This window comes from Propionivibrio soli, from assembly GCF_025770765.1.
GTDB classification, from domain to species: domain Bacteria; phylum Pseudomonadota; class Gammaproteobacteria; order Burkholderiales; family Rhodocyclaceae; genus Propionivibrio; species Propionivibrio soli.
This window is the reverse complement of record NZ_JANZKY010000004.1, coordinates 56,578-285,804: the sequence shown is the minus strand read 5'-3', so window position 1 is coordinate 285,804 and position 229,227 is coordinate 56,578. Positions and strand designations below refer to the sequence as shown.

The window sequence follows — 229,227 nt, the reverse complement described above, 5'->3', positions numbered from 1 at the left end:
GCCATCGACTGTCGATCGGGTTCCCCGGCATACCGCCGAACACATCAACCAGCGCATCCGGCACAAGATGCAACGCGACGTCGAACGTGCCGTCCGCGGCGGGCCCCGCGAGATCGAGCGCCGCCTTGCCGAACTCGACCGCGAGTGGGACATCGAGCGCACGTTGGAAGCAAATGCCTCCACGGTGATTCTGGCTGGACTTGGCTTGGGCATTAGCGTCGACCGGCGTTTCCTCGCGCTACCGATTTTGGCCGGTGGTTTTTTGCTCATGCATGCGCTACAGGGCTGGTGCCCGCCGTTGCCGATCTTCCGCCGGCTCGGCGTGCGGACGGCGAGCGAGATCGAAGAGGAGCGGCGGATGCTGCTCGTCGAATCCCGCACTGATGCGCGCGAACGCTCACGCGAGGACTCAATCCGCCAAAGCACCGGAACCACATCGGCGCCGGACGAGGGGACTATCGTCCGACCGCTTTCGCCCTCCATGCAGGTCGACACAGGGGCCGCCGCCGGACAAGCAGGATGATGAGCGTTTCGCGGGGCTTGTCTCCGGAAGCCGGTGCTTCGCCCCTGTTGGGTGCGGAGCGCGAGCGGCTTTATGAGCGCATGGGCTGCCAGCTTAGCGCCCAGGGCGCGCGTTTCAGCGTATGGGCTCCGAATGCTCGCACAGTCTCCGTTATTGGCGACTTCAACAACTGGAATCCGCAAGCCAACGCGCTCAACGCCTGCGACGATGGGTCCGGGTGCTGGGAAGGTTTCATTCCCGAAGTGGGGCGGGGCGATCTCTACAAGTTCCATATCGTCAGCCAGGACGGGCAGGTCCTCGATAAAGCAGATCCCTTTGCCTTTTTCGCCGAACTGGCGCCGGGAACCGCGTCGCGTGCCTGGCGGCCGCAGTACGCGTGGGGCGACGCCGAGTGGATGGAAGCGCGTGCGGCCCGGATAGCCGGCGGCGCCACCGAGCGTCCGATCAGCATTTACGAAGTGCACCTCGGATCGTGGCGGCGACCGAGTGGCGGCTTGCCGAACTACCGGGAGATTGCGCCGCTGCTCACCGAATATGTGGCCGAGAGCGGGTTTACGCACGTCGAGATCCTGCCGCTCATCGAGCACCCGGTGTATGCCTCGCAAGGCTACCGCGCCACCGGCTACTTTGCGCCGACCGCGCGCTATGGAACGCCCGAAGACTTCATGTTCCTTATCGATGCGCTGCACCGAGCGGGCATCGGCGTGATACTCGACTGGGTGCCGGGAAACTTTTCGGGCGACGCGTACGGGCTGGCTCGATTCGACGGCGGATTCCTCTATGAACGCGTCGACCCGGTGCGCGGAGCTCAGGCTGGCCGCTATCCCGAAACGTTCGACCATGGGCGCGAAGAGGTAGCGAACTTCCTGCTCTCCAGTGCGCTGTTCTGGCTCGATCGCTACCACATCGACGGCCTGCGCATCGACGCCGTCGACTCGATGCTTTACCTCGATTATGGGCGTCGCGCTGGCGAATGGATTCCGAATCGCGAGGGCGGCCGGGAGAATCTCGAAGCGGTGGCTTTCTTGCAGCGACTCAACGAGGCGATCGGCCGCGAGCATCCGGACGTGTTTACCATCGCCGAAGAATCTTCAGCGTGGCCGATGGTAACGCGCCAGACGCATCTTGGCGGTCTCGGTTTCAGCATGGCATGGAACGTTGAATGGATGCGCGACGTCCTCGATTTCATGCACCACGATCCGTTGTTCCGCAAGTTTCACCATGACGCCCTGACCGCGTCGGTACAACACGCCTTTCGCGAGAACTTCGTCGTCCCGCTGCCGCACAACGTGTGCTGGAACGGGCAGGGCTCTCTCTTCTCGCACATGCCCGGTGACGACTGGTTGCGCTTTGCCGGCCTGCGCGCGCTTTACGGTTTCCAGTGGGCCTATCCGGGCAAAAAGCTCTTGTTCATGGGCAACGAGTTCGGGCAGCGCCGTGAATGGTCGCTCGAACCTTGGGCGGACACGACGTTGGAATGGGACGCGCTGCACGATCCCTGGCATGGCGGATTGCGGCGGTGGGTCGGCGATCTCAACCGTCTCTATCGCCGCTACCCGGCCTTGCACGAGCAGGATTTCGACGAGGCCGGTTTCCGCTGGGTCGACGGCAGCGACCGCGAAAACAGCGTTCTCGCCTTCTTGCGCTGTGCCAAAGACGGTTCCTCGATTCTCGTGTTGTGCAATTTCACGCCGGTATTGCGCACCAACTATGTCATCGGCGTACCCGCCGACGGACTGTGGCGCGAAGCTCTGAATAGCGATGCCGAAATCTACGGCGGCAGTGGAGCGGGGAACTTCGGCGGTGCCGAAGCCATGCCGGTGCCCTCGCACGGGCAGCCCATGTCGCTGACGCTTACGCTGCCACCGCACGCCGCGCTGTTTTTCGCCCGGGAGGAAAGGAATGCGGCCCTGGCTCGTTGAACTACCGCCGGAAGGTCGATTGCGCGCCCAAGTCGAAGCGGTGACTCCGCAGATCGAAGGCGGGCGTTTTGCGGTGAAGCGCGTAGTCGGCGACTCGCTTATCGTCGAGGCCGCCTGTTTCACGGATGGACACGACGCCGTTTCGGCAATTCTCTGCTGGCGCCGGATCGAGCGTGAGGAGGAAGCCAGCGGTGGTCCCGAGGTTGGCGACGCGGGCGCGCGTCGACATTGGCATGCCGTGCCGATGGTGCCCATTGGAAACGACCGGTGGCGGGGTACCTTGCGCGTGAACGAAATCGGTCGCTGGTGGTACACCGTTTCGGCGTGGGTCGACGGTTTCCGTTCGTGGCGCGCGGAATTGGCCCGACGGACTGAGGAAGCCGATATCCGCAGCGCGCTTCTCGTCGGCGCCGTTCTCGCCCGCGCGGCCGCCAGCCGGGCGGAAGGGGAGGACCGGGAGACGCTGCTTGCCTGGTCGGGGCGCTTGCGGGAAGAAAGCGTCGGCGGCTCGGTGTCCGAACTCAAAACGCTGGCACTCGACGACGCGATGGCCGAACTTGCCGGGCGCTACCCCGACCGGCGTTTTTCCACCTACCATACGCCGCTGCCGCTCGAAGTCGAACGCGAGCGCGCGGGCTACGGCGCCTGGTACGAGATGTTTCCGCGGTCGGCCGGCAACGGCGTCGAGCATGGACGGTTCGCGGACTGCATCGCGCGGCTGCCCGCGGTTGCCGCCATGGGCTTCGACGTGCTCTACCTGCCGCCGATCCATCCCGTCGGTCGTGAACGCCGCAAGGGGCCGAACGGCTCGCTCGTCGCCGGTCCCAACGACGTCGGCAGCCCGTGGGCGATCGGCGCCGCCGAGGGCGGCCACACGGCAATTCACCCGCAGCTCGGCACGGCGGCCGACTTCCGCCAGTTGGTGGAGCAGGCCCGCGATCACAAGATCGAAATCGCCCTCGATATTGCGCTGCAGTGTGCGCCCGATCACCCCTGGGTCGTGGAGCATCCGACCTGGTTCAGGCGGCGCCTGGACGGCAGTGTGCAGTACGCGGAGAACCCGCCGAAAAAATACCAGGACATTTATCCCTTCGATTTCGAGAGCGATGACTGGCGTGCCATGTGGCAGGCGCTGGCCAGCATCTTCCGGCATTGGATCGACGAAGGCGTGCGTATCTTCCGAGTCGATAACCCGCACACGAAAGCCTTCCCCTTCTGGGAATGGGCCATCTCGTCGATTCGCCGCGACTATCCGGACACCATCTTCCTCGCCGAGGCTTTTACGCGCCCGAGCGTGATGCATCGGCTGGCCAAGCTCGGTTTCAGTCAGTCGTATACCTACTTCACCTGGCGCAACACGCGTGCGGAACTCACGGCCTATTTCGAGGAGCTGACGCAGGGGTCGGGTCGCGAGTATTTCCGGCCCAATGTCTGGCCGAACACGCCCGATATCCTGCCTGAGTACCTGCAGATCGGCGGGCGCCCCGCGTTCATCGTGCGCTTCGTGCTCGCCGCCACGCTGGCGGCGACCTACGGCATCTACGGACCGGCGTTCGAATTACAGGAGTCGCAGCCGCGCGAGCCGGGGAGTGAGGAATATCTCGATTCGGAGAAGTACCAATTGCGGCAATGGCCGCGTGACCGCGCCGATAGTCTTGTCAGCCTGATCGGCCGGGTGAATCGTATCCGCCGCGAGAATCCCGCCTTACAGAACAACGCCTCACTACGCTTCCTGCCGATCGACAACGAGCAACTCATGGCCTATGCCAAACGTTCTGAGGACGGACGCAACGTCATCGTGGTCGTCGTCAATCTCGATCCGAACAACGTCCATACCGGATGGCTTGACCTCGACCTAAGCCAGTTCGGGATCGCGCCCGGTTCGTCGTTCCAGATGCACGATCTGCTCTCGGGCGTCCATTATCTGTGGAGCAGCGCGCGCAACTTCATTCGGCTCGACCCACAACGGATGCCGGCCCATATCTTCCGTGTGCGGCAGCACGTGCGCACCGAACGCGACTTCGACTACTTCCTCTGATCCTCCCCGGGCGGTGCCGGCTGTGTGGCGCTCGGGGACGTGGCTGCTGTACGCAGGTAGCGGCGTGCGAGGCGAGCAAGTTCACGGCTGTGATAGAAATCGATGCATTTCATGAGGATGAGCGGTTCGCCGGAGTGGCTGGCGTACTCGCGGGCAAGGAAACGGCGGGCGAGTTCCGCGGCCTCGGTGTGTGCTTCCAGTGGTAGGGAGCCGAGTTCGAGATAGCCGGCCGCCACGGCCGAAGCGTCCGCAGCCATCGGCTGGCCGGCATAGCCTTCGGCGATACAAGCGCTGAGTGCAAAGTTGCGGAAGTGCTCAAGCGGCGTGTAGATGGGATGTGCGGGCGGTTCGGCGGCAACGGCGTGCGCCGCGTAGATCGAAGTCAGCATCAACACAGAAATGGAAGCGATGAGGCGCATCTTGTTGCTCCCTGAATGCGGCGCCGTTTGCACGCGCACGATGCGGGCTTGCGGCCGGCAAGACAGCTCTGATTTTCGGTGCTCAAATTCCGGGCTTTAGTTTCGATCGTTGTCCTGCCGCCCCTCAATCCAGCGCTGGCAGATGGCGTTGACGTGAATCGCGGTTGTGTTGAGGAAGGGAATATCCGCGGCACCGTCCTCCAGAATCAGTGGGAGCTCGGTACAACCGAGAATGACGCCATCGACGGCATGGCGATGTTTCATTTCGTCGATGATGGCCAGCAACTCCCGACGCGTCGAATCGTGGAAAATGCCGCGCTCGATCTCGCTGTCGAGCTTGTTTTCGATGTAACGTTGCGCCGCCGGGTCGGGCGTTACGACGGCGATTTCCGCGGCCGCGAACCGGTCGCCGTAAAAGTTCGTGCGCATCGTGAGGCCGGTGCCGAGCAACGCCAGTTTGCGGAAGCCGCCGAGCTTCGCCGCATCCAGCGTGGCCTGCACGATGCTGATGAGCGGCAGCGGTGATTGTCCGCGGATGGCGTCGAAGACGACGTGCGGTGTATTCGATGCAATAGCGGCGAAGTCGGCACCGGCGTCCTTGAGCGCGGCAACCTTGCATGCCAGCCAATGCGCCATTTCATCGAAGCGGCCGTCATCGGCGAACTTGAAAAGCTGCGCCATATCGACGCTGTAAATGATGATGTCCGGGGTCGCCAGGCTCTTGTTGTACTCGTGAAAAAAACGCGTGATCCGCTTGTAGTAATCCGCCGTCGCTTCCGGCCCGAGTCCGCCGATGATTCCGATCTTTTGCATGGTGATCTCCCTGTTCTATTCGTTTGGTGCAGCGGCCGAGGCCGCATCTAGCGTCTCGGGCGGGTAGCAAAAAGATAGCGGTTTGGCCCCAGCTTCTTGGCTTCGAGCAACGCGCGATCGGATGACCCGATCAAACCTTCCGGCGTCACCCCGAGCGGCGGATGCAACGCGATTCCCATGCAGCACGCCGGCGTCAACGTGGCGCCCTCAATCTCGACAGGGGCCGTTACGCGTTGCAGCAGGCGTTCGGCCATCGCTTCGACCTGCGCCTTCGAATCGACCTCCGGAATGAGGACAAAGAATTCGTCGCCCCCCATGCGCGTGACGCTGTCGAACTCGCGTACCGAATTCGTCAGTCGGTTGGCCACCGCGACCAGCAGCTGGTCGCCCGCACCGTGGCCGTAGGTGTCATTGACGAGTTTGAAGGCGTCGAGGTCCAGGCTGATGGCGGCGACGAAACGCCGGGTGCGTTTGGAAAGCGCCATGGCTTGCTGGATACGGTCCTTCAGCAGCACGCGGTTCAGCGTGCCGGTCAGGAAATCGTGCGTTGCCAGTTCCTCAGCGCGTACCTTCGCTTCACGCAACTCCCGCTCCATCAGCTTGAGCGGCGTGACGTCGGCGACGTGCACGAAAATCCCCTCGACCCGGCCCTCAACGATACGCGGGGTGTAGGTGGCCAGGCTATAGCGCAGTCGGCCGTCGGGCGTTGGGATTTCGCGCTCGAACACCTGTCGCTGCCCCGCGTAGGCCGCCTTCAGGTAAGGCAGGTTGCGCGGATAAATCGGGCCGAGCAGTTGTTCTAACGTGATACCGATCATCTGCTCGCGCGTCTTGCCGAACCAATCCAGGTAAGCGTTATTGGCGAAGACACAGGTCTGGGCGTTGTCCCAGTAGGCGACCATCGCGTCCAGATGGTCAACGAGTTCGAGCAGGATGTTCTCTCCCCGATGGTTGGTGTCGCAACCTGCAGCGGAGGAGGCGCCGAGCCGTGGTGCTTCCGATCGGTCGAGCAACTCTGTCATCTTCATCGCCTCCCTGATAAACCGGCATTCGACAGTCGGCCGAAAAGCGAGGCGAATTCTCGACGCGGCGCAATACGGCGAAGCGTTTCAGTCGGCAGAACCATCGTGGACCTTGGCGGTGTGAAATTCAAGTCGATGCGTCCGGTGGCACCCTGCGTGCGCGATTTAATCGCTTCCGATACCCCCAGACCGGCTAGCCGTTACGATGGTTCCCGCTCTACGGAGTCAAGGGCGTACGCCATATAGCGTACGGTGAACGGCAAATGCGGGAAGCGGCGCGTTTCTCCCGGGACAAAGCCGAGCTTGGCGTACCAACGCTCCAGTTCGACGTACTCGGCAATTATCCCGATGCTCAACGTCTTGGCCGATCTGGCGCGCGCGTCCTCGACGACGTGCCGTACCAGCCGCTCCCCGATGCCTTGCTGCCGGTAAGCCGGCAGCACCGAAAGGCGATTGAGGTAAGCCACCTCCGCATTCGGATTCTCTGTCGCCACGCATGCTACCGGTTCGCGTCCGAGTTCGAGAACGAAGTAGCGTTCTCCGCGCGAGAAGTCGTTTCGCAACCAATCTTCCGTGCACATCGAGGGGTGCTTGGGGCAGTTTTCGGCAGTGAGTCCGAAGCGTTGCGCCACGTCGCGATGCGAGAGGGCGATCAAGCGGGCAAGCAGTGCGGCGTCAGGTAGTTCGGAGGACCGGATAGCGATGGGGGGCAGGGACTTCATTGGATACTCTCATTGTTCTTGGCGAAGGTGTCTCGCCGATACCTTACCAGCGATCGTGTCGCTCCCGGCGTTCTTGGCGATAGTTCGTTATTTCCAGACGCACCCCGTCGGGATCGACAAAAAAGGTTGCCCAATAATCGGTGGCGTACTCGGGGTAGTTCGCGGCCGGTGAAGCGTCGATGCCGAGTGCACGCAGGCGTTCGGCGGCGTGGACTACGTCGTCTACAGAGTCGACGCGCAGGCAGAAATGATGCAGGCCTGGCGTGTAGGCGTCGAAGGGTCGTACCGATCGAGCGGGACGAATCACGTAGCCGAAATGCCGATTGAAGTATTGAACATGCGGTTCGTTACCGATGGTAAAGCGGTTCTTGCGAAAGCCGAGCGTTTCGAGGAAGACGCGATCGTAAAACGTCTCGGCGCGCGCAAGATCCGAAACTGCGATGTAGAGGTGGTCGATTCCTGTGACTTCGATCATGGCGTTCCTCGGCATCTAGGAATACGCAGTTTAGAGATACGGCGCACACCCCTACGACCACTTTGCAAGGGTGGCGCGTACTCGCGAGCAAAAAGCGTCCACCTGCCGGGCGGCAAGGTCTTCGGCCTCGTAAAGCGAAAGCATCTCCAACCGACAGGCCGGGGCACAAGCCCCCAGTATCGCCGTTTTCAGGACGCGGCGAACCGGTCGCCGCAACACCAGCCGATCGACCCACCACGGCGACCCGAGCGAGGTGATGGCAAGCGTTCGGCGCAGGTTGTGCAAGCGCGGCGTGATGGGTCCTAAATCGCTCGCATGATCGTATGCAATCCCGGGCGCCCAGACGCGGTCGAACCACCCTTTGAGCACTGCTGGAAATCCGAACCACCAGGTGGGAAAAGCGAGAACGAGGGCTTCGGCCGCCAGCAGGCGTTCGACCTGTGGTTGGATTGCTGACGCGTCGAAAGGATGCACGTAGTACGACTGCCGTTCGGAGAATGTCAGCGATGGCGGGAAACTGGTCCTGCACAGATCTTCTATTTCGACCTCATGGCCGCCGGACCGAAGCGTATCGGCCGCCGCCCGGGCCAGCGTATGGCAGAGACTTTCGGGAACCGGGTGAGCGACGACGACAAGGCATTTCATGGTAGGTTGGACCGGGAAAGAGGGGGCGCTAAACCCGGCGACCTCGTCGTCGCATGGCGACTCACGAATCTGAATTCAGTGGCCTTCAATTTTCATTGACCCCAGCGACAACGGCCACGTAATTCTTGCCGTACTTCTTCGCACACTTCGGGCACGTGGTGTACCACATGAACCATTTACCGATGCGCAGGTTTTTGGCACGCGCATAGGACTCGAAATCCCGGCACCAAGCGTCGGTGTTCTTGTACGGGCCCTCGTATACCTTGCTCAGAAATTTTCCGCTGAGGGACACGTTTTCCACGCCGGGGATGTCTTTATCCACCGCGAGGTAAATGTCCATGTTCCACTTCGACGTGTGGTCGGAAAGACAGAGATCGTCGGGGATGGCGGCACCTGCGGCCTTGACCTTTTCATAAAGCGCCTTGATGACGCTGCCGAAGTTGAGCGGTATGTAAAAAAGCGTGAACACTCGGCCTTTGATGAACTTCTTGTCCTGCCATTCGAACGTTTTTTCGTCCCAGGGTGCGGGATCGAATTTGGGGCAACATGTTTCGCCGTCCATCATTCTCCCTCCAGTTTTTGGCTTGACTTCGATGCGCCGGGCGCGCAGGGCTAAAAGCTGACGCTATGCGCGCATGGCGATCTGCGATCGTAGGCCAGGATGATGCCGTTGGCAATAACGTCATCATTTTTCGCTCATGAGAGCGAAGGTGCCAAGCAGAATCGGACGGTTATTTGATGCTGATGGAATCTTCAGCCGAGAAGTGGCTGAAGAATGATCCAGGCATTTTCGCCGCCGACGAGAGAATGGGGAGGGCGAACAGCATGAGTACGGAAATGAACAGCGGAAATCCTTTAGCCTCACGCTCGGTGAACGGCTCGTTGGACGACCACTCGACGCCGCCGATCGTGACGAAGGTGAAGATCAGGATCGCGGCCGCGAGCGGCAGCGCGAGTTTCACGGGCTTGGGGCACCAACGCACCATCTGGCGCATCTCGATGATTGACAGGCCTTCCTCGTCGCTGGGATGCAGCGGACGGCCGTGCAGGACTTGGGCATACTCGCTGAACAAGAGGAGCGCTAATCCCAGTACGGCGAACGCGACGAGAATCGACGGGACGAGCAACAGCTCGACCACGCGAGCGGACGCGACGCCGGCGTGAACACCGGCCGTCAGGGCCAGGCAAGCGATGCTGCCGAGGAGGGCGGCTTTCTCGGCACGACGGATCAGTCGCTTTCGTTCGCTCAGCATCGGCGATGACTGCATTTCAGAGTTAACCAGACGTCATCATCGCGCACGGGGTCGAACCGGACAAGCCACGGAGGCAGAAACTACGCCCAGGCGAGCCCCGCTACGCCGCAAAGCATGATAGCGGCTCCGGCAAATTGTTCGGGTTTTACGGTCTCGTGCAGAACCCGAGCACCGATCAAGGTACCGATCAGCATCGATATCTCGCGCACCGGTGCCACGTAGCTGACCGGTGCCCGCTGAACGGCAAACAAAACTAGCGTATAAGCCACAGGGGAAAGGATGCCGACAGCCACGATCGCACGGCGATCGACGCGCCATTCTTGACGCAAGGCCGCTACGGCTGGACGGCTGCGCAGGGCAAATGGCGCTTGCAGGACAAGGCGCAAGACAAGTCCCGAGACATAGAAGACGAGCGGGTCCATGCGCAAGCCCTTGATCGCCCAGCCGTCGATGATCGTGTACGTGGCGATGAATGCACCGGTGGCCATACCCCATAAGGCGCCGATCTGCCGTCTCCTGGCGTCGCTCTGCAATGTTCGCGTAATGCCGGCCGAGATCAGAACGCCTGTGAGAATAGCGGCGACGGCAAACCATCCCAGAACGCTCGGTTTTTCGCCCAAGAGGAGGACGGCGGCTACCACCGCGAGCATCGGCCCGCTACCGCGGGCTACCGGATACACGATGGCAAAGTCGCTGGCTCGATACGCGGTTTGCAAGACGAGCGAATACAGGACGTGCACCACGGCGCTGGCTATTACGGCCGACCACATCGCCGCACCGAATTCGGGCCGATGCACAACCCACATCCAGGCAGCGAAAGGCAAAGCGGCGGCGACGCTGACCATTCCGTAGAGGAAGACGAAGGGGGCGCCTCCGCTTGCTTTCTTGGCCACGGCGTTCCACACGGCGTGGCAAACGGCGCCGGTGAGAACGAGAAGCAGGGCGAATGCGCTCATGGGCGCTTCTCAATATCTTCGGGGAACCGAAATTCGTTGCTGATGAGGGACCGCAGCCGCTCGCCTATGCGTTGGCATTCGCCGTCGTCGAGCGGCGTGAAGCGCGCCGCCCAGGCGGGTGTGTCTTCGTAGTTCGGGAAGCGCGGTGCTTCGCCCCAGCGCCAATCCGGATCAGTGGCGTTGGGACTGCGGCCGAAGATATGCAAATGAACGCGGCGGTGGATTTCCGGGTTTTTCGGGCCCACGGGATCGGTTCGGTCATTCAGGGCCCAGTTGCCGGCCTCCCAGTAGTTGAGGCAGCCCCCACGCAGTACCGGCAAGGTATCGAGCATTGCCCGGCCGGTGGCGGCAACGAGCAGCGACCACCGCACGAGCTCCGGTACGCTGAGACAACTGCGTTCCCACACCTCGCGTGGCGGATTGACGATCAGATGGCCGCCATCACGCCGATCACACAAAGCCCTGTCGGGCACCACAACCGTTCCGCCCGCGCCGGAGAAAACCGTCTGCCCCATAGCCGCTCCTTGAATGACAACGTAAGACAATGATCGCGCGGCTATGCGCGAAAGGGCAGCGAAGTCATGAGTTAAACTGTGTGGCCTATGAGAAATTCGAATAATGAGAGACGCGCATTGCCGCTCAATTCGATCCGCGTGTTCGTTGAAGCGGCGCGCCGTGGCAGTTTCAGCCAGGCGGCTCGTACGCTCGGCTTGACTCAGAGCGGTGTCAGCCACCACGTGTCGGGGTTGGAGAAACACCTGGGACATCGGCTGTTCATGCGGCGTGGCGCAGCCATCGAGCTCACCGATGCCGGGCGCCTCTATTTCGATACCGTGCAGGAAGCGATGGGTACGCTTGAGCTCGCTACTCTCCAGTTTGCGCCGCCCGTACCCGGCGCGCGTCGCCTCGTGGTACGCACGTCGCTGCCAACGTTTGCCATGACGGTTCTGATTCCTGCGTTGCCCCGTTTCGTAGGCGAGCCGACGACGACCGTCGATGTGATTACCTCGCTGTCGCCTCCTCAGCCCGGCGAAGCTTACGATCTGCTCATCTCGCGTGACCTCTCGATCGGTGATGACGAGACGCACTGGCAGATTGCTACCGAGGATCTGGTCTGCGTGGCCGCGCCCGCAATGCTCACAAAGAATGCCGAGCGGTCGATGGCCGATTGGCCCTTCATCGTCGCGCGTTCGCGCCCGGATACCTTGCCATTCTGGGCTAACCGGCAAGCCCTCGACGTGCGGGGAATTCGTATCGCCGCAGCTTTCGAGCACTATTTTTTGGCGATCCCGGCCGTCGTCGCCGGCATGGGCTTTCTCGTGGTTCCCCTCTTACTTGTTGCCGAGTCAATGCGCGCCGGTCTGCTCGTTACGGCCGATGCGCCGGCGGTGCGGGGCGACGCCAGCTACAAGGCGTTCATCAATCCCCATTCGACGGCGCCCGAGACGGCCACGGCCTTTTGTCGTTGGCTCAAGGCAGAACTCCGGGATCGGTCGGGCTAATCCGATCAAGAACCGTCTGCCGAAGCGTTGGCGAGCACGCGGCCGATCAAGGCCCGGGGAGTTGTGAGCGTCAGCAGTCGAACCCATTGTTCTGGCGGAAGTAGTCGGCTGTCCACTTTTCCATGTACTTGAGCAGCACGCAGACAGTGCGGCTACCCACCTGGCGTCCGTCACGCACATAACCCCAGTCGATGATTTCGCCACGCGTAAAGCGGATGGTGTCGCCGAGGCTAACGTTGCGCAGCAGGTCGGGGGCATTCGCCAGCGTGCCCTCGAAACCTTCCGCCGAAGCCTGGAACGGAGTAACCCAGAAGTACTCGATGTTCTTGTCCTCGCGAAGAACAATCTTCAGTTTGAACGTCGACATCTCGGGCTCGGGGTGTGAGGCAATGTCGAGGAATTCATCGAGCGTGGACCGCGCCTCGCGGATCGCCGCGAGCATTTCCGGATGCGTCGTTCCCACCATCACGGCCAGTTCGTCCGGTGACTCGGCAGATTCGAGAGGTTCGGCGGCATCGTCCTGCGCAAATGCACCCGGCAGATGGAGAAGGCAGAGAAAAAGTAACGACTTGAGCAGGCGCTTCATGCGATGTTCGTAAGGGTGGCGTAGAGTCTGGCTAGTTGCTTGGCGGCGGATGTTCAAGAAAAGCGCCGTCATTTTACCGGCTCGCCGGTATTCGGCATCGCTACCGCAGACGCATGTAGAGTGCCTTCAGGGTTGGCCGCCAGGTCGGCGACGCAAAGCGCAACTTCCTTCTTGCCGCCGGCAACCCGCTGGCGCCCCACTGCGCGGAATCCAAATTTCGTATGGAAACGTTCCGAGGCCGGATTCGGCGGAGCAATGTCGTACTCGCATGTCACCAGCGGCACACCGGTCGCCGCCGCATGGGCGAAGACCGTCCGGTATAACGTCGCCGCGGCACCGGAACCCCGTTGAGCGGGTGATACCACGATGCGGTCGACGTAGAGGAATCGCTCATACTGTTCGGCAAACCAGAGATAGTTGACGCTGTCGTACGTCGTGCCCTCGCGAAACGCGAGCAGACAACCGACGATGGCGCCATCGAGCTCCAGCACGCGATGCAACTCGGCCTCGCTATCCAAATTCACCAGTCGCTCCATGGACAAGGGACTGAGAAAGCGGACAGACTCCTCATTGAGCGCCAGAATGGCAGGAAAGTCCGAGGACAGGGCGGAGCGAAGGATCATCGAGCAAGGCGGAGTGTTTGGAGAATGTCAGATGTTAGCCGATGCCGTTTCCCGGAAGAAGCGCAACGAGTGCTAGCGTCGGTGTGGCGACCTTGCTGCGGCAACACTTGCTCGCGAGCGATCGGGGGATAATGGGGCCGCGGGTGTCTGCGATTGCTGCTTCGAGCACTGTGGATGTGAAGGTGTGCGTGACTCGCCAGCGTATGGTCGGAAGAATCGCCCGACACAGTCGTGCACGCATAGCAGCCGGCGTAACGTCCGGCCGCCCGCCAATCGCTGTTCCACTAACAAAAGGAAAAAGAAGGAAAAGGATGTGGAGACTCGAACCGTTCCGCCGGCGCGGCAAATGGGCACCATCGAGTACTCTGTTTCGGGGAGCCTGCATCCCGAAGAACTCGGCCGCCTGCTCCATGCCGCCAGTGGCAGCACTTACTCCTCCGGTGAACTCGAACGCGTCATCGGCGGTTCAACGGCGTATGTGACCGCGCGAGACAGCGGGCACCTCGTCGGCTTCGGGCGGCTTTTGTCGGACGGCGCCGTTATCGCCTACATCAACAACATGGCCGTAAGTCCTGACTACCAAGGGCTAGGCATCGGCCAGACGATCCTCGAAGCCTTGATACAAGCGGCTGGGGAGGTGAAATCGATCTATCTCTATTCGAACACGGCCGATGCGTTTTACCTACGCAACGGATTTGAAAGCTCCGAGAAGAGGCTGTATGTACGCAAGCGTGGTGGTACCAGAAAGGTGTAGGTGAGGAAGCCGTCACCGACTTCGGTTGCTTGTCAGCAGGTCAGTTGCCAAACGTCTGCTTCTCTCGGTTGTTTTCCGTACGACGATTCCACGGCGGTTCGGCCAAAGCCGCAAGCCCCTCGCGCTATCTCATCAGCGACACCTCACGAACGGGGCTGGCGCGAGTAAACTCAAGCCTTCCTTCGCACCTAAAGGCAAGAATGCCCCCCGTCCTCGATATACGAACTCTGGTCTTGATCTATGTGGGCATCAGCCTTGGGCTGGCGGTGGTGCTGATCTATTTGTGGAGCGTCCAACGCAACTACCCGCCTGCGAAAGACTGGGCCATCGGATCCTTGATGGTTGCTATCGGTTTGTTCTTGTTCGCTCTACGCCAAGAAGCGCCGGTCTTCTTAAGCGAGATCCTGTCGAATCTGTTCCTGCTGCCCGGCTTCATGCTCTTCAATTTCGGTATCGTGAAAGCCGCGGGTAGAACGCCTCCACTCAATTTTGGGATCGCGGTATGCGTTCTCGCAAACGCGATCCTCGTTTGGTTCGTCTTAGGGGCTCCGAACTATCCGGCCGCGGTCTTGACTCAAACCCTGGTACTTGTGACGCTAAACCTTTATACCGCCCATGTCTGTTTGAAGGCGAAAACAGCTAAAGGCAACCATACCTTCACGCTCCTGGCGAGCCTGTTCCTCATTTTGGTCATGGCGGGTGTTTGGCGGGTGGCAGGCGGTGTCTTCGGCCTGACGTTCTCGTTCTCGCCCACGCTACCGCGCTTGTTCTGGGTAGCTACATCGCTCATCGCGTTTCCGATGATCACGGTGCTCCTCACTTTGCATACGTCGCAAAGACTTCAGGAAGAAATCCATGCGCAAGCCCGTCGCGACATATTGACGAATGCCTATAACCGCCGCGCCTTTACCGAATTCGCGGATCTGGAATGGTCGAGGAGTTCGCGTCATGGCTATCCGCTCTCGATCCTCGCCGTGGACATTGATCACTTCAAAGACTTTAATGATCAGCATGGTCACCAAACCGGTGACGCCGCTTTGATTCAAGTGTCAAGGGCTGCGCAGGCGGCATTGCGATTGAACGACGTTTGGTGCCGCTATGGCGGCGAGGAGTTTGTCGCCTTGCTTCCCAACACCGCGATGAACCAAGCGATGGCCGTGGCGGAGCGGTTGCGCCTATCCGTCGAGAGCACCATGATTGACTCACCGCAAGGGGCGCTTGGCGTTTCAGTGAGCATCGGGGTAGCGCAACGTCTACCAACCCACGCAAGTCTATCGGAGGTTCTGGCGATCTCGGACGCCGCTCTTTATAAAGCGAAAGCGGCTGGACGAAACCGGGTGGTCGGTGATGGCGGCGAGAACCCGTCTGCACCACGCATCGTCTAGACAGTAGCACTACAAGCGGAGCGCGGTCGGCATTCTTGCTCGGTAAGGCATCGGTTGTAGATAATGAACAGCACTTTCTGGCGGCCCATGTTCGGGCCAGCATGATTTACAAGGCGGCGTCGAGAAGCATTGCATCGGCAATATTTGTCGCCGATCTCGACGTCCTTCAGTTTGCAACCTCTCGGGAGCGCATCATGGTTCAGAACAGCTTGCGGTTGTATGTAGATGCCCAATTTACCAGCCCGTATGCGATGTCGGTGTTCGTGGCCCTCTGTGAAAAGGGAGTGCCGTTCGAAGTCGCTACGGTGAACCTGGGAGCCAATGAAAACCAGGAAGCCGGCTACGTAAGGAAGTCATTGACGCGCCGGATACCGACGCTCGAGCAAGGCGATTTCTCGCTTTCCGAATCGTCTGCGATCGATGAGTACATTGAAGATACCTTCCATGGCCCAGCGCTGTATCCCGACGAGCCTCGCAAAAAGGCCAGAGCACGGCAGATTCAGGCCTGGCTTCGCAGCGATCTGATGCCGCTCAGGGAAGAGCGGCCCACCGAAGTGTTGTTCTACGGGATGAAGGGGAAGCCGCTGTCTGCCGCCGCGCAGAAAGCCGTCGACAAACTCGTTTCGGTTGCGGAGACGTTGCTTTTGCCCGACGCGGAGTACTTGTTTGGCGAGTGGTCCATCGCCGACGTTGATCTTGCGCTCATGCTCAATCGTTTAGCGCTGCATGGCGATCCGTTGCCTGAAAGACTTGCCGCCTACGCAAGGCGCCAGTGGCAACGGCCGTCGGTGCAAAAATGGGTCAATCAGGTTAGGCCTCCGCTGTGACTTGCATTCCATCCGGCAAGCGAACGAACTCTTTCTTGGCCACGAACGGCCCGGCTGGAAACATTTAAGCGTCATGGAGTTCAAGCCACCATGTTTGAGTAGCAAGTTATTGCTTTTGAGGCAGCCTGAGTCCCGATGAGTAGGGTGCTCGCCGTCATCTATGTACTAGGAGTCGTCGGGCTGGCCGTCGCCGCGATTCTTATCTGGCGACTCCGGTGCGAGAACTTTGGATGCATCGGGGTCGGAGTGGCCTGGTTCACATGGGTTGTCGTGTTTTTCCCTGTCTTGGCGACTGGCGCTGTTCTCAGGTCACGTCCGTCACTAGGAAAAATGCTTCTCTTCGTCACGCGCTTGGCTCTGGGGAGTCAGACCGCACTGGGAGTTGCCTTGCTGGCCGTTTGGGTAAGCACCAATACGGCGTAACTAGTCCCCTTTCACTATGGCGATTCGGTCTCATGACTGCCGTTGTATCGCGCTGACGCAACTCGAGACGGCGCTTCGACTCTATTTCGAAGGGTCTGACTTCTTCTCCGTCATCACGCTTGCTGGAAATGCAGATGAAATTTTCGGAAAGATCGTCAAAGCCAAAAGACGTGAGAGCTCTCTGGATGAGCTGAAGAAGGCCGTTGCGGCCATGTACTTGCATCTGTATGGGGAAGAATTGTCACAGAACGCTGTGGCCGAGCGTGCCAACTGGGCAAGGAACGCAATCAAACATGGCATCGGTGAGACACCGACCGTTGCTTTTGATGCGGAAGAGGAAGCGAAAGATATGCTAAACCGCGCCATCCAAAATTATTGGGTGCTAGAAAGCTGGCTCACTCCAGCCATGGAGAAATTTCAGCGTGAATCTGTCACTCGCGTACAACACATTGGATAACGGACAGAATCATGGAAACGAAGAAAGGAAGTTGCCATTGCGGTGCCGTTGAATTCGAGGTCGACCTCGAGAATGGCTTTGGCGAACTGCGACGCTGCAATTGTTCTCTTTGCCGAAGAAAAGGCGCCATCATCGCCAGTGTTCCATTGAACAGGCTACGGGTTACGAAGGGCGCAGACATGCTCACGCTGTATCAATGGAACACGATGACGGCGAAACACTATTTCTGCAGCGTGTGCGGCATCTACACGCATCATCAGAGGCGCAGCAACCCGAATCTGTTCGGTTTCAACCTCGCCTGCATCGAAGGCGTCGATCCGTTCAGCTTTTGCGACGTCGAGGTCAGCGACGGCGCGTCGCACTCACTCGTCGACGACGCCGCTGAAAAAAACTGATCGAAACGGGACTTGGCCAAAGCCGGGTAAACGTTCGTCGCTTTCAATCACCCAGTGAAAACCGGACTGCGTAATGAAACTACGCGGCTTTCGATATGTCCGATGTGGGCGTCAACGCGTGGATAGGGTATGGAGATACCGAAATGAAAGGCTGCAAATGCTAAAAGTCCTTGGGAAGTCGCCTTCGATCAATGTCCGTAAAGTGCTGTGGCTGCTCGATGAGTTGTCTCTGAGTTATGAGCAAGAGCAATACGGGTCAGGGTTCAAACCGACGGACACCCCCGAGTTCAAGGCAATGAATCCGAACGCGACGGTGCCGGTTCTCATTGACGATGACTTGGTGTTGTGGGAATCGAACACGATCTGCCGCTACCTGGCGGGCCGAGAGCGCCGTTTCGACCTGCTGCCCAGTTCGCCGCGCGAACGGGCCCTTGTCGAAAAGTGGATGGACTGGCAGGCCACCGAGTTGAACAATTCCTGGCGTTATGCCTTCATGGGCTTGGTCCGGCACAGTGCGCAGCACGCCGATCAAGCGGCCATCGAAGCCAGCATTGCTGGTTGGAATCGTCATATGCGTATCGTGGAAGGACAGCTTTCGCACACCCGCGCCTATATGGCAGGAGAAGCTTTTACGCTGGCGGACATCGTCATCGGGCTGTCTACACATCGTTGGTTCATGACCCCCATGCCGCGCCCGGAGCTTCCGTCCCTGCAGGCGTATTACGACCGTCTCAGCGAGAGGGCCGGTTATCAACGTCACGGTCGCAACGGAACGCCGTGACGCCAGGCTCCTTAGCTGGCACCAGTTTCACGTACGTCGTGCTTGACGTGCTTTACGGCCCAAACTCGTGGTCGATCCTTGCCCAAGGATCAACGCCGATGGAAGTGCAAACCTTCACAGGCCCTGGTCGCCTATTCGCTTGCACAACGGGTCAATCAGGCGGAAATCTTCTGTCGAAGTACGCGCCGTGGATGGCTTTCAAGACGATCGAATTGAGACCAGACGAGCCCTTCCTGGCATTGAAGTCAGCGAATGCCTGCAGGACATAGCGGATTACGGAGTACATGTGACGGATGCGCACGTCCGGCTCACTGAAGAAGCCATTCGGTAACTGCGGTGGCGGGCTTGTTGCAAAGAGGCCGTTTCAGTCCGACTGTCGTTGAAGGGAGTATTCCTGACCTCCTCGTATCGTCTAGGGAGCGTTGCGCTGTTGCGATAGAACGGCCGTTCAAGATGGAGCGTTGGAATGACGTACAACCCGAGACCCGTTTGCATAACTGGCGTATTCATCTCCCTTTTCGCCTTTTTCGCGGGCGCTTCTTTCGCCGCGGAGACTACGACGCAAGAGCATGTGCATTCAATGGCGCACGAAGTGATGCCATTCGATGTGTCGAAGACGCTCCACGTGTTCAAGATGACTGAATCGGGAGGCGTTCAAACGGTTGTGTCGAAAGATCCGCAAGCGGCAGATCAGATCAAAATGATTCAGATGCATCTGCAGCACGAAGCAGCACAATTCCAGCGTGGAAACTATGCCGATCCAGCAACGCTTCACGGCGCCGGGATGCCGGGCCTAAAGGAGCTTCGAGGCGGTGCGCGCCATATCAAAGTGGCTTATGACTCGATCCCAACAGGCGGGCGGATCACATTCGAGACGCGCGATCTTCTCTTGCTGACGGCCATCCATCGCTGGTTTGGCGCTCAATTGTCCGAGCATGGTGCCGACGCAAAAGCGGAATAAGGTGTGAGCAAGGAAACGCATGGCGGTTGGGATTCCTGCTGGCACGCTTGGGCAAAGCTGGCGCACGTGAGCCGGCGCGTCGTTTGATCGATGCTGTCCATTCGGCGCGCGCCGGGAACGCTCTCGCCGACCATTCCGGTGACCTGACTTACTCTCTGGCGAGCCTTATCGCTAACGTAGCCAATACGGTCCCCATAACGTACCGCTGTGTGGCCAACCATCGCGGGTTGTTGCTGAACCAGGCGGCCAGTTTTGCTGCCGAGAGCGTAATAGTGAGGTTGACCGAGAAACTGATCACGATCTGAGTCAGCCCGAGTTCGATACTCTGACTGAACATCTCCCCATTCTCCGGCGAGATGAATTGCGGGAGGATCGAGAGGTAAAAAACGGCGATCTTCGGGTTCAACAAATTGGTCACGAAGCCCATGGCAAATAGCTTTCGGGGCGTATCGACGGGCAGGTCCCTCGCTTCGAACGGGGACTTGGAGCCCGGCCTAACGGCTTGCCAGGCAAGGTAGAGAAGATAGGCAGCGCCTGCCCATTTGAGAATCTCGTAGGCCAAAGGCACCGTCATGAATAACGCGGTGATTCCCAGAGCCGCTGCAAGCATGTGGACCAGGAAACCGGCAATTACACCTAGCAACGAGATCACCCCAGCTTGCTTCCCCTGGCAAATGGAACGCGAGATGAGGTAGATCATGTTTGGCCCAGGGGTAAGCACCATCAGCAGGGCCGCGCCGGCAAATAGAAGAAGGTCGGGTAAGGGAACCATGAACTGATCCTCGTGCTAAGAAGGGAAGGCGCGGGCAGCAGATGCGTGCGGCTTCCTTTGTACCAGGAAAAGCTGCACCTTGAGAGCAGTTTTGGTTCGCCGAGAACAAGAGTCAGCGCATCATGCCGCCATGGCTTGAAACGCGCCTCCCGGTGCCGTCAACCGGCGCTGGGTCCATGTTCCTCCATGTAGCGCACGCTCAGCGACAGCGCGGCTGGGGTAGTACTCGACGGACTCGCGCGAAAACGGCAGGTCGTCTTCACGGGTGCCAATATAGAACCCTTCCGCGCTCTCCAGAACCTCCACCGTAAGGCAGGCGCCATACGCACGGGCGACCTGCCCGATGGTTCGACGTGCTTTAGTGGATTTCATTGTCCCAGGCAGTGAGGGTGCAGCAATGGCATGAAGTAGCGCGGCTTGTTTGTTTCCACCACCCGCTTGTTTCTTGAGAGGGCCGTTTTCGGTGGGGTAATGCTGAACGTCACCGCCGTGATCACTGCGAGGAACAGCAGCGCTGGAATGGCTGAGAAGTCGCCATTCAGGGCGCAGATTGCCATCGCTACGACATAGCCGAACGCCGATACTCCGGCGTAGATGTTGAAGTGGAACGAGCCCGCTTTGTGAGCCGTTGAATTTTGATTGAGCGTGGTCATGACTTTCCTTTCCAGAGGTGTAGATGCCGAATCGGGAATCCCGACCGGCGTGAGATACGGAGTGTTTTCTGCATCGCACGGTGATATCCTATTGCTAATGTGAACTCATAGAAAAATGAGTAAAAGCTCATAAAAGGAAACGGAAAGAATGACCTTCACCCAACTCGAGATTTTTGCCAAGGTTGCCGAGCTGGGCGGTTTTACCGCTGCGGCGGAGCAGCTCGGAATCAGCCAGTCGGCGGTGTCGCACGCCCTCGGATTGCTGGAGAAGGAATGGGGCGTGACGTTGCTCTCGCGCAAACAGTCGAACATCGAGGTCACCGAAATTGGGCGGAATATCCTGATCCGCGTTAGGGAGTTGCTCGGCGTTTCCGAGGCCATTCGTCAAGAGGTGGCGGCCGTTCGGGGGCTGAGCCGCGGCGTCCTGCGCGTCGGCTCGTTCGGACCGTCGTCGTCATTGTGGCTGCTGCCGAGAATTCTCGGCCAGTTCCAGAAGGACTTCCCGGAAATCGATGTTATCGTCGATGAGGCCGATGACGACGACGTAGTGGACTGGATCATGGAACGCCGGGTTGACGTCGGCTTTGTCGTTCTTCCCGAAGAGCGACTCGATACCATGCCGTTGGTACAGGACCAGTTCGTCGCATTGATTCCCGCCAATCATCCTCTGGCGAAGAAAAAGGCCGTGAGCCTTCCCGAGTTGTGCGAGTCGCCGTACATCATGAGAATCGTTGAAGGGCGGCCTTCTCCCGCTGAAAAGATCCTGACCGCCGCCAACATGCGCCCGACGATCAAGCATCGCTATTCGCAAATCATCACCATCATCAAGTCGGTGGAAAACGGCGACGGCGTTTCGATGATGTCCGATCTTGCGTTGTCGGATCAGGTGATGGCGATGTGTCCGGGCGTCATAAAGAAGCCGTTTGCACCGGCCATCCGCCGGTCCGTCGGGTTGGCCGTGCATAGCCTCAAGCATGCCAGCCCGGCAGCGAGCGCTTTCCTGAAAACCGCCAAGGCCTTGGCGGTGAAGTTACGCAAGCCATAGCGGCTAGCCGTCGGTTTCGGCTGCTGAACGGAGTGCTCGCATTTGCGGCGAGCCCCGGCCGCAGACCCTTAGTGGCTCACTGCAATCTCCTGCAACTGCGTGGCGGGGAGCAGGGAAAAAACCTCTCTCATTTCCCGCGTTTCCTCGCCCGGGCTGCGACCGAAGAAACGCTTGAACTCGCGATTGAACTGCGACGGACTTTCGTAGCCGACCCTCGCGCCGGCCGCGGCGGCCGTGAGGTAATCGCGGATCATCAGCAGACGGGCCTGATGCAGTCTGACGGACTTGATGTACTGGATCGGCGAGGTCCGGGCAACCGCCTTGAAGTGAACATGGAAGGCCGGAACACTGAGCCCCGCCTCGCGCGCCAAGGACCCTACGTCCAGCGATAGGGCGTAATCGCTGTGGATGCGGCGAAGGGCGCGCGACACGCGCCCGAAGTTGCCGTGGCTGGCCAAGGCGGCGCGGATCGCACCGCCTTGCTCGCCCACCAACACGCGAAAACACAACTCGCGGACAATTCCGGGACCCAGCACTCTCGCGTCAATCGGTGAGGAAAGCGCGCGCAACAGGCGAAGCGTTGTGTCGGCCAGGGCACCGTCCAGCGGCGTGGATACGATTCCCTCGGGCGCGGTCGTGGGCCGCACTTCGTGGTTGTCCAAATCGATCACGAGAGCGGCTACTTCGGTCATGTCCAGGCGAACGGCAACCGCTAACAGCGGCTCCTCGGGACTGGCCTCGGTCTCCGTAGAGAAGGGGAGCGGCACCGACAGCACCAGGTAATGCTGCGCGTCGTAGCGATAGATCCGATCCCCCAGATAGCCGCGCTTACGGCCTTGGCAGACGATCACGATGCTGGGTTCGTAGAACACGGGCGTGCGTCCGAGCGGCCTGTCGGCGCGCATGAAGCGCACCCCGTCGAGCAGCGAGCGGGTATAGCCCTCGTGGGGGGCCAGGTGCTTCAGCAAGGCAACCATCTGCGATGGCTGGGATACGACGGTCGTGGCCATACTCTGGCTTGTGTTCCTCAAAAGCGGCTTTGCCCCCGCGCGAGCAGGGTGCGCTTTCAAAAAATAGGAATAGGCAATACGCGCATACGAACGTATCTATTTCCTATACGACCGCGTGCTTAGCATTCCATTCAACGGTTTTGTCCGGACCCCGCACGGTTTCGAAATTGTTTCGAGACTTGCCCGGAGCCGTCTGAAGGAGCTGACAAACATGCATACCTCCCTATCGGATACCCCAAAAGTCATCCTGCTCACCGGCGCAAGCAGCGGCATCGGCGAGGCCACGGCACGCCATCTTGCCGGCGCGGGCCACCGGCTGGTCATCGGTGCGCGCCGCGTGGAACGCCTGCAGGCGCTCGGCGACGAATTGCGAGCGCGAGGAGCCGTCGTCGACTCGCTGGCACTGGACGTGACGCGCCTGGAAGACCTGCAGAAAATGGCCGAACTCGCGCGCGAAAGGCACGGGCGTGTCGACGTGCTGATCAATAACGCCGGGATCATGCCGCTGTCGCCGCTGGCCGCGCTGAAGATCGACGAATGGAACCGGATGCTCGACGTCAATGTGCGCGGCGTCTTGCACGGTATCGCCGCCGTCCTGCCCATCATGCAGGCGCAGGGGCGCGGCCAGATCGTCAACGTGGCTTCGATCGGCGCGCACGCCGTATCGCCCACCGCCGCGGTGTATTGCGCGAGCAAGTATGCGGTGCGTGCAATCTCCGACGGCCTGCGCCAGGAGACGGACGTCATCCGCGTCACCGTGATCAGTCCGGGCGTGGTCGAGTCGGAGCTTGCCGATCACATCACGGACGAGACGGCCCGTGCGGCAATGCGCGACTTCCGCCGGATCGCCTTGCCACCCGAAGCGGTGGCCCGCGCCATCGCCTATGCCGTCGCGCAGCCGGACGACGTGGATGTGAGCGAAGTGATCGTCCGCCCTACAGCGAGTCCGTACTGAATCCCGAAAGACCCCGTGAGGACCCTCATGACTGAACATGAGGCATCCATCCGCGCGGTAGCCTTGCTTGCAGAGCACGGTAGAAAAGCGCCCTGCGATCGTGACGCGGACCCCGAGGAGATTGCCGAAAGCGTCGCCTTTCTGGCCCTCGGCCAGGTCTGCTACGTGTTTGGCGCCGCAGCCCTGGCCGACGGTGGCATCAGTATCGCCATCCCATAGGCGTCCCGTGGAAAAGGGATGCAGGACGTCGCGATCCCAGAATTCTCTTGGCGACGGCGAGGTGCAGGTTCCGGTGGGTGCGCCTGCCGACCCCCTGTAGAACTTTGGCCTTTCGGTTGTGTCCCCTGTCAGGTCGAAACAACGGGAATTCCGCCATGCGCAGCGACGAAATCAAAGCCATCTTTGATCAACAGGCTTCGGGTTATGACGAGCGATGGGAAAAGACCGCGCCGATTCGGGACGCGTTGCATTTCCTTTTGACGGCGGTATTCGCCGGGCTGCCCGACGATGCACGCATTCTTTGCGTTGGCGTGGGTACGGGAGAGGAGATCGCGTATCTCGCAACGCGTTTTCCTCAATGGACGTTTGCCGCCGTCGAACCCTCGGGTGCGATGGTCAAGGTTTGTCGGGAGAAAGCGGAACGAGGCGGCTTTTCGTCTCGGTGCCAATTTCATGAGGGATACCTGGATACTCTTGATAGGCGGGAAACGTTCGATGCCGCTACATGTTTCCTCGTCTCCCAGTTCATTCTGGATGAGGATGCCCGATCAGATTTCTTTCGATCCATTGCGGCGAGGTTGCGGCCCGGCGGAATACTGGCAAGCTCGGACCTGGCCTCTGACATTGCTACGCCCGAGTACGAGGCACTTCTCAATACCTGGCTGAGCATGATGCTGACCGCGGGAATTCCAACCCCTGGGTTGGAACAGATGAGAGCCGCCTACGCCAAGGACGTGGCGGTACTGCCCCCTGCCAAGGTGGCATCGATCATCAGGCGCGGTGGCTTTGACCAACCGGTGCTGTTTTACCAGGCTGGATTGATCCACGGCTGGTTTTCCAAGCGGGCATAAGGTTTGAGATGAACGATAACGAATGGATTCCCGTCTCGCACCGCAATTGCGAGCAGGTGAAGGGGCCGTTCTATCACGGCACCAAATCCGAGGTGCGGGTAGGTGATTTCCTGACCTCGGGACAGCGCTCGAATTTCGAAGAAGGGCGCATCTCCAACCACATCTATTTTTCACAGCTTCTGGAGCCTGCGATCTGGGGAGCAGAGCTTGCGACGGCGTTAGGTGGAATGGATGGTCGTGGCTACATTTACATCGTCGAACCAACCGGTCCATTCGAGGATGACCCCAATTTGACGAACAAAAGATTCCGCGGAAATCCGACTCGCTCGTATCGCACGCGTGAGCCGCTCAAAATCGTGGGGGTCGTCGAACACTGGGAGGGCCACTCGCCGGAGACGTTACAAGAGATGTTGAATTCTCTGGAGAACCTGAAGCGACGCGGCATGGCCATCATCGAAGACTAAGGGCTGATAGGTTAGGCTCGATTGCGCGAGGTAAGGGGGGCGATGTGTTCTATCGTCGTCTCTCCCAGCGTGCCGGCGATGAGCGCTACATCATCCGTTCCTTGTGAGCCGACTTCGATGTGTTTTGACCGGGGCCGCGCCGGCTAAAGACGAAGCAGGGCGCGGAAACCCCGGGCGGCGTAGTAGGACTGCGCTCCGTTGTGGTAAATGAACACTCTGCCATAACGACGATCGCCGAAGAGCGCGCCGCCGAGCGCGCGGGTGTCTTTGGGCGTGGCGATCCAGCTTGAAGTTTTCATATCAAAGTCGCCGAGCTGCTGGAGGGCCCGGTACTGTTCTTCCGAGAGCAGTTCGACGCCCATCGCGGACGCCATGCGTACGGCGCTGCCCTGTGGCTTATTTTCCTTTCGGACGTTCAACGCTTCATCGTCGTAGCAAAGGCTCCTGCGGCCCGAGGGGCTCTCGGCGGAACAGTCGCAGAAAACGAATTGGCCGGTGTCGTTATCCTGGCCGATCACATCCGGTTCGCCACCGGTGGCCTCCATCTGACCGAGAGCGTCGAGCGCAGCGGGAGCCGTCTCAATCCTGGCAAGTACCGTCTCCCATGCTAGATCTTTGTGCCGATCCGCGTTTTTCGCGAATCGCTGCTCTAAAGTCCGCAACAGTTGATCCCGTTCTTGTGTCTTCATCGGTTTTCGGTTTCAGCGAGGATGCGGGCAGCTCAATGCGGTGTGCCGCCCAAGCCGACGGAGAGCAAACGCCGTGCGCGCTCATGCCCGATTCAGTTTTTGGAGGCTGCGGAAAGGCGGTCTGACTGCACTGAGACCGCTCACGCCGCGGGGGTTCCGCAGAAGAACAAAAAATCTTCGGTGTTACACCGCCGTACTTTTTGCTGCAGGTGCACCGCCGACCAGAGGGCCAAGCTCCCGACTCAGAGCATCTTGAGAATGGCCGGGTAGTCGTAGTTGGCGGCGAGTTGGGCCAGCGCTTTCTGAATCTCCTCGAACGGCGCGAGGCGTTCTATTACCGCGGCGATCCGCTCAGGTTCCAGACTTTCCAAGGCGCTCTTCAGGTCAAGGCGCAAGCTCTCCGGAAGCGTGGCGATCATGGCCGGGGTGAGTGCCACCGCGGGTTCGTAGGGAGCCTGCAGGTCTTCGTAAACGTACTGCACACCAAGTTGGCGAGCCACGCTTTCGTAGATTTCTTCGAAACGGTAGGGCTTGCGCACGATGTCGTCCACGCCGGCGGCGAGCAACTCCTGTTGCTGTTCCCTGAACGCCGAGGCGGTGACGGCCACGATCTTGACTGTGTCGCCGCCGGGAAGCGCCCGAATGCGGCGAGCCGCTTCCTCTCCGCTCATGACCGGCATGTGGCGGTCCATTAGGATGAGGTCGGGATGCCAATCCTGGAAGACATCGATGCATTGGGCGCCGTTTTCGGCAAGCCTCGTTTCGAAACCGACGTTTGCTACGAGCTGATGCAGCAAGCGCCGGTTTTCCGGTTGGTCTTCGGCAATGAGGATGCGGTAGTGCGCTTGTTCGGGGGCGAGGCCAACGACGCGGACGCGGTTCAGTGTCTCGGGCTTTGGGACCTCCTCCTGACCTGCCGTTTCGACCGGCAACCTGACGCGGAACAGCGAGCCCTTGCCCTCGACGCTTTCGACTGAGAGGGTACCGCCCATCAGGTCAACGAACTGTTTCGTGATTGCCAGCCCGAGCCCCGTCCCGTGTTGCTCGCCGCCTTCCTTCAATTGAACGAAAGGTTTGAACAACCGTTTCAGGTTCTCAGGGCTGATGCCGGGGCCGGAGTCCTCGACCTCGATGAGCAGTTGCAGTTGCCCATTCCGCGACGTGCCCAATCGTATCGTCGCGCCGCCTTGCTCGGTGAATTTGATCGCGTTGCCAACCAGGTTGACGAGGATCTGGCGCAGGCGAGCTTCGTCGCCACGGATGAAGCGCGGGAACTCGGACGTCATGTCAAAGAGGAGCTGCAAACCCTTTTGCCGGGCACGTACCTGCATCATGTCGATTACGTCGCGCACCATGCTTCCCAAATCGAACGGGGCCACGTCGAACTGCAACTTGCCCGCCTCGATTTTCGCGATCTCGAGCACATCGTTGATCAGCTTCAGCAGGTGCTCGCCGCTTCTGTTGATGATATCGACGTTTTCCCGCAGGCTGGATGGCAACTCGGGGTTGTTTCGCATGAGGTTGGAGAAGCCGAGGATCGCGTTGAGCGGTGTGCGCAGCTCGTGGCTCATGTTGGCGAGGAATGTGCTCTTGGCCTTGTTCGCGGCTTCGGCCGCCAGTTGCCCCATCGACGCGAGCTTCTCGGATTGCCGGAGTTGGTTTTGCGTCTGCGCCAACTCCTTGATCAAGCGATCCTGGCGCGCCTTTTCCGCCGATAGCGCCTGATTCGTTTCAGCGAGCTTTCGGCGGTCGACAAGAAACTCGTCGACGGCGTGGGCCATTTCGCCAATCTCGTCATTCCCTGCAACGGTGGCCTCGACTGCAGTTATATTCTCGCCGCTGCGTAATCGCCGGCTGACGATGCTCAGGCGTCGCAACACATGGCGGACGAGGAAGAAACGCGTAATCAGCCAAGCGCAGAACAGGCTGGCGCCGAAAAGGATCGCCAAGCGGCTCTGATGCTGTTGCGAGCGGGCGGCCAGTTCGCCGATGTCCTCCCGATAATCGCTCGTAATACGCGACGAAAGTTCTTGCGACGCGGAGACCATCGCCAGCGTCTGATTCTGCAATTCGTTGTGAAAGCGGCGCAGTTTCTCCAGCTCCGCGGTCAGATCGGCGGGCGGTTGTCCGGTAGCCGCCGGATAGACCAGTTTTTCCTGCAATCCCGCGACGACATGCAAGGTGTTCCGGAATGTTTGTCCGGTCTGGTGTAGCGGGAGGATGGAAACGTCGTCGCTGGCGGCGGCCAGGTTGGCCACCTTGCGGTCGAGGAGGGCCAGCTTGTCGATGATTCCGCCGTAGACGATGCGCAAGGCTTCGGGCGAGCCGGCGGCAATCAGGCGGTACGACTCCCGTTCGATGAGCAAGGCCTCCTGAACCAGGTCCTGCGCTTCCTGCACGCGCACGAGGCGTTCCTCGGCCAGTTGCCGCGCGGCGTCGGTCTGGCTGCGCAACGCCACAAAAGCGACGAGAAATCCGAGCACGATAATCGCCGCGAGGAGCGAAATGATCGCCACGAATTGCCAGTAGAGCGAATGAGGCAACCAACGTGATGCGGTTCCTCGCCAGCCGCGAAAGCCCATGTCATCTTCCCTACGCGAGTCAGCGGCGCCAGATGGCGCGATAGATTCCGCGGTAGTTGTTCTCTGGATCGTAAAGCAGCCGTTCCCCCCCGTCGAACTTGGCGTTTTCCGGGGAGACCAGGTGCACAGGTACGACGTATCCGTTGATCGGCTGGTGCGCGAGCAGGCGATTGAGTTCGTCGACGAGTTGCCAGCCGTGCAGATTGAGCGGTTCGGCGACCGTGCCGGTCTGAAAGCTGCCGGCCTGGATACGCAAGAATGCCGAGGTGCTGCCGTCGCCTGCTGAAAGAAGCTGGATCGCATCGCCGGGAAAACCGCGCGCGATCAACGCCGGTACCGCGTAGTCGAAGTAGATGTCGTTGATCGCGAGGGCATGCGTCCAACGTTTCCCATGCCTGGTCACCAACTCCTCCGTTACCCCGGACATTTTTTCCGCACATTCGGATATCGCGATATCACGTATCTCGAGCAAGATGCAGGTCTTGCAAGCCCTGACGATTTCCGCCATGGCGTTGGCCTTGGCCATCGCGATCTCGAAATTCGAGTCGGTGAAAATCACGATGCCAGGCGTCGTCCGTGCGCCTGTGATGGCCGCCATGGCGGTAATCCGCGCCACCTCCAGCGGGTCGGTCGACACGTTCAGTGCCACCGGGTTGCCCGCCATGGGCCCTGCACGTGGCCCGACGTGCCATCCGACGACGGGGGTTCCCTGCCGGGCAAAGGGTACCAGTCGCTCGCGCATTTCTTCGGCATCGGCGCCGATCAGAATCACACCGTCGGGATGGATAGCGAAGGCGTCGGCCGACGCTTTGTCGCGTCCCGTGTCGGTGCCTCCCGCATCGAATACGCGAACCTTCCAGGAGAGCGTTTTCGCCGCTTCTTGCACGCCTTGCGCCACACCGAGGATGCCGCCGTTGCGGAGATCCTCGGCCAGAATGACGATCGATTTGTTCGCTTCGCCGGGCGGTCCCGTGCGCGGGCCGCCCCAGGGGGCACCACGCGCTTTTGCGGCGGACACCGCTTGTTTCATCTCATCCGCCGTGAGGCTGGTCGATGCCCCCGAGGAAGCCTGGATGCCGCTCACTATGGACAACAGAAAAAGGCCCAAATACAGGACGTCACGACCCACCCGCGATCGGCGCGGGTACACGCATAACGTTTTCATGTTGTTCGCCCCCCATATTCTTAACCGGAAGATACGAACCCTCGTCGCCACCCCGGTTACCGGGACTTCAATGCCGGCTCCCGCTCTCCCTGGGGAGAAATCCTGATTTCATAGTAGTACACCACGCCACGGCAGCAAGCCGTGGGGCGGTATTCGGCGCGGTATGGCGTTCGTGCCGCGGCTCCGTAGAACCACCAGAATTCGCCCACTGGGAGCCAGTTGGCGATCGGCCAATTGAGGCCCCTTGGGGCCATCAGGCTAGAGGAAAGTCTTGCGCTCGGCGGGAGTAGGCGGCGTCCATTGATACAGCCAGGTTTCCGTCAACGGTTTCCCGTCGAGACGAAGGTAGAGGCGGAGGTTGATCGGCTCGGGTTTCTCGTCGTCCGGGCGCAGATCGAACATGGCGCGGTAACCTTGAACCGAATGCAGGGGGCGCGCCGATGGAATCTCGATCGTTCCTCGCGACGCGGTGATGACGGGCTCGATGCGGGCGTTCTGACCGAGCATCTGCAACGGCCCGCCGGCGAAGTCGACGGCGAAGCGCCACGAGAATCGCGTGCGCTTCTGGCCGACGATGCCTCCAATCCCCGTCCGCGTGGCGACCACCTGGGCGAGGGGCGATGCATGCGGCATTTGGGCACCCCAATACATGCGGTAACCCAAGAGGAGCTCCTGGCCGGGTTGCGGCGGCTCGGCGGGATTCCAGTAGGCGACCATGTTGTCCATCGTCTCGTCGGCTGTCGCGAGTTCGACGAGATGCACGCTGCCACGCCCCCAATTACCTTTCGGTTCGATCCACAGGCTGGGGCGGCGCTCGTAGAAGACGCCGTCGTCCTGGTAATGATCGAACTGCCGATCGCGTTGCAGGAAGCCGAAACCGCGTGGGTTCTCGTCGGCGTAGGCGTTGAAACGCAGGAACGGCGGGTTGGTCAGCGGACGCCATATCCATTCGCCGCCACCGGTCCATAGCGAAAGGCCGTCGGAATCATGAATCTCCGGCCGCCAGTCGGTGGCCATGCGACGGTCGTTCTCGCCGTACTGGAACATGCTGGTGAGCGGCGCGACGCCGAGCCGTTCGATCGATTTGCGCGGATACAGCGCCGAGTCGACATCCATGAACAGCACCGTGCCGGGAATGATCGTGAAGCGGTAGGCGCCAGTGATGCTCGGCGAATCGAGCAGCGCGTACACGGTGAGCTGATCCGAGTTCGGCTGCGGCCGCTCGAACCAGAACGCCGTGAACATCGGGAATTCTTCGGGCCGATCCATGCCGCAGTCGATCGCCAGACCACGCGCGGACAATCCGTACTGCATCTCGGCCCCGACGGCACGGAAATAACTTGCTCCCAGGAAGGCGGCGACATCGCGTTGCCAGTCGGTGTGGAAGCTCAGGCGGAAACCGGCGAAACCCAAGTCGGCCATCAGCTTGCCGCCGCTCAGCCCGCTCTTGCCATAGTCGAACATGGCCGGATCGTAGGCGATCTCCTGTGCTTGGCCTTCGAATACCTCGTACAGGTGGACGGGCGTTTGGTAAAAGAGTCCCAAATGGAAGAACTGCAAGCGTAGACGCGAATCGGCGTGCGCCCAAAGCGCGTGGTCAGGGCGGAAGCGGATGGCTTGATACTGGTCCCAATCGAGTTTCTTGACCTCGGGAGGGACGTGGTTCTCCGGTTCGCGGTAAGCACGGCTGGCGCGCGAGCGGGCTTCGCCTTTCAGCCAGGCGAAGTCGAACGCGCGCGGCTTTCCAAGCGGAACGGCATCGAAAACGGTAGCCGCTAGCGGGCTTTGGACAAATCCGGCCGCCCCGAGAGCGGCCCACGCGGTCAGGAAATCGCGTCTGTGCATTCACTTACTCCTATGGCTTCGTTCCACGCCCGATGGGCGCGGCTCGACGACCACACCAGGAGGTGCAGCCTGGAAAGCGAAACGGGGTCGTCGAGCAGATCGAGTTGTTGTTGCTTGGTCAATGCGTACGGCCCGCCAGCCAGAGCCTTTTCGACCAGCCCACGGCGCGCGGCTTGGAAGGCGCCCGGGCGGGTGCGGCTCAAGCCGTTGGCGGCGCAGGCGGCGGCATTCACTACCGGGTCGACGACAGCCGCAGTGAAGTCGCGCTTCGGGTTCGACTTTTCCTGCTCTTCCTGCAGGCGGACGAGTTCGTAGGGCGGTGCAGACTCCTCGGGGATCAGGAATAGGCCCAGGCGACGCAAATGCCGTCCGAGCGAAACGCGGCTCGACCACACGGAGATCGGGATCGAGACCATGAGGGCACCGACAACCGGTAGTAGCCACCACAGGAATGCCGGGTTGAGCCAATACACGAAGCCGGCCCAGACCACGCCAAAAAGGGTATGCCAGCCATGTTTGCGCAACGCATCGCCCCAGGTTGTTTCGGCGTTTTCGCGCGCCGGTGAAGTCCATTTGATTTCGAGTCCGGCGAGCGTTGTGGTCACAAACCGGGTATGAAACAGCATCCGGATCGGCGCCAGCAATGCGGAATAGATCGCTTCGGTCAGAGCGCTTATCGCCACACGCAGGCGGCCGCCAAAGTTGCGCGCGTCGTGCGTCCACAAGAGCAGCACGCTGAGGATTTTAGGTGCGAAGAGCAGGACGGCCGTGGCGGTGAACAACATCACCGCCCATTGGTGGTTCCACTCGGGCCATACAGGGAAGAGCTGATAGGGGATGACGAAATACTGCGGCGGAACCAGCGTCTGGATCGCCAACAGCATCGTCGACAACATCAGGAAAAGGAACCACAACGGTGCCGAAACGTAGGCCATGATGCCGGTGGCGAAAACCACGCGATGCGCCGGATGCAGCCCCTCGGCGAGGAGCAGGCGCGAATTGATCAGGTTCCCCTGACACCAGCGGCGGTCGCGCTGCAATTCGTCCAGGAGGTTGGGCGGCATTTCCTCGTGGCTGCCCGGCAGATCGTAGGCGATCCACACCGACCAGCCGGCCCGGCGCATCAGGGCCGCCTCGACAAAGTCGTGCGAGAGGATTTCCAGATTGTTCAGGCCGCGCTTCTTCAACCGCCCTAGCGAGCAATGCCGGATGAACGGCGCTACGCGGATGATCGCGTTGTGCCCCCAATAATGTGCTTCCCCGAGTTGCCAGAAATGCAGGCCGGCGGTGAATAGCGGGCCGTAGACGCGATTGGCGAACTGTTGAATGCGCGAGTGCAGCGTCTCGCGGCCGGAGGCGTGGGGAGCAGTCTGGATGATCCCGGCGCGCGGATTTGCCTCCATCAGCTGCATGAGGCGCTTGAGGCATTCGCCGCTCATCACGCTGTCGGCATCGAGCACGACCATATAGCGGTACTGGCTGCCCCAGCGGCGGCAGAAATCGGCCAGGTTGCCGCTCTTGCGCTTGAGGCGCAGACGCCGCCAGCGATAGAAAACACGGCCGAAGGCGCCGAACTCGCCGCACAACCGCAGCCAGGCGTCCATCTCGGCGACACGCAGGTCGGGGTTGCTGCTGTCGCTGAGCACGAAGAAATCGAAATGGCCAAGTTCGCCGGTCCGTTCGAGCGAGGCGTACGTCGCGCGCAGCCCGGCAAACACCCGATCGACATCCTCGTTGCAGATCGGCATGACGATGGCCGTCCGCGCATCGTCGGCGATTGGCGCGTCGGGCGAAGCCGTGTTCGAGATCGCGTGATGGTCGTGGCCGGAGATCAGCAGGGCGAACCCCATAATCGCCGTCCAGAACCCCGCCGAGACCCAGAAGAAGAGAATGGCGAAGAGGACGAGGATGGCGACTTCCATGGGGCGTGTGCCGTGGTACGGCAGCACGGCCATCATCGACCATGTGGCGAGCACCGTTTGACCTAGCGTGAGGACGGTGAGGATCGTCCGCCGCAGAGCACCGTCTTCCCGCCGTTGCCGCGGCGGCGGTGCGGCGGGGCGCGATTTGCCGTTGCGCGACCAGAATGACAGACGAGGTGGCCAGCGCCTGGGCATCATGGACGTGCGCCGGATCGGCGGGCTGGTCAGCGGACAGCGCGGGCGCGAGAGCTGTTCGGCGATGCGGTCGTTGACGGCGGAGTTCGTTGCAAGCTGCGGGACCGCTTCACCGATTTCACCCGATTGGTCGATTCCCGAGGCGGCGAGGCCGGCGGCCAGGGCCAAACGTTCCGGGACGGAGGTTTCGGCGGGATTCTCGATCGCGTCGCCGATGATCTGCTCGATCGGCGACGGCGGCCCGGCTTCCTCGGTCTCCGTCGAGAGCGGGCCGGCGGCTTCCCCGCCTTCATCGTGCCCCGGCGTGCCGGACGCTTTGCGCCACCACGCGCGCGAGCGCGATGCCAGCGCTCTGTGCAGCGCCGCCATGGCGTCCTCCGGCGCGACGCGACCGATGGTCGCCTCCAGTTCCCGGCGGCATTCCGAGGTTATGGGTAAGCGATCCAGGTACGCCTTGCAGCGAAGAACGTTCATGACGCCCTGTTTCACTCGGGAGGAAGAATGTAGCTCCATGTTTCCGATATGGACTTGTTGTCACGGGTCAGGTTGGCGCGCATTTCCACCGGCTTCGCGGGATCGGTGCGGCGCACGACCATGGTGAATCGCCAGCCGTCGGTTGCCTCGTTACGTTCGAGGCGGCTTTGCAGCATCGTCGCGTTGTCCAGATGGCTGCTGACGGCAATGCGGCCTTCTTCGGCATTTGCCGGAGGCGGGGGCGCCGTCCCGACGAAGTCGACGGCGAAGGTCAGGCTGTTTTCAATGCGATGCAGATGATCGGGGCCGCGTCGCGTCTGGGCGACCCACATCATCGGCGGGCGTTGCTCGTTGTTTTTTTGCCAGAAGATGCGGTACTGGAGTTCGAAAGGTTTGCCCGGTCCGGGGGACTTATCCGGTACCCAGTATGCGACGATGTTGTCGTTCGTCTCGTCCGGCGTGGGAATTTGAACGAGCTCAACACGCCCCGGCCCCCATTTTCCCATCGGCTCGACCCAGGCGCTTGGGCGCTTGTCATAGCGTGTCGCCAGTTCCTCGTAGTTCGAAAAGTCCCGGTCGCGCTGTTGCAGCCCAAACCCACCCACGTTGGCCGTGGTGAAGGATGTGACGAGCAGGCGCTTGGGGTTTACCAGCGGGCGCCAGAGCCATTCGCCATTGCCGACGTTCACCGATAGCCCATCGGAATCGTGTACTTCAGGCCGATAGTCTTCCTGCCCGGGGCGCTGGTTTTCGCCGAAGAAGAACATGCTCGTCAACGGCGCTATGCCGAGCTTGCCGACCGTGTCGCGTGGAAAGAGTTGGGCCCGTACCTCGACGGCGGTGTCCTCGCCCGGCCGAAGGATGAATCGATAGGCGCCCGTCATGCGCGGCGAATCGAGCAGCGCGTAGAAGGTGAACTCCTTGGCATTGAGGGAAGGACGAACGACCCAGAATTCGACGAAACGGGGAAACTCTTCGCCGGATAGCACGGCGGTATCGATCGCCAGACCGCGCGCAGAGAGCCCGTAAACCTGGTCTTTGCCCAATGCCCGGAAATAGGTCGCGCCGAGGAAAACCAACACCTCGTCCTTGACCTTCGGTGCATTGACCGGGAAGTGCACGCGGAAACCGGCGAAACCCAAACCCTTGAGCTTGGCCGGGTCGATCTTGTTCGGCCCGAAATCGAAGGCTTCCGGCCGGTAGCGAATCTCCTGCACGCCGTCGCTCGACACCTCATTGATCTTGACGGCTTGGTCGTACATGGCGCCACGGTGGAAGAACGAGAGCTCGATCGGCATCCCGCGCCCGTACCAGTGCATCTGGTCGGGCTTGTAGCGGATGTTCTGGTATTGCTCGAACTTGAGCTGCTTCAGTTCCGCCGGCAGATTCGTGTCCGGCTTTACGTAGGTGGCCTTGGAAAGATCGCGCGCACGCCGTTCCACGTCCTGCATACCGAACGACTGCGCAAAACCGACGCCCGAAATGAGCAAGACTCCCGCCAAGGCGACGAAGGCGTGGCGGAAACCGCGAAGAGTCAGGAGGCATTGGATTGCATAGGCGAGGCATCGGGATACATGAGAGGGCATTTTTTTTCGTAGTCCGTGGTAGCGCTCAAAACCTTGGCTTTCTTGAACGCGACTGTTTTCCTGCGGTGTTCCGCGCCTGCCGCGGCTGGCGGCGGGTGCTACGACGGCAGCCATTGGGCCGCACAGCTTTCTTACGAACGAAGACTGACCTGGGCGCTGCCGAGAAGCGTGTCGGCGAACCGAGTGAAGCACTTGGCCGAAGCAAAATGTTCCCGGAGAGGAAGACCCTTCTCCGGCGATGTGATCCGGCAAATCGAAAGACGGTGAGAGCCGGTGGCGGCCAATGCACCGGCCGCCGGCTCCACCCATGGCCTGATCGCCTACTGGAGGCGAAGGCCTATTTAATGCGTAGATCGTTGGCGACCGACTTCACGCCCTTGACGCCGCGGGCGACGGCAACGGCACGGCCGATGTGGTTTGGTGAACTGACGAAACCGCTCAATTGCACGCGGCCCTTGAACGTTTCGACGTTGATCTCGGTGACCTTCAATTCAGGATCTTGCGCGATGGCGTATTTCACCTTGGCCGTGATGACCGAGTCGTCGACGTATTCGCCGGTTCCTTCCTGTGTCGACGTCGACGCGCACCCGACAAAAAAGGCGCATAAGGCGGCGACGAGGAAAAGGTAGATTCTGTGGGCGGAAGTTGCAGGAATTGTTTTCATTGGAAACCTCCAGGTCGTTGTTCACACAGTTTCGAGCTCGGGCCACACAAGGGCGGACCCGCTCCATCGGGGTGAAAAGCAAAAGGCGGGCCCGAAAGGGGAAACGCACGTAGACCTCGGAATATTCGACCGTTCGTCGAGAAAGATGGGTGTGAGTTGAAACCGACCCGACCCCGTCGACGCGTGTCGGCACGGTAGTTATTACTATGTCTTGTGAAAAATTTACAAAGGCGGGAAAGGCCCGGGGAAGGCTTGTCCGCGCGTATCGCAAGCGCCAGAAACCGTTGCTGCCGGGGTCGATGCGATGCTATCGGCATTAAATTGGCCGTTCTCGTGCTGGTGCTTACCTTCCGATTGGAATGCGGCTTGCCAACGACGGGGCGAGGGCACGTCGCGCGTGTTTTCGTTCCCGTAATTTTTCTCAATGAAGGAGGAATTCCCCATGGCTGAGATGGCGCTGTCACCCGAACTCGAGACCTGCATCCGCGAGTGCACCAATTGTCATCGTGTCTGCCTGCATATGGCCACCGGCCATTGCCTGCAGAAAGGCGGCGCGCACGCTGCATCGGAACACATCCGCACCATGCTGGTATGCGCCGAGATCTGCCGCACGGCCGCGTACGTGATGATCACCGGCGCTACGCCACATCGCCAGATTTGCGCGGCGTGTTCCGAGATCTGCAAACTCTGCGCGCAAAGCTGCCGCGGGCTGAACGACATGGAGATGTGCATCGAGGCCTGCGATCGTTGTTCGACCAGCTGTGATGCGGTGACGGCTATCTGAATAGCATGGGTGGCTCGCCGGGCGGTGATGGAGGCTCGACGTTCACCGGAACGCGATTTGCTTGATGCTGAAAGCCTTGAAACGTGTCCCGAATCGGGCGTGCTTTCTCATCACTTTGAAAGGAACGATCATGGAAACAAGGACCGTGGAAAGAACAGTGGAAACGACGGGATTCGATCCGGAGAGCCCGCCGTTGTACAGCGTGCGCTGGGCCGCGGTGATCGCCGGTCTGGCGGTAGGCCTGGGTGTCCACCTTCTATTGATGCTGATCGGCGTTGCGGCTGGCCTCGCGGTGTTCGGCTCCGGAGAGCGGCCGGACGGAAGCAGCATTTCCGTGGCCGCGGCGGTCTGGAATTCGGTCAGCCTGTTCATCGCCGCGGCGATCGGCGGCTACATCGCCGCGCGTTCTTCGGGGCTGCGGCGCACGGCGGACGGGATGCTGCATGCCGTTGCCTCGTGGGGCGCTTCGATGATCTGCTACGCATTTATCGTTACCACGATCACCGGCAATACGCTGGGCAGTATGTTCGGCGTGGCAGCGACGTCCGCGGGATTGGGCATCGGCAGCATCACGGCGAATAGCGACGCCAACGCCACGATGACCGAGTTGCTCGCGAGCATTGAACGCGGCGACCGCGGAGCCGCGTCCCGTCTGATGCGCGACCGTTTCGGCATGAGTGCCGATCAGGCCGACCGAGCGGTTGACCGTGCCATGGCCATGATGGGCCGTGGTGGCACGCCGGGCGCTGCCACGCCTGAAGGCGTCAACCAGGCCGCACAAGCCGCTTCCGCCGCCAGCGCCTGGCTTGCGTTGGTGATTTTGCTTTCGCTGGCCGCAGGCGCTGCGGGCGGCGTCGTGGGTATCCATGGCACGCGCAAACGCGCACTGGACGGCGGTTATCGACATCGGCGCGTCATCATGCGCAATCACGTCGGTGAAGAAGGATTGCCGCACGCCAGTTGATGTCATGTCTTGCGTTCCTGCAGGACGGCACAGTGAAAGGATGTCAAAGGGCGGTTTGGCACGCACGCGCTGCCCAAAACGGGCCGTGTCCGAGCCACCGCCCCAACAACTTACGCAATCACGGTATCGCGTTTGGTTCTGCCGGCGGACGTAGACAACCTGACCCGTTGTCCGCCAACACGCTTCATCAACAATCGGAAAGAGGCCGATGGCACGCACGATCTGGAAAGGCGCGGTCAGCTTCGGGCTAGTGCATATCCCGGTTTCGCTGATGCCGGCGACGGTTCAGCGCGGCATCGACTTTGATTGGCTCGACAAGCGCACGCTGGACCCGGTTGGCTACAAGCGCATCAACAAAGCGACAGGCGAGGAAATCGAAAGCGAGAACATCGTGCGCGGCGTCGAGTTCGAGAAAGACCGCTACGTTGTCCTGAGCGAAGAGGAAATCCGAGCGGCCTATCCCGAGTCCACACAAACCGTGGATATCGTCGCGTTCGTCAAGGCGCAGGATATCCCGATGCTTTACCTGGACACCCCCTACTATCTGGCACCCGAGCGGCGCGGCGGCAAGGCGTACGCGCTGCTCCGGCGAGCACTTGAGGAAACCGGGCGCCTCGCGCTGGCCAATGTCGTCATGCATACCAAACAACACCTGGCGGTTGTCGTGCCTCTCGGTGACGTGCTCGTGCTCAATACGCTGCGCTGGGGCAACGAGGTACGCTCCGTGGATGAGATCGATCTTGGAGAAGACGCTATCGACCCGCGTTTCGGCGCACGCGAACTCGACATGGCGCGACGGCTCGTTGAGGAAATGAGCGAGGACTGGGAACCGGCGCAATACCGGGAGGAGTTTACCGAGAAGATCATGGCGCTTGTCGAACGCAAGGCCCAGCAGGGAAAACTCGAGACGGTCGGCCCCGTGGAAAAGGCGCCGGAGGAGGGGGCCGAGATCATCAATCTGGCAGAGCTCCTCAAGCGCAGCTTGGGCAAGAAGGCGCAGAAAACCAACGGCGAGTCGGTGGACGAAGAGAGTCGCGCGACACCACCACAGCATTCCCGCTCCGCGCCGAAAAAACGCAGCAGCGGGCGTGCCGCGCGACCGGAAGCCGGAACCGATACGCCGGCATCGCGCCGGCGCAAGGCCGGCTGATGACGCGGACCCTGTGCCGGGCAGCCCATGGACATGGAGAAACGAGCGACACGTTCCCGTAATCGGGCAAAACAGCCGGCTGGCGATCCGGCTCGACATCCTTATCCTTCTGCTTCGACTATCAAGGAAACGCTCGGCGAGTACGCCCGGAAACGTGACTTCTCGCTGACGCCCGAGCCGGCAGGAGCCAGTGATAGGAAGCGATCTGCGCGCGGGCGAGGGAAAAGCGCGGGGTTGCAATTCGTCGTACAGAAACATGCCGCGCGCCGGCTGCACTACGATTTCCGGCTCGAACTCGATGGCGCGCTCAAGAGCTGGGCCGTGCCGAAAGGACCATCCCTCGACCCGACGGTCAAGCGGCTCGCGGTACACGTTGAAGACCACCCGATCGCTTACGCCGGATTCGAAGGGCGCATCCCCGAAGGGGAGTACGGCGCCGGCGAGGTGATCGTCTGGGACCACGGCCGCTGGCATCCGCTCGACGCCGACCCGAGCGCCGCGTACCGGGAAGGAAAACTCAAGTTCACCCTCGATGGCGAGAAGTTGCGCGGCGGCTGGACGTTGGTGCGTACACGTCTGCCCGCCAGTGGTGGCAAGGAACAGTGGCTGCTGCTCAAGGAAAACGACGCGGAGGCACGCACCGAAGACGACTATGATCTGACGCTGGAGCGCCCCGAGAGCGTGCTTGCACAGTCGTCGACCAAAACGCCGCGGGCCAGTCGCGCGAAAACAAGTGCTCCGACTGAGGACAAAAGCGCGGCTTCGGGAGACCGCAAACAGACGAAGGGTGCTGCTGGTGCGAACGCGGACGCTGCCATGCTCAAGGGTGCGCGCGCCGGTAAGCTGCCGATGCGCCTATCGCCGCAGCTCGCCACCCTGGTGCAAGAGCCGCCAGCGGGCGATTGGCGCTATGAGGTGAAGTTCGACGGTTACCGGATGCTGGCACGTGTCGATGGCGATGATGTACGCATCTTCACCCGCAATGGGCTCGACTGGTCAGAGAAAGTGAAACCGCTCGTTGTCGCTGTGCGCAATCTGGGCCTCGATTCGGCATGGCTGGATGGCGAAGTGGTGGTGATCGACGAGCAGGGCTTGCCTGATTTCCAGTCACTGCAGAACGCCTTCGAGGAGCAGCGTGCCGGCGACCTCGTCTATTGCCTGTTCGATCTGCCGTATTTCAGCGGGCTCGATTTGCGCGCGACACCAATCGAGCAGCGACGTGCGCTGCTGCGCGCCGTTCTTGAACGCCGCTCTGACGATGCCTTGCGTTTTTCCGAAGACATTTCGGCGGCGGGCGATGCGGTGCTCGAAACGGCGTGCTCGCTCAGACTCGAAGGGGTCATCGGCAAGCGCGCGGGGAGCGCCTACGTATCCAAGCGCAGCACGGATTGGATCAAGCTCAAGTGCAAGCGACGGCAAGAGTTTGTGATCGGTGGTTACTCCAGTCCGCAAGGGTCGCGCAGTAGTTTTGGATCGCTCCTGCTCGGCGTTTATGAGGATGGCGATTCCAAGAAAGCGGGAGGAGGGAAGCGCCGCCTCCGATACGTCGGCCGGGTTGGCGCGGGTTTCACCGATACGAGCTTGAAGTCGTTGCACTCGCGCATGCAAGAGCTGGTGAGCGCTGCGCCCCCATTCGCCGACCCACCGAAGGGCAGCGAGGCACGAGGTGTAACTTGGGTTCATCCCGAACTCCTGTGCGAGATCGAATTCGGTTCGTGGACGCGCGAAGGAAAGATCCGCCACGCCACGTTCCGAGGCCTGCGCGAGGACAAACCGGCACAGTCGGCAGAACGCGAACAGGCCGTGCAGGTGCCCTCACAAAAACCCGCGTACCCGGAGTCGGCTGAATCGGGGCCTCCAAAGAAACGTGCCACATCGCCAACGCGCGCCCGTGACGGCAGCACTGAAGTGGCCGGCGTACGCATTAGCCATCCCGACCGTGTAATCGACGTGACGACTGGGCTGACCAAACTCGGTCTCGCAGAGTTCTACCGCAGCATCGCCTCGCGGCTGCTGCCGCACCTTGTCAATCGTCCGGTGGCGTTTCTGCGTATCCCAGACGGCATCGAAGGCGAGCACATCTTCCAGCGCCACGCGGGAACGCTGTCGATTCCGGGAATTCGCCTGCGCGGGCCGGATGACGAGCTATTGATGGAAGTCGGAAATATCGAAGAGCTTCTCAGTGCCGTCCAGATGGGTGCTATCGAGTTCCACACCTGGAATGCGACCGGCGATGCGCTCGACAACCCCGACCGCCTGATCTTCGATCTCGACCCCGATCCCTCGTTGCCTTGGCCGCGCGTCCTCGAAGGAACGCAGCTTGTTCTCGCGCTGCTCGACGAGCTCGGCCTACGGCCGTTTCTCAAAACCAGCGGTGGCAAGGGGCTGCACGTCGTAGTGCCGATTGCTCCCGAGCGCGACTGGGTTTTTGCCAAGGCTTTCTGCAAAGCGGTGTCCTCGCACCTTGCGCGGCAGTTACCCGACCGTTTCTCGGCTCGCATGGGCCCGCAAAATCGCGTCGGCAAGATTTTCGTCGACTATTTGCGCAACCAGAAAGGCGGCACCACGGTTTCCGCCTACTCGGTCCGGGCGAGGCCGGGGCTCGGCGTCTCCGTTCCCATCGCCCGCGATGAACTCGAGAGGCTAGCCGGAGCGTCCGTGTGGACCGTGCAAAATCTTGCCGAACGGCTCAAGACTCGTATGCACGACCCATGGGAAGGTTATGCCAACGACCAGTCCTTGACCGACGAGATGGCCAAGCGACTGGGTATGAAGTAGGTCGGTCGCTATGCCGTGTCGCGCAGAAACTAGTGACGGAAGAGCCAACAGCGCCGCGACTCGATTCCCGTGCGGACGTAGGTGAGCGGGCGCGGCCCGAGAAGAAAGCGCCGCTGCAAGTTGCGGTAATTTCGGGGCCGGCGAACAGGATCTGGTCGCGCGAATCCTCATCGAGATATTTGGGGAAGCGGATAAGCGGTGGCGACGTGAGCAGTTGGCACGCCTTGTGCGAGACGATTTCCGCCTTGACGAAGCGCAGCGAGGCCATCGACGCGTCGATCGGGCTGGCGTTTGCCATGTTGGCGAACGGCCACGTAGACGCCAGGATGAAGCGGGCGCGGGTAACGGTTGCGAGATTCAACGCATCGCTTTCCGTGAACACGAAAACACCGACCGCTTTCCTCACTCCGGCAGCAACCGGTTCGCGAGTCACGTCGCCCTAGCACCGATGGGGCGTTCTCGCCTTGTTTGCGCAGATCGAGTTCGGCGAACGGGCTCGTGACACCGGTCTTTTCCGGCGCCGAAAGAATGTAGTCCACGAAATGCGGCCAGGTCTTCTCGTTGCCGATGCCTCCGGGCGATAATTCCGACAGTCGTTTGCGGAGGAAACGTTATGGAATGGGTGCCTTTTGATGTGCTGTTGACGTTCTCGGCGGCCGCGTTCGCGATTGTCGTCATTCCGGGGCCGACGATCCTGCTCGTGACAGGTTACGCGCTTTCTTCCGGGCGCCGAGCGGCGCTGCTTTGCATACTCGGTGTTTGCCTTGGCGATATCTCGGCGATGACGCTTACCTTCCTGGGGCTGGGCGCCGTGCTCGCGGCCTCGGCGACGCTCTTTTCGATCCTCAAATGGTGCGGCGCCGCCTACCTCGTCTTTCTCGGCATCCAGTTATGGCGTGTTCAGCCTGAAGGTCCCGAGAGCACGGTTCGGAAAGATACTCGGCCGCTGAAGATCGTCGCGCGCGCTTTCACGGCGAACATCCTGCACCCGAAAGGCCTCGCCTTTTACGCGGCGTTCATGCCGCAATTCATTGACTCAGCCTACCCGGCCGGGCCGCAGATGCTGATCCTCGGCGCCGCTTTCGCGTCCATCGCCTGCCTGGTTCTTCTGGTGTATGCGCTGGCGGCGGGGCGCTTCCGCGCCGCGGCCGAGCGGCCTGCCGCAAGGCGGCTTTTCAACCGGTCAGGTGCGTGTTGCCTGATCGGGGCCGGGGTATATACCGCATCGCTGACGGGGCGAAACTGAAATCGTCGTCGAATCTTCACACAATCCAGAAGTCACCGAGACCCCCACATATATGATGTTCCGCGGCGCGCTTTTCGACATGGACGGCCTGCTCATCGATTCCGAGCGGTCGATCATGAGCGCCTGGTTGAGCGCGGCGGAACAACTCGGTGTCGCTTTCTCCGAACATCACTACACAGCGGTCGTCGGGCGCTCCTCGGCAGAGTCGGATGCGATCATGATCGAAGCCTTCGGTGGCATCGACTCGTTCGAGTTGGCGCGGCTGACGGTCGAGAAACGGCTCATTGCGCTGTGCGCCTCCACCGGCTTTGCGGTGAAAGCTGGCGTCAAAAGCCTGTTGGCCACGCTCGTGGAACGCGGCGTCCCTTGCGCCGTGGCTTCGTCGTCGTCCTTTGCGGAAATCGAGGAACGCCTGCATATGGCCGGCATTCTTCACTTCTTCAGCTCGGTTGCAGGAGGCGACGAGGTTCCCCGTGGCAAACCAGACCCGGCGGTTTACCTCCTCGCTGCGCGCCGCCTTGGCATTCCTGCGACGGAGTGCTTGGCCTTCGAAGACAGTCATTTCGGCGCCCGCGCAGCGCTCGCTGCCGGCGCCCGGCTCGTTATCGTCCCGGACCTTTTGCGGCCGACGGCCGAACTCGCCTCGAACTGCGTAACCGTGCTCGACTCGCTTGAGGAGGCGCTTCCGTTCGTCGATACGTGGTTTGGGCCACGAAGAACGGAATGGCCTACTGCGCGCGATTTATTCCCCAGTAGGTGAGCTTTTGCAGTCGACGCGAGGTTTTTCATACGGTCCCACCGGCGCTGGCGCCGCCAACCGACGATCTGGCGCTCAGTAGCGGGGCGCATCGTTGACAACGATAGCTTTCCTAGGAATGCTGTTTGAATTTATCGTACACAGAGCAGTCGTTATCGGAGGTTGCATTGGGAAGAATCCCGAAATGATTCCGGGAGTCATTGTTTGTGATCCGGCATCCGAGCATCTGATCGACGAGGGGTGTTACATCACCGAGTGGTCGAACAGCGACCGGGATGCCGCGTTGTCAGTCGCTCGCGCGAGGGTTCGCCCAGGAACGGCGACCCGGTGGCATCGCCTTCAGGGAACGACGGAGCGATACGTGGTACTCGCGGGGGAGGGCGTGGTTGAAGTTGGCGATCTTTCACCGCACATCGTGCGGGCGGGCGACGTTGTTCTCATTCCGCCAGGTTGCCGCCAGCGGATTACGAATCCCTGGACGGACGATCTCGTTTTCCTTGCGCTATGCACACCGCGCTTTATACCCAGCGCGTACGAGGATGCCGAGCCTGAAACGGACTGACGGATGATGCCTCCTGCTATTGACTTGGCTTTGCTTTCACGCTGGTCGGCCAACTTGAAAACCCTTCTCGGCGTCGTCTTCTCCGTTTTCTGCATCTCGGTTGGGACGGTGATCCTGGCCATCAGTCTGTCGATCCTGCTGGAAGCCCGGGCCAGCCGGACTTGGCCTGCGGCAGAGGGCGTGGTCGATCTGTCGGAAACGGTGTTCAATTCCAGTCACCGTGGCTACTCACAAGAGGTCAAATATCATTTCATCGTCGGCGGCGTGCGCTACGAAGGGTCAAGGCTTGATTACAACAAGCGCTCGACACGGACGAAAACCGAGTCGGAGGAGATGCTTTCGGCATTCCGGAAAGGAGCGCAGGTTCGCGTCTATTTCGACCCGAAAGCGCCTGAGCGGAACGCACTGATCCCGGGGCCAGAGCCGATGACGTACGTGCCGCCGTTCATGGGTACGTTCTCGATCATCTTCGGTCTGGTTTTCCTGCTCGTTACGCTGTTTCGTATGCGTCCCGACGAACCCTCAGCCGCCTGCCGGAATGCCTCTGCCATGGGCGAGGGCATGTGATGGGAACTCTCACGCCCGTTTCACAAACGGGCAAGCTTGGATGCAGGTATTGCGCATGATAGGAAAATGCCTCTGTGGTGAGGTCGCGTTCGAAATCCTCGGTTCGATCCCTCGCTTGTACCAGTGCCATTGTTCGCTATGCCGAAAGCAGAGCGGTACTGCCTCGAATGCCGCAACCATCGTCGGGGCGCGCAAATTCCGCTGGTTGAACGGCGAGCAGGCGATTTCATCCTGGTGCAAGGATAGCGGCTTCCGTTCCGATTTTTGTGCCACCTGCGGGTCACCGGTACCAAACCCGCTGCGAGGTTTGCCGTACTATTGGATTCCCGTCGGTCTTCTCGAGACGGATGCGCCGCTCCGGTTCGCCGCGCAGTTGCATCTTGCGTCCAGGGCGTCCTGGGACGCCTGCGATGGCGACGGGTTGTACTACGATTCGATGCCCGACTTGAGCGCTTTCCTCGAACTGCTCGGTTCGGACGTTCCTTGATTGAATACACTCCCGACTAGATCTGCCATGCGCTTTGTTCGTTTGCTTCGTGTGCTTGCCGTCGCGCTTATCCTGTTCTGCATTCCTGTGGTTTTGTATTACGCCTGGGAGGTTGGCCGAGCCCGGCAGTTCACCGAGGATACGGTCCTGCCCGCCGCACGGGCGGCGCACTATCCGATCTCGGTGTCCGATCTGACGCCACATCGGCTCGACATCCTGCTCAAGGTCGAGGATCCGCGCTTTTTCCAGCACCGCGGCGTCGATCTTTCCACACCGGGCGCCGGCATCACAACGATTACCCAGGCGCTCGTCAAGCAACTCTATTTCGAGAAGTTCTCGCCCGGTATTGCAAAGATCAGACAAACCTTGATTGCCGGCTTCGCGTTGGACCCTCTGATGCCGAAGGAAGAACAACTCCGCCTGTTCCTGAACACCGCTTACCTCGGGCGCGACGTAAAAGGTTTCGAGCAGGCGGCGCACACCTATTTCGACAAATCCTTCCGGGAACTGACTGACGACGAGTACACGTCGATCGTCGCGATGCTCATTGCGCCGGAAGTTTTCAACGTGCGCACGGCGCCGGCGCTGAATGCCGAGCGGGTTGTCCGCATACGCAAGCTGGTTAGCGGCGAATACGTACCGCGCGGCCTTTTCGACTTGTACTACGGGCCCATCGACCCCGCGGCGCGCAAGGATTTGCCGCCGCTTTCCTATTTTGACCGCTATTACCATTAAGCTACCGAACGGTTTGCTGAATGAAGAGCCGCCGCGAGCCAGTGAGGTAGAAACAACAGAGCCAGTGACTGGAGGAAAAATGAGGAAATGGATCAGAAGCAATCGTGGATTTGTCGCGTTCATGCTCGGCTTCGGCATCTTCCGGCTGGCCGTCGCCGACTGGAATCCGATTCCCTCCGAATCGATGCGGCCGAGCGTGCTGGAGGGCGACGTGGTTTTCGTCGATCGTCTCGCGTATGACCTTAAGATGCCGCTGACCGACGTGGTTGTGCTGAGCACCGGCAAACCAAAGCGGGGCGACGTGGTGGTTTTTTCGTCGCCCAAGGACGGTACCCGATTGATCAAGCGGATCGTCGGCTTGCCGGGCGACTTGGTGGAAATGCGCGACGAAGTGCTGTTCATCAACGGGACGGCCGCCCGCTACACCGAACCTGAATCCGGGCAGGAGCGTGTCGAACCGGGCGTCGAGGTACCGGCGTTGCGTGTGACGGAAACGATCGAACAACGCGCCCACCGCATGCAGATTCTTGAAGGAGTCCAAGCGCGTAATACCTTTAGCCCGGTGCGGGTGCCGGAAGCGCACTACTTGATGCTCGGAGACAATCGCGACAACAGCGCCGATTCGCGCTACTTTGGGCTCGTGCCGCGCCACCGGCTGATCGGGCGGGCGACGCGCATCCTGGTTTCGGCAGACATCACGGGGCACTGGCAGCCGCGCTGGAACCGCTTCGGCCAGTCGATCGATTAGCGGTCAGCTGAAGACGCTTTCTAGGGGGGCGCTGATTATGGGCAGGTCGACGAGATCGTTCACAGCGCTCCTTTTGGCAGCGCTCGTCGCCGGCGTTTTCGTCTTTGTCACGTCCGCTGGGCTGCCGGAAATCGTCGCCTCGCATTTCGGCGCCGGCGGCGCGGCCGACGGCTTCATGCCGCGCCAGACTTACCGCGTGTTCATGATCGGGGTGACGGTTGGAGTTCCGCTCCTGCTCGTCATCGCGGGGCATTCCGTGCGCGCCGTGCCGGTGGGAATGATCAATTTGCCCAACCGCGATTTTTGGCTCGCGCCAGATCGCCGAGCGGAGACCATTACCTATCTCACCACCCGTTCCTCATGGCTGGGGGTAATGGTAGCGGCATTCATGTGCTACGTTCACTGGCTGGTATTGCAGGCAAATCGACATACGCCGCCCCGTCTGTCCGAAGACTTTCTGTTTGGGGGGCTCGGAATTTTCGCTCTTCTGCTGGTCGCTTGGGCCGTGCTATTCATCCGGCATTTCCGACGCCCCGCAGGGCAAGCTTGATGCGCTGCAACTCAATGCTGGAAAAACGACTTCTTTGGAATTCTACGCAGCTGCGTGGGGATGTCCGTTGAGGCCAACCTCATGGGCGTCAAGCATTTCGGCCGCCTCCACCAATGCGGAAACGATACTCCGCCGCAAGGTTTGCCAAGGGGTACCACCAGCGGTTGCATGGCGCTGGTTAACTTCGAGTTCGACGCCCAGGTAAAGGTTACCGGGATGCCGGCGGCGGAGCCAGGTACATAAGCCGTCCGAGCGACCGGCATACGGATAGTTGCGGCGTAGACGGATATCCGGCAAACGCTGGCGCAACGCCGCGATCCAATGCAGGCAGAAAACACGTTCGGTCTCCCGCGTGGGATCGTAGAGAAAGCCCACATCGGCATTCCGCTCTTGTTCGTCGAGCACCGGCGTGAAGCTGTGGCTCGATAGGTGGACCACGCGAAACCCTTGCTCCAGCAATGTGCCGACCTGTCGCTCAACGCGCTGGCGATAGGGAAGGTAGTAGCGGGCCATGATTTCCTCACGCGCCGCAAGCGGCAAGGGGCGGGTGACCTCCGAGTAGAGACGCGGATGGCCGGGGGAACGGTTAAGGTCGATCAGCAGCCGGCTCGTTGTCGCCAGTACGGTCGGCGCGCCGAGCGAGGCGGCCAGTTCGCGAGCCAGACGCAACGCTCCCGGGTCGTAGCCGCGATGGCTCCTCAAGAGCGCTTGGTGGCTCGCAAAGAGGGCGCGGTAAGGCGCCGGCACGCGGTTGCCACCGTGTTCGCAGGTGACGAGAAAACGTGAGGGGCGGCCAGTGGTCGGCATCGTTGCGACGATCAGGAACGCGCTATACGCGAACGGCGTTATCAGCCGGTGGCCAGGAACATCGCGTCATCGCGTAAGCATTCGCATAACCGCGCGTAGACAGGGCGCAGCCGGCCAGGATCGCCGTCGAGCGCTTCCGAAAGGCGTCGCGCCAGAGGGCCGTGCGCACGGATCACGGTCAGCGCGGGCAACCAGGTGCGATCGAGAAGACCGTCAGCGAGAAAGGCATCGATCAAGGTCGACCACAGCTTGCTGGCAGCGCAGGGTTTGCCGCCGAGACCGAGCCGCGATAGGTAAAGCTCGTCGTCGATGATTGCGTGTTCGGCGTCACGTGTACAACGTTCCAGCAAGGTCACCAAGGAATCGGTTGGCAGCGGGTTCTCCAGTTGTGCGTCCGTCATGTCGTCATAAAGACGACGCACGAGCGCCGCCGTCGCCGCTGCAACGGCAAGGTTGGACGTCGTGGATTCCTGAACGTCGAGCAGTCGGACTTCGATCGCATGGCGCGCAAATCGGGGAACGGCGGCGCGCGCGTCGACCCATTCCTGACTGAGCGCGCCGGCGTCCGGGCCGAGCACGTCGTCGAACGAGGTGATTTCGTTCAGCATCGGCACCAGAATGTGTTCGCGATACTCCGTGGGCGAGCGACTGGGCTCGGGAATCCCTTTACCCATCGAGGTCGGAATGCGGGCTTGATGCTTGCGGTAGGCTTCCACACGGTAGTCCATGAATCCGGTCGCTTTGCCGTCGACCCACGGTGAGCTTGCGGCGAGCGCGGGTAGGATCGGTAAAACGAGCCGGACGGCGGCATGCAGCCGGGCGAATTCCGCATCGTCGGCAAACGGTAGATTGAGATGCACGCTTTGCAGGTTGGACCATCCATGGCGGCGGCAATCGAAAATGCGGTCGAAGCTGCGATAGATCTCGGCATGGTCATGCGGCCAAAGCTGCGTTTCGCGGCGCGGGTCCATCCATGGGTGCACGCCGCCGGGCATCAGGCAGGCGTCGAGGGCTTCGAGGCGATCGTTGATCGTGCGCACTTCATCCTGAAAAGCGCCGACCAGCGTGGTCATATCCGGCACGGGGCGGATGTTCTTCAACTCGAGCACGTGCAGCGCTAGTTCGTTGGACCAGCCGATGTTTCCGTGTTCGACGTCATTGGTCGGGCTCCCTTCGGGATCGGTCAGGAGCTGGTCGGCGATAGGCTGCACGTCGAGTGTCGCGCGGTTGACGATCATGTACTCGATTTCTATGCCATAGCCTGCGAAGGCCGGAAGCAAGGCGAGGCGCGGCGTCGGCCGCTGCTCGATATGTCCTCGGTCTTGCGAGGAAGCGGTGGGGACCGTCGCGTCCATCTCGTTGTCACGTCCGTTCATGATATTTCACCACCTGGGCTGCCGCCCTTGAGCCGGCGCCGGAAAACCGCCATGACTTCGCGGTAGAGAGCATCCTTGAGGACGGCATCCTCATTGCCTGCGTCGACGTTCGGGTTGTCGTTGACCTCGATGACGCAACAGCGCGTCGACGTCTGTTTGATGTCCACGCCGTAAAATCCGTCACCGATGAGGTTAGCGGCTTCGAGCGCGATACGTACGACCTCCTGCGGTGCTTCGCCGACCGCAAGGGCTTCGGTCCTTCCCTCGCTGCGCCCATACATGCCGTTGTGATCGATGATCTGCCAATGGCCGTGTGCCATGTAATATTTGCAGACAAAAATAACGCGCCGATCGAGAATGCCGACGCGCCAGTCGAACTCGGTCGGAAGCCATTCCTGGGCCACGATCAACTCGGATTTTTCCAGCAACCCGTTGACCGTCTTGCGCAACTCGTCCTCGCTCTCGACCTTGTCGACGCCCACCGAAAACGAGCTGTCGGGTTGCTTCAGAACACACGGCAAGGCGAGCAGCGGCACAATATGCTCGATGTTGCCGCGGTGGATGACCAGCGTTCGGGGAACGGGCAAGTTGTGGTGCGCCAACAGCTCCGCGAGATAGACCTTGTTGTTGCATTTGAGGATCGATTCGGGGTCGTCGATGACGACGAGCCCTTCACCTTCGGCGCGGCGTGCAAAGCGATACGTGTAGTGATGCACGAAGGTCGTATCGCGGATGAACAGGGCGTCGAACTCCGGGAGACGTTCGAAATCTTCCTCCGTGATCAGCTCCGCATGCATGCCGAGTTCATTCGCGGCGGCGACGAATTTCTGCAGCGCTTCCTCGTTCGACGGCACGTTGGCGCCCTGCGGATTGTGCAGAATGGCCAACTCGAAGCGGTGGCGGCCATTCCCGTTGCCCGGTTTGTTGCGGCCGGCGAAATAGCTGAGTCCGGACCCCACGGCGAAGTGCCGATGATCTTCGGGAAGCTCCATGATGCCGAGCAGGCGTACCCCGCAGGTCTGCCAGTGGCCGCCGGAGCGTTCGAACGTGGCGCGGAACAGCGGCGCACGCAGAAGCGAGAACAACTGACTGGCGAGGACGTCATAGCGTTGCGCAAGGTTGCGCCCAAAATAGACGCTGAGTTCGAAATGATCGGACTTCAATGGTGCCAGCGTCTGGTCCACGAGCTGTGAAAGCTGCGCCGTAAGGACTTGCACCAGGTTGTGCGACTGCAAGTCCTCGATGGTGCCGGCCCGTGGCCACGGCTTGTGGCCGCGCGCGTCGGCGAGCAGCGAAACGTAGTAGCCGAGGCTCTGGTAATCGTAGGAACGGCAAAGGTTGAACACCCGGGCGCTGCGGTCTTCGCCGTACGCCGGTTCGGTCAGGTAACTACGGGCTGGAACGATGGTGAGGCCGGCTTCGTCTGCGGCCGGGGGCCAGTCGTCGGGATCATCGACGACGATCAGGGTGCTCATTCGACCTCCATGGTGTTGTCGCCGTTTACGTTGAATTCGCGCCGATCATCCTTGCGTGGGGATATGACGAGTAGGTTGGCGTCGTGCGTCATGATGCCGAGCATCACCGCATTGAACACGCGGTCCATGCGTATCCAGTAGTCCCGGCTTGTCCCATAGGGATGCGGGCCATAGGGATCGGCGACGAGCAGCTTACGTTCCGGACGGTCGTAGCCGGCGATGACCACGAAGTGGCCGGATGGTGTCCCGCGCAGATCGTCGGCAATGTCGAGCGGGCCGAACTCGCGCGCCGTTCGGTACAGGAACGTTGAACTCACCCCCGTGATGATCGGATGGCGGCGGCGCAACAGACCGCGCACCAGCGGCGGCGAGAGATCCGTAAACCGGAGTTTGCCGCCAAGGCGAAGGAATTCGAGATATCCGTCCGTCGCGTAGGTCAGCCGGCGGTCGCGTTTCCATTCACGTTGCGCATGCAACCGCTCCGCAATATCGACGTCCGTCCGTTTGCGGAACCACGTCGGGTCGAAAACGTTGATGTTGAAGGTGTAGATGGTCGCCGAGTACCCATGCAGCAACGCGTCGCAGGCCAGGAACACGGCAAAGGTGCCGCCGTGCCGCAGCGAGCGTGTGCGCCCGATGACCGTTTCCAGCGACGCATCGCTTCCCCAATAGCGATACACCGCGTGCAGGCACGTCGGGCCGCAGGTCGTCTCGGTCGGCTGCGGCAGCATGCTGAGTGGCAAATGCAGTGAACTGGGCAGCATCGTCTTTTCAGAATGGTCGAGAGCGTCGGATGGTCCGCGCGCCGGGGCGGCTTTGTTGAGTTGTTCCGCCAGCGGAGCGCGCTGCCGGCTTAGGGATGTGCCAAGGCTCCTGCCGGGGCAGGAGCGCGTGTAGCGCGGCATGCGGCGGGACAGGCGTCCTGTCTCTCGGGGCGCCCCTCTTCTCAGTGCGAAGTCGCAAGATCAATAAGAAACACCGCGTCCGTGGCAAATGTCTTCCAAAAAACGGAAGCCGAGACCTGATGGTGAGGATTTCTCAGCCAGTCGGCTTTGGAACTCGCCGGGCAGCTTTCGTGCCCGCGAGAGGGCCGATTCAGGCTCGTAGCGTCTGGTCGCTCGCGGTAACTCGGAAGTTATTCCTTTTGTTGCACTTGTACCCTTTGGCCGCCGTCGCGGAACGTGAGAAAACGGCGCGAAGCTCTCGGGGAGCGGGATTGGGGGCGACGGCACGCGGCTTGCCAGGCGTGGGCGTCGGGGTGGAGCAACCACGTGAAAAAGGAGATGCCATGCTTTACTACGCTGGAGTATTTCTTGTCATCGCCATCGTCGCCGCACTGTTCGGCTTTGGCGGTATCGCGGCAAGCGCGGCTGGGATCGCGAAGATTCTGTTCTACGTGTTCCTCATTTTCGCGCTCGTTTCCTTCATTCTTAGCCTGATGAGACGATGAGCGGAGCGACTTCATTGTGTTTGGCCGACGGCCCGGCCGCATTCTCTTGCCCGGCGGAAGCTTCGCCGGGCGTTCATCGCGGACTCGGGATCGTCGTTGCCTTGTGGCTCGTCTTTGCCGCCTGGGGACTCGCGGCATGCAACAAGGCGCCGGAAGCGCCTCCAACCGATGTCGCCGTCCTCAAAGATCCGCCGCCGGCGGGTGGCAAAGAAGTGGGAGACGACATCCTTCCTTCGCGCATCAAACAGGCTTTGTCCGCGGACAAATCTGTTGATGCAACGGCTGTTTCCGTCTCGGTGGATAACGGGCATGTCACGTTGAACGGCACAGTCGCGGCCGATCAAATCACGCGCATCGACACCATCGTGCGCGGTGTGACAGGGGTAAAGGAAGTGATCAACGCGCTGCGCCCGACGATGCCCGCCGCCTCGACCTGATATCCACTCTGCCATGTCGCCAGCCGCATGCAATTCGGTCTACTTCGGCCGTTGGGCAGGCGGCTTTTTTCTGAGATTCCGCCTGCGCCGTAATTGCGTGGCGGTGCTCGCCGGACTGGCACTTACGGCCTGCGCTTTGCCGCCCGCCGAGTCGGTTGATCTCACGAGAGCGCCGGCGCCGAGCAGCCGGACGGCCAATGTTCTCCTCGAAGATGAACAGGGACCCTTGACGCCGGAGCGTACGGCGGCGGCCTTGCGTCAACTGGATCCGGAAGGAGAGAACGGGCTTCTTGCGCAGCATCTGCGGCATGTACAGGAGTCGATCACCGAGCCTGTTTCACTTGGCAATGACGCCCGACTCTTGATCGATGGTCCACAAACGCAGCGCGAGATGCTGCGCGCGATTTCGCAAGCCCGGTCGAACATCGATCTCGAGACCTATATTCTCGAAGCGGAGGGAATGGGCGAACGCCTTGCTGCCATTCTCGAGGCCAAGCGTTCCAAAGGCGTACGGGCCCGCATCCTCTACGACGGCGTCGGTTCGCTCTCGACTCCGGACGAGTTTTTCGATCGCCTGCGTTCAGCGGGTGTCGAGGTTTGCGAATTCAATCCGGTCACCGCAACGCGCCTCAAGCAGGACGAACGTCTGAGCATCAACAACCGGGACCACCGCAAGCTGCTGATCGTGGACAACAAGGTGGCGTTCACGGGTGGAATCAACATCAGTGCGGTCTATAGCAGCTCATCCTTTTCCCGTCAAAAGAAGGCGCCAACGCGCGAATCGGGTTGGCGCGACACACATGTCCTGGTACGTGGGCCCGTCGTCGGTCAATTCAACGGGTTGTTCGACGCGATGTGGCAGCAGCAGGGGTGCGACGAAGCTCAGGCCGGCGTCCAGAACAACGCCGAGAGCGGGTCCGGCGTTGATCGCACGGGACCTCTTCCCGTCGCCGCAGCCTCTGAACGCACTGCGCCCGGAGGCCGAAAGAACGGCGCATGGCCGCCCTCGGCACGCAAGGTTGGCGAGCGCCGGGCTCGGTTAGCCGAAAAGCCCGAGCGGGCCGGAACCATGGCGATCCGCCTTGTCGCCGCCGATCCGGCGAGCCAGCGTAGCGAGCAGTACATTGCGCTTCTCTCGGCCATGGAGCACGCGCGGCAGCGAATCTGGCTCACCTACGGTTATTTCGTCCCGGACAAGCGCGTACTGCAGACCTTGATGGATGCCGCCCGACGTGGCGTGGACGTACGGCTGATGCTGCCCGGCTTCAGTGACTTCTGGGCACCGTTCCATGCCGGCCGCTCGAATTACGACGATCTGCTGGCCGCCGGCGTTCGCCTGTTCGAGCGCCGCGACGCTTTGCTGCACGCGAAAACCGCCGTCATCGACGGCGTTTGGTCGAGCGTCGGCTCGACCAATCTCGATTGGCGCAGCTTCGTGCATAACTACGAGGCTGACGTTCTCATACTTGATCGCCGTTTTGCGGGTGAGCTGGAGAAACTCTTCATGATGGACGAGGGCGCCGCGCATGAAGTGGATGCGCGCGAGTGGCACGAAAGGCCAGTCGGAACGCGGCTGATGGAATGGTTCGCGCGTCGCTGGGCTTACTACCTCTAGTCGTTTTTTGTGCCAAAGGAATGCAGCCCGGAGTGTTAGGACCCGGGCATACGCTTTGCCAAAGTAGCGCGCTGGTCGAACGCGGATGTCTCGTCGTTCGGAGTAGGTGTGCTTCGCGGCTGCGCCGGGTTCCGAGCTTTCGTGCGTTGTGCGGACGACGTGGCGAAATCCCGGCCCCGGTGCAGTACGGGAAGCCAGCCCAAGTGCCGGTTACGGCAACCGCAGACCGACGACGATGGCACTCAGAACGGAGCTGCACCGAGGTCGCGAACAACAAAGAGAGGAGTGCGTTTCATGATCAAGCTGGCTATTGTCCTGTTCGTCATCTCGGTGATCGCCGGGATGCTGGGCTTCACCAAGCTGGCCGCCGGTGCTGCCGGCTTGGCCAAGTTCGTTTTCTTCACCGCGCTGATCATTTTCCTGATCGTACTCGTTTTCGGTGTTTTCCTCGGCAAACTCGTCTTTTGACGGCTTGCGAAGGGATGCCCGGACGCCGTGGCGCAGGGCTCCGTCGATTTGAGGACGGAGCGGTCGGGGCCAGATAGAAGGTCAGATTAGTGTTGGCCGTGCGGTGATGACCGGTGCCACGTCCTGCGCCGTCCGGTCACCGTGCGCGACGGGGTACGAGGAGGCGATCGGTCGGGGCCGGCGATGGCTTCGCCCGGGCGCGGCTGACTTGGCGAACTCTTCGGCTTTGCTGGTTCCTCCGCATGGGCTCTGCCCATCAGCAGCCGGTTTGCTTCACGTTCCTGACGCGCGAGTTCGATGGCGGCAGATAGCGCCTCGATGCTGGAGGAAGGGACCTTCAGCCGCATACCCTCGGCCCGCGCAAGACGAGCCGCGAGCAGTTCGTCGCCGACGATCCGTTGCAGGCGTGCCGCAAGCTTGCGGCGCCGCTTCACATATTTGATCCGCGCCTCGCGGCGCGCCTTCTGTTCCATTCGCTTCTTGCGAAGGATGTACAGATGCGTCATGACGGCGCCGAGGCACATGAAGGGAAGGGCAATGATCCAGGCAGACATGGTGGGTCCGATCGCTTAAGAGATGGATAGCGGCCTTTCAGGTTTGAGAGAAAAGAAGTCTGGTTTTCCTAATAACGCCAATTTCTTGTTATACCAATCTATAAGACAGACGTGTTCGAGCAAGACGGCTGAGTATGCCACCTCATTTTGGAAATATACAGACGTATTGAACAATAAATATTGTTTTTGTTATGAGGAGTGTGTTGTTGTGTGGTGCTTTAACTGTCAGCAGAAATTCTGTCCTGAGCCAGATCGGTAGATGGCGCGACGGAAGCGCTTGAGAGAGGGAATCAGAGAGTTAGGCAAACAAGCGGTTTCCTCGCCGAAACCCGCAGGTTTGGGGCTGGACGTAGCTAACCTACTAACCAGCGATTGGCCAGCAAGCCTCGGGAATCTGGGCGCCAGGAGCCGTGGGACCGTCAGTGCAGTTTCACCCGCGGTTGAGAGCGGCGCGAAAGCCACTGGCCGACCGTCATCAAGGCTGTACGTACGGTGCCGAGCAGGAGGTTCAGGTGACGTCGGTAGAGCGCCCAATAGGTGAGGCGGGCAAGGCGTCCTTGGATCGTGACGTCGCGGCCGCGCGTCGACACCTTGCCGATCGCCTCGTCGCCTCCGAGCGAAACGATGCTGCCCCGCTCATGGTATGTGAATTCGAGCAACGGTTTCCCTGCCAGACGGCGCGGTAGCGATTGAGCGAGCAACTGCGCCTGCTGGCTGGCGGCTTGTGCGGTCGGGGGTGGAGGACGAGTGCCCTCTGGAGCAATGCAATTGGAGCAGTCGCCCATGGCGAAAATGTCCTCGTCCCTCGTGGTCTGTAACGTGCGGCGGACGATGAGCTGACCGAGCCGATTAGTCTCCAGATCGCCGAGCGTTTTGAGAATGCTCTGTCCCTGAATCCCGGCCGCCCATACCGTCAAATCGGCGTCGATGCGCTCACCTCCGGCGAGTACGACCCCCCCGGCATCCACCGATTCGACCTTCTGCCCGACGCGGACGGCGATTCCCCGCTGCTCCAGATCCTCATGTACTCGACGTGCCACTTCTTCCGGCAAGGCGCCGAGCAGGCGAGGGGCGAGTTCGGTGAGAGTAATGTGAACCGGGCGACGGAGTTCCTTGAGCTCGACGCCGTACGAGGCGATCACATCGACCGCGCTGGAGAGTTCAGCGGCCAATTCGACACCCGTCGCGCCGCCGCCGACGATCACCACGCGTACGGGGGCTGCGGAGACCATTTCGGAACGGGCGCAGAGCGCCAGCAGGCGGCGGTGGAAGCGTTGCGCGTCGTCCTTGTCGTTGAGCGAATGCGCATATTCACGCACGCCCGGCGTATTGAAATCATTGTCGATGGCACCGATTGCGATCACCAGCGTGTCGTAAGTGAGTGATCGGTGCGGGGCGACTTCCATACCGTCGTCGCCAACCAACGGTGCCAGCCAGATTTCCTTGCGTTTGCGGTCGATTGCTTCCAGGCGGCCCAACTGGAAACGGAAGCGATGATCTCGGGCCTGCTGCAAGTAGTCGAATTCGTTCTCGTGCGGCCCCAATGTACCGGCGGCGACTTCATGCAACAGCGGTTTCCAGAGGTGAGTTAACGCAAGGTCGACGAGGACGATCTCTGCCTCCTCATGCCGCCCGAGGTCGTCTCCGAGCCGCGCGGCAAGTTCAAGACCGCCGGCGCCACCGCCGACGATCACGATGCGGTGGCGCGGGCCGGGATGCTTGAGCGCGTCCGCCGGCACGATGGACGGATCGATATCCTCGTCCCGTCGGTTGTCTTTCCTGTCATCGCCCGCCGTGGCGCGATTGCGCATTGCTCCGGGCGACCCGGAGTCCGCCACATGTCCCTGTTGCGGCACGTAAATCGGCAGAGGCAACGTGAGCGGGTGGGCGATAGAGCGGAACGGCGTGGGGGTTGGCATGAGGCACCTGAAGTCATGAATGGGAACGGGCAATCGGCCGCATGTGATCCGCGGAAACGCGGAAAACAAGAGTGAAAACATGGGGAGGGCAACTCCGTCCTGCCAGTTATTGCAAACCCCGTTCCCGCTCGCCAAACGCTTGTGGGTTCGTGGCTACCGGCTGCGTTCCCGCGTTGGCCTTCGTGAACCGGCACCGGGTTTGCCGTCGAAAAACCATGACGGCCCCAGGTGTTCTGATCGACGGAGGTTTCCAGGCAATCTGAACAATTCGGCTTGCGGGCGTTCGAACGGCCGTCTCGCGAGGCAGGCGTGAAAACCTTGCCTCGCCCATGGTTTTAAGCTTTCTTAATAAGGATGAACCAAATGAACGGCAAAACAGTGAATACGGAACTGAGTGAGGAGCAAATCACCAAACTCCGGCAACGTCTTGACGAGCGCGAGCAGGAATTGAAGGACATGGTCCAGGAGCGCGTCGGCCGCTTGCGGGACATCGACGCACCGGGCCAGGCGGCGCCGCTCGGGGACGTGGCCGATCAGGCCGACATCGACCAGGAACGGGGCAACGAGAACGGCGCTGTGGTGCGCGAGATGCGCGAACTGCGCGACATCGAGACCGCTCGCCAACGGATTGAGGCGGGCGACGCCGGCGTGTGTATCGACTGTGGTGAACAGATTCCGTTTGAACGCTTGATGGTGCAGCCGAGCGCGCTGCGCTGCGTTGCATGCCAGGAATCGAACGAGCGTGAGGAGGCGCTGCGCGCGGTGCCGGAAAGCCAGGTCGCAGGGGCCAGGCGATGAGTTCGTTGCTCAATGACGCACTGCTCCTTTCACGTATCCAGTTTGCCGCCAACATCACCTTCCACATCCTTTTCCCAGCCCTTAGCATCGGGCTGGCGTGGATGCTGCTGTACTTCAAGATCCGCTCCGATCGCGACGGCGGCGCGGCGTGGATGGACGCCTACCGTTTCTGGGTCAAGGTTTTCGCGCTGACCTTCGCCATCGGTGTCGTCACTGGCGTGACGATGAGCTTCCAGTTCGGCACCAACTGGCCGGGCTATATGGAAACCGTGGGCAACATCGCCGGACCGCTGCTCGCCTACGAGGTGCTGACCGCGTTTTTTCTCGAAGCGACGTTTCTTGGTGTCATGCTCTTTGGTACCGGACGCGTGAGCAAGGGCGTGCAGACCATGGCCACCTTTCTCGTTGCGCTCGGCACGACCCTCTCGGCGTTCTGGATTCTGGCGTTGAGTTCGTGGATGCAGACTCCCGCGGGATTCGAGATGATCGATGGCCGTGCGCACGTGACCAGTTGGCTTGCCGTGCTCTTTACGCCGTCCTTCCCGTACCGCTTCACGCACATGCTGATGGCCTGCGGCCTGACGACCGCGTTTTTGATCGCCGGAATTTCTGCCTGGCGCTGGCGACGCGGCGATCGCGGCGGCGACGTGCGGGTGGCGCTCGGCAGCGCCGTGTGGGTGGCGGCGTTGCTGATTCCGCTACAGATCGTCGTCGGCGATCTCCATGGCCTCAACACGCTCGAACACCAGCCGGCAAAGGTGGCGGCAATGGAAGGACTATGGGAGACGCAGCGCGGTGTTCCGGCAGTGCTGTTCGCCCTGCCCGATGAAGCGACTCGCAGCAATCGCATGGAAATCTCCATTCCCAAACTTGCGTCGTTCTACCTGAAGCATTCGTTCGATGCCGAGGTTCAGGGGCTGAACGACTTCCCGAATAGTCATCCGCCGGTAATGCAAGTCTTCTGGGCTTTCCGGATCATGGTGGGCGTTGGCCTGCTGATGCTCGTTGTGTCGTGGGCGAGCCTATTGCGTTTGCGGCGTTACGGCGAACTCGGGCCGAAAACGAGCCGGGCACTCGTGCTGATGACGTTTTCAGGTTGGGTGGCGCTGGTCTCCGGCTGGTATGTCACCGAGATCGGGCGGCAACCGTGGCTGGTGCAGGGCGTGCTGCGTACGGCGGATGCCGTCACGAAGGTTCCCCCGGAGCGCATCGGTCTGACGTTGGCGATGTATCTCATTCTGTATGCCGTGTTGCTCGTCGCTTTCGTGTCGACGCTGTTCTACCTGGCGCACAAGGCGGGAGCGGACGTCAACGGCAAACGCATGAATCCGGTCGCCGATCCCTACCGAGCGAATGAAATCCACGCCAGGGAGCATAAGCATGTCTGAACTCGCACAATCCAATGGTTGGCTGCCGCTTGTGTTCATGGCGGTGATGGGCCTTGCCGTGCTGATCTACGTCGTTCTCGACGGCTACGACCTGGGTGTCGGCATCCTGATGGGCCTCGCCAGCGACACAGAGAAGGACACGATGGTGGCGTCGATCGGGCCGTTCTGGGACGCCAACGAGACCTGGCTGGTACTTGGCATCGGCGTGCTCCTCACCGCGTTTCCGCTCGCACATGGGATCGTGATGGGAGCGCTTTATCTACCCGTCGCCGCCATGCTGCTTGGCCTCATCCTGCGCGGCGTCGCCTTCGACTTCCGCTTCAAGGGACAGGCGCACCACAAGCCCTGGTGGAACCGGGCCTTCGTCGGAGGTTCGTTGCTCGCGGCGCTCGCGCAAGGTTACATGCTGGGCCTGCTGGTGGTCGGCTTCGACCGCACGCCGATCAACATGCTCTTTGCCGCTTTCATTGCGCTCTGCCTCGCGGCGGGCTACTGCCTGCTGGGGGCCGGCTGGTTACTGATGAAAGCGGAGGGCGACCTGCAGCGCCGGGCAATCGTTTGGGGCCGACGGGCACTCTGGCTGACTGCGCTCGGGATCGTCGGCGTTTCGGTAGCGACGCCGCTGATGAGCCGGGCCATCTTCGATAAGTGGTTCTCGGTGCCGAATATTTTCCTGTTGGCGCCGATCCCGGCGTTTACGGCGATTCTGTTCCTGCTCGCGGCGTTTGCCTTCAAGCGGCTGCCGGTACGGCTGGAACAGCGCAACGAATCATGGGCGTGGGTGCCCTTTGGCTCGACCGTGGTTATCTTCGTTCTTGCCTTCCACGGTCTTGCGTACAGCCTGTTCCCGTGGATCGTGCCGCAGCGCATGGATATCTGGCAGGCGGCCGCGGCGCCGGAATCGCTGATGTTCATCCTGATCGGCGTGATCATCGTACTGCCGGCGATCCTGGGGTATACCGCTTTCGCCTATTGGGTCTTCCGCGGCAAGTCGCGCGACCTCGAATACGGCTGACCGGGTCGGCCAGGTGACTGGGCTCTCCGGCTCGTAAACGTTCGCGCCGAAGAGCGCCTTCTGCCTTCAGTCGTTTGCCTGGAAGTCGACGACGCACACTTTATCGAGCGCCGGGTCGAGGTAATCGCGGCAGAAAGCCTGGTGCAAAGGGTGGGGCAGGTAGCGATCGCGATCGGCCGGGCTGCCGAAGGTGACGATAAAGCAGTGCGTGAAGCCTTGGTCGAGACCTTCGGGACTGGAGTTCCGGCCCCATTCGAACCCTTTGACAAAGGGAAGCTGGGCGCAGAAGTCGCGGAACGCCGATTCGATCGCGACCACCCGGCCCTCAGGTATCGAGGCCTTGAACTTGAACAGAACGACATGGCGATAGATACCAGGGATTTCGGACATCGTTTTCTCCTTGTTCGTGATTAACCGTCGGTTGCGTTTGGATCGACCGTACCCTATCATTGCGAAACCGGTTTAGTAAACCGGTTTCTTTCTACTGAGAACGATGTCCGCCGCGGTCGCCGCAATCGCCACCGCAGCACAATAAGCAATCTTCATGGGCAAACTGACGATCACCGATATCGCGAGGCTGGCGGGGGTTTCCAAGGCCACGGTGTCCCGTGTCCTCAACAACCGCGCTGAGGGCGTTGGCGCGCAGAAGCGGGCGCAGATCCTCAAACTCGTCGAGGAGACCGGGTTCCAGCCGTGCTCGACGGCGCGTTGTCTGGCCACCGGGGAGTCGCGCTCGATCGGTTTGGTCATTCCGGATATCACCAATCCGTTTTACCCGCTGCTTGTCAGAGGTGCCGAGCGGAGGCTCAACGAATGCGGATACAGCCTGTTCCTCTGCAATACCGACCGCTCGCTGGAAACCGAGGAGGCGTATGTCCGAGTGCTGATCGAAAAGCGCGTCGACGGCGTTATTCTCGATTCGGCCGGGTCCATGCATGACGCGCATGTGCGATTGCTCGAAGACAACGGCATCCCCATCGTTTTGCTCGACCGGGCCATCGGCCACCGCACATCGCGCTACGGGGTGTTCGTCGACAATCAGCGCGGCGCTTTCGAAGCGGCGGCGCATCTGTTGCGGCGAGATGACTGCCGACTGCTGTTTCTGAATGGACCGGCCGGGCTTTCTCAGTCGATCGAACGGCGTGCCGGCGTTGAAGAAGCGGCACGCCTTGCAGGAGCCACGGATCGCTTGCGGGTGTTGGAGGGCGATTTCTCGGTCGACAGCGGTTTTCGGCTGGTGGCGGGAGCGCTCGCCGAAACGCAGACAGCGGCCAAGAGTACGCCGGCGGCGTTCAACGCCGTCTTTGCGGCAAACGATGTCATGGCCATCGGTGCCTTGCGGGCGCTGAAGCAATGCGGCATTCCGGTGCCGCAGGAGGTCGAGGTGATGGGCTTCGACGACATCGAACTCGCGGGCATGGTCGACCCGCCCTTAAGTACGGTCTCGCAACCAACGCTGGAGATGGGGACGGCCAGCGCCGATCTCCTGCTGCGGCTGATCGGCGGCGAGAAACCACGGCGCAAGGCGGTGATCATGGTTCCGCAACTCGTATTGCGCGGGACGACGCGGTCGGTGGCCGTGGGTGGCGCGGGCGATTTGGGATCAAAGCGATCGGCAGGGCAAGTAGCGGAACCCGTAACGCAGCGGCAGTCGGCCGTGGGAACAATCAGATAACAGCGTCAGCACAACAGGAGAAGACAGATGGAGAACTTTGAATTTCGCAATCCCACCAAGATCATTTTCGGACGCGACGGCGAAGACAAGGTCGGTGCGGAGACGGCGGCGTATAGCCGCAAGATCCTGCTTCATTTCGGCGGCGGCAGCATCAAGCAATCGGGCTTGTACGACCGGGTCACCGCCTCGCTGCGCGCGGCCAACGTCGAGTGGATCGAACTCGGTGGAGTCAAGCCGAACCCCCGGCTCAGCTTGGTCCACGAAGGGGTCAGGCTGTGCAAGGAAAAGGGCTTGGGTCTCATCCTGGCGGTCGGCGGCGGCAGCGTTATCGATTCGGCGAAGGCTATCGCCATGGGCGCGGTCATCGACGGCGATGTGTGGGACTTCTATCTCGGGAAAGGGCAACCGACGGCGGCGCTACCGGTGGGCACGGTGCTGACGATTCCGGCGGCCGGCAGCGAGGCGAGCACGGGCACCGTGATCACGAAGGAAGAGGGCTGGCTCAAGCGGGCGGTCAATTCCGACCTGATCTATCCGCGCTTCTCGGTCCTCAATCCCGAACTCGCCTTCACGCTCCCGCCCTTCCAGATCGCCTGCGGCGCCATGGACATCACGGCGCACCTCATGGAGCGCTATTTCACCAATGTGAAGAACGTGGCCTTCACCGACCGGCTGCTCGAGGCGACGATGAAGACGATCATCGCGCAGGCGCCCAAGCTGATCCGCAACCCGAAGGATTACGACGCGTGGGCCGAGTTCATGTGGGCAGGAACGATCGCGCACAACAACCTGCTCAACACAGGCCGCATCGGCGATTGGGCCTCGCACGACATTGAGCACGAGATCAGCGGCATCTACGACGTGGCGCACGGAGCCGGCCTCGCCGTCGTGTTCCCGGCATGGATGAAGCACGTCTACAAGCAGGATGTCGAGCGTTTCGTGCAGTGGGCGGTGCGCGTGTGGAACGTGGAACTCGATGTCTTTAACCCGCAGGCGGTGGTTCTTAAAGGCATCGCGCGCATGGAGCGCTTTTTCACGTCGCTAGGCATCGGCACCACGCTCGACAGTCTGGGCATCAAGGACGACCGCATTGACGAGATGGCAGAGAAGTGCACCGACGGCGATACGCGCACCGTCGGCAATTTCGTCAAGCTCGACCGTAAGGCGGTGGCGGCGATCCTTCGCCTCGCGCGTTGATCGACGCTTAAGGAAAGGGCCGGCGTCGAGCGACGCCGGCTTTTTCTTTTGAGCTAAGCGGCTGGCGAACGTTTCAACCGGTGATCCCCTGTTCGCGATGATGTGGCCCGCTGAGGCGACCGATGTTTCGACCGCCTCGTCAACTCAGGGCATGGCCCACCGCATTGACATATACGGAGTAGATCGACGTGCTGCCGCACATGAACAGCCGGTTGCGCTTGACGCCGCCAAAGCACAGGTTGGCAACGATTTCGGGGGTGTGCAGCACGGCGAGGAGCGTGCCGTCCGGATGATGTACGCGTACGCCGTTGGTATCCGGGCCGCCCCAGCCCCAACTGCTCCACAGGTTGCCGTCGGTATCGCAGCGCAGGCCGTCCGCCTGGCCGGGCGCGGCATCGGCGAAGATGCGCGGATTGGCGAGGCGAGCGCCATTGACGTCGAAGACGACGATGTTTGCCGGGTATTGGGGTCCGTCCGAGGCACCAGTGTCGGCCACATACAGGCGTTTGAAATCAGGCGAGAAGCAGAGCCCGTTCGGCCGGCGCATCGGGCCGTCGGCGGCCACACTCACCTTGCCGGCGAGGTCGATGCGGTAGATGCGTGAGGCCGGCAACTCGAGCTCGGCCTTGTGACCCTCATAGGGTCCGAGAATGCCGTACCCCGGGTCGGTGAAAAAGATCGACCCGTCGTGATGCACCGCGGCGTCGTTCGGTGCGTTGAGCGGCTTGCCCTCGAAGCGATCGCAAAGAATGGTCCAGGAGCCGTCGTACTCGCGCCGCCGCACGCGTCGCGTGTCGTGTTCCATGGCGATCAGCCGCCCCTGGTTGTCGCGCGTGTGGCCGTTCGAGTAGCCCGATTCGGCCTGGAACACACTCACGTGGCCGTCGTCTTCGCTCCAGCGCAATACCCGGTGATTCGGGATGTCGCTCCACAGCAGGCAGCCCCAGTCGCCCATCCACACCGGGCCTTCGAGCCACAAAGCGGCATCATGTCCGGCGCCGCGCCAGATACGCTGCAATGCGGCATTTCCCTGTCGGCCGGTGAAGCGCTTGTCGAGAACTTCGAACGCCGGCTCCGGGTAGCTTACCGGCGTTTCGCCCGACCAGTCGCGATCGCGACCGAACTTATCCACGGCCCCGAACGCTTGCGCCGAGTACGCCGTGGCGACCGCTGCCGCCGAGGAGAGGAAATTCCGGCGAGACGTCGGCCCCCGAGTGTGGACGGTTCCCGATTCCGGGCGCAACATGACGGTTGAATCGATTTTCATGTTTACTCCTCCTTCTTCTTAGTGGTTGGACGACCAAGGCGCGCCGCGCGGAAAGACTCCTTCCAGCGCACGGCATTCTCGATTCGGGATGGAAGATAGGGAGTATCAGCGTAGGCAGCATCAGCGCGAACCGCCGGGCATGGGCAGCCCGGTGGCGACCAGGGCTTTTACCGGAAGGTGGTCCGAGGCCGCGCGCGCAAGCGGCGATCGGTGCGCCGTGAACGCCAATAGCGTATGGCGGGGGCGAACCCAGACGCGGTCGAGAGCGAGGAGGGGCAGGGCCGAGGGAAACGAGCGCTCCGCCGGGGCGCGCCCGAGGACGCCATGCAACCAGCGCAGCGGGCGGCTGAGCGGCAGCCATTCATTGATGTCGCCAAGCACGACAACGGGTTGTTCCTGCGGCAGATCATGCAACACGCGCAACATGCAATTGACCTGATAACGCCGTTCCGCGGGGCGCAAGCCGAGATGCGTGGCGATCACACGTACGAGTGTCCCGGCAACGTCGAGATCGACTTCGAGCGCTCCGCGCGGCTCGCGCTGCCGGTAATTGAACTCGTGACGGCGTACTGCGATGACCGGTCGCCGCGTCAGGATGGCGTTACCGTAGGTGCCGTTGTCATGGATGATGGTGTGCCCGGCGATCGCCTGCATACCAGTTGCCCGGGCGAGCTCTTCGAGTTGCATTGCATCCTTGCCTCCCGCGAACGGCGTACCGACTTCCTGCAGGCCGACGACGTCGCAACCCAGCTCGTTGATGACTGATGCGATGCGCGCGGTGTCGGCGCGCCGGTCGTGGCCCACGCAGCCGTGGATGTTGTAAGAAGCGATGCGAAGGCAGTCCTCGCCGAGCGCCTGATCAAGTGCGCGCCAGTTAGCGAGTCCGGTTACCCGCATGCGGCGTCTCCGTCGTCGGTCCCTCGTTCTTGGCCGCGGCATGGCGGCGATGTTGCGTGACCAGCCAGCGGCGAACGATGAGCGATGCCGCGACGACGAGCACAACCGCTCCGGCGAGCAAGCCGTAGTTGATCCGCGACGGATCGTTGAGCACGGCTTCCAGTTGATCGCCGAAGACGGTCGTCGCGAGGGTGCCGGGCAGCATGCCGAAGAACGTCCCCAGCATATAAGGAACGAGCGGCACGCCGATCGTCGCGGCCACAGGCCCGGCCACGGCGAACGGGGCGATCGGCACGAGGCGGATGGCGGTCATGGCGATCAGGCTTCGCCGGCGTAGCACGTCGGCCAGGTGCATCAGCCGATTGCCGCCGAGACTGTGGATCGTCTCGCGCGGCAGGAGGAAACCGGCAAGATAGGTCACCAGCGCGGCGATGAGCACGCCACCCACCGAATAGGCAAAGCCGAGCAGCGGCCCGAAAGCGACGACGGCGCCAAGCGTGATCAGCGGGCGGGGAAACATCAGCAAACACGCCGGCGTGTAGGCCGCGAGCACGATCAGCGGGGCCCACGCACGGTCACCGAACTCTCGGGCGACGCTGGTCACTTGATCCGGATTCACCCATTCGGCAAGCGGCGTGTAGCGCCAGAGCGCGGCAAGGCCGGCGATTACTCCGACGATGGCACCGATGCGTAGCACGCGCTGACGCAGGCTGCTGCGCGAAGCGGCTGGATCCTGTACGGCGGGTGCTTCGCCCGCGAACTGTTCGGGGCTGAATTCGTCGATTAGCGTGTCGAATGAGACAGGCTTGCCCGGGTCGCCGACACTGGCAAGTTCGATGACCGCATCGGACCATTCGGGTAACTGGTCGAGCCGACGCAGGGTTCGCGCCTTTCCCGCCAGTGCATCGATCGCCTCGTGCAAGCTCCCGTAAGCGCGGATGGCGCGTTCCACAGCCTCTGGCTCGACATCGAGATGCTCGGCGAGCAGGCGGTTGCGAAAACCCCGGATCGCCGTCCGGACCGCCGTGTCGCCGCGCGCTTCGAGGGCAGCGTCGCATTCGGTGTCCATGCCCATTGATCGATTGGACAGGTTGGCCGAACCGACGCGCAGGATGTCGTCATCGACGATCATCAGTTTGGAGTGCAGATCGATGCACAGCCCCTTGTCGAGCCCGTCGATATGCGGGTAATAGATATGGAAGCGCCCGTAGGTGTCGACCGAGCGCAGGCGCTGGACGAGGCGCGTGCGCAACACATGCATCGTGTGTTCTTCCATCCACCCGTGGCTGAACAGGCGAACGGCAACGACGATCTCGGGACCGCCGGGTTCCTGCAAACGAGCGGCCAGCGCTTCGCCGACGCGGTACGACGTGAAGTACTGATTCTCGATATAGATATGTTCCCTGGCGGCGGCGATCATATCGAGGTACAGCTTCTCGACTTCGGCAACGCCGTGACGGCGCCCGGGGATTTCAGGCATCGTGCGCGCGAGAGCGATGTCAATGTCGGTAAAGTCGGGTTCCAGTCCTGGAGGCCACGGCGTTGGCAGGCGGATCGGCGGCGGCAGGTCGTGGCCGGTGGCTGTGTGCCAGCGGTCGCGCGCCAGTTGACCCAAGGCACGCGCGGGTTCGCCGTCGACGGCCATCATCATGTCGTGGAACGGTGGGTAGGGCTTCTCCAGGCACATGCGCCGCTTGTCCTGGGCCGCGTGAGCGCAGGTATCCCAGCGCCGCACCGTCAAGTCGAACCCACCGATGAAGGCCATGGCGTCGTCGATCACGACCACTTTCTGGTGGTGCGATCCGCTTAACGGCTGAGTGTTGTCGCAGGCAATATGCACCCGGCGCCGGGGGCGCCAGCCGTAGCCATAGAAAGGCCGCCACTCGCGGTCGGCGCCGAAGACAAGCGGAAAATCCCAGTCGAGCACATGGATGTGCAACCCACGCCGCCGGCGCACCAGCCAATTGAGAAAATCACCAAGACGCGAAGGCGGGCCGTCGCGCTCGTCATTGAAGTGCAGCCGCGTCGTGCTGTTGAATTCCCAGGAAAGCACGAGTATGGATCGTTGGGCGCGCTCCGCGGCGAGAACGAAGTTGCGGAAATACGCTTCGCCGTCCACCAGAAGCGCGGCACGGCGCGCGCGGCCGACCGCGAAGCAGTTGCGCCCGACCTTGAACAGGCTCGCTGCATGAGCAGAATTGTCGGGGCGCGACCATGCCGCCGTTCCGCCCGACGGAGCATAGGCAAAACGGCTGGTTTCGCCGGCATAGCTTTGAGGAGCGCGCAACGTGTCACCCGTGGAGTTCGAAAGTCGGATCGAACCGCTCAGACCGAGGAGGCACTACCGGAAGAGCCGATCTGCTGCGTGAGATCGAGCAGCTCGTTGGCATGCTGCTCTTCGACGGCCAGCACTTCCTCAAACAACCGGCGCGTCGTCGGGTCGCTGTCGCCGATGTACTGGACGATTTCGCGATAGCTTTCGATGGCCACGCGCTCGGCGACGAGGTCTTCCTTGATCATGTCGACGAGGGTTTCGCCCTCGACATACTCTGCGTGGCTGCGTTCGGCCAAGGTGTGCGGCGAGAAGTCCGGATCGCCGCCGAGTTGTGTGATGCGTTCGGCAAACTGGTCCGCGTGTTCCTCTTCTTCGTTCGCGTGTTCCATGAACTCGGCGGCGACGCTCTGCGAGGCGAGGCCCTTGGCCGTGTAGTAATGCCGCTTGTAGCGGAGGCTGCAGACGATCTCGGTGGCGAGTGCCTCGTTCAGCAGGCGGAGGATCGTCTCGCGATCGGCGCGGTAGTTGTCGGTGACCGCGCCGGCCTCGATATGTTGACGGGCGCGTTGGCGCAACGTCTTGGTGTCGGACAGCGTTTGAGCGGGAGCGTTAGCCATGGGGGTTCCTCCTTCTAGAGATGGGCGCACTTGCTTGGCAATGGGCGTGCCAAGCCGGTCCTCGCTGTTTCGGGAGGGCCAAAATCGGGATGTGAATGGCAAACGGATGGAATCGGGGGAGGCCGGCGCACGATGCTTGCGGTGATCACTGGCAGATGAATGTCCACAACGGCTACGCAAGAATTACCGGTACTTTTTACCCGGGTACCTGCCGCCGCCCCCTCCTTTTTCGCCGACGATGAACCTCACGCCTCACGGTCGGATGGGCCGTTAGGAGAAGCGAGGTCTACGGTGTCGACGTAGCGCCCTGGCACCGGCGCGTGAGCAGCGTAGTCGGTTGATTGAATAGGGAAAAAATCACTGATACCGACTTCGGCGTTTTCCGACAAATCTGACTTCCACGTTCGGAAACCGCCTTGCCAACGTCCTGACCTGGCAGCAAGCCGTCTTTCCGGCACGAAAAATGCGAGAGCCCGTGTCGGTGCCCGCCATCCGCCTTCCTGGTGTCGCGCCAAGGAAGGCGAATAAGGCAGCGAGGCTCACCAACCATCAAATGCCACGACAGGCGGCTTCCCTCATGAGTCACTTCGATCAGTTCAACCAGCTTTTGACGAGCTATCCATGGCTTGAGCTCGCCCTCAAGATCGCCGTCGCGGCGGTGGTGGGGTTGGTCGTGCACGGCGTAGTACACCGAATCGTTCAGCGCTTCGCGCATCGCTACGTGGTGTTCGACCGCATCATGCGATTCACCAAGCGTCCAGCTCAGGCGCTCATCATCCTGCTCTTCATCCACCTTTCGCTCGCCGACGCGACGCGGCCGGCGGCCATTCTCGGATTGCTCCGGCAAGGGCTGTCTATCCTCATCATTCTGCTGGTGACGGCGTTCATCATTCGCCTGATCGCCGCGCTGGTGGACGTCGTCGTATATCGGCATCCGATCGAGGGGCCCGACAACCTGCGTGCCCGGAGCGTCCAGACGAAGGTGCAGGTGTTGGCGCGTACGGCGATGTTCATTGTTGGGGTGCTCGGGGTCGGCTCCGTGTTGATGACCTTTCCCAACGTCCGGCAGATCGGCGCCAGCCTGCTCGCCTCGGCGGGTCTGGCCGGCATCATTGCGGGTCTTGCGGCGCGCCCAGTGCTCGGCAACCTGATCGCGGGGCTGCAGATCGCGCTTACGCAGCCCCTGCGTATCGACGACGTCCTGATCGTCGAGAACGAGTGGGGCCGTGTCGAGGAGATCACCGAAACCTACGTGGTCATACGGGTCTGGGATGAGCGCCGCCTGATCGTGCCGCTGGAATATTTCATTCAGACCCCATTCCAGAACTGGACGCGCAACTCGTCTCAGTTGCTTGGTTCGATTTTTCTCTGGGTCGATTTCGGTACCCCGATCGAGCCGTTGCGGGCCAAGGCCAAGAGCATCGTCGAGTCCGCGCCCGAATGGGACGGCCGCGTCTGCAACCTCCAGGTGACCGACGTATCTGAACGCACGATGCAGTTGCGCATCCTCGTCAGCGCAGCGGATGCGGGAAAAACCTTCGACCTCCGCTGCAAGGTACGCGAACAGATGATCGCCTTCCTGCAACAAGAGTACCCCGACAAGCTGCCGCAGGTGCGGACATCGGTTATCGGCCTGCCCGACAACAACAAGGGCGGCACCAGCAATCAGACCGTCTCCAACGGCGTGCCGTCCAGCGGCACGACGGCGGGCGTCGGGGCCGCTGCTGCACAAGACAACATCGACAAAGGAAACGCATGAAACGCGAAGACCGTTTGACCGACCTGAACGTCACGCCGCTCGAGGCAGGATCACCGTATCCGCTCGGAGCCACCTGGATGGGGGATGGCATCAATTTCGCACTCTTTTCGGCGCACGCTACTCGCGTCGAGTTGTGTCTCTTCGACAGCACCGGCCGTAATGAGATTGGACGCGTAGACCTGCCCGAGTACACCGACGAGGTATGGCACGGCTTCATGCCGGGCGCCGAACCGGGCCTGGTTTACGGCTATCGCGTTCACGGGCCCTACGCACCGGAGGAAGGGCATCGTTTCAACCCAAACAAGCTGCTGCTCGATCCGTATGCGACCGAACTCGTCGGCCGTTTGCGTTGGGGGCATGCGATCTTCGGCTACGACATGCGTAGCCGTCGGCCGGGGCATGGCTTCAGCCGTACCGACAGCGCCCCCTATATGTACAAGGCGCGCGTGACCGTGCCGACCAGCCGCCCAGCGCGGCGGCCGGCGCTGCGCACGCCGTGGGACCAGACGATCATCTACGAACTGCACGTGCGCGGTTTCACGCGTCAGCACACCGGGGTGCCGCCGCGTCTGCGCGGCACCTACGCCGGGCTCGGCAGCCCGGCGGTAACCGACTACCTGAAGGCGCTCGGCGTTACGACGGTCGAACTGCTGCCCGTGCATGCCTTCGTGGACGACGGCCATTTGCTCGACAAGGGATTGCGCAACTACTGGGGTTACAACTCGCTGGCCTTTTTCGCGCTCGAGCCCCGGTACCTCTCGGGAACGAGCCGGGCCGAGTTCCACGAGATGGTGGCGCGTCTGCATGATGCAGGGCTGGAGGTCATCCTCGACGTGGTGTACAACCATACGCCGGAAGGCAACGAACTTGGCCCGACGCTCTCGTTCAAGGGGCTCGACAATGCGTCGTACTACCGCTTGCAGGCCGAGAACCCTCAGTACTACATCAACGATACGGGGACTGGCAACACGGTGAATCTGAGTCATCCGCGTGTCTTGCAACTTGTGCTCGACAGCCTGCGCTACTGGGTATTGCAAATGGGCGTCGACGGTTTTCGTTTCGATCTGGCGACGATTCTTGCCCGCGAGTATCACGGCTTCGACCACGGCAGCGGCTTCCTCGATGCGTGCCGGCAGGACCCCGTCCTCAATCGCGTCAAGCTCATCGCTGAGCCGTGGGACATCGGACCCGGCGGCTATCAGGTCGGCGCCTTCCAGCCCGGCTGGGCGGAATGGAACGATCGCTACCGCGACACCACGCGCGCCTTCTGGCGCGGTGACGAAGGCCAGTCTCCGTCTCTCGCCACGCGCCTCACGGCGTCGGCCGACTGCTTCAATTATCGCGGCCGCCGTCCGTGGGCCAGCGTTAATTTCATTACCGCCCACGACGGTTTCACGCTGCACGATCTTGTGTCGTACAACGACAAGCACAACGAGGCCAACGGCGAGGAAAATCGCGACGGACACAACGAAAACCGTTCGTGGAACTGCGGCGCGGAAGGAACGACCGACGATCCCGAAGTGCTTGAACTGCGCGAACGCCAGAAGCGCAATCTGCTCGCCACGTTGCTCTTTTCGCACGGCACGCCGATGCTGGTTGCCGGCGACGAATTCGGCCGTACGCAGTTGGGCAACAACAACGCCTACTGCCAGGACAACGAAATCAGCTGGGTGAACTGGGCTGGTGTCGATTCGGCGGGAATGCGCCTGCTTGCCTTTGTGCGCCAGGTAATCGCACTGCGCAAGGCAATCCCGGTGCTGCGGCCGCCGAGCTATGCCTCGGGGCGTGTCATCTGGCTCAACCCGCTCGGTGCCGAGCTGCAGACAGACGACTGGAACAATGGCCTGATGCGCAGTTTCGGCATGCTCGCCAATTCAGAGGGAGAGGCGAAAGCAGGGGCCGTGGCCGGTACCCACTGGGTGACGCTCCTCGTTTTCAACGCCTCGCATGAAGGCGTCGAATGGACGCTGCCGACGATCCCGGGCAAGTCTGAGTGGGTCCGTGCAATCGATACGGCGCTACCGGAAGCCAATCTCTTCGCGACGTTCTCCGCCGGAGAAAAGTACATTGCCGGCGGCCGTTCGATGTTGCTCTTCGTTGCTTCCTCCGGTCCGGAAGAGGCGGCGCTCGTGCGCAACGTTCGGGCGCCGCGGATGCCGGTGCCGAGTTCGGAGACGCGCAAATGACGGCGGGTCGTATCGTTGTTTCGGAAGCAGTTTGTTCTGGACCCATCGGACCACGGGGAAGCCGCGCTTGATCCAAACAACGGTTCTTCATTTCAATGATGTTGTCTTCTTGAGTTTTTCATGAGCGAACTGCCTCCCACGCCCCCGGCGGCCGGCGCCGCACCCGAAATAATGTCTGTGTCACGCCCACCGCTGCCTTCAACACAGCCGTCGTCTACGACGCCCGCCCACTTTGTGCATCGCATGCCGTTCGGCCCGGCGCCGGTGAATGAATACCTGCCCGACCTTGGTTATGAGTTCCGGCTATGGGCACCGGCGCAGGAGCGGGTCGAACTCGTCCACATTGTTAGCGACGGTGAGCGACGGCTCCTGCCGTGCTTGGCCAATGAAGGATGGCACACCTGCCGCGTAGCCCAGGCCCGCCGCGGTGACCGCTACGCGTTCCGCCTTGCCGGCGGTCTCGAAGTTCCCGACCCGGCGTCACGCTTCAACCCGGACGATGTTCACGGACCTAGCGAGCTTATGGTGCCTACGAGCTTCGATTGGGACCCCGATTGGCGCGGCCGCCCTTGGGAAGAAGCGGTGATCTACGAGATGCACGTCGGTACCTTCACCCCCGAAGGGCGCTACGACTCGGCCGAAGCCCGTTTGGCCGAGCTTGCGCAACTCGGCATTACGGCCATCGAGCTCATGCCGCTCGCCGATTTCTCAGGAACGCGCGGCTGGGGATATGACGGCGTGTTGCCGTTCGCGCCGGATGCGAGCTACGGGACGCCCGACGAGCTGAAGCACTTCATCCAGGCGGCACATCGCCAAGGTCTGATGGTTTTTCTCGACGTGGTCTACAACCACTTCGGCCCCGAGGGAAACTACCTACACGCGTACGCGCCACAGTTCTTTACCTCGGCTCACCACACGCCGTGGGGCAACGCGGTCAACTTCGACGGAAATGGGAGCGAGACAGTACGCGAATTCTTCGTGCACAACGCGCTCTACTGGTTACAGGAGTTTCGCTTCGACGGTCTGCGTTTCGATGCCGTACACGCCATCATCGACGATTCGCGCCCGCACATCCTCGAGGAAATTTCACATCGGGTCCGCGAAACCGTTCGGGACCGCCATATTCATCTCATCCTCGAAAACGGGCACAACCAAGCGAGCCGGCTCGGCAAGCCCGGCGAACCGGGCCGCTACGAAGCTCAGTGGAACGACGATTTTCACCACGCGGCGCACGTCGCGCTGACAGGCGAGAGTGACGGCTACTACACCGATTTCGCCGAACGGCCGATCGCGCAATTGCTCCGTTGCCTGACCGAAGGTTTTGCTTTCCAAGGCGACGTCTCTCCTTACCATGGAGGGGCGCGAGGCGAGAGAACGGACCAGCTGCCGGCGAGTGCGTTCGTCAATTTCCTGCAGAACCATGACCAGATCGGCAACCGCGCTTTCGGTGAGCGGCTGACGACCTTGACTCCCGAGCATGCGCTACGCGCCCTCGTGGCGGTGCAGTTGCTGGCGCCGTCGCCGCCGCTGATCTTTATGGGTGAGGAGGCTGGTGCGACGACGCCTTTTCTCTATTTCTGTAATTTCCACGGCGAACTGGCGCGGGCCGTCCGCGACGGACGCCGCAGGGAGTTCGGCGACTTCACGCATTTCTCGATTGGAGGCAAAGACCGAGAGGTCCCCGATCCGGGGGCCGAGTCGACGTTCCGGGACAGCGTCCTTGACTGGGCCGCCCGCGATGAACCCCATGGCCGGCAGTGGCTAGCGTTCTATCGCGGGCTGCTCGAGCTTCGCCGCACCTTCATCGTTCCGCAGGCGCGCTGGCTGTTGCGCGGGCGCGGCAAAATGATGGCGGGAAGCGAACACGCGTTCGAAGCCACGTGGCCGACGGCCGACGGATTTGCGCTTGTCATGCAAGCCAATCTCGGTGACAACGTTTCTCCCTGCTTTACGCCATTTGCCGTGACCCCGTTTGCCACGGTGGGGGAAATGGAGGCAGGAGAGAACCGTCTCGGACCGTGGTCCGTGAGGGCCTATGTGTTGCCCGCTAAAGCGGTGACCGGCGGAGGCACCGATGAGTAGCGCGGCGCTCGATGCGCTGTGCGCCCACCAAGGCATCGACGGCGTCTACGAGGACGGCTGGGGAAAACGGACAGAAGTGACGGCCGAAGCCAAGCAGGCGCTGCTGGCGGCTCTCGGGCATGCCCTCGCTAGCGACAACAGCGAAATGCAAGCGGCGAAGCGGCTTGAGGATCTGCATCGTGCCGATGCGGAGCGGGTTCTGCCGCCGCTTGTGGTCGTCGAAGCGGGTGCCGCGCCGCGCCTGACGTTGCGTCTGCCGGCCGATATGGCCGGCCAGGCTTTGCCTTGGCGTTTGAAGCTGGAGGACGACGGCGAACGACGCGGTGTGTCGAAGGCGCGGCCGCTGCCCGGTGGCAGCGCAGGCAACCTTGCGGGGGCAGCAACCATCTCCGCCTCTGCGTCCGTCGCCGCTGAGCAGGGCGCTCAAGGAGATGCCGGCGACAAACGGTGGGACGTGATCCCCATGGCGATGGTACTCGCGACGCAACCGCCGATGGGGCGCCATCGCCTCACCTTGTTTGCGCCCGGTTCCGGCTCGCGGGTCGTTGCCGAGACCGACCTCCTGGTTTGCCCAAGCATGTGTTTCGACCCCGACGAAGTGCTCGAAGGGCAGCGTGCCTGGGGGCCGTCGGTTCAAGTTTACGCGCTGCGTTCGGCCCGCGACTGGGGCATGGGCGACTTCGGCGATCTACGCCGCCTGGTCGATTTCGCCGCCGATGCCGGCGCGCATTTCGTCGGCGTCAATCCGTTGCATGCGCTTTTTCCGCACGACCCCGAGCGCGCGAGTCCGTACAGCCCATCGAATCGGGAATGGCTCAACGTTCTCTACCTCGACATCGAGGCGATGCGCGACTTCGGTGAGTGTAGGGAGGCGCGCGACCTGGTCGGCTCGGAGGCGTTCCGTGAACGGCTCGACGCGCTGCGTGCGCTGGTGCTCATCGATTACGCCGGCGTGGCGCACGCGAAGTTCGAAGTCCTCGAACTCCTCTACCGGCATTTTCGCGCCAATCATCTGGAACGCGGTACGCAGCGCGCCGGACTGTTCCGCGACTTCCAACGCGAAGCCGGACGACGTCTGCGCGTGCATGCGCTGTTCGAGGCGCTGCAGGAGAATTTTCATCGCCTGGACAAGGCAGCGTGGGGTTGGCCCGCGTGGCCCGAGGCGTACCGTGATGTCAATGGACCGGCCGTCGAAGCCTTCGAGCAGGAAAACGACGAGCGTGTCGAATTCTTCGAGTATCTGCAGTGGCAGGCGGAAGGGCAACTCCAGGCCGTGGCGCAGCGTGCCCGGGCGCGCGGAATGCGCATCGGCCTCTATCGCGACATGGCGGTCGGCGTCGATCCCGGCGGGTCGGAGACATGGGCCAAGCCGGCGCTTTATGCACTCTCAGTCCACGTCGGCGCGCCGCCCGACGAGTTGAACAGCGCCGGGCAAGACTGGGGCTTCCCGCCACCAGTTCCACAACACCTCGTCGAAGGCGGTTTTGCCGCCTTTGCTGCCGTGTTGCGCGCAAACATGCGGCATGCCGGCGCAGTGCGCATCGACCATATCATGGGCTTGCGCAGGCTCTTCTGGCTGCCGGCGAACGGCTCAGGCGAGACCGCAGCGACGGGGGCCTACGTTCAATATCCGATGGAGACGCTGTTTCAGCTTTTGTGCCTGGAAAGTTCCACGCAGCGTTGCATGGTGATCGGCGAAGACCTCGGCATCGTCCCGGCCGAGGTGCGTGAGGCCATGTTGCGCCACGGCGTATTGGCATACCGCGCGCTGTACTTCGAGCGCGCCGACGAAGGTCCGGCTGCTGGAACATTCCGTCCGCCGGCCGAATGGCCGAGTCGCGCGATGGCCGTCATCGGTACCCACGATCTGCCGACTTTGCGCGGCTACTGGATGGGCCACGATATCGGCATACGTCAGGAACTGGGCATCTATCACGATGCCGGCGAGCACGAACGCAGGACAACGCGCCGCGGCGAGGAGAAGGCGGCAATGCTCGCCGCGCTGGCGGACGCCGGCGTGTCGGGCGAGGGCGTGCGCGCGCCGGAGGATCGCGGCAGCGAACCGGGCCCGCGACTCGCCGCGGCCGTCTACCAGTTTGTCGCGCGCACGCCGGCGATGCTGGCGGCCGTGCAACTGGAGGACGTACTCGGGCAACTGCAAGCCGTGAATCTCCCCGGTGCCAGCGACAGCGAGTACCCGAACTGGCGCCGTAAACTCGAATCCGAACTCGCCGATATCGCCGCCGACCCCCGCTGGGCGGCAATCGTGCAGGCGATGAACGCCGAACGGGTTTGTTCGCCGTTGCCGGTAAGCGGGGGGCCGAGCGGGTTTCACCCGGAGACGGCCGACATTCCGCGTGCCACGTATCGGCTGCAGTTCCATAGCGACTTTCGTTTCGCCGATGCGGAAGCCGTGCTCCCGTATCTCGCCGAACTCGGCATCAGCCATATCTACGCCTCGCCGTTCCTGAAGGCGCGGCCGGGCAGCCGGCACGGGTACGACATCGTCGACCACCAGACGGTGAATCCGGAGATCGGCTCCGACGAGGATTTCGACCGCTATTGCACGCGCGTCCGCTCTCTGGGTATGGGGCAGGTGGTCGACATCGTCCCCAACCACGTGGGTGTCCTCGCCGCGGAAAACCCGTGGTGGTCCGACGTGCTGGAAAACGGTCCGGCGTCGGAACACGCCGATCATTTCGATATCGATTGGGAGCCGCCCTTTGCCGAATTGCGCGGCAAGGTGCTGTTGCCGGTTCTGGGGGACCAATACGGCCTCGTCCTCGAAGCCGGCGATCTCAAGCTCGAATTCAACGCCGAAAAGGGCGAATTCGGCATCCGCTACTTTGAACATCGTTTCCCGATCGATCCGGCGGATTACCCGCTGATCCTCGGCGATCCCATGAGTGAAACGCCGTCACGCGTCGCCGCCGTCGTCGCCGGAGTGCAAATGCCGCCGATGCCGGACGATCCGGGCCTTGCCACGCTGCTCGCGGCGTTGCGCACGCTGCCTCCGCGCACCGTAAGCGAACCGCTCCAGCTGGCCGAACGGCGGCGCAACAAAGACGTTTTCAAGAAACACCTCGCCGAGTTGTATGCGCGGTTACCCGCTGTGCGCGGGCGCATCACCGCGCGCATCGAGGCTTTCAACGGTCGTGCCGGCGAACCGGAGAGCTTCGACGCGATGGATGTGTTGCTCGAGCGGCAGGCTTACCGGCTTGCATCGTGGCGAGTCGCGGCTGACGACATCAACTACCGCCGCTTTTTCGACGTCAACGATCTCGCGGCGCTACGCATCGAACACGAAGACGTCTTCTTGGCGACTCACGAACGAGTCTTCCAATGGCTGCAGGAAGGCCGGATCAGCGGCCTGCGCATCGACCACCCCGACGGATTGTCCGACCCGGCCCGGTATTTTGAGCGCCTGCAAAGCCGCTACGCGGAGATTTGGCGCGCGCGCAACCAAGGCGCGGTTGAAGGCTCCCCGGCCAACGGCGGCGAACCGCCGGCCTTGTACGTCGTCGTCGAGAAGATCGTCGGCGAGTTCGAGCCGTTGCCAGCCGACTGGCCGGTGCACGGGGAAACGGGCTACCGCTTTGCCAACTTCAGCAACACCCTGTTTGTGGACGCCGCCCAGGAGTCGCGGTTTTCCCGCGTCTACCGTGCTTTCACGGGCGAAGCGCGGGACTTCGGCGAAGTGCTGCTCGACGCGCGTGAACTCATCATGACGCACTCGCTGCCCGGCGAGGTGGGCATTCTGGCCTATCGTCTGCATGAGATCGCACAGCGCGACCGGCGCACGCGCGACTTCACGCGCAGCCGGCTGCGCAGCGCACTGATGGAAATCGTCGCCGGCTTCCCCGTTTATCGCAGCTACATCGGACCGCGCGGCGTGTCGGAAACCGATCGCCGCTATATCGAGCGTGCCGTTGACGAAGCCGCTCGGCGCGAACTGGCCGGTGACCCGACGGTGCTGCAGTTCGTGCGGGAAGTGCTGCTGTCGGCGCCTGCCGAACCCGACCCGCAACTGCGGGAGCTGAAACTGCGTTTCGCTCACCGTTTCCAGCAGTTCACCGCACCGGTGATGGCCAAGGCGATGGAGGATACGGCGTTCTATCGCTACAACCGGCTGGTGTCGCTGAACGAGGTAGGCGGTGACCCGCGTACCTTTGGCACCGCTGTCGAGGATTTCCACGCAGCCAACGAGCGTGCCGGATGCTCGCATCCGTTCGGGCTGCTCGCTTCTTCGACGCATGATACGAAGCGTTCGGAAGACGTGCGTGCGCGCATCAATGTGCTTTCCGAGATGTCCGGCGCCTGGCGCCTGGCTCTGCGTCGCTGGGGCCGGTTGAATGCAGGGCGCAAGATGCGCGTTGGCGCCGAGCATGCTCCGGCGCCTAACGACGAGTATCTGCTCTATCAGACGATGCTTGGCGTCTGGCCGATGCAATCCACGGACGCAGACCTTGACGCGGAAACCGCGTCCGACCTCGTTGCCCGCCTTGAAGCCTATATGCTGAAGGCGGCACGCGAAGCGAAACAGCACACGAGTTGGATGAATACCGACGCGGCGTACGAAAACGCGCTGACCACGTTCATTCGTCGGCTGCTGGGCGCCGGTCCGCGCCGTGACCGCTTCCTCGCCGATTTCCTCCCGTTCCAGCGCCTCGTCGCGCGCTTCGGCGCTTTCAACAGCCTGAACATGCTGTTGCTCAAGCTCACGGTGCCGGGCGTGCCCGACATCTACCAGGGGTGCGAGCTCTGGAACCTGAGTCTGGTGGACCCCGACAATCGCCGCCCGGTGGATTTCTCTCTCGCACGACGCCGTTTCGCCGAGTTGCGGCGCGATTTCCCCGATGCCAACGCTCGACCGGAGGTGCTACGCGCGCTCGTCGGCGACATGGAGGACGGGCGGGTCAAGCTCTATGTGTTGTGGCGTGCTCTGCAGACCCGGCAGCGTTTCGATCGGCCCATGCGTTTCGGCCGTTATATCCCGCTCGACGTGAGCGGTCCAGCGGCGCAGCACGTCATTGCCTTTGCACGTGCCGACGAAGACGGTGGCATGGTGGTCGTCATTGCCTCGCGTCTACTCTATGGCCTGACCGAAGGCGACCCGGAGCGCGTCGCCGATGCCTCCTTATGGCGCCAAACGGTGGTCAGCCTGCCCTGGCCGCGCGCAGGGCACTCCTTGCCGACACGCTGGCGCGATACGCTTGGCGGCCGCGTCGTTGCGCCCAGCCGGGTGCGCAACCAGGTAGGCATCGAGCTTTCGAGCCTCTTCGATGCGTTGCCGATGGCTTTGCTCGTCCCCGACGGCGAATAACTAGCCGCTTCCTGACCGGCGACGAAAATGTCTTCGTACGGGCAGTGCGAGGAACGGCTATTGGAGCCGGCTGATGCCCGGCGGCGCTTCTTCGTCGTGGTGGAGCGAGGATAGGCTTAGGCTGCCGCTTTCCCGCGCTTACCCTGCCTGGGCTCCGGTTTTGCCCACGCTTCGCGAACGGCCACTCGCTAGCCCGTAGCAATACGCTCGGCGCCTTTGCCGAATTTCGATAGAGCCGCGACGCCGTTCTTCCTAGCATGCTTCATGACAGGCCGTATGTGGCTCGACTGCCCTCGACGCGCCGTCAGCCGGGAACGGCCACTAGGGATACGAACCAAATCAGCACGTGGTGATATGTTCGTAAGCGAATTATTTACGTCCGTTTGTGATCGTTTGTGGTATTGAAAAACACATTGACATTGCGCGAATGAGCACGTAACGTTCGAAAGCGCGTTTTTAGTATGCGAAATATGACCGTCATCTGGGGATGCAAGCATGACGGCAGGCCTGCAGTTTTCATCTACCGCTTCAACTGTTCAGGAGGAAAAAACGTGAAAAAAATGCACTTCCGTACACAATTGACCGTGGCGGCCGCCGCGGTACTGCTCGCCGCGTGCGCCAGCCCGGGCGCTGGCCCGAGCGGCAAGTTCCCCACCTTGACCGGCGCGCCGCCCCAGGTCATCGGGCATCGGGGCGCCGCTGGCTACCTTCCTGAACACACCATGGCCTCCTATAAGCGGGCGATCGAACTGGGCGCCGATTTCATCGAGCCCGACCTCGTCGTGACCAAGGACGGCGAACTCGTCGCGCGGCATGAACCGAACATCACGGCGACGACCGATGTGTCGACGCGCCCGGAGTTTGCGAGCCGCAAGACGACGCGCAAGGTCGATGGCGTGGACGAGACCGGCTGGTTCGCCACCGACTTCACGCTCGCCGAACTGCGCACCCTGCGCGCCAAGCAGGCGAATCCGGTACGCGACCAGTCGTACAACGGGCAGTTCCAGATCCCGACTTTCCGCGAGATCCTCGAACTCGCGAAAACTGAGTCGGCACGCGTCGGCCGCACGATCGGCGTCTATCCGGAAACGAAGCACCCGACCTACCATGTCCAGAACGGGCTGCCGATCGAACCGCGCCTGCTCAAGATGCTTGCCGAGTACGGGTACACGACGAAGGAGTCACCCGTCGTCATCCAATCGTTCGAGGTCTCGAACTTGAAAGAACTGCGCAAGCTCACCGGCGTGCGTCTGGTTCAACTGGTCGACGGCGACGGCGTCGATGCGAAGGGCAACGTCACGCTGGTCGCACCCTTCGACAAACCTTACGACTTCGCGGTGAATAAGGATCCCCGCAACTTCCCGGATCTTCTGACGCCGGCGGGGCTGGCGGAAGTCAAGACGTACGCCGACGGCATCGGGCCGTGGAAGCCCTATCTGTTGAGCGCCGCCCAGGTTCTTGGCCCGGACGGGAAGCCGAAGGATCTCAACGGCGACGGCAAGATCACCGATGCAGACCGGGTACTGTTGCCGCCGACCGACGTCGTCAAGAACGCCCACGCGGCCGGGCTGTTCGTGCACCCGTTCACTTTCCGCAACGAGAAGGAACTGCTGGTGTCCGACTACAACGGCGATCCGAAGGCTGAATACAAGCGCTTCTACCAGCTTGGTGTCGACGGACTCTTCAGCGACTTCTCCGATACCGCCGTCGCCGCGCGCTCGGAAATGTAGTCGGCTTGCTCCGCCTGTGGCCGGCACAGCTTGGCCACAGGCGGATCTTCGATAAAAGGCGCGCATTCGGGACCTGCAAGGCTGCAGGAACGCCGCCGGGGCTGTTTGCCGCTCCTGGTTTTCCCCTGTGCCTTCCCATCCCGCAGTTCATGGCGCCAAGGCTCCAGCAGCTTTAACTCTCTTCTTGCATCAGTCTCCGGGCCCCGCGTCAGGACGGCAGCGCCGTTGATCCCATTTCCCGGCGGGTTTTTCGCCTACCTTGGGGTTGCCGGGAGAATTATTTGCGTTATGCTGTGTCACGTCTTCTGCATTACCGGTGCATCTTCGTCATCTCTGGTGTCCCGACGGCGGACGTCTTGACGCAAGGCTGAAATGAGCCGGTGGTAATAATGCGGAACCCGATGTTTTTCAATACAGAACAAGGAGTATCGCGAGATGAGTATTTCCGACAAGGCCAAAGGTATTTCCGACAAGGCCAAAGAAACGCTGGCTTACGGCAAGGACACCCTGGCTTACGGCAAGGACTTGGTGGAATCGGGCATTGAAGGGGCGAAAGAAGCGAGCAGGACCGTTCTCGAAGCCCCTGAAACTTCCGATATGCTCACCGAAGCCGCCCGCGACGCTTGGCAACCTGCCACGATCGGTGTGCTCGCGGGGGCAATCTGTGGCGTGCTGGCGGATGACCGCAAACCCATTCGCGGCGTCGTCGCCGGCGGACTTCTCGGCGCCGTCCTCGGCTTTGCCGGCGGTTTTGCCTGGAAGACGCGGCCGCTGACAGCCGCCATGTCGCGCGGTGCCGGCAAGAACATCGAACGTGTTCGCGATGGTCACTGGCTATCGAAACATCCGATCAACTACGGTTGATCGCTAAGCTCAGCACACCACGTTTCGATCAAACCCCGCGCCGACGGTCGGCCGGTTGCGGGGTATGTACTTCCTGTTCTGCCTCTGCCGACCCTTCCTGAAGGTCCGTCTTTTGCCCGTTTCTTGAACGGGATTTCCGTTGTACCAAGCTCAGTACGGTTTCGACCAAGGCTCCGACGTTGGAGCATGTCAGTGCCGTCGTGCATGGTGAAAACGGGCTCGTATCTTCTTCCCTAAGCTGACCATTCAGGAGATCAACGTCATGAGAGGCCATTCCGAGAAGTATCCCAGCGAAAACCAGGGCAGTCGCCGTGCGGACCGCATGCCGGACCAGGGTGGCCGGCGCAGCCAGGAGGCAGAAAAAGCTCGGCGCGCGAACGAGACGGAACCTCGGCCGCAAGAGGCCAAGGCGGTGAAGCAAAAGTAAGCGGAGGCCATTGGCCGGGGCGGGAAGAGCAATTTCCCGGGATTGTCAGGAACACGACCGCAGCAAGGGTAGAAACGACGGATTTCCCATTGCGGTAGGTGCTGCATGTCTCGTCGGGATACCCATCCTTAAACCGGGCTCGGTCAATTGATGGCGCACATCCCGACCGGCCCTGGCATTCCGTCTTCGTTGAGATTGATCGCCGTCAGGCCCGCTTGAGCGTGTGAATGCCGCGTTCGGCCATCGTGCGTGCGTGGCCTTCTACCCCGAGGAGGCGGATCTGCTCGATGCACGCGGCCCGGTCGGATCGGAAGACGAACCCGAAAATCTTCGACACCACGTTACTGAATTTCGGGCAGTCGCGCGCGTTCTCGAACTCGATGCACTCCGCGCAGGTGGTAATGCGCTTGTCGGAGCAGCAGGCGCGGACCTTGCACCAGGTCGCTTTGGCGTTCTCGCGACAGCCGCTGCACTTGGCGTGCAGGTAAGCCTTGCAGGCACCGCAGTACAGTCCGCAAGCGGCGACAAGGTCTGGATTGGTCTGAATGTAGGACATGTCGATATCCCTTGGCGGCAATCATGAAGGGCGGGGCGGTGCCCATTCATACGGAATAATGAGGGTCGACAATAGCGCATTGTCCTGAAGAATCCAATGCTTTTCGCATTTTTGCCGCTGCGGCTGGCGATCGGGAACTAAGGGCCCCGACGCAGCCAGGCGCATGGCGCGCCTCGTCACAACGCCGCATGGAGACCGGGGGTGGTTCTCCTTCCTAGACGCAGACAATCGGTTCGATCCAGCGATCCTCGCTCGAAGCTACGCCTACGACGTCGCCTCGGCGAAGACTTTTTTCCAGTCGGCGACGAACCGTTCGATGCCGAAACGCTCAATGGCCGTCCGGCGGGCTTGTTCTCCCAGACGTGTCGCTTCGCCGGGTGATTCGATCAGATGGCGCATCGCCTCGATGAGCCGGCGCGGGTCGGTGTCGATATAACCGTTTTCACCGTTGCGGATCACGGTAACGAGTTCGGTCGTGGCAAGACCGATCAATGGCAGACCCACCATCATTGCCTCGATCGCCGCGAGGCCCAGGCTGGTCCACCGGATCGGATGGAAATAGAAGCGGTAGCGGGCCAGGAAAGCCGGCAGATCGAGGTTAGGTATCTCGCCAAGGCCTCCGCTACGCTGGGCTTCCATGCCGACGAGATCGAGCGGGATTTCGGCGCGTGCCGTTTCGAAGACGTCCGCACCGAGGCGCCGCCCGCGTTTCGCCAGATGATTGACGACGGCAATGCCGCGTGCGAGTTCGCCCGAGCAGCGGACATTAGGAGGCACGATGACGCCATGTTCGACGACGTGTACCGGCGTCCGCCGGTTGTCCCACATCAGCGCGTTGAAGGGCGTCACGTGGACGAGCAGCATGGACGGATCGTCGACCGGGTGGGGCGTGTTGGTCGGGTGCCCCTGCGGTGGGTCGTGCTCGAGGAAGACACGCGGCAAGCGCCGTTGCGCTTCGCTGAGCCAGCGGTGCTGATCCTCCGTGTAAGCCCGTGCCGACTGGAACAGGATGCAGTCGAAAGACGTTGAGGCGAGCTCTTCAACCGGAACCTCGACGACGTTGTTGCCCCAAGGCAACGAGCCGACGCGGCCGACGTAGCCCGGCGACCGTTCGCGGTCAAAGGGCAGGATGAAGGTGTGCGGAACCTGGGTCAGGTAGTAGAGATAGTTACCGTGGACGTGCCAGGTGAGGATGCGCAAAGGCTTATCGCCAGGCATGGCGGTTTCTCCGAAGAAGGCGAGGCGATGCCGCGCTCAAGCGAACAGCACCCGGTACCGGATCGCACCGGCGAGCCGCCAGAAGACCGCGACGAACGGGATGACGAACGAGCTGAAAATGATGTCGAGAACGTTGCTCGGCGCGAAGGACGTGCCGCGCAGGCGGCGGCCGATCAGGCGCAGCGTCAGCGTCGCCCAGACGGCCGCGGCAATCAGAGCAAAGATCGGTGCGTGGTTGAGCGCGAATGAGAGCGCCAGCAGGGCGGCCGCCACCGTCGCGTAATAGTGGTTCGGCGGCCCGCTCGAGATCTTCTTGCGATAAAGCTGCGGGTGTTTCTTGAACAGCAGGGCGTCGAAAAGCAGGTTCCGGTGCTGTCGGATCGATGTGCCGGGCGGAGACCGACGTGCGGGATGCACAACCACGGCCGTCGGTACCGCGATAACGTTGCACTGCGCTTCGAGGAGAGAGAAATGCAGGTCTGAATCCTCGCGCCAAGGACGCAGGAAGCGTTCGTCGAAGCCGCCGACGAGCACCAGCGCATCCCGCCGCACGAAGCAGTTCGCAGTGACGAACTCGGCGCCATGCAGGCCCGCGGTATTGCGCTCGGAATCCGTCGGACGGCCCGATAGCGGCACGACGACGTGGCCCCATGCGGCGTCGACGCCGGACTTCATCGCGCGCAATCCTTCTGCCAGCCAGTCGGGCGTTGGCTCAGTGTCGTCGTCAGTGAAAGCGATGATCGGCGCACGGGCCATCTTCCACCCAGTGTTGCGTGCGGCGGCAGGGCCTTTGGAGGTCGATGGCGGCTGGACGTAAAGAATCTTGATCCGGCCACCGCGGCGCAGATAGTCGCGCAACGCCGCCTTTTGCTTGGCCGACCGACCGTCGTCCACGACGATGATTTCGAACGGTCCGGGAACGCCGCGCTGTGCGAGCAGTGCGTTCAGGCAGCGGAAAAGCAGTTGCGGCCGATTACAGGTCGGCATGACTACCGAGACGACCGGCACCGCCGGAGCCTCGATGTCGTCGTTGACCTCGGCAAGGCGGGGGGCCTTTGCGTCCGCATCATACGGATCCAAGCCGGAGAGAAGGTCTGTGGCGGCATTCATGACAGGCGTCGGCGTTGACTTATGGCCAGGAGGTTTCGCGCATCGGCAGTACGGAGATTTCGGCGACGACGCTTTCCGGCGGCATCGAAAGGACGTGGACCACCATGCTGGCGACGCGTTCCGGCGACTGCAGCAGTTCCGGGTCGATATCCGGGAATCGGTCGAGCAGGAAGGGCGTGCGCATACCGCCGGCGACGACGGCCGTGACCTTGATACCGTGCTGCCGGAGTTCGGAGTGCAGGGCATGCGAGAAGCCGAGCAGCGCCCATTTACTAGCGTGATACGCCGACGCATTGGGCCAGGCGCGCTTGGCGGCTGTTGAGGTGATATTGACGATCTGCCCCGACTTGCGAAGCTTCATCTCGGCCACCGCACGCTTGGAAAAGAGGAAGGGACCACGCACATTGGTCGTCATCACCTGATCCCACTGTTCGATCGAGAGCTCGTCGATTGGCAGTGTGTGGTCGACCGCAGCGTTGTTGATCAGGATGTCCACGCCGCCAAAGCGATCGCGCGCCGCGTCGAAACAGGCGGCGACCTGACGTTCGTCGCCGACGTCGACGGTGCAATACATGGCCTGCCGCCCGGCATCGGACAACGCCCGGCAGGTTTGTTCGGCGAGGTCCGACCGCCGATCCGCGAGCACGATGCGCGCCCCGGCTGCGCTGAGGGCTTCGCAAAGCGCCTTACCTAGGCCGCGCGCGCCGCCCGTGATGAGCGCCGTCTTGCCTTCGAGGGTCTGGGGTATCGCGTTGTTTGTCGTCATAGATTGATCACCCTGTCGGTAGGTCTGTCAGTGGTTCGTGCACCGGCACGTACGGGGTCGGTGGAATCGGGCCGGCACAAGGATTCATATACGTCGGCGAGCGCGTTCGCCACCTGTTTCCAGGTGAAGTGATGACGTACGCGATGCATCCCGGCGCGGCCGAAGGCGCGGGCGTTCTCCGGGTTGCGGTAAAGGCGCGCCAGTCGATCGGCAAGCCGCACGGGGTCGTTAGGTGGCACAAGGTAGCCCGTCTCGCCGTCGACGACGGTGTGCGCGATGCCGCCTACCGCGGCACCGATGACCGGGCGACCGCAGGCCATCGCTTCCAGCGGCGTGATGCCGAACGGTTCGTACCACGGGGTGGTGACGAAAACGTCGGCGGCGCAGTAGTAGTCGCGCAGCGCGGCACGCGTGCGCTGCCCCGTGAAGACCACGCAATCGGCGACGCCTTCCTCTTCGGCCACCCGCTGCAAGCGTCCGATTTCGGGCGTACGCCCGGGATCGGGATCGGGCGACTCTCCGCCGACGATCAAAAGCTTCGCGTCGATGCCGTGCTCGCGGCGCAGCGCGCCGACGCCGCGTATTACATTGTCCACGCCCTTGCGCGGCACCATGCGGCCGAGTTGAAGCACCACGAATTCGTTCTCCGCAATGCCGAGCCGCTGGCGGGCGAGACCGTCGCCGAAACCGAGTTCGGAGGTGTCGACACCGCAGGGAACGACATCGATGCGTTCTTCGCGCGCTCGATACAGGCGCACCAGATCGTCGAAGTCCTGCGGGCATTCGGCGATCACGCGGTCAGCGTTGGCAACGAGCGCGTCTTCGATCTCGATGCGGTGCGGAGGGAATGCATCGGCATTGCCTTGGTGGAATCGGCGCACGCGGCCGAGTGCATGGAAGGTCACCACGTAAGGAATACCGAAAGCGTCGCGCAGGCGCTGCGCTGCGAGGCCCGACATGAAGAAGTTCGCATGCGCCACGTCGTATTGACGCGGCACATGCTCGCACCACGCCGCAATCTCGTCGCAGAACTCGCCCATGTGCGGCAGAAGCTGTTCCTTGGGAAGCGGGCGCGCCGGTCCGGCTGGGACGTGAATGACACGTACGTTGCGCGCGAAATCGACGGTTCTCGGGAGCGAAGGATCGTCACGCCGCGTGAAGACGTCCACGCGATGGCCGGCACGCCCGAGTTGGCGCGCCACGTAGGCCACATAGACATTCTGCCCTCCGCTGTCTACGCCGCCCTGCGTGGCAAGCGGAGAAGCGTGTTCGCTGATCAATGCAATTCTCATGGGCTCGGCCTGTCGGTGAAGTTGCCGCTCGATTGGCAAGCGTTATGCCCAGAAGCGCGCTATTCCTTGACCTGTCTGGAACTGGCGAGACCGAACGAAGCATGGCGACCGTGCGCATCGTCATGAAAACGTTCACCAAAAGGCCGTGGTGAAAAAAAAGAGGAACAGGGCTTGCCCGGTGGCAGATGTTCTCTCGCGTCGTTGTTGGTCGTTGTTTCACATTCACGCAGCATCCTGATAAACGAAAACCGAATGTGCAACGCCAAGGACGCGGTTCACGCATGGAGGCCATATGAGCCGCAAGGACGAGACAGCCCCGGGCGCGGCTCGGGGAAGGCAAAAAGCGGATACCGACGTTTCTCGACCGTTGAGCGAGGGCGACACCTTTCTTCCTGACGAACGCGACGAAGCCCCCGGAACGCGCGGTCCCGGTGGACGCGAAGGCACAGGATCGCGGGAAATGATCCGGCAAGCCGAGCGGGATGTTGCGCGAGGGCTACGCGACTCGGATCTGCGCGGCACGCCGTCGAACGTGCCTACCTCGGAGCCAGTGCCGCAGGAAAGCCCGGGGGCGCTTGTGCCGGAAGGCGAGGTAGAGCAGATCGATCGCCGAGACCGCATTGACCGGTCAACGAAGAGCACGCGCGATTCGGCCGGCCGTATAGCGAACGTGCCTGACTCGCAGGGCGATGACGAAAACAAGGCAGCGGCTCATCGTCGGGGGCGCGGCGGCGAGTAGCCGGCCGGCGACCACCGGTGGGCCGGGTTTTTCGACCGCCAAGACAGGTAACGATGATGAGCCTCGCTGTACGGAGTCGCTTGTTTGGCCTCCCGGGGACATCGCGGTGCATTCCGGGCTACGCGCGATGGTTCGCCTGGAATGGCGCGGAGTCCGGCGTTCTGCGGTGTGCGGCGCGCTCCGGCCGGCGGAATGCGCCGGCGGTAATTCTTTCCGCACTTCTTTCTGAGGCTCGCCAGCCGGCGCCTCGAGGTACGAATCCGACGGCGGCGTACGAGCCGGATGGCGCTGTTCCTTCGCGCGGCGTCTCGAAGAAATAAAGGTTTCGGATGGGGTGTGCTGAAAGCTCCGTTCGGCACGACGATTGCCCGAATAGGTTTGCAAGTGGGTGTTCGCGGGTGACTTGAAGCCTGCCGAACGCGACGGAATCCCGCCCGAACAATGGCGGATTACAACCGGTATCGGCAGATACTGTTACGAAAGGAGAGATCAACATGGGAAGCGCATATCAAGACTCGTCCCTGACGGGAGCCAAGCCGGCAATCGTAGGTGCTCCGCGAGATATCCCGGAAGGGCCGGGACCCGAAATCATGGCCGCCAGCACGCTGGAAGGCGATGACGTCGTCAACAGCAAGGGCCAGGATCTGGGCAAGATCAAGGAGATCATGATCGACGTGCCGAGCGGACGCGTCGCGTACGCCGTTCTCTCGTCGGGTGGCCTGCTCGGCATCGGCGACAAGCTGTTCGCCATTCCGTGGGCGGCCCTGACACTCGACATCGATCGCAAGTGCTTCATTCTCGACGTCGAGGCTGAGCGCCTGAAGGCGGCGCCGGGGTTCGACAAGGACCACTGGCCGTCAATGGCCGACACCACGTGGGCGAGCGAAGTACACGCCTACTACGGGCAACGCAACTACTGGCAACCGAGTGACGATATCTAGGCGTCACGCCGTTCGGCCCCTTCCGTATACCGCGTGAGGGTTTCGCAACGGCATGTTTTACATCGGCGGCGGACGGTCGGTAATCCCGGTCGTCCGCCGCTCCTTATGCTTTTTCACCATTGTCGTGCGCACCGCTAGGCAGGGAGCGACTTCTTCGCATCGGCGAGGCTTGTTCGCGACAACTGGATTTTCGGGTGGCTCCACAGGCCTTTGCCCCGCTAATCGTCCTAGCAATTACGTCGCGCCAGCGAATCGATGCGTTCCTCTTCGACGACGGCCTTTGTTTATCGCCAACTGATCGGCGCGGTGCTGGACTACCGGGCGCGCACCTTGAGCGCCTTGGCGTTCGTCATCCTCGCGAAACTCGCGGCGCTCGCCGTGCCGATGATGCTCAAGACGATCGTCGACCGCTTGAGTACCGGGCCGGGGCTCGTCGCCTTGCCGGTGGTACTCGTCGTGGGGTACGCGGTCTTGCGTTTTCTCGGCACGGCGTTCAGCGAGGTGCGCGACATGGTGTTCGCGCGCGTCACGCGCGTCACCGAATCGAGCTTTCTGCTGCGCGTCTTCAGTCATCTGCACAGCCTGGGGACGCGCTTCCACGCCCACGGCCGCATCGGCGGTCTGACGCGCGACGTCGAGCGCGGTACGAATGGAATCGGCTTCCTGATCGGCGTCGGCCTATTCACGATCCTGCCGACACTGGTTGAGATCACCGGGGTTATCGTTGTGATGACCATCGCCTACAGCAACTGGTTTACGGCGATCATTCTCGGCGCTTTCTTGATCTACGCTTCATTCACGGTGATCTTCACCGAACGCCGGGCCGTCTTCCAGCGCAGACTCAACAAACTCGACTCGACAGCGAACGGCCGGCTTGTCGACAGCTTGATGAATCACGAGACGGTCAAGTACTTCACGAACGAAGGCTTCGAGCGCAGGAGTTTCGCCGGCATCCTGGCGCAGTGGGTTGACGTCGGCGTCGGCAACCAGCGGGCGCTGTCAACGCTGCATATCGGACAAAGCAGCATCATCGCCCTTGGTGTTACCGGCGTCATGCTGTTGGCGACCTACAACGTCGTGCATGGTGCGATGTCGGTCGGTGACCTGGTACTCGTCAACGCCTACGTGATCCAGATCTGTATGCCGCTCAACACGCTGGGCTTCGTTTTCCGCGAAGCGCGGGATGCCGTCGTCAATGCCGAGCGCATGTTGCGTCTTCTCGAACAAAAACCCGAGATCGCCGATGCGCCGAAAGCACGCGACCTGAAGGTCGAGCAGGGAGAGATTCGTTTCGAGCACGTCGACTTCAGCTATGACGCGAGTCGGCAGATTCTCTGGGACGTCAATTTCTCGATTCCCGCCGGGCACACGGTGGCCATCGTCGGCGGCAGCGGCTCCGGGAAGTCGACGATGGCCCGCCTGCTGTTCCGTTTCTACGACGTCAATGCGGGCCGCATTACCGTTGACGGCATCGATATCCGCGAGGTCACGCAGAGCAGCCTGCGCCGCTCGCTCGGTATCGTGCCGCAGGACACCATCCTGTTCAACGAAACGATCGCTTACAACATCGGCTATAGCCGCCCGGATGCGTCGTTCGAGGAGATCGTTCAGGCGGCGAAGGCGGCGAGCCTGCATGATTTCATCAGTTCGTTGCCGGAGCAGTACCAGACCGAAGTCGGCGAACGTGGCGTGATGCTTTCCGGCGGAGAAAAGCAGCGCATCGCAATCGCCCGCGCGCTGCTCAAGAATCCACCGATCATCATCTTCGACGAAGCGACGTCGGCTCTCGACAGCCGCTCGGAGCGCGCCATCCAGGACGAACTGGACCGGTTGTCGAGTTCTCGTACGACCCTCGTCATTGCTCACCGGCTGTCGTCGGTAGTCAACGCCGACCAGATTCTGGTGCTCGAACGCGGCCGCATCGCCGAGCGCGGCACCCATACGGAGTTGTTACGGCAGAACGGTCTGTACGCTCAACTCTGGCATCTGCAACGGCAGCTGCAGGAAGTCGAGCATACGCAACGCGGGCTCTCGATGCACGAGGTCGACCTCACCGGCATGCTGGATAGCGCCGTCGCGCGTATGAGCGCCGTGGGCGAGGCGCGCGGTGTCGGTTTTCACCGCGTCGGCAACGCCGGGCCCGTGCGTATCGACGCCGACCCCGGCCGTCTGCAACGCCTGATGTGGACGCTGGCCTATCGCGCGCTGGCGTCGACGCCGGCGGGCCGGCGTGTGGATGGTTCGGTTGAGCGTGACGAAGAACGGGTGCGTGTCGAATTGCGGCACGGCGCGGGTACGGTACCTGAGGTGGCCGGGGAGGGCTTGCTCGATGCCATCGAGATGCGCGAGGTCGTCGAACGAGCCGGCGGCACGCTGGAGACGAGGCAGGATGGCGAACTGGTGACGACGCTTGTGGAGTTCCCGCTGGCCCATGGCACGGCAGAAGAGAACCAGGTCTTTGCCCGGACCGGCCCCACGTTGAACGGTGTGCGCGTTCTTCTCGTCAGCGGCGAAAGCGGGCGAGAGGCGGCGGTCGATCTCTATCGGTACGGCGCGATTCAAATCGCCTATCCGTCAGGAGAGGGGGCGCTCGAATGGTTATCGACGCGACGGCCTGACGAGCGTCCCGACGTCCTCATCTATAGCGCGCCGGCAGACGCGCGCGAAGCTCGCGATTTCGTGCAGCGCTTGCGCTGTGAAGAGGCGGCAAACGGCGTAGATGTGGCCGATCGGCTGCCGGCGATTCTCCTCGGCGGGGAGGACGACACGCAGGCGGAACGGCGCGCCTTGCTCGCCGGCTACCAATACCGGATTGCACGCGAGGACGACGGCGAGGCCCTGGCGGAAGCCATTGGGCGGCTGGCATTGCCCGCGCGCTTGCGGCCGGAGGAACTGCGCGCGGCTCTCGCCGCGCCGGAGACCACATCAAAGGCCCTCGGATCGGCCAGCACAGCAACTACTGGAGAGAACACGCATGCTGAATGAACTTCAATCCGCCACCTCACCCGCGACCGGCGGAAACGCTTCGGACAAACACGGGAAACGGGGAAGTCACTACCTGACCGAAGACGTTGCGAACCGAGCGCTCGACCTCGTCGCGCCTATGATTGAAGTCGCACGCGACGACCGGAGCGTGGTCGGCAGCGGATTTCTCTACGTGGTCGTTATGGACCCGGCCTTGCCGCCGGGAGAAGCAAGGTTCGAAGACGCGGTGTTGTGCGAGCGCGCCTTTGGTGACCCGAAAACATGGGATGCCGATTACGCCGAATTCGCTCGCGCCAAGGCAAAACTCACCTGGCGCCTCGGCCGCGACGGATACGCCGTGCAGCGCGATTCTCCCCACCTCCTGCGCGCCGGAGACACGTTGATCGCCGGAGCCGTCTGTCTGGACGGGATCGTGGTCGCCGTGAGCGGGGCATTTCCCGAGTACGACGAATTCTTCGCCGGTAGCGTTGCGGTCGCGTTGCGCGCATTGGCTCGGAAGGCACGCGGGGAGGAGAAAGCGGGCGCTGTACTCGGAGAGTCTTAGCCATCGGGTCAGGGCTCCCGGTATTACCATCGGGTTGACCGACGGGCTGTTCATAGGTGCGATCCTGCTTCCTGGCCCGCTGAAAGGCGGGTGGGGCAGGCCTATGCCTTTCGCAGGCACGCGGTTTGCCACTATTGCCGCTACAGGTATTTTTCCGGGTTTGAAAAAACGGGACGGCCGCGGGACGACAGAGGCATCGCACCGACGGCTGTCCTTTTCGCTCGCCATTTCCCTTTTCGCTCCGCTTCATCGCATCGGATGCCAATGACCCGCAGCCTCTCCCTGCCGCACCGGAGATCATGGTAAACGGCCACCTCGACTGGTCGCTCGTGCTGGTGATCCTTTTTGACCTCGCAGTCTGCGGGTGCGTCGGCTGCTGCACTGCCATTCCTGTCCGGAGTCGGCAGGACGCACGTTACGGGTGGACGCTGACCCACGCCTATTTCACGGCCCTGGCGCTCGTCGGGGCCGACTTCACGCTTCGTTTGGGGCGCGTACCGGCTACGTCGCCCATTGGAGAGATCGGCCTGGCGCTGTACGCCTTTCCATCGGCATTGGCCGGCATGGTCCTCGCGCTTGCACTCGTTTCAAGGCCGAGTCAACGCAGAAAGGTCTATGGGAGCGCGATTTTAGCCGTCACGGTGGCCGTCGGCTCGGTCAGCGGCACGCTGACGTATCCCGGTTTCGCAGGATGGCGTACATCGCCGGAGCCACTATCCGGTTATGGAGCGGCGGCTATCCTCGTTCTCGTTCTCGCCGCCGTTCAGCTCATCGCTTATCCGCGCGCCCCGCAATGGCGGCGGGCCATCGGCGGGGCATTGCTGCTCGCCGCGGTGGCAGGCGGGCAGTACCTTCGTTGGCGACATATGGTCCCGATCGCCGAGCCGGCTCCCGGAACCGTCATGCAGCCCTTGCTTTTGGGGGTCGCTGCCTGCGTACTGACGACCTTTGCGCTCCTGGTGGCGGTGAGGCGGTTCCAGGATGACGAAGCCGCCTCGTTTTCGACCCAGCTTGCCGCTCTGCGAGCGGGGAACGAAGCTTACGCGAAAGAAATTCGAGATCTCTACGGTGAACGGCAGGCGACGGCCGAGCGGCATCAGCGGCTCAATGAGCAATTGATGGAAAGCGCGAACGCCGGGTTTTTCGAGTGGGATCTGGAGTCAGGCAACGTTCGTTTCGGCGGGCCGTGGGGCGCGATGCTCGGCTATCGGCAGGCCGACGACCTGCTGAGGCCCCAGACGGATCCGTGGCTGCGACTTTGCCATGAGGAGGACTTGCCGGCGGCGCAGGAACTCTTCCGGGCGCTCGCAGACGGTCAGCGCGAGGAAGTTGCCTGCGAAGTGCGCATGCGCACCGCACGCGGTGGCTGGCGGTGGGTGCGTCTGCATGCGCGCATCGCGGAATGGCGCGATGGTGTCGCGCGCCGTGTGATCGGGACGCAAACCGACATCGAGGCGCTCAAGAACGCCGAGCACACTTTGCGCGCCGAGCGCAGCCTGTTTGCCTCGGGCCCGGTGATCATGCTCACCTTTGACGCCGAACCGCCTTACCGCCTGCGGGAATACTCGCCGAACTTCCAGGAAGCGCGCGGCATCGCCGGTCCGCGGTCGCCGCTCGGTATGCCGTTGGACGCTTTTTTGCATCCGCAGTCGCTTATCGGCATCGGCGTGCTGGTGGAGCAGGCGACGCGTAGCGGCGTGCGGGTGCAGCGTGAGGTACGACTGGCCCGCAGCGACGGTGCCTGGCCGTGGTACCTGTTGCACTTGGGCGGCGAACGTTCGCCGGACGGCAATCTGCTGCGTGCCTACCTTGTCGACATCAACCGGCTGAAGGAAGCGGAAGTCGAAGCCGCCGAGCGCAACCAGGCACTACAAGACGTCGTACACCGCATGGACCGGGGACAGGAGTTCATGCGGACGCTGCAGCAAATCACCGAACTCGTGCAGCTTTGCGATAGCGAGGCCGAAAGCCGGCAGATCATTGCACGCGGCGGTTCAAGGCTGTTCCCGCGTTGGAGCGGCGCGCTGACCTTTGCCGATTCCGACGGCATGATGGAAACCGGTGCCGCGTGGGGTGAGCCTTTCAATCGCGAGCAATCGGAAGAGGTCGATTGCTGGGCTGTACGTCGGGGCCGCATGCACCAGAGCGTGGTCGGCTCGCCGGATACGCTGTCGCCAATCTGCCCGCACTTCAACGGCCAAGCGAAAGCGATCACGCATGCCATCTGCGCGCCATTGCTGATGAGCTTCGACCGGCCGGGTGCGCTGCATCTCGTGGCTCACGAGGCAATGAACGAGGACGAATTACGCATTGCCGCCTGGGGCGCCGAGACCTTCGCCGACGCGCTCAAGCTTTCGCTGGCCAACCTGCGCCTGCGCACCTCGTTGCGCGAGCAAGCCGTGCGCGACGGTATGACGGATCTGTACAACCGGCGTTACTTCGACGACACGCTGCGGCGGGAACTGAGCCGCTCGCAACGCACGGGCGAAGGGCTGATCCTGGCCATCGCCGATATCGACGAATTCAAGCGTTTCAACGACACCTTCGGCCACGAAGCAGGCGACAAGGTGATCAAGACGGTTGCCGAACAACTGCGTAAGTTCGTACGCGCGTACGACGTCGCTTGTCGCGTTGGCGGCGAAGAACTGGCGATTCTCATGCCGCGCGTGCAGATCGAGGAGGCCTGCATGCGGCTGGAACAGTTGCGCGAGGAAATCGGCACATGCACGATCAATCATGGGGGCGTCCAGCTACCGCCGATCTCGGTATCGATCGGCGTCGCCGACATCGACGCCGGCTTACCGGAGGAATTGCAGCGCCGCGCCGACATGGCCTTGTACGCGGCCAAACACAGTGGCAAGAATCAGGTGAAGCGCTGGACTCCGGAGTTGGAAGCCGGGCCCTTCGGGGCTGTCGCGCGTGCTGAGCCGCCGCAGCCGGCTCAGCTCACGGCGGAGTCGCCCTCCGTGGCAGAAGGTGGGGGGGCGGGGGGAGCGTCCGCTGGGTTCTTGTCGGCGGAGTATTCCTTGAGGCGGTTGTAGAGCGTTTTCAGGCTGACGCCGAGGACGGCCGCCGTCCGCTCCTTGTGATTGTTGAAGTATTCGAGCGTCGCCATGATCAGACGCGCCTCGGCCTCGGCCATGGACGTTCCCAGCGGAATGGTCAGCGTAGCGGGAGGCGTGCCTGCCGCGCCGGCCTGAGTGGCGGTCGCTGCGGCCGTACCATTGGCCGGGACCGTGGGAGCGGCTGGTATGTTCGTCGCTGGCGGCGCGGCGGCGGAGGCGACGTTGACCAGCGGAGCCGACTGGCTTTCGTTGGCCGTCGGCGTGGCGGACGCGGGGGCTGGTCGGTCGGACGGCAACCACTCGTCGGTGATCGTGTCTTCGACGGCCATTACGTAGGCGCGCTGGACGACGTTGCGTAACTCGCGCACGTTGCCGGGCCACGAGTAGGCGGCCAGCCGCTGCAATGCGGCTGGCGTGAAGCGTTTGACACGGCCTTCCTTCTCGCAGACGTCGGAGAGGAAATGCCCCGCGAGCAACGGAATGTCGTCGAGACGTTCGCGCAGCGGCGGAATGGCGATCGGGAAAACGTTCAATCGGTAATAGAGATCCTCGCGCAGCTTGCCCATTTCTACGGCAAGCTCGGGTGGTCGGTTCGTCGCGGCAATGACGCGGACATCGGTTTCCTGGCTTTGCGTCGATCCCACGCGCATGAACAGGCCGGTTTCGAGCACGCGCAGCAACTTCACCTGTAATTCCAGTGGCATTTCGGTGATTTCGTCGAGGAACAGCGTGCCGCCGTGCGCACGTTCGAAAAAACCCTGGTGTTGGCGATCGGCACCGGTGAAGCTGCCTTTCTCGTGGCCGAAAATCTCGCTCTCCATCAGGTTCGGCGAGATGGCGCCGCAGTTGATGGCGAGGAAGGGGTTTTTGCGCCGCCGCGACAGTTCGTGCACGCTGCGCGCGACGACTTCCTTGCCGGTACCGCTTTCGCCGGTGACCAGGACGGTCACCGAGGTGACCGCTACCCGCGATATCTGCTGGTAAATGCGGCGCATCGGCTCCGACCGGCCCCAGAGCAGGCCGAAATGGCCTTCGCGGTCGAGCTCCGAATTGAGCGTTTCGACTTCCGCCTGCAGCACCGCCGGTTTCGTCACGTTGGCGAGAATACCTTGCAGGTGCTTGACGTTGATCGGTTTGACGAGATAGTCCGCCGCGCCGAGGCGCAAGGCCTGGATCGAGCTTTCGAGACTCGCGTGGCCGGTAATCAAGACGACCTGCGATTGGGCCAGGAGCTCCGGATCGTCGAACAACTCCATGCCGCTGCCGTCAGGAAGCTGCAGGTCGAGCAGGACGATGTCCGGATGTTGCATCGCGATCTTGCGGCGCGCGTCACGTAGCGTGAAAGCGGTTGCGACGGTGAAGTTCTCGGTGGCCACCAACGCAGCCATCATTTCGGCAGCGTCTTTGTCGTCATCGACAATCAGGGCATGGCTCATCGTAAGTGTTTCTCCTCGTAAGGGGGAAGGCTGGGACTGTCGAGAGCGGGGTGCGCTGTCCGGGGAGCCTGCCCCATGATGTCAAAAGGGTGATGCGGACTGGGCGAAGAAGAGCACGCTCAGAACCGACCCCAAAGTAGGCGAGGTTCACAAGAGGATAACGTAAAAGTTACCGAAAAAACCAGCGTTGCGTCATTGAGGGGAATACGGTGGCGACCATGGCTTCGGGCGCTCCGAGCGAGTTCTATGCTCTCGGGTCGAGTGAGCAGATTCCCTCCAGAAAAACTTAATGATGAATACCTTCTCGGCATGGCGCCGTTATGACAATTGCCGGTGCGCAACTCAGAGGACATTGAGCGCGGATTGGGGCGATAAGTTTCATCGATGTCGGCCAGCATCCGGTCGACGACCGCCGTTCCGATGACGCAATGCGGGCCGCTTCGCGAGCCTGCTTGCTTTTTTTCGTTGGCGCGGCACACCGTTTGCCTAAAGCGGTTGCGACGCGGGTTCCGGCGGGTTCAGCCCGGCGCCGCTCATCCACCAACCACCCGTTTACCGCTGGCGCTCGACGCCCCGGTTCGCAACTTAATGGAGAACACCATGACTACATCCAATCCGACCATCAGTTCCGACACCGCCGCCGCTGCGGAAAGCGCCGTCAACCGCGCCGCCGAAGGCGCGCATGCCGCCGTCGATCGCGTTGCCGAGAAGGCCGGGCCCGCCGTCGAGAATATCCGCGGTCGCGTCAATGCGGCCGGCGAAGCGCTGCATCACACGATCGAGGAACTCGACGCAATGCAGGAACGCTGGCTCGAAGAATGCCGCGGCTGCGTGCGTGAGCATCCGATTCTCTCCGTCGGCGTGGCGATCGCCGCCGGCATGCTGCTGGGCCGCTTGCTGGTCCGCTGACGCATGATGGAACGGGAGGAGAGCGCCGGTGCCGACGGCGCGCCGGGGCAGCGTCGTTTTTGGCGCAGGCGGACAACGTCGGAGCAAACGGCAGAACCGTCGGTGGCGCAATTGCTGGTTTCGCTCTGGCATGACCTGCCCGGCCTGATCAGCGACCGCGTTCTCCTTCTTGCGCTCGAACTGCGTCGCGCCCGCGGCTCGTTCGCGCGCATGGCCGTGCTCGTGGTCCTGGCATCGATCCTCGCCGCCACGGCATGGGTCGCGCTATGGGCGCTGGTGACGGTGATTCTGCTGGCACTCGGCGTGCCTTGGTACGGCGCGTTTGCGCTGATTCTCGTGCTCAACGGCTTAGGCGCCTGGATCGCAATCGGGCGCGCGGCGGCGCTGGTTGACGATCTGACGCTGCCGGCCACGATGCGGCGCCTGACGCTCGCACCTTCCCATATCCCGGACGCCGACAAAGTTGAGGCGAATTCGCGAACGCCAGGTGTAGACAGCGGGCAGACGAGAGGGGAGGTCACGCGATGAACGAAGCTCCTCGGTCGGCTGCACTTGGACGCGCGACCTTCGCTACCGGTCAGGATCACGCTCTGTCCTCGTCCCGGGCCAAAGCGCTGGACGAAAAACTCGATATCGACGAGCGCATCCGCGCCGCCGAACTCGCCGTCATTGCACGCGATGAACGCGTACGGGAAGGCGTGCGCACCGTCAAGGAGCGGGTCCGTTCAAAGGGCGGAATCGGTCTGGCGATTGCCGGCAGCGGTGCCGTGCTGCTCGGCCGGTTGCTTTTCTCCCGCCATCGTGGGCACCCTGTACGGCCGGGCAGCAGAGGACGAGGCTCCCGCCTCCTTGGCATCCTCGGCGCGCTTTCGGCCTTCGTTCCGGTGCTGGCCGGAGGTCGCGCTGCCCGCGGTGGCCTACCGGCGCTGCTGCTCGGTATGGTGATGCCTGCGATCGGAGAATGGCTCGCCCGCAAGCGTGCAACCGCTTCGCAGGCCGAGAGTGGAGCAGGTTCGGCAAACGGCCTCGGAGCGCGGGTGCAGCGGGCTGTAGCCCGAAAAGCGCCAGTGTTGCCGCCGGTGTCTACGGCAGGGCCTGTCGATCTGGCGCGTTACCTCGGACGCTGGTACGAGATCGCGCGCCTCCCCAATTCGTACGAGAAGCGCTGCGCCAGCGACGTCACCAGCGACTACGCCGTGGTTCCGGGGCAGGGTGCGCGTCCGGTCATCGCGGTCACCGAACGTTGCCGCTACGCGGATGGGCGCATACACGCGGCGCGCGGAATAGCGCTCCTCGTCGCCGGCAGCGGCAATGCGCACCTCAAGGTGTCGTTCGCCCCGCGCCTTGTGCGTTGGCTGCCCGCGTTCCGCCATGATTACCTGATGTTGCTCGTCGATGATGCCTACCGGTACGCGCTGGTCGGCACACCGGACCGGCGCCGGCTCTGGCTGCTCTCGCGTTCGCCCTCGCTTGAGAGTGGCGCGCGGCAGCGCATGATCGACTATGCGCGCGGGCAGGGGTACGACGTGGAAGCGCTGGTCGACACGGCGCATACCGCCGCGTCGGAGGAGGCGGCACCTCCCCCGGTGCAGCGGCCATCGTCCGCAGAGACCGGTGTGCCGTTGAGCACCGGGCGGGCAGGCCACGTCGGCGTTTCCCCTGCGTCCTCGACGCCAACGACGGCAGCGAACCCCGGATCGGTAAGCTGACGACCTCGATGCAAGCCGGATGAGTCCGCCATGGAATCCGGAAAGCTCGCGGAGCTATTCACCTTCACGCTCAATCCGCTGGAGATCGTTGTCCGCGGCTCGGCTGTGTACTGGTTTCTCTTCGCGCTATTCCGCTTCGTCCTCCGGCGCGATGTCGGCTCGATCGCCATTGCCGACGTGCTCCTGCTCGTGATGATTGCCGACGCGGCCCAGAATGCGATGGCTGGCGAGTACAAGTCGATCGTCGACGGATGTCTGCTGGTGGCGACGATCGCCGGGTGGAACTACGCGCTTGACTGGGGGAGTTATCACTTCAAGCCGGTGCGGCGCTTTGTCGAGGCGGCTCCATTGTTGCTCGTACGCGACGGCCTCATGCTGAGAGGCAACATGCGCCGCGAGTTCATCACGCGTGAAGAACTGGAAGCGAAACTGCGTGCGGCCGGCATCGCGACGCTCAGCGAAGTGCGCCGCGCGTTCCTCGAGAACGACGGCGAGATCACCTTCTTGCTCAAGGAAACGCCGGAAGCCGACAAGGTGCTTGGTCCGCCGCCGGATGCCGGCGGGAAATCGGCGAAAGACGGAACCTCGTCTCAAGGCCAACAGGAGCGCGCGCAATCGTCGGGCGGGAAGCGGCCCTTCCCTTGATTTCCCGAGATGCTCCCGAGCCGGAAAGTGGTGAGGAGTCGCCTCGACGCGTGGCGCGTGCCGAACGCACTCCTCGACCGCGCTCGGGGGTCTGGCGCCGGGCCGAACAGTTGTTGCACGAGACTTTCGGCTTTCGCGAATTCAGGGCCGGCCAGGCGAGGGTGATCGAACATGTGCTTCGCGGACGCAACGTCTTCGCCGTCATGCCGACCGGCGCCGGTAAGTCGCTGTGCTACCAGATTCCCGCCTTGCTTGATCGCGGGTTGACGCTCGTCGTCTCGCCGCTCATCGCGCTCATGAAGGATCAGTGCGACAAGCTCCAGTCGTTGAGTATCCGCGCCCTGGCGCTCAATAGCGCACTCGACGCTGCGGGCGAGGAGGAGGTCTGGGAAGCGCTGCGCGGCGGTTCGGCCCGACTTCTGTTCACTACGCCGGAGCGTTTGAGTACCGATGCCGAGCTTGCCGGCGAACTCCGACGCCGCGGTATACGCCTCTTCGTTGTTGACGAGGCGCACTGCCTCTCGCAGTGGGGCCACGATTTTCGCCCTGCATTTCTCGAACTCGGCCGCGCGCGGCAGGCGCTGGGTAGCCCACCGGTTCTCGCCCTGACGGCGACTGCCTCCGCCGAAGTGATCGCCGAAGCCGGGCGCGTGTTGGGTGTCGACGATTTCGAGATGATCAATGCCAGCGTCTATCGGCCGAACTTGCACTTTCGCGTCGAGACCTTCGAGCGTGAGGAAGATCGGCTTGACCGCCTCGCCGACTTGGTTGGAACGACGGCCGGTAGCGGCATCGTCTATGCGGCGACGATACGGGCCGCCGAGCAAGCCTGCGAACGACTGGCGCAGCGTCGCGAATCGGCCGCCGTGTACCACGCCCGTTTGCGTACCAGCGAACGGCACGACGTGCAGGAGCGTTTCATGGCCGGCGAACTTCGTGTCGTCGTGGCGACCGAATGCGTTCGGACTTGGCGTCGACAAACCGGATATCCGCTTCGTGATCCACGCCCAGATGCCCGCGAGCCTGGATGCGTACTATCAGGAAGCGGGCCGGGCTGGGCGCGACGGAGAACCAGCCCAATGCACGTTGCTGTACCAGGCGCGCGACCGTGCCGTGCAGAGTTTTTTCATGGCCGGGCGCTATCCCTCTCCACCCGAGTTGAATGCACTGTACGGCGCGTTGGGCGAAACGCCGCCGACAAAGAGCGAAAAGGCCAACTCGTCGGCAGGATGGACATTAAGCGGGCTGGAAGAAGCGCTCGACGTGCCGAAATCGCGCCTGCGCGTGTTGCTTTCGCTCTTGCGCGAACGCCGGGTCCTGGCGATGAACCGCCGTGGCGACGTGCGGCTGCTCAAGAATAGCTTGAAGCCGGCGGCGCTTGAACACTTGCTCGACGTTTACGCTCAGCGTGCTCAGAACGACCGCGAGATGCTCGAACGCATGCTCTTCTATGCCCGCGGTGGGCGCTGCCGGTGGCGCGTATTGCTCGAACACTTTGACGAGGCGCCGCCGTTCGACTATTGCGGCACCTGCGACACCTGCCTTGCTCTACACCACTATGCCGAGGCCGAAAAAGAAGAGGCGCGGCAGGTGGCCAAGGACGCCGCTGCCTCGCCGTCGCATGGGCGGCGGGCCAGGAAGCGACGCCTGCAGCCGGTTCCTGAGTTCATTGCCGGACAGCGCGTTCGGGTGCCTCGCTACGGCGAAGGTCGCGTTGAGGCGGCCGACACCTTGGCCGAAACCGTCGAAGTGAAGTTTCCTGACGGGCAGGTACGTAGCTTCATGGCGGCGTACGTCGAAGCGCTCGGCGACACGGGACGAGCGTCCCACCCCGCCTAGAGACAAGGCAGTGCAAGGGATCAATTGCCGAAGTACCTGTTCGGCGTGCTCATCCCTAGGCACGGGGGCGTCTATTCACATCTGGCACCGAGGCATAGGGCTTGCCCGTTTTAACGGCGGAGCCACCGAGCATTCCGCTTTTGCGAGGAACCTGTTATGGCAAGTAGCATTCTGGGGGGTGAAACGCCGGCGACGCCCCCGCCGGGCCACGACAACCGTGCGCTCGGGCCGAGCGACACGTCGGACAGCGGCAGCGACGTTGCGGGCATCGAAAACGATCAAGGGCGTGATCCGGCCGTGCCGACCGACGTGGCGATGGACCCGGATGCCGAACGGACCGATCCGTCGTTCGAGGACTTCGGCGTAGGTGCCGACTCGGACGCCGGGGGCACCGGGGAACGGTCGACAGCCGCCGGCGATGCGGCCCCCACTGATGCGCCCGACATATCTCCCGACAAGGTGATCGACGCCGAGGATGACCTGGAGGCGCTCGATACGCTCGACAGCACGACGGCCGATGACGCGGAATCCGCCGGCGACGTCGATATCGACCTCAATGCCGACGAATCCGGTGACGTGGACGATGAGATTGGGGCTGAAGGTTACGCCGAAGGCCGCCGCGGCACTTCGTCCTCCAGCTCAGATGACCTCGAGGCGGCGGAAGAGAATCCCGTCATCGAGGGCGGCAAAGGTGTACGACGTACTGGCGACGGCACGTAGCCCGCACAGCGTAGGCGGACCGTGGCGAGCCAGCGTACTGGCAATTCACGGAGTCGCCTCAATCGCGTGCCACGGCGCTGAGGAGTTCGCCCGACGTGACCGGCTTTAGGAAATGCACGTCGAAACCTGAAGCGAGCGCCTTGTTGCGATCACTTTCCTGTCCGTAGCCCGAAAGCGCGATCATTTTTCCCGGATAACCGCCCGCGCGGCTGCGTTGCGCGACCTCATAGCCGGTCAATCCGGGCAGGCCGATGTCGACGATGGACACATCGGGTCGCTTGTCGAGGATCAGCGCCAGTCCGGCATTGCCGTCGGTCGCCGTCCACACGGAGTGGCCTTCGAGCTTGAGCACCGTGGACAACCCTTCGATCACATCCTGATTGTCCTCGACGATGGCAATCGTACGTCCGCGCGCCTGCGCGGGTTGGGCTTCGATCCGGTCCTGTTGCGGCGGCTCGATGACCGGCAGCCGGGCCGTCATGATGGTGCCCGGGTTGGCGTTCGAGGCGATGATCGTTCCTTCATGCAGCTCAATGAGGCGTCGAACCAGCGTCAACCCTACGCCGAGTCCTCCTGCGCGGCGATCGAGTGTGCGCTCACCCTGTACAAAGAGGTCGAAAACGCGCGGCAGCAACTCCGGTGAAATGCCGACGCCGTTGTCTTTGACTTCGAGCAGGGCCTGCCCATCTTCCTGCTCCACGCAGACCTCGATGCGGCCGCCCGGCGGCGTGTACTTGATGGCGTTGACCAACAGGTTGCTCACCACCTGTTCGATGCGCGTGGCATTGGCCTTGATCCACACTTCGTGGATGTTCGGTACCAGTTCATGCTCGTGAAACTCGCCGGTGATGCGCAACGTGGCGATCACGCGCTCGACCAGCGCGCCCAGGTCGAGCGGATGGCGCGGCAGGTCGACGCGGCCGGTCATCACGCGCGCCACGTCGAGCAGATCGTCCATCATGTGCGACAGATGGCGCGTTTGTCGGCCGATGATGCGCAGCGCGTTCTTTGCGACTTCGGTTCCGCCGTCGACGCGATTGAGCACTTCGACGCCGGAAGCGATCGCGGAAAGCGGGTTGCGCAATTCGTGGCCGAGCATGGCCAGGAACTCGTCCTTGGATCGGTTGGCCGCTTCGGCCTCGATACGTGCGGCCTGTTCGCGGACGATCAACGCGTCGCGTTCGCGCTCGGTGTTCTTCTGCTCGGTCATGTCGACCGTCACGCCGATGATGTGCTGAGGCTCTCCGTCGGCGCCGAAGACGAAGCGGACCCGGGACGACAGCCACCGGGCCGGACCGCCATCGGGCAACTGAACGCAATAGTCTAGCGTTGCCGTTTCATGGCGCCTCTTGAATGCCGTCAACAAACCTCGCAGGACGCGGCACCAGTCCTCGCGATCGATGCGCCGCGTCCATACCGACAACTGGCTCGCCGGTTCGCCCGGACCGATGCCGAACAACTTCGCTTGCCCGGGCGTCCAGGCGAGGATTCGGTCGGCCAGCTGGTAGTGGAAGAAACCAACATGGCCGGTTTCCTGCGCGAGGTCGACCAAGTGCTGGCTCTCGCGCAGCCGTTGTTCGGCGGAAATGAGCCTCTCTTCCGCGGCCTTGCGTTCGGTGATGTCGACGACGGCGCCGATGGCCCCGCGCGGTTGCCCGTCCTCATCACGCAGTGGCACGGCGTGGACGATGACGAAGGCCGGGGGACGACCTTCAACACGGACCTCGAGTTCCATGCCGGTCGTCGTTTCCCCATAGGCCGCCGCGCGTTGCAACGGCTGTTGCTCGCGCGGCATCGGGTGACCTTCGTGCAGTACCCTCACTTCGCCGATACGGCCCGAGGCGCCGCCGAAGAGCGCGTCCATCGCCGCGTTGTGCGTCACCGTACGGCATAGCCGGTCTTGCGCGAAGGCGAGGCCGATCGGGCTGCTGGCGAGCAGGGTCTCGAATTCGTCCGCCTTCTTTTCGAGCTGGTCGCGTTTCTTGCGGATCAGTTCGCGGGTGATCTCGTCATGCGTATGGGCGGCCACCAGCGAATCGCGGAGCATGGAAATCTCGCGCACGGCAATGCGCTCGGACGGCATCGAAAGATCGTTGCTGGCGAGGCGATGCAAAGGCCGCGTCATCCGTCGCGCCACGATCAGGGCCAGGAAGACGCCAAGGAGCAGGCAGCCGAACGCCGTTGCCAAGGCCATGGCGATCGCTTCGGCATGTGCATAGTCGACGGGGCCGGCGGGCACGCCGACCGAGACGACCCACCCGGAGAGGGGCACGGTTTCCCACGACGCATACAGGGTTCCGCCCTCCAGTGATTCGAGGCGAGCGGTTCCCGCCGGGCGCTCGGCCATTACTTGCCGGTTGTGTTCAAGCACCTCGACGCCGGTGAAGCGCTCGGCAAGGCGGCTACGCGCGATCATCCGGGAATTGCGGTCGACGATGACCATGACCGCGGAGGTCTGGATACCGGACTCCATGGTCAGGCGCTGCCAGATGGAGGCGGGAATGCTGACGCCGAGAATGTAGCGGATGGCTCCGTCGACGACGACAGGAACTTCGATCGTCGTCGTGAAGCGTCCTTCGTCGCGGTCGGAGAGCAGGTTTGATACGACGGCTGGCCGGTCACGAATGCTGCTCAGGAATGCGTTGACGTCGTTGTATCTTTGCGTCGTCGGCTGGCCGCGATGCGCCGTGTTGAAAAGCACGATGCCATCAAGGCTGGCAAGATAGACGCCGCTCCAGCTTTCCCGCAGGAGGGGTCGGTTGAGCAATGCCTGCTCGAAGCGCGCGACGTCACCTTGCTGTAGTTCGCCGGCAAACGAAAGGATGTTCAGCGCGTCGATTGACGACAGGAGTTCGCGGTTGACGGCCTGCGCAAGAACGGTCGTGCGCCGTTCGATGTCCGCATTGAGATTCTCGCGCTGGTTTTCTACCTGCTTGAAGATCTGGTACGACATCAGTGTCGCGATGGGGACGGTCGCGAGAAGAATGACAATGACCAGGTACGTGCGTAACGAGGCTGTCGGCCAAGTAGGCAGTCGGGGCAGTGACAGGCTTTTTTCCTCGTCTTTCATGGTCGCGTAATCAGGGCAAGGGCGGTTCCCGGAACAGCGAAAATCGGCTCACGGGCACGCCAATTGCTACGAGCCTCGGGCACCGGCGTGGTCGGTGCTTGACAGTGATCGGCGACTAGAGTTCTTCCCGCGCGGCGAAAGGTCGTCGTATGGGTTGCGTGCGCCATGCGGCCGACGCTGATATGTGTCCGTATCACCATGGTCATCTTTACGCTAGATCCATCTGAGGATACCAACAAGGAAGTTACTGATCGGATGACCGGAGGCCGGCTCCCTTGTCATCCATCAGTTGGTGCTTCGTGGAGCAGCAGGGAATTACCAGAGCGCCTTTTGGCGGAGCGGCGCTTTTGAGGCATGGCGATTATGTATCGTACGACATCACCGTGCCAACCCGAGAGCATAGCGTCAGCCGGTGGCGCTTGATGCGGGCTAGGCGAGGGACGAGCCGTAGGCCGTGGTGTTCCGTCACGGCGGATAAGTTATCGAGGAGAAAGTTGAGGAGCTGATGTAATGGGGCGTCACAGAAGGTTAGGTCTTTTTTCGGGTATCGCCATGACGAAAAATGCTTTTTCCGCGCCACGCGCAAGCGAGGGGATCGCCCCGCCATCGTCGAGCCACGACCTGCTGAGCGTTAGCACGGTGACCGAAAACCGCGTGCTCAACGGTCGGGCGGAACCTTTGGGAACGATCAACGACGTACTGGTCGACATGGAACACGGCCGGGTAGCGTACGCCGTGATGGCCTCGGGCGGGTTCATGGGGGTTGCCGAACGCTTTTTCGCACTTCCGTGGAACGCCTTGAAGCTCGATGTCGAGCGCAAGTGCTTCATGCTCGATGCCGACAAGTCGATCTTCGAAAATGCCCCGGTCTTCGACAAGGAACACTGGCCGGAGAGTCCTGATCGGCAGTGGCACGAGAGAATTCACACGCATTACCACGCCAGGCCGTATTGGCAATAGCTCTGTAGCCTTTGGTTTGTTGGAGCGGGCGCAAGCGACGCTCCGATTCAGGTGGCATGACGAGAGAGAGCGCGAGAGGGCCGACGCCCTCCGCATCCAAACTCGGCACCTAGCACCTTTTGTTCGTTCTCCTTTTGCTTCGCTCCCTTCGTTTGCCGCTTCAGGCGCCGTTTCCCGCACGTAGCAAGCAAGCCGGCCAGACTCCGTCAGCGGTCGGCACGACGTTTGCCTATCACCGGTCCGAACACCCGCTCTCCGAGACCGAGAGCGAAAAGCATTCGCAAACGAAACGATAGGGGATCGTCACCCATGCAGAAGAACCGAGGGCTCCGGTCCGGGCGCCTGGCATTCCGGCCGTTGCCGACGTTTTCACCGAATAATCGACGGGGAGCCGTTGCATCAGGAAAAATCTACGGACGGAACGACAGAGTGGTTCGTTCTGCCCGCGAAGGTTTTCCGGATGGCGGCGTTTTGCGGCCGGAAAGCGGGGTCCTGTGAGCGGACCTTTCACATTCATGCAATCCGGCGTTACCGGTAACCACGCGCTAACCGCTTTCCCGCCTGTCCTCGTTGAAAACAAGCTCACCCCGGCGGTTTTTCTCGATAAGGACGGCTCGCTGATCGAGGACGTTCCGTACAACGTCGATCCGGCACATCTGCGCTTCACGTCGGGCGCCGTTGAAGGCGTGAGAATGCTCGCCGAGGCCGGCTTTCCCATCGTTCTGGTGACCAATCAACCAGGGTTGACGACCGGCCGCTTTACGCGGGCACAATTCGCCGTGCTCCAGAAAGCGCTCACGGATAAGCTGGAAGCGGAATCTGGCGTTGCGCTGGCCGGTGTTTACGTCTGTCCGCACGCGCCGGATCCGAGCGGGCTGGCTCCCTGCCTCTGCCGCAAGCCGGCACCAGGACTTCTGCGCCAGGCGGCGATGGCGCATCGTTACGATTTGTCGCGGTCCTGGATGATTGGCGACATTCTGGACGACATCGAGGCGGGACGCCGAGCGGGCTGCCGGACGATTTTGCTCGATGTCGGCAACGAAACCATTTGGCGGATCTCGCCGCTGCGCATGCCGCATTACCGTTGCGCCAGCTTGTTCGAAGCCGCGAAGGTGATCGTTGCCGAAGCGGCGACCGACGGTGCGATTCATGGCGCGCCGGTCTTTCCCGCGGAGCCGGCATGAACGCCCGCGTACCGATGACCGCCAGTGAGGATACGGCCCGGCGGTGGCGCGACGTGCGCAACGTATTGGCCGTGCGGCTCGACAATCTCGGCGATGTGTTGATGACGACACCAGCGCTGTCTGCCATCCGGCAGAGTTTGCCCGGCGCCCGGATCACGTTGCTTACCTCGGCGGCAGGCGCAATGGCCGCGCGCCATATTCCAGAAATCGACGAAGCGCTCATCTTCCAGGCGCCATGGATCAAAGCCGGCGCCGCCAACGGCGGGTTCGATGGGCGCGGGACGCAGCGCATGGTGCGTCGCCTCGCGGCCTGCCGATTCGATGCGGCGGTCATTTTCACCGTGTGCACGCAAAGCGCCTTGCCGGCGGCAATGCTCTGCATGCTCGCCGGTATTCCGCTCCGGCTTGCCTATTGCCGCGAGAATCCCTACGCCTTGCTCACCGACTGGGTTGCCGACCAGGAAGTCGTTGCTGACGGCATGCGCCACGAGGTGCTACGCCAACTCGCGCTGGTCGAGCATGTGGGCTGGCGCGCGCCCACTGATCGCCTGCGCTTCCAAGTACCGATGGATGACGCGGTGCGCCTGCAGGAACGCACGTTGTTGGCGGGGCTCGATCCCCGGCAGCCTTATGTCGTGGTGCATCCGGGCGCGAGCGCGCCGTCGCGCCGCTATCCGGCGGCACGTTTCGGCGTTGCCGCACAAGCGGTCGCAGAAGAGAGCGGAGCGCAAGTCGTGTTTACGGGAGCCGCCAGCGAACGTACGCTGATCGAAGAAGCACAAGCCGTCATGACGGTTCCATCCCTTGCCTTCGCGGGCGATCTTTCGCTCGGCGAGCTGGCGGCGCTGATCGCAGGGGCAAAGGTCCTGATCGCCAACAACTCCGGACCCGCACATATCGCGGCGGCAGTGAATACGCCCGTCGTGGACGTCTACGCCTTGACCAACCCGCAGCACACTCCGTGGGGCGTGCCGTCGCGGGTTCTGTTCCGCGACGTTCCCTGCCGCAACTGCCTGAAGAGCGTTTGTCCGGAGGGACACCATCAATGCCTGCTGGGCGTCGAGCCGCACGATGTCGCGGGGGCTGCGCTCGACCTTATGGGACTGGCGCCTCTTGTCATGCCAGCGGCGAACGTCGCCCTTGAACGGTCGCCGGAGCTGCGTTTGCCGGTCGAGAATCGGCTTGGCCGAGAAAATAGAGGAAGCCGAGACAGTGGACGACGCGGGCGAACGGCCGTTGTTCATCCCGTAAAACTATTGGACTGACGGAGCGCCGATGATCACACTCGGAATTAATGCCGCTTTCCACGACAGCGCCGCGGCTATCGCCGCAGAAGGCGTGACGTTGGCGGCCGTCGAAGAAGAGCGCTTTTCCCGCATCAAACACGCGAAACGGCCGGTGCCGTTCTCAGCCTGGGAGCTTCCCTACAACGCCATCGACTACTGCTTGCGCGAAGCCGGCATCTCGCTTTCCGGCGTCGATCACGTCGCCTACAGCTTTGATCCGGCGTGCTTCCCGGGCGCGCCGCCCGCCGATGCGCAGACCATCTCGTTGCCGCTCAAACCTGCCGCAGGGCCGAGCGAGGACTGGAGCAATCCGTGGGATGCATTGTTCACTGCCTATGTCCGAAACGCGCCGCGCCAATTGATCGACGGCGTGCCGCATCACTTGCGGCGACGTTTCGTCGCCAGCCGTCGCAAGACGGATAAGGGCAACGCGCCGGGTTTCAAATGGCATTTCGTGAACCACCACACCTGCCACCAAGCAAGCGCCTTCCTCGCCGCGCCGTTCGAGCGCTGTGCGGTCCTTACCCTCGACGGGCGCGGTGAGCGTGCCACGACGACGTACGGCGCCTACCGCGACAGTACCTATGAGCCGTTCGGTGAAGTGACCGTTCCGAATTCGCTGGGCATTCTTTACGAGCGTATCACCGAGCACTTGGGTTTTCTTCAATCGAGCGACGAATACAAAGTCATGGCCCTCGCGGCTCTCGGCGAGCCCCGATACCGGCAGCCGTTGTCGGATGTTGTGCGCGTCGGCCGCGATGGTCAATTCACCGTCGCTCCGCTCGACATGGAAGTCGTGTTCGGCCCGGCACGAACGCCGGGACAGCGCCTCGAGCAACGCCATTTCGACATCGCCGCGTCGCTGCAGTCGGTGCTCGAAGACACGGTGCTCAGGCTGGCACGCTGGCTGCGCGAGAAGAGCGGCGAGCCGAATCTGGCGATGGCTGGCGGCGTGGCGTTGAACTGCGTGATGAATGCCCGCCTGCGCGATGCCCGCATTTTCGACAATGTCTGGGTGCAACCCGCCGCAGGCGATGCGGGTACGGCGCTCGGCGCCGCGCTGTGGGTGGACGCACGTGAGCGCGCCGGCCGCGAGTTCCCGATCTCCGCCGGGCAAATGAACACCGCCGATGCGCCGCTGGCGCCCCGGCTTTGGCGCATGAACCACGCGTATCTCGGACCGTCGTTTTCTGACGAGGAAATCGAGTCGCAACTGCGCTGGGCAAAGCTCCCTTATCGACGGCTCGACGACGTCGGCGGAGAGACGGCGCGCCTGTTGGCCGAAAACGCCATCATTGGCTGGTTCCAGGGCCGCATGGAGTACGGGCCGCGTGCGCTGGGCGCGCGTTCGATTCTCGCGTCGCCGATCGATCCCGAGATGCAGGCGCGCATGAACGAGTTGAAGGATCGCGAAGACTTTCGCCCCGTAGCGCCGGCGATCCCGCGCGAGGATCTCGCGCAATGGTTTACCCCGGCAGCGGCCAACGGCGGCGATTCGCCGTTCATGCTCTTCATTTACGACGCCTTGCCGGGGCAGGGCAAGCGTATTCCTTCGGCATGCCACACCGACCACACGGCCCGCGTGCAGACGGTGCACGAGGAGAGCAATCCGCGCTTTCACGCGCTGCTGCGTGCCTTCGGCGACATCACCGGGGTGCCGGTGCTGATCAATACCTCGTTCAACGTGCGCGGCCAGCCGATCGTATGCACGCCGAGGGACGCGATCGAGGCTTTTGCCAGTACGCCGCTCGATGCGCTGGTGATCGGCTCCTTCATGTTGCGGAAGACGCCGTGAGTACCGCGATCGAAACGCCTCGGCGCGAGCCCAAGGCCAAGCGGCCGGATTTCGCCAAAGTGTCCCCCGGCCGCGAAGGGCGCCTTGTGTCGAGGCCGCTGTCGATCCGTCACAATGAGCGCGGCGGGGAGCTTGGCCCATTGCCAACCAGGCCCGAACGCATACGCTCGGTGGCGGTCTTCCGTGCCCTCGTGCTCGGCGATCTTCTCTGTGCTGTACCGGCACTGCGTGCCTTGCGGGTCGGGTTGCCCGAGGCGAGCATCGCGCTCGTTGGCTTGCCGTGGGCGCGCGAACTGGCGTCGCGGTTGTCGTGCGTCGACGAATTCATCGAGTTTCCCGGATACCCGGGATTGCCCGAAAGCGTCTGCGACGTCTCCGCTGTGCCGTCCTTTCTCGCCGGGATACAGGCCAGACGTTTCGATTTGGCGATCCAACTGCACGGCGCGGGGACGATCACCAATCCGCTGGTCGCGGCCTTCGGCGCGCGGCGCATGGCGGGATTCCGCGGCACGTCCGCGTGGGCGCCCGATGCAGATGATGGTTTTTTCATCCGCTGGGCGGAAACCGGCCACGAGATCGACCGGCTGCTGGCGCTGCCTCGGGCGCTCGGTATGCCTGAGACGGGGCGCGGGCTGGAGTTCCCGGTCAATGACGCCGACCGCGACGCACTCGCTCAACTGTGGCCCGGTGCGCGCGGCAGCCGGCCCTACATTTGCGTCCATCCCGGGGCGCAACTCGCCTCCCGGCGCTGGATGCCGCACCGCTTTGCGGCCGTCGCCGACGCCCTGGCCGAGCGCGGGTATGTCATCGTAATGACGGGCAGCGCGTCGGAGCAGCCGCTGATCGCCACAGTGGCCGCGGTGATGCACCATCCGGCGGTATCGTTGGCCGGCCGCACAGACTTATGGACGTTGGGCGCCCTGATCGAAGGGGCCGCCGGCATCGTATGCAACGACACGGGTGTGTCGCACATCGCTTCCGCGCTCGGCACGCATAGCGTGATCGTCAGTTGCGGCGGTGACGTGGCGCGCTGGGCCCCCCTTGATGCCACTCGGCATCGTGTACTGTGGGCGCCGATGCCTTGCCGCCCCTGCCAGTTGGCGCTTTGTCCGGAGGTCTGGGGCTGCGCGGCCGCGATCAGCGTGAACGAGGTCGTCGACGTGGTCGATGAAATGTGGCCCCGTGTCGGTTCAGCAACGAACGTCCGTCTTCCGGCGGGAACTGTGCCGCGGTTGACCTTCGGCTATTCACCCCGATGATCCGATCTTCCAGAGGCACGCCGCGTTCACGGTAGCCAGCACCAATTCCTCCCTGATTGCGACTCTATGTATAGAGTGCGGGCAGGACGATAGGGATTCATTAAGGATTCATTTCGTCGTTTTCGTTTTCTCTGACTTCTTTGCCCGGGCGTTGCGGCGAGCGGGCCGTGCTACCTGGACTTTGTCCGCCGCCGGCAACGTTTCCTCAAGCCGCGCCAGAAAGCGCATGAGCCGCTTTTCTGCGGGCTGTAGGCCGTCGAACGCCCGGTCGCCTGAACGCTTGGAGTGTTTGTCCCCGTTCGTACGTAACGGCTCCTCGATGGCCGCCATTGCGGATGGGTCCTTCGCCAGCTGTTGGCCGAAAACGAGAACGCCCGGATGGACGTAGGATTTGCGGCAAACGGCGACGGTGTTGCCGAGGCGGCTCGCCACCGCCGTCAGGATCTCCTTGGCATTGAAAGCGCGTTTCGTGTCTCCCTCGGCCATGCAGGCGAGCCGGGTCAGTTCGAGCGCTTGCACCGTGGCATGCCAGGTGCGGAAGTCCTTGGCCGTGAAGCGTTCGCCGGCGGCTTCGGCCAAGTAGTCATTGACGTCGCCGGAGCCGACTCGGCGCACCTCGCCGCTTTCCTGGTACTGAAATAGCTCCTGCCCGGGCAATTGCTTGCAGCGCCGCACGATGCGGGCAATGCGCGGGTCGTCGAGTTCGACTTCCTGCCGTACGCCGTGCTTGCCGCGAAAGGAAAGCCGCAAGCCGCCGGGGCGCACCTCGGCGTGCCGATCGCGCAGCGTCGTCAGTCCGAACGAATTGTTTTCGCGCGCGTAGGACTCATTGCCGATGCGCACGAAGGTTGTGTCGAGCAAGCGAACCAGCGTCGCCATTACGACACGATACGTGGGAGCGCCGCGGCTGTTATCTGCCGCAAGATCGCGAGCCACGCGACGGCGGATACGCGGCAAGGCGCGGCCGAAGGCCTGCAGCCGCGTGAACTTGTCGGTGCCGCGTTGCTCATTCCAATCGGGATGGTAGCGATACTGCTTGCGGCCGCGGGCGTCGCGCCCCGTGGCCTGCAGATGGCCGTTCGGCCAGGGGCAGATCCACACATCGGTATAGGCAGGCGGTATCGCGAGACGGCGAATTCGCTGCAGTTCCGTCGGGTTCCGAATGCGCCGGCCATCCGGCCCGCGATAGATGAAGGCTTCCTTCGTCCCCTCGCGCCGGATTCCGGGAAGCAGGGCGTCGTTCACATAAACGAGACCCGCAGGCAGTTCGTCGAATGCTTTCTCGGGGGCGGAAGAAAACGGCGCTCCCGATACAGAGAGCGCCGATTCGTTGGAGGGGCGGGGAGTTCTTGAGGAACCGGCAGGCAACGCGGACATGCCGGGCGCGTCTGCGCAGAAGTCCGTCATTACTGTACGCTCCTCCAACTCACCGCACGCAGCGCACGCAGAGCAGGCGACTACTTGGTGCCGCCACCCGCCGTGCCGGCGGCACTCCCGGCGGTACCGCCCATTGCACTGCCTGCGGCGTTACCCGTGCCACTGCCACTCATTGCTCCAGCGGCGTCCGAACCGCCTTTGCGGGATTGCTTGGCCGCTTCCGGAAGCTTCTGGGCTTCAGCGAGGTGCTGCTTGAGGGTCGGCAACGTTTTCTCGGCAAAGGCACGCAGTTCGGGGTCCTTCACTTTTTTCGAGGCTTTCTCGAAGCTCTTGATATCGTCCTTGTGATCGTCGAGGCCGACCTTACGCACGAAGTCACGATCGAAATCCTCGTCTTTCGCCTTGCGCAGTTTTTCGACGGCTCGCCGTTTCATGGCGGGCAACTCGCCCGGCACCTCGACGTTGCGCGCAGCGGCAAGCTTGTTCAGCTCGTCGTTGGCCGCGGTGTGGTCCTTGACCAGCATTTCGGCAAATGCTTTCACCGCCGGGTCCTTGGCGCGCTCGGTGCCCACTTTTGCGGCCTCGACCTCGTAAAGGCCGGAGACGGCAGCGTCTTTGACGAATCCTTTGTCGGCCCGGGCGAGCTTGCCGTCGTCTTTGCCATCGCCCATTTTGCCGCTGGCCTTGTCAGTGGTCGCTTTGCCCCCATCGACCGATGTTCCGGCCGCGGCGTTGCCGCTGCGCGTTTGGTCATTCTGCACGCGGGTCAGCTGAATGCCATACGCTTGGCGAAGATCATCGGGCGACAGGCGAGCAAATCGCTCGCTCGGGTTTTCAAGCTGGCTACTGCCGCCGCTGCCCGTTCCCGATCCGGTTCCCGTCGCACCGCCGGTAGCGCCCGACGTGCCTGAGCTTCCTGTCGTACCGCCAGTGGTTCCGCCAGTGGTTCCGCCGGATGCTCCGCTGGTGGCGCCAGAGCCGGTATCGGCGCCGCTCGACGAACCGCTGCCGGAGCTCGTACCGGTGCCCGAACCACCGGTGCCGCCGGCGCCGCTGGCCGCATCACCCGAGCTGGTGCCTGATCCGGTGCTGCTACCACCGCTTGGCGCGGCCGTCGACGGTGTGGCGGGAGTGGTCGTTGAGGGTGTGGTGGTCGTACTTGGCGTCGTGGAGGAACTTGGCGGCGTCGTGCTCGTGGCCGGCGGCGGATCGTTGCGGCCGCATGCCGTCAGTGCTCCGGCGATGGCGAGGGCGATCAGGGTGTGGCGTGGTTTGAGGTCGAATGTATGCATGCTGTGTCCTTTTGATGTGAGAGATTCATGTGTGAATGTCAATTGGTAGCGCAGTGCGCTGTCGGGTCATGTAGAGACGAAGGTTGAGGTGTGGCGAAACGGCCTACATACCGGTCGAGGTCGTTGTCTGCTGGCGATCGCGCAATGCGCAAACCTGCTCGTAGTTACGTTGGCAACCTTCGTATTGCCTTTGCACAATGGTGCGTACCGGCTCAGGAAGCGGCTTCTCGAGTGCCTTGCGGTAGCTCATTACAGCGACATCCTCGCCACGCTCGCATTCCTTGAGTACGGCGAGATCGTCATAAGTCGACAATGTGCTGCGTACCGCCACCCAGCCGCGATGCATGGCCCCACTTACGCTGCCGGATGTGTCGGGCTTTCCGCCATAAGCGGCGACCTGCTGTTGTAGTTCCGCGGCCGCTTGCCGGCATTGCTCGGCGCGTTGATTGAAAAACACGGCGAGGTCGTCCGAGTCGACGTTCTCGGCGCACGAGCGAAAACCGTACTCGCCGTCCTTGCACGTCTCGATGAGATTATTGAGTGTGGAAACCACTTCGTCGTTGTCCATGCACGATCCTTTCGGTATGAATTTGGAAATAACCGGATTGGGGTTCCTCCCAGCTGGCAACGCTTCGCGCTGTCGGCCGGTGGCCCGTGAGATACGAGGGGCGGCTGCCGATGTCTTGTCCGCCTCGTCCGTCAATCGGCAGATATCGTGCCCAATGACGTGCCCGTGTGCGGATGTACATGAGGCGTGGCGTATCCTTTCCGTGGGCCCGGCATGCCGTTTGCCGGCCGCGTCGCATGAGAGAACTGGAGAATTCACGCGGCGTCGAAATGACGTCGGGAAAACCCGAATGGCATGAGGCGGCGTCCGGCGGCGTGGTTTTGCCAAACATCGCGAACAGGGCCATACCGCACCATCTCGTCGACGTGACGATGTTCTGGAGCGCTGCCTCCGGAGGCGTCCGCCGCTACTTGATGCGCAAACGCGATTGGCTCGCCGCCCAGCCGGGTTGGCGCCATACCATCGTCGCCCCGGGCGCCAACGGGCCGGGGATGATCGACTGCGGCGGCTTGCCTTTGCCGTTTTCCGGGGGCTATTGCTTGCCATTTCGGCGCGAGCAGGCCGCTGCGCAACTCACTAACCTGCAACCCGACCTCATCGAAGCCGGCGATCCGTACCGCCTCGCGTGGTCGGCGCTCGATGCGGCGCAACGACTCGGCGTGCCGAGCGTAGCCTTTGCACATAGCCATATCGCCGCCATGGCCGAGTGCCTGGCCGGAGCCGCGAGCGGACGCCGCCGGGGAGGGCCGCTTTCCGGGTTGGCTCGGCGGGCGGCCGAAGCGTATCTGAAGCGCGTTTATGCCCGCTTCGATCTCGTGCTCGCGCCAAGCGACTGGATGACCGGGCAGCTGAAGGCGCTCGGCATCGAGCACGTTGAGCGACAAAACCTGGGTGTGGACAGTCGGGTGTTTCATCCCTGCCGGCGCGATCCGGCGTGGCGGGAAGCGCTGCATTTGCCGCGCAATGCTCGCGTGCTGCTCTATGCCGGACGTTTTGCGGCCGAGAAGAATCTCGCGTTGCTCGTTGCCGCGATCGAGCGCCTCGGACCGCCCTATGTACTCCTCGCCATCGGGGGCGGACCTCGTCCTCCGGCCGGGTCGCGAGTGCGTATCATTCCGTACGAAGCGCATGCCAGCGAATTGGCGCGGGCCTATGCCAGCGTAGATGGTTTCGTGCACGCCGGAGATCAAGAAACCTTCGGCCTGTCCGCGCTCGAAGCGATGGCATCGGGGACGCCGGTCGCCGTTTGCGCCCGCGCCGGGCTCGGCGAGCTTGTTGGCAGCGAAGCGGGCATTGCCGTCTCGTCGGGAAAGCCCGAAGCCTGGGCCGAGGCCATCGCTTCCCTATTCGACGGAGAACGCGAAAAGAGGGTGCGCGCCGGTCGGCGTCGCGCAGAAGCGCTCGATTGGCGACGCGTGCTTCCGGAATTGACGACCCGTTACGCGCGGCTCATCGAGAACGCTGGTCGTGCAACGGGGCGCGGCTCTGTGCCGATGGCTCATCCCGCGACGAAATCACGCGCGGCGGCATGACCGTACCCGGTATGACAGGCGACGGTACGACGAGCCGCGCGCTGACCGTCGTCATTCACGATGTCGCGACGGCGACGATGCCGGCCTGCCTTGAACTGCTCGACGCGCTGGCCGAGATTGGATCGATGCCCGTGACCTTGCTCGTCGTGCCGAAGTACCACGGGGTTTCACTCGATCGAGCGTCGGAACGTCGAATCGAGCAACTGATCGAGCAGGGACACGAGGTGGCACTGCATGGCTGGTTCCACCACGACGATACGCCGCTCGCCGGATGGACGGATTACTTGAGGCGGCGCTGGTATACCGCCGGCGAAGGCGAATTCGCGGCGCTCGATGAACATGAGGCGACGCGTCGCCTCGAGGAGGGTCGGCGCTGGTTTGCCGCCCGTGCTTGGCCGTTGCATGGTTTTGTGGCCCCGGCCTGGTTGATGAGCGCCGGAACGCAGCGTGCGCTTCTGGCGAGCGCTTTCACCTATACCGCCACACTTTCCAGTCTCATCGCCTTGCCGTCGGCGCAGTCTCTCACCAGCCAGAGCATCGTCTACAGCACGCGCAGCGCATGGCGGCGTGGTGTCTCGCGCATTTGGAATGCTGCGGTGGCTCGTACACTGAGCACGGCGCCCTTGTTGCGGTTCGAGTTGCATCCGCCCGATGCACGGTACGCGGCGGTTCGCGCGTCATGGCGCGGGCTGTTGGCTGCCGCGTTTCGTGAGCGCGAAGCCTTGACGACGCATGAGGCGGTACGGCGTCTCTTGCCGTAAGTGCCGGCCGGCGGCGCGGCGATTCCCGGCAGATGACGGCTCCGGGAACCGTTGCTCAACGGACCACAGGGAGTAGGGGTGGAGGGGGTGCGGAGGTTACGGCCAGGCGAGGACGACTTCCGCGATCATGCCCCCGACCGCGCCTCCCGCAAGCACGTCGCTCGGGTAATGCAGGCCAAGAACGACGCGCGATGCCGACACCAGCGCGGCGAATACCCACAACGGCAGGGCGAACGACGGATAGTGATGTGAAATGATGATGGCGTAGGCGACCGCGTGCAGCGTGTGTCCGCTCGGAAAGCTGAAGCGGTCAAGCGCCCGCGCGCAGGCTCGGATGTCCGGACAGCTCACGTAGGGGCGAGGGCGACCGATGCCATGTTTGAGGCAGAGATAGATGAGCAGGTTGATCCCGCCCACGCTGAGCATTTGCAGCGTGCATGGCCAGCCTGACCAGCCGAGCAGGATCGGGAGGCCTGCCATGGTCGCGTACCAGATTGGTCCGTCGCCCAGCCAACTCACGACGCGCAGGGTCGCCATGACGGCAGGCCACGCGGACACCCGATGTAGGGCATGCGCCCAGCGGCGATCAACGTTGGCACAGCGCACGGCGGTACGCTGGATCCAGGTGACGCGTGACAAGGTAGACCTCATCTGTTCTCCAAATGCTGGCTCCAAAAGCCGACGCCCGCCGATCAAGTACACCATCGGGCGTCGTTAGCCCAGTACCTCGGCGAAGCCAAGCCGCCGGGAGCAGCAATCCGCCGGGCCGATATTCAGGGCTCAGGGCTTCGTGGAAGGAACGGGCAATTGGCGCGCCGCGAGGGCGCCGCTGGCATCGGGCTAGACGACGGCGATACGGCGTCTCGGTTCGAGCACGTCGGCGAATGCCGTTTGAGCGAGCCGGTTTTCGAAGCGCCCGAGCACCTTGTCCCACGTCGTGTGCAGAGCCGATTCGCGGGCGCGGGCTCGCATGGCGGCCAGCGCGTCAGCGTCCATAGCGACGCTGCGGCAAACGAGACCGATGAAGGCGCTTTCGTTGCCCGGCGTCGCCACGAGACCGTTGTCGCCGTGTACGACGAGGTCTGCAGCGGCGGCCGAGTTGAAGGCGATCACTCCCAGTCCAGACGCCAGTGCCTCCAGTGTCACGTTGCCGAACGTCTCGCTTTCACTTGGGAAGACGAAAAGGTCGGCGCTCGCGTAGTGATCCGCGAGGTCTTTGCCGCGGCGGACACCGACGAAACGCGCTGCCGGGAATTCCTTCTCCAATTCACGCCGCATCGGTCCGTCGCCGACGACGATCATGCGCGTGCGGGGGCGCAAGTAGCGCACCATCTCGAAGGCGCGCAACGCCAGTTCAACGTTCTTTTCGCGAGCCAGACGGCCAACGTAGAGCAGCGCGTGTTCATCGTCGCCGCTCATCCCCCATTCGGCCCGCAGAACACGGCTACGGCGGGTCGGCGAAAAAAGCGTCGTATCCACGCCGCGTCCGATCACTTCCAGACGCCGGAAGCCTTCGGCCGCGAGTTGGTTTTGGATCGTCCGCGAAGGCACGAAGGTCAGTCGGCCGCGGTTATGGAATTCGCGCAGGTATCGTGCGATCACGGGGCGCAGCCATCCCAACCGGTAATAAGCGCTATAGACATGGAAATTCGTACGGAAGTCCGTGGTCATCGGTATCTGCCGACGACGCGCGGCCATCATCGCCGCCCGGCCCAGCGGGCCTTCGGTAGCGATATGCACGAGGTCTGGCTTGCTGCGCTGGAAACGCCTCGCCAGCGTCCATGAAAAGGCTAGGCCGAAACGCAAGTCCGGGTACATCGGCAGCGGTAGGCCGGCGGTGCGCAGCTCGTTCGCATCGTCGCGCGCTAGCTCGCCGGGTTGCAACGGGCGGATGAGGTTCACCTGATGGCCGCGAGCACGCAAAAACTGCACGGCTCGCTCGACGGTAAGCGACACACCGTTGATTTCGGGAGGATAGGTTTCGGTGACATAAGCGATGCGCATCGTGGTGAATCCGGAACATGAGGCCTGACGAGAACGCGCGCAGGCACTTGAAAGCGAGGTCGGGACCGGTCTTCGCAGATCGTGAGTGGCGGGTGCCGTCTCGTCCGTCTTGGGCAACGCGCGTGCCTGCCCGGAACCAAGCGCGGGCCTGGAGGTCGGAGCCAGGGCATGCCGGTTGCTTCGCTGTGCGGTGAGCGCATGCGTTGGCGTTGGAGCGTCTTTTTTGCGCTTTGCGTCGCGCCAGTGCCGATGGCTTTACTCCCTGCTGACCCCGACGACCTGAACGAGGGCCGAACCGATGAGTACCGAAAACCAACGCGTGCTGGTAACCGGCGGTGCCGGCTTCATCGGCAGCCACCTTTGCGAACGGCTTCTGGCGCGCGGTTACGACGTGCTCGCGCTCGACAATTTCTCCACGGGGCACGCCGACCACGTGAACCATTTGCTGCACCATCCGGGCTTCAGTCTGGGGACCCATGACGTGACCGAACCGGTGCCGGAATCCGCGGATGGCGCGCAACTCATCTTCAACCTCGCGTGCCCGGCAAGTCCGGCGTTCTATCAGGAAGACCCGGTACAAACTGCATTGACCAGCGCGCTCGGCGCGTTGCATCTGATCAAGCTCGCCCGGCGCAATGGGGCGCGCTTGCTGCAAGCTTCAACGAGCGAGGTGTACGGAGATCCCGAGGTGCACCCGCAACACGAGGATTATTGGGGCTACGTCAATCCGATCGGACCGCGTTCGTGTTACGACGAGGGCAAGCGTTTCGCCGAAGCCCTGTTCTACGCCTATCGGCGCGAAGGATTCTCTTCGATGCGCGTCGCGCGACTCTTCAATTGCTACGGCCCGCGCCTGCGTCCGGGAGACGGGCGCGTCGTCAGCAATTTCATTGTCCAGGCGTTGCGCGGCGAACCGCTGACGGTCTACGGCGACGGCCAGCAGACGCGCAGTTTCTGTTACGTCGACGACACGGTAGATGGCCTGCTCCGGCTGATGGACGCTGACGTCGACGTGCCGGTGAATCTCGGCAATCCAATCGAGAACACGGTTCTGGAATTGGCCGAGCTTGTCCTCTCCCTGACCGGCAGCCGCTCACGACTGGAACGGCGGCCGCTGCCGGCGGACGATCCGAAACGCCGCCGCCCCGACATCACCCGCGCCAGATCGCTGCTTGGCTGGGAACCGCGCGTACGGCTGCGCGACGGTCTCGAACGGACGATCGACTATTTTCGCTGCGAACTCGACCTGTCGCGCCGTACCGTCGTGTTGCCCGCAAAGGGTGTGAATACATGGGCGGTTAACCGGGCTGTTTCCGGCTAATACAGCTCATACCCGCCGCAGTTCGTCCCCAGATAAGCCGCCGGAAGCGCGGTTTCGCGAGCGTTCGTCTCCAGTGCGTTCGAACGATTGTCGGTACAATCCCCGCCGCCGACCTACGGCAACACAGGCAGAGGATTGGCGGTCGGCGCTCTCCGTCTCTTATAGGGGAATGGCCGCGAATCTGTGCCGAGGGCCAGGAAAACCGGTTGTTGAAACATCGAGCCCTGGCTCATTTCCGCCACGCCCATGCCTCGCCCGGCCGTCTTTTCTGGAATAATGTCGCCCGCGGATGGGGACGGTTTGTCCCCGACATAAAGTGGGGCAAATGGGCCCCGCGAAATCAATACGGTGAATAACATGCGGGGCGTGAATTCGGGAATGGCAACGGCGGAGCGCGAAGCGCTGGTACTCGCGTTGCTCATGTTGGCGATATTGACCGGGGTGGCGATCGTCGCACGCCCGATGACGCCAATCGATGAAACGCGGTACGTGAGCGTGGCGTGGGAAATGTGGCTGCGCGGCGACTTCCTGGTGCCTTTCAAGAACGGTGCCGCCTACAGCCATAAGCCGCCATTGATGATGTGGCTGTTTCAACTTGGATGGGCGGTTTTCGGCGTCAATGAATGGTGGCCGCGCCTTGTTTCGCCGCTCGTTTCAGCCGGCAACCTTTTGCTTACGCTTGGCCTGGCTCGACGCTTGTGGCCTGATCGTCCTGGGCTCGCGGGCACGGCGGTGCTGATTCTTGGCAGCAGCCTGCTGTGGACCGTTTTCTCCACGTCGGCGATGTTCGACATCCTGCTTGCCTTTTTCACGCTGATCGGAATGACCGGCATTGCGATGGCCAGCGAGGGACGGCGAAGCGGGTTCGTACTAGTAGCGCTGGCGGTCGGCCTCGGTACGCTCGCCAAAGGACCGGTCATTCTCCTGCATGTGCTACCCGTTGCGCTGCTTGCACCGTGGTGGAATCCGGGTTTGCGCTGGACTCGCTGGTACGGTGGCGTGCTGATCGCCGTCTTGGGTGGCGCGGCGATCGCCTTGGCTTGGGCCATTCCGGCCGGGATGGCGGGCGGCGAGGAGTACCAGCGCGCGATTTTTTGGGGCCAGACGGCGAACCGCATGGTCGAGTCTTTCGCCCATCGCCGGCCGCTGTGGTGGTACGTGCCGCTGCTACCCGTCCTTCTGTTTCCGTGGATGCTGTGGCCGGGACTGTGGCGCGGCATCAAGACGCGACTGCGCGAGGGTGTTGGGCGCGGTTGCCGTTTCTGCCTTGCCTGGATGATTCCGGTCTTCGTTGCTTTTTCGTTCATCAGTGGCAAGCAGCCGCATTATCTGGTTCCCGTTTTCCCCGCCTTCGCGCTGTTTGCCGCTCGCGCTCTGGACGATGAACGTCGCCTGAACGGGCTTTGGTTTCCGACGTGGCTCATTGTGTTGATGGCGACCGGTGCCTCGGCTGTCGCGGTTCTACGGCCCGAGCTCGTTCTGCGCAATGTCGGCGAGTCGCTTGCCCTGTGGCCGATCGCCGTGCTCGCAGTGACCGCCGCGGCGATCTATGCGGTGGGACGGCGTTCCGCAAGACCGGTGGCCTGGCTAGCGCTTCTCGGCGTGGCGGTGTCGGGGTTTGTGCAGCTCGGCGTCTCACCGTCGCTTTACCCGGCGCACGACATGCGTCCGATGGCGAACGCCATCCGTCAAGTACAGGAAAGCGGCCGCCCGGTGGCCCACCTCGGCACGTACCACGCCCAGTATCAATTTGCCGGCCGCCTGCGTGCGCCTTTGCAGGAATTCGATGAGGTCGCCGATTTAAAGAACTGGCTCGCCGGCCACGCCGACGCCGCGGTGGTGATCTATTCAAAGCAGGCCGAGGCTCTGCGGGAAATGCGACCTTTGGCTATGCAGCGTTACCGCGATCGCTACGTGGCATTGGTCGATGCGGCATCGGCCCTCGTTTCCCGCCCGGGATCTGCGACCATGGAGTCGGAGAAGGAGTAACCTCCGGCCTCTTAATACGCCAACCTGCAAATGGCGGCTGAAGCGAAGGTCTGCTTTTGCTGTGTGCAAAAAGTCGGTTGGTGTCGTTGGCTGTCGTTGAACTGGCCAACCATGCATCATCAGGCATCTATCGGCCAGAAGCGGAAATTCGCCCCGGTCTGATCGCCGCCATCGAGACGGCTGATTTACTCCGAAACCTGCCGTAGGGCAAATTCACACTGATCGGCCTTAGCAGACAGACGACAGTGCCGCATGAATGGCCGGTATTAGCGGGTCAACAGTCCTGCGGCAAGGTGGGCATCAAAGGTCTGTTTTGCGTCATGTCGCTGCTCGGGCGGTGTTTGAAGGCCAGTTGAACTCCTTGGCTGTGTTCAGTTCAGCGCGAAGCTTTAGAAGCCGTTCCGCTAGTTGGCATTTTGACTCTATCCGACGCCAATCAAGGCAAGCCCACTTTAGAAAGATTTACTTTTTTGTGGATGTTTATGAAGATGGTTGAGCGTGATCGGTCAAATGGAGGGACGACCAATGCTCACTGAACTGCTTTCGAACTGTCTCCCGGCCACTACCAAGGACGTCGTCTCAACAATTATCCAAAGGGTGACGGACGCTTACAATAATGTTCCGTTTTACAAGAAACTTCTGGATGATCACGCACTGTCGCCAAAGGATTTCAAGGATCTACCTGACTACGTCCACAAATTTCCCAGAACGACCACAAGGGAGTACCGCCGTGTAATGTCGGAATACGGCGCTGCGTTCGTCATGGATAGGCGCTACGCGGACAAACCCATGAAGAAGCTCCTGTCAGGTGGGTCATCCGGAACCCCAGTGCATGTTCTGCGCACTTATCCTGAATATGAGCGAATCCATGGCGCTAATACTGTCTACACTTTCATCAAGGGAGGTGTCAGGCCTTGGCACAAGATTATGGCCTTGGTTCCCCCTTGGGATATCAGGGAAAGGCAGCACGAATTGCAGCGATTGGGCATTTTCCGCAGGTACGACGCGAGTTTTGTCGAACATGCAGACACGATACTCGATCGAATATCCGAACATGGCGTGAATGTCCTCTTTGGTCGCGTCAGCATGATGCGAATGTTGGCAGAAAGATGTCTTGAGTCAGGTAGATCAGTGCATCCGCTGGAGGTAATACTTCCGGGAGCCGAGATTGTTACGCCAGATTCACGCCGACTCCTGTGCGATGTTTTCAAGCCACGCTTATATAGAGAAATCTATGGGTCTACCGAAACCGGGCTAATCGCCCTTAAAAAAGCTGATGGCGATTATGAAGTAAATTTTCGATCGGTGTTTTTTACATTGTCCAACCCTAACGTTGACCATGGCATCGCCACAGGGGAGATCGCGATTACATCTCTCCATGCCGCAGCTGCACCAATCCTAATGCTGGAATTAGGTGATGTTGTCTCTTGCAGAAGGTACGATAGGCTACTCGAACTTAAAACATCAATTACCAGTATTATGGGGCGCGTGAGCGAATATGTCGTGAGTCGAGACGGTGAGAAAATATCGGCTTCGCTTTTCTACAGTTGGCTGACTAATGAACCTTTCGTGCGTCAATTCCGCATTGTTCAAGATAGAGTTGGTGAATGCGACATTTTCCTACGTTTAGCGGATTGCTCAGTAGCCGATAAAGCCAAATTGGAAGCGCGATTGCGTGGGCAACTGGGCGAAAACGTCAACGCTACGATCCGATACGTTGATCGTGTACCTTTCGACGAAAATGGGAAGACGAGGATCGTAGTAAATCGGATTGGTTCCACGGTGCGTTCAGTTGCGAACTCAAATCAATTCTTGACGTGATTCGCCAAGATTTTGAATAAGATACGGCAGCCCGATTCGGAGAAAGAGAGCTACATTCACCTACGCCGCGACCCCTATGCGGCAATCCTTCATACATAAGGGAACACAAGATTCGGTTACCCCGGGAAAGAATCAGGTCTTCGGGCAAAAGGCGAAAACAAGCCCTGGCCTTCAATTACCGTGCGCTTGCGGATTGCAGTAAGCGTGCATGGACGCCTGCTGCGGCGTAGCGGACGCCTGAAGCGGGGGAGCGTCCATGTGCGCAGGTCGTCGAGCTGTTCAGTAGGCTGAGCGGCAGAATAGCGCGGCGCTCCTGACCTGTTTTCACTGCGGTGCCAACGTCCGCTTCGGCCGAGTACCTTTCGGTCACTCTGCTCGCTCAAGGGCCGCTTCAGTCAGAAACCCGCCCTTGGAGAGGCCGGATGACCAAGGTCGGCTTTGGGTCGTGAGCCGACGTAGCCTAAACGTAGCTACACAAGTAGATTGTTCGTACCGAATGGTCTTTTTGAGACTGTTAGTGCCTATGGTGAGCGTTGCAAGCAATTGATTTTATTGCGATGGTAGTAAGCGATTGATTCTCTGAGTCGGGTCGCCTCCGACCCGACTTAGGAGGGGGCCAAGCCGCTACTCGGGTGGTTTCTGCGGAGCGCGCCTCTCCGCAACTCCCCGCAAGAGAGAACCTCGATGCAGCACGACGCCTTGGGTGAGGAGGTAGCTCAGGCTTGGCGGCGGTTTGCGAGCCTCGTCGAGATAGACGCAGACGCGGCGCAATTTACGCACGCGTCGGCACAGGCTCCGGAATCCGATCAGGAACGGAACCGCGAGGACCGCGCCCGCGATGCCCCACATCCAGCCCCATAGCATGACGGATAGGAATACGGATATCCGTGAAAGGGCGAGCCTTCGACCAATGAACCACGGGCTGACGAGATTGCTCTCGATCGCGTGAATGACCATGAAGCCCGCCGCCGGCGCGAGCATCAGCGCCGGGTTGTCGGTGAAAGTGACCACGCCGGCGAGCAACAGAAGGCCCATGGTGAGAATCGGGCCGATGTACGGAATGAAACTCAGAACACCGGCCAGGCTGCCCCACAGTGCCGCGCTGGGCAGGCCGATATAGGCCATGAACGCCATCGTCACCAGCGCGACCCCGAAGTTGATGATCGACAGGGCGCCGATGAAGCGGCCGATCTCGCGTTGCGCGTTGCGTACGCCGCCGAGGAGAAGGGCACGTGTCCGCCGCCGCGAAAACGCCTCGACGGTGCGCGAAAGCAGCCAGTGTTCGGACGCGAGCAGAAAGTACAGCAGGATCACCGTCGCAATCGCCGACAGGCTGAACGAGAACGCGCGACCGATCACGAGTCCGGTAAGCGCCACGCTTTCGCTCACGAGGCGTTCCTTGACAGGATCTTCGGGGGCGGGGGCCTGACTTCGGCGCGAAGGAGGCGGCGCGGGCGGGGCCGGCAAGCCGATTGCCTCCCGAAACTTTTCGGTCTGCTCAACGAGGGCGTCCACCGTCGTCGGTGCCTTTTCCCACCATTCCGAGGCCGGGCCGGCGAGGATAGTACCGACGAGCGCCGTACTGCCGATCAAGGCCAGAACGAGCACGGCTGCGCCGATGAATTCCGGTATGCCGTGGCGTCGGAGAAGATGGACGGGGGTCGAAAGTACGAACGTGAGCACGACGGCGATGGCGATGGGCGCCAGGAGCGCTTGCGCTTCACGTACGAGAAACACGGCCGCGATCGCCAGCAGCCAGCGTAGCGCGCTGGCCCCCGGCAGCTTTTGCGCGGCCGGACGCAGTTCCGTTACCCCGGGAAATGGCGCGGCGGGCGGGAGCTGTGCCGCCGGTGGAAACTCCGGCCTGGGGAGTCCGGGAGCGCTCATGTCGCTTCGGACAGCTTGACCGGAACGGCAGACGCGGCCTTGCCCGACCGGGAGACCCGCCGTTTCGAGGCGTCGCGAGCCCGTTTTCCGAAACCTCTCGGTCCGAACTCAGCCGCCGGACACAAGCCGGTGGCGGCGAACAAAAACGTAAGGTTCGGAGCGGATTCGTACATCGGTTCTCTCGTTGGTGATCGATCGCCGGAAAGAGTCGCTGACCGCCCGGCGGAGGCTCACCGGGCATTCGGCGTGCCTGCGGGCCGGCCATCTCGATGGGCGCCACAGGCTGGTTCAGAGCGGTGCACGGCGATGCTCTATGTGCCAGGGATGGCGAAACCATGGGAATAACCCAAACAGCGCTTAGACTGCCCCGGGAATTTCGCTTGCCAGTCCTCGGTATTCGTTATTCCACCCCCTGGACAAAGGAGTCTTGCGATGAAAGCAGTGGTATTTCACGGTGTGGGCGACATCCGCCTCGAGGACGTGCAGGAGCCGACGTTACAGGAACCCACAGACGCGATCGTCCGCATCACGGCGAGCGCCATCTGCGGCACCGACCTGCACTTTGTACGTGGCACCTTCAGCGGCTTGGAGTCGGGAACCGTGCTTGGCCACGAGGCCGTGGGCATCGTTGAAGAAGTCGGGCCGGACGTGCGCAATTTGAACGCGGGCGATCGCGTCGTCATTCCGTCGACCATTGCCTGCGGTTACTGCGTCTACTGCCGTGAGGGCTATTACGCGCAGTGCGACAACGCCAACCCGAACGGCGCCGCGGCCGGCACGGCTTTCTACGGCGGGCCGAAGGCCAGCGGGGCTTTCCAAGGGTTGCAGGCCGAGAAGGCGCGGGTGCCGTTTGCCCACATCAACCTAATCAAGCTACCGGAAGAGGTCAGTGACGACCAGGCCATCCTGCTCTCGGATATTTTTCCGACGGGTTACTTCGGTGCCGACATGGCCGACATCAAGCCGGGGCATACGGTGGCCGTCTTTGGTTGCGGACCCGTCGGCCAGTTCGCCATCGCGTCGGCCAGGATGATGGGCGCGGGCCGTGTGTTCGCCATCGACACCGTGCAGGATCGCCTCGATATGGCACGGCGGCAGGGCGCCGAGACAATCGACTTCAACCTCGAAGACCCGGTGGAAACGCTCAAGCGGTTGACTGGCGGCATTGGCGTCGATCGGGCCATCGACGCGGTGGGCGTCGACGCCGAGTGCCCGCACAAGGGCCCCGCGGCCGGCACAGCGCAGCAGCAGGGCGAAGAGTTCAAGGCTGAGGTCGGCAAGATCGCACCGGAGCAGAACCCGGCCGGCGAAAACTGGCACCCAGGCGGTGCGCCGTCACAGGCGCAGCGCTGGGCTGTCGACGCGCTCGCCAAAGCCGGGACGCTGTCGATCATTGGCGTCTATCCGCCGAACGACGGTTTCTTCCCGATCGGCACGGCGATGAACAAGAACCTGACGATCCGCATGGGCAACTGCAATCACCGCAAGTACATCCCGCATCTCCTCGAACTTGTACGCACCGGCGCTTTCGAGCCGGAAACCATTCTCACGCAGTGCGAGGATTTGGTATCTGCTGTCGACGCCTACAAGGCATTCGACAAACGCCAGGCGGGCTGGATGAAGGTAGAGCTGCTGCCCGGCGGAGCGGGCGCCTAGCTGCATCACCTTAGGCTATGTCCGCTGGACCGGTGGAGCTGGCGTAAAGGGCGGACGAAGGAAGCGAATAACGATGGGGATGAGCATCGACTTCGGGAAGCTGAAGAGCCGGATCTGGGCCGCCATACCGCGGCCGATCCGCTATCCGATTCAACTGGCGGTCGATGCCGGCGCTCGCTGGGTGGAGGCGAGCGCGCCGCAACTGTCCGCGTCAATCGCCTTCTATACGATGTTCGCGCTGGCGCCGCTGCTGGTGATCACCATCGCGGTGGCCGGTGCCGTCTTCGGCCCTGAAGCCGCGCGGGGTCAGATCGTTGGTGAGATCGAGGGACTCGTCGGGCCGCTGGCGGCACGCGCCATCGAAGCCATGATCAAGTCGGCCTGGCAGGAACCCGGAGGCTTGCGCGCGGCGCTGATCGGCACCGGAACCTTGCTCATCGGTGCCAGCGGCGCATTTGTCGAACTTCGCCGCACGCTGAATCTCATCGGTAAGGTACAACCTCCGGAATCGACGATCGGCACCTTTCTGCGAGTGCGCCTTACGGCATTTGCCTTGCTGCTCGGTTGCGGTTTCCTGGCCATCGCCTCGCTGCTTCTGAGCGCGGTGCTGGCCGCTTTCAGCAATTACATGTCTGCGCATTACGCCGGCCTCGGCGTTCTCGCCACCCTGATCGACATTGCGGTCTCGATGGCCGTCCTCAGCGTCGCGTTTGCTGCGCTCGTCCGTTGGCTTCCCGACACACCGCCGACCCGCAAGGGCGTCTGGATTTCGGCGATTGCCACGGCGGTGTTGTTCACCATCGGCAAGTCGCTGATCGGCTTCTACCTCGGGCGTTCGTCCGTGGCATCGAGCTATGGCGCCGCCGGATCGTTCGTGGTGCTCATGCTGTGGATCAACTACTCGGCGCAGATTCTCCTTTATGGCGCGGCGTTGGGGCGGATCAGCGACGAGTACGACCAGCATGCCCGCGAGCAAGCGCCCGAAGTCCGATCGGCCACCTGAACACCCCTTTGTTTCGGAGCGCCGATTATCGACGAACGGCTTCGCTGCTTTTCGTTGCATTCTCTTGATGCCGTTGTCTTCAGGGGCCGCTGCCCTTCAATCCTGGCCTCACATTTGTCCGAAAGGATTTCCATGGCCTCGCGTTCCACCATCTTTCGTTTTTCACCGGTCCTGGTTGGCTTCGTGTCCGCCATCGGGTTGGCCTCGTCCGCCCTCGGCCAATCGCAATCGACCGTCAAGGCCCGACCTTCGGGCGCGGAGAAAACAGCCGAGACGCGTGCGCTCGAAGCCGGCGCCAAGATTCTGCAAGGCAACTCTCCCGTGGCGACGATGGACATCTACCTGAATGGATTTCACCCCATGAAGGATCACCCCGAACACCAGATGGAAGCGCACCATTTCTGCCGGCAAGTCAATGAAGACTTTGCCCAATGCGCGTTGTTCGACGGAGCGGAGGCCGAAGCCAACCTGAATGGCATCGAGTACATCATCTCGGAGAAGCTCTATGCGACGCTTCCGGAAATCGAGAAGAAATACTGGCACCCGCACAATGGGGAAATCCTCAGCGGACAACTCGTCGCACCGGGTATTCCCGAAGTCGCCGAAAAAGCGTTGATGCGCAAGAAGATGAACAGTTACGGCAAGACGTGGCATGTCTGGAATACTGGTGCGCTGGGCCAGTCGGCCGATGCGCTGCCTTTGGGAGAACCGCGGCTGGCGTGGTCATTCAACCGGGACGACGAAGCCGTGCCGGGGCTCGTCGAGCAGCGCGACCAGCGGCTAAGCATCGACTCGTCCGCCAAGCGTCGCTCCCGCTCGGAATTGGTTCCGCTGGCGCGGCCTCAATCCGGCGTTGACGCGCTCAAGGGCCGATCCCCCCGGCCGACGAGCGATATCCCGGGTGTGCGCGACGGCGGTGCGAGCGGACGCTGACTTGGTCCCGCCATCACGTCACAGCAAGACCACGCCAAGGATGAGGGTGAGTAGCGTGAGCGGAGCGCCGACCTTGAAATAGGTCCAGAAGCTGATCGTGACTCCCGCGCCCTGGGCGCGCTGGGCGACGATCAGGTTGGCGACCGAGCCGACGAGCGTGAAGTTGCCGGCGAGCGTCGAGGCCATCGCGACGACCAGCCAGGCGCGTTGCGGGTCTGCGAGCTTGGCGACAAAAGGTTTGAGGACGAGCACCGCGGGAACGTTGCTCACGATGTTCGAAAGGACGGCCGTTGCACCGGCCAGCACGGGTACTGCGTCGAGGTGCCGGCCCGGCCCGGCGGCGAAGGCGGCGATCAGGCCCGGTGTGAGCACCGCGCGCTCGAAACCTTCGACGACGATGAACAAGCCGGAGAACATGACCAGCATCGGCCAGTCGATCTCGCGGTAGATCTTGTGCGCCTTGATGCGCCGGGTGAAGAGCATGAAGGCGCCGCCGAGGATGGCGACTTTGGAGACGGGTTGCCCGGCGAAAAAGAGAATCACCATCAGGGCGGCGACGATCAGCGATTTGGTGACGATCGGCGAGTGGTAGCGAACCGACCGATCATCGTTTGGCGGAAACGGGATGCCGCCGAAGAACTCGCGGCGGTAGGCGAGGGCAATCATACCGGCGGTCAACACGAGCCCCGCTGCCGCCACCGGGGACAGCGCCGCGGCGAAGCTGGCGTACGGGATGTGCGACAGGCTGCCGATAATCATGTTCTGCGGGTTGCCCGTGATCGTGGCCGTACTCCCGATATTGGACGCCATGGCGATCGCCAGCAGGTACGGGATCGGGTTACGTTTGAGCCGCGTGACGAGTTCGAGAACCAGCGGCGTCATGACGATGCAGATCGTGTCGTTAACGAGAAACGCCGAAAGAACCCCCGAGACGACGACGATCGTGGCCAACAGAGCGAGCGGATGCCTTGCCCAGCGCACGATCCATTCGTTGGCCAGTTGAAAGAAGCCCGACAGGCGGAGATTGGCGACGACGATCATCATGCCGAGGAGCAGGGCGATCGTATTGAAGTCGATCGCCTGGTACGCCTCCTCGATGGACAGTACGCCGAGCCACACCATGAGGCTCGCGCCGAGGAGCGCCGCGCCGGCACGGTCAAGGTGATAGCCAGGTATCTTGCCGACGGCAATGAAGACGTACGTTGCGGCAAAAACGGCGACGGCCGTCGTGATCCTGGCGTCGTACCACAGGATTTCGGGAGCAGGGAGGTGGGGCATGGAGGATTCTCGGCCAATCTCTGGCTGGCGTGCGGCGACTTCTCGGATGCACGCGAAGAGCGAAAGGCGGGTTGCAAACGGCTATTCTCGCAAAATGTGCGGGTGAAGTGGAAAAGTGAAGAACGACGGCACGGATGCCCGGTAGAAGCACGGAAACCGGGCCACTGGTGGTTGGCTATGAGCGCCGTGCTTCCCTCTTGACCGACACTGTTTTCGCCGACAGGCCCCGCGCTTGCATCGGAATTGGCGTCGGCCGGCTGTTCGGCCAGTTGTAGAATGACGGCATCGACGTGCTCGATTGCCTTCTCCCGCCTATCGTCGGCTGCAAGCCGGTCGGGCCGAACCAGAAAAACCATGGACCAAACCCCACCGCTCGACCGGGAATCAACCCGATATTTGCCTTGGCTCGTCGCCACGGCGCTTTTCATGCAAACGCTGGACGGCACGATTCTCAATACCGCCTTGCCGGCGATGGCGCGTTCGCTCGGCGAAAGCCCGTTGCGCATGCAATCGGTCGTCATCGCCTACCTGCTCACGGTGGCCATGCTGATCCCAGTTTCCGGCTGGTTGGCCGACCGTTTCGGCATCCGGCGGGTCTTCATCGTGTCGATTGTCATTTTCGCGCTCGGCTCACTGGCCTGTGCCTTTTCGACGAGCCTTGACCAGTTGGTTGCCGCGCGTATCGGGCAGGGGCTCGGCGGGGCGTTGATGATGCCGGTCGGCCGGCTCGCCGTGCTGCGCAGCTTCCCCCGCTCGGAACTCGTGCGTGTGCTCAGTTTCGTCACCATACCGGGCCTGCTCGGCCCGCTTGTCGGCCCGACGCTTGGTGGATGGCTCGTCGAGTACGCGACGTGGCACTGGATCTTCCTGATCAATATTCCGGTGGCCTTCGTCGGTTGCCTGGCCTCGTTGCGCTTCATGCCGGAAATCCACGGCCCCAAGAAGATGCCTTTCGACACGCTGGGATTCGTGCTTTTCGCCGCGGCGATGGCGATGATCTCGTTGTCGTTCGAGGGATTCGGCGAGTTGCAGTTCTCGCACGCGAAAGTCGTGCTCCTGCTGGCGGCCGGCCTCGCCGCACTCGGCGCGTACGGGTTGCATTCAGCCCGGCACGCGGTGCCGCTCTTCAATCCGCGGCTCTTCGGTATTCACTCGTTCGCCGTCGGCATTCTGGGCAATCTGTTCGCACGTCTCGGCAGTGGAGCGATGCCGTTTCTCACCCCGTTGTTGCTTCAGGTGGCGCTTGGTTACTCCCCGGTCGACGCGGGCATGTCGATGATTCCTTTAGCCGTTGCGGCGATCGTTGCCAAGCCGGCGACGACGCGGCTGATCAAATGGATCGGCTTTCGCCGCGTCCTCGTGGGCAACACCTTGCTCCTCGGCGCAATGATCGCCGGTTTTGCCTTGATCGGGACTCAAACGCCCAAGGTGTTCCTTTATGCTTACTTGGCGGTGTTTGGTGCGATCAATTCGCAACAATTCACGGCGATGAACGCGCTCACTCTGATCGATCTTGATCACGAGACGGCGAGCAGCGGCAACAGCCTGCTTTCCGTCGTCATGCAGTTGTCGATGAGCTTGGGGGTCGCGATTGCCGCCGCGCTTCTCGCCGGCTTCGTCGATCTGCGACTGCACCCCGATCCGGCGACGATCCTGTCGGCTTTCCACAAGACTTACCTTTGCGTGGGACTGATGGCGGCACTGGCTGCCGCGATCTTCATGCAGTTGCGTGGTGACGAGGGATCAGCACCGCCCAAAGCCAGGGAGGAACTGGGCGGCGACGTGGATGTGTAGGCTCTATTGCAGCCCGGGAGCGGGCCCTGGCGGGACCGGAGGTTGTGTCGTAATCGGAGCCCGCTGGGTGGCCGGCTGCATCGTCAGCCTGGCTCGTATCGCGTCGGCATATTCGATCAGATATTTGACGCCGCGTGCGGTGAGGCGACCGATGAGTTGCGCCGCGAAGGCGACGGCCAGAATCAAGAGCAGCGTTTCGATTGGGTGGGTGACGGCGTCGATGAGAACGGCACCGGCGGCGTCCTCAGATAACACGCCCGCTCCCAAGCTGGGAACCAGCATGGAGGAAGACAACATCGGACGCGCTCTGCTCATGACCGTACACTCTGCGTTGATTCCGTACGTTCTTCGTTACGCTTATATTGAACGTGACGAACGCATTATGGGTTACACAACTGTTAAATCTGGATACATGGCGCCCGGCGGGAGAAACCGGACGACCGGCGGGCGAGCGACTGCTGACCGTCAGTTCGGGTACCGTCGGGTGGTGTCGTGAGGGGAGATTGTGTTGGCGGTAGTGGGGTGGAAAACAGATGACGGAGATTGAGGGCGACGCCACCGACCGGTCGGCCGACCTTCGTTTTCGCATCGCGCTGAAAACCGAAGCGACCGTTGAAGCGGTTGCGGGAGACGCCTTAGGCTTGCTCGGCTACTGCGCCGCCGATTTCCTTGACGGCTCAGTGAATCTGCGGCGGCTGATACACCGCGATGATGAAGACATTGCCGAACGGCTGTTTTCGTCTCCTGACTCCATCGTTTCGGCCACGTGGGATTTCAATGTCCGATTGCGGCAGGCAAATGGACGGATTCGATGTTTCAGGGGGCATGCCGAACAGCGCAATCGCGGGGCATGGGGCGGACGCATTCTTGACCTGCTACTCCAGGACGCGAAAACGCTCCGTCAACAGGTGGGAACGGTGCCGATTTCCGCGAACTCGCGGGCGATGTTGGAGAACACCGACGACTATATCTATTTCAAGGACCGCAACCACGTCTTCACGGGCGCCAGCCAAACCCTGGTGAGCATCACCAGCCCGGCCGAACACTGGACTGACCTGCTCGGAAAGACCGACTACGACGTCTTTCCGGAAGAATTGGCAGACGTCTATTACGCCCTGGAGAAGCGCGTTTTCGCGGGCGCACCGGTGGCGCGTGAAGTGCAGCGGATATTGACCACCGGCGGCGAAGGCGGCTGGGTCGACAATCGCAAATATCCCGTTCACGACGAAACCGGCGAGATCGTCGGTTTGTTCGGTGTGGCCCGCGATATCACCGAAGCAAAGCGCATGGAGGAGGCGCTGGCCAAGAGCGAGCGGCGTTTCCGCTCGATTTTCGAACAGGTCCCCTCGGTCGCCGTGCAAGGGTATGACCGCGCACGACGAGTGATTTTCTGGAACCGGGCCAGCGAACGTCTCTACGGCTATACGCGCGCCGAGGCATTGGGTCAGCGCCGCGAAGAGTTGCTCGTTCCCGATTCGCAACGCGAGGCGGCGGTGGACGAGTTCGAGCAGTGGGTGGAAACCGGGACCGTTGCGCCGGCCACGGAGAAGGTACTGCTCTGTGCCGACGGTTTGCCGGTCGAGGTTCTCACCAGTTACGTTGTTCTCCATGATCGTTCGGCGCAGCCCGAGGTTTACTGCTTCGACATCGACGTTTCAGAACGCAAGCAAAGCGCCCGCGACCTGCAGCGCGAACGTCAGCTTTTCCTCTCGGTCATCGACAGCCTGCCGGGGATTTTCTACATGTACTCCTATCCCGAGGGCCGGTTGGTGCTGCGCAATCAGCGGTACGAAACCCTGCTCGGGTATGAACCGCGCGATTTCGTCGACCATCGCATGGCCGGCTGGGCGGCACCGGAGGCCAAAGGGATGGTTTTCGACGCCATCGAGCAGGTCATGAACGGCGGCCGTCCGTCGGATGAAGGTGAGGTCGTCGTTCCCCTGATAGCCAAAGATGGGCGCAGGATTTCGTTCAGCATGACCGGCGCGCGTTTCGAGACTGGCGAAGAGTCCTACTTCCTCGGTGTCGGCATCGACGTTACCGAGCGTCTGAAGCTCGAACAGGCTGAAAAGGAGGCGCTTGACCGTCTGCGCAAGATTGCCAGCCGGGTTCCCGGCGTCGTTTATCAGTACCGCGTTTTTCCGGATGGCAGGACCGCTCTGCCGTATGCGAGCGCGGCGCTGCGCGAGATCTTCCACTTCGAACCCGAGGAGTTGCGCGAAGACGCCAGCGCGCTGTTGTCGGTGATCCATCCCGAAGACATCGATGAGGTGCGCGCGTCGATCAGCCGGTCAGGGGAGGCGCTCTCCGTCTGGAAGCAGGATTTCCGCGTTCGCTTTGCAGACGGTACGGTGCGCTGGTTGTCGGGCAACTCGGTTCCTGAGCGGGAGGAGGGCGGGTCGCTGCTGTGGTACGGCTTCATCACCGATGTGACCGAGCGTAAGGCGCTGGAGGAGCAGGTGCGCCAGATGGCGTTCCACGACGTGCTGACCGAGCTTCCTAACCGGCGCCTGTTCTCGGATCGGTTAAGCCAGGCGATGGCCGCGACATCCCGCAGCGGTTTGTGCGGTGCGGTCATGTTCCTCGATCTCGACAATTTCAAACCGCTCAACGACCTTTATGGCCACGACGCCGGCGACAAGCTGCTGGGCCAAGTGGCCGCGCGACTCAAGCGTTGCGTTCGTCCAATGGACACCGTGGCGCGGTTCGGCGGTGACGAGTTTGCCGTCATGATTGCCGAGTTGGAGGACGACAAGGCCAAGTCCGCGGCCGCGGCGGCGCGCATCGCGGAAAGCATCCGCCATGCAATATCCGAACCTTATCTCGTATCGGTCCATACGCCCGAAGGTGGAACAGGAGACAAGACCGTCGAGTACCGGTGTTCGGCGAGCATCGGCGTCAACCTGTTCTCCGGCTACTTATGCAACGAGGAAGAAATCCTGCGTGTGGCGGACGACGCGATGTATCGCGCCAAGGAAACCGGACGCAACGCCGTGCACGTCGCGCCGCTTCTCCCGATCCAGAATGGGGGCGCCGGGGCATCGGGGGGCGTCGGGTTTGCCGATCTCAACTGGTATCCGGAATACGAGTCAGGCAATGCGCTGATCGATACGCAACATCGGACGCTTTTCGACGACGCCAACGGTCTGCTCTCGGCGGTCCTCGCCGAGCGTCCGCGTTCCGAGATCTCGACGCTGATCGACCTGCTGCTCAGCGACGTCGCCGGCCACTTCGACGACGAGGAACACATACTCGCCACGGTGGCTTATCCCGACGCCAATGCGCACAAGGCGCTGCACGGTCGGCTGGTTGCGGAGGCCCAGGATTTCGCGGCCCGTTATCGCTCAGGCAACCTCGCCGTCGGCGAATTGTTCCAGTTCATCATGCGCGACGTCCTGGCTCAACATCTGCTCCAAGCCGATCGGGAGTTTTTTCCCTACCTGCGACCGGGCAAAGGCCAGGCGAAGTCTTCAGAGGACGCTTCGGTTCACTGAACCCGCCCGCTACGCCCGATGGTGGGCGCGGGGTGGGGCGATCTTTTTCCTTTTGCGCTGTCACAACCGGCAGGACTCTCCCGTCTACGGAGATTCGCCGCCCGTCGGTTAACCAAGTGAACGACTCGCACGCCATGACCGCGCCGCTCCATGTAGAGCTTCAACCGCTCCCTCCGCCAAGCGCCAGACTGCGACGGACAAACCCTTCGGGACTTGCTCCCGACGCCGCGTTCGCTGCCTTGCGACCGCGCCTTTTCGCGATTGGCTATCGCATGCTCGGGACGCGGGCCGACGCCGAGGATCTGGTGCAAGATGCATGGCTACGCTGGCACGACACCGACCCGGCTGTCGTTCAGTCGCCCGAAGCCTGGCTCGTGGCCGTGGTCACCCGGCTCGCCATCGACCGCTTGCGCAGCGCCAAGACCGAACGCGCGGCCTATGTGGGATGGTGGCTTCCCGAACCGATCGTTGAAGTCGACGATCGGACCCCGGAGGCCATTGCGGAGCAAACAGGTGAGCTCTCGCTGGCTTTTCTCTGGGTGCTCGAACGACTTGGAGCGGAAGAGCGGGCGGCCTTTCTGTTGCGCGAGGTTTTCGATTACGACTATGCGGAAGTCGCCGCCTATCTTCAGAAGAGCGAAGCCGCGTGCCGTCAGCTCGTGCACCGGGCAAGCCAGCGGCTGCAGCGTCAACCGGCAAGGCAGGCCGTGCCTGAACCCGCGCATCGTCGCTTGCTTGAACGCTTCCTTGCCGCCGCACGTAGCGGCGAGCGTGAAGCCATCCAGGCGTTGCTCGCCGAGCAGGCCCAGCTGGTCGGCGACGGCGGTGGAGTCGTGCCTTCGATTCTCAAGATCATGCGCGGCCGAGAAAGCATCGCCAAGTTCTACTGGGCAATGGAGCGGCGATACGGGGGGCAATTTGTCTACCGTTTTGCTCGCATCAACGGCGAGCCCGGCCTGTTGCGCTATTTCGACGGTTTGCTCGAATCGGCACAGGCTTTCGAAACCGACGGCGATCAGATCACCGGCATCTATATCGTGCGCAACCCCCACAAGCTGGCGACGGCCCCGGCAGGACTGCAGACCTGACAGCGGCGTGGGCTGTCACAAACGACCGTGCTCCTTCGTCTTGAAGGTATGGATGGCCGCATGGGGCGGCTGTTCAGAGAACTGAAAGGACGAAACCATGACGCTTGCTGCACGCCTTCCCTACGCCAAACTCGCCCCGAAAGCCTTCAAGGCGATGCTCGATCTTTCCGGTGCGGTGCACGACAGACTCGGTGCCCGCCTGGTGGACCTTGTCTTCCTGCGCGTTTCGCAAATCAACGGCTGCGCGTTCTGCATCGACATGCACTGGCGCGACCTGATCCGACAGGAGGTCGACCCGCGCCATCTCAACGCTGTCGCCGGTTGGCGCGAGGCGCCGTTTTTCAGCGAGCGCGAACGTGCGGCGCTCGAATGGGCCGAGGTCGTCACCTCGATTCCGCACGGAGACCCGAGCGACGAGTTGTTCGAGAAGTTGCGCCGGTTGTTTTCGGAGGAGGAAATCGCCGATCTGGGATTCGCCATCTCAGCGATCAATGGCTGGAACCTGCTCAATGTGAGCTTCCGGACGCCGCTTCCCGAGAACCCCTGAGTGCGTAAAAGCCGGCGCGGCCGGGGAGTCGCCTCCTCGACCGTCCGGCGCGGATGTCCGGTGGTTGGTTTCGATGCTGCCGCTCGGTGCGCCGGGGCGGCAGTCAGTCGCGTGCGGCGCGCAGGGTGCGTTTGAACGCTAGGATGTAGAGTGCCGCCTGACGAGCGAGGATCGACCAGGTTTCACCATTCAGTAACGGCACGTCCCGCCAGTTTTTCTCCGGCCACGTTCGCATGGCGGTGAGAATCGACTTCGCCAGATAGGCTGTCAGCCGGCCGGCGAACTGGGCGGCGATGGCGATGATCAGGATCAGCGCGGCGGTTTCCAGCGGGTGGGTAACGGCATCGATCAGGATGCCTGATTTTGCTTCTGTTGCGAGAGTCCCGACCATCATGCCGGCCGGAAGCGATCTGTCCATTTCACATGCTCTTGCGGTTGTTCGGTGCGCTATCGGAAGCCTCGAAAACCGAAGCCCCTCATATGTTGAACGAGGCAAATGAAAATCGGATTACCGGAAAACAAGAAATATTTCGGCTAGCCGTGCGGCCGCAGCCGGACGTCGCGGAATAGTGGCGAGGGGAAAGTCGTTCAGCCGGGACTCGCTGTCCCGAGATCGCGCCAGGGGGCGGCGGCGAACGCCGCAATGAGCGCGTCGACGACAACCCGGATCTTCGGCGCCAGCGTCCGCGTCGCGGGCCAGAGGGCGTGAACCTCCGCCGATTCGTGCCACGGGTGGTCGAGAACGACTTCGAGTTCACCGCGAGCCAAGTGCTCATGCACCAGCCAGTCGGGCAGGTAGGCGATGCCGCAACCGGCGACTGCCGCATCGAGCAAGGGTTCGCCGTGCCCGATGACGAGCCGACCACGCGGCCGCATGACGCGTGGCCGTCCTTCGGCATCCCGCAGGTACCACGGGGCGATGATGCCGTCGCGGCCATAGGCGATAAGCGCGTGTCCGGCGAGTTCGTCGAGCGACGTCGGGCGCCCGCGGGCATTGAGGTAGCCTGGTGCCGCGAACATCGTCGAGCGCTGTGCGAAAAGCCGGCGCGCCTTCAAACTCGGCGTGTCGTCGAGCGGGCCAAAGCGGATCGTCAGATCGAATCCTTCTTCGATGAGGTCGACGCGCCGATCGTTGAACGACATTTCCATGTCAAGCTCCGGGTAGCGGCCGATCAGATCGAAGAGCACGGGGACCGCGCAGCGGCGGCCGAAGGCCATCGGCAGGTCGATGCGCAACCGCCCGGAAGGCCGCTCGCGACGCGAGGCGAGGAGGGACTGCGCCGCATCGAGTTCGCCGAGCGCCCGTACGCAAGCCTCATAGTAGGCCTCGCCCTCCGGCGTCAGATTCAATCGGCGTGTGGTGCGATTGAGCAGACGGATGCCGAGACGTCCCTCCAATTGCGCTACGGCTTTGCCGACCGCCGACTTGGTGAGGTGCAGGCGGTTGGCGGCGCGGGTGAAGCTTCCGGCTTCGACCGCGTGGACGAAGGCAAGCAGACCCTGAAGGTTGGCTGATTCGATCATGAGGTCCTGCCCTTTTATTGGAGAATTATTGGAAACTATATGAGGAAAAATGACCACAACTGGAGCGGCAATGTCGTAAATATACTGCAGCCATGCGCATCGGCAAGGCGCTGATGCCTTCCACCGTTTCAAAAGGAGAGAGCCATGACTGCACCTTACGAATTGAGCAACGCCCAGTGGCAAGTCGCTGGAACAGGGGCGGACAAGTTGTTGTTGACCCGGGCGCCGACGCCCCAACCCGGACCGCGCGAAGTGCTGGTCCGCGTCGGTGCGGTCTCGCTCAACTACAAAGACAAGCTGGCCATTGAAGGAGCGATCGAACCGCTGCCGAACGCGCCGTTCATCCCCGTGTCCGACGCCGCCGGCGAAATCGTTGCGGTGGGCTCCGAGGTTCGCCGATTTTCTCCCGGTTCGCGGGTGGTCGGCCATGTGATTACCGACTGGATCGACGGGGATGTGCCGTCGCCCATGCACACCCGCACGCTCGGCATGACGCTCCCGGGGATGTTGGCCAGATATGCGATCCTGCCCGAGGAAGCGGCCGTGGCGACCCCGCCGTCCTTGACCGACGTCGAGGCGTCGACCTTGCCGATCGCGGCGCTCACCGCCTGGTCGGCGCTCTTTGAAGGGCCGCGTCCGGCACCCGGAGAAACGTTGCTGATTCAAGGGACGGGTGGGGTCGCATTATTCGCTCTCCAGTTTGCCCGCCTGGCCGGCATGCGCCCGATCGTCATCTCAAGCAGCGACGAAAAGCTCGAGCGCGCGCGGGCGCTGGGCGCCTGGCAGGGAATCAACTATCGGAAAATCCCTGAGTGGGATGAGGTGGTGCGCGAGCTCACGGGAGGTCGCGGCGTGAATCAGGTGCTCGAGCTCGTCGGTGGCGACAATCTCGCACGTTCGGCTAACGCGCTGGCCGCCGAGGGACGTCTGTCGCTGATCGGCCTGCTCGGCGATGCGACATCGGCCTTGCCGACGCTGCCCTTGATCCGCAAGCATCTGAAGCTGTTTGGCGTCGCGGTCGGCCATCGCCGGTCATTCGAGCGCATGAACGCCGCCGTCGAGCAGGTCGGCCTGAAGCCGGTGATCGACTCGGTATTCCCCTTTGCGGAAGCGCCGGCGGCATTCGACCGTCTCGGGGAGGGGCCGTTTGGCAAGATCGTTATTGACTGCGCCTAGCGGCTGCGCCTTGGGGCACGTTACTGACGCGACGTCCGTAGCCATCAAAAAAAAACGGGCGGCCGTATAAAGCGGCACGCCCGTCTCGTTATCTTCGAAGCGCAGGCGCCACGGCCGGACAGCCCGACCGTTGCGCCGACGAACAAGAAACGCTTGCTTAGCCTTCGTCGAGTCCGGTGTCGTTGATCGACTCTTCTCCGAGATCCTCTCCCGATGAACGGCTCGCAGAGCGGTCCGATGACTTTCCACTATCCTTTTCGCTACCCCGGTTTTTCTGCATGTCGCGCGACGCTGAGCTGCTGTCGCTCTTGGCCGAGGCGCCGCTCTTCTTGCTGCCGGATTGCATTTCGTCCATGAGCGCTTCGCGACGCTCGTTCATCTCTTCCTGGAGTTCCTGCCAGTCGAGCTTGGCGTGCGAAAGTTGAGGGAACATCTCGTTTTCTTCTTCACTGACGTGATGCTTGATGTATTCGCCGAGAACCTTGAACGTCGCCGCGTATTTCTCGTCGTCGGGCGTCATGCCCTTCAGTTGCTCGATGAGCATCTTGGCCGACATGTGTTCGACTTCGGCTTCGTCGACGACGTCTTCTTCGCCCAGGCAGCTGCGTGCCGCCGGATAGAAGATTTCCTCTTCCAGTGTCGCGTGCATCTCAAGCGCTTGGCAGGTCTGCTTGACCAAAGCTTCGCATTCCTCGGCATCTTCATGCACGTCGAGTTTCTCGAACTGGCGGAAGAGTTTTTTCACTTCCTTATGGTCGTCCTTGAGCATCGAAAGGATCTCATTGCGGGCGGCAGCGCCCGCGCGGTTGCTGCTGGCGCGGCTGCGTGACGTTGCGCTTGTGTTGGTTTGACGGGAGGGCATGGTTTTCTCCTTGACTAACGATTGAATGATTGGGCCCCGGAAAGGGCATTGCAGCGCCGATTTCAGGCAATCGCCGTGCCGCGGAGGGGGCTCGTGCGGGGATTTCAGCGAGGGAAGAGCATGCCGTGGGAAGCGCATAACGCGGTGCTCATCACGCCCTTGAGCGGAGCGCGTCTCCGTTGGAATTCCTATGACATACCAGAAGCGCTCGGGGCAAATGCGGTCGCATGCCGATTTCACGCTAGGAGGACAGCCTGTGTGTTTGTTTCTTACCGTCCGCGAGGGCCAGCCCGTACCCGTTCTCTTCTCCTCTCTTCTCGTCTCCCCACGGTTTCGAGTCCTGGGCCTTTTCTTCGCCGATCCCCGAAAAGCCTTGCGTGGTGAGGCATAGCGGGCATCGATCCGGGGCCCCGGTGTAATTCTTGCCGCAAAAGCCGTTGATATTCGCGCGGGCAGAGCCACCCGCTTCATGGAATCAAAGTTCAGCTAAGAGCGCCAAGAGCGAGCGAAGGCGCCCTAATGGTCCTGCAATTGCCTGATCTCTCAATGGCTTGGATAACGGGTCAATGCACTAGGGATAACTGTTTCAGCAGTTGGCATCATCGTTGCTTTTAGCCTTGCCAGCCGCCCTCGATTTTTTTGGCGGCATCCTAAATGAAGTCGTCTCGACTACAGTGAACACCGTACCGCAGGGGCAACAAGCGGCGGGTTCTTGGCGGGTCTCGGGACGATTCGAATCCACGGCATAAAACAAGGAGGCCACTCGATGAGATCGCTTACGCTTGGCATGGAACATCGCCAGCAGCAAGGACTATCCCCACGCCTTCAGCGTGCTGTGCGCTTGTTGCAGTTGTCATCACTCGACTTCGCCCAGGAAGTGCACGAAACGCTGGACAAGAATCCGTTCCTCGAAGCCGACGAGCCGGATATCGAGAATCCGGCCGAAGAGGTCGAAACCGCCGACGAACTGGAGCGCCCCTTCCCGGTAGAGACGGCTCCCACGGTGCAGGAAGTGGTCGAGGTTCCGCCCGTCGAGAACGAAGCCGAAACGACGGCTGGCGATGACATCGACAGCGATCGCGAAACCTGGCAGGCCGACGGCATCTCGAGCAATCGTCGCAACGACGACAGCGGCGCCAACCTGATGGAAATGCACGCCGTCGAGGATTCGCTCAGCGATCACCTGCTGCGCCAGCTCAACGTATTGCCGCTCACCGAGCGCGATCGGGCGATTGCCGAAGTCATCGTCGGTTCGCTGGACGATGACGGTTATCTGCGTTTTTCGCTTCCGGACCTCGTCGACATCGCGGGGCTTGACCCGCGGCCGACCGAAGAGGAGCTGCGCATTGCCCTCTCGCGCGTGCAGTCGCTCGAACCGGCCGGCGTCGCGGCGCGCAGCGTCCAGGAGTGCCTGCTGTTGCAGGTGCCCGTGATCGCCGACCCCATCAAGCAGGAACTTGCGCATACGATTATCGACAAGTACCTGCAACTCCTGGCGGCGAAGGACGTGGCCGGACTGGCGCGGCGTCTGTCAGCTTCACCGGCCGAGGTCGAATCAGTCCTCGAATCGATCCGCCGCCTTGACCCGCGCCCAGGATGGCGATTCGGCTCGTCTCACGTGCAGTACGTAACGCCCGATGTGATCGTCAAGAAGGTGCGCGGCAATTGGACCGCGACACTCAACCCGTCGATCGTCCCGCGCGTTCGCCTCAATCACGTCTACGCCGAGATGTTCCAGCGCAACCGCAACGCGCAGCACTCCGAACTTGCCGCGCATCTAATGGAAGCGCGCTGGACCGTTAGCAACGTCGAGCAGCGCTTCGCCACGATCCTCAGCGTTTCGCAGGCGATCGTGAACCATCAGAAGAACTTCCTGGAGTACGGCCCGCTGGCGATGAAGCCGCTCGGGTTGCGCGAGATCGCCGACGAGGTTGGTGTGCACGAATCGACCGTTTCGCGCGTCACCAACAACAAGTTCATGGCGACGCCGCTGGGCGTCTTCGAGTTGAAATACTTCTTCTCACGTGCCATGACGACCGCGAGCGGCGGCGAATGCTCGGCGACGGCGATCCGTGGTTTGATCAGCGACATGATCAATTCCGAACGCTCGCATGCGCCGCTGTCGGACGCGGAGATCGCACGCCAGCTGGCGCGCCAGGGCATCATCGTCGCCCGGCGGACAGTGACGAAGTACAGACAGTTGCTGCACATCGAGGCCTTCGAGCGGCGCCGCAAACACGCTTGATCTGATCTCCGCTCTTTCACTCTCCCAACGGCGGTGCGTTAAAAAACCGGCGGCCTGCACGGTTGCCGGGGGGGCACGGTGCCCTTTTTTGCTGGTATGAAGGCGCGTACGGCGGTCACGCTTCGGATGAGAAGATACGGCCCGTACTAAATGCTGCCGCTCTTGTCACCGCTCATTTTTGCGGACAAAAGAAAGCCCCGGGGTTTCCGGGGCTCCCAAAGCCTTCCGTTGGAGCGGAAGAGGCCTAGAGGCTGCTTTCGACTTGAGGCGTCGGAATACGAGTTGGGGCGGGTGTCGCGTCCACTTGATCGAAAACGCTACGCCATTGGCCGCACCCAGTATTGAATCGGGTTTGCGGCGATTTTGCCGGGCGGTTGTCGGAATCCGCTATATCGGCCATTCCGGTCGGGGCCGCCGCCAACACATCAACGTTCGGCAAAACACCCGACGCGGGATACTGACGTCCAGCCGCACTCAGCGGCACGAAACCTCCGCCATCCTGAGGTAGCTCCTGATAATCGCGTTGGCCCATCATCGTTCCTTTCCGAATTTTTTCAGATAACTGGCTGGTACACGCCGCACGGCCGTTGCGATTGCCTTATTCTGCCGTGACCGAATCCGGCCCACTGCCACCGCGCCTGTTCAATCGGGTGTTCCGCCGTGGCAAAACGCGTGGGGCAAATAGAGTGCCTACGGCCGGAAAAGCCCGGTGTTGGCTGGCTTTGACCAAACTCGGTCATCCAGGAACGGTAGTTTCCCAGCCTTACGGCCCGCTTACTCCAATTCGCCGTGTCCAGAGCTTTCTCTACCGGCGGAAGTCGGCGTTCCAGGTGTGGCCGAGGCCGAATTGTCGGCATTTCCTCTAACCGACCCGGGGCTATCCGCCGCTGCCGCGGAGCCAACGGAAAGCGTCCCGCCGCTTCCGCCGCGACGGATTGCGGCGGCGTGTTCCGCCTCGCGTGCGCGGCGCCACCGGTCGAAATCGCCCGAGAAGCGCTCGTGACGCCGATTTTTCCAGGCGTCGTAATCCTGGTCGAGACGATTGATCTGTTCGGCACGCCATTGCTGGTAATCGGCGTCAAATCGGTCGCGCGATTCCCCCGGGGGCACGGCCGGTTGCGAACCGGCGCTTTCACCGCCACGATAAGAATAACCGGCGGCATCGACATGTTCGTCTTGCGCAGGACGGCCGTACCGAGGGTCGTGGCCCATGCCTTGACGTGCCAGTCCCCCGTAGCCGCCGCCACGGCCGATCTTCTCCGATCCCATATCTTCCTGGGCTCCGCCGTGCGGACCATAACTTTCCTGATAGCGACCCGAATCGGATACCGCGTTGGGGCTCTCGCCGCCGCCGTAGGCCACGCCGCCCGTCTGTCCACTCAAAGCATGGCTCGCGTCGCCCGTTGGTGGGGCGTTTGTCGAACCCTGCTGGCCACCACGCTCACGGTCGCGAGCGGGATCGGCTTGCCGACGCCGATCACTCTGTCGGCGTAAGAATCCCGTGTAACCGGCGCCGCTTTGCGCCCGCCCCGAACGTTCCTCGTTTTGTTCGCCGCGCCGTTCCTTTTGGCCGCGTTGCCCATGTTGCATCGCTTCGTGTCCTTTCATTTACTTGTTGGCGCCACAGAGGGCGGTGTGCCCTTATCGGCGTTTTGCTCGCGCCTCCAGGCGAATCGAGGCCCAGACTTAAGGTACCTTCGGGCCGGCCGGCGTATGCCAAACGGGCAAGCCTTGTACCCGTGGCCGTTGGGGGGAGTCGTTGCGGAGTTGTATCGTCGGAGGCTCGGTCAACGCGGCGTCCTGTTGCCCGGGCGAGAGGCTGGAGTCGGGCTTTGTACTCGAGCGTACGCTTTCTGGCATGCGTCGCGTTCCGAGTCGCCGAGATCGATCAATGCGAGCGCCCCGGCGATCGGCGTCACAGCGGCCAGCGCGGCCGCGGCGGCCACGCGCAGACCGATACGACGCTTGTCGATACGGATCGCCGGATCGGAAAACGTCCCCTCGACGTAAAGCGGGGAGCGCAGGGTCATCGGTGAGACATCCTTAGGGTGCGCGCGGAACTCGAGGCCGAGGCGTTCATCGGCGAGCGAAATGAAACCAGTGGTAGTGAGCGTGCTGTCTTTCGTTTCAATCAGCGCTACGTCCGGGTCCATTCGTCCGTCGCGGACGCTCATGGACGTTACGGCGCAGTTCATTTGAAGTTGCGCGTCGCCGCGCACGAGAACGCCGAGGGCTTGGGCAACGTCGATGCCGAGGGCTTCGACAAGCAGATGCGATATTGTGCCGTTACGCACCCAAAGTTGGACGCCGCCGTCGAGCGATCCGAGAATCGCGGCAGTCGATCGGCCGTGACCCGAAAGCCTGGCGCGTCCACTGAGGGCACCGCTTACGTAGCCGCTTTGTGGGTCTCTGCCGACGACGTCGCGCGGCTTTACGAAACGCTGCAGTTGAACCCCCGCCCAACCCAAATCGGCATTCCATTGCGGCGTCTTGGCGCGGGCGTCGAAACTGATCACGCCGGACATTTCCCCGCCGGCCGCCCCGGCCTTGAGCTTTTCGAGCGTCAGTACCCGGTCATGGAGCGTAAGGTGACCGTGGAACGGTTTGAGTTCTTCGAGTTGCGCTGTGCCGAGATCGAATTCTTGCAGTTCGATTTGCACGTCGGCTTCCATCGCGGCAAGCGAAGGGGTGTTGAATTCCTTCTGCGGCAGAACCCGCCGAGCAGGCGTTGTGCGATGGCCAGCGGCTTCGTCCCCGGGTCGTTTGGCGTTCGGGTCGCGTTCCGCCGGGCCAGCCTCGGAGCCGCCGTTTGGAGCGGCGCCCGCCGATCCGGAAACCTGTGTTTGCCCGCTCCCGCGTTGTTTATCGTTCCCGGCCGATTTCTCTGTCGAGGATGCGGGTCTGTCCTCTGCGTTCTTGTTCTCCGCAACCTTGTCCTCCGTTCTTTTCTCCTTGCCCGCGCCGGGTTTCGTCGGCGGCGCACCGACAGCCGGCCCGAGATCGGGCAGCGAGAGCAGGGCGCCACCCAACTTGCCGGTCAGCTTGGGGACGGCCGGTGTCGGGTCGTAGCGGAAATCGCCAGCGAGTCGCGAGCGACCGACGGCCAGTTCACCGATGTCCGCCGACCAGACCTCGCCCTCCTTGCGTGCGCGACCGCGCATCGAGAACTGGGCCGTGGTCGGTAAGGTGAGGCCGACGACGGCGCCAACAGCAGCGAGCGACGGACCGGCGAGGCGGAACTTGCCGTCCAGTCCGCCGAGATTGCGCACGTCGCGCGCCCAGCCGTCGAAATCGAGTTCGACGGGACCTGATCGGAACTCGATCCGTACCGGTGCCTGCGCCGAACCATTCCCCGATCCGGCCAACGCCGAGAGGCCGCCGGCACTGGCTCTGGCCCAGAGCTCCTGATCGCGGAAGCGGCCTTCGGCGGAGGCTTCGATCCCCGGCTCTCCAGCGGCTTGGCCGGCTTCTGCCGGTTGTTCGCGCGTACGCAACTCCGCGCGGATGTGTACACGGCCGACGGCATCGTCCACCGATAATTCGCCTTTGTCGATCGCCAAGCGGTCGAAGCGCGGAATGGCCGCCGGCGGTTGATCGTCGACGCGTTGTTCTCCTAAATGCCAGTTGGCGCGGCCGTCCGCCGTGCGCACGAGACTGACGCGCAGGCGTTCCACCTCCAACGCCTTGATGTGCGGCCGCCTATCGTCGGCGTTTGGCGGCGTCTGTCGAGAGTCTCCCTTGCCTGTATCGGTGGATTTCGCGGAATCGTTGCCGCGACCTGGGTCGTGACCCAAGAGCAGGGCGATCAAGGTTGTGTACGGTACGGCGATACGCAGGCGATCGGCATTGAGAAGATCGGGGGAAGGCGCCCCCGCCGGCCAATCGGAAGCCGGTCCGATCACGAGGCTTTCGGCATGCACGCGGAGCGGGCCGACAAAGCGCATGCCGAACGGTGCGCCGACAGTCACCGGCCGATCGAGCGCCGAACTGGCCGCTAACTGGATAGGAGCGCGCAGGAAAGGCCATTCAAGCCATTCGCAGACGGCGATGATGGCAACCAGTGTGGCCAGTACGATGAGGCCGCGCGGCGACTTGCGTCCGGCATAACGGATGGGAGGCGTGGAGTGCGGGGCATTGGGGCCGTTGGCCCCCCCTTCTCTTGGCACCCGGAAGTTCTCTGGTTGATTGTCGTTCGCCTGCACGCGGAATCTCCGTGGCGCCCCATCACTAAATCGTTGTAATCGCTCTTTGAGGGCAAGCCTTATGCCGTGGCTACGCGGCATGGGCCTTGCCGCTGCAGGGCTCGGTCCCGTGGTGCGGCAGTCGCAAGGCGAGCGGCGCCCGGCGGAAAACGATTTACCGGAGATAAGACATGAGCAACGAGCAGCAGCCGCAGAAACACGAGGCCAGCGAGAAACTCGCCAACACTCGTCCGCCGACCCTCGATACTCAGCCTGGCCGAGAGGCGCAGATGCGTCCGGCTTCCGCTTCCTTCGCACGCGATTACGTCGGTTGCGGCAAGCTGCGCGGCAAAGTGGCGGTCGTTACCGGCGGCGACAGCGGGATTGGCCGCTCGACGGCGATCTGTTTCGCCAAGGAAGGCGCCAACGTCGCCATCGTCTATCTGAACGAACACGAGGATGCGCGAGCGACCGAAGAAGCGATAAAAGCCGCCGGCGTGCGGTGCCTGCTGCTTGCCGGCGACATTGGCCTACCGGCGTTCGTGACCGAGATCGTACGCAAGACGGTCGACGCCTTCGGTCGTATCGACGTGCTGGTGAACAATGCCGCCGAGCAGCATCCGCAGAAGGACATCGCTCAGGTTTCGCGCGGGCAGCTTGAGCAGACGTTCCGTACCAATTTCTTCGGAATGTTCGACCTCTGCCGCGAGGCGTTGCCTCATATGCCGGATGGAAGCGCGATCGTGAATACGACGTCGATCACCGCTTATCGCGGCAGCCCGCAACTGCTGGACTACGCGTCGACCAAGGGGGCCATCGTCGCCTTCACGCGTTCGCTGGCGCACCAACTGGCCGACCGCAACATTCGCGTGAATGCCGTGGCGCCGGGGCCGGTATGGACCCCGCTCATCCCGTCCACGTTCTCGGGCGAGAAGCTCGCCAACTTCGGCAAAGACACGACACTAGGTCGGGCGGGCCAACCCGACGAAATTTCTCCGTCGTTCGTCTTCCTGGCGAGTTCCGACGCGAGCTACATGACCGGCCAGGTCCTGCATCCAAACGGCGGCGAGACCGTGAATACCTGATCTCTCCCGAAAACCGGCAACCAAGAGGCAACGATCATGAAAGCTCTGACCTACCATGGCCACCGCGACGTACGGGTGGAAGACGTACCGGATCCCCGCCTGATCGACCCGCAGGACATCATCCTGCGCGTGACGGCGACGGCGATCTGCGGTTCCGATTTGCACCTCTATCGCGGCAAAGTGCCGGGGCTCAAGGACGGCGATATTCTCGGGCACGAGTTCATGGGCATCGTCGAGGAGGTCGGGCCGGCGGTCACGCGTCTCAAACGCGGCGACCGCGTTGTCGTGCCATTCACCATTTCCTGCGGCACGTGTTACTTCTGCGAACGTTCGCTGTTCGCGGCGTGCGAAGAGACGAACCCGAACCGCGGCGCGATCATCAACAAGAAAACATTGCGTCCCGGCGCCGGTATGTTCGGCTATACGCACCTTTACGGCGGATATGCCGGCGGGCAAGCGGAGTATGTGCGCGTTCCGTGGGCCAACACCGGACCGCTCGCTGTCCCGGAAGGCTTGCCTGACGAACGTGTGCTGTTTCTTTCCGATATCCTGCCAACCGGTTACCAGGCAGCGGTTAACGCCGGCATACGACCCGGTTCCACGGTCGCTATTTTCGGCGCCGGACCCGTCGGATGCATGGCGGCCGCGTGCGCGCGCCTGCTCGGAGCCGAGCGCATCTTCATGATCGACCACCATCCGTACCGCCTCAACTTCGCCAGGGAAACGTACGGCGTCGACCCGATCAATTTCGACGAGGTGGATGACCCGGCCGAGTACATCATCGACCAGACGCAGTTCCGCGGCGTGGACGCGACGATCGACGCTATCGGCTTTGAGGCGAAAGGCAGCACGGTCGAAACGGTGATGACCAACCTCAAGCTCGAAGGCTCCAGTGGCGCTGCCTTGCGGCAAGCGATCGCCGCCACGCGCCGGGGAGGAACCGTGAGCGTTCCGGGCGTCTACGCCGGGTTCATCCACGCCTTCCTGTTTGGGGATGCGTTCGATAAGGGACTGGCCTTCAAGATGGGGCAAACGCACGTGCAGCAATATATGCCGAAGCTTCTGACGCATATCCTGAACGGCGAGCTGCATCCGGAGGAGATCATCACGCATCAGATGCCGCTCTCCGAGGCGGCGCGTGGCTATGCCATGTTCGATGGCAAGGAGGATAACTGCCGGAAAGTCGTCCTCACGCCTGGCGCGACAATGGGCACTGCTGCCGTGCCGAGCGCTCCCTATCCGATCTCTCCCGATTAGCCTCTTGGGCGGGAGAGTATAACCAGCCCCAATCACCCCCTTGGGTTCGTGCTAGCCGACCGGCAACCGGATGCGGTTGTCGTCCGGTCGGGGCTTGCCGCGCGCTTGGTAACCATGCCGCGGGCACCGCCATCCAACCGCCCATTCAGGAACGTCTTGGCCACGTCTTGGCTGACGGCGGCGCAGGATAGCAAAACGATACTCTTCCGTGAGCGCTTGTGGACGCTAAGCAGCCGACAACAAGGTTGTGACTACTCCTGGCCTTCCAAAAAACTAGGGGGAAAAAATCGCTCCGGGCCCGAGCCGCTCAAGAGGGGGGGGTGGGGAGGGTGACAAGCGGGCGGTGTGTTGCCCCGGAGCTGTTTCCTATAGAGCAATCGCCATGCCAGTTTTTTCGAGATGGCGGGGCGAGAGTTTCGGAAATTGGGCTTGCTTTGTTTTTATCTTATTGTTTTATAAATAAAAAACAAACAAGTTGTCCTCGGGTGGTCGGGTGTTCTAGATTTGAGTGTTTACGGCTGATTGCGGCAGTGCCGACCACACGTAGCACTGTTTTGCTATCGCGCCGAAGGCCCACCAGTACGGGATCTGAACAAATTGAGTCTGTTTCGAAGGCTTTCCGCAAGGCCCTGGCGTAGGCCAAAAGCTGGCTGGGAAGACGAGGTGCGTTTGTTCCGCGCTATTTTTTCCTCCTCTGCAGGAAATACCGAAACACACGAAAAAACCCAACCCTCCCATCGGATGGGTGGAAAAATTTACCGAAATTTCTACGGGGCCTGAAGGCATGCAATGGCTCAAAGGGACCCGGATTCCGCCGAGAAGTCGCATCGTCGACTGTCGGCTGGGTACTAAAGAACGAAAGCATGGAGAGTGCCGAGAAACTCGCCGGTCAAGTGTCGGCGGAGAGAAATTACGCTGAATGATGCGGCGGAAGTTGGTTTTTCTACTACGCCGTATCAACAGAGGCGCGGAAAGAGAAGCGAAAAAATCGGATAGGAGACCATATTCGGTTGGATATCGACGATAAACCTGACAAAATCGGTATTTTTTGTCATTAATTGCCAAGATTCTCCTGCTTTACGCCGTTTTTTCGACTTTCCCTAAACGATTCGATCCCTTTTTCCCGCTAACGCGCGGCAATCCGAGCAATTCAGTAGGTAATTAGGCGATTGACGCCACGATCCTCTCCGGCGGGCTCGATGGCTATCGGCGTGGGTGTGCGCCCGGGTGCCTTCCTTGCAGAGTGATGATGGAAGGCCCGTCCGCCCGGGCCACGTGGAAAGAGGAGAACGAAACGATACCAAGCAACGAAACGGCGTTGAAAGCGCGCAAGAAGATCGAGGAGTCGGCTCATGGCGGTTGATCGTGCGCTTCATGAAACCAAAAGGAGAACAATTGATGCGGAGCCGGCTGATGGGACGCGGCGCCAGCGCGGGCGACACTCTCGGGGACGGCAGGAGTTCTCCGAACCCACAAAACGCCCCGAATCTCCAAAGCGCGGTCGTGCCGGTTTCGTGCGTGAAATTGCAATCTTTTATGGCTTCGGGGTGGCTGTCGCCATCGCTGTCTGCATTCTCTGGTTGGCTGGCGACGTGCTTCTGCTGGCGTTTGCGTCGGTCTTGCTGGCGATCCTGCTCTCGGACGCGAGTCGCCGCTTGCAGTCCTGGCTACCCCTTTCGGATGACCTCGCGCTCGGCCTCATCGTCGTCGTGTCCATCGGTGCGCTCGGCCTGCTGGGTTGGCTCGTGGCTCCCGACATCGCCGAACAAAGTCATCAGCTCGTGCAAGCGCTGACGCGCGCTCTGCAGCGCCTGCAAGCCTGGATTCAGCGTTTCGGTGCGACGAACAACCTGCCACCGGGGCTTCCTGCGCCTGACGCGGTGGCGTCCCAGGCTTCGTCGATGATCGCTCGCGCCGGAGGTTTCTTTACCGGCGTGGTGGGCGGCGTGGCGAGTGTGGTGATCATCGTCTTCGTCGGCATTTACCTCGCCGCGCGGCCGGCGATGTACGTGAATGGTTTCATTACTTTGGTGCCGCAGAGGAAACGACAACGTGCCCGGGAGGTAGCGCATGAACTGGGGAACGTTCTTGGGCAGTGGTTGATGGGCAAGCTGCTGTCCATGCTCATCGTCGGCGTGCTGACGGCCGCCGGCCTTGCGCTGATCGGTGCGCCGCTGGCGCTGGTGCTCGGCCTGCTGGCCGGCTTGCTCGACTTCATCCCCTATATCGGGCCGCTGTTGGCCGGTGTTCCGGCCGTATTGATCGCTTTTTCCGAAAGCCCGACGTTGGCGCTCTACGTGCTTCTGCTGTTCGTTGCCGTGCAGACCGTCGAGGGTTACTTGATCTTGCCGTTGATCGAGCGGCGCACCGTATCTTTACCGCCGGCCGTCACCATCCTGATGCAGACGTTGCTCGGCGCCTTTTTCGGGCTCGGTGGCGTGGCGCTGGCGACGCCGCTGACTGCCGTTCTCGCCGTCCTGGTGACGATGCTCTATGTCCAGGACGTCCTCGGCGATCCGGTGCCCATCCCCGGTGAGAATGGCACCGGGGATTCGCGCGCCGAATCTGGCTGATGCGGCTGAAGCTGGCTAAAGGAACATGCCGCCCGACACTTCGATGCGCTGACCGGTGATCCACGCGTTTTCATCGGCGAGCAGCGAAGCGATTGCGCCGCCGATATCGTCCGGCAGACCGACGCGGCCCAGCGCCGTCTGGCTGGCGACGAAGGCGTTCAAGTCCCGATTGTCGCGTACGGCGCCGCCGCCGAAATCGGTTTCGATCGCGCCCGGCGCGATCGTGTTGACCGCGATTCCCCTCGGCCCGAGTTCCTTCGCCATGTATCGGCTGAGGACCTCGATGGCACCTTTCATCGCCGCGTAGGCAGAATAGCCGGGTAGGGTAAAGCGGGCGAGGCCGCTCGACGTGTTAAGGATGCGTCCGCCGTCGACGAGCATCGGCAACAGCGTTTGCGTCAGGAAGAACGTGCCTTTCACGTGCACGCTCATGAGGTCGTCGAACTGGGCCTCGGTGGTTTCGGCGAACGGCGTGTGCACGCCCATACCGGCATTGTTGATGAGGTAGTCGAAGTTGCGGCGCTGCCAATTCTTATCGAGGGTTCCGCGCAGCTGTTCAGCGAACGCCGCGAACGATGCGCTGTTGCCGACGTCCAGCGGCAACGCCGCCGCCTTTCCTCCGAGGCCAGTAATTTCGCTAACGACCGCCTCGGCTTCTGTCTGCTTTTGACGATAGGTGATGACGACGCCGACGCCCTTGCGCGCCAGATGCAGAGCCGTGTTCTTTCCCAGCCCGCGACTGCCGCCAGTGACTAAAGCGATTCTCGATTGCGGACGACTTTCGGAGTGTGTCGTGGTGGTCATGGTGCCTCCAATGAAAAGTGGGTTGTCTCTTTGTTCCGCCGCCCGATCATCGTGCAGCGTTGGGGGGCAGTTTATTGCTACGATTTAGGAAGATAAATTCGGAGAAATTGATTAGACTGTTCGCTAATAACGAACAGTGAGGTATTCATTGAATCTCGTCGAAGCCATGCGCATCTTCGTCCGCGTCGCAGAAGTGGCGAGCTTCACGCAAGCGGCGGAGGACCTCGGTCTGCCCAAGGCGAGCGTGTCGACCACGATCCGCCAGCTCGAAGGCGAGCTGGGTACCCGCCTCCTGCACCGCACCACCCGACGCGTGCACCTGACGCAGGACGGTCAGGCGTACTACGAGCGAAGCAAGGATCTGCTCGCCGACATGGACGAGTTGCAAGGCTTGTTCCGCCATGATGGCTCGGCGCTACAAGGACGATTGCGCGTCGATATGCCGAGCGCCGTAGCGCGCGACGTGGTCATGCCGAAGCTTCCCGAATTCCTGGTTGACCATCCGGCACTCGAAATCGAATTGTCGAGTACCGACCGCCGCGTCGATCTCGTCCGCGAAGGGTTCGACTGCGTACTGCGCGTTGGAGCGTTAGGCGATGCAGGCTACGTTGCCCGTCCGTTGGGACACTATCGAATGGTCAACTACGCGAGTCCGGCGTATGTCGCGCAGTTCGGCAATCCTCTGCATCCGGACGAATTGGCGGACCATCGGCTCGTCCACTACGTGCAGAACCTCGGCGCGCGCGATCCGGGCTTCGAATACGTCGATCCGGAAGACCCGGGAACGGTGCGCCGCGTCGCCATGGCCGGCGTGCTGACCGTGAATAATTCCGACGCGTACTACGCCGCTTGCCGTGCGGGGCTTGGGATTATTCAGGTGCCGGAAGCGGGCTTGAACGAGGCGGTCGCCAAGGGGGAACTCGTCGAAGTAATGCCTCGATACCGTGCTGCGCCGATGCCGGTTTCGCTGATTTATGCCCATCGGCGGCATTTGCCCCGACGGGTTCAGGTTTTCATGAACTGGCTGGCCGACGTGATGCGAACCAGACTCGGCCAAGACGGCGAGCCGGGCGCGTGAATCGTCGGGGCCACCGTACGTAGCCGCGAAGCCCAATCTCAATTCGTGATTGTCACGGTGCGGTCCGCTCGGAGACAGTCGCTGGCGGAGCCGGTAGGGACGGCCAGCGAATCCACGCCGAAAACGCCGCGTTGAATGGGATTGGAAAAAGCACGCCGGTGTTGGTGACAGTCAAGTTCATCACGAGCGCTTCGTCGGTGGAAACCGATAAGGCTCGCTCTAGCGTGCGTACGCCGTCACGCAGCAACAGGAGGCCGCCGGCGGTCGCCAGCGCGCCGTCTCCTGTCGAGGTGTTTTCATCTGAGAAGAACGAGCCGCGCGCTGTGAAAATGACGTGGTTGCCGGCACATCGGAAGTCCCCGGCTGAGCGGCTGAAACGCTTCTCGACCGGTGTCCCTTGTATGTTCAGTCCTGCGAAAACAAGCGCGTCGGCATCCGGCTGAGCGATGGTAATGACGGGCAACGGGTCGTCGAAACGGAATTGCTCATCGAGCCGAAGGCTGCAATTCCAGTAGCCGGCATCCGCGGCGCCCCGCGTACAAACGTCACGCAAGCCGACATCGGATCCGAGCACCTGATAACGGCCCTGCAAGTTCGGGCACTCAGCGATCGAATGCGTGGCCAATGGCGACCAGTCGTCGGGGAAAGGCTTCAGTTCGCTCTGCCCGGCGCAGGCGGCGAGCAGGCTAGCCGCGAACACGAATCCAGCGCGGATAGGCCCCCGGGTACCTGTTGAGTGTGTTTCCTTTGCTCGTCGACATCGAGAAGACGACCGCAAACACCGTTCCGGCAAAGCTGCTTTGTGCGGCATTTCTTGCATGCCGAAACCTCCCGAGCGGCAATTCCCACACGTGAAGAATAGAGGTTTGTAGAGGGTTTGCGGTCTCGAGAAACGCGGCCACCGGGATAACGAAAGCAAGTAAATCCAGATGGCTGGCGGGTTCCTCACGCTAAGATGGGTGGCATGCTCAGTGCGGCTCAAGCAGACCTGCCGACGATGTTGCTGATGATCCTCGTGACATCTGGCGCGATGGCATTTGCCGTTTTGTTCGTGGCCCGTTGTCGGCCGAGAGCGGGTGATGGGCTTTCCTGGTGGGGCGGCGCGCTGCTGCTCAACACGCTGGCCTTCATCGTCTTCGGCGGCGTGCGGGTGCCCGATCGCTTATGGCTACTGGTCCCCGGCAACCTCCTGCTTTCCGGCAGCATGGCCGCAGCATTGCATTCGCTGGCTCTGTACCGGAGCGTCATCGTCGGTGGTGCGCTGATTTGGGGACCCATGCTTGTCATTGGCGGCCTGACGTGGTGCTTCCTTGATTCACCCGTGTGGCGTGTGCCCTCGGTAGACCTTGTGGTGGCGGCGCAATCCATGGCAGTGGCATGGGTGGTGATCCGTCCCTCGCCCTCGGTTCCGGCGGTACCCTTGGAGCGTGGCCGCTTCCTGCTGGTTGCGGGCATGGTGCTTCTGACGGGCCTCTATATGTTTCGAATTGCTGCCGTCCTGTCGGGAAATACGCGGGTGGTGGACCTCGTTACGCCGGACCTCTCGCAGACCATCAGCTACATGATGGGGTTGATCGGGATCCTGTTTTCGACGCTCGGTTTTGTTTTGATGCACAAGGAACGGTCGGAATACCTCTATCGGCGGCTGGCTTTTCAGGATGCTCTGACTGGCGTGCCGAACCGGCGTGCGGTCATGGATTCGCTGGCTCAGGTCGTCGCGCACGGCGGCCGTGCCCGCGAGCCGTTGAGCGTCATGATGATCGACATCGATTTCTTCAAACGTATCAATGATGCTCACGGTCACCGTGTCGGCGACCTGGTGCTGACCGAAATCGCGCAACGCCTGCGTCGCCGCTTGCGTGCCCAGGACATCCTCGGCCGTTATGGCGGCGAGGAATTCCTTGCGGCGTTTCCGGATACGGATATCGAAGGCGTGCGCGGGCTGGCCGAGGAGCTGCGTGGTGACTTCGAGCGCAATCCCGTCCGTGTGCCCAACTTGTCGATTCCGATCACGCTGAGTGTTGGCGTGCACAGCCGAATTCCCTCGGTTGGACGGAACGTCGTCGAGGAAATGGTACTTGCTGCCGATCGCGCGCTCTATGCGGCGAAAGACGGCGGGCGCAATCGAGTGTGCGTGGACGGAGTGATTGCCTCCGCCAAAGGATCGGGCGAGGCCGCTGTCGCTTGAACGACCGCGATTGACGGCGGTCTACCCGCCATGACGCGGCCAGCGTTCAACAGCGGAGGCAGACCCCATGCGCAGATTCTTTCCGATCCTTTTGTGCGGCTTGGCCTCCCTGGTGAGCGCGACCGCCGGTGCCCAGACAACTGAGCGCGTGCGAGGGACGATTTCAGCATTCGACGGACACGAGCTCTCCGTCAAATCGCGCGACGGGAAGGACCTGAAGATGAAGGTGACCGAGGCGACCGGCGTCACGTACCCGAAAGCCATACGGTTGGCCGACATCAAACCCGGCGATTACATCGGAACGGCCGCCGAGCCCAATGCGGAAGGCAAACTCGTCGCGCGCGAAGTGCACCTGTTTCCGGAATCGTCGCGGGGCGTGGGCGAGGGGCATCGCGCTTGGGATTCGGCACCCGGCGCCACAATGACGAACGCCAACCTGACAAAAATGGTGCAAGCGAACAACGGGCACGAACTGACGCTTGAATACAAAGGCGGCTCGCAGACGGTTCTCATCCCCGAGGGCACCCCGCTCGTGACCGCTGTCCCAGGCGACCGGTCGTTGCTGCAGCCAGGCACCTACATCTTTGCGATCGTGGAGGTTCAGCCCGACGGCTCGCTGACGGCCTCACGTATTCAGGCCACCAAGGACGGCGTCAAACCACCGCTATAGTGAGGTAACGCAGTGGGACGCCGCCGGCCGGGACCGTTCTTCAATGCGGGATATACCTCGTGTTTCACTTGAACGAAGTTATCTATCCAATTGATTAAAATAGGTTACGGCATAGGAATCGTCTGATATCCCCGTTGCGCAAACTCAGCAAGGATCTCTCTCTCCCTCGCGGCATAGCTTCGCGCTGGATCCTCAATCGTCGCCTTGACTGCAGGATGAGTCCTGTCGCTCCACTGCTCATCGGAGAGAATCGCGACTTGTCCGCTTTCGATCGCATCGGCGAAGGTATCCAGGCGTTGCTGGAAAGCGGCAAGTTGCGTTTCGTTGAGGAAGACTCCGAGTTCGCGTTTGACCGCTTCGCTGCCTCCATTGCGCATGGCTAGGATGCTCGTCGCCGTTTCCGGATCGACCGCGGGCGGCAAACCGCGATTGTGAGACATGCCGAGGTCGGGGGCATCGAATCGCGCGGGGTCCTCCGTGCGTGTCGCCATCCACGAGAGATCATTGTCGATGCCTTGCACGGCGTAGTTTCCCGACGCATCGCGACTGACGAAATAGTTGCCGGCGTGCCGGTCCTTCTCGCCGGTCAGGTAATCGAGTGCCTGCAATCGGGATAACTGCTTGAGCAGGGTCGGGTGGGTGTAGTCGATGTCATAGGGTTTTGGGCGCTTGTAGGTCACGTTACCGGTTGCCGGGTCCCGCGACATGTCGGGCTGCGTGACAAGCGCCGCCTCAAGATCCATGTTCAGTGAGGTGAGCGCGCGAATGAACGAGCCAAGGCCGGCCCGTTCGTCTTCCCGCGGTACGGCTGAGAGTGCGGTAGCTACCGCGGCGTCATAGGCGGCGCCCGCATCGCGCATGATGGTGAACGCGGCGGCGGGCTCGGTAAGCGAACCGAGCTCGATCCGGGGCGTCGCGTCGGGGTGGTTCTTCCGGCCGGCCTCGGACAACGTGGCGACGATCGTGCCGCCTGGTCCGACGGAGAGGTCGTAACGCGCCCCCTCGGTGGCCTGGATCGACTTCAACGGCGTCCCTTCGGGCGCAGTGGCCAGGTCGAACGGGGGGCTGTCGTTGGCGTGCTCGCGAAGAAGGTTCTCCAACCATTCCCCTGCACGGCGAACAGAAAATGTCTGGGCCAGCGGATGGTTCTCCACGAGAGCAGTGGCCGTGCGCTGACTATCCGCTACGGCAGCCTGCGCCCGGCCGATCGCGTCGAAGTCGTGCTTGCTCAACATCACGACCTTTTCCGTGTTGGCCGTATCGACTCCTTCCGCGCGTGCCATCACGGTTGCCGGGCTGCCATTGACCACCGCGTAGCGCGTTTCGGGAATCATCCCCGTACCGAGCGCACGGTCGAGAATCGACGTCGCCATCGTTCGCGCGCCGAGCTCCGGGCGGTCGCCATCGCCGCGAAAAACGTCGGCATCGACCGCCATGTGCTCCGGGTCGAACTTCACGACGCCGGCGAGCGGCGTGCCTTCCGGGGTGGCGAACTGCGCGGAGAAGACGGTGTTCACCTGGCCGGAGCCAAGCGGTTGCATCGGCGATTGGAGGTTCGCATCCACCAGGCCGCTCGTCATGCGCGGCACGAGTTCGATCGCGCGGCCCAGGCTCATCGGTACGCCGATCGCATCATGACGTCCGGTGTGCATCGCCTGGGCTTGCTGGAAGCGCGCCAGTGCCGCACGTTCACCCTTGAGGCTTTCGCGCAGGCTGGCCAAATCCTTGGTATCGCCGATTTTCTGCGCCAGGGTTTCCATCTCATCCAGTTGCGCGTTCAATAAGGCGACGGCCTGCCGGGTCGAGGCGGGATCGCTACTGAGGGGGATTTTCTGCAGCATCTGATGATAGCTGTCGAGACGGCCGAGCAAGGACTTGTAGTCGGTGTCATGAGGACGTGCGATCAGGCCGAGGATCGATCCGTCCGGCGTCGGCTCGCCGGCGGACGCGCGTAGCGTGGCGGAGTCCAGGAGACGCGGTGCTTTTGTCTCGGTCACGGTCGGTTGAGAGGTGACAGCGGAAACCGTCGGCGCTTCGGTTTGGGGGCGAGAGGGCGCAGACGGTTCGTCCTCAACGTACACGGGAGCCTCATCGGACGGAATCGTGGCTTGGTAGAGGCGGGGGCTTTCGGTGATCTCTCCGCCCGATGGACGCTGTGTCGAGGGAACGGTAGCGGGCTGAATCGTCGGCTTTTCCTGCGACGCTGGAGGCGAAAAATCAACTTGCTCGGACAAAACGAACGACGGTTTGCTCAAGCCGCTTCCCTGGCTCGATGCGACACCTTTCGAAGTCCCCGCTTCATCGCCCGTACTGTCCGGAATCCTCCCTTGCGGTCGATGAGCGGTGTCTAGCTCCCCAGTCTCCGGCGAAAGCACCGGCGCTTCTTCCGGCATGCGCGACGGATAGAGTGCTGCGTCGATCGCCGCCCGATCGGCTACTTGCTGGCGCAACTCGCGCAGATGATCCAGCGTCTGGCCGCACTCGGCGATTTGGTCAGTGAGGACGCTGGCGCGGACGTGCTGCGCCTTTTCCGCATCGTCTCGAATGTTGACCAACTCCGCTTGAGTGGCTTCCAGCGTGGCGATCTGCTCGTCGATCGCATGACTGGCGTTCCCAGGAAGCGCGTCCCAATGCGTGGCGACATCCCACTGTAGCCGGCAGGCGTCTACGACCGTTTGGTGCGCGGACGTCAGCGTTTGCGCGCATTGGCGTGCGCGCATCGCCTCGGCATTTTGCAGGATCACTTCGGCACGCCGCACCGAAAGCGGATTGCCGCGGCTCAAGTGGCTCTGCAGTTCGTGCGAAGCCATGTCCGCGACCTGGTCGCCATACTTGGAGCGCATTTCATCTATGAAGAGACGGGCGGTCGCCTTGTTTTCGGCCACTTGAGCCGTACTGCGCGTCAGGCAGTTCCATGCGCGTGACAGAAGACTGCCGGACGATTGTCGAACGCTCGCCTGGTCTGCGGCGATGCCGAGTTGATAGTCGCTGTGTGCATGATTGGCGCGAACAGCATCGGTGAAGGAAACGGCCACGATCTTCTCCCGTGAACTCGATAGGTTTTGTGCGGATTCGGCCCAGATCTGCCTAGACGCGGACACCTGCCGGTGGCAACTGGGCTTTTGCTGACGATGTCATATCGTTTTGCGCGGATGGCGCGGCGGCGAAATCGTCGAGCCGTCTCTGCCAACGCTCGGCGTTGATGACCATGGCTCCCAACAGATCCTTCAACCGCTCGGGCTCCATGCGTTCGATACTCTCGCGAAACTGCAGATCCAGCGTACCGGCGGGCGAGTTGATCGCCAGCGTGCCGCCGCCCGACCCGATCCAGTAGTAATTCGCTTCGAGGATTTCGGAAAGAAGCGATGCCGGGGCAGGTTCCGGCAGGCGCCCGCAGACAGCACCGAGGATCACGGCATCGGCGTCCTGGCTGTATTCGAGCGTCAGCATCAGCCGACCGTCGACCTGGACCAGACAGAACCCGTCTTCGTCGGCGACGAGATCCCGGATACCGGCTAAAACGCCTGCGCGGGATAGGAGGGAATCAAAGGCAGCTCTTGACATGATGAAAGCTTTCGTGGGGACAAAGAAGGTGCTCCGGAGCAGTACGCACAGCGGGCTTTATCGGGAGCCGGAGGATGATGTGTTCGTGACTCATGCGTGGTGAGTAACAGCCGCGTCGGGTACGGTTCCCTGTGTGGAATCAACCGATCGAAGATAAGCCGCAGGCAGTGGGGTCCGCCTGCTCGGCAGAAAAAAGAGGCCGGGAAGGGTTGGCGTAGTCCCGTTTTTGTCTCTTTCAACCCAAGGAGAGATCGGCGGAATCGCCGTGCGGCGGATTGGAAAACGGCTCACCGAGGATTTCACCGATTGCCTCGTTTCCTTTGCCCGCCTACTGCACGACTGGCAGAATGGCTTTTCGCGTTTTGCGTACGCCGCTTCGCCAGCCGCGTAAAGAAGCGCAAGTCGCTGATTTATTTAAGTGGCGGGTTTGTTGGCGGCCTCGTGACGTGTGGCTGTCACCTGTTTGTCGTGGCGCTTCTCCGGGCCCGCTGTCAGATTGGGGGCTCCATCGCCAAAGGAGCTTGAGCATGCTGGTTCAGAAATTACGTCTTAAACACGGTTGGTCGCAGCAGCAACTCGCGGAAGCGAGCGGATTGAGCGTGCGCACGATACAGCGTATCGAAGCAGGCGATCCGGCGAGCACCGAGTCGCTCAAGTCGCTGGCGGCGGTTTTTGAGGTCGATTTTTCAACCCTGAACCCGGAGCAGACCATGATTGCACAAACCGATATCGCCGCCGCGACCGCCGACCAACAGGAACAGGAGGCTTTCGAGTACGTCCGCCGCTTGCGGCGTTTTTACCTGCACGTCTTCCGTTACGTTGTCGTAAACCTCGTATTGCTTGCCATCAACCTGATAACTTCGTCGCATTCGCTGTGGGTGCTGTGGGTCGCGGGTGGATGGGGTATCGGCTTGCTGCTGCATGCCTCGCGCGTGTTTGGCCCGGCGTGGATGCTGGGGCCGCAGTGGGAGCGTCAGCAGGTCGAAAAACGATTGGGAAGGCCGCTCTAGCGATTGCGAGCGAGGGCGGCCGGCAGACCGCTCTCTCGCGGCTCAGGGAAACACCGACACGAAGATACAGAAGGCAATGATCATCCGACCCGAAGCACCCGCGGACTACGCCGCAATCGAAACCATCAACAAGCAAGCGTTCGCCGACCATCCTTATAGCCAGCAAACGGAGCATCTGATTGTCGCCGCACTGCGCGCCGCGTCGGCGCTGACGATCTCGCTGGTGGCGGAGACGGAGGGCGCGGTGTTTGGGCACATCGCCTTCTCGCCGGCGCTGATCGATGGTCGGGATCTCGGCTGGTATACGCTCGGGCCGGTGGCCGTGTCTCCGGCACACCAACGGCAGGGCATCGGCTCGCAACTCGTTCGTGCCGGACTCGCCGCATTACGCCAACGAGGCGCCCGAGGCTGCCTGCTTGTCGGTGAGCCGCATTTCTACGAACGCTTCGGATTCCGCCACAGCGACCACCTCACGGTCCCCGAGATTCCTCCGGAGTTCTTCCTGTGCCTGGCATTCGATGGCGAGGAAACGGCGGGGACCGTCGAGCATCATCCGGCGTTTTACGTCACATCTTGAGTGTTCGGCCTCCAGAAGCGCCGACCTGAGTCAGGGCGCAGCGAGTAGCGAAGAGATTGCCTCGGTGACCTCGGTAGCCCGAAAAGCAGAATTGTGAGTGGCGTTCGCGATCTCCACGTATCGGGCATTGACGCCGCGAGCAGCAAGGCTTTCCACATAGTGCTGCGCCAGCTCCGGCAAGGTGTTGTCGTCCCGTGATCCGGTGAGGGCAAGCACGCGCGTTGTCGTCGCCACGTGTTCGATCCACACACGAGGATTCTCGCTCCGGTTCCATGCCCGGCGACCGGCTCTCCACGGAACGAGGTCGCAAGGGCATGCGACGAGCACGGCATTGTCGATCAATCCGGGATGCGTCCCAAGAATGATGGCCGTGGTGGCCGCTCCGCCGGAATGCCCGATGACCGTCACATCGCGCGCCTGATGTCGCTCCTTGAGGCGGCGGATGGCGCCCGCCACCTCGTCGGTATTCTGGCGCGTATAGTGATCGCTCCGTCCGCCTTGATCCGCGGCCACGGTGGATACGCCGCCTTCGCCGTCCGGATAGCCGGGGCGCACGAGCGCGACCGCCTGCACATTCTGCGCCGCAAGCGTGGCGGCAGCCTTTTCCGCGATCGGGAAATGGTAGTTCGCCGGTCCTCCGGTCGAACCGTCGCCATGCAGCCAGATCAGCAAATGGGGCGCGCTCTCGGGGCCGTAGTGCCTGGTTAGGAGACACTCCGAAACGCCGGTTACGCGTTTTTGGTCCTTTTCGTCCACACAGGGTTCGGCGTACGCCGAGCTGAAGGCCAGCAAAAGGACAAGCGTCGAGAGCCGTTTCATGTCATCGAAAAATGCAAATGTCAAACGATGACAGTATAGCCTGGGGCGCCGGCTGAAAAGGTGGGATGAGCCACATAACGGATGTGAACGCCCCCGTGCGGTACCCGGAAAACGCCAGCCAGTGGTCTTGCGCCGATCAGGCGCGGCGCACAATGAGCGCCGGCCGGCTACAACTGCGCCAGGAAGTCGCGGTTGATTCCCTCGCCGATGTTGAAGATGTGGTTCATGAACTCAGTCAGCACTTCGTGCATGCCTTGGCGCAGGATGTCGTCGATGCGCGCGTAATGGATCTGCGCGTGCAGCATGCCGGCCAGGCGTTCGGTTTCGGCGGATTGGTGATTGCTGAGCGCGCGCAGGACGCGGACGATTCCCTTGGTGCAGGCATGCAGTGAGCGCGGCATGTCGGGGCGCAGCATCAGGAGTTCGGCGACACGCTCCGGCGTGATGATGTCGCGATAGACTTTGCGGTAGACCTCGAATGCGGAGACGGAGCGCAACAGAGCCGCCCATTGGTAGAAGTCGGTGGCGTTCTCGTCTCCCTTGCTACGCAATACGTGGTATTTCACGTCGAGGATGCGTGCCGTGTTGTCGCCCCGCTCGATCAGGCCGCCGAGGCGGATGAAGTGCAACGCTTCGTCCTGCAGCATGGTGCCGAAGGTGACACCGCGAACGACCGACGAGCGCAGTTTTACCCATTCGAAAAACTGCTCGATGCCTCCTGAGACAATTTGTTGGAAGTTCTGCGACCGCAACTCGATCCAGGTGGAATTGCAGGCTTCCCACGTCTCGGAAGTAAGCGTGCCGCGCACCGCATGCGCGTTTTCGCGGGCGGCGCGCAGGCAGCTGTAGATCGACGCCGGGTTGTTCGCGTCCGAAATCATGAAGCGCAGGACGTTCTCCGCCGTCACTGCGTCGTACCCGCGTGCGAAGGGTTCTTCCAGGCTGTTGAGCGCGAGGATGGCGCCCCAGTTCTGGTTTTCGGCGGCGACCGATTTCGGAACCAGCGACATTTGGTAGGTGACGTCGAGCAGCCGGGCCATGTTCTCGGCCCGCTCGGTGTAGCGTGACATCCAGTAAAGGTGATCCGCGGTGCGGCTGAGCATGGCTTCCTCCGACTTCGATCAGTCTTCGAGCACCCAGGTATCCTTGGTGCCGCCCCCTTGCGACGAATTCACGACCAGCGATCCCTCGCGCAGGGCGACCCGCGTCAGGCCGCCGGGAACGAGTTGGATCTCCTTGCCGGAAAGGACGAACGGCCTCAGGTCGAGGTGCCGCGGTGCGACGCCGGATTCGACGAAGGTCGGGCAGTTGGAAAGGGCGAGCGTCGGCTGGGCGATGTACTTCTCCGGGGCCGCAAGGATGCGCTGACGGAAGTCCTCGATCTGCGCCGCGGAGGACGACGGGCCCACGAGCATCCCGTAACCGCCGGCGCCATGTACCTCCTTGACGACGAGTTCGGGCAGGTGGTCGAGCGTGTATTTGAGATCTTCTGGCTTGCGCAGCATGTAGGTGGGTACGTTCCGCAGCAACGGCTCCTCGCCCAGATAGAAGCGGATCATGTCCGGCACATAGGGATAGATCGATTTGTCGTCGGCGACGCCCGTGCCGATGGCATTGGCCAGCGTCACCTTGCCGGCGCGGTAGGCCGAAAGCAGGCCCGGCACGCCGATCATCGAGTCCGGGCGGAACGCGCGCGGGTCGAGAAAGTCGTCGTCGAGGCGGCGGTAGATGACGTCGACACGCTGCGGACCGCGGGTGGTGCGCATATAGACCGTGTCTTCGGATACGAACAGATCACGTCCCTCGACGAGTTCGACGCCCATCTGTTGCGCCAGGAAAGCGTGCTCGAAGTACGCGCTGTTGTACGCCCCGGGCGTCAGCAGGACGACGGTCGGATCGTCGGCAGCGGAAGGCGGAGCGACGGTACGCAAGTTTTCGAGCAGCATGTCGGGATAGTGCTGGACGGGCGCCACCTTGTGCCGCGAGAACAACTCGGGAAAGAGCCGCATCATCATCTTGCGGTCTTCGATCATGTACGACACGCCGGACGGGACCCGCAGGTTGTCTTCGAGGACGTAGAACTCGCCTTCACCGGCGCGTACGAGGTCGACGCCGGCGATGTGCGCGTAGATTCCGGCGGCGACGTCGACGCCGATCATCTCGGGGCGGAACTGGGTGTTGTTCAGCACCTGCTCGCGCGGAATACGGCCGGCGCGCAGTATTTCCTGGCCGTGGTAAATGTCGTAGAGGAAGGCGTTGAGTGCCTTGACGCGCTGGCAGAGCGCGACGTGCAGTTGGCGCCATTCGTTCGCAGGAATGATGCGCGGGACGATGTCGAAGGGGATCAGCCGTTCGGTCCCGGCTTCTTCGCCATAGACCGCGAAAGTGATGCCGACACGCCGGAATGCGATGTCCGCTTCCGCGCGCTTGCTGGCGATCCGTTCTGCCGGCATTTCCGCAAGCCACTCAGCGTAGCCGCTATACGGCGGCCGTACGCTACCCGCCGCGTCGTACATCTCGTTGTAGTAGTTCTTGCCCATGATTTTTCCGCGGGACGCGATGATGGGCGTCGAGCATGAAGCATGCCATGCGCTTGAGGCTTCGCGCCAAGCCAGTCTGACCAAGGCGGCAAGGCGGTTCGGCGACTATTCCGGTTCGTGGCGGGCGATCAATGTGAACGGGGCTGGCTCCAATTTGGCCACGCAATGCACCGTCCTTGGGCGGAACAACGTATTCGCGATGAGTTCGTCGCCGTCCGAGGCGTTGAACTCATCCAGCGCTAGCGGGTTCTTCCGGCCCTTCGCACGGCGCGACGGTAACCGCAACCTCGGGCCGATGGCTGTCACCGCCGAGGATCACGCCCCGCAACGGCGATACGTCGCCAAAATCGCGCCCCCAGGCGACGGTAATGTGCCGCGTACCGGGAAGCTGATTATTGGTTGGGTCGAAGTCGACCCAATCGCCGTCGTTACCTTCGTTGCCGCCATGCGCCGCTGGGCAATAGACGGCGATCCATGCGTGCGAGGCATCGGCACCGACAAGGCGAGGTTGGCCGGGTGGCGGCTGGGTCAACAGATAACCACTCACGTAACGCGCGGCGAGCCCCATCGAACGCAGGCACGAGAGCATCAGATGAGCGAAATCCTGGCAAACGCCACGCTTGTCCTCAAGAATCTGCAGCACCGGCGTAGCCACGGTGGTTGCCGCCGGGTCGTAGGCAAATTCGCCATAAATGCGCGTCATCAGGTCGCGCACCGCGTCAAGCAAGGGGCGGCCTGGCGTGAAGCTGGGTGCCGCGTAGGCCTCGAATTCACGCTTCGCCCGTACGTAGGGCGACTCGAAAAGGCATGCAGCCGCGTCTAGGCGGACGGGCAGCGCGCCGTACGCCAGCGCGTCGCGCACGCTTTCCCAAGAAGGTGAACCGAAGATGGGGGCGTGTGGCCGCGCGCGAACCTCGATCCGGCTTTCCGAGCGCACGACAAGCGAGGTGTGCGGCGACTCGATCGCGAACTGGCGGATCGGGTTGCCGAAGCTGTCGAGGCGTCGCGTCTCGATGCCTGGCGCAGGGTCGATCGTGATGACGTGTTCGAAACACGACTGCCACGGGCATTCGCGTGGCGTCAGGTGCAGCAACTGGCGCGATAGCGATACCGGGCTTTCGTAACGGTAGGTCGTTTCGTGAACCACGTGATAGCGGGCGGCGCTCATGCAGAGACCCCTAGGCCGCCAGCGTCTGCTGGCCGATGTCGGCGACATGCGTGAAGTAGCGCATGGCCAGTCGGTCGGAAAGCTCGGCCGCTCCACGCGCCACGTCTTCCAGCAGTTCCGCGAGTTCGGCGGAGCAGGCGCGAGCCTCGGCGTCGCCTGCTTCGTGGCGCTGCAGGCGTAGCGGGTCGAAGGCGCGCAGACGGAGAAACGAGGCGTGCAGCGCATCCTCGTCGGCCTCGCCGCCGATTCCGCCTAGGTCGCGTTCGAGGCGACCGAGGTAGCGAATGACGTTGTGCGTCTGAAAAATGACGGCATGCGGATTGGCATCGTCGAAAACGATCAAGTCGATGGCCGGCAGCAACTCGGGTTGTGCCATGTAGCGCGAACGGTAGGTGATGATGCTGTTGGCCAGTTCGAGCAGCCATTCCAGACTGCCCGGGGCGCGCGTCGAATGCAGCCGCAGGAAGTGCGAGACGGCGTTGGCGAGAAAGATCAGGCGCTCGAGCCGGCGTCCGATGATCAAGAAGCGCCAGCCATCGTCGCGCGTCATGTCGTCCATCGCGAAGCCGGCGAGGGCGGACGCCGCAAGGATCATCTGGTCGAGAAAAGCCAGTGCTTCCCCGAGACCGGGCTTGCCCTTGGCATAGCCTTGCAACTGGCGTTGCAGATGGTTGAGCGCGCGCCAGTTGTCGAGCGAGAAGCGTTCCCGTACCTGTGCGCCCACCCAGAGCAGGCGCCGGATGTCGCCGGCCAGCCCGTCGCCCCATTCGGAGGTGCATAACGCCGCGAGCAGTTGCTTCTCGAATGCCGAGCGCGACGCGTCCTGCCCGTCGGCGATGGGTTTCTTCCCCGTTTGTTCGGGTAGGACGGAGAGCGCGCGCCCGACCTCGAACGCCGAGATCAGGCCCGGCATGTCGTCGGGAGCGGCGTCAACGAGTCGCGCGAGCGCGACGCGCAACAGGCGCGCGGTATCTTCGCAGCGTTCGGCGTAGCGCCCGAACCAGAAGAGATTCTCGACGACGCGCGAGGACAGGTTGCTACCGCTGCGCACGACGCCCGCCTTGCCGGTCAGCGCACGGGCGGGGTTCAGCGATCTTGCCGCTTTTTCGCCGAGCACCCAAGTGTCTTTGCTCGACCCCCCGCGCTGCATCGCGATCATGCGCGCGTTGACCGCCGAGGTGACGCGTGTCAGCCCCCCCGGCATGACGACGTAACCTTGCGGCGTTGCCGCGACGTAGGTGCGCAGCGCGACACCGCGTGGGATCAGGCGCCGCTCATGACGCGCGCTCCACGACGGCGCCTGCGAGAAACGCACGAGTTCCTGCGCTACATAGGCCTGAGGTCGTGCGCGCAAGCGCTCGATCATCTCTTTCCGCCGCGGCCCGTCGAGCTCGCTGCCGAACACCGGTTCGAGGCGCTGCGACGGGTAGGCGCCCTTGATGACCAGATGATCGATATGCTCGATGACGAATTCGAGCGCGGCCGCCTCGCCGCACCACCAGGTACCGACGGATGGCATGCGCAGTGACTCGCCGAGCAGTTTTTCGCAGGCGCCGGGCAGAAAGCCGGGCAGGGCCGCCGATTCGAGCAGGCCGGTGCCCAGCGCGTTGGCCACCAGCACCTTGCCCGCACGCACGGCCTGCAACAGGCCCGGCACGCCAAGCGCGGAATCGCCGCGCAGTTCGAGCGGGTCGCAATAATCGTCGTCGAGCCGGCGCAGGATCGCATGCACTCGCCGCAACCCGCTCAAGGTGCGCAGATAGACGGCATCGTTGCGCACCGTCAGGTCCTGCCCTTCGACCAGCGGATAGCCGAGTTGGCGCGCCAGATACGCGTGCTCAAAATAGGTCTCGTTGTACGGCCCGGGCGTGAGCAGGACGATCATTGGCGCGGTTCCGCCTTCGTCGGCGGCCGCCCAGTGGGAAAGGCTTTCCTGAAGTGCGGCGAAGAATCCGTTCAGCGGCTTGACTCCGAGATCGCGGAATTTCTCCGGAAACAGGCGCGATACGATGACGCGATTTTCGAGCGCGTAGCCGGCCCCCGACGGCGCTTGCGTGCGATCGGCGATGACCCACCAGCGGCCGTCGGGCGAACGCGCGAGGTCGGCGGCGTAAAGGTGCAGCCAGGTATCGCCGGGAGGTCGGATGCCTTGGCAGGGCCAGAGATAGTTGTTGTGCCCGTACACGAGCGCGGGCGGGATCGTGCCATCCTTCAACGTGTTCTGCTCACCGTAGAGATCGCCGAGCAGCGCGTTGAGCAGGCGGGCGCGCTGAACGACCGCGCCGGAAATCTCGTTCCATTCCTCGGCGGAGAGAATGAGCGGCAAGGGGTCGAGCTCCCAGGGGCGATCAGCGCCCTGCGGATCGGCATAGACGTTGTAGGTGACGCCGTTCTCCTGAATGCGTCGGCGTACATAGTCGAGTTGCTGTCGCATCAACCCGGGCGGTGCATTGCTCAGGTGTTCCAGCAAGCCGCGCCAGGGGGCTCGAAGCTCCCCGTTCTCGGCCAGCATTTCGTCGTAGCGGTCGGTCTGGCGCGGGTAATTGGCAAGCAGGGAGCGGGACATGGCGGGGAGATGGGCGCGGCGCGCTCGCTTAGAAACGACGCAAATCTAGCGTAAACGGAAAACTCGCGTCGCTTTTCCTCTCGCTGACTTCGACTTGGCCAGGCGAGTGCGCGGGTACGGTGAAGCGCGCAAGCCGCCGGCCCTCGGCTTCGTAGGCGTTGACCGGATGGCGTTCGTAATTGCGCCCGCCCGGATGGGCCACGTGGTACTGGCAGCCGCCGAGCGAGCGTTGCATCCAGGTGTCGACGAGGTCGAAAGTGAGCGGCGCATGCACGCCGACGGTCGGATGCAGACACGACGGCGGCTGCCAGGCCCGGTACCGAACGCCGGCGACGAACTCGCCGACTCGCCCGGTATTCTGCAGCGGCAGCGCACGGCCATTGCACGTGACGACATAGCGTTCTCCAGCCATGCCGGTCGCCTTGACCTGCAAACGTTCCACCGAGGAATCGACATAGCGGACGGTACCGCCGACCGACCCTTCCTCGCCGAGTACCGGCCAGGGTTCGAGCGCGTGGCGCAGTTCGACCTCAACGCCCTGCGCCGCGAACCGTCCATGCAACGGGAAACGGAACTCGAAGTGCGGTGCGAACCATTCCGGATCGAAGGCATAGCCCGCGTGGCGCAGTTCAGTGATCACATCGTCGAAATCCTGCTTGACGAAATGCGGCAGCATGAAGCGGTCGTGCAGCTCGGTGCCCCAGCGCACCAGCCGCACCGGGGTGTAAGGCACGTTCCAGAAGCGTACGATCAGTGCCCGCAACAGGAGTTGCTGGACGAGCGACATGCGCGCGTGCGGCGGCATCTCGAAGGCGCGCATTTCGAGCAGGCCGAGGCGACCGGCGGGGCCGTCGGGCGAATACAGCTTGTCGATGCAGAACTCGGCACGGTGCGTGTTCCCTGTCGCATCGACGAGGATATTGCGCAGCAAGCGGTCGATCAGCCAGGGCGGAACGTCGGTGCCGGGTTCGGGCAACTGCCGAAAGGCGATTTCGAGTTCGTACACTGAATCGTTGCGCGCCTCGTCGATACGTGGCGCCTGACTCGTGGGCCCGATGAACAACCCGGAGAAAAGGAAAGAGAGCGAGGGGTGGTTGTGCCAGTAGCTGATCAGGCTGCGCAGAAGGTCCGGACGGCGCAGGAAAGGCGAGTCGAGCGTTGTCGCGCCGCCGAGCACGAAATGGTTGCCGCCGCCTGTACCCGTGTGGCGGCCGTCGAGCATGAACTTCTCGGTCGTAAGGCGTGACAGCCGGGCGGCTTCATAGAGGTGGTCGGTACGCTCGACAAGTTCGTCCCAGTCGGCGCACGGCTGGATGTTGACCTCGATGACTCCGGGGTCTGGCGTGACGCGGAAACTCGCCAGACGAGGATCGCGAGGCGGTTCGTAACCTTCGATGATCACCGGCGTCATCAGCTCTTCCGCGGTGGCCTCCACCGCGCCGACGAGTTCGAGATAATCGTCGAGGCTTTCCGTAGGCGGCATGAAGACATAGAGGATGCCGTTACGCGCCTGCGTCGCCATTGCGGTGCGTACGACCCAGGCGGCGGAATCGCCGGCTTGCGGCCAACGCTCGAACGCCGAGTCCGGTCCGGAGAGGCCGTTCCCGAACAAGGTGATGCCATCCGGGGGCGCTGCTTCGGTGTGCGTGGTCAATTGGCGCCGGATATCGGCGTGCGCGCGCAGGGGCGGAAACGACTGTGCCGGATCTGGTGGATTGACGTACGGGTAATCGGTCTTGGCCACCCAGGGTTGCGAGTCGAGCGGCAGTCGATAACCGAGAGGCGAGTCGCCCGGGATCAAATAGCAGTGTTCGGCGCGCAGGAACCAGGAGCCACTCTGCCAGCAGCCGTTGCTCAGGCTGCGGGCAATCGGCAACACATGACCGACCACCGCGTCGAGACCGCGAGTGAATACGCTGGCGAGGCGTTCCCGCTCCAGGGGATCGTCGAGCCGTGCATCGAACGGGTCGACGTTGCAAGGTAGCCGCCTTTCGCGCCACAAGTAATAGAACGCGTCTTCGTACGCGGGAAAAACGTGGTGGCTTTCGAGGTCGAGGTGTTCGGCGATCCGCTTCAGAAAGCGCTCGGCGAGTTCGGCGTCGGCGCCGTAATCCCTCGTCTCGTCGGCCATCAGCGCCGGATTGCGCCAAATCGGCTGGCCGTCGCGCCGCCAGAAGCAGTTGAGCGACCAGCGCGGCAGTTGCTCGCCGGGATACCACTTGCCCTGGCCGTAATGGGCAAGCCCCTCGGGCGCATAGTGCGCTCGCAGGCGGTGGAACAGATCGGACGCCCGCGCACGCTTGGTCGGCCCGAGCGCGTCGGTGTTCCATTCAGCACCGTCCGGATCATCGATCGAGACGAAGGTCGGCTCACCGCCCATCGTCAGGCGGACGTCGCCTTCGGCCAGTTCGACGTCGATCTCGCCGCCCAGTGCGTCGATGGCCTGCCATTGTTCGTCGGTATACGGTTTCGTGACCCGCGGTGCTTCCCACACGCGCTCGACCTTCATGGTATGCCCGAACTCGCAGTCGCATTGGTCGGTATAACCGGTGATCGGCGCCGCCGAAGACGGCTCGGGCGAGCAGGCGATCGGTATGTGGCCTTCGCCGGCGAACAGCCCCGATGTCGGATCGAGGCCGACCCAGCCGGCACCCGGCAGGTACACTTCGCACCACGCGTGCAGGTCGGTGAAGTCGGCAGCGGCGCCTGCGGGCCCGTCGAGCGGCTTCACGTCGGGAACGAGCTGGATCAGGTAGCCGGAGACGAAGCGGGCGGCAAGGCCGAGATGACGGAATACCTGCACCAGAAGCCAGGCCGAGTCCCGGCACGAACCGGTTTTCGCGGCGAGCGTCTGTTCGGGCGTCTGTACGCCGGGTTCGAGGCGGATTACATAGCGGATCTCACGTTGCACCGCCTGGTTGAGCGCGACGAGAAAGTCGACCGTCGGCTTCGGATCGCGCGAAACGCCGGCGACGAACTCCTGCAACCGCCCCGTGGCGGGCAGTTTCTCGAGAAAGGGTAGTAGCTCGTGGCGCAGCTCGCTTTCGTACTCAAACGGAAACTTCTCGGCGGCCGGTTCAAGAAAGAAATCGAAGGGATTGATGACCGATAGTGCGGCGACGAGATCGACTTCAACCTTGAGTTCGCGTGTCTTTCCGGGAAAGACGAGCCGTGCCAGATAGTTTGACTGCGGGTCCTGCTGCCAGTTGATGAAGTGTTCCGCGGGCGTAACCTTCAGCGCATAGCTGAGGATGGGCGTGCGCGCGTGCGGCGCCGGGCGCAGGCGGACAATGTGCGGAGAGAGGCTGACCGGCCGGTCGTAACGGTAGTGGGTGACATGATTGAGGGCGACATGGATCGACACGGAACGCTCCAGGGGGACTCGGCGTTGTTCCGAAGCAAGACGCGGGCCACGATAATTACTTGGCATGACGCGGCTTTTCGTGGGTCCGCTGCACCGCACGTGTGCATGGACGACCGACGATGCACCGCGAATAACCTGTGTCCTACAAGGGCTTTCCCAGCCTTTCCATCCAGGGAATATTCGTCACCGAGAGCCGCCAGCGGAACCAACAGCGCAAGTGCTTGGACGACTTCCTCTACAGCATGCCGCGTTCGCGGATGAAGGCGATCACCCGATCAAGTCCTTCGCCCGTCTTCAGGTTGGTGAAGACGAAAGGCCTTTCGCCGCGCTGCGTCTTGGCGTCGCGCGCCATGACGTCGAGCGAGGCACCGACCATCGGCGCGAGATCGATCTTGTTTATCACCAGTAGGTCCGACTTCGTGATGCCGGGACCGCCTTTGCGCGGAATCTTCTCGCCGGCCGCCACGTCGATGACGTAAAGCGTGAGGTCGGAAAGCTCAGGTGAGAAGGTCGCCGCGAGGTTGTCGCCGCCCGACTCGACGAGAATCAGTTGCACCTCGGGGAAGGCGCGTTGCAGGCGATCTATGGCCTCGAGGTTGATCGACGCGTCCTCGCGGATCGCCGTGTGCGGGCAACCGCCGGTCTCGACGCCCATGATGCGTTCGGGCGGCAGGGCGGAGTGCGCGACGAGAAACTCGGCGTCCTCGGCCGTGTAGATGTCGTTGGTTACGACGGCCATGTCGATGTGGTCGCGCAACGCCTGGCACAGCGCGAGCGTGAGCGCCGTCTTGCCGGAACCGACAGGGCCGCCGATGCCGACCCGTAATGGGGCGGCGCGTGAACCTGCGGCGCGGAGAGGGAGGATACGGGAGGCAGTTTCTGTATTCATGTCGTTATGACCGGAAGAGTCGTGAGTATTGGGTTTCGTGCCGTGCGCTGCACAGCGCGAATGCCGGGGTCAGGTTTGACCATTGGTTTTCGGGTAGCGCCAGTGCGGTCTCTGCGATGGCCGGCACCTGCCGGCCGAGTTCGGCAAGCAGCCTCTGACCCGCTGCTTGGCCGAGCGGCACCGCTTTGAGCGCGGCCATCACCTGGTTCTCGGCCCAGGTCCAGAGGTAGGCCGCAACGGCGTCGCCCGGTGCGATTTTCCACGCGGCGGCGATGCCGGACCAGGCGGTCGGGAAGGCGATTTCGGGCATGTCGGCAAGGCGTTCGCGTACGGTTGCCAAGGCGGGATCGGCAAGATCGGCCAGCAGACGATTGAGCGAAAAGCCCATCTGCACGGTCTCCGCGCGTAATTCGGCGGATTCGCGGCTGGCCAGGAAGTCCCCATTCAGGCGTTTGATTTCCACGACTTCGTCCTCAACCCAGCGGTGCATCAGCAGGGCGACCAGCGGTGCTTCAAAGCGGCCGATGGCGAAAGCCATCAGGTCGCCGATCCATCGCCCGGCGCTGGCTTCGTCACGGATGCGCCCGGACTCGACAGCCCACTCCAGCCCTTGCGAATAGGTGTAGGCGCCGACCGGCAGCGCTGGACTGGCGAGCTGAAGCAGGCGGATCAGCGCTAGTCGGGAAGGATCGTTCAAGATTTCGCGCCCGGTTTGAATTCGTGAATCCGCGGCATCGAGCGGTGTGGGCCATGGCCGGGGTTGTGCAGGCGGGCATGTTCATCGCTGTGGTGCTCGTGGTCGTCGCCATGGTGATGATGCCCGCCGTGCGCACCGTACGCTCCCGACTCCGGTTGAAACGGTGCTTCGACCTCGGCTACGACGCAGCCCAAGCCTTTGACCATCTCGGCCAGCACGTGGTCGGTTTGGAAACGGAGCACTCCGCCGTTTGCCGACGGTACGATCTGCACAGGAACATGACGGTTGCCGAGGTGGTAGGCGGCGCGGGCAAAGAGCAGCGATGTATCGGCGGTCGCCTCAATCAGTTTTTCCGGTGCAGCGAGGATTTCGACGATGGTCGTACCGTCCTCAGCCAGCAGCCGGTCGCCGCCGTGCAGGTGGTCGCCCCGTTCGAGGAAGATGCCAGCCTCGCGGCCCGAGCCAAGCGTTACCTTCAGGCGGCTGCGTTTGCGTTCGTCGTAGACCAGTGCAACCGAGTCCGTGGGCGGCTGTAGCGTGCGTTGAGTCAGGATTAGCATGGTCAGAACAGAAAGTAGCGTTGGGTCATCGGCAACGACGCAGCCGGTTCGCAGACCAGCAATTCGCCGTCGGCGCGCACGACGTAGGTTTCGGGATCGACGTCGATCTTCGGCGTGGCGCCGTTCCACACCATGTCGGCCTTCTTCAGCTTGCGCGTGCCCGAGACGGCGATCAGCGGCTTCTCCAGCCCCAATGCGGCAACCGCCGGATTCTCCAGCGCCGCTTGCGAGACGAAGGTGACCGAGGTCTTCAGCGCCTTGCCAAAGCTGCCGAACATCGGCCGGTAATGCACCGGTTGCGGCGTCGGGATCGAGGCGTTGGGGTCGCCCATCGCGGCGGCGGCGATCATGCCGCTCTTGAGGATGAGCGAAGGCTTGACGCCGAAGAAAGCCGGGCGCCAGAGCACCAGGTCGGCGAGCTTGCCGACTTCGACCGAGCCGACGGTATGCGCGATGCCGTGCGTGAGCGCCGGGTTGATCGTGTACTTGGCGATGTAGCGCTTGACGCGCAGGTTGTCGTTGCGCACGTTGTCGCCGGCCAGCGTGCCGCGCTGCACCTTCGTCTTGTGCGCCGCCTGCCAGGTACGGATGATCACCTCGCCGACGCGACCCATGGCTTGCGAGTCCGAGCTCATCATCGAGAAGGCGCCGAGGTCGTGCAGGATGTCTTCGGCAGCGATCGTTTCGCGGCGGATGCGCGATTCGGCGAAGGCGATGTCTTCGGCGATGGCCGGGTCGAGGTGGTGGCAGACCATCAGCATGTCGAGGTGCTCGTCGATGGTGTTCACCGTGTACGGCATGGTCGGGTTGGTCGAGCTGGGCAGGACGTTGGGCAGACCCGCGGCGCGGATGATGTCCGGCGCATGGCCGCCACCGGCGCCTTCGGTGTGGAAGGTGTGGATGGTGCGGCCCTTGAAGGCGTCTATGGTCGCTTCGACGAAACCCGACTCATTGAGCGTGTCGGTGTGGATCGCGACCTGCACGTCCATCTCGTCGGCCACGGATAGGCAGCAGTCGATGGCCGCCGGCGTCGTCCCCCAATCCTCATGCAGCTTGAGGCCCATCGCCCCGGCGGCGATCTGCTCGCGCAGCGCTTCCGGCAGGCTGGCGTTGCCTTTGCCGAGAAAGCCGAGATTCATCGGGAAAGCTTCGGCTGCCGAGAGCATCGAGTGGATATGCCACGGCCCCGGTGTGCAGGTAGTGGCGAAGGTGCCGGTGGCCGGGCCCGTGCCCCCGCCGAGCATGGTGGTCACCCCCGACATCAAGGCTTCCTCGATCTGTTGCGGGCAGATGAAGTGGATGTGGCTGTCGATGCCGCCGGCGGTGACGATCATGCCTTCGCCGGCGATGATTTCGGTACCAGGCCCGATGACGATGGTGATGCCCGGCTGGATGTCGGGGTTGCCCGCCTTACCGATACCGGCGATGCGCCCGTCCTTGAGGCCGATATCAGCTTTCACGATGCCGGTGACGGCGTCGATAATCAGCGCGTTGGTGATGACGGTATCGACGGTGTCCTTCGCCATGCGCTGGCTTTGGCCCATGCCGTCGCGGATGACCTTGCCGCCGCCGAACTTCACTTCCTCGCCGTAGAGGGTGTAGTCCTTCTCGACTTCGACAAACAGGTCGGTGTCGGCCAGACGTAGGCGATCACCGACGGTCGGGCCGAACATTTCGGCGTAGGCTTGCCGCGAAATCTTTGTGCTCATAGTTCCCCCTGGATCAGGCCGCGGAAGCCGAATACCTTGCGCTCGCCGGTCAGTGCGACGAGCTGCACGGTGCGCGTCTGGCCCGGCTCGAAGCGCACGGCGGTGCCGGCGGCTATGTCGAGGCGGAAGCCGCGCGCCGCCTCGCGGTCGAAGGACAACGCGGCGTTGGTCTCGTAGAAGTGGTAGTGCGAACCGACCTGGATCGGCCGGTCGCCGGTGTTGGCGACGACAAGCGTTACGGTCGGGCGGCCGGCGTTGAGTGCGAGTTCGCCGGGTTCAACGAACATTTCTCCGGGAATCATGATCGTGGTACCTCAGAGCACGGTGGAAAGAACCAGCCCGCCACCGATCAGGGCGACCAGTTGCCCGAGACGCAGCGCGAGTTGCGGACGGCTCTTGAGCACCCGATGGGCGAACGCCATGCCGCAGGCGTGCAGGACGGCGGAGCCAAGGACGATGCCGCTCATGATCGCGGACCCTTGCTCGAGTTCGCCGCCGTGGGCCATGCCATGGAACACCGCGAAACCGCCGATGACGGCCAGAGCGGCAGTCAGGCCCAGGCTAAAGGGCAGTGTCAGCATGACGCCGAGTACCAGGACCGACCCGGCGACCAGCGGTTCGAGCTGCGGCACGACGATGCCGTACTGCCCGAGGAAGGCGCCCACGGCGAGCAGGCTGACGAAGGTGGCCGGTGCCAACCAGACCTTGTTGCTGCGTGCGTTGAGAACGCTCCAGACGCCGACCATCAGCATCGCCAGCAGGTGATCGAGGCCGAGGAAGGGATGCGTGAAGCCATCAATGAAGCTGTGATCGCCATGGCCTGTATGGGCGACGGCGGCAAGGGGAAGGGCGGCGAGAAGCAGGGGGGCAAAGCGCTTGGTCATGAAGGGCTCCTGGGTGTGGGAGGTATTGCGGAAGGGTGGAAAGCTCCGCGTCTTTTGGCCCCCAGCCCCTTGTCCGGGGGGAGTGCGGCTGAGGGAACGTCATGCTCATCTCCTCGCCTGATAACGGAAGGCCGGGAGGGGGTAAAGGCCGGAGAGTCATGTCAAACGATTGGATGATGCACCGTCACCAGCTTCGTGCCGTCCGGGAAGGTCGCTTCGACCTGGATCTCGGGGATCATCTCCGGTACGCCGTCCATCACGTCGCCGCGGGTCAGTACCTTTGTGCCTTCGCTCATCAGTTCGGCGACGCTCTTGCCGTCGCGCGCGCCCTCCAGGATCGCGCAGGTGATCAGCGCGGTCGCTTCCGGGTAGTTGAGCTTGAGGCCGCGGGCCTTGCGCCGCTCGGCGAGCAGGCCGGCGGTGAATATGAGCAGCTTTTCTTTTTCGCGTGGGGTCAGTTCCATTGCTTCTCCTCGTTCACGGATTCAGGTATTCCAGATGCGTGCTGGCACGGCGGCGCGGCCCAGCAGGGCGGGGCGCAGCACCTGCCAAAGCGAAACGAACCACAGGCGGGCCGCTTCGCTGTTGTGTCCGAGATAGCGCGCGACGAGCAGGTTCGGCAAGGCCGTCAGCGCGTGGTCGGCACCGTCGGGGGGCGCGATGGTGCGGCAGGCTTCGAGCAGTGGGCCAACTTCGTCCCGGGAAACGAGCGTTGCGAGCAGCGTGCCGCCGACGCTGGCGCCGGCCCAGCCGGTCGGGCTGACGAGCAATGGGTCGTCCCCGGCGAGTTGGCCGCGCTCCAGCCAGACGACATTGCCCTCGCGTTCGATGCGCGTATGCAGGGCGATGAGCCCATGCGTGAAGCGTTCGCCTGACGCGCTGCGCCCGAGGCAGAGGATTTCCCACCCAAGGTAGCGGGCGCCACCAGTCAATACGACGCGGGTCTGCATTCGGCTTCGCGCGCCATCGAAAATGATTGTTTCCTGCGGCAACCATTCCAGAATGGCGCCGTCGCGCACGGAAAAGTCGAGCGTCTGCGAAGCGTCGTCGCCGGCCGAGCGATACCACTTGCCGGCACCCGGTGTAGTGAGCTGAGCGTGTGCTGACTCGGTAACGCGCGCCACGATGCGCAAATGGTCGCCGCCAGCGATGCCTGAGGGCGGATGCAGGACGATGGCCTGGCAGACCGCTTCACCCTCCGGGTAGAGCGCCTTCTGTACGCGCAAGGGGCCGTGGTGGCGGCAATCGCTCAGGATCGTCGCCATGCCGCGAGCGGAAAATTCCAGCGACAGATCGGCTTGCCAGTGCGCCGCGTTCATCAGGGCCGGTTCGACGGGGATCATGGCGGCAAGGCGCTATCAATGGCCAAGCGGCCAGTCCGCCCTGGCTTCGCGCGTGAAACGGAGCCGCAGACTGGCAAACCAGGTCGTCGAAATGGAAGGGCGTAGGGCGAACTCATACTGCGATTATCGCGGCGCCGGGGGCGGATGGTAATACGCAGAATTACGCAGGCGATGGGGTGGATTTCGGTTGTGCCCTTGTTCACATTGATCATTTTCGCGACGTGACGAAAGTGGCCGTCAGGTCTATAACCGATGGACTTACAAGATTCGTTGGTGCACTGGACGGTCAGTCACTGCGCCGGATGCGGCAGCTTCTTGCGCCGCCTGCACAAAGCCAGCAGGGCTGTGCGCAAGACCTCGGCAACAGCCTTCGAGTTCACTTCTTCGCTCTTCAGTTCCTGCGCCGAGATGTGGCAAAGCACGTTCTGGTCGCGCGGGTGTCGCCGTGCTCTCGATGAGGCAGGCCGGGCGGATGCGGGGAAACCTCGTGTGATAGATCGCCACGCGTGTTATCAGCTGCCTTCGCGCAATAGCTTTAAGAGCGCCGGATGGATAAACAACTTCTCCCGCCCCACCTTCTCCTCGCGCAGAATGCCGATGTCGCAAAGCTTCTTGAGGTGTGTTGACGCGGTTTGTCGGTGTGCGAGCCCGGCGTCAACGAGGTTGCCAATGCGGCAATAGGGTTGCTCGAAGATGAGTTCGGCCAGCTCGCGGCTGTAGATTTGCGGTGCTTCCCGGCGCATCTTGTCGGCCATCTCTTGCAGCAGGCTGCGGATCGCGCGAATGCGGCCGGTTGTCCAGCGCGCGGTGTCGGCCACGGCGCGCAACATGTAGAGAATCCAGTCTTCCCAGGCTTTTTCCTTGTTCGCTTCGCGGGTGATGCCAAGCAGGAGGCGGTAGTAGTCCGCCTTGTTGGCAATGATGGCGCGCGAGAGGTAGAGGACCGGCGTATCGAGCAGGCCTTGGTCGACGAGGTAAAGCAGGTTGAGCACGCGCCCGGTACGTCCATTCCCATCGGCGAAGGGGTGGATGGCTTCAAACTGGTAATGGCCGATAGCCATGCGAATCAGCGGATCGAGTTCGGTGGCTTCGTGTAGGAAGCGCTCCCAGTCGGCGAGCTTGTCGCGGATGAGGCTTTCGCCCTCTGGCGGAGTGTAGATGAGCTCGCCGGTTGCATCGTTCGTCAGGGTGGTGCCCGGCGTGTTGCGGATGTCGATGTCCGCGCCCTTGATGGTTTGGCACACCTCGACGGCGGTGCGGGTGGTCAATGGGCGCTGAGCGAGGGACGCAAACCCCTGGCGCAAGGCGGTACGGTAACGTAGCGCTTCTTTGGTGGCCGGATCGGCACGGCCTGAGCGGTCGTCGGCGTACTGGAATAGCCGGTCGGTGGTGGTGACGATGTTCTCAATCTCGGAGCTCGCCTGCGCCTCAAGTAGCGGGATGCTGTTGATGAGCACCGCCTGATTCGGGATCAGCTCGCCAGCCTGCTTGAGTTCGGCCAGCGCCACGCGCGCGTCGATGCACGCCTTGAGGACGGCCCGTGTTTCGACGTCCGCCTGGGGCGGCAGCGGCGGGAGGTCGTTGTAGGGCTTGCTCGGGTCGAACGCCATAAGTCGAAAAATCTCCGCCGCATCGACACGTTCTTAGAATGTGTCGAGTGTATCAACATATCGCGACGATGTGTTGAATATTGGCTTGTGATTCGACATGTTTGGGCCGAAAACGGCCCGGGATCTGGCTATTCGACAGCTTGAACCGAACTAAACCGCCAGCGCCTCGCGCACGCCGTCCTTGTCCATGTCCGCGCCCAGGCCGCGCATGATGAACTCGCCGCGCTCCATCAACAGGTAGTGGTCGGCAAGATCGCGGGCGAAATCGTAGTATTGCTCGACGAGCAGGATGGCGACACGCCCCGTGTCGGCCACTTTGCGAATCGCGTCTTTCACCTCCTGGCGCTCCTCGGCCGACTGGCTGATCTTCTGCGCGATCGGCCGCCGGGCGACGACTCGGATGGCATGCCCGATGTCCTTGATGATCGACGGCTGGATGCCCTCGGTCGGCTCGTCGAGGATCAAGAGCTTGGGGTCCATCGCCAGAGCGCGCCCGATTGCCAACTGTTGCTGCTGGCCGCCGGACAGGTCGCCGCCGCGGCGTCGCAGCATGCTCTTCAATACGGGAAATAACTCGAACACCTGTTCCGGAATCCTTGCTCCCGCAGGTTTGATGGCGAGCCCCATGAGCAGGTTTTCTTCAACCGTCAGACGCGGAAAGATCTCGCGCCCCTGCGGCACGTAGCCGATACCGGCCCGCACGCGCTCGTGCGACGGCGCCTGGGTGACGTCCTTGCCCTGGAAATTGATGCGCCCCGTTTTCGATTTGACGAGCCCCATCAGGCACTTCATCAGCGTCGTTTTTCCAACGCCGTTACGCCCGAGCAGGCTGGTGACCTTGCCCGGTTCGACGTCGAAGGAGAGGCCACGGAGGATGTGGCTGCCACCGTAGTATTGGTTGAGGTTTTCGACTTTGAGCAATTCTGGCTCCTCAAGCGTGGTGGCACGCTGATGTGCCGGGTTCCGCGCCTGACGCGCGGACATACTTTCTTTTGCTTCGCCAAAAGAAAGTAGCCAAAGAAAAGGCGACCCCCGCGTTACGCGACCGGCTCCGCCGGCTTCCCTGCGCTACTCGCGAGGCCGGGCGGCTGCGCAACTCGGGGCTGCGCCCCTCAAACAGTGCTCGCCGACTTCCCCCGGCCTCGCTCCGTTGCTCGGCGCTCCACGAGGGGGAATGCACCCCGGAACGAATCTGATGCCTCGGTACGATGGTGTTCAGGTGGTTTGCGATTCGCCCTCTGAGTCGTCGAGCAGCGCAGGGTGCAACGGGAAAAAGCGCGAGGACTGTCTGAGGGCCGCAGGCCCGAGTTCCGCAGCGCCCCGTTGCGGCCGAGCAGCGCAGAGCACCCGGCGAAGCCGGGCGACGCAGCGGGCGCGCCTTCTTTCTGGCTACTCTTTCTTGGCAAGACAAGAAAGAGTATGCCCGCCGGCAAGGCGGAACAGAGCGGTCGAGGACGCCGATAGCCATCATCGCCCCAGGTAAACCTCAATCACCCGCTGATCGTTCTGCACCGCGTCGAGATCGCCCTCCGCGAGAACAGACCCTTCATGCAACACGGTCACCTTGCCCCCAAGCGCCTTCACAAACGCCATGTCGTGTTCCACCACCACCAGCGAGTGTTTTCCGGCGAGCGAAACGAACAGCTCCGCCGTCCGCATTGTCTCGTCGTCGGTCATTCCGGCGACCGGCTCGTCGAGCAGCAGCAGCCTTGGCTCTTGCATCAACAGCATGCCGATTTCCAGCCACTGCTTCTGGCCGTGCGAGAGCAGGCCGGCAGGGCGGTCGGCTTCGGTGTCGAGGCGGATCAGACGCAGGGTGTCGGCGATGCGGTCGCGGTCGTCGTCGCGCAACCAGGCGGTGAGCGTCGTCAGCGCGCGCTTATCGGTAGTCATGGCGAGTTCGAGGTTTTCGAACACGCTGTGCTGCTCAAAAATCGTCGGTTTCTGGAACTTGCGGCCGATGCCGGCGTGGGCAATTTCCGGTTCGCTGAGCCGGGTGAGGTCGATCGTCTGGCCGAAGAATGCGGAACCCGAGTCGGGGCGCGCCTTGCCGGTGATCACGTCCATCATCGTCGTCTTGCCGGCGCCGTTGGGGCCGATGATGCAGCGCAGTTCACCGGCGTCGATGGCGAGATTCAGTTTGTTCAGCGCCTTGAAGCCGTCGAAACTGACGGTGATGTCCTCCAGGTAGAGGATCACATTGTGCGAGATGTCGAGCGTGCGTCGCTTGCCGGTGTAGGCGTTGCTCTCATCGAGTTCGATGCCGATGATCTTGCGGAAAACGTCGCGGGCGCTCATTCGGTCACCCTCCTGTCGCTCGGCGGAATCGGTGTCAGCGGAGGAGCAAGAACGCTCTCGCGGGGAGGCAGCTCCATGTCGTCGGGCCGCGTTTGCTTCGCCTGACGTAACGTCTTCCACAAACCGACCAGTCCGTGCGGCAACAGCAGCGTGACGACGATGAACAGCAGGCCGAGGAAGAACAGCCAGTATTCGGGAAAGCTTACCGTGAACCAGCTCTTGGCGAGATTGACGACGAAGGCGCCGACGATCGGGCCGATCAATGTGCCGCGGCCGCCGACCGCCACCCAGATCGCGATCTCGATCGAGTTGGCGACGCTCATCTCGGACGGGTTGATGATGCCGACCTGCGGCACGTACAGCGCGCCGGCGATACCGCACAACACGGCCGAGAGTGTCCAGATGAAGAGCTTGAACCACAGCGGGTTGTAGCCGATGAACATGACGCGCGACTCGGCGTCGCGGATTGCCGTCAGCACGCGGCCGTATTTCGAAGCGACCAGCCACCGCGCGAGGACGAAGGTCAGCGCGAGCACGAGCGCCGTGAGGCCGAACAGCACGAGCCGCGTCTGCGGCGAAGTGATCGTGTAACCGAGCACGCGCTTGAAATCCGTGAAGCCGTTGTTGCCGCCGAATCCGGTTTCGTTGCGGAAGAACAGCAACATCGCCGCGTAGGTCAGCGCCTGCGTGATGATCGAGAAATACACGCCCTTAATGCGCGAGCGGAAGGCGAAATAGCCGAAGATGAAGGCGACCAGCGCCGGCACGAGCACGACAAGCGCCGAGACCCAAAGGAAACTGTCGCTGCCTGTCCAGTACCAGGGCAGTTCCTTCCAGTCGAGGAAGACCATGAAGTCGGGCAGATCGCTCTGATAGCTGCCGTCACGCCCGATCTGGCGCATCAGGTACATGCCGAACGCGTAGCCGCCGAGCGCGAAAAATAGACCATGCCCCAGCGAAAGAATGCCGCCGTAGCCCCAGATCAAGTCCATCGCCACGGCGACGATGGCGTAGCACATGATCTTGCCGAGCAAAGTGATTGCGTAGGTCGACACGTGGAAAGCACTTTCAGGCGGCAGTGTGAGGTGAAGAACCGGCACTACCAGAAGCGTGACCGCGAGAAACACCGTGAGCGCAAGACGCGTCCGCCCGTCGAGCGCGGATGCGATGCGGAAGACGAGCGGCCTACGCATGAGAGTCCTCCAAGCGACCAAGCTCGGTCTCCCCCTGACAAGGGGAGGGCGGTGGGTTGAAGGCGGTGGTCCAGGAGAAGCCGCAAACCCCCTCGGCCTCCCTTGCCAGGAAGGAGAGGATGGTCGGAGGCAGGTGGTAGTTCATGGCGGCGCTCAATCGACGAACCGTCCCTTCAAGGCGAACAGGCCTTGCGGACGCTTCTGGATGAAGATGATGATGAACACGAGGACGACGATCTTCGCGATCACCGCGCCCGACCAGCCCTCGAGCAACTTGGTGAAGACGCCCAGGCCAAGCGCGGCCCACACGGCACCGGCGAGTTGCCCGACCCCTCCGAGCACGACGACCATGAAGGCGTCGACGATGTAGCCTTGGCCCATGTCGGGGCCGACGTTGGAGATCTGCGACAGGGCCAGGCCGCCGAGTCCGGCGATGCCGGCGCCGAGCGCGAAAGCGAGCGTATCGATGCGTGCGGTCGGTACACCGACGCAGCCGGCCATGGCGCGGTTCTGCGTCACCGCGCGCACGAACATGCCGAGCCGCGTCTTGTTCATCAGCACCCACATGAGCGCCAGCACGAACAGCGCGAAGCCAATGATGATGATGCGGTTCCAGGGCAGCAGCAGGTTAGGCATCAACTCGATCCCGCCTGACATCCAGCTCGGGTTGGCGACTTCAACGTTCTGCGCGCCGAAAAGCACCCGCGCCGCCTGAATGAGAATCAGCGACAAGCCCCAGGTGGCGAGCAGCGTCTCCAGCGTACGACCATAGAGCCAGCGGATGACCGTGCGTTCCATGACCACGCCGACCAGCGCGGCCGCGAAGAAGGCGAGCGGGATGGCCGCCGGCAGGTACCAGTCAATGGCGCCGGGGAAATAGGCGCGGAACAGACTCTGCATGGCGTAGGCCGAGTAGGCGCCGATCATCAGCAGCTCGCCGTGCGCCATGTTGATGATGCCCATCACACCATAAGTGATGGCGAGGCCGAGCGCGCCGAGCAGCAGGATGCTGCCGAGCGACAAGCCGGAAAATACGCGCCCCAGATTCTCTGTGAGCGAGAGGCGACCGTCGATCGACTTGACCGCCGAGATTGCCGCGTAACGCACCCGCGGATCTGCCTCTCCGGCCTTCTCGGTCAGCGGCAGCAGGAGGCTTTTCACGGCCGGCGACGACGAACCCGACAACGCTTTCACCGCGGCCAGGCGCGCCATCGGGTCGGTATTGGCCAGATTCGACTGCGCGTGCGCGAGCGCCAAAAGCGGCTTGATCCGGGGGTCGGTTTCCTTTTCCAGGGCGCGGGTGAGCAGCGGCGCCATTTCGGGTCCCACCTTGTTTTGCAGCTTCTGCGCCGACTCCAGCCGCACGTTCGCATCGGAGTCGAAGAGTTTGAGTGCCGCCAGCGCGTTCGCCAGTTCGCCGCGAATGCGGTTATTTACGGTGATGGACTCGGCACCATCGGGCATTTTGATCGGCGAGCCGGTCGCCGCTTCGAATGCCTTCTCACCGTCGGCGATCAGCACCCGGTCTCCCGCAACGACGAGCGCATCGTCGGCCATTGCCTGAAGAATGCGGGTGGTGCCCGGGTCGGCAGCCTGCACCAGTTTGCGGATAGCAGCGACCTTGGTACTTGAATCCTCGTCAGCCAACTGGCGCACCAGGGTCGCGTCCGGTGCCGCCCGGGCCGTCAGCGAGGCGGCGATCAGCAACAGGGCAAGCAACGATCTGAACATGACGATTCCGTACGCGGGTGGCTCTTGGAACGGAGCTTACGGACGCGACACGGGCGCTGGAATACGACAAATTGCGTAGGCGCACGGTTTGCTGCCTCGACATGTCGCCATCCCAGGCATTTGTGCAACAATATTTGAACAAGGACAAGTGGCTTTACCAATAACAAAACGTTCGGCAGGTTGTGGCGCCGAAACCCGGGCCAAGGCTTGAGCCGATGAGCGGAGAACTGGCACACGTTGGGTAGCTGACGAACACGCAGCAGGGAGCAGTTGAGAGGATCTGATCAACGTACTTTCGGGGGATCAAATGGGCGTCTCACGCAGAATCCTTGTGCTGGCTGGCATCGCGCTGATCGGGCTCGTCGTGCTCCTTGCCGTTTCCCTTGGCGCGTTATCGTCGGTGGCGACCGCCGCCGGTGTTGCGGGGAAGACCTCCGCCGATGCGGCGGCAAGCGAATTCAAGGCCCTCGGCGAAGCGGTCGCTTCGGCCCAATGGCTGATTCTGATAACCGGCGTGATCTGCTTGGCTGCCGTGGCGGTCGCCGCCTTCGTGACGCTGCGTTCTGCCTCCCGGCCGCTAGGCGCGCTACAAATCTCGATGGCCGATGCGGCCGACCGCCTCGATTTTTCCACGGTCGTGCGCGCGGAGTCCGACGACGAAATCGGGCGTGCGATGCAGATCTACGCCCGGCTGCTTACCCGCCTGGGAAGCGGCCTCAAGGAAATCCAGCAAGCCGTCGCGCATCTGCTTGAAGTGACCGAAGACGTCGACCAGTCCTCGCGCCGCATCGCGCGCAATACGCAAGTGCAGAGCGACGCCTCGACCCACATGGCGTCGGCGATCGAACAGCTTACCGTGAGCATTTCGAAGGTCGCCGAACAGACGCGCGACGCCAGCCGGCACACGCGCGAGTCGAGCGACATCGCCGATCAGAGCGCCAGCGTCATCGTGCAAACCGTCACCGGAATTCGTGAGATCGCGCAGACGGTCGGCGAGGCGAACGCGCGCATCCGTGCTTTGCGCGGTGACTGCGAAAGCATTTCCTCGATGGCCGTCATGATTCGGGAAATCGCCGACCAGACAAACCTTCTCGCGCTCAACGCCGCCATCGAAGCGGCGAGGGCCGGCGAGCAGGGACGCGGCTTCGCCGTCGTTGCCGATGAAGTACGCAAGCTCGCCGAGCGTACGCGGCAGGCTACCCGCGAGATCACCGCGCTGCTCGACAAAATGCAGGAGAGCACCCGCGAAGCCGTGGACAGCATGGGCAGTACCGAAAAAGCGGTGAAGGAAAACGTGAACAGCGCACAGGCAGCCGGGACCTTGATCGAGAAGCTCAAATCGGGGGCTGAGGCGGCCGCCACAGTCGTCGACGAAATCTCGGGCGCCATCCGCGAGCAGGAGACGGCCAGTTCAGTCATCTCGCGCAACATCGAGCAGATCGCCCGAATGAGCGGAGAGAATTCCGAAGCCGCCAGCGCCTCGGCGGCCGCGGCGAGCCGGATGACGCAGGTAGGCATGGAGCTCGTGCGCGTCGTCTCGGCATACAAGGTGGACAGCGGGCCGGCGAAGATCGTGCTGCGCTCCGCAGACATTCACCCAGCCGACCATCCGGCCGTACGCGCCGCGCAGGCGATGGCGGAGATCCTGGAACGCAAGACCAACGGGCGCATCCGCCTGAAAGTGGTACCCGGTGGCGTCTTCGGCTCCGAGAAGGAGGCCGTCGAGGCGGTCAAGGCCGGCACGCTCGAAATGACCCGCACCAACGCTTCCGCCTTCAACAAAGATTGCCCGGGCACCGTGATACCGTCGTTGCCGTTCCTCTTCAACTCGACGCAGCACATGCAGCACGCGATGGACGGCGCACCCGGTCGCGAAATCCTCGCCTCGCTGTCGGTGGCCGGCTACGTCGGGCTCGGTTTCTACGACAACGGTGCGCGCTGCGTCTATGCCAACACCCCGATCCGTTCGTTGGCCGACATGCGGGATCTGAAGATGCGCGTCATGCAGTCGGACCTCTGGGTCGCCATCGCCGAAGCCATGGGTGCGCGCGGGGCGCCGCTGCCGCAGGATCAGGTGACCACGGCGGTGCGCTCGGGGCTCATCGACGCGGCCGAGAACAGCATCGTCATCTTCGACGGCTATCGGCACTTCGACGTCTTCAAGTACTTCTGTCACACCGAGCACGCCATGGCGCCCGACCTGCTCGTGTTTTCCAAAAAGCGCTGGGATGCGCTCTCGCCCGAGGATCAGCAGATCATCGCCGACGCCGCGCGCGAGTCGGTCGGCATCATGCGCCGCTATCTGCACGAGAGCGAAGAGGTGTCGCGTCAGAACGCCGTCAAGGCGGGAACGATCTTCGTCAAGGACGTGGACAAGGCCTCGTTCCGCAACGCGATGCGCCCGGTGTACGACCGCTTCATCGTCACGCCACAACAGAAGGCATTGTTCCAGGCCATCAAGAACATGAAGTAAGGAAGAGCACCGTCGGCGCCTTCCGCATCGCTGCTCAGGCTCGCCGCGCGTAGCGCTCGGCGAGCATCGAGCAGACGAAGAGTTGAAGCTGGTGATAGAACATGATCGGCAGGACGATCAGCCCCAGCGAGGGATGGGACCCAAACAGCAGCGCCGCCATCGGCACGCCCGAGGCGAGCGTTTTCTTCGAGCCGCAGAAAACGATCGTGATCTCGTCTTCCTTGGCAAAACCCAGGCGCCGCGCGAGCCACGTCGACAGCGTGAGGACCACGGCGAGCAGGACAGCCGCGCCGAAGAGCGTGACGAAGATGATGCTGCGCCCATGGTCGCGCCACAGCCCGGCGGCAACCGAGTCGCAGAAAGCAGCGAAGACGAGCATCAGGATGACGAACTTGTCGAGCTTGCCCGTCACCGCCTTGTAGCGGTTGAACCATCTGAAGAGCAGGGGGCGCGCCAACTGGCCGACGAGCAGCGGCAGCAAGAGCACGCGCGCGATGCTGACGATCGTATCGAAAAGCGGCGGCTGGCCGGGCTGCGCACCGGCAAGCAGGCCCACCAGCAGCGGCGTTAGCGCGATGCCGAGCAGGCTCGACAAGGTGGCATTGAAAATGGCCGCTGGTACGTTGCCGCGTGCCATGCCGGTCATGGCCACCGAGGACGTGATCGTCGACGGCAACACGCACAGATACAGGAAACCGAGCATCAGTGCCGGTGGCACGATGGGTGCGAACGCCTTGCTGAACGGAAAGAAGAGGAGGGGAAAGATCGCGAAGGTCAGCACTTGAACCACCATGTGGACCGGCCAACGCATCAATCCGGCCTTGAAGCTCGAGGTCGAGATCGTGAGGCCGTGTAAAAAGAAAACCAGCCCGACGCCGATATCGACGAGATTCTCCATATGCAGCCAGCCGCCGCTACGTCCGGCGTCGGGAAACAGCGAAGCGAGCACGACGGCGCTCAGCATGCCGATAAGAAACCAGTCGCGCGCCAGGCGGCGAAGGTGTTTGGTGATGGTGGCGAACATCGGTGGCAGCGTGTGTGAAAGGCGGGGGCTGCGGCATGCCCGGGCGGTGCAGGGCTTGCCTGAAACGTACGTCTGGACTATATAGCCGGTAGCGGTTGCCGGCTAGCGGCAATCGGCCAGCTTATATTGCCAATCGGACATGCCTTCCCAAACCCAACGCCACCGCGATGCCCGCAATGCTCGCGGCGTCAGCGGAACCAGCGGTACTACACTGCGCCGCCAGCGCGCGGTACCTCAACTCGCAACGTTGCCCCGGCCGCTCTACCCGCGCACCGAAGCGCTGGCGGCCGGCTCGTTCAGCTCACCGCACCGGCATGCATGGGGCCAGCTCTGTTACGCGAGCGAAGGCGTCCTCGACATCCGCACGCCGCTTGGCAACTACGTGGCGCTGCCCCACTGCGCCGTGTGGATTCCCGCACAGATGGAGCATCAGCTGCTCAATCTTGGCGAAGCCGAAATGCGCAGTTTCTATCTTGAACCTGCGCTGTTTCCTTGGCCTTCCGGGCGATGCCGTGTGCTCGAAATGACGCGACTGGTGCGCGAGCTGATCCATGCCGCCTCCTCATTCCCCGCCGACTACCCGCTCGACGGCCCCGAAGCGCGGCTGGTACAGGTGCTCGTGGATCAATTGATCGCTCTGCCGGAAGCCGCATTTTCGCTGGCGCTGCCGCAGGACGAACGGCTCCGCCGCGTGCAGGCGAGCATCCAGGACAACCCGGGCGACTCTCAAACGTTAGCTCAATGGGCGGCCGAACTCGGTACGTCGGAGCGCAACCTCGCTCGCCTGTTCCGCCAGGAGACGGGCCTGCCGTTCCGCCTCTGGCGCCAGCGGCTGCGCCTCATGCTCTCGCTCGCGGGGCTTGAAGCGGGGCACGCAGTCACGCGGGTAGCGCTCGACTATGGATACGACACGCCATCGTCGTATATTGCCGCCTTTCGCGCGTTGTTCGGGAGAACGCCGGGCGAAATCATCGGAAAGTAGGGCGTCTGCCAGCCGTGCAGCGGCTGGCGGATGCAAGACAATCAGTAAGGGAGAACAAGAAGCAAATGAAGCCAGCAAAAAAACACGTCCTTCTCGCCGTCGCCGCACTCGCCATCGTGGCCCTCGGCTTTGGGGGATTCTCGTTGATAAAAGCCCAGCAGGAACGCGCCGAGTACGCCAAATTCCGGCCGCTACCAACCGGCCCGGTCGGCGACGGCATCGAAGCGATCCGCGATGACTTCGTGAACATGTACGTTCTGCGGGATGGGAATCATCTCGCATTGATCGATGCCGGCGTAAGCGCCGAATCGGTGGGCCGCGAGCTTCGGCAAGCGAATATCGACCCGGCCGCCGTCGAACACATCTTTCTCACCCACGCCCACTACGACCACATCGGCGCGTTGGTGCTATTCAAGAATGCCCGTATTCATATCGCACGCCCCGAACTCGCCAAGCTCGGTGATAAAGAAAAAGCCGGCTTCCCCGTAGCGCCGACGCCCTTCGACGATGGCGAGCACCTGCAGCTCGGCAACTCCACCATCCAGGCGCTCATCGTCCCCGGCCATACACCGGGCTCGACGGCCTACCTTTTCAACGGAAAAACGCTCTTCACCGGCGACACGCTGGCACTGGAGAACGACCACGTAACCCCGTTCAACGAACGCTTCAACCTCGACACCGCGCTCCAGCGCGAATCGCTCTCCAAGCTCGCGCGACTGCAAGGCATTACGAGGATAGCCACCGCGCATTACGGAACGAGCACCGACTACAGCACAGCGTTTAAAGGATGGGCACCTTGAGCGGGTTTCGCCCCGCGTGTTGCTTGCCGCCTGATTGGCCCAAAGAAGCATTCGGCACAAGACGTATTCTTCTGCTCGTCCGGTGAGTGGTGACGACGCACGCCGTTCGTTGCAGGAGCCAGTGGGTCGAGTTAGGAGAACGCCGACCTGAGTTCTGATCAGGAACTCAAAAAACAAAAGGCGGCCACTTGGGCCGCCTTTCCTTTTGCTGTTGCAGGTTCTTCTACTTTTGACGCCGACGCGAGCTCGCGAGTCCAGCCAGCGCTATTCCCAACAGCGCCAGGGTGGCCGGTTCCGGCACGCCACGTTCGGTTGAACCGAAGGTGCCCGTAAAGTCGTCGATGATGTATCGACTGGCGAGGGTGGAGTCGAAGTCAAACGTGGCATAGCTCGCTACGCCCGCAAATGTGAGATTGACCAGTCCTTCCGGGAAACTGCTCTCGGTGCTTGGGCCGGGTGGATCGGTGAAATCGGCACTTGTGGTTATCGACGCAAGGAGATGGTTCAGCGCGTCGTAGATCGAGAAGGTGACAGAAACAGGTGGGCCGCCGGAACCGGTACTCATGGCAAAACCAAAGCCAAGCGAGCCAATTGCGCCGTTGAAGAAATTAACCTTCAAATCCGGTGCTAACCCCGTTGTGCCTTCAATCCCCGGCTCGTGGATATACGACATATTGGTGCCCGGTCCGACCGTGTTGAAACCAAAGGGATCTGTCGTGCTGAACAGAACGTCGGTTACAGCGTCACCATCGCCATCGTAAGCAAAGCTCGTTGCTCCCGAGACCAGTGTGTCGAACGTAATGACGGCGCCATGGCTTAAAGACGCGCTTCCCAAGAGCGCGGCTACCAACAATGGGCGCAACGATTTTCCAAGTATTGAACTCATTTTGCCTCCCAAATAGGTTTCTGAAATGGGTGTCTCTTGGTAGACATTTAGGCAAAGCAAGAGGCTTGCCGAGCAGCCGGAATTGGCCTGATGTGTTATAAAATCAATAAGTTATAACAATTTCTAGCAACTTTTCTGCGCTTGAAAACTTCTTGTCAGTCGGAGGTGTAAAGAAAACCAACAGGGCCGCGCAGGGGCGATTCGACGTTCTCGTTTTCGTGTTGTATTCAATTGAGCCCGATACCTTGCGCGGCATTTTTGATGCAAAGGTCAGCGGCCTGCCTTCGTGTCGTTCACAGCCGGTTTTGATTGAGCCACCGCCCCTTTGGTTTGCGGCTCCTGCGCGGGATTGTTCTGTAGCAGTTCCAAGTACTGGTCTATGAGGTTCGCTCCGTGCACGGAGGACCAATGCCCGGCAACTACGGTTCCGATCTCAAGGTTGAGGCCTTTGAGCTTCTGCAGCGTTTTGGAATAGTCCGGTACGTTGGCAAAGGAGAGGTTGCCGAGCTGTTCTTTCAGAATGCAGCCGCCATAGAGAACCTTTTCCTCTGGAAAGTACACAAAAATGCCATCGGGAGTGTGGGATTGACCAAGGTAAAGAGCTCTGACTCGGCCACCTTGGAGGTCGAAGTCGCCCGGATACGTTTTTGTGGGAAGAACCAACGGCACGTTGGGGTAGCTGGGAATGCCGCTGCGCGTCCAATCGACGACCTTGACCCAATCGCTCTTGAGAAGGTCGTATGTCATCTGCGTTGAAATGATCTGCGCGCCGATGCTCTTCCAGTAAGCATTGCCGCCCGCACGGTCAGGATGGTAATTCGTGTTGATGACTTCGCCGATCGGCTTGTCGGATATTTCCCTGATTCTCTTTGCGAGAAGTTCTGCCGTTTCAGGCGTCCATGTGGCACCGACGACGGTTACCGATTTTTCACCAACGTAAACCACCGAGTTTTCTTTTGAGTAGTAGTCGTCTTCCGCCACATAGATGTGCCCAGTAAGGTGGCTGAGAAACAAGTCCGGTGGAGCGGCAAGCGCAAGAGGGCACCAAAAAAGAGGTACCCAAATGGGGATGTTCCTGATTATCGAAATGAGTGACTGCCGGAAAGGCATAGCGGGTCTCCTTCTATTGAAAGCTGCAGAAATAATGCGTTTGACATGATGAGCCGGGTGGGCAGGAGGCGCAATCTCATTTGCCAGAACAGCCCGCGGGCAACGATAAGGGGGGCAACTCGATTTGTGTTGCCCAATTTTTCAGTCCGCCGCGGGTGCGCCTTAGAGGCGATGTCCAGCTTTTTTTGGGCTCATTACGCCAGAAGGCGCATGCCAGGAACGTCAAAACCGGGCTCGACGGCCTACCTTTTCAACGGAAAAACGCTGTTCACCGGCGATACGTTGGCCTTGGAGAACGACCACGTAACCCCGTTCAACGAACGCTTCAACATGGACACCGCGCTCCAGCGCGAATCGATCTCCAAACTCGCTCGACTGCAAGGTATTACGAGGATTGCCACCGCGCATTCCGGAACGAACACCGATTATGGCGCGGCGTTTGAAGCGTGGAAGCCGTGATGCGCCGGGGATTGCCCAAGCAACAAGAATTGCGACTGCCTATCGGCTAACGCTCCCGGCCGTCGGTTCGATTCGCTTGGCGGAGGGCTTTGCGGAGGCGCCGGTTATCGACAAGCAGCGATATCACGCTGATCGCCATGACAACCAGCGCGCCGTACTCACCCGAATAGTGCCAGAGTCCCCACGCGAATACTGAGGCGAGAATTCCAACAACCAGTAATAGTGCTCCGTCTTTCATACCGCTGCCATAAAGCGGTACGTTGCGCGATGTGCGACCTTGCTATCGAGAATCCCCGGGTACCTCACCAACGCAGTACGCACCCACGGTTTGCCGATGTTGTTATTTGCCGCCAAAGAAAGAGCGTCGGATATTGTGGTTCCTCCCGCCAGTGAGCGTCCCGTAGCGATGGCAATACTTCCTATTACTGCCCCCACATAGAAGGCTGCCGATACAGCGCCGACTGTGGCAAGTCGTTCAAGGCGAGATCCCGCTCTAGCCATTTCCATCACGGTGACCTTGGTACCAAATTGATCCACGTACTTCGCCATGGCGGTTACGTTTGCCAACGCAAGTTGCAGATTTCCATAAAGCGTTTCGGGGGCTGGTAACCCCAGTGCTTCCATGTTTTCGCTGAAGTATTTGTAGAAATCGGAGGCCACGGTATTTCCCGTTGTGTTATGAAGCTTGGATATTGTTTCATATTGCGGATCCGTGGTGTGAGAGTTGTTGCTTTTTTCCGATAGATCGATTTGTAGTATTCGTTTTTTGCTGGGGCAACACAGGACCGTCTCGCCGCACGAGGCCTATGTTGGTAATCGCCGGGAGCCCACCGTGCCGGGAAAACAGCCACGCCAAGGCGCATGCTTAGGACCGACCCGGCTCGGTTGACGTCAGATAAACCGGCCGGGCCCGCCCTTCGGAAAGAAACGAATGGCCGAGACGATGGCTATTGGGCAACTTCGCGCGAGTCCGACAACGCGCTGCAGTTCCCACTCTCACAGCGATAGGTCTGCCTCTCCGTGGTAAACCCGCGCAGCTTCGGGACGTCGCGTGCGCCGACCTTGAGGCCTGTTCCGCACAGGAAAAGTTTGCCTTGGCCGTCAGGGCTGGGGCGGTCGCTGCGCGGATTGGCGCAACCGGACAGCGACAATTGACTTCGTAGGCCCGCATCGCCCTTGTCGCCGACTGAGGTCTTCTGCACCGGACCGTCGCAGAACCAATAGTCTTGCGTGTTGCGATGGCAAACGGCGACAGCTTCCGGAACGGTGACGACGGGCTTGGCCGCTGGCGGCGCAACCGGGCTGCTGGAGCGCGCGGCTTCCTCTCGCGCAGCCTGCTCGCGAGGACGCGCCGGGTTCTGGGCCGGGTCGGAGCCGATACGCTCGGACACTTGTCGCCCGACTTCGCTCCGCGGTTGCGACTCTCGCCCCTGGTGCGCGCCTTCTTCATTCGTTACGCGCCGTTGATCCGCTGATTCGCGGGCAAGCTGTTGCTTGGCAGCCTGGATTTGCGCGTGCATCCGCGCATTGCTCTCTGCGATTGCCTGGTATTCGCGCGCTGTCTTTGCCGAAGCTTCCGGCGAGAAAACACCCGGACTGCGACTTGCCGCTCGACGCATGTCTTCGGCGGCCTGATTTTGACGCTCGTAAGCGGCGGCGCGTTCGCGTTCCCTGTCGGCGGCTCTGCGTGCTCTTGCCTCGTCCTCCCGCTGCTGCAAGTAGTCAAGGTGGGCGATCGCCTGTGCGCTGCGCACGGCGGCTTCTCTCTGGCGTTGTTGGTGCACGGCATCGACGCGCGCCCCCTGCGCCATATTGCAGGGCTCCGCTTTGCCCTGATAGGCGCATCGGCCGTCGCCGTGGGGCAGGTTATTGACGAAGGGGCCCTCCCAGTCCCAGTACCAGGAGCGGCCCTTCCCGTCGGCATTGAGGCCCGCCTCCCGCTTGAAGCCCTGGCTGAACCGTAGTTGTGCATCCATTTTTCCGGACAGAGAGCGGGCGACGACCAATGGAGGATCGCTCTTGTCCATCCAGGCGAGAGTCGAGTTACCCGTCGGCTGTCCGTCCTTGAAGGTCGCGGATATGCGACGGCCCGACTTGTGCCAAAGCTCGACCTCGCCGGTAGGCTTGCCACCGGCACAGCTACCTTTCAGGAGTTGCCAGTCTGCCGGCAAGGCGGCGCAGGGCGGCAGCGAGCCGGCTTGTCTTACGACGGGTAGTTGTTCGAGGAGCACGTCCTTCCAGTACAACAATTCGTCTTTGTCGCCGTTGGGATAGTCGAGCGTGGCTAGTCCCGACCGTGTCCCGTCGTAGTCGTAGTACTCGCTCAGTTTTCGGCCGTCGGCGTACTGAAGCGTGTGCCGGCTGTTGCTGAACTTGCCGTTGTCAAAATTGGCATTCTCGATCTTGTCTCCGTTGGCCCACGTGATCGATCCCTTGCCGTGCAGCTTGCCGTTCTGAAAGGTGCCCTGCAGCGTACGGTCGGGACACGTGATCTTGCCGGGGCCGGAGAGTTCCTGATTCTTGAAACTCCCTTCATGCACGCAACCATCTAGCCGCGTGTCGCGTCCGCTGATGTATTGCAAGTTCGCGCTGTCATGCTCGTCCGGCTGGATGAGCCCCTCAAAGCGCCGGCCGTCACCGCGAACCAGCGTGCCGTTCAACACCCCGCCGTTCCTCTTCCCTTGCCATACGTGGGAATCCGGCCCGGACGTGCCGTAGGTCACCTTGCCGTCGACCAGGTAGCCATCGAGGAACATACCCTCGACGGTAAACGGCACGCCTTTGAAATCGGTGCGCGAAATGGAGTGGTACTCGGGAACGCTGGCGCAGCCCGCGACGGCGAGAGTCAGGGCCACCGATAAAATTGTTTGCAGTCTGCTATTAGTCATGGATGGTTATCGGCGAATTGGAATTGTGATAACCATCTTATCGGAAGTGTTTCTTTGGTCAAACGGGCGAGCCATGAGCGCGGCTGCGCCTGGTTTCTCAGCGCTTCTTACGCCAGATTGTCAGTGACAGGAACGTCAACGCCGAGACAACGAGTGCGCTTATCGACAAGCCGACCAATATCTCCAGATCGGCAACATCTTCCGCATTCTGAGCCCCATACAGCGCGGCGAGGTATTCCGCGACGGGTTTGGGAAACGTGGGAAACAACTCCGGGTGGATAAGCCAAAGCCGGGTGAGAAGCATCGAGGCGAGGGCGATCCACAGGACAACGACGACGGCTTGAGCACTGCGCTTCATTTAACGAGAACCTTGCCGTAAGCCTTCAAAGTCGTGCCAGGGATGGCAATTTGAGCAGAACCCTTCAAGAGAGCCCGCAAGCGTTGAAAATCACTCTGTGACTCGATCGTTATACAACCTTCGCTGATACCGAGTGGGCCTTTGGGGTGCAACCGGAAACTGCCCCGCTTGATCTTGTTGCAGTACGTGGTGTCGTCGATCTTGTCGTCGATTGCATAGAGCGCGAACCACTCTCTGCGGTCGTTGAACATATCGCGAAGAGGGCCAAGAAGCCCGCCGGATTGCCGGTCAACGATGTAGTAGGTTCCCGGAGGGATGGGGCCTGCGCTCGCATGGCACGCGTATTCGCGCCGGTTGGCTTGCCCACCGAGCCCTGAAAACGCTGGAAATGACGACGCACCGCACTGCAGAGCGCTCATTGGCTTACCGTTCAGTTCAAACGTACAGTCTGGCATTTGATTCCTTTTCGACACTCGACGGGTTGTTCACTAACGTAACCACGATCAAATTGCGGTCGTCATACTGCCGTGAATGAGTAAATGGCGCAAGCCAACGGCATAGATGGACACGGAATTGCTGTTCCAGGACGTTCGTATGGCGAATCGATCTTCCGCTTGCTCAGGAAGTTGGAACGCGCAGATGTGATCGACTGTTGCTAAGAATCCCGATGAAGAACTCGGCGCAAAAAGAGGGAAGAGTTACTTCTTACCTTTCGCTGAAAAGCGGGGTGACCAATCAGGTCAAATGCTTGAAAGCCTGGAATAGACGCCTGGATGCGAATCTGGAATTGCGATTGCCCCGCATAGCTTTGAGTAAAACTCCTCGGAGCTCACCCAGCCGATCACCGCATAGGCATACCCGGCCTCTCGCATCGACAGCAAGCAGGATAGAACAAGCTCTCGCGCAATACCCCGGCCTCGCCATTTTTCACTTACCCCCAAAGGGCCAAGCATCCCTTTGGCCGTGCCATCCCAGCAGCAGAAGCCGACGATCTTTTTGTCATGAACGGCGATATAGCAAGTGGTCGGTTGTTGCGATAGGGCAAGCTCGCACTCTCCAACCCATCCAGCGTTGGTACGGCTGAATTGGTCATGAACGAAATCGGTGATCAGGTGCCGATCAAGCGCCATCGCGCGTTTGACGAAGACTCCATTCCTTTCGACTTCTTCCTTTTTGCTCGTGTTTGTGAAGTCGTATAGCTTGACGAGCATATCTGTCATCTGTTTGAACCCCTTTGGCTCGGTTTGATTCGAAAATGGCATTCAGGTACAAGTTTTAAACTCAGATAACGAGAGCCCGGTCTGGATATGGTTTCAACAGGGACCATGTGAGCGGCTTGGTAGAGGAAGGGGTGTTAAGGGTCAAAAAGCGCAGCTTTTTTAGGCTGCGCGTTTCGACCGCTTGATTGGCAGAGGATTGGCAGAGGCAGAGGTTTGGCAGAACTCGCGGTTACCGAGCCCCACTGCAACTACCTGGTTTTGCCATTTCGAGCTTGGCGACAGCAACTTTTCCTTCGTCTTCAGGGACCTGTTCTAGTCCCGCGCCACCAACAAAGACGCCCAACTTAATGAACTGCCGAATGAAATAGTTCTTCCCTGTTTCAAACATCAGCTCTAGGGTATTTGGCGAAAACTCAGATTCGGTATCGAGTTTGTGGTTTTTACCTCCCGCAACCTCTGTATAGAAAAATACATCTGGTGCAGTCTCACCGATGCACACTCCGTCAACCCAAACGTCTTTCTTGAGCGCTTTCCCGACGAAGCTGTCTCGATATACATAAACCCCCGCTTTGCCGTCGCTAGGTGGGTTGAACTCTTTCGCTTTTGCTGATTCTGCTTTTGTGGCCATATCTACGGATGCACATCCCGAGATTAGGAGAGCAGCTGTAAGAGCAAATACGGAAACGATTTTCATTAAACTATACCCTCGATTATGTTATTGGAAATTTGAGCCGGTTTACGCCCGCTCACGGCAAATTGGCTTCCAAAGGCTGAGTTCTGCAGTCGATGTGGTTGATCCGCTGGAATGGTCGATTACGCGGTGTTCCCTACCATCAATGAACGACGCTTGAATAGGAAAATGACAGCGCCGAGTGGAAAAGCAATGCTAATGACCGTCGGTGCATATGGCCCGGCACTGAAAATTCCAGCCCCAAGCAGAACAAAGCTTATTAGTTGAACACCGTAGCTCCCATCCGTCCAATTGAGTGAAAGCTGAACGAACCCAAGCGCAATGAAAAGCAACCATAGCCATTTACGATTTTCGACGGGCGTTTTGAAGCAAAGAATAAGGGAAAAAACGATAAAGAGAGGGACAGTGATTGCAAGGGCGAAAACAAGGTAGTGACGTATGCCCTTTCCTTCAAAAGTAAACCGATTCAATTCTTTGAGTGACTGCTTCATTGGCTTTACGTGCAATCCGAGAATCGTTACCTGAGCGTCACGTCTCTGAAGAACAACATTGGTGAGTAACCATAAGTTTGAAAACTCGTGTTCAAACGTCAAGTTATAGGTGGTGACGTCACTGGCGGTATGTGTGTTCGCGCCGACCGTGGTAACGCTCTTCGGCTCGGCAGGTGGAAACAGGGCAGCCATTTGTTCAAGCGCGGCTCGAGCAGACGCATTCCTGATGCTGGGGTCTAGTTGTTTCTCTACGTCGGCATAGTTCTTCGTGGCGAGTTGAGAGAGAACTTGTTTCGCGATCGCCGACTCCTCTTTCGGGATGAACTTTTCGAGCATTGCTTGCTGATCACAGCCAGCAAGCAGTACGAGGAGACTGAGGGCATTAAAAATTGATTTGAAAAAGCGCATGTTTGACTACCGGCAACGTCTGAATTCACCGGCCTGGCGCGGCTTGCCGCGACAGGTCCGGTGGAATGATGGGTTGTGCGTCACGCTAAAGCTTGAATTTCGGATTGCTAAAGATAATTTGGTCGAGATCAGAGAAGAAGGACAGCAAATTGAATGATGTTATCGGAGCCTCGCCAGGATGAGCGCTCTGACAGCGCATATCGAAGCAACTTCTAAGACGGGTGTGCTGATTCGAATCAATCAACCCCATGCCTTCGATGACCCATAGAACAATGGTGTCGAAGACTTCGCGTATTTCGCCAATGCTATTGACGTTTTGAACCTGATTGAACTTCTTGTATCGGCCCGACTGTTGGCCGGCCATTCGGGCAGAGGAGACATTAAATTGTTGAAAGCCTAGACCTTCCAGTTTGCGATGAATTCGGTCAATTGCGGCACTCCAACCAAGCACCGCTGCGGCACGAAAATGCGCAGCCCGAGCACATGCAACTGCTTCCTGAAGGTAGCCACTCTCTTCGGTGCCCGCTAACGAGGCGAAAAAACTATCAAACGCGCTGGGAGATGCAGTGGCAAGAAGTCCCTGCTTCGCTGGGATGACGAGTTCGTCGCGGAACTTTGAAATTAGGTCATTGAGGGCGTCGAGGTAGCTCGAGCGAAGATTATTCGGGGAGCTAAGTTTGATGAGCCGCGTAAACCCCTCGTCATAGCGAGCGCAGACCTCGTCTGGAACGGCACTTTTCAGCTTTGGGCTGAAGTCGCGATGCCAAGCGGAACCTAGTTCGTTGGCCTTATTGCGAAGTATCTTCTTCCCAACTTGAGGAACGGTTTCAGCCTTCAGAACCTTGCGAAATCTCTTTAGGTCCTCAAGGAGCGAATTCAGACTCGTCTCCATTGCTTCACTGTAGCTCTTTGATGATGTCGGCAAGCTCCTTCCTGCCTTCTTCAGATAGGCGAATCGACTTGGTGTCTTTACTGTAGGTATCGAAATCGAAAAGCGATTTGTTGTTCTTAAAGTTTGCTGCGAAATTGGTTCCGTCTAGCACCTTACGGTCACGACATTCCGTACGAATATCTTCGATCTGGGCAATAAACTCTCCGTCACCTAATCCGTGATGAAGGGCTTGTAGTAGTGCAATTCGAATCTGAGCCTCTGACATTCGAGTTGTCTTTAGGTCTTCATAGAGAGGCATGATTGCGGCCCCCTCCTTGTAGAACAAGTTGTTGAGTTCGCTGATCGAGATCGAATACTTCTCCATGAACTTACGTGCTTTGACATGTAGGTCGGCTTGAGTGACATCCGCTTGTACCGGTTCCGATCTTTCGGCACCGCTGCTCGCTTCCTCGCTACCGCTCTCCGTGGCGGCTCCAATGGCTGCTGCCTCCGTCGTTTGTTTTTGCGGGGGTGGCTCTTTGGGTGAAGCGGCAGCCAAGTAGTCCCGTAGAAGGAGTTCAAAGCAAGTAACTTGAAGATTCTCCGGAACAGACGCTGCGATCTCGGCAATCTCTTTCACTTTCTCCTGCAAGCTAGACATCTGGACTCCTTTCATTCATGGAAGCGGAACAACCTATTTCAGTGACGCCCAACGTCGAAGCGCAGGGACGCTGCGCGACTCTATCGCGCAGCGTCCCTTGGAGCGTAGTGTTATGCATTAGGACGAGATAACCGAAGCTGAGAATGTAATGGCTCTTGATCTATCTCGAAGATGCTGCGGGCGTAAGGCCGAAGTTCATCGGAGATGTTTCGAACTGAGCCGACCAAGTAAAGGTCGACGTTCTCAGACTCGACAAGATTTTGTACTGGTTCGTGAAAATCCCCATCACCGGCTATTAAAACCAACTTTGTCCATTTCCGTTTATGGTACGAGCGAACCATGTGATAGACCAACCCAACATCTACAGCTTTTTGAGTTGTTTGTTCAAACTGAATTTCGGGATTGTCTGGGTGAACGACTGGCTGGCCGCCAAGCTGTTTGGGCCAGAAAAGTTGCTTTTTCTGTAGCCAGTAGATTTTGACCCGTAAACCTGGGCCGCGCGGCGGTGGCAGAGTTAGAGCGTTGTGTAGTTTTTCTGCCTTTGGGGGATCGGTATCGGCATTGAAAAAATAGCCTTCGTCGATGGTATCGTCGAGTATCGATTCAATGTGCTGTCGGAGCTTCACATAGTCAATGTGCTCTCGGAACGTTTTGAGTAGGTAAGCGCCATCAATAAACAAGCCAATGCTCATGACTTCTCCTTGGTAAATGCATAACGTCTGAATTCACCGGCCCGCGCGGCTTCTCGCGCGGGTCCGGTGGAATGATGGGTTGGGCGGCGCTCTATGATTTTCTGCATAGCTATTGAATGTCGGCAACTATTTCTCTTGCCAACCAGTCAGCTGCACGTTCAATCTCTCGACGTAGCAGCGACGGGTCGTCTGGAAGTCTGTCCACATCGATCCTTTCTCCCCCATGAACTATGCCGCTAAATGCTATTTGCTTTATCCAAAGTGGTTCGCCTTGCATATAGGGCCGCTCCAGAGAAACTCTTGCCACCGCAAAGACCGTTCTAAATGGAGACGGCGCAATCTGATATTTCCCAATTGCTACGCGGAGCCAGTGGCCCGAAGGATAAACGTAGTTTGCGGGGACAGAGTCTTGATGTACCGTCATTTTCGGCCACCAACATATCTGCGCTAAGCTCTGCTGCAGTCGGTCGGTCAGCAACGCGCCAAGATCTTGAATCAGCGGCGGTGAATAAGTGAATTTTTGCTGATCCTCAACGATTAGAGCGGGAATTAACCCCAATTGACCGCTACTTACTCCAGCCTGCATTAAACTCGGCGCTTCTATCGCTGGCGTTGAAACCGTGACGATCTCGACACTTTGCAGTCTTTCGACGCTAGAACGTTGGAGTGGCGAGCTTGCACATCCAACAAGCGAGAAGACGAGAAAGAAATACGGCAATCTAGACAACACAACTTGCTCCCTATGAAATTCGTTGAGTGAAGTTGAGAACGTTTGCAAGAGCGATTCGCTAGATTCGAGTTTGACGGCAACTCTTGCAGAGGCTTGAGGCTATGGCGCCCAACGCGAAGTGGCCGTCCTAAAAAAGGGAAAGTTTTGCGTCATAACGGAGAACTTTCCGTCATTCCACTGTATAAACGGAGAACTCCAACTTGGCGATCCCATTATTTTTAAACGCTTAAACCGATTTAGTGGCGCCTAAAAGCGGCGCCAAAAGCGTCAAGCGTTACCCCATTTTTGCGCGTGTTGTTTTCGTTCTGTCCGCTTCGCGGTTGCTGGCTCCAGATGTGGAAGCCGTGCCGCGCGGTTTATGGAGATTGATTAAACGGCGAGCATGGACATTTGGCAACTGCTTCGGCGGTGATTTATGCCTGTCGTGCCGCCGTCGTGTTGTTTCAAGACAACTATGCCCGGGAGTTTGCTGCTGGTCGTTATCGTCGTATGGACTAAAGTGCCAGAATATTGGCATTTCCTGCTCGGCGGGCAACTCCGGAGGTTTCGCCCTTACAATCCGATCACATCAGCGTACTGGTGCAGCGGCTTAAACGGCATTGCCGATATGGACCGACTCGCTGACTTTCCACTTCAGCCGGCCGAAGTGGAAAATAGTCCTCATAACTCCCTCGCTACGGATTGACGCCGCTAGGAAAGACGACGTATTCAAGATGGACATACGAACGGCATCCCTCGACGACCTCGATCTCATTGCGGACCTTGGCTGCCGCACTTACCGAGACCACTTCACGTCGATCTGGTCCGAGCGGGCGATGAGCGAGTTTCTGCAACGCGATTTCTCGGAGAAGGCGTTGCAGGCGTCTTTGGTTTCGCCGACACATGCGTGGCTGGTGCTGCGCGATGCTGGTGAGCCGAAGGGCTTCGCGAAAATCAATTGGGATCGGCCCGATCCGGTGCGGCAGACGGTGGGTGCTGAGTTGCAGAAAATCTATTTTTCCTCGGCGGCGACGGGCAGGGGATATGGGGCGCGTCTGCTGGATGCCGTTTTCGGGGAGGTGGGGCAGCGTGCGCAATCCTGGGTGTGGCTCGATGTGTTGAAGTCCAATCGCGGCGCGCAGGCCTTTTATCAGAAACACGGTTTCCAGATGATCGGCGAGATTCCGTTCAGCACCGATAAAGCCGAGATCGGCTTGTTCGTCATGGCGCGCGATCTATGCTCTGAGAGCGTAGAGCCGCTTGCCGGCTGAGGGTCCGCGCCGGTCGCGGAGAAGGAGGAAGCATGGAATACGTTCTCGTCAGCGGGTGTCTGCTTGGGCAGCACGTGCGCTACAACGGTATCGACAAGGAATACGACAGCCCGGAACTCCGTCGCTGGCTGAGCGAGGGGCGCGTGATTGCGGTGTGTCCGGAAGTCGCGGCTGGGTTGCCTGTGCCGCGTCCGGCGGCCGAAACGACCGGCGGCGTCGATGGTCTGGAAGTGCATGCCGGCAAGGCGAGGGTGATCGACGGCAACGGCCAGGACATGTCCGCCGCGTTCATCGCCGGCGCCGAAAAGGTGTTGCGCGAGGCGCAGCGCCGAGGGGTGCGCGTGGCCGTGCTCAAGGACGGCAGCCCTTCGTGCGGGTCGAACTACATTTACGACGGTTCGTTTACCAGCCGACGCGTCCCGCACGCCGGGGTGACGGCGGCCTTGCTGAAGACGGTGGGAATCACGGTTTTCGGGGAGACGCAGTTTGCCGAAGCGAATGCGTTGATTGAGCGGCTGGAGAAGCACGGGGCGGTTTGACCGCCGTGCGGAGCCGCGTCGTTGCGGTAAGGAAACGACAGGCCATGGAGAGGGGACCGCTCCTCCCCTGACAAGGGGAGGCCGGGAGGGGTTGGCGGCGGTTGTTGATGACGGAGCCGCTGTTTAGCCCCCCGTCTTCCCCTTGTCAGGGTAAGACGGGCAAAAAGGGGCGCAGGGGGTATGTTGCCAGGCTGCCCTTGTTTTCTTTTGCCTGGGGGAGATGGACTTGGAAGAGTGGCGAGCCGCTGAAAGCCGATCCTGAGCAGCAGAATCCCCCGGCCTCGACCCACCGGAGCGCTGGGCGCCGTACCGGACAGGTGGTCAGGCCCCTTCTATAATGCGTGGCAGTGCGCGGGGCGTGTCGGCTCCGCACGCCTTTCCGCTCAAACAACCGAAAGAAGATGCCATGAAACTCTTGCGTTATGGCCCGTCGGGCCAGGAAAAACCGGGGCTGCTCGAAGCGTCGGGGAACATTCGCGATCTGTCGGGGCTGCTTGACGATTTCACCCCGCGGACGCTTTCGCCGGCAGCGCTCGATGTGCTGCGCGCGCTGGATCTGGAACGCTTGCCGAAGGTCGCGGGCGACGTGCGCCTCGGCGTGCCCTGGAGCGGCATGGGCAAGTATGTGGCGATCGGTCTCAACTACAGCGACCACGCGGCGGAATCCGGTGTGCCGGCGCCGCAAGAGCCGACGATGTTCAACAAGTGGGTGAGCTGCGTGTGCGGGCCGAACGACGACACGATCATGCCGCCGGACGGCACCAAGCTGGATTGGGAGGTCGAGCTGGGCATCGTGATCGGGCGGCGCGCGCGCAACGTTTCGCAGGCCGAGGCGCTCGACTACGTTGCCGGCTTTTGCCTGGCGAACGATATTTCCGAGCGCGCCTACCAGCTCGAACGCAGCGGCGGGCAGTGGAACAAGGGCAAGGGCTTCGACACCTTCGGGCCGGTCGGCCCGTGGCTGGTGACCCGCGACGAAGTCCCGGACCCGCAGAACCTCGACATGTGGCTCGACGTGAACGGCGTGCGTCGGCAGACGGGCAACACGTCGAAGATGATCTTCCCCTGCGACTTTCTGGTGAGCTATTGCAGCCGCGTGATGACGCTGGAACCCGGCGACCTCATCATCACCGGGACGCCGCCCGGCGTCGGCCTCGGTTGCAAACCGCCGGAATACCTCAAAGTCGGCGATGTCATGGAACTCGGCATTACCGGCCTTGGCCGGCAGCGCCAGCGGGTGATCGCAGCCTGATTTCCCTGGCGCGTGGAGGATTGAGCCTCTGCGCGCTTTATTCCTTCTGCATTTTCTTGGGGCTTATTTCGAGGAGTTCAGGGTTTTGACCCGCGCTCCCGGCGGTCCGGATATGCCCGAGAGAGCTTCAGCCAAGCGGTTTCGAACGGATTCTCGGCCTCCGCTTCGCCGCGCGCGGCGCGCAGAAAATGCTCGTGCACCGGGTGGAAGGGCGCGATCTCGCCGGCCACCAACGCATCCACGAAGCGACCGTAATGGCGGACGAAGTACGCCTCCAACGGCAGGAACGCCGGATCTTCGGCCGCCGCCGGGTACCCGCCTTCTGCCATGGAACGAAGCGCCGCTTCGGGGAAGGGCGGACGCGTCTGGGCGAATGTTCCGAGGATGTGTTCGATGGCCCCCGGGTCGCGCAGGACTTCGGTGTGTCCGTCGGCAAAGCCGCGCTGCCCGTTGGCCTCGCGTTGTGCTGCATTTGCCAGTTGGCTACTTAAGGGCACCGAGCCGTCGTTGGCATCGCTCCGGCTGGGGTTGCCGTTATGGCCGAAAGTGTAGACGAGGTGGTAGGCGGTGGTCGCCGGCAGCGGCTTTCGGTACAGGCTGGCGATGAAGTCGGCTTCCGGGCTCAGATCACGCCATGCGGGCAGCGGCACGGGTGCATGGCTCGCTGCGCGGGCGTCCGGGTGCCCGCCGAACGGGCTGCTGATCGTGATCAAGTACGGCACGCGGTTTTCCGTGGCTGATCCCTTGAGATTGTTCATCGCCTCGCGCACCACCAATCCGCCCATGCTGTGCGCGACGATCACCATCGGCACTTCGGGGCTGGGGATCACCTCGCCGGAAAGGAAGAGCTTGTAGAACATCGCGCCGAGCTGCTTGAGATCCATCCCCGAGGGGTAGTAGAAGAACCACGGCTTGAAGCGGGTGCGGTCGAGGCGGGCGACGATCGCCGCGAACTCGCGCGGGCTACCGCCGATGCCATGCACGAAGACCACGGGGACCTTGTGCCCGAGGTCTTCCTCCAACGCGTAGAACATCATCGGCGCTTCTTCGAGAAACGCCGATGGACGGTACAGGCCGAGGCTCGCCATTTCGGGCGAAAACACCGGGTCATCGAGTGTGCGCAACGTGCCGGTGGGATAGAAGATCGATTCGGCTCGCGCGAGGGTCGGCCGTTTGGCGACCCGGAACGTCCACGTTTCCGCCTCGTAGGGCACCGATAGATCGATATCCACGTCGCCGACGACACTGCCGCCTGGCTGGCGCGTATCGACAACGACATCGCGACGTGCTGCCACCTCGTCGGGTGTGAATACGCCATCGGCGTTTCGATCGACGACGGCCAGCAGGTGATAACGGCCGTCTGGCAGGTTGAGACCGTAATACGAGTCGGGCCGTGCCAGCGTATTTACGTCGACGACCTCGCTGTCGCGGAATGCGTCCGAAACAGCGATCACCGTCATGGTGTCGGCACTCCCAGTCGGCGCACCGAGGATGCGCCCGAACACAAAGGCAGTGTTACGGTCGAGCAGGTGTTTCGCCGTGCGTTGTTCCGGCGCGACCCGCTGTTTGATCGAATAGGCTGACTGCGAGGCGACGGTGCCGAGATAGGCGCAACCGTTCAGCACCGCGCACGTGAGAGCGATCAGCAACAGGGCCGCGCGGCGCATACGGGATGCCGAAGGCGGGTCAGGAAACCAGACGGTAAAGCAGGGGGACCAACACCGCTGTCATCAGCGCATTCAAGCCCATGCCGAGCCCGGCGAAGGCCCCCGTTTCGGTGCTTTCCTGGAAGGCGCGTGCGGTGCCGATGCCGTGGCTCGCGAGGCCGAGGGCGAACCCGCGCACGGCCGGTTCGCGAATGCCGAGGCGGTCGAGTACCCACGGTCCGGCGATCGAACCCGTGATTCCGGTGAGGATGACGACGGCGGCGGTCAGCGACGGTATGCCGCCGAGTTTTTCGACGATGCCCATGGCCACCGGCGCCGTGGCCGCCTTTGGCGCGAGCGTCAGCAACGTCGAGGGGCTCGCGCCAAGCGCCCAGCCGATGCCGACCGAGAGGCCGATCGCGAACAGCGAGCCGAGCGTGAGCGTGATCAGCAGCGGCACCAACAGGCGGCCGATGCGCTCGCGTTGCAGATAGAGCGGCACGGCGAGCGCCACGGTGGCGGGAGCGAGCAGGAAGTGAATCCATTGGCCGCCGGCGAAATAGCGCTCGTACGGCGTGCCGGTGAAGTAGAGCAGGAGCACCAGCACGAGGATGCTCAGCCCGACGGGGTTGGCCAGCGGGAAACCGTGGGTACGCTTGGTGAGCTGCAGAGCGAGCTGGTAAACCGCCAACGTCAGCATCAGCCAGAAGACCGGCAGCGTCTGCAGATGTGTCCACAAACCGGAAAGGCGCTCAACCATGGCGGCTCTCCTGTCCGTTCTTCCTTCCAGCCAGGGCCTTGAGCAGCAGGGCGGTGAAGGCGGCGCTGACCAGCGTGGCGAACACGATGGCGCTGACGATGGCCGGCCATTCACGTTGCAGGCGTTCGAAGTGCAGGATCACGCCGACGCCGGCGGGCACGAAGAACAGCGAAAGGTATTGCAGGAGACCGTTCGCCGCCTTGGTCAGGTTTTCAGACGGCGCATGCCCGCGCCAGAGCAGCCAGATGAGCAGGAACGCCATGCCGACGACGGCGCCGGGCAGCGGCAGGGCGAGGAGATAAACGACGCTTTCGCCGGCCACGAGGAAAGCCAGCAGTCTGAGAAATCCGGTAAGCATGGATGCAAAGTTATTGTTCTGTTGCCAAGAGGTGGAATGATACCGGCGTTACGAGGCTTCGGTTCGCCGTAAGGTGTTGCGATCGACGTCGCGCCGTCGAATCCTTACATGCCACCTTACGTGCCACAATGGCGGTCTGGTTCGTTTCCGACTGCGGTACTCATGCGGCGGCACCGACCTGCGACACGTCTAGATGCAACCACAGCGGCCGTTCGAGGCGCCGCTCATCACAATTATCGTTCGGGTCGTCGCGGTCGATGACGAGGAAATCGCTCTCGCCGTGCAACGCGAGCAAGGGATGGTGCCAGACACCGGGAGCGAAATTGACGCCCTGACGGCCGTGCGCCAGGAAGGCGCGAATCGCCGCCGGCTCGATGCGGTCGCCGGGCGGCGCGACGACGACGAGAAACAGGGCGCCGCCGAGCGGCATGAATGCCTGCGAGCCCTGCGGATGACGTTCGAGCATCGTGATGGCAAGCGGCAATTGCCGCGGCTGTGCGCGGAAGATACTCATGATCAGCCGGCCGTCCCCTGGGTCGAGGTGGGCGAGGTCGTGAAAGCGTTGCGACGTACCGCCGTTGATCGCAAACGACGCTTGCGCCGGGTCGGCCTCGATGACGTCGCCAAACGGCGCGAAGGCGGCCCGATTCAAAGGCTCGACGTGCAAGTTCATCGGCCCGCCTTTCCAACCGGCACGCCCCACAGGCGAAGACGCGACACGCCGCCATCGGGATGCAGGTTGAAGCGGACGTGAGTGACAGGCTGGTCGGCGTCGAGCGTGAAGGCGTGGACGTTGTCGGCAGTGAGACGGCTTTCGGGCAGGAGCGGCGCCCAGAATTGGGACTGGGCCGGCATCGCCGATTCGTCGAGATCGGGCACCCAGGCGCCTTGCAGCGAACAACGGTCGGGGAAATTGCCTTTGAAGTGGGCCGTATCCACCTCGATGCGGCGCACGGTGCCGGGCAGGCCGAGCGCGATCAGGCACCAGTCGTGGCCTGGTTCGCGGCGGCGGCGTGTTTCCCAGCCATCGCCCATGTTGACGCCGCGTCCGGGTAGCAGGAGGTTGGCCACGGCGCCGTAATGCGCGTCGTTCCATGCGATGGCGCGCCCGCCATGGCGCGCGGCGGCGAGATCGACCAGTCCGTCCGAGTCGGTTTCGATCGCCTGCGTTGCGGGCCGGCCAAAGACGCGCAGCCGGGCGAGACCGCCGTCGGGAAAGATATTGACGCGGATGTGCGAATAGACGATACCGCGGGCGTCCGCTTCGACCAGATGGTGCCGGTTGCCCTGCAACGCGATCGTCGGCATGAGCGTTTGCCAGCCGCCGGACTGCGGATCGTTTCCGACCGGTAGCCCCTCGATGCTCGCAGCGGGCGGATAGTTGCCGGTGAAGAAACTCGTGTCGAGATCGAAGCCGGCGATCGTTCCCGGGCAACCGAGTTGGATGAGGCACCAATCATGCCCGGCAACGCGCCTGCGGCGGCTTTCCCAGCCGTCCATCCACTTGCCGTTGTCGTCGTATTTGCCGGGAATGAAACACGCCGGATCGGGGTTGAGCAGGCGCGCCATCGGCGCGAAGAAGTCGTCTGAGCAGGCAACGGCTTCGGCGCCTAGGCGCGGGTCGGCGAGGTTGATGGCACGCGCCGCCCAAGGAGGCGTGGCGGCAGATTCGGCGATTTGGATTGAGTTATTCGTCATTTTTCCTGGATACGAGGAGCGTTAATTCAGCGACCCGATAAAACTGGCGAATTCCGCCGTCGCCGGCTTGGCGAACATCGCCTGGGGATGGCCGGACTCGTGGATCTTGCCTTCGTGCATGAACACCAGCTTGTCGCTCACCTCGCGCGCGAAGCGCATCTCGTGCGTGACCATGATCAGCGTCATGCCCTCGCCGGCAAGCTGGCGCACAACGCCGAGCACTTCGTTGACGAGTTCCGGGTCGAGCGCCGAGGTGATTTCGTCGCACAGTAGCACCCTCGGCGACATGGCGAGCGCGCGCGCAATAGCAACGCGCTGTTGCTGACCGCCGGAGAGCTGGTCGGGAAAGGCGTCGAACTTCTCGGCCAGCCCCACGCGTTCCAACATGCGCCGGGCAATTTCTTCCGCCTCCTTCTTTGGCGTTCGCTTGACCACCTGCGGTGCGAGCATCACGTTTTGCCCGGCTGAGAGGTGCGGAAAGAGGTTGAATTGCTGAAAGACCATGCCGACCTTCTGGCGCAGATTACGCAAGGCCGAGGCGTCGGCGCGGTCGACTTCCAGCGTCGCGCCGTCGACTTCGATGACGCCGTCGTCGATGCTTTCCAGCCCGTTGAGCGTGCGCAACAGGGTGCTTTTCCCCGAGCCGCTGCGGCCGACGATGGTCACGACTTCGCCTTCTTCGACGTCAAGCTTGATGCCTCGCAGAACGTGGTTGGTGCCGAAGAACTTGTGCAGGCGGTTGGTGCTAACGAGCGGCATGGAAGCTCCTTTCGAGCGCTTGCGCGTAGCGCGACAGCGGGTAGCAGAGGATGAAGTAACCGAGGGCGACCAGGCTATAGACGAGGAAGGGCTGGAAGGTCGCGTTGGCGATCATCGAGCCGGTCTTGGTCAGCTCGGCGAAGCCGATGATCGAGGTGACGGCCGTGCCCTTGACCACCTGCACGGCGAAACCGACCGTGGGCGCGATCGAGAGGCGCATCGCTTGGGGCAGGATCACATGGCGCATCTGTTCCCAGTAGGTCATCGCCAGGCAGGCGCTCGCTTCCCACTGGCCCCGCGGCACGGCCTCGACGCAGCCGCGCCAGATCTCGGCGAGGAAGGCGCTGGTGAACAACGTGAGGCCCAGCCCGGCGGCCAGCCAGGCCGGCACGTCGAGCCCGAACAGCGACAAACCGAAGAACAGGGTGAACAGTTGCAGCAGCAACGGCGTGCCCTGGAACAGCTCGATGTGCATCTGCGCCAGTGCGCGCGGCGCTCGCCACTTGCCGATGCGGGCAAAGAGTACCAAGAGGCCCGTGGCGCCGCCAAGCGCGAACGCGACCAAGGAGAGCAGCAACGTGAGCGCACCACCGATCAGCAGATTGCGCACGATGTCCCACAGCGAGAACGTCATCATCGCGAAGGCCTCCGCACGATGAGGTGGCGGCCGATGGCGTGCATCGCTTGCCGCACCAGGAGCGCCAGACCGAAGTACATCGCCGTGGTCAGAAAATAGGTCTCGAAGGCGCGGAAGTTGCGCGACTGGATGAAGTTGGCGACGAAGGTGAGTTCTTCGGCGGAAATCTGCGAGCACACGGAGGAGCCGAGCATGGTGATCACGACCTGGCTGGAAAGTGCCGGCCAAACCTTGCGCAAAGCGGGGCGCAGCATGACATGCAGGAAAACTTGCCAGCGCGTGAAGGCGAGGGAGTCCGCCGCCTCCACCTGCCCGCGCGGTGTGGCCTGCAGCCCGGCGCGGATGATCTCGGTACTGTAGGCACCGAGGTTGAGCACCATGGCCAGGATCGCCGCCTGCCACTCGGCGAGCTTGATACCGAGCGACGGCAGGCCGAAGAAGATGAGGAACAGTTGCACCAGGAACGGCGTGTTCCGGAACAGCTCAACGTAGTATCCGTAGAGCGGACCGAACGGCCTCACGTTCCAGGTGCGACTGACGGCGCCGCCGATACCGATGAGAATGCCGAGCGTGCCGCCGACCACCGTCAGCCCGAGCGTATAGGCCACGCCCTGGGCCAGCATGCCGGCGTAATCCGGAACGAAAGTGAAGTCGAAGTGGTAGGCCATGGAAGTTGCTTCGGGTTGAATGGGTGTCGGTGCGGTTGGTGAGGCGCTTCAACCCCTCCCGACCTCTCCTTGTCAGGGGAGGAGCGCGCCGAGTGGATAAATTACCCGACTAGCTGGCTCCCCCTGACAAAGGGGATTGGGGGGCTAAACGGCGATTCCGCCTGCCGCTCACGCATTTCCTGTCACAAATCCCCCGGCAGGGCGGCATGCAGCCAGCGCTGCGAAATCTCGTTCAGGGAGCCGTTCTTCTTGGCCTTGGCGATGATTTCGTCCAGCTTCGCCTGGAGCGCCGATTCGCCCTTGGCGAGCCCCACGTAGCACGGCGAATTCTTGATCAGGAACTTGGTCGACAGGCGGCGGAGCTTGCTGCGCTCGTTGACGGCGGCGGCGACGACGTTGCCGGTGGCGATGAGTTGCGTTTGTCCCGACAGGTAGGCGGTGATCGTCGCGTTGTTGTCCTCAAAACGCTTGATGACAGCGCTGGTCGGCGCAATCTTTGAGAGCTCCAAGTCTTCGATCGAGCCGCGGGTGACCGAGATCGTCTTGCCCGCAAGGTCTTCGGCCTTTGCTGCCTTGATGTCCTCCGGTCCGAATACGCCGTTGAAGAACGGTGCGTAAGCGGCCGAGAAGTCGATCACCTTCTCGCGTTCGGCGTTCTTGCCCATGCTCGAAATGACGAGATCGACCTTACCGGTGGTCAGAAAAGGCACGCGGTTGGCGCTCGATACCGGCACGAGTTCTACCTTGGCACCCAGCTCCTTGCCGATCAGGTTGGCGACGTCGATGTCGTACCCGGTCGGCTTCATGTCCGCGCCCACGCTCCCGAACGGCGGGAAGTCCTGCGGCACGGCGATCTTGATCGTCCCTGTCTTGGCGATCGTGCTCAGCACATCGGCCTTGACTCCAGGCGCGATCGTTCCGGCGGCAACGGCTGCAAGCAACGCCAAGGTACGAATGAGACGCTTGCTGTTCATGGTGCTTCTCCTGTGGTTTCAGGGTTGGTAAAAATGGATGCCGACCCGGCCGGCGGCGCGCAGCAAATGCGTTTGCATCGCCTGTCGGGCGGCGGCCGGGTCGTGCGCGGCAATGGCGTCGATGATGTTCCGGTGCTCGTCGGCGGTGTCCCAGATGCCGCGGGTGTTGGCGAACGGCAGCTGCAGGCTGTAGGCGACCTGCGTTTCGTATTGCCTTAGAACTGAGGCGAACACCTCGTTGCTCGATTGCCGAGCGATGGCGTGGTGAAATTCCATGTCGCACTCGGCCGCGGTGACGAGGTCGAAGGCATGCAACGCGGCCTCAAGCCGGGACTGTATGGCGCGCAGCTCGTCGACGTTGCTGCGCGGATCGGCAGCCACCAGGCTCGCCGCGGCTGGCTCGAGCACGAAGCGGAACTGGAAGATGGCTTCCGGTCGCATGCCGGCCGGATTCGCCGGGAGGTCGCGGTCGTCGCGTGCCGTTCCGGCGGTGACGAAGACGCCCTTGCCCGGATGCGAACGGACCAGCCCGAGGGCTTCGAGCATCGATATCGCCTCGCGCAACGAAGCGCGGCTGATGCCGAGGGTATCGGCCAGTTCGCGCTGCGAGGGCAGGGCGTTGCCGGCGGCATAGGTGCCGTCTGCGATAAGGCGTTGAAGGTTCTGTGCGGCGACGTTCGAAAGGCTGGGCATGGTGAAGAGGTTCGACTGGTCTGACCGGTATGGAGAGTTAAAAGCAACGGCCATGCCATCCGCGATCCGCATAACCGAAAATCGGAAAAATGACGCGATATCAAGGAGTAAGAAGCGATGGTCACCACCCTGTTAGCCGGCCGTCAGACGCCGCGTATGTCCCACCATGGGGCATCGACATGGGGTACATGCTCCGAATTTGGGAGGAGCTTGCTCATCAAAACTCGCCGCGAGAATGCGGTAAATGCTGTAACTGAAAATGACATACGGCTAACTGCAGCCGGCAAAGCGTCGTTTCTACTGCTACGATGAAGGCGGACGTAGTGTTCTGAATCGAGACAAAAAGGAGACCGCACCATGACAGTGATCACGATTTCGCGCGAATTCGGCAGCGGCGGCGACGCGCTGGCCGAGCAGGTTTCCCGTTCGCTCGGTTATCACGTCGTCGACAAGGCGTTCGTGAGCACCGTGCTTTGCCAGTACGGTTTGAGCGAGTTCGACATCGAATACGAGAAGCAGCCGGGCTTCTGGGCAGGATTCGACGGTGATAAAGCCGACCGCCGCGACATCATGGTCCGCATGCTGAACAAGGTGATCCGCACCGCTGCCTACCACGGCAACACAGTGATTCTCGGACGCAGCGGTTACGCCGTACTCTCCGGGCTGGCCGACGTGCTCCATGTCCGCCTCCACGCGCCGCTGGCCGATCGCATCGAGCGGGTGAGCGAGGAGCAGAAGATCTCCTTCGCCGAGGCATCAGCGCTCGTCAAGGAGAAAGACGCGATCCGAACGGCGTTCATTGAATCGTTCTACCACGTGCCCTGGGAAGCTTCGCACGCCTTCGATATCGCGATTAACACCGCGCACGTACCGCTCGAATTAGCCGTACGTTGGGTCATCGAAGCCGCCAAACTGCCGCTCAAGAGCGGCGCCAACAAGCCGACGACCAAGCAGTTGGAAGTCGACGAGGTTTTGAGGCAGACGGTAGAAGACAAGCTCGGTTGTACGGCAATCCACCCGTAACCAGAAACAACCGTGCGGATTTCAGCGGATCGAGCAGCGGGCCGGCAAATGTGGAGGCGGCGTCTCACCGGGGGCCGGCAGATGATTGCGGCGCCGGAACTCTTCCGGCGTACAGCCGCGCTGCGCCGCGAATTGGCGAAAGAAATGGCCGAGGTTGTTGAAGCCGCTCTCGCTTGCGATCCGGTGCACCGGATAGTCGGTCGAGATCAGCAGGTGGCAGGCATGGCCGACGCGCAACTGAATCAGAATGTCAGTGACGCTCATGCCCAGCCGTTCGCGGAAGACGCGCTTCAATGTGGAGGCGCTCGTCGCCGCGGCGTTCGCCACCTGCCCCAGACTGACGGCATGTTGGTAGTTCTCCTGCAGGTGCCGCAGGGCGGTGTCGACACGCCGATCGCTGCCGCCGCGCGAGGTATGGCCGATGCCCAGATGGCGGGCGTTATCGTCTTTTGGCAGCGAATCGAGAATCTGCAGAAGCACCGCCAGCCGTTTCACGCCGTGTTCCTTGTCCAGCGCAGAAAACAAGGGCACGACACGCTCGGCCAGCGCCGGACTGAATACAACCCCTTGGCGCACGCCGGATAGCCACCGGTTCAGCACGATCAATTCCGGCAGGCCGCATTCGGCGAGCCCTTGCAGCCATTCAAGCGTGAAAAAGACGACGTGGATGCGCGTCCGGCTGTGGTCGATGCCTTCGTTGCTGTGCCACGTGTGCGCGCAGTTTGGAGCGACGAGCACCAGGTCGTGGTCGCCGAAGGGCTGCACGTCGTTGCCGACGTAACGAACGCCGCACGAATGCCGGGTCAGCGTGAGCTCGAACTCCGGGTGATAGTGCCAAAGAAAAGGGCAGCTCCGGCCGACATGGGCGACGTAGTGCCAGTTATGGCCGATGGTGCGGCCGACGATTTCGCGAATCAGCATGGCGTGGGCGGCGTTGGCGTTGCCGGCAGGTGCGCTGACGCGAGAGCGCGGAGGTCGGGCCCACTGCGTCAGCTCATGGCCCGATGATGCGAGCCGGTACGTGTAAGGTCAACAATTACCGCATCGGTTGATCCGAAAACGTAGCAACTTGCGCCGCTACGCCATTCATCCGTGGTTGACGTTCCCTAGAGTGGTTCTGTCTTTCGGCATCCATTCGTCGAGCCCGGCGCCGTCGGCCTGGCGTTTGCCGTGGAGAGATGCCCGCGGCCAACCTGCCTAGCGTGTCGCGGGCCGCGAAAACGCTTCTTTGCAAAGGTTATTGACACAGCATGATGTTCATTGATTTTCTCGGTATCGTCGCCGGCATTTGCACCACCTTGTCGTTTCTGCCGCAGGTTGCCCAGATCTGGCGCACACGCTCGGTCGACGACATTTCGCTCGGCATGTACTCGACCTTCGTCACCGGCGTCTGCCTGTGGCTCGTCTATGGCGTCGTATCGGCGCAGATCGCCCTGATCCTCACCAACGTCGTGACGCTCGCGCTCGCCGGGTCGGTACTGGCGATGAAGCTGCGCTACGGAAAACGGTCGGCGTAGGACGCTTCACTCTCCCTGTTGGTTGTGCTGGTGGAATCACGTCCCCCTGTCGAGGAGCGTTAGCGACGCTTGCCGTTCGGCTAAATCGGCGATCGGCTGCTAAGCTGAGGGCTACATGACCTCTCGAGGGAGAAGGGGATTCCTATGAAAGTACTGCGTATCCTGGGCATCGCGTTCGCTGTCGTTCTCGTTCTCGTCGTGGCTGGGATAGTCGCGCTGTACGCGTTTTTTGACGGCGAAAAGGTGAAGGCACAGGTCATCAACACGGTGATGGAGAAGAAGCAGCGCAAACTCGATATTCCCGGTCCCCTCGAACTCTCGGTGTGGCCGGACGTCGGTATCAAGGTCGGGCGCCTGACTTTGTCCGAGCCCGGCGGAAAACAGGAATTCCTGGCGCTCGATTCGGCGCGCGTGGCGGTGGCCGTGATGCCGCTGCTCTCCAAACAGGTGCAAGTGCGGCGCGTCGAGGTCGACGGCTTGCACGTGACGCTGATCAAGCGCAAAGACGGCACGCTGAACATCGCCGACTTGACGGGCGGCGACGAGAAGTCGCCCAAGGCAACACCGGAAAAACCGCAAACCAGCGGCGGCGCCTCCGAACCATTGCACGTCGACATTGCCGGTATCCGCGTCGCCCGTGCCCAGGTGACATGGCGCGACGAAAAGGCCGGGTCGACGACGACGCAGTCCAATCTCGACCTCGGTAGCGGCCGCGTACAGGCCGACAGCGGGCGCCAATCGCTGGCCGTCGATGCGCTCTCGCTTGCAGCTAACGGCAAGACGGGCGACGACACCTTCGACCTCAAGCTCGACGTGCCCAAGCTCAGCATTTCGCCGGAACACTCCTCGGGCGAGACCGTCAACGTTTCGGCGAGCCTCAAGGGCCGGGAGCGCAACGCCGCCGCCAAGCTCATCCTGTCAGGTGTGGAGGGCGACAAGAACGCACTCAAGATCGGCAAGCTGGCACTCGAAGCCGACGCCAAATCCGGCGAATCGACGATCAAGGCGCGGCTCGCTTCCCCGGTGAAGTCCGACCTCGCGGCGCGGACTGTCGCTCTGGAAAAGCTCGACGGCAACTTGGAAATCGCGAATCCGCGCATGCCGATGAAGCAGGTGAAGATTCCGCTCGCCGGACGCCTGAGCGCCGACCTCACGAAGCAGAGTGCGCTTGCCGACCTCGGTACGCAGTTCGACGAATCGAAGATTGCACTCAAGCTCGACGTTGCGAAGTTCTCGCCCTTGGCGCTCGGCTTCGCGGTCGACGTCGACCGGCTCAATATCGACAAGTACCTGCCGCCGAAGAAGGACGAGGCGAAGAAAGCGGAGAAGACTCCCGAGGCCAAACCGGGCAGCGGGCAGGCGGGAGGACAACCATCACCGAAAGGCGCGGGCGCACCAGCCGAGGACAAGATCGACCTCTCCGCGCTCAAGGGGATCGACGCGAACGGGACGGTGCGCATTGGCGCGCTGCAGGTGTCGCGTCTGAAGCTCAGCAAGCTGGACGCCAAGGTCCGCGTCGCCGGCGGCCGTCTCGACATCGCTCCGTTGTCGCTGAATCTTTACGAGGGCACTGCCCGCGGAAACCTGTCGGTGAATTCGGCCGGCAACCTGATCGCCGTGAAGCAGGATCTCACGGGCATCAGCATCAACCCGCTGATGAAGGACCTCGCCGAGAAGGACTTGCTTGAAGGTCGCGGTAACGTGGCGCTCGACGTAACGGCCAACGGCGACACCGTAACCGCGATGAAAAAGGCGCTCGGCGGAAAAGCCGCGCTCAGTCTGCGCGACGGGGCCATCAAAGGCATCAACCTCGCGCAGACCTTGCGCGACATCAAGGGCAAGCTCGGCGCTAAGCAGGGCGCGACGCAACAGGCCAATGCGGCGAACAAGACCGACTTTTCGGAACTCACGGCCACGCTGAATATCGCCAAGGGCGTTGCCCGCAACGACGACCTGCTGATGAAGTCGCCTTTCCTGCGCGTGACGGGCGCGGGCGACATCGACATCGGCGGCGGCCAGATGAACTACCTAGCCAAGACGAGCGTTGTCAACACGAGCGCCGGGCAAGGAGGAAAGGATCTGGCGCAGCTGCAAGGGCTGACGATTCCCGTGCGGGTCACTGGCCCGTTCGACGCGCTCTCCTACAAGCTGGAGCTCGCCGATCTCGCCAGCGAGGCGGCCAAGGCCAAGCTCGACGAAAAGAAAGAAGAGCTGAAGAACAAGGCTGAAGACAAACTCAAGGACAAGCTGAAAGGTCTGTTCGGCAAATAACCTGAAGGGCGCGGTGAGAGCGCTCCACGCCGTTGAGTCGGCACGGTCTTTGCCCCCACAGGGCCGCACAAGGGAAAGCGTTCGCCGGACATTCGGCGCGGACGCTTGCCTCCTTGCGTTGACAGCTTATTACCTCGGTGACACAGTTGCGGGCAAGTTCGAGCGCCGGCAAACCAGCTCCTGCAATACCAAAAATCGCGGTCCAAGACGAGGTCGGAGATCTATGGCAAGCGTGGTTCTGAAGAACGTCGTTAAGCGGTTCGGCTCGACCACGGCGGTCGACAACCTGTCGATCGAGATCAAGGACAAGGAATTCGCGGTTCTCGTCGGTTCGTCGGGATGCGGGAAATCGACGGCGTTGCGCATGATCGCCGGCCTTGAAACGATCACTTCCGGCGAAATCTACATTGGCGATACGCGTGTGAACGACATGCCGCCGCGCGAACGCGACGTCGCCATGGTCTTCCAGAACTACGCGCTATACCCGCACATGAGCGTGCGCGAGAACATGGGTTTCGGCCTCAAGATCCGCAAGCTCTCCGACAAGGAGATCGACGAACGGGTGCGTGAAGCCGCTGATATCCTCGGACTCAACGAACTGCTCGACCGCAAGCCGAAAGAGCTTTCCGGCGGGCAGCGGCAGCGCGTCGCCGTCGGACGGGCCATCGTGCGCAAGCCGAAGGTGTTCCTCTTCGACGAGCCGCTCTCCAACCTCGACGCCAAACTGCGCGTGGCGATGCGGGCCGAAATCAGCAAGCTGCATCGTCGCCTCGAAGCGACCATCGTGTACGTGACGCACGATCAGGTCGAGGCCATGACCATGGCCGATCGAATTTTCATCATGAGCAAGGGCGTGCTGCAGCAAAGCGGGGCGCCGATGGAAGTGTATTCGCGGCCAGTGAACCGCTTCGTCGCCGGATTCATCGGCTCGCCGGCCATGAATTTCATCGACGCCACGTTGGTAAGGGGTGACGGCGGTCTGATCGTCGACGCCGAAAGCTTCAAGGTCGCGCTCCCGGAAGCGTTCAACGCCTCACTCGCCGGCTACGTCGGGCGCCAAATCGTCTTCGGCGTACGCCCGGAAGACATGGCGCTTGCTGGCAACGGCGTTTCAGGCGAACAAAACATCCTCACGGCGCGCGCCGAGGTCGTCGAACTCCTTGGCTCGGAGGTCTTTGTTTACCTAAGCTGTGGACGGCACTCGATTGTCGCGCGGATGGAGGTTCCGGACAGGGCGATCGAGGTTGGGGACACGCTGCAGGTGGCCTTGAAAATGCCCAAGACGCACGTTTTCGACAAGGATACGTCGCTCACGATCGCTTGACGGCATCCGGAATGCCGCAGAGCGCTGCGTTTGCCGAAAGCCGTCGGGAGGTTGTCCAACAAGTCATTCCAAAGAGGTTGTTCCTGGCTGAGCCTGTTTTCTAATTTGTGGAGGTCTTATGAGAAAAATACTCGTAACGTCGGTGGCGGTTCTGTCTTCGCTCTGCATCTCGGGAGGGGCGATGGCTCAAGCCAAATCCGGTGAAATCCGCGTGCTGCTGGCGAATCACCCGTATGGAGAACTGATCAAGCAATCGATTCCGCAATTCGAAAAACAGTCGGGCATCAAGGTTAACGTCGAAAGCCTGCAGGAAAGCCAACTGACGCAAAAACTGACGACCGAGTTCGCGACGAAATCCTCGACGGTCGACGTCTTCATGACGCGCCCCCTGCAGGAAGGCAAGATGTTCGCGAAAAACGGCTGGTATGCCCCGCTGACGGCATACGATTTTGCCGACTATCCGAAGAACATCATGGGGGCGGCATCCTTCGGCGGCAAACCATACATCGTGCCGCTGGTTACGGAATGGCAGGTTCTCTATTACCGCAAGGACCTCTTGCAGCAAGCCGGCATCAAGGTGCCGACGAACTTCACGGAGCTCGAAGCCGCGGCGCAAAAGCTCAATTCCGAGGCGGTGGCGGGCATCGCTTCGCGCGGCAAGGGGGCGGCGGCGGTGACCCAGCTTTCCAGCTACGTCTATAACTACGGCGGGCAGTATCTCGACAAGGGCACCGCCGTCTTCGACTCGAAAGCCGCGGTCGACGCGTTGCGCTTCTACGGCAAGCTGCTCGGCACCTACGGCCCGAAGGGTGTGACGTCGATGTCGTGGGAAAACATCATGCCGCTCTTCCAGGCGGGCAAGGTAGCCATGTGGACGGACGCCTCGGTATTCCTTGGCCAGATCATCGATCCGTCGAAGACTCAGGTCCCGGTGGAGAATTTCGGCATCGCCAACTTCCCGGCGGGCCCGAAGACCAACGCACCGTTCATCGTGTCTTCGTGGGGTATGTCGGTCGCCCAGCAGTCGAAAAAGAAGGACCTCGCGATGAAGTTCCTCGACTGGGCGACGAGCAAGGAGATGGCGATCAAGGGTATGGTCGGCAACATCACGATGGCGCGCTCATCGGTGTGGTCGGATGAGGTGGTGCTCTCGAAGATCAATCCCGGACTCATCGAAACGCGTACCTTCGCCGCCAAGAACGGGACGCCAGTCGACCGGCCGTATATGAGCGCCGTTGGCGAAGCGCGCGACCTGATCGGCGAACTGATCATCGAGTCGATCAACACCAAGGGAACTTCGGCCAATCTGGAAAAGATGGCGAAAGACAAGGTGAACCAGGTGAACGGTTTGCTCAAGGATACGGGCGAGTACGGTAAGTAATCAGACGGCGCTTTGCGCGGGGGGCCGGGGCGCCCTCCGTGCCGCGATTTGATTTCAGAGGGATTCAATGAGCCAGTCGAGCTTTACCGAACGCAATCTGCCGGTTCTTTTTCCGCTGCCGGCCGTCATTTTCATCGCCCTGCTGATGGTCTTCCCTGTGCTCTACACGCTGTTCCTCAGCTTTACCAATTGGAACCTGACGTCCGGCATGCCCGCAAAAATCGTTGGGTTCGATAGCTATCTGCGGGTTTTGACCGAGCCGCGTTTTCTCGACGCCGTAGCCCGCACCTTCTATTTCACTGTGTTCGCCGTGATCATCGAGGTCGTTCTCGGCGTCACCATCGCCTTGATCCTGAATCGCGCCTTCGTCGGCAAGAGCATCGCCAAGCTGCTTCTGCTCTTACCGCTGGTCGCGACGCCGGTCGCTGTCGGCATCGTGTTCAATCTTTTCTACGACCCGACGATCGGGCTCGCCAACTTCGTCTTGAGTTCGCTCGGACTACCGCAGGGACATTGGATTTCGAGCGATAGTACGGTTATTCCATCGCTGATCCTGGTGGACGTATGGCAATGGACGCCGATGATAACCCTCATCGTTTTGGCCGGCCTCGCCAGCCTTTCCGACGAGCCGGTCGAAGCGGCCCGGGTCGACGGCGCCAGCGAATGGCAGATCCTCCGGTACGTAACGATCCCGATGGTCATGCCGGTCATCCTGACGGCGATGATCCTGCGCCTGATCGATGCGCTGAAGACCTTCGACATCATCTTCGCGATGACCGGCGGTGGTCCGGGCTACGCGTCCGAAACCCTGAACATCATGGGGTTCAAGTACAGCTTCGAGTACTTCCGCATGGGGCAATCGGCGGTCGTCCTGGTTGCCTTGTTCCTGATCGTCTTCATGTGCAGCCTGGCCATCATGAAGGCCCGCGCGTCGGCTGAAAATTGAGGAGCTTCCGAGTGAACAAGAAAATTCTCTCGAACGTTCTCTTCTATATTGCCGTCGTGCTGATCGCGCTCGTCGTCCTCTTTCCTTTTTTGTGGATGCTCTCCTCGTCGTTCAAGACGCAGGTCGACATCATTTCGTGGCCGCCAAAACTTTTCTTCGAGCCGACGTTGGCCAACTACCGGAAGGTTTTTGAGGAGCAGGATTTCCTCAAATACTTCATCAACTCGACAATCGTCGGCGGCTTCGCCGTGGCGCTGTCACTCCTGCTTGGTCTGCCGGCCGCGTACTCGATTGCGCGCTTTGCGCAGAAGAAGCTGGCGGTTTTCATCTTGCTCGCGCGTCTCATGCCCGGCATTTCATTCTTGATGCCGTGGTACATCATTTTTTCCCGCCTGGATTTGATGGACAGCTACGTCGCGCTGGTGCTCAGCCACATGCTGATCGCGCTGCCGATCGTCGTCTGGATCATGTCATCGTACTTCGAAGCGATCCCGCGCGAGCTCGAGGAATCAGCGATGGTCGATGGGGCAACGCGACAGCATGCCTTCCTGGCGATTATCCTGCCGCTTTCCGGACCCGGCATCATCACCGCCACGACGTTGTCGTTCATCTTTTCCTGGAACAACTTCATGTTCTCGCAAGTGCTGAGCATGGAGAAGACGAAGACCCTGCCGATCGCCGTCTATAACTTTCTCTCGTATGCCGAGGTCGACTGGGGCGGCGTGATGGCCGCGGCGGTAGCGATCATGGCGCCTGCGATCGCATTGACGATGATTTTTCAGAAGTACGTCGTCAAAGGCCTGACGATGGGCGCCGTCAAAGGGTAGTGAGCACGGATTGAAAAACGGGGGGCGAGGCCCCCGTTTTTCTTTGCGGCTTGAAGCGCTTACATGCCTTCCGGGCCGTCCTTCTTCGACTCGTTGCCGGGGATGAACGGGCTCCACGGTTGCGCGCGGACCGGACCCGGCGTCTTCCAGACGACGTTGAATTGGCCGTCGGCCTTCACTTCGCCGATGAACACCGACTTGTGCAGGTGGTGGTTCGTTTCGTCCATCTTGGACGTGATACCGCTCGGCGCCTTGAAGGTCTGGCCCGCCATCGCGGCGATCACCTTGTCGACATCGGTGCTCTTGGCCTTCTCGACGGCCTGCTTCCACATATGGATGCCGATGTAGGTCGCTTCCATCGGGTCGTTGGTCACGACCTTGTCGGCGTTCGGGAGTTTCTGCTTCTTCGCCCAGTCCTTGTACATCTTCACGAACTTGTCGTTCTCGGGGTTCTTGAGCGACATGAAGTAGTTCCACGAGGCGAGGTGACCAACGAGCGGTTTGGTATCGACGCCGCGAAGTTCCTCTTCGCCGACCGAGAAAGCGACCACCGGCACATCGGTGGCCTTCAGACCGGCATTGCCGAGTTCCTTGTAGAACGGCACGTTCGAGTCGCCGTTGATCGTCGAGACGACGGCCGTCTTCTTGCCTTCGGAGGCGAACTTCTTGATCTTGGCGATGATCGTCTGATAGTCGCTGTGACCGAACGGCGTGTATTCCTCCATGATGTCGGCCTCGGCGACACCCTTGGATTTCAGGAAGGCGCGCAGGATCTTGTTGGTCGTGCGCGGATAGACGTAGTCGGTGCCGAGCAGGACGAAACGCTTGGCTTCGCCGCCGTCCTTGCTCATCAGGTACTCGACCGCCGGGATCGCCTGCTGGTTGGGCGCGGCGCCCGTGTAGAAGACGTTCTTCTCAAGCTCTTCGCCTTCGTACTGCACCGGATAGAAGAGCAGACCGTTGAGTTCCTTGTAGACCGGCAGCACCGATTTGCGCGACACGGAGGTCCAGCAGCCGAAGGTGACGGCGACCTTGTCCTTGGTGAGCAGCTGACGGGCTTTCTCGGCGAACAGTGGCCAGTTCGATGCGGGGTCGACGACGACGGGTTCGAGCTTCTTGCCCATCACGCCGCCGGCCTTGTTGATTTCGTCGATCGTCATCAAGGCGGTTTCCTTCAGCGCCGTTTCGGAAATGGCCATCGTTCCCGAAAGCGAATGAAGGATGCCGACCTTGATGGTATCGGCGGCAAATGACGGCAGGGCAGTCAGCCCCATGGCGGCAATCGAAGCGCACAGCACGGTCGCTTTGATGAAGGTGCGGCGGGTTTTCATGCAAGGACTCCTTAATCGGGTGGCATAGGCGTCGGGCCAGGGCGAGGACTTTTCGTCCATGGCACGGCGCCAGATTAAGGAAGGGGCCTTGCGCCCGGAATACGTTAGATGGCGTAGTGAGCGGCTCTGAGAGCTAGCGCTCGGCGCTTGCGGAAGAGCAACCTTGAAAAGGCGGGATGCCCGACAAGGGATGTCGGGAGAGCGTAACCGCTGCGTGGCAACACTCCGTCCCTGACAAGGGGAGGCCGGCAGGGGTTCTCCGCGGTTGATGGATAAAGATCCGCTGCATAACTCCCCTTGTTTCTTTTGGCAGGGTGAGACGGCGGGCGAGAACACGACAGCAAGCCGGAACGCCTTAGGCTTTTCTCGACGCTCTCCCCGTGCTCTCTCGATCCCCGCCCGGCTGGCCGGGTCCTTGGCGATCCAATATACTTTGGGGTTGTTGAAGCGCTCGAACACAACGAAGAAAACCCGCGCGCTTCGCCCGGTCCTTTCCAACACGAAACCTTCCCAATATGAGCCAGCCGATCATTCCCGGGAGCGCCTTCGTTCCCCATCAGTCCATTTCCGACTGGGCGAGCTGTTGCCTCGAAGCCCTTGGCATGACGGCGGCCGACGCCCGGCAACTTGCGGACAGCTTGGTGCAAACCAGCCTTTGGGGCATCGATTCGCATGGCATCGGCCGCCTGCCGCACTACATGGAGCGCCTGACGCGGGGATCGATCAAGGCACGCCCGAACATCACGGTCAAGGAGACGGGCCCCGCCACGGCGCAGGTGCACGGCGACCAAGGCCACGGCATCATCGTCGCGCATCGGGCGGCGGCCGTGGCAGCGGATCTCGCGCGGCGTTCCGGCGTCGGCGTTGTCGGCGTCACCGACTCGTCGCACTGCGGCGCGATGGCGTTGTACGCACGACCCGCGGCGCGCGCTGGGCTGATCGCCATGGCGTTTACGCATTCCGACAGCATGGCCGCGCCGCACGGCGGAACGCGCGCCTTCTTCGGTACCAATCCGATTGCCATCACTTTCCCGCGCGAAGGCCACGAACCGGCTTGCCTCGATATGGCGACCACGTCGATTCCGTTCAACCGCGTCATGAATGCCCGCCGCGAAGGCCACCCGTTGCCGCCCGGCGTCGCTTATGACGAATTCGGTAACCTGACCACCGACGCGGTCGCCGCGCGGGCGCTGACGCCGCTCGGCGGCGCCGAGTACGGGCACAAGGGTTATGGGCTGGCTCTGATGATCGACCTCCTGTGCGGACCGCTCAACGGCAACCCGTATGGGCCGACCATCTCCAACATGTTCACAGCCATGGATGAGCCGCGCCACCTCGGCGCCTTCTTCCTGATGCTCGATCCGATGCGCTTTGCCGGTGGCGCCGCGCTGGCCGCCACCGTAGAGCAGGTTGCCCGCGCGCTCGCCGGCGAACCGGGCCAACCGTTGATGCCCGGAGACCCCGAATTGAGTGAGGAGAAGGTACGCCGCATGAGCGGCATTCCCGTCGAGCCCGTCCTCGCATCGCAGATGCGGGAGTGGAGCGAACGCCTGAACGTGGACAATCTGCCGGGAGCGCTACGGGCCCACTGAAGAAGCTTGATCCGCCATCCTCGCCGGCAAAGGGCGGACAAAGGGGAAAGGGCGATTGAAGCGGCGTAAAAAGTTCTTTCGGCACGAGTCTCGCGCGTTTGCTGAGGATTCCGTCGAGTCTACGAAACAGAAGAATTTTGTCGTTGCAGGACGACCGACATGGGCTGTTCGCCGTGCCGCTGACAAGAGGGAACAAGGGGATTAACAACGCTTTCTTGTCCATCAGCCGTGCCGTCCATGGTCGCTTTGCTCTGCTAGCGGCCCTCGAAGGCATCACGCAGCCTCTCTCCGCGCTGAAGCCCTATCGGGCCGCGTGGTAGAATCCCGCCCTTCGTCGAATAACAACGGCAAGGGAATTGCCGTCCTTTTGGAGAAATTTCCGATGTACCAGTCCGCACTGCTCCAGGACTTGCAGGCACGTGGCTTGATCGCCCAGATTACGGATGCCGCCGCGCTCGATGAGCTTTTGTCCAAGGAGTCGGTGACGCTGTATTGCGGCTTTGACCCGACGGCCGATAGCCTCCACTTGGGACATCTGGTGCCGGTACTGCTCCTGAAGCGTTTCCAGCAGGCGGGGCACAAGCCGATCGCGTTGGTTGGCGGTGCAACGGGTATGATCGGCGATCCGAGTTTCAAAGCCACCGAACGCAAGCTCAATACGCCCGAAGTCATCGCCGGCTGGGTCGAGAAGATCCGCGGGCAGGTTTCGCCTTTCCTCGATTTCGAAGGCCCGAATGCGGCCATCATGGCGAACAACTACGACTGGTTCGGTCCGATGGGCGCGCTCGACTTCTTGCGCGACATCGGCAAGCACTTCTCGGTCAATGCGATGATCAAGAAGGAGTCGGTGCAGCAGCGCATCAACCGCGACGAGCAGGGCATCTCCTACACCGAGTTCTCTTATAGCCTTTTGCAGGGCTACGACTTTGCCGAACTCAATCGCCGCCATGGTTGCGTCTTGCAGATCGGCGGCTCGGACCAGTGGGGCAACATCACC

The 229,227-nt window shown here is 61.9% G+C and carries 205 protein-coding genes and 1 pseudogene (2 of these 206 cut by a window edge); 100 read left to right on the top strand and 106 right to left on the bottom strand.

The window, feature by feature from the left end; translation table 11 throughout:
* The 3 genes in view from NZ453_RS06495 to NZ453_RS06485 are tightly spaced (each overlapping or abutting the next) and all read left to right on the top strand, a layout consistent with a single transcriptional unit that may run on beyond the window.
* Positions 1–523 carry the 3' portion of a hypothetical protein gene (locus NZ453_RS06495; RefSeq protein WP_263769649.1) on the top strand. The gene continues 5 nt to the left of window position 1, outside the view, so only the last 523 of its 528 coding nucleotides appear in the window; the start codon falls outside the window, past its left edge; its stop codon occupies positions 521–523.
* Positions 520–2,445 carry a 1,4-alpha-glucan branching protein GlgB gene (gene glgB, locus NZ453_RS06490; RefSeq protein ID WP_263769648.1) on the top strand — a complete coding sequence of 642 codons (1,926 nt, stop codon included), beginning with the start codon at positions 520–522 and terminating at the stop codon, positions 2,443–2,445. Before NZ453_RS06495 ends, glgB begins: the two co-directional genes overlap by 4 nt.
* Positions 2,426–4,483 carry an alpha-1,4-glucan--maltose-1-phosphate maltosyltransferase gene (locus tag NZ453_RS06485; RefSeq protein WP_263769647.1) on the top strand — a complete coding sequence of 686 codons (2,058 nt, stop codon included), beginning with the start codon at positions 2,426–2,428 and terminating at the stop codon, positions 4,481–4,483. The genes glgB and NZ453_RS06485 overlap by 20 nt, the downstream gene beginning before the upstream one ends.
* Here NZ453_RS06485 and NZ453_RS06480 read toward each other — a convergent pair.
* From NZ453_RS06480 to NZ453_RS06435, 10 genes are all read right to left on the bottom strand, one after another.
* Positions 4,471–4,902: a type VI secretion system amidase immunity protein Tai4 gene (locus NZ453_RS06480; RefSeq protein ID WP_263769646.1), complete on the bottom strand. Its 432-nt coding sequence runs from the start codon at positions 4,900–4,902 to the stop codon at positions 4,471–4,473. The two genes, NZ453_RS06485 and NZ453_RS06480, sit on opposite strands and share 13 nt — an antisense overlap.
* Before the next feature lie 96 nt (positions 4,903–4,998).
* A complete protein-coding gene (locus tag NZ453_RS06475) occupies positions 4,999–5,715 on the bottom strand; it encodes an aspartate/glutamate racemase family protein (RefSeq protein ID WP_263769645.1) in 717 nt (238 codons plus the stop codon).
* Between the two features lie 47 nt (positions 5,716–5,762).
* Complete coding sequence (locus NZ453_RS06470) at positions 5,763–6,737, bottom strand: GGDEF domain-containing protein (protein ID WP_263769643.1); 975 nt, start codon at positions 6,735–6,737, stop codon at positions 5,763–5,765.
* 200 nt (positions 6,738–6,937) lie between these two features.
* Positions 6,938–7,459 (bottom strand): GNAT family N-acetyltransferase, encoded by a 522-nt coding sequence (locus NZ453_RS06465; protein ID WP_263769642.1) that lies wholly within the window; start codon positions 7,457–7,459, stop codon positions 6,938–6,940.
* A gap of 43 nt (positions 7,460–7,502) precedes the next feature.
* Entirely contained in the window at positions 7,503–7,934 is a 432-nt protein-coding gene (locus NZ453_RS06460) for a VOC family protein (RefSeq protein ID WP_263769641.1), read from the bottom strand.
* Between the two features lie 51 nt (positions 7,935–7,985).
* Positions 7,986–8,579 carry an NAD(P)H-dependent oxidoreductase gene (locus NZ453_RS06455; protein ID WP_263769640.1) on the bottom strand — a complete coding sequence of 198 codons (594 nt, stop codon included), beginning with the start codon at positions 8,577–8,579 and terminating at the stop codon, positions 7,986–7,988.
* A gap of 85 nt (positions 8,580–8,664) precedes the next feature.
* Complete coding sequence (locus NZ453_RS06450) at positions 8,665–9,144, bottom strand: hydrolase (protein WP_263769639.1); 480 nt, start codon at positions 9,142–9,144, stop codon at positions 8,665–8,667.
* A gap of 166 nt (positions 9,145–9,310) precedes the next feature.
* Complete coding sequence (locus NZ453_RS06445) at positions 9,311–9,832, bottom strand: hypothetical protein (protein WP_263769638.1); 522 nt, start codon at positions 9,830–9,832, stop codon at positions 9,311–9,313.
* An 80-nt stretch (positions 9,833–9,912) separates the two neighbouring features.
* A complete protein-coding gene (locus tag NZ453_RS06440; RefSeq protein WP_263769637.1) occupies positions 9,913–10,788 on the bottom strand; it encodes a DMT family transporter in 876 nt (291 codons plus the stop codon).
* The gene (locus NZ453_RS06435; RefSeq protein ID WP_263769636.1) at positions 10,785–11,303 is read right to left on the bottom strand and encodes a hypothetical protein; all 519 of its coding nucleotides are present in this window, start codon (positions 11,301–11,303) and stop codon (positions 10,785–10,787) included. The genes NZ453_RS06440 and NZ453_RS06435 overlap by 4 nt, the downstream gene beginning before the upstream one ends.
* A gap of 87 nt (positions 11,304–11,390) precedes the next feature.
* Here NZ453_RS06435 and NZ453_RS06430 point away from each other — a divergent pair, with 87 nt between their 5' ends.
* Positions 11,391–12,290: a LysR family transcriptional regulator gene (locus NZ453_RS06430; protein ID WP_263769635.1), complete on the top strand. Its 900-nt coding sequence runs from the start codon at positions 11,391–11,393 to the stop codon at positions 12,288–12,290.
* 70 nt (positions 12,291–12,360) lie between these two features.
* Here NZ453_RS06430 and NZ453_RS06425 read toward each other — a convergent pair whose 3' ends face one another.
* Together NZ453_RS06425 and NZ453_RS06420 are read right to left on the bottom strand one after the other, a co-directional pair.
* A complete protein-coding gene (locus tag NZ453_RS06425; RefSeq protein WP_263769634.1) occupies positions 12,361–12,876 on the bottom strand; it encodes a YegJ family protein in 516 nt (171 codons plus the stop codon).
* 68 nt (positions 12,877–12,944) lie between these two features.
* Entirely contained in the window at positions 12,945–13,412 is a 468-nt protein-coding gene (locus NZ453_RS06420) for a GNAT family N-acetyltransferase (RefSeq protein ID WP_420851608.1), read from the bottom strand.
* A 400-nt stretch (positions 13,413–13,812) separates the two neighbouring features.
* Here NZ453_RS06420 and NZ453_RS06415 point away from each other — a divergent pair, with 400 nt between their 5' ends.
* The 7 genes from NZ453_RS06415 (at position 13,813) to NZ453_RS06385 (ending at position 19,482) form a co-directional block, all read left to right on the top strand.
* The gene (locus NZ453_RS06415) at positions 13,813–14,253 is read left to right on the top strand and encodes a GNAT family N-acetyltransferase (RefSeq protein WP_263769631.1); all 441 of its coding nucleotides are present in this window, start codon (positions 13,813–13,815) and stop codon (positions 14,251–14,253) included.
* Between the two features lie 242 nt (positions 14,254–14,495).
* On the top strand, positions 14,496–15,638 hold the full coding sequence (locus NZ453_RS06410) for a GGDEF domain-containing protein (RefSeq protein WP_263769657.1): 1,143 nt from the start codon (positions 14,496–14,498) through the stop codon (positions 15,636–15,638).
* A 194-nt stretch (positions 15,639–15,832) separates the two neighbouring features.
* Positions 15,833–16,465, top strand: a complete 633-nt coding sequence (gene yfcF / locus NZ453_RS06405) for a glutathione transferase (protein ID WP_263769630.1) — start codon at positions 15,833–15,835, stop codon at positions 16,463–16,465.
* 439 nt (positions 16,466–16,904) lie between these two features.
* On the top strand, positions 16,905–17,345 hold the full coding sequence (locus NZ453_RS06400; protein ID WP_263769629.1) for a hypothetical protein: 441 nt from the start codon (positions 16,905–16,907) through the stop codon (positions 17,343–17,345).
* Positions 17,346–17,356: 11 nt separating this feature from the next.
* A complete protein-coding gene (locus NZ453_RS06395) occupies positions 17,357–17,740 on the top strand; it encodes a GFA family protein (RefSeq protein WP_263769628.1) in 384 nt (127 codons plus the stop codon).
* A gap of 157 nt (positions 17,741–17,897) precedes the next feature.
* Positions 17,898–18,521, top strand: coding sequence for a glutathione S-transferase family protein (locus NZ453_RS06390; RefSeq protein ID WP_263769627.1), 624 nt, complete (start codon positions 17,898–17,900; stop codon positions 18,519–18,521).
* Between the two features lie 466 nt (positions 18,522–18,987).
* A complete protein-coding gene (locus NZ453_RS06385; RefSeq protein ID WP_263769626.1) occupies positions 18,988–19,482 on the top strand; it encodes a hypothetical protein in 495 nt (164 codons plus the stop codon).
* A 148-nt stretch (positions 19,483–19,630) separates the two neighbouring features.
* On the opposite strand, the gene NZ453_RS06380 is transcribed toward NZ453_RS06385, so the two are convergent.
* From NZ453_RS06380 to NZ453_RS06370, 3 genes are all read right to left on the bottom strand, one after another.
* A complete protein-coding gene (locus NZ453_RS06380) occupies positions 19,631–20,254 on the bottom strand; it encodes a LysE family translocator (protein WP_263769624.1) in 624 nt (207 codons plus the stop codon).
* A 120-nt stretch (positions 20,255–20,374) separates the two neighbouring features.
* Positions 20,375–20,626, bottom strand: a complete 252-nt coding sequence (locus NZ453_RS06375; RefSeq protein WP_263769623.1) for a hypothetical protein — start codon at positions 20,624–20,626, stop codon at positions 20,375–20,377.
* Positions 20,623–20,907: a hypothetical protein gene (locus tag NZ453_RS06370; protein ID WP_263769622.1), complete on the bottom strand. Its 285-nt coding sequence runs from the start codon at positions 20,905–20,907 to the stop codon at positions 20,623–20,625. The genes NZ453_RS06375 and NZ453_RS06370 overlap by 4 nt, the downstream gene beginning before the upstream one ends.
* A 148-nt stretch (positions 20,908–21,055) precedes the next feature.
* Between NZ453_RS06370 and NZ453_RS06365 the strand changes: the two genes are divergently transcribed.
* Positions 21,056–21,952: a LysR family transcriptional regulator gene (locus NZ453_RS06365; protein WP_263769621.1), complete on the top strand. Its 897-nt coding sequence runs from the start codon at positions 21,056–21,058 to the stop codon at positions 21,950–21,952.
* A 68-nt stretch (positions 21,953–22,020) separates the two neighbouring features.
* On the opposite strand, the gene NZ453_RS06360 is transcribed toward NZ453_RS06365, so the two are convergent.
* Entirely contained in the window at positions 22,021–22,962 is a 942-nt protein-coding gene (locus NZ453_RS06360) for an AraC family transcriptional regulator (protein WP_263769619.1), read from the bottom strand.
* Between the two features lie 211 nt (positions 22,963–23,173).
* On the opposite strand from NZ453_RS06360, the gene NZ453_RS06355 reads away from it, so the two are divergent.
* From NZ453_RS06355 to arr, 4 genes are all read left to right on the top strand, one after another.
* Positions 23,174–23,917, top strand: coding sequence for an SDR family oxidoreductase (locus NZ453_RS06355; RefSeq protein WP_263769618.1), 744 nt, complete (start codon positions 23,174–23,176; stop codon positions 23,915–23,917).
* A gap of 27 nt (positions 23,918–23,944) precedes the next feature.
* Complete coding sequence (locus NZ453_RS06350) at positions 23,945–24,136, top strand: SDR family oxidoreductase (protein ID WP_420851605.1); 192 nt, start codon at positions 23,945–23,947, stop codon at positions 24,134–24,136.
* Positions 24,137–24,213: 77 nt separating this feature from the next.
* Positions 24,214–24,987, top strand: coding sequence for a class I SAM-dependent methyltransferase (locus NZ453_RS06345; RefSeq protein ID WP_263769616.1), 774 nt, complete (start codon positions 24,214–24,216; stop codon positions 24,985–24,987).
* Positions 24,988–24,995: 8 nt separating this feature from the next.
* Entirely contained in the window at positions 24,996–25,451 is a 456-nt protein-coding gene (arr, locus tag NZ453_RS06340; RefSeq protein ID WP_263769615.1) for an NAD(+)--rifampin ADP-ribosyltransferase, read from the top strand.
* A gap of 143 nt (positions 25,452–25,594) precedes the next feature.
* Here the strand turns inward: arr and NZ453_RS06335 are convergent, their stop codons facing one another.
* From NZ453_RS06335 to NZ453_RS06305, 7 genes are all read right to left on the bottom strand, one after another.
* Positions 25,595–26,140, bottom strand: a complete 546-nt coding sequence (locus NZ453_RS06335; protein ID WP_263769614.1) for a DUF4256 domain-containing protein — start codon at positions 26,138–26,140, stop codon at positions 25,595–25,597.
* Between the two features lie 242 nt (positions 26,141–26,382).
* Positions 26,383–28,683, bottom strand: coding sequence for an ATP-binding protein (locus tag NZ453_RS06330; RefSeq protein ID WP_263769613.1), 2,301 nt, complete (start codon positions 28,681–28,683; stop codon positions 26,383–26,385).
* Between the two features lie 58 nt (positions 28,684–28,741).
* On the bottom strand, positions 28,742–29,887 hold the full coding sequence (locus tag NZ453_RS06325; RefSeq protein WP_263769611.1) for a substrate-binding domain-containing protein: 1,146 nt from the start codon (positions 29,885–29,887) through the stop codon (positions 28,742–28,744).
* 258 nt (positions 29,888–30,145) lie between these two features.
* Positions 30,146–31,732, bottom strand: a complete 1,587-nt coding sequence (locus tag NZ453_RS06320; RefSeq protein WP_263769609.1) for an OpgD/OpgG family glucan biosynthesis protein — start codon at positions 31,730–31,732, stop codon at positions 30,146–30,148.
* Positions 31,711–34,323, bottom strand: coding sequence for a glucans biosynthesis glucosyltransferase MdoH (gene mdoH / locus NZ453_RS06315; RefSeq protein ID WP_263769608.1), 2,613 nt, complete (start codon positions 34,321–34,323; stop codon positions 31,711–31,713). The genes NZ453_RS06320 and mdoH overlap by 22 nt, the downstream gene beginning before the upstream one ends.
* 11 nt (positions 34,324–34,334) lie before the next feature.
* On the bottom strand, positions 34,335–35,909 hold the full coding sequence (locus NZ453_RS06310; RefSeq protein ID WP_263769607.1) for a glucan biosynthesis protein G: 1,575 nt from the start codon (positions 35,907–35,909) through the stop codon (positions 34,335–34,337).
* Positions 35,910–36,246: 337 nt separating this feature from the next.
* Positions 36,247–36,573: a BON domain-containing protein gene (locus NZ453_RS06305; protein ID WP_263769606.1), complete on the bottom strand. Its 327-nt coding sequence runs from the start codon at positions 36,571–36,573 to the stop codon at positions 36,247–36,249.
* Between the two features lie 442 nt (positions 36,574–37,015).
* On the opposite strand from NZ453_RS06305, the gene NZ453_RS06300 reads away from it, so the two are divergent.
* From NZ453_RS06300 to NZ453_RS06240, 13 genes are all read left to right on the top strand, one after another.
* Positions 37,016–37,357, top strand: a complete 342-nt coding sequence (locus NZ453_RS06300) for a four-helix bundle copper-binding protein (protein WP_263769605.1) — start codon at positions 37,016–37,018, stop codon at positions 37,355–37,357.
* 130 nt (positions 37,358–37,487) lie between these two features.
* Positions 37,488–38,321: a hypothetical protein gene (locus NZ453_RS06295; RefSeq protein ID WP_263769604.1), complete on the top strand. Its 834-nt coding sequence runs from the start codon at positions 37,488–37,490 to the stop codon at positions 38,319–38,321.
* 208 nt (positions 38,322–38,529) lie between these two features.
* Positions 38,530–39,471, top strand: coding sequence for a non-homologous end joining protein Ku (gene ku / locus NZ453_RS06290; RefSeq protein WP_263769602.1), 942 nt, complete (start codon positions 38,530–38,532; stop codon positions 39,469–39,471).
* Between the two features lie 27 nt (positions 39,472–39,498).
* Positions 39,499–42,249 carry a DNA ligase D gene (ligD, locus tag NZ453_RS06285; RefSeq protein ID WP_338051145.1) on the top strand — a complete coding sequence of 917 codons (2,751 nt, stop codon included), beginning with the start codon at positions 39,499–39,501 and terminating at the stop codon, positions 42,247–42,249.
* Between the two features lie 206 nt (positions 42,250–42,455).
* Positions 42,456–42,692, top strand: coding sequence for a hypothetical protein (locus tag NZ453_RS06280; protein ID WP_263769600.1), 237 nt, complete (start codon positions 42,456–42,458; stop codon positions 42,690–42,692).
* Between the two features lie 170 nt (positions 42,693–42,862).
* Positions 42,863–43,495 (top strand): LysE family translocator, encoded by a 633-nt coding sequence (locus NZ453_RS06275; RefSeq protein WP_263769599.1) that lies wholly within the window; start codon positions 42,863–42,865, stop codon positions 43,493–43,495.
* Positions 43,496–43,547: 52 nt separating this feature from the next.
* A complete protein-coding gene (locus NZ453_RS06270) occupies positions 43,548–44,255 on the top strand; it encodes an HAD family hydrolase (RefSeq protein WP_263769598.1) in 708 nt (235 codons plus the stop codon).
* A 181-nt stretch (positions 44,256–44,436) separates the two neighbouring features.
* Positions 44,437–44,814, top strand: a complete 378-nt coding sequence (locus NZ453_RS06265) for a cupin domain-containing protein (RefSeq protein ID WP_263769597.1) — start codon at positions 44,437–44,439, stop codon at positions 44,812–44,814.
* 3 nt (positions 44,815–44,817) lie between these two features.
* Positions 44,818–45,381 carry a DUF3592 domain-containing protein gene (locus NZ453_RS06260; protein WP_263769596.1) on the top strand — a complete coding sequence of 188 codons (564 nt, stop codon included), beginning with the start codon at positions 44,818–44,820 and terminating at the stop codon, positions 45,379–45,381.
* 55 nt (positions 45,382–45,436) lie between these two features.
* Positions 45,437–45,868, top strand: coding sequence for a GFA family protein (locus tag NZ453_RS06255; RefSeq protein WP_263769595.1), 432 nt, complete (start codon positions 45,437–45,439; stop codon positions 45,866–45,868).
* Positions 45,869–45,895: 27 nt separating this feature from the next.
* Entirely contained in the window at positions 45,896–46,603 is a 708-nt protein-coding gene (locus NZ453_RS06250; protein ID WP_263769594.1) for a biosynthetic peptidoglycan transglycosylase, read from the top strand.
* Positions 46,604–46,682: 79 nt separating this feature from the next.
* Positions 46,683–47,351 (top strand): signal peptidase I, encoded by a 669-nt coding sequence (lepB, locus tag NZ453_RS06245; protein ID WP_263769593.1) that lies wholly within the window; start codon positions 46,683–46,685, stop codon positions 47,349–47,351.
* 37 nt (positions 47,352–47,388) lie between these two features.
* A complete protein-coding gene (locus NZ453_RS06240; protein WP_263769592.1) occupies positions 47,389–47,901 on the top strand; it encodes a DUF1648 domain-containing protein in 513 nt (170 codons plus the stop codon).
* Positions 47,902–47,943: 42 nt separating this feature from the next.
* Here the strand turns inward: NZ453_RS06240 and NZ453_RS06235 are convergent, their stop codons facing one another.
* Genes NZ453_RS06235 through NZ453_RS06220 form a run of 4 tightly spaced genes read right to left on the bottom strand, consistent with a single transcriptional unit; the run spans position 47,944 to position 52,323 of the window.
* Complete coding sequence (locus tag NZ453_RS06235) at positions 47,944–48,708, bottom strand: N-formylglutamate amidohydrolase (protein ID WP_263769591.1); 765 nt, start codon at positions 48,706–48,708, stop codon at positions 47,944–47,946.
* A gap of 41 nt (positions 48,709–48,749) precedes the next feature.
* The gene (locus NZ453_RS06230; protein ID WP_263769590.1) at positions 48,750–50,084 is read right to left on the bottom strand and encodes a carboxylate-amine ligase; all 1,335 of its coding nucleotides are present in this window, start codon (positions 50,082–50,084) and stop codon (positions 48,750–48,752) included.
* Positions 50,081–51,559, bottom strand: a complete 1,479-nt coding sequence (locus NZ453_RS06225; RefSeq protein WP_263769589.1) for a RimK family protein — start codon at positions 51,557–51,559, stop codon at positions 50,081–50,083. Before NZ453_RS06225 ends, NZ453_RS06230 begins: the two co-directional genes overlap by 4 nt.
* Positions 51,556–52,323 carry a cysteine peptidase family C39 domain-containing protein gene (locus tag NZ453_RS06220; RefSeq protein ID WP_263769588.1) on the bottom strand — a complete coding sequence of 256 codons (768 nt, stop codon included), beginning with the start codon at positions 52,321–52,323 and terminating at the stop codon, positions 51,556–51,558. The genes NZ453_RS06225 and NZ453_RS06220 overlap by 4 nt, the downstream gene beginning before the upstream one ends.
* Positions 52,324–52,847: 524 nt before the next feature.
* Between NZ453_RS06220 and NZ453_RS06215 the strand changes: the two genes are divergently transcribed.
* From NZ453_RS06215 to NZ453_RS06200, 4 genes are all read left to right on the top strand, one after another.
* A complete protein-coding gene (locus NZ453_RS06215; RefSeq protein ID WP_263769587.1) occupies positions 52,848–53,009 on the top strand; it encodes a DUF1328 domain-containing protein in 162 nt (53 codons plus the stop codon).
* Positions 53,006–53,446, top strand: a complete 441-nt coding sequence (locus NZ453_RS06210; protein ID WP_263769586.1) for a BON domain-containing protein — start codon at positions 53,006–53,008, stop codon at positions 53,444–53,446. Before NZ453_RS06215 ends, NZ453_RS06210 begins: the two co-directional genes overlap by 4 nt.
* A 13-nt stretch (positions 53,447–53,459) precedes the next feature.
* Entirely contained in the window at positions 53,460–55,061 is a 1,602-nt protein-coding gene (locus tag NZ453_RS06205) for a phospholipase D-like domain-containing protein (protein ID WP_263769585.1), read from the top strand.
* A gap of 294 nt (positions 55,062–55,355) precedes the next feature.
* Positions 55,356–55,529, top strand: coding sequence for a DUF1328 family protein (locus NZ453_RS06200; RefSeq protein WP_263769584.1), 174 nt, complete (start codon positions 55,356–55,358; stop codon positions 55,527–55,529).
* Between the two features lie 86 nt (positions 55,530–55,615).
* Here the strand turns inward: NZ453_RS06200 and NZ453_RS06195 are convergent, their stop codons facing one another.
* Entirely contained in the window at positions 55,616–56,083 is a 468-nt protein-coding gene (locus NZ453_RS06195; protein WP_263769583.1) for a hypothetical protein, read from the bottom strand.
* Positions 56,084–56,502: 419 nt separating this feature from the next.
* The gene (locus NZ453_RS06190) at positions 56,503–58,002 is read right to left on the bottom strand and encodes an NAD(P)/FAD-dependent oxidoreductase (RefSeq protein ID WP_263769582.1); all 1,500 of its coding nucleotides are present in this window, start codon (positions 58,000–58,002) and stop codon (positions 56,503–56,505) included.
* Positions 58,003–58,365: 363 nt separating this feature from the next.
* On the opposite strand from NZ453_RS06190, the gene NZ453_RS06185 reads away from it, so the two are divergent.
* From NZ453_RS06185 to NZ453_RS06175, 3 genes are read left to right on the top strand one after another with little or no spacing between them, the layout of a single operon-like run.
* Positions 58,366–58,800, top strand: a complete 435-nt coding sequence (locus tag NZ453_RS06185) for a TraR/DksA family transcriptional regulator (protein ID WP_263769581.1) — start codon at positions 58,366–58,368, stop codon at positions 58,798–58,800.
* Positions 58,797–60,188, top strand: coding sequence for a cytochrome ubiquinol oxidase subunit I (locus tag NZ453_RS06180; RefSeq protein WP_263769580.1), 1,392 nt, complete (start codon positions 58,797–58,799; stop codon positions 60,186–60,188). Before NZ453_RS06185 ends, NZ453_RS06180 begins: the two co-directional genes overlap by 4 nt.
* Complete coding sequence (locus tag NZ453_RS06175; RefSeq protein ID WP_263769579.1) at positions 60,181–61,203, top strand: cytochrome d ubiquinol oxidase subunit II; 1,023 nt, start codon at positions 60,181–60,183, stop codon at positions 61,201–61,203. The genes NZ453_RS06180 and NZ453_RS06175 overlap by 8 nt, the downstream gene beginning before the upstream one ends.
* Positions 61,204–61,269: 66 nt before the next feature.
* On the opposite strand, the gene NZ453_RS06170 is transcribed toward NZ453_RS06175, so the two are convergent.
* Positions 61,270–61,593 carry a Dabb family protein gene (locus NZ453_RS06170; RefSeq protein WP_263769577.1) on the bottom strand — a complete coding sequence of 108 codons (324 nt, stop codon included), beginning with the start codon at positions 61,591–61,593 and terminating at the stop codon, positions 61,270–61,272.
* Positions 61,594–61,747: 154 nt separating this feature from the next.
* Here NZ453_RS06170 and NZ453_RS06165 point away from each other — a divergent pair, with 154 nt between their 5' ends.
* Both NZ453_RS06165 and NZ453_RS06160 read left to right on the top strand, forming a co-directional pair.
* Positions 61,748–62,878 carry a LacI family DNA-binding transcriptional regulator gene (locus NZ453_RS06165; RefSeq protein WP_263769576.1) on the top strand — a complete coding sequence of 377 codons (1,131 nt, stop codon included), beginning with the start codon at positions 61,748–61,750 and terminating at the stop codon, positions 62,876–62,878.
* 27 nt (positions 62,879–62,905) lie between these two features.
* Positions 62,906–64,075 carry an iron-containing alcohol dehydrogenase gene (locus NZ453_RS06160; RefSeq protein ID WP_263769575.1) on the top strand — a complete coding sequence of 390 codons (1,170 nt, stop codon included), beginning with the start codon at positions 62,906–62,908 and terminating at the stop codon, positions 64,073–64,075.
* A 139-nt stretch (positions 64,076–64,214) separates the two neighbouring features.
* On the opposite strand, the gene NZ453_RS06155 is transcribed toward NZ453_RS06160, so the two are convergent.
* From NZ453_RS06155 to NZ453_RS06140, 4 genes are all read right to left on the bottom strand, one after another.
* The gene (locus tag NZ453_RS06155) at positions 64,215–65,342 is read right to left on the bottom strand and encodes an SMP-30/gluconolactonase/LRE family protein (protein WP_263769574.1); all 1,128 of its coding nucleotides are present in this window, start codon (positions 65,340–65,342) and stop codon (positions 64,215–64,217) included.
* A gap of 120 nt (positions 65,343–65,462) precedes the next feature.
* Positions 65,463–66,239 (bottom strand): endonuclease/exonuclease/phosphatase family protein, encoded by a 777-nt coding sequence (locus tag NZ453_RS06150; RefSeq protein WP_263769573.1) that lies wholly within the window; start codon positions 66,237–66,239, stop codon positions 65,463–65,465.
* Complete coding sequence (locus NZ453_RS06145) at positions 66,217–68,526, bottom strand: VTT domain-containing protein (protein WP_263769572.1); 2,310 nt, start codon at positions 68,524–68,526, stop codon at positions 66,217–66,219. Before NZ453_RS06145 ends, NZ453_RS06150 begins: the two co-directional genes overlap by 23 nt.
* A gap of 38 nt (positions 68,527–68,564) precedes the next feature.
* On the bottom strand, positions 68,565–69,131 hold the full coding sequence (locus NZ453_RS06140) for a ferritin-like domain-containing protein (protein ID WP_263769571.1): 567 nt from the start codon (positions 69,129–69,131) through the stop codon (positions 68,565–68,567).
* 577 nt (positions 69,132–69,708) lie between these two features.
* Here NZ453_RS06140 and NZ453_RS06135 point away from each other — a divergent pair.
* The 7 genes from NZ453_RS06135 to NZ453_RS06105 all read left to right on the top strand — a co-directional run bounded on the left by NZ453_RS06135 (position 69,709) and on the right by NZ453_RS06105 (position 83,502).
* On the top strand, positions 69,709–70,890 hold the full coding sequence (locus tag NZ453_RS06135; protein ID WP_263769569.1) for a mechanosensitive ion channel family protein: 1,182 nt from the start codon (positions 69,709–69,711) through the stop codon (positions 70,888–70,890).
* On the top strand, positions 70,887–73,076 hold the full coding sequence (gene glgX / locus NZ453_RS06130) for a glycogen debranching protein GlgX (protein WP_263769568.1): 2,190 nt from the start codon (positions 70,887–70,889) through the stop codon (positions 73,074–73,076). Before NZ453_RS06135 ends, glgX begins: the two co-directional genes overlap by 4 nt.
* A gap of 120 nt (positions 73,077–73,196) precedes the next feature.
* A complete protein-coding gene (treZ, locus tag NZ453_RS06125) occupies positions 73,197–75,158 on the top strand; it encodes a malto-oligosyltrehalose trehalohydrolase (protein WP_263769567.1) in 1,962 nt (653 codons plus the stop codon).
* Positions 75,151–80,481 (top strand): malto-oligosyltrehalose synthase, encoded by a 5,331-nt coding sequence (locus tag NZ453_RS06120; RefSeq protein WP_263769566.1) that lies wholly within the window; start codon positions 75,151–75,153, stop codon positions 80,479–80,481. Before treZ ends, NZ453_RS06120 begins: the two co-directional genes overlap by 8 nt.
* A 560-nt stretch (positions 80,482–81,041) precedes the next feature.
* Complete coding sequence (locus NZ453_RS06115) at positions 81,042–82,211, top strand: glycerophosphodiester phosphodiesterase (RefSeq protein ID WP_263769655.1); 1,170 nt, start codon at positions 81,042–81,044, stop codon at positions 82,209–82,211.
* 435 nt (positions 82,212–82,646) lie between these two features.
* Entirely contained in the window at positions 82,647–83,075 is a 429-nt protein-coding gene (locus NZ453_RS06110; RefSeq protein ID WP_263769565.1) for a hypothetical protein, read from the top strand.
* A 262-nt stretch (positions 83,076–83,337) separates the two neighbouring features.
* Entirely contained in the window at positions 83,338–83,502 is a 165-nt protein-coding gene (locus NZ453_RS06105) for a hypothetical protein (protein ID WP_263769564.1), read from the top strand.
* A 205-nt stretch (positions 83,503–83,707) separates the two neighbouring features.
* Here the strand turns inward: NZ453_RS06105 and NZ453_RS06100 are convergent, their stop codons facing one another.
* From NZ453_RS06100 to NZ453_RS06080, 5 genes are all read right to left on the bottom strand, one after another.
* A complete protein-coding gene (locus NZ453_RS06100; RefSeq protein ID WP_263769563.1) occupies positions 83,708–84,058 on the bottom strand; it encodes a DUF3795 domain-containing protein in 351 nt (116 codons plus the stop codon).
* A gap of 264 nt (positions 84,059–84,322) precedes the next feature.
* Positions 84,323–85,276, bottom strand: coding sequence for a glycosyltransferase (locus tag NZ453_RS06095; protein ID WP_263769562.1), 954 nt, complete (start codon positions 85,274–85,276; stop codon positions 84,323–84,325).
* A 36-nt stretch (positions 85,277–85,312) separates the two neighbouring features.
* Complete coding sequence (locus NZ453_RS06090) at positions 85,313–86,386, bottom strand: glycosyltransferase family 2 protein (protein WP_263769561.1); 1,074 nt, start codon at positions 86,384–86,386, stop codon at positions 85,313–85,315.
* Between the two features lie 19 nt (positions 86,387–86,405).
* Positions 86,406–87,152 carry an SDR family oxidoreductase gene (locus NZ453_RS06085; RefSeq protein ID WP_263769560.1) on the bottom strand — a complete coding sequence of 249 codons (747 nt, stop codon included), beginning with the start codon at positions 87,150–87,152 and terminating at the stop codon, positions 86,406–86,408.
* Entirely contained in the window at positions 87,149–88,444 is a 1,296-nt protein-coding gene (locus tag NZ453_RS06080; RefSeq protein ID WP_263769559.1) for a glycosyltransferase family 4 protein, read from the bottom strand. The genes NZ453_RS06085 and NZ453_RS06080 overlap by 4 nt, the downstream gene beginning before the upstream one ends.
* 292 nt (positions 88,445–88,736) lie before the next feature.
* Here NZ453_RS06080 and NZ453_RS06075 point away from each other — a divergent pair, with 292 nt between their 5' ends.
* The 5 genes from NZ453_RS06075 (at position 88,737) to NZ453_RS06055 (ending at position 96,694) form a co-directional block, all read left to right on the top strand.
* Positions 88,737–89,183 carry a hypothetical protein gene (locus NZ453_RS06075; protein ID WP_263769558.1) on the top strand — a complete coding sequence of 149 codons (447 nt, stop codon included), beginning with the start codon at positions 88,737–88,739 and terminating at the stop codon, positions 89,181–89,183.
* 494 nt (positions 89,184–89,677) lie between these two features.
* A complete protein-coding gene (locus NZ453_RS06070; protein WP_263769557.1) occupies positions 89,678–90,124 on the top strand; it encodes a PRC-barrel domain-containing protein in 447 nt (148 codons plus the stop codon).
* Positions 90,125–90,379: 255 nt separating this feature from the next.
* Positions 90,380–93,109 carry an ATP-binding cassette domain-containing protein gene (locus NZ453_RS06065; protein WP_263769556.1) on the top strand — a complete coding sequence of 910 codons (2,730 nt, stop codon included), beginning with the start codon at positions 90,380–90,382 and terminating at the stop codon, positions 93,107–93,109.
* Positions 93,099–93,653: a hypothetical protein gene (locus tag NZ453_RS06060; RefSeq protein WP_263769555.1), complete on the top strand. Its 555-nt coding sequence runs from the start codon at positions 93,099–93,101 to the stop codon at positions 93,651–93,653. The genes NZ453_RS06065 and NZ453_RS06060 overlap by 11 nt, the downstream gene beginning before the upstream one ends.
* 299 nt (positions 93,654–93,952) lie before the next feature.
* Entirely contained in the window at positions 93,953–96,694 is a 2,742-nt protein-coding gene (locus NZ453_RS06055) for a diguanylate cyclase (protein WP_263769554.1), read from the top strand.
* Here the strand turns inward: NZ453_RS06055 and NZ453_RS06050 are convergent.
* Entirely contained in the window at positions 96,595–98,154 is a 1,560-nt protein-coding gene (locus NZ453_RS06050) for a sigma-54-dependent transcriptional regulator (protein ID WP_263769553.1), read from the bottom strand. The two genes, NZ453_RS06055 and NZ453_RS06050, sit on opposite strands and share 100 nt — an antisense overlap.
* Before the next feature lie 600 nt (positions 98,155–98,754).
* On the opposite strand from NZ453_RS06050, the gene NZ453_RS06045 reads away from it, so the two are divergent.
* The 7 genes and pseudogenes from NZ453_RS06045 to NZ453_RS06015 all read left to right on the top strand — a co-directional run bounded on the left by NZ453_RS06045 (position 98,755) and on the right by NZ453_RS06015 (position 103,976).
* On the top strand, positions 98,755–99,063 hold the full coding sequence (locus NZ453_RS06045; RefSeq protein ID WP_263769552.1) for an ElaB/YgaM/YqjD family protein: 309 nt from the start codon (positions 98,755–98,757) through the stop codon (positions 99,061–99,063).
* 3 nt (positions 99,064–99,066) lie between these two features.
* A complete protein-coding gene (locus NZ453_RS06040) occupies positions 99,067–99,591 on the top strand; it encodes a hypothetical protein (RefSeq protein ID WP_263769551.1) in 525 nt (174 codons plus the stop codon).
* A complete protein-coding gene (locus NZ453_RS06035; RefSeq protein WP_263769550.1) occupies positions 99,588–100,772 on the top strand; it encodes a lipocalin family protein in 1,185 nt (394 codons plus the stop codon). The genes NZ453_RS06040 and NZ453_RS06035 overlap by 4 nt, the downstream gene beginning before the upstream one ends.
* A gap of 30 nt (positions 100,773–100,802) precedes the next feature.
* Positions 100,803–101,417, top strand: a complete 615-nt coding sequence (locus NZ453_RS06030; protein ID WP_263769549.1) for a DUF421 domain-containing protein — start codon at positions 100,803–100,805, stop codon at positions 101,415–101,417.
* Positions 101,418–101,467: 50 nt separating this feature from the next.
* Positions 101,468–102,319: pseudogene (locus tag NZ453_RS22145) on the top strand (RecQ family ATP-dependent DNA helicase); the annotation flags it as partial.
* 94 nt (positions 102,320–102,413) lie between these two features.
* Entirely contained in the window at positions 102,414–103,256 is an 843-nt protein-coding gene (locus NZ453_RS22030; RefSeq protein ID WP_263769546.1) for a RecQ family zinc-binding domain-containing protein, read from the top strand.
* 156 nt (positions 103,257–103,412) lie between these two features.
* Positions 103,413–103,976, top strand: coding sequence for a hypothetical protein (locus NZ453_RS06015; RefSeq protein WP_263769545.1), 564 nt, complete (start codon positions 103,413–103,415; stop codon positions 103,974–103,976).
* Positions 103,977–104,034: 58 nt separating this feature from the next.
* Here the strand turns inward: NZ453_RS06015 and NZ453_RS06010 are convergent, their stop codons facing one another.
* Positions 104,035–107,046: a hybrid sensor histidine kinase/response regulator gene (locus tag NZ453_RS06010; protein ID WP_263769544.1), complete on the bottom strand. Its 3,012-nt coding sequence runs from the start codon at positions 107,044–107,046 to the stop codon at positions 104,035–104,037.
* Positions 107,047–107,598: 552 nt separating this feature from the next.
* Between NZ453_RS06010 and NZ453_RS06005 the strand changes: the two genes are divergently transcribed.
* The 5 genes from NZ453_RS06005 to NZ453_RS05985 all read left to right on the top strand — a co-directional run bounded on the left by NZ453_RS06005 (position 107,599) and on the right by NZ453_RS05985 (position 113,530).
* Positions 107,599–108,006 carry a PRC-barrel domain-containing protein gene (locus tag NZ453_RS06005; RefSeq protein WP_263769543.1) on the top strand — a complete coding sequence of 136 codons (408 nt, stop codon included), beginning with the start codon at positions 107,599–107,601 and terminating at the stop codon, positions 108,004–108,006.
* A gap of 494 nt (positions 108,007–108,500) precedes the next feature.
* A complete protein-coding gene (locus NZ453_RS06000; protein ID WP_263769542.1) occupies positions 108,501–109,190 on the top strand; it encodes a D-glycero-alpha-D-manno-heptose-1,7-bisphosphate 7-phosphatase in 690 nt (229 codons plus the stop codon).
* Positions 109,187–110,455 carry a lipopolysaccharide heptosyltransferase II gene (waaF, locus tag NZ453_RS05995; protein WP_263769541.1) on the top strand — a complete coding sequence of 423 codons (1,269 nt, stop codon included), beginning with the start codon at positions 109,187–109,189 and terminating at the stop codon, positions 110,453–110,455. Before NZ453_RS06000 ends, waaF begins: the two co-directional genes overlap by 4 nt.
* A 10-nt stretch (positions 110,456–110,465) precedes the next feature.
* Positions 110,466–112,271, top strand: a complete 1,806-nt coding sequence (locus NZ453_RS05990) for a carbamoyltransferase family protein (RefSeq protein WP_263769540.1) — start codon at positions 110,466–110,468, stop codon at positions 112,269–112,271.
* Positions 112,268–113,530 (top strand): glycosyltransferase family 9 protein, encoded by a 1,263-nt coding sequence (locus NZ453_RS05985; RefSeq protein WP_263769538.1) that lies wholly within the window; start codon positions 112,268–112,270, stop codon positions 113,528–113,530. The genes NZ453_RS05990 and NZ453_RS05985 overlap by 4 nt, the downstream gene beginning before the upstream one ends.
* Before the next feature lie 108 nt (positions 113,531–113,638).
* Here NZ453_RS05985 and NZ453_RS05980 read toward each other — a convergent pair whose 3' ends face one another.
* From NZ453_RS05980 to NZ453_RS05970, 3 genes are all read right to left on the bottom strand, one after another.
* The gene (locus tag NZ453_RS05980; RefSeq protein WP_263769537.1) at positions 113,639–114,937 is read right to left on the bottom strand and encodes a DNA topoisomerase IB; all 1,299 of its coding nucleotides are present in this window, start codon (positions 114,935–114,937) and stop codon (positions 113,639–113,641) included.
* Between the two features lie 50 nt (positions 114,938–114,987).
* Positions 114,988–116,199, bottom strand: a complete 1,212-nt coding sequence (locus NZ453_RS05975; protein WP_263769536.1) for a DUF4142 domain-containing protein — start codon at positions 116,197–116,199, stop codon at positions 114,988–114,990.
* A 103-nt stretch (positions 116,200–116,302) separates the two neighbouring features.
* Positions 116,303–116,767, bottom strand: a complete 465-nt coding sequence (locus NZ453_RS05970) for a ferritin-like domain-containing protein (RefSeq protein WP_263769535.1) — start codon at positions 116,765–116,767, stop codon at positions 116,303–116,305.
* Between the two features lie 236 nt (positions 116,768–117,003).
* On the opposite strand from NZ453_RS05970, the gene NZ453_RS05965 reads away from it, so the two are divergent.
* Positions 117,004–118,299, top strand: coding sequence for a glycosyltransferase (locus NZ453_RS05965; protein ID WP_263769534.1), 1,296 nt, complete (start codon positions 117,004–117,006; stop codon positions 118,297–118,299).
* Positions 118,296–119,060 carry a DUF2334 domain-containing protein gene (locus tag NZ453_RS05960; RefSeq protein WP_263769533.1) on the top strand — a complete coding sequence of 255 codons (765 nt, stop codon included), beginning with the start codon at positions 118,296–118,298 and terminating at the stop codon, positions 119,058–119,060. Before NZ453_RS05965 ends, NZ453_RS05960 begins: the two co-directional genes overlap by 4 nt.
* 96 nt (positions 119,061–119,156) lie before the next feature.
* Here the strand turns inward: NZ453_RS05960 and NZ453_RS05955 are convergent, their stop codons facing one another.
* Both NZ453_RS05955 and NZ453_RS05950 read right to left on the bottom strand, forming a co-directional pair.
* Positions 119,157–119,711: a phosphatase PAP2 family protein gene (locus NZ453_RS05955; protein ID WP_263769532.1), complete on the bottom strand. Its 555-nt coding sequence runs from the start codon at positions 119,709–119,711 to the stop codon at positions 119,157–119,159.
* 189 nt (positions 119,712–119,900) lie between these two features.
* Complete coding sequence (locus NZ453_RS05950; RefSeq protein ID WP_263769531.1) at positions 119,901–121,064, bottom strand: glycosyltransferase family 4 protein; 1,164 nt, start codon at positions 121,062–121,064, stop codon at positions 119,901–119,903.
* A gap of 298 nt (positions 121,065–121,362) precedes the next feature.
* Here NZ453_RS05950 and NZ453_RS05945 point away from each other — a divergent pair, with 298 nt between their 5' ends.
* The 3 genes from NZ453_RS05945 (at position 121,363) to NZ453_RS05935 (ending at position 126,195) form a co-directional block, all read left to right on the top strand.
* Positions 121,363–122,385, top strand: a complete 1,023-nt coding sequence (locus tag NZ453_RS05945; RefSeq protein WP_263769530.1) for a UDP-glucuronic acid decarboxylase family protein — start codon at positions 121,363–121,365, stop codon at positions 122,383–122,385.
* A 357-nt stretch (positions 122,386–122,742) separates the two neighbouring features.
* Complete coding sequence (locus tag NZ453_RS05940) at positions 122,743–124,374, top strand: ArnT family glycosyltransferase (protein WP_263769528.1); 1,632 nt, start codon at positions 122,743–122,745, stop codon at positions 124,372–124,374.
* 525 nt (positions 124,375–124,899) lie between these two features.
* Positions 124,900–126,195, top strand: a complete 1,296-nt coding sequence (locus NZ453_RS05935; RefSeq protein WP_263769527.1) for a phenylacetate--CoA ligase family protein — start codon at positions 124,900–124,902, stop codon at positions 126,193–126,195.
* A gap of 624 nt (positions 126,196–126,819) precedes the next feature.
* Here NZ453_RS05935 and NZ453_RS05930 read toward each other — a convergent pair.
* Complete coding sequence (locus NZ453_RS05930; RefSeq protein WP_263769526.1) at positions 126,820–128,082, bottom strand: AI-2E family transporter; 1,263 nt, start codon at positions 128,080–128,082, stop codon at positions 126,820–126,822.
* A 432-nt stretch (positions 128,083–128,514) separates the two neighbouring features.
* On the opposite strand from NZ453_RS05930, the gene NZ453_RS05925 reads away from it, so the two are divergent.
* The 3 genes from NZ453_RS05925 (at position 128,515) to NZ453_RS05915 (ending at position 131,674) form a co-directional block, all read left to right on the top strand.
* Positions 128,515–129,738 (top strand): zinc-dependent alcohol dehydrogenase, encoded by a 1,224-nt coding sequence (locus NZ453_RS05925; protein ID WP_263769525.1) that lies wholly within the window; start codon positions 128,515–128,517, stop codon positions 129,736–129,738.
* A gap of 73 nt (positions 129,739–129,811) precedes the next feature.
* On the top strand, positions 129,812–130,741 hold the full coding sequence (locus NZ453_RS05920; protein WP_263769524.1) for a YihY/virulence factor BrkB family protein: 930 nt from the start codon (positions 129,812–129,814) through the stop codon (positions 130,739–130,741).
* 132 nt (positions 130,742–130,873) lie between these two features.
* Complete coding sequence (locus NZ453_RS05915) at positions 130,874–131,674, top strand: OBAP family protein (RefSeq protein WP_263769523.1); 801 nt, start codon at positions 130,874–130,876, stop codon at positions 131,672–131,674.
* 18 nt (positions 131,675–131,692) lie between these two features.
* Here the strand turns inward: NZ453_RS05915 and NZ453_RS05910 are convergent, their stop codons facing one another.
* A complete protein-coding gene (locus NZ453_RS05910) occupies positions 131,693–132,952 on the bottom strand; it encodes an ArsB/NhaD family transporter (protein WP_263769522.1) in 1,260 nt (419 codons plus the stop codon).
* 354 nt (positions 132,953–133,306) lie between these two features.
* Between NZ453_RS05910 and mdtD the strand changes: the two genes are divergently transcribed.
* Positions 133,307–134,746 carry a multidrug transporter subunit MdtD gene (gene mdtD / locus NZ453_RS05905; protein ID WP_263769521.1) on the top strand — a complete coding sequence of 480 codons (1,440 nt, stop codon included), beginning with the start codon at positions 133,307–133,309 and terminating at the stop codon, positions 134,744–134,746.
* 3 nt (positions 134,747–134,749) lie between these two features.
* Here the strand turns inward: mdtD and NZ453_RS05900 are convergent, their stop codons facing one another.
* The gene (locus tag NZ453_RS05900) at positions 134,750–135,061 is read right to left on the bottom strand and encodes a hypothetical protein (protein ID WP_263769520.1); all 312 of its coding nucleotides are present in this window, start codon (positions 135,059–135,061) and stop codon (positions 134,750–134,752) included.
* Positions 135,062–135,279: 218 nt separating this feature from the next.
* Here NZ453_RS05900 and NZ453_RS05895 point away from each other — a divergent pair, with 218 nt between their 5' ends.
* The 3 genes from NZ453_RS05895 (at position 135,280) to NZ453_RS05885 (ending at position 139,875) form a co-directional block, all read left to right on the top strand.
* Positions 135,280–138,240 (top strand): PAS domain S-box protein, encoded by a 2,961-nt coding sequence (locus NZ453_RS05895; RefSeq protein WP_263769519.1) that lies wholly within the window; start codon positions 135,280–135,282, stop codon positions 138,238–138,240.
* Between the two features lie 116 nt (positions 138,241–138,356).
* A complete protein-coding gene (locus NZ453_RS05890) occupies positions 138,357–139,328 on the top strand; it encodes an RNA polymerase sigma-70 factor (RefSeq protein ID WP_263769517.1) in 972 nt (323 codons plus the stop codon).
* 97 nt (positions 139,329–139,425) lie between these two features.
* A complete protein-coding gene (locus NZ453_RS05885; RefSeq protein WP_263769516.1) occupies positions 139,426–139,875 on the top strand; it encodes a carboxymuconolactone decarboxylase family protein in 450 nt (149 codons plus the stop codon).
* Between the two features lie 103 nt (positions 139,876–139,978).
* Here NZ453_RS05885 and NZ453_RS05880 read toward each other — a convergent pair whose 3' ends face one another.
* Both NZ453_RS05880 and NZ453_RS05875 read right to left on the bottom strand, forming a co-directional pair.
* Positions 139,979–140,293 (bottom strand): hypothetical protein, encoded by a 315-nt coding sequence (locus NZ453_RS05880; RefSeq protein WP_263769515.1) that lies wholly within the window; start codon positions 140,291–140,293, stop codon positions 139,979–139,981.
* 170 nt (positions 140,294–140,463) lie between these two features.
* Positions 140,464–141,399 carry a LysR family transcriptional regulator gene (locus NZ453_RS05875; RefSeq protein WP_263769514.1) on the bottom strand — a complete coding sequence of 312 codons (936 nt, stop codon included), beginning with the start codon at positions 141,397–141,399 and terminating at the stop codon, positions 140,464–140,466.
* Between the two features lie 144 nt (positions 141,400–141,543).
* Here NZ453_RS05875 and NZ453_RS05870 point away from each other — a divergent pair, with 144 nt between their 5' ends.
* The gene (locus tag NZ453_RS05870; protein WP_263769513.1) at positions 141,544–142,575 is read left to right on the top strand and encodes a zinc-dependent alcohol dehydrogenase family protein; all 1,032 of its coding nucleotides are present in this window, start codon (positions 141,544–141,546) and stop codon (positions 142,573–142,575) included.
* 157 nt (positions 142,576–142,732) lie between these two features.
* Here NZ453_RS05870 and NZ453_RS05865 read toward each other — a convergent pair whose 3' ends face one another.
* Positions 142,733–143,437 carry a hemerythrin domain-containing protein gene (locus NZ453_RS05865; protein WP_263769512.1) on the bottom strand — a complete coding sequence of 235 codons (705 nt, stop codon included), beginning with the start codon at positions 143,435–143,437 and terminating at the stop codon, positions 142,733–142,735.
* Positions 143,438–144,203: 766 nt separating this feature from the next.
* On the opposite strand from NZ453_RS05865, the gene rpoN reads away from it, so the two are divergent.
* Positions 144,204–145,682 (top strand): RNA polymerase factor sigma-54, encoded by a 1,479-nt coding sequence (gene rpoN, locus NZ453_RS05860; RefSeq protein ID WP_263769511.1) that lies wholly within the window; start codon positions 144,204–144,206, stop codon positions 145,680–145,682.
* A gap of 244 nt (positions 145,683–145,926) precedes the next feature.
* Here rpoN and NZ453_RS05855 read toward each other — a convergent pair whose 3' ends face one another.
* The 3 genes from NZ453_RS05855 to NZ453_RS22025 all read right to left on the bottom strand — a co-directional run bounded on the left by NZ453_RS05855 (position 145,927) and on the right by NZ453_RS22025 (position 149,884).
* Positions 145,927–146,217 carry a hypothetical protein gene (locus tag NZ453_RS05855; RefSeq protein ID WP_263769510.1) on the bottom strand — a complete coding sequence of 97 codons (291 nt, stop codon included), beginning with the start codon at positions 146,215–146,217 and terminating at the stop codon, positions 145,927–145,929.
* A 239-nt stretch (positions 146,218–146,456) separates the two neighbouring features.
* Positions 146,457–147,290, bottom strand: a complete 834-nt coding sequence (locus tag NZ453_RS05850; protein ID WP_263769509.1) for a hypothetical protein — start codon at positions 147,288–147,290, stop codon at positions 146,457–146,459.
* Between the two features lie 179 nt (positions 147,291–147,469).
* Positions 147,470–149,884: an AsmA family protein gene (locus NZ453_RS22025; protein ID WP_263769508.1), complete on the bottom strand. Its 2,415-nt coding sequence runs from the start codon at positions 149,882–149,884 to the stop codon at positions 147,470–147,472.
* Between the two features lie 170 nt (positions 149,885–150,054).
* On the opposite strand from NZ453_RS22025, the gene NZ453_RS05840 reads away from it, so the two are divergent.
* The 3 genes from NZ453_RS05840 to NZ453_RS05830 all read left to right on the top strand — a co-directional run bounded on the left by NZ453_RS05840 (position 150,055) and on the right by NZ453_RS05830 (position 154,778).
* Positions 150,055–150,948 (top strand): SDR family oxidoreductase, encoded by an 894-nt coding sequence (locus NZ453_RS05840; RefSeq protein ID WP_263769507.1) that lies wholly within the window; start codon positions 150,055–150,057, stop codon positions 150,946–150,948.
* Between the two features lie 36 nt (positions 150,949–150,984).
* Complete coding sequence (locus tag NZ453_RS05835; RefSeq protein ID WP_263769506.1) at positions 150,985–152,205, top strand: zinc-dependent alcohol dehydrogenase; 1,221 nt, start codon at positions 150,985–150,987, stop codon at positions 152,203–152,205.
* A 1,514-nt stretch (positions 152,206–153,719) separates the two neighbouring features.
* A complete protein-coding gene (locus NZ453_RS05830; protein WP_263769505.1) occupies positions 153,720–154,778 on the top strand; it encodes an AI-2E family transporter in 1,059 nt (352 codons plus the stop codon).
* A 15-nt stretch (positions 154,779–154,793) separates the two neighbouring features.
* On the opposite strand, the gene NZ453_RS05825 is transcribed toward NZ453_RS05830, so the two are convergent.
* The gene (locus NZ453_RS05825; protein WP_263769504.1) at positions 154,794–155,582 is read right to left on the bottom strand and encodes an SDR family NAD(P)-dependent oxidoreductase; all 789 of its coding nucleotides are present in this window, start codon (positions 155,580–155,582) and stop codon (positions 154,794–154,796) included.
* A 148-nt stretch (positions 155,583–155,730) separates the two neighbouring features.
* On the opposite strand from NZ453_RS05825, the gene NZ453_RS05820 reads away from it, so the two are divergent.
* Positions 155,731–156,660 (top strand): LysR family transcriptional regulator, encoded by a 930-nt coding sequence (locus NZ453_RS05820; protein WP_263769503.1) that lies wholly within the window; start codon positions 155,731–155,733, stop codon positions 156,658–156,660.
* 52 nt (positions 156,661–156,712) lie between these two features.
* Here NZ453_RS05820 and NZ453_RS05815 read toward each other — a convergent pair whose 3' ends face one another.
* Positions 156,713–157,360: a hypothetical protein gene (locus NZ453_RS05815; RefSeq protein ID WP_263769502.1), complete on the bottom strand. Its 648-nt coding sequence runs from the start codon at positions 157,358–157,360 to the stop codon at positions 156,713–156,715.
* A 264-nt stretch (positions 157,361–157,624) separates the two neighbouring features.
* Between NZ453_RS05815 and NZ453_RS05810 the strand changes: the two genes are divergently transcribed.
* The gene (locus tag NZ453_RS05810; protein ID WP_263769501.1) at positions 157,625–158,848 is read left to right on the top strand and encodes a GGDEF domain-containing protein; all 1,224 of its coding nucleotides are present in this window, start codon (positions 157,625–157,627) and stop codon (positions 158,846–158,848) included.
* A 67-nt stretch (positions 158,849–158,915) separates the two neighbouring features.
* Positions 158,916–159,518, top strand: a complete 603-nt coding sequence (locus NZ453_RS05805; RefSeq protein ID WP_263769500.1) for a DUF5666 domain-containing protein — start codon at positions 158,916–158,918, stop codon at positions 159,516–159,518.
* A 104-nt stretch (positions 159,519–159,622) separates the two neighbouring features.
* Here NZ453_RS05805 and NZ453_RS05800 read toward each other — a convergent pair whose 3' ends face one another.
* Together NZ453_RS05800 and NZ453_RS05795 are read right to left on the bottom strand one after the other, a co-directional pair.
* Positions 159,623–162,553, bottom strand: a complete 2,931-nt coding sequence (locus NZ453_RS05800; RefSeq protein ID WP_263769499.1) for a hypothetical protein — start codon at positions 162,551–162,553, stop codon at positions 159,623–159,625.
* Positions 162,554–162,605: 52 nt separating this feature from the next.
* Positions 162,606–163,082: a type III secretion system chaperone gene (locus NZ453_RS05795; RefSeq protein WP_263769498.1), complete on the bottom strand. Its 477-nt coding sequence runs from the start codon at positions 163,080–163,082 to the stop codon at positions 162,606–162,608.
* 527 nt (positions 163,083–163,609) lie between these two features.
* Between NZ453_RS05795 and NZ453_RS05790 the strand changes: the two genes are divergently transcribed.
* Together NZ453_RS05790 and NZ453_RS05785 are read left to right on the top strand one after the other, a co-directional pair.
* On the top strand, positions 163,610–164,092 hold the full coding sequence (locus NZ453_RS05790; protein WP_263769496.1) for a helix-turn-helix domain-containing protein: 483 nt from the start codon (positions 163,610–163,612) through the stop codon (positions 164,090–164,092).
* Between the two features lie 76 nt (positions 164,093–164,168).
* A complete protein-coding gene (locus NZ453_RS05785) occupies positions 164,169–164,669 on the top strand; it encodes a GNAT family N-acetyltransferase (protein WP_263769494.1) in 501 nt (166 codons plus the stop codon).
* Between the two features lie 30 nt (positions 164,670–164,699).
* Here the strand turns inward: NZ453_RS05785 and NZ453_RS05780 are convergent, their stop codons facing one another.
* The 20 genes from NZ453_RS05780 to urtB all read right to left on the bottom strand — a co-directional run bounded on the left by NZ453_RS05780 (position 164,700) and on the right by urtB (position 188,028).
* Positions 164,700–165,488, bottom strand: a complete 789-nt coding sequence (locus NZ453_RS05780; RefSeq protein WP_263769493.1) for an alpha/beta hydrolase family protein — start codon at positions 165,486–165,488, stop codon at positions 164,700–164,702.
* Positions 165,489–165,655: 167 nt separating this feature from the next.
* Positions 165,656–166,591 (bottom strand): alpha-E domain-containing protein, encoded by a 936-nt coding sequence (locus NZ453_RS05775; RefSeq protein WP_263769492.1) that lies wholly within the window; start codon positions 166,589–166,591, stop codon positions 165,656–165,658.
* Positions 166,592–166,609: 18 nt separating this feature from the next.
* Positions 166,610–168,028: a circularly permuted type 2 ATP-grasp protein gene (locus tag NZ453_RS05770; RefSeq protein ID WP_263769491.1), complete on the bottom strand. Its 1,419-nt coding sequence runs from the start codon at positions 168,026–168,028 to the stop codon at positions 166,610–166,612.
* 229 nt (positions 168,029–168,257) lie between these two features.
* Positions 168,258–169,196 (bottom strand): transglutaminase family protein, encoded by a 939-nt coding sequence (locus NZ453_RS05765; protein WP_263769490.1) that lies wholly within the window; start codon positions 169,194–169,196, stop codon positions 168,258–168,260.
* 10 nt (positions 169,197–169,206) lie between these two features.
* On the bottom strand, positions 169,207–171,762 hold the full coding sequence (locus tag NZ453_RS05760; protein ID WP_263769489.1) for a circularly permuted type 2 ATP-grasp protein: 2,556 nt from the start codon (positions 171,760–171,762) through the stop codon (positions 169,207–169,209).
* Positions 171,763–171,790: 28 nt separating this feature from the next.
* Entirely contained in the window at positions 171,791–175,126 is a 3,336-nt protein-coding gene (locus NZ453_RS05755) for a transglutaminase family protein (protein WP_263769488.1), read from the bottom strand.
* A 235-nt stretch (positions 175,127–175,361) separates the two neighbouring features.
* Positions 175,362–176,015, bottom strand: coding sequence for an urease accessory protein UreG (gene ureG, locus NZ453_RS05750; RefSeq protein ID WP_263769487.1), 654 nt, complete (start codon positions 176,013–176,015; stop codon positions 175,362–175,364).
* A gap of 4 nt (positions 176,016–176,019) precedes the next feature.
* Positions 176,020–176,712: an urease accessory protein UreF gene (locus tag NZ453_RS05745; RefSeq protein ID WP_275983077.1), complete on the bottom strand. Its 693-nt coding sequence runs from the start codon at positions 176,710–176,712 to the stop codon at positions 176,020–176,022.
* Positions 176,709–177,272 (bottom strand): urease accessory protein UreE, encoded by a 564-nt coding sequence (ureE, locus tag NZ453_RS05740; protein WP_263769486.1) that lies wholly within the window; start codon positions 177,270–177,272, stop codon positions 176,709–176,711. The genes NZ453_RS05745 and ureE overlap by 4 nt, the downstream gene beginning before the upstream one ends.
* Positions 177,273–177,274: 2 nt before the next feature.
* On the bottom strand, positions 177,275–178,981 hold the full coding sequence (ureC, locus tag NZ453_RS05735) for an urease subunit alpha (RefSeq protein ID WP_263769485.1): 1,707 nt from the start codon (positions 178,979–178,981) through the stop codon (positions 177,275–177,277).
* Positions 178,978–179,283: an urease subunit beta gene (locus NZ453_RS05730; RefSeq protein WP_263769484.1), complete on the bottom strand. Its 306-nt coding sequence runs from the start codon at positions 179,281–179,283 to the stop codon at positions 178,978–178,980. The genes ureC and NZ453_RS05730 overlap by 4 nt, the downstream gene beginning before the upstream one ends.
* A 12-nt stretch (positions 179,284–179,295) precedes the next feature.
* On the bottom strand, positions 179,296–179,865 hold the full coding sequence (locus NZ453_RS05725) for a HupE/UreJ family protein (protein WP_263769483.1): 570 nt from the start codon (positions 179,863–179,865) through the stop codon (positions 179,296–179,298).
* 161 nt (positions 179,866–180,026) lie between these two features.
* Entirely contained in the window at positions 180,027–180,329 is a 303-nt protein-coding gene (locus tag NZ453_RS05720; RefSeq protein WP_263769482.1) for an urease subunit gamma, read from the bottom strand.
* Positions 180,330–180,350: 21 nt separating this feature from the next.
* Positions 180,351–181,208, bottom strand: a complete 858-nt coding sequence (locus NZ453_RS05715; protein WP_263769481.1) for an urease accessory protein UreD — start codon at positions 181,206–181,208, stop codon at positions 180,351–180,353.
* A 290-nt stretch (positions 181,209–181,498) separates the two neighbouring features.
* Positions 181,499–181,630 carry a hypothetical protein gene (locus NZ453_RS05710; protein ID WP_263769480.1) on the bottom strand — a complete coding sequence of 44 codons (132 nt, stop codon included), beginning with the start codon at positions 181,628–181,630 and terminating at the stop codon, positions 181,499–181,501.
* Between the two features lie 90 nt (positions 181,631–181,720).
* On the bottom strand, positions 181,721–182,818 hold the full coding sequence (gene fic / locus NZ453_RS05705) for a protein adenylyltransferase Fic (protein WP_263769479.1): 1,098 nt from the start codon (positions 182,816–182,818) through the stop codon (positions 181,721–181,723).
* Positions 182,819–182,968: 150 nt separating this feature from the next.
* The gene (gene urtE / locus NZ453_RS05700) at positions 182,969–183,739 is read right to left on the bottom strand and encodes an urea ABC transporter ATP-binding subunit UrtE (RefSeq protein WP_338051148.1); all 771 of its coding nucleotides are present in this window, start codon (positions 183,737–183,739) and stop codon (positions 182,969–182,971) included.
* Between the two features lie 546 nt (positions 183,740–184,285).
* A complete protein-coding gene (gene urtD / locus NZ453_RS05695; RefSeq protein ID WP_263769477.1) occupies positions 184,286–185,116 on the bottom strand; it encodes an urea ABC transporter ATP-binding protein UrtD in 831 nt (276 codons plus the stop codon).
* Complete coding sequence (gene urtC, locus NZ453_RS05690) at positions 185,113–186,309, bottom strand: urea ABC transporter permease subunit UrtC (RefSeq protein WP_263769476.1); 1,197 nt, start codon at positions 186,307–186,309, stop codon at positions 185,113–185,115. Before urtC ends, urtD begins: the two co-directional genes overlap by 4 nt.
* 153 nt (positions 186,310–186,462) lie before the next feature.
* Positions 186,463–188,028 carry an urea ABC transporter permease subunit UrtB gene (gene urtB, locus NZ453_RS05685; RefSeq protein WP_338051143.1) on the bottom strand — a complete coding sequence of 522 codons (1,566 nt, stop codon included), beginning with the start codon at positions 188,026–188,028 and terminating at the stop codon, positions 186,463–186,465.
* A 319-nt stretch (positions 188,029–188,347) separates the two neighbouring features.
* On the opposite strand from urtB, the gene dctP reads away from it, so the two are divergent.
* Positions 188,348–190,513, top strand: a complete 2,166-nt coding sequence (gene dctP, locus NZ453_RS05680; RefSeq protein ID WP_263769473.1) for a TRAP transporter substrate-binding protein DctP — start codon at positions 188,348–188,350, stop codon at positions 190,511–190,513.
* A 34-nt stretch (positions 190,514–190,547) separates the two neighbouring features.
* On the opposite strand, the gene NZ453_RS05675 is transcribed toward dctP, so the two are convergent.
* Positions 190,548–191,537 carry a bile acid:sodium symporter family protein gene (locus NZ453_RS05675; RefSeq protein WP_263769472.1) on the bottom strand — a complete coding sequence of 330 codons (990 nt, stop codon included), beginning with the start codon at positions 191,535–191,537 and terminating at the stop codon, positions 190,548–190,550.
* Positions 191,538–191,676: 139 nt separating this feature from the next.
* On the opposite strand from NZ453_RS05675, the gene NZ453_RS05670 reads away from it, so the two are divergent.
* Together NZ453_RS05670 and NZ453_RS05665 are read left to right on the top strand one after the other, a co-directional pair.
* Positions 191,677–192,519 carry an AraC family transcriptional regulator gene (locus NZ453_RS05670; RefSeq protein WP_263769471.1) on the top strand — a complete coding sequence of 281 codons (843 nt, stop codon included), beginning with the start codon at positions 191,677–191,679 and terminating at the stop codon, positions 192,517–192,519.
* Positions 192,520–192,584: 65 nt separating this feature from the next.
* A complete protein-coding gene (locus NZ453_RS05665) occupies positions 192,585–193,319 on the top strand; it encodes an MBL fold metallo-hydrolase (protein WP_263769470.1) in 735 nt (244 codons plus the stop codon).
* Positions 193,320–193,542: 223 nt separating this feature from the next.
* On the opposite strand, the gene NZ453_RS05660 is transcribed toward NZ453_RS05665, so the two are convergent.
* Both NZ453_RS05660 and bla read right to left on the bottom strand, forming a co-directional pair.
* Positions 193,543–194,205, bottom strand: coding sequence for a PEP-CTERM sorting domain-containing protein (locus NZ453_RS05660; protein WP_263769469.1), 663 nt, complete (start codon positions 194,203–194,205; stop codon positions 193,543–193,545).
* 270 nt (positions 194,206–194,475) lie between these two features.
* Entirely contained in the window at positions 194,476–195,315 is an 840-nt protein-coding gene (gene bla, locus NZ453_RS05655) for a subclass B2 metallo-beta-lactamase (protein WP_263769468.1), read from the bottom strand.
* A gap of 210 nt (positions 195,316–195,525) precedes the next feature.
* On the opposite strand from bla, the gene NZ453_RS05650 reads away from it, so the two are divergent.
* Positions 195,526–195,774 (top strand): MBL fold metallo-hydrolase, encoded by a 249-nt coding sequence (locus tag NZ453_RS05650; RefSeq protein WP_263769466.1) that lies wholly within the window; start codon positions 195,526–195,528, stop codon positions 195,772–195,774.
* Between the two features lie 46 nt (positions 195,775–195,820).
* Here NZ453_RS05650 and NZ453_RS05645 read toward each other — a convergent pair whose 3' ends face one another.
* From NZ453_RS05645 to NZ453_RS05590, 12 genes are all read right to left on the bottom strand, one after another.
* Positions 195,821–196,012, bottom strand: coding sequence for a hypothetical protein (locus NZ453_RS05645; protein WP_263769465.1), 192 nt, complete (start codon positions 196,010–196,012; stop codon positions 195,821–195,823).
* Positions 196,009–196,434 carry a hypothetical protein gene (locus NZ453_RS05640; RefSeq protein ID WP_263769464.1) on the bottom strand — a complete coding sequence of 142 codons (426 nt, stop codon included), beginning with the start codon at positions 196,432–196,434 and terminating at the stop codon, positions 196,009–196,011. The genes NZ453_RS05645 and NZ453_RS05640 overlap by 4 nt, the downstream gene beginning before the upstream one ends.
* A gap of 287 nt (positions 196,435–196,721) precedes the next feature.
* A complete protein-coding gene (locus NZ453_RS05635) occupies positions 196,722–198,662 on the bottom strand; it encodes an MORN repeat-containing protein (RefSeq protein ID WP_263769463.1) in 1,941 nt (646 codons plus the stop codon).
* Positions 198,663–198,759: 97 nt separating this feature from the next.
* A complete protein-coding gene (locus tag NZ453_RS05630; RefSeq protein WP_263769462.1) occupies positions 198,760–199,020 on the bottom strand; it encodes a hypothetical protein in 261 nt (86 codons plus the stop codon).
* The gene (locus NZ453_RS05625) at positions 199,017–199,439 is read right to left on the bottom strand and encodes a DUF2778 domain-containing protein (protein WP_263769461.1); all 423 of its coding nucleotides are present in this window, start codon (positions 199,437–199,439) and stop codon (positions 199,017–199,019) included. The genes NZ453_RS05630 and NZ453_RS05625 overlap by 4 nt, the downstream gene beginning before the upstream one ends.
* Positions 199,440–199,760: 321 nt before the next feature.
* A complete protein-coding gene (locus tag NZ453_RS05620) occupies positions 199,761–200,240 on the bottom strand; it encodes a GNAT family N-acetyltransferase (RefSeq protein ID WP_263769460.1) in 480 nt (159 codons plus the stop codon).
* A gap of 229 nt (positions 200,241–200,469) precedes the next feature.
* Positions 200,470–200,934: a DUF2846 domain-containing protein gene (locus NZ453_RS05615; RefSeq protein WP_263769459.1), complete on the bottom strand. Its 465-nt coding sequence runs from the start codon at positions 200,932–200,934 to the stop codon at positions 200,470–200,472.
* Positions 200,935–201,053: 119 nt separating this feature from the next.
* Complete coding sequence (locus NZ453_RS05610; RefSeq protein WP_263769457.1) at positions 201,054–201,830, bottom strand: hypothetical protein; 777 nt, start codon at positions 201,828–201,830, stop codon at positions 201,054–201,056.
* An 85-nt stretch (positions 201,831–201,915) separates the two neighbouring features.
* Complete coding sequence (locus NZ453_RS05605; protein ID WP_263769456.1) at positions 201,916–202,755, bottom strand: hypothetical protein; 840 nt, start codon at positions 202,753–202,755, stop codon at positions 201,916–201,918.
* Positions 202,727–203,362, bottom strand: coding sequence for a hypothetical protein (locus NZ453_RS05600; protein ID WP_263769455.1), 636 nt, complete (start codon positions 203,360–203,362; stop codon positions 202,727–202,729). The genes NZ453_RS05605 and NZ453_RS05600 overlap by 29 nt, the downstream gene beginning before the upstream one ends.
* A 110-nt stretch (positions 203,363–203,472) precedes the next feature.
* Positions 203,473–204,054 carry an NYN domain-containing protein gene (locus NZ453_RS05595; RefSeq protein ID WP_263769454.1) on the bottom strand — a complete coding sequence of 194 codons (582 nt, stop codon included), beginning with the start codon at positions 204,052–204,054 and terminating at the stop codon, positions 203,473–203,475.
* A gap of 109 nt (positions 204,055–204,163) precedes the next feature.
* Entirely contained in the window at positions 204,164–204,832 is a 669-nt protein-coding gene (locus NZ453_RS05590) for a hypothetical protein (protein WP_263769453.1), read from the bottom strand.
* A 665-nt stretch (positions 204,833–205,497) separates the two neighbouring features.
* Here NZ453_RS05590 and NZ453_RS05585 point away from each other — a divergent pair.
* The 3 genes from NZ453_RS05585 (at position 205,498) to NZ453_RS05575 (ending at position 207,825) form a co-directional block, all read left to right on the top strand.
* Complete coding sequence (locus NZ453_RS05585; RefSeq protein WP_263769451.1) at positions 205,498–206,034, top strand: GNAT family N-acetyltransferase; 537 nt, start codon at positions 205,498–205,500, stop codon at positions 206,032–206,034.
* Between the two features lie 32 nt (positions 206,035–206,066).
* Positions 206,067–206,573 (top strand): 2-thiouracil desulfurase family protein, encoded by a 507-nt coding sequence (locus NZ453_RS05580; protein WP_263769449.1) that lies wholly within the window; start codon positions 206,067–206,069, stop codon positions 206,571–206,573.
* Positions 206,574–206,979: 406 nt separating this feature from the next.
* Positions 206,980–207,825 (top strand): fumarylacetoacetate hydrolase family protein, encoded by an 846-nt coding sequence (locus NZ453_RS05575; RefSeq protein ID WP_263769446.1) that lies wholly within the window; start codon positions 206,980–206,982, stop codon positions 207,823–207,825.
* 77 nt (positions 207,826–207,902) lie between these two features.
* Here NZ453_RS05575 and maoP read toward each other — a convergent pair whose 3' ends face one another.
* The 10 genes from maoP to NZ453_RS05525 all read right to left on the bottom strand — a co-directional run bounded on the left by maoP (position 207,903) and on the right by NZ453_RS05525 (position 216,018).
* Complete coding sequence (gene maoP, locus NZ453_RS05570) at positions 207,903–209,492, bottom strand: DUF413 domain-containing protein (protein ID WP_263769445.1); 1,590 nt, start codon at positions 209,490–209,492, stop codon at positions 207,903–207,905.
* A gap of 19 nt (positions 209,493–209,511) precedes the next feature.
* A complete protein-coding gene (locus tag NZ453_RS05565; protein ID WP_263769444.1) occupies positions 209,512–210,231 on the bottom strand; it encodes an LrgB family protein in 720 nt (239 codons plus the stop codon).
* Positions 210,224–210,589, bottom strand: a complete 366-nt coding sequence (locus NZ453_RS05560) for a CidA/LrgA family protein (protein WP_263769442.1) — start codon at positions 210,587–210,589, stop codon at positions 210,224–210,226. The genes NZ453_RS05565 and NZ453_RS05560 overlap by 8 nt, the downstream gene beginning before the upstream one ends.
* Positions 210,590–210,749: 160 nt before the next feature.
* The gene (locus tag NZ453_RS05555; RefSeq protein ID WP_263769441.1) at positions 210,750–211,262 is read right to left on the bottom strand and encodes an ureidoglycolate lyase; all 513 of its coding nucleotides are present in this window, start codon (positions 211,260–211,262) and stop codon (positions 210,750–210,752) included.
* Complete coding sequence (alc, locus tag NZ453_RS05550) at positions 211,259–212,287, bottom strand: allantoicase (RefSeq protein WP_263769439.1); 1,029 nt, start codon at positions 212,285–212,287, stop codon at positions 211,259–211,261. Before alc ends, NZ453_RS05555 begins: the two co-directional genes overlap by 4 nt.
* Before the next feature lie 21 nt (positions 212,288–212,308).
* Positions 212,309–213,046: an amino acid ABC transporter ATP-binding protein gene (locus NZ453_RS05545; protein WP_263769438.1), complete on the bottom strand. Its 738-nt coding sequence runs from the start codon at positions 213,044–213,046 to the stop codon at positions 212,309–212,311.
* Positions 213,033–213,683, bottom strand: a complete 651-nt coding sequence (locus NZ453_RS05540; protein ID WP_263769436.1) for an amino acid ABC transporter permease — start codon at positions 213,681–213,683, stop codon at positions 213,033–213,035. The genes NZ453_RS05545 and NZ453_RS05540 overlap by 14 nt, the downstream gene beginning before the upstream one ends.
* Entirely contained in the window at positions 213,680–214,351 is a 672-nt protein-coding gene (locus tag NZ453_RS05535) for an amino acid ABC transporter permease (RefSeq protein ID WP_263769435.1), read from the bottom strand. Before NZ453_RS05535 ends, NZ453_RS05540 begins: the two co-directional genes overlap by 4 nt.
* A gap of 182 nt (positions 214,352–214,533) precedes the next feature.
* On the bottom strand, positions 214,534–215,325 hold the full coding sequence (locus NZ453_RS05530) for a transporter substrate-binding domain-containing protein (protein WP_263769434.1): 792 nt from the start codon (positions 215,323–215,325) through the stop codon (positions 214,534–214,536).
* An 18-nt stretch (positions 215,326–215,343) separates the two neighbouring features.
* The gene (locus NZ453_RS05525; RefSeq protein ID WP_263769433.1) at positions 215,344–216,018 is read right to left on the bottom strand and encodes a FadR/GntR family transcriptional regulator; all 675 of its coding nucleotides are present in this window, start codon (positions 216,016–216,018) and stop codon (positions 215,344–215,346) included.
* Between the two features lie 357 nt (positions 216,019–216,375).
* Between NZ453_RS05525 and NZ453_RS05520 the strand changes: the two genes are divergently transcribed.
* A complete protein-coding gene (locus tag NZ453_RS05520; RefSeq protein WP_263769432.1) occupies positions 216,376–217,041 on the top strand; it encodes a cytidylate kinase-like family protein in 666 nt (221 codons plus the stop codon).
* A 21-nt stretch (positions 217,042–217,062) separates the two neighbouring features.
* On the opposite strand, the gene NZ453_RS05515 is transcribed toward NZ453_RS05520, so the two are convergent.
* Entirely contained in the window at positions 217,063–217,962 is a 900-nt protein-coding gene (locus NZ453_RS05515) for an AraC family transcriptional regulator (protein WP_263769431.1), read from the bottom strand.
* A gap of 329 nt (positions 217,963–218,291) precedes the next feature.
* Here NZ453_RS05515 and NZ453_RS05510 point away from each other — a divergent pair, with 329 nt between their 5' ends.
* The 6 genes from NZ453_RS05510 to NZ453_RS05485 all read left to right on the top strand — a co-directional run bounded on the left by NZ453_RS05510 (position 218,292) and on the right by NZ453_RS05485 (position 225,307).
* On the top strand, positions 218,292–218,558 hold the full coding sequence (locus NZ453_RS05510; protein ID WP_263769429.1) for a SemiSWEET transporter: 267 nt from the start codon (positions 218,292–218,294) through the stop codon (positions 218,556–218,558).
* A 144-nt stretch (positions 218,559–218,702) separates the two neighbouring features.
* Positions 218,703–220,829 (top strand): AsmA family protein, encoded by a 2,127-nt coding sequence (locus tag NZ453_RS05505; RefSeq protein ID WP_263769427.1) that lies wholly within the window; start codon positions 218,703–218,705, stop codon positions 220,827–220,829.
* A gap of 223 nt (positions 220,830–221,052) precedes the next feature.
* Positions 221,053–222,153, top strand: coding sequence for an ABC transporter ATP-binding protein (locus NZ453_RS05500; protein ID WP_263769426.1), 1,101 nt, complete (start codon positions 221,053–221,055; stop codon positions 222,151–222,153).
* A gap of 118 nt (positions 222,154–222,271) precedes the next feature.
* The gene (locus NZ453_RS05495; RefSeq protein WP_263769425.1) at positions 222,272–223,534 is read left to right on the top strand and encodes an ABC transporter substrate-binding protein; all 1,263 of its coding nucleotides are present in this window, start codon (positions 222,272–222,274) and stop codon (positions 223,532–223,534) included.
* A 67-nt stretch (positions 223,535–223,601) separates the two neighbouring features.
* On the top strand, positions 223,602–224,480 hold the full coding sequence (locus tag NZ453_RS05490) for a carbohydrate ABC transporter permease (protein ID WP_263769424.1): 879 nt from the start codon (positions 223,602–223,604) through the stop codon (positions 224,478–224,480).
* Between the two features lie 11 nt (positions 224,481–224,491).
* Positions 224,492–225,307: a carbohydrate ABC transporter permease gene (locus tag NZ453_RS05485; protein ID WP_263769423.1), complete on the top strand. Its 816-nt coding sequence runs from the start codon at positions 224,492–224,494 to the stop codon at positions 225,305–225,307.
* 59 nt (positions 225,308–225,366) lie between these two features.
* On the opposite strand, the gene urtA is transcribed toward NZ453_RS05485, so the two are convergent.
* The gene (gene urtA, locus NZ453_RS05480) at positions 225,367–226,638 is read right to left on the bottom strand and encodes an urea ABC transporter substrate-binding protein (RefSeq protein ID WP_263769421.1); all 1,272 of its coding nucleotides are present in this window, start codon (positions 226,636–226,638) and stop codon (positions 225,367–225,369) included.
* 515 nt (positions 226,639–227,153) lie between these two features.
* Here urtA and NZ453_RS05475 point away from each other — a divergent pair.
* Together NZ453_RS05475 and tyrS are read left to right on the top strand one after the other, a co-directional pair.
* A complete protein-coding gene (locus tag NZ453_RS05475) occupies positions 227,154–228,230 on the top strand; it encodes an Ldh family oxidoreductase (protein ID WP_263769420.1) in 1,077 nt (358 codons plus the stop codon).
* Positions 228,231–228,612: 382 nt separating this feature from the next.
* Positions 228,613–229,227: the 5' end (the start) of a tyrosine--tRNA ligase gene (tyrS, locus tag NZ453_RS05470; protein WP_263769419.1), read on the top strand. 660 nt of this gene lie beyond the right edge of the window; the window shows 615 of its 1,275 coding nt (coding positions 1–615); it begins with the start codon at positions 228,613–228,615; the stop codon falls past the right edge of the window.

Excerpts from the sequence above, each read along its gene's own strand:
- glgB (WP_263769648.1), top strand. The coding sequence starts at position 520 with ATGATGAGCGTTTCGCGGGGCTTGTCTCCGGAAGCCGGTGCTTCGCCC.
- NZ453_RS06485 (WP_263769647.1), top strand. The coding sequence starts at position 2,426 with ATGCGGCCCTGGCTCGTTGAACTACCGCCGGAAGGTCGATTGCGCGCC.
- NZ453_RS06480 (WP_263769646.1), bottom strand. The coding sequence starts at position 4,902 with ATGCGCCTCATCGCTTCCATTTCTGTGTTGATGCTGACTTCGATCTAC.
- NZ453_RS06475 (WP_263769645.1), bottom strand. The coding sequence starts at position 5,715 with ATGCAAAAGATCGGAATCATCGGCGGACTCGGGCCGGAAGCGACGGCG.
- NZ453_RS06470 (WP_263769643.1), bottom strand. The coding sequence starts at position 6,737 with ATGACAGAGTTGCTCGACCGATCGGAAGCACCACGGCTCGGCGCCTCC.
- NZ453_RS06465 (WP_263769642.1), bottom strand. The coding sequence starts at position 7,459 with ATGAAGTCCCTGCCCCCCATCGCTATCCGGTCCTCCGAACTACCTGAC.
- NZ453_RS06460 (WP_263769641.1), bottom strand. The coding sequence starts at position 7,934 with ATGATCGAAGTCACAGGAATCGACCACCTCTACATCGCAGTTTCGGAT.
- NZ453_RS06455 (WP_263769640.1), bottom strand. The coding sequence starts at position 8,579 with ATGAAATGCCTTGTCGTCGTCGCTCACCCGGTTCCCGAAAGTCTCTGC.
- NZ453_RS06450 (WP_263769639.1), bottom strand. The coding sequence starts at position 9,144 with ATGATGGACGGCGAAACATGTTGCCCCAAATTCGATCCCGCACCCTGG.
- NZ453_RS06445 (WP_263769638.1), bottom strand. The coding sequence starts at position 9,832 with ATGCTGAGCGAACGAAAGCGACTGATCCGTCGTGCCGAGAAAGCCGCC.
- NZ453_RS06440 (WP_263769637.1), bottom strand. The coding sequence starts at position 10,788 with ATGAGCGCATTCGCCCTGCTTCTCGTTCTCACCGGCGCCGTTTGCCAC.
- NZ453_RS06435 (WP_263769636.1), bottom strand. The coding sequence starts at position 11,303 with ATGGGGCAGACGGTTTTCTCCGGCGCGGGCGGAACGGTTGTGGTGCCC.
- NZ453_RS06430 (WP_263769635.1), top strand. The coding sequence starts at position 11,391 with ATGAGAAATTCGAATAATGAGAGACGCGCATTGCCGCTCAATTCGATC.
- NZ453_RS06425 (WP_263769634.1), bottom strand. The coding sequence starts at position 12,876 with ATGAAGCGCCTGCTCAAGTCGTTACTTTTTCTCTGCCTTCTCCATCTG.
- NZ453_RS06420 (WP_420851608.1), bottom strand. The coding sequence starts at position 13,412 with ATGGAGCGACTGGTGAATTTGGATAGCGAGGCCGAGTTGCATCGCGTG.
- yfcF (WP_263769630.1), top strand. The coding sequence starts at position 15,833 with ATGGTTCAGAACAGCTTGCGGTTGTATGTAGATGCCCAATTTACCAGC.
- NZ453_RS06400 (WP_263769629.1), top strand. The coding sequence starts at position 16,905 with ATGGCGATTCGGTCTCATGACTGCCGTTGTATCGCGCTGACGCAACTC.
- NZ453_RS06395 (WP_263769628.1), top strand. The coding sequence starts at position 17,357 with ATGGAAACGAAGAAAGGAAGTTGCCATTGCGGTGCCGTTGAATTCGAG.
- NZ453_RS06390 (WP_263769627.1), top strand. The coding sequence starts at position 17,898 with ATGCTAAAAGTCCTTGGGAAGTCGCCTTCGATCAATGTCCGTAAAGTG.
- NZ453_RS06385 (WP_263769626.1), top strand. The coding sequence starts at position 18,988 with ATGACGTACAACCCGAGACCCGTTTGCATAACTGGCGTATTCATCTCC.
- NZ453_RS06380 (WP_263769624.1), bottom strand. The coding sequence starts at position 20,254 with ATGGTTCCCTTACCCGACCTTCTTCTATTTGCCGGCGCGGCCCTGCTG.
- NZ453_RS06375 (WP_263769623.1), bottom strand. The coding sequence starts at position 20,626 with ATGAAATCCACTAAAGCACGTCGAACCATCGGGCAGGTCGCCCGTGCG.
- NZ453_RS06370 (WP_263769622.1), bottom strand. The coding sequence starts at position 20,907 with ATGACCACGCTCAATCAAAATTCAACGGCTCACAAAGCGGGCTCGTTC.
- NZ453_RS06365 (WP_263769621.1), top strand. The coding sequence starts at position 21,056 with ATGACCTTCACCCAACTCGAGATTTTTGCCAAGGTTGCCGAGCTGGGC.
- NZ453_RS06360 (WP_263769619.1), bottom strand. The coding sequence starts at position 22,962 with ATGGCCACGACCGTCGTATCCCAGCCATCGCAGATGGTTGCCTTGCTG.
- NZ453_RS06355 (WP_263769618.1), top strand. The coding sequence starts at position 23,174 with ATGCATACCTCCCTATCGGATACCCCAAAAGTCATCCTGCTCACCGGC.
- NZ453_RS06350 (WP_420851605.1), top strand. The coding sequence starts at position 23,945 with ATGACTGAACATGAGGCATCCATCCGCGCGGTAGCCTTGCTTGCAGAG.
- arr (WP_263769615.1), top strand. The coding sequence starts at position 24,996 with ATGAACGATAACGAATGGATTCCCGTCTCGCACCGCAATTGCGAGCAG.
- NZ453_RS06335 (WP_263769614.1), bottom strand. The coding sequence starts at position 26,140 with ATGAAGACACAAGAACGGGATCAACTGTTGCGGACTTTAGAGCAGCGA.
- NZ453_RS06325 (WP_263769611.1), bottom strand. The coding sequence starts at position 29,887 with ATGAAAACGTTATGCGTGTACCCGCGCCGATCGCGGGTGGGTCGTGAC.
- NZ453_RS06320 (WP_263769609.1), bottom strand. The coding sequence starts at position 31,732 with ATGCACAGACGCGATTTCCTGACCGCGTGGGCCGCTCTCGGGGCGGCC.
- mdoH (WP_263769608.1), bottom strand. The coding sequence starts at position 34,323 with ATGAACGTTCTTCGCTGCAAGGCGTACCTGGATCGCTTACCCATAACC.
- NZ453_RS06310 (WP_263769607.1), bottom strand. The coding sequence starts at position 35,909 with ATGCCCTCTCATGTATCCCGATGCCTCGCCTATGCAATCCAATGCCTC.
- NZ453_RS06305 (WP_263769606.1), bottom strand. The coding sequence starts at position 36,573 with ATGAAAACAATTCCTGCAACTTCCGCCCACAGAATCTACCTTTTCCTC.
- NZ453_RS06300 (WP_263769605.1), top strand. The coding sequence starts at position 37,016 with ATGGCTGAGATGGCGCTGTCACCCGAACTCGAGACCTGCATCCGCGAG.
- NZ453_RS06295 (WP_263769604.1), top strand. The coding sequence starts at position 37,488 with ATGGAAACAAGGACCGTGGAAAGAACAGTGGAAACGACGGGATTCGAT.
- ku (WP_263769602.1), top strand. The coding sequence starts at position 38,530 with ATGGCACGCACGATCTGGAAAGGCGCGGTCAGCTTCGGGCTAGTGCAT.
- ligD (WP_338051145.1), top strand. The coding sequence starts at position 39,499 with ATGGACATGGAGAAACGAGCGACACGTTCCCGTAATCGGGCAAAACAG.
- NZ453_RS06275 (WP_263769599.1), top strand. The coding sequence starts at position 42,863 with ATGGAATGGGTGCCTTTTGATGTGCTGTTGACGTTCTCGGCGGCCGCG.
- NZ453_RS06270 (WP_263769598.1), top strand. The coding sequence starts at position 43,548 with ATGATGTTCCGCGGCGCGCTTTTCGACATGGACGGCCTGCTCATCGAT.
- NZ453_RS06265 (WP_263769597.1), top strand. The coding sequence starts at position 44,437 with ATGATTCCGGGAGTCATTGTTTGTGATCCGGCATCCGAGCATCTGATC.
- NZ453_RS06260 (WP_263769596.1), top strand. The coding sequence starts at position 44,818 with ATGATGCCTCCTGCTATTGACTTGGCTTTGCTTTCACGCTGGTCGGCC.
- NZ453_RS06255 (WP_263769595.1), top strand. The coding sequence starts at position 45,437 with ATGATAGGAAAATGCCTCTGTGGTGAGGTCGCGTTCGAAATCCTCGGT.
- NZ453_RS06250 (WP_263769594.1), top strand. The coding sequence starts at position 45,896 with ATGCGCTTTGTTCGTTTGCTTCGTGTGCTTGCCGTCGCGCTTATCCTG.
- lepB (WP_263769593.1), top strand. The coding sequence starts at position 46,683 with ATGAGGAAATGGATCAGAAGCAATCGTGGATTTGTCGCGTTCATGCTC.
- NZ453_RS06240 (WP_263769592.1), top strand. The coding sequence starts at position 47,389 with ATGGGCAGGTCGACGAGATCGTTCACAGCGCTCCTTTTGGCAGCGCTC.
- NZ453_RS06235 (WP_263769591.1), bottom strand. The coding sequence starts at position 48,708 with ATGCCGACCACTGGCCGCCCCTCACGTTTTCTCGTCACCTGCGAACAC.
- NZ453_RS06230 (WP_263769590.1), bottom strand. The coding sequence starts at position 50,084 with ATGAACGGACGTGACAACGAGATGGACGCGACGGTCCCCACCGCTTCC.
- NZ453_RS06225 (WP_263769589.1), bottom strand. The coding sequence starts at position 51,559 with ATGAGCACCCTGATCGTCGTCGATGATCCCGACGACTGGCCCCCGGCC.
- NZ453_RS06220 (WP_263769588.1), bottom strand. The coding sequence starts at position 52,323 with ATGCTGCCCAGTTCACTGCATTTGCCACTCAGCATGCTGCCGCAGCCG.
- NZ453_RS06215 (WP_263769587.1), top strand. The coding sequence starts at position 52,848 with ATGCTTTACTACGCTGGAGTATTTCTTGTCATCGCCATCGTCGCCGCA.
- NZ453_RS06210 (WP_263769586.1), top strand. The coding sequence starts at position 53,006 with ATGAGCGGAGCGACTTCATTGTGTTTGGCCGACGGCCCGGCCGCATTC.
- NZ453_RS06205 (WP_263769585.1), top strand. The coding sequence starts at position 53,460 with ATGTCGCCAGCCGCATGCAATTCGGTCTACTTCGGCCGTTGGGCAGGC.
- NZ453_RS06200 (WP_263769584.1), top strand. The coding sequence starts at position 55,356 with ATGATCAAGCTGGCTATTGTCCTGTTCGTCATCTCGGTGATCGCCGGG.
- NZ453_RS06195 (WP_263769583.1), bottom strand. The coding sequence starts at position 56,083 with ATGTCTGCCTGGATCATTGCCCTTCCCTTCATGTGCCTCGGCGCCGTC.
- NZ453_RS06190 (WP_263769582.1), bottom strand. The coding sequence starts at position 58,002 with ATGCCAACCCCCACGCCGTTCCGCTCTATCGCCCACCCGCTCACGTTG.
- NZ453_RS06185 (WP_263769581.1), top strand. The coding sequence starts at position 58,366 with ATGAACGGCAAAACAGTGAATACGGAACTGAGTGAGGAGCAAATCACC.
- NZ453_RS06180 (WP_263769580.1), top strand. The coding sequence starts at position 58,797 with ATGAGTTCGTTGCTCAATGACGCACTGCTCCTTTCACGTATCCAGTTT.
- NZ453_RS06175 (WP_263769579.1), top strand. The coding sequence starts at position 60,181 with ATGTCTGAACTCGCACAATCCAATGGTTGGCTGCCGCTTGTGTTCATG.
- NZ453_RS06170 (WP_263769577.1), bottom strand. The coding sequence starts at position 61,593 with ATGTCCGAAATCCCTGGTATCTATCGCCATGTCGTTCTGTTCAAGTTC.
- NZ453_RS06165 (WP_263769576.1), top strand. The coding sequence starts at position 61,748 with ATGGGCAAACTGACGATCACCGATATCGCGAGGCTGGCGGGGGTTTCC.
- NZ453_RS06160 (WP_263769575.1), top strand. The coding sequence starts at position 62,906 with ATGGAGAACTTTGAATTTCGCAATCCCACCAAGATCATTTTCGGACGC.
- NZ453_RS06155 (WP_263769574.1), bottom strand. The coding sequence starts at position 65,342 with ATGAAAATCGATTCAACCGTCATGTTGCGCCCGGAATCGGGAACCGTC.
- NZ453_RS06150 (WP_263769573.1), bottom strand. The coding sequence starts at position 66,239 with ATGCGGGTAACCGGACTCGCTAACTGGCGCGCACTTGATCAGGCGCTC.
- NZ453_RS06140 (WP_263769571.1), bottom strand. The coding sequence starts at position 69,131 with ATGGCTAACGCTCCCGCTCAAACGCTGTCCGACACCAAGACGTTGCGC.
- NZ453_RS06135 (WP_263769569.1), top strand. The coding sequence starts at position 69,709 with ATGAGTCACTTCGATCAGTTCAACCAGCTTTTGACGAGCTATCCATGG.
- glgX (WP_263769568.1), top strand. The coding sequence starts at position 70,887 with ATGAAACGCGAAGACCGTTTGACCGACCTGAACGTCACGCCGCTCGAG.
- treZ (WP_263769567.1), top strand. The coding sequence starts at position 73,197 with ATGAGCGAACTGCCTCCCACGCCCCCGGCGGCCGGCGCCGCACCCGAA.
- NZ453_RS06120 (WP_263769566.1), top strand. The coding sequence starts at position 75,151 with ATGAGTAGCGCGGCGCTCGATGCGCTGTGCGCCCACCAAGGCATCGAC.
- NZ453_RS06115 (WP_263769655.1), top strand. The coding sequence starts at position 81,042 with ATGCACTTCCGTACACAATTGACCGTGGCGGCCGCCGCGGTACTGCTC.
- NZ453_RS06110 (WP_263769565.1), top strand. The coding sequence starts at position 82,647 with ATGAGTATTTCCGACAAGGCCAAAGGTATTTCCGACAAGGCCAAAGAA.
- NZ453_RS06105 (WP_263769564.1), top strand. The coding sequence starts at position 83,338 with ATGAGAGGCCATTCCGAGAAGTATCCCAGCGAAAACCAGGGCAGTCGC.
- NZ453_RS06100 (WP_263769563.1), bottom strand. The coding sequence starts at position 84,058 with ATGTCCTACATTCAGACCAATCCAGACCTTGTCGCCGCTTGCGGACTG.
- NZ453_RS06095 (WP_263769562.1), bottom strand. The coding sequence starts at position 85,276 with ATGCCTGGCGATAAGCCTTTGCGCATCCTCACCTGGCACGTCCACGGT.
- NZ453_RS06090 (WP_263769561.1), bottom strand. The coding sequence starts at position 86,386 with ATGAATGCCGCCACAGACCTTCTCTCCGGCTTGGATCCGTATGATGCG.
- NZ453_RS06085 (WP_263769560.1), bottom strand. The coding sequence starts at position 87,152 with ATGACGACAAACAACGCGATACCCCAGACCCTCGAAGGCAAGACGGCG.
- NZ453_RS06080 (WP_263769559.1), bottom strand. The coding sequence starts at position 88,444 with ATGAGAATTGCATTGATCAGCGAACACGCTTCTCCGCTTGCCACGCAG.
- NZ453_RS06075 (WP_263769558.1), top strand. The coding sequence starts at position 88,737 with ATGAGCCGCAAGGACGAGACAGCCCCGGGCGCGGCTCGGGGAAGGCAA.
- NZ453_RS06070 (WP_263769557.1), top strand. The coding sequence starts at position 89,678 with ATGGGAAGCGCATATCAAGACTCGTCCCTGACGGGAGCCAAGCCGGCA.
- NZ453_RS06065 (WP_263769556.1), top strand. The coding sequence starts at position 90,380 with ATGCGTTCCTCTTCGACGACGGCCTTTGTTTATCGCCAACTGATCGGC.
- NZ453_RS06060 (WP_263769555.1), top strand. The coding sequence starts at position 93,099 with ATGCTGAATGAACTTCAATCCGCCACCTCACCCGCGACCGGCGGAAAC.
- NZ453_RS06055 (WP_263769554.1), top strand. The coding sequence starts at position 93,953 with ATGGTAAACGGCCACCTCGACTGGTCGCTCGTGCTGGTGATCCTTTTT.
- NZ453_RS06050 (WP_263769553.1), bottom strand. The coding sequence starts at position 98,154 with ATGAGCCATGCCCTGATTGTCGATGACGACAAAGACGCTGCCGAAATG.
- NZ453_RS06045 (WP_263769552.1), top strand. The coding sequence starts at position 98,755 with ATGACTACATCCAATCCGACCATCAGTTCCGACACCGCCGCCGCTGCG.
- NZ453_RS06040 (WP_263769551.1), top strand. The coding sequence starts at position 99,067 with ATGATGGAACGGGAGGAGAGCGCCGGTGCCGACGGCGCGCCGGGGCAG.
- NZ453_RS06035 (WP_263769550.1), top strand. The coding sequence starts at position 99,588 with ATGAACGAAGCTCCTCGGTCGGCTGCACTTGGACGCGCGACCTTCGCT.
- NZ453_RS06030 (WP_263769549.1), top strand. The coding sequence starts at position 100,803 with ATGGAATCCGGAAAGCTCGCGGAGCTATTCACCTTCACGCTCAATCCG.
- NZ453_RS06015 (WP_263769545.1), top strand. The coding sequence starts at position 103,413 with ATGGCAAGTAGCATTCTGGGGGGTGAAACGCCGGCGACGCCCCCGCCG.
- NZ453_RS06010 (WP_263769544.1), bottom strand. The coding sequence starts at position 107,046 with ATGAAAGACGAGGAAAAAAGCCTGTCACTGCCCCGACTGCCTACTTGG.
- NZ453_RS06005 (WP_263769543.1), top strand. The coding sequence starts at position 107,599 with ATGACGAAAAATGCTTTTTCCGCGCCACGCGCAAGCGAGGGGATCGCC.
- waaF (WP_263769541.1), top strand. The coding sequence starts at position 109,187 with ATGAACGCCCGCGTACCGATGACCGCCAGTGAGGATACGGCCCGGCGG.
- NZ453_RS05990 (WP_263769540.1), top strand. The coding sequence starts at position 110,466 with ATGATCACACTCGGAATTAATGCCGCTTTCCACGACAGCGCCGCGGCT.
- NZ453_RS05980 (WP_263769537.1), bottom strand. The coding sequence starts at position 114,937 with ATGACGGACTTCTGCGCAGACGCGCCCGGCATGTCCGCGTTGCCTGCC.
- NZ453_RS05975 (WP_263769536.1), bottom strand. The coding sequence starts at position 116,199 with ATGCATACATTCGACCTCAAACCACGCCACACCCTGATCGCCCTCGCC.
- NZ453_RS05970 (WP_263769535.1), bottom strand. The coding sequence starts at position 116,767 with ATGGACAACGACGAAGTGGTTTCCACACTCAATAATCTCATCGAGACG.
- NZ453_RS05965 (WP_263769534.1), top strand. The coding sequence starts at position 117,004 with ATGAGAGAACTGGAGAATTCACGCGGCGTCGAAATGACGTCGGGAAAA.
- NZ453_RS05960 (WP_263769533.1), top strand. The coding sequence starts at position 118,296 with ATGACCGTACCCGGTATGACAGGCGACGGTACGACGAGCCGCGCGCTG.
- NZ453_RS05955 (WP_263769532.1), bottom strand. The coding sequence starts at position 119,711 with ATGAGGTCTACCTTGTCACGCGTCACCTGGATCCAGCGTACCGCCGTG.
- NZ453_RS05950 (WP_263769531.1), bottom strand. The coding sequence starts at position 121,064 with ATGCGCATCGCTTATGTCACCGAAACCTATCCTCCCGAAATCAACGGT.
- NZ453_RS05945 (WP_263769530.1), top strand. The coding sequence starts at position 121,363 with ATGAGTACCGAAAACCAACGCGTGCTGGTAACCGGCGGTGCCGGCTTC.
- NZ453_RS05940 (WP_263769528.1), top strand. The coding sequence starts at position 122,743 with ATGCGGGGCGTGAATTCGGGAATGGCAACGGCGGAGCGCGAAGCGCTG.
- NZ453_RS05935 (WP_263769527.1), top strand. The coding sequence starts at position 124,900 with ATGCTCACTGAACTGCTTTCGAACTGTCTCCCGGCCACTACCAAGGAC.
- NZ453_RS05930 (WP_263769526.1), bottom strand. The coding sequence starts at position 128,082 with ATGAGCGCTCCCGGACTCCCCAGGCCGGAGTTTCCACCGGCGGCACAG.
- NZ453_RS05925 (WP_263769525.1), top strand. The coding sequence starts at position 128,515 with ATGAAAGCAGTGGTATTTCACGGTGTGGGCGACATCCGCCTCGAGGAC.
- NZ453_RS05920 (WP_263769524.1), top strand. The coding sequence starts at position 129,812 with ATGGGGATGAGCATCGACTTCGGGAAGCTGAAGAGCCGGATCTGGGCC.
- NZ453_RS05915 (WP_263769523.1), top strand. The coding sequence starts at position 130,874 with ATGGCCTCGCGTTCCACCATCTTTCGTTTTTCACCGGTCCTGGTTGGC.
- NZ453_RS05910 (WP_263769522.1), bottom strand. The coding sequence starts at position 132,952 with ATGCCCCACCTCCCTGCTCCCGAAATCCTGTGGTACGACGCCAGGATC.
- mdtD (WP_263769521.1), top strand. The coding sequence starts at position 133,307 with ATGGACCAAACCCCACCGCTCGACCGGGAATCAACCCGATATTTGCCT.
- NZ453_RS05900 (WP_263769520.1), bottom strand. The coding sequence starts at position 135,061 with ATGAGCAGAGCGCGTCCGATGTTGTCTTCCTCCATGCTGGTTCCCAGC.
- NZ453_RS05895 (WP_263769519.1), top strand. The coding sequence starts at position 135,280 with ATGACGGAGATTGAGGGCGACGCCACCGACCGGTCGGCCGACCTTCGT.
- NZ453_RS05885 (WP_263769516.1), top strand. The coding sequence starts at position 139,426 with ATGACGCTTGCTGCACGCCTTCCCTACGCCAAACTCGCCCCGAAAGCC.
- NZ453_RS05880 (WP_263769515.1), bottom strand. The coding sequence starts at position 140,293 with ATGGACAGATCGCTTCCGGCCGGCATGATGGTCGGGACTCTCGCAACA.
- NZ453_RS05875 (WP_263769514.1), bottom strand. The coding sequence starts at position 141,399 with ATGATCGAATCAGCCAACCTTCAGGGTCTGCTTGCCTTCGTCCACGCG.
- NZ453_RS05870 (WP_263769513.1), top strand. The coding sequence starts at position 141,544 with ATGACTGCACCTTACGAATTGAGCAACGCCCAGTGGCAAGTCGCTGGA.
- NZ453_RS05865 (WP_263769512.1), bottom strand. The coding sequence starts at position 143,437 with ATGCCCTCCCGTCAAACCAACACAAGCGCAACGTCACGCAGCCGCGCC.
- rpoN (WP_263769511.1), top strand. The coding sequence starts at position 144,204 with ATGAGATCGCTTACGCTTGGCATGGAACATCGCCAGCAGCAAGGACTA.
- NZ453_RS05855 (WP_263769510.1), bottom strand. The coding sequence starts at position 146,217 with ATGATGGGCCAACGCGATTATCAGGAGCTACCTCAGGATGGCGGAGGT.
- NZ453_RS05850 (WP_263769509.1), bottom strand. The coding sequence starts at position 147,290 with ATGAAAGGACACGAAGCGATGCAACATGGGCAACGCGGCCAAAAGGAA.
- NZ453_RS05840 (WP_263769507.1), top strand. The coding sequence starts at position 150,055 with ATGAGCAACGAGCAGCAGCCGCAGAAACACGAGGCCAGCGAGAAACTC.
- NZ453_RS05835 (WP_263769506.1), top strand. The coding sequence starts at position 150,985 with ATGAAAGCTCTGACCTACCATGGCCACCGCGACGTACGGGTGGAAGAC.
- NZ453_RS05825 (WP_263769504.1), bottom strand. The coding sequence starts at position 155,582 with ATGACCACCACGACACACTCCGAAAGTCGTCCGCAATCGAGAATCGCT.
- NZ453_RS05810 (WP_263769501.1), top strand. The coding sequence starts at position 157,625 with ATGCTCAGTGCGGCTCAAGCAGACCTGCCGACGATGTTGCTGATGATC.
- NZ453_RS05805 (WP_263769500.1), top strand. The coding sequence starts at position 158,916 with ATGCGCAGATTCTTTCCGATCCTTTTGTGCGGCTTGGCCTCCCTGGTG.
- NZ453_RS05795 (WP_263769498.1), bottom strand. The coding sequence starts at position 163,082 with ATGTCAAGAGCTGCCTTTGATTCCCTCCTATCCCGCGCAGGCGTTTTA.
- NZ453_RS05790 (WP_263769496.1), top strand. The coding sequence starts at position 163,610 with ATGCTGGTTCAGAAATTACGTCTTAAACACGGTTGGTCGCAGCAGCAA.
- NZ453_RS05785 (WP_263769494.1), top strand. The coding sequence starts at position 164,169 with ATGATCATCCGACCCGAAGCACCCGCGGACTACGCCGCAATCGAAACC.
- NZ453_RS05780 (WP_263769493.1), bottom strand. The coding sequence starts at position 165,488 with ATGAAACGGCTCTCGACGCTTGTCCTTTTGCTGGCCTTCAGCTCGGCG.
- NZ453_RS05775 (WP_263769492.1), bottom strand. The coding sequence starts at position 166,591 with ATGCTCAGCCGCACCGCGGATCACCTTTACTGGATGTCACGCTACACC.
- NZ453_RS05770 (WP_263769491.1), bottom strand. The coding sequence starts at position 168,028 with ATGGGCAAGAACTACTACAACGAGATGTACGACGCGGCGGGTAGCGTA.
- NZ453_RS05765 (WP_263769490.1), bottom strand. The coding sequence starts at position 169,196 with ATGAGCGCCGCCCGCTATCACGTGGTTCACGAAACGACCTACCGTTAC.
- NZ453_RS05760 (WP_263769489.1), bottom strand. The coding sequence starts at position 171,762 with ATGTCCCGCTCCCTGCTTGCCAATTACCCGCGCCAGACCGACCGCTAC.
- ureG (WP_263769487.1), bottom strand. The coding sequence starts at position 176,015 with ATGAATACAGAAACTGCCTCCCGTATCCTCCCTCTCCGCGCCGCAGGT.
- ureE (WP_263769486.1), bottom strand. The coding sequence starts at position 177,272 with ATGCTAATCCTGACTCAACGCACGCTACAGCCGCCCACGGACTCGGTT.
- ureC (WP_263769485.1), bottom strand. The coding sequence starts at position 178,981 with ATGAGCACAAAGATTTCGCGGCAAGCCTACGCCGAAATGTTCGGCCCG.
- NZ453_RS05730 (WP_263769484.1), bottom strand. The coding sequence starts at position 179,283 with ATGATTCCCGGAGAAATGTTCGTTGAACCCGGCGAACTCGCACTCAAC.
- NZ453_RS05725 (WP_263769483.1), bottom strand. The coding sequence starts at position 179,865 with ATGACCAAGCGCTTTGCCCCCCTGCTTCTCGCCGCCCTTCCCCTTGCC.
- NZ453_RS05720 (WP_263769482.1), bottom strand. The coding sequence starts at position 180,329 with ATGGAACTGACCCCACGCGAAAAAGAAAAGCTGCTCATATTCACCGCC.
- NZ453_RS05715 (WP_263769481.1), bottom strand. The coding sequence starts at position 181,208 with ATGATCCCCGTCGAACCGGCCCTGATGAACGCGGCGCACTGGCAAGCC.
- fic (WP_263769479.1), bottom strand. The coding sequence starts at position 182,818 with ATGGCGTTCGACCCGAGCAAGCCCTACAACGACCTCCCGCCGCTGCCG.
- urtD (WP_263769477.1), bottom strand. The coding sequence starts at position 185,116 with ATGAGCGCCCGCGACGTTTTCCGCAAGATCATCGGCATCGAACTCGAT.
- urtC (WP_263769476.1), bottom strand. The coding sequence starts at position 186,309 with ATGCGTAGGCCGCTCGTCTTCCGCATCGCATCCGCGCTCGACGGGCGG.
- dctP (WP_263769473.1), top strand. The coding sequence starts at position 188,348 with ATGGGCGTCTCACGCAGAATCCTTGTGCTGGCTGGCATCGCGCTGATC.
- NZ453_RS05675 (WP_263769472.1), bottom strand. The coding sequence starts at position 191,537 with ATGTTCGCCACCATCACCAAACACCTTCGCCGCCTGGCGCGCGACTGG.
- NZ453_RS05670 (WP_263769471.1), top strand. The coding sequence starts at position 191,677 with ATGCCTTCCCAAACCCAACGCCACCGCGATGCCCGCAATGCTCGCGGC.
- NZ453_RS05665 (WP_263769470.1), top strand. The coding sequence starts at position 192,585 with ATGAAGCCAGCAAAAAAACACGTCCTTCTCGCCGTCGCCGCACTCGCC.
- NZ453_RS05660 (WP_263769469.1), bottom strand. The coding sequence starts at position 194,205 with ATGAGTTCAATACTTGGAAAATCGTTGCGCCCATTGTTGGTAGCCGCG.
- bla (WP_263769468.1), bottom strand. The coding sequence starts at position 195,315 with ATGCCTTTCCGGCAGTCACTCATTTCGATAATCAGGAACATCCCCATT.
- NZ453_RS05650 (WP_263769466.1), top strand. The coding sequence starts at position 195,526 with ATGCCAGGAACGTCAAAACCGGGCTCGACGGCCTACCTTTTCAACGGA.
- NZ453_RS05645 (WP_263769465.1), bottom strand. The coding sequence starts at position 196,012 with ATGAAAGACGGAGCACTATTACTGGTTGTTGGAATTCTCGCCTCAGTA.
- NZ453_RS05635 (WP_263769463.1), bottom strand. The coding sequence starts at position 198,662 with ATGACTAATAGCAGACTGCAAACAATTTTATCGGTGGCCCTGACTCTC.
- NZ453_RS05630 (WP_263769462.1), bottom strand. The coding sequence starts at position 199,020 with ATGAAGCGCAGTGCTCAAGCCGTCGTCGTTGTCCTGTGGATCGCCCTC.
- NZ453_RS05625 (WP_263769461.1), bottom strand. The coding sequence starts at position 199,439 with ATGAGCGCTCTGCAGTGCGGTGCGTCGTCATTTCCAGCGTTTTCAGGG.
- NZ453_RS05620 (WP_263769460.1), bottom strand. The coding sequence starts at position 200,240 with ATGACAGATATGCTCGTCAAGCTATACGACTTCACAAACACGAGCAAA.
- NZ453_RS05615 (WP_263769459.1), bottom strand. The coding sequence starts at position 200,934 with ATGAAAATCGTTTCCGTATTTGCTCTTACAGCTGCTCTCCTAATCTCG.
- NZ453_RS05610 (WP_263769457.1), bottom strand. The coding sequence starts at position 201,830 with ATGCGCTTTTTCAAATCAATTTTTAATGCCCTCAGTCTCCTCGTACTG.
- NZ453_RS05600 (WP_263769455.1), bottom strand. The coding sequence starts at position 203,362 with ATGTCTAGCTTGCAGGAGAAAGTGAAAGAGATTGCCGAGATCGCAGCG.
- NZ453_RS05595 (WP_263769454.1), bottom strand. The coding sequence starts at position 204,054 with ATGAGCATTGGCTTGTTTATTGATGGCGCTTACCTACTCAAAACGTTC.
- NZ453_RS05585 (WP_263769451.1), top strand. The coding sequence starts at position 205,498 with ATGGACATACGAACGGCATCCCTCGACGACCTCGATCTCATTGCGGAC.
- NZ453_RS05580 (WP_263769449.1), top strand. The coding sequence starts at position 206,067 with ATGGAATACGTTCTCGTCAGCGGGTGTCTGCTTGGGCAGCACGTGCGC.
- NZ453_RS05575 (WP_263769446.1), top strand. The coding sequence starts at position 206,980 with ATGAAACTCTTGCGTTATGGCCCGTCGGGCCAGGAAAAACCGGGGCTG.
- maoP (WP_263769445.1), bottom strand. The coding sequence starts at position 209,492 with ATGCGCCGCGCGGCCCTGTTGCTGATCGCTCTCACGTGCGCGGTGCTG.
- NZ453_RS05565 (WP_263769444.1), bottom strand. The coding sequence starts at position 210,231 with ATGGTTGAGCGCCTTTCCGGTTTGTGGACACATCTGCAGACGCTGCCG.
- NZ453_RS05560 (WP_263769442.1), bottom strand. The coding sequence starts at position 210,589 with ATGCTTACCGGATTTCTCAGACTGCTGGCTTTCCTCGTGGCCGGCGAA.
- NZ453_RS05555 (WP_263769441.1), bottom strand. The coding sequence starts at position 211,262 with ATGAACTTGCACGTCGAGCCTTTGAATCGGGCCGCCTTCGCGCCGTTT.
- alc (WP_263769439.1), bottom strand. The coding sequence starts at position 212,287 with ATGACGAATAACTCAATCCAAATCGCCGAATCTGCCGCCACGCCTCCT.
- NZ453_RS05545 (WP_263769438.1), bottom strand. The coding sequence starts at position 213,046 with ATGCCGCTCGTTAGCACCAACCGCCTGCACAAGTTCTTCGGCACCAAC.
- NZ453_RS05540 (WP_263769436.1), bottom strand. The coding sequence starts at position 213,683 with ATGATGACGTTCTCGCTGTGGGACATCGTGCGCAATCTGCTGATCGGT.
- NZ453_RS05535 (WP_263769435.1), bottom strand. The coding sequence starts at position 214,351 with ATGGCCTACCACTTCGACTTCACTTTCGTTCCGGATTACGCCGGCATG.
- NZ453_RS05530 (WP_263769434.1), bottom strand. The coding sequence starts at position 215,325 with ATGAACAGCAAGCGTCTCATTCGTACCTTGGCGTTGCTTGCAGCCGTT.
- NZ453_RS05525 (WP_263769433.1), bottom strand. The coding sequence starts at position 216,018 with ATGCCCAGCCTTTCGAACGTCGCCGCACAGAACCTTCAACGCCTTATC.
- NZ453_RS05520 (WP_263769432.1), top strand. The coding sequence starts at position 216,376 with ATGACAGTGATCACGATTTCGCGCGAATTCGGCAGCGGCGGCGACGCG.
- NZ453_RS05515 (WP_263769431.1), bottom strand. The coding sequence starts at position 217,962 with ATGCTGATTCGCGAAATCGTCGGCCGCACCATCGGCCATAACTGGCAC.
- NZ453_RS05510 (WP_263769429.1), top strand. The coding sequence starts at position 218,292 with ATGATGTTCATTGATTTTCTCGGTATCGTCGCCGGCATTTGCACCACC.
- NZ453_RS05505 (WP_263769427.1), top strand. The coding sequence starts at position 218,703 with ATGAAAGTACTGCGTATCCTGGGCATCGCGTTCGCTGTCGTTCTCGTT.
- NZ453_RS05500 (WP_263769426.1), top strand. The coding sequence starts at position 221,053 with ATGGCAAGCGTGGTTCTGAAGAACGTCGTTAAGCGGTTCGGCTCGACC.
- NZ453_RS05495 (WP_263769425.1), top strand. The coding sequence starts at position 222,272 with ATGAGAAAAATACTCGTAACGTCGGTGGCGGTTCTGTCTTCGCTCTGC.
- NZ453_RS05490 (WP_263769424.1), top strand. The coding sequence starts at position 223,602 with ATGAGCCAGTCGAGCTTTACCGAACGCAATCTGCCGGTTCTTTTTCCG.
- urtA (WP_263769421.1), bottom strand. The coding sequence starts at position 226,638 with ATGAAAACCCGCCGCACCTTCATCAAAGCGACCGTGCTGTGCGCTTCG.
- NZ453_RS05475 (WP_263769420.1), top strand. The coding sequence starts at position 227,154 with ATGAGCCAGCCGATCATTCCCGGGAGCGCCTTCGTTCCCCATCAGTCC.